General features: G+C 67.2%; 203 protein-coding genes, 19 pseudogenes and 1 riboswitch (2 of these 223 running past the window's edge). Of the genes and pseudogenes, 126 read left to right on the plus strand and 96 right to left on the minus strand.

Features of this window, described 5'->3' with window-relative positions:
* Window positions 1–931: the 5' portion of a 4-hydroxy-2-oxovalerate aldolase gene (dmpG, locus tag L6444_RS01115; protein WP_236979736.1), read on the minus strand. It extends 77 nt beyond the left edge of the window; the window shows 931 of its 1008 coding nt (coding positions 1–931); it begins with the start codon at window positions 929–931; its stop codon lies off the left edge, out of view.
* Complete coding sequence (locus L6444_RS01120; protein WP_236979738.1) at window positions 928–1881, minus strand: acetaldehyde dehydrogenase (acetylating); 954 nt, start codon at window positions 1879–1881, stop codon at window positions 928–930. Before L6444_RS01120 ends, dmpG begins: the two co-directional genes overlap by 4 nt.
* Window positions 1882–1984: 103 nt before the next feature.
* On the opposite strand from L6444_RS01120, the gene L6444_RS01125 reads away from it, so the two are divergent.
* From L6444_RS01125 to L6444_RS01135, 3 genes and pseudogenes are all read left to right on the plus strand, one after another.
* On the plus strand, window positions 1985–3568 hold the full coding sequence (locus tag L6444_RS01125) for a bifunctional 3-(3-hydroxy-phenyl)propionate/3-hydroxycinnamic acid hydroxylase (RefSeq protein WP_236979740.1): 1584 nt from the start codon (window positions 1985–1987) through the stop codon (window positions 3566–3568).
* Window positions 3565–4442: pseudogene (locus L6444_RS01130) on the plus strand (alpha/beta fold hydrolase). Before L6444_RS01125 ends, L6444_RS01130 begins: the two are co-directional and overlap by 4 nt.
* Complete coding sequence (locus tag L6444_RS01135) at window positions 4435–5427, plus strand: VOC family protein (protein ID WP_236979747.1); 993 nt, start codon at window positions 4435–4437, stop codon at window positions 5425–5427. Before L6444_RS01130 ends, L6444_RS01135 begins: the two are co-directional and overlap by 8 nt.
* A 40-nt stretch (window positions 5428–5467) precedes the next feature.
* On the opposite strand, the gene L6444_RS01140 is transcribed toward L6444_RS01135, so the two are convergent.
* Window positions 5468–7708 (minus strand): NADP-dependent isocitrate dehydrogenase, encoded by a 2241-nt coding sequence (locus L6444_RS01140; protein ID WP_236979749.1) that lies wholly within the window; start codon window positions 7706–7708, stop codon window positions 5468–5470.
* Window positions 7709–8030: 322 nt separating this feature from the next.
* Between L6444_RS01140 and L6444_RS01145 the strand changes: the two genes are divergently transcribed.
* The gene (locus tag L6444_RS01145) at window positions 8031–8975 is read left to right on the plus strand and encodes an alpha/beta fold hydrolase (protein ID WP_236979751.1); all 945 of its coding nucleotides are present in this window, start codon (window positions 8031–8033) and stop codon (window positions 8973–8975) included.
* Here the strand turns inward: L6444_RS01145 and L6444_RS01150 are convergent.
* From L6444_RS01150 to L6444_RS01175, 6 genes are all read right to left on the minus strand, one after another.
* Window positions 8954–10567 (minus strand): FAD-binding protein, encoded by a 1614-nt coding sequence (locus L6444_RS01150; RefSeq protein WP_236979753.1) that lies wholly within the window; start codon window positions 10565–10567, stop codon window positions 8954–8956. The genes L6444_RS01145 and L6444_RS01150 overlap by 22 nt on opposite strands.
* A 34-nt stretch (window positions 10568–10601) precedes the next feature.
* Window positions 10602–11351, minus strand: a complete 750-nt coding sequence (locus L6444_RS01155) for a PP2C family protein-serine/threonine phosphatase (RefSeq protein WP_236979755.1) — start codon at window positions 11349–11351, stop codon at window positions 10602–10604.
* Window positions 11352–11523: 172 nt separating this feature from the next.
* Window positions 11524–12846 carry an aromatic ring-hydroxylating oxygenase subunit alpha gene (locus L6444_RS01160; RefSeq protein WP_236979758.1) on the minus strand — a complete coding sequence of 441 codons (1323 nt, stop codon included), beginning with the start codon at window positions 12844–12846 and terminating at the stop codon, window positions 11524–11526.
* Window positions 12847–12850: 4 nt separating this feature from the next.
* The gene (locus L6444_RS01165; RefSeq protein ID WP_236979760.1) at window positions 12851–14611 is read right to left on the minus strand and encodes an N-acyl-D-amino-acid deacylase family protein; all 1761 of its coding nucleotides are present in this window, start codon (window positions 14609–14611) and stop codon (window positions 12851–12853) included.
* Between the two features lie 157 nt (window positions 14612–14768).
* Window positions 14769–15023, minus strand: a complete 255-nt coding sequence (locus L6444_RS01170; RefSeq protein ID WP_289624904.1) for an ATP-binding protein — start codon at window positions 15021–15023, stop codon at window positions 14769–14771.
* A gap of 47 nt (window positions 15024–15070) precedes the next feature.
* On the minus strand, window positions 15071–15448 hold the full coding sequence (locus L6444_RS01175) for an STAS domain-containing protein (RefSeq protein ID WP_236979762.1): 378 nt from the start codon (window positions 15446–15448) through the stop codon (window positions 15071–15073).
* A 293-nt stretch (window positions 15449–15741) separates the two neighbouring features.
* Here L6444_RS01175 and L6444_RS01180 point away from each other — a divergent pair, with 293 nt between their 5' ends.
* The 3 genes from L6444_RS01180 (at window position 15742) to L6444_RS01190 (ending at window position 18685) form a co-directional block, all read left to right on the plus strand.
* Complete coding sequence (locus tag L6444_RS01180; protein WP_236979763.1) at window positions 15742–16791, plus strand: ABC transporter permease; 1050 nt, start codon at window positions 15742–15744, stop codon at window positions 16789–16791.
* Window positions 16792–16794: 3 nt separating this feature from the next.
* On the plus strand, window positions 16795–17787 hold the full coding sequence (locus L6444_RS01185; protein ID WP_236979773.1) for an ABC transporter ATP-binding protein: 993 nt from the start codon (window positions 16795–16797) through the stop codon (window positions 17785–17787).
* 106 nt (window positions 17788–17893) lie between these two features.
* Window positions 17894–18685 carry a hypothetical protein gene (locus L6444_RS01190; protein ID WP_236979775.1) on the plus strand — a complete coding sequence of 264 codons (792 nt, stop codon included), beginning with the start codon at window positions 17894–17896 and terminating at the stop codon, window positions 18683–18685.
* Here L6444_RS01190 and L6444_RS01195 read toward each other — a convergent pair.
* On the minus strand, window positions 18626–19567 hold the full coding sequence (locus L6444_RS01195) for a CE1 family esterase (protein ID WP_236979777.1): 942 nt from the start codon (window positions 19565–19567) through the stop codon (window positions 18626–18628). The genes L6444_RS01190 and L6444_RS01195 overlap by 60 nt on opposite strands.
* Before the next feature lie 76 nt (window positions 19568–19643).
* Here L6444_RS01195 and L6444_RS01200 point away from each other — a divergent pair.
* Window positions 19644–20078: pseudogene (locus L6444_RS01200) on the plus strand (MarR family winged helix-turn-helix transcriptional regulator); the annotation flags it as partial.
* Window positions 20079–20114: 36 nt separating this feature from the next.
* Here the strand turns inward: L6444_RS01200 and L6444_RS01205 are convergent.
* The 4 genes and pseudogenes from L6444_RS01205 to L6444_RS01220 all read right to left on the minus strand — a co-directional run bounded on the left by L6444_RS01205 (window position 20115) and on the right by L6444_RS01220 (window position 24129).
* Window positions 20115–21408, minus strand: a pseudogene (locus L6444_RS01205) (acyltransferase family protein).
* A gap of 98 nt (window positions 21409–21506) precedes the next feature.
* Window positions 21507–21878 (minus strand): hypothetical protein, encoded by a 372-nt coding sequence (locus L6444_RS01210; RefSeq protein WP_236979779.1) that lies wholly within the window; start codon window positions 21876–21878, stop codon window positions 21507–21509.
* Between the two features lie 56 nt (window positions 21879–21934).
* Window positions 21935–23107, minus strand: a complete 1173-nt coding sequence (locus L6444_RS01215) for a sulfotransferase family protein (RefSeq protein WP_236979781.1) — start codon at window positions 23105–23107, stop codon at window positions 21935–21937.
* On the minus strand, window positions 23104–24129 hold the full coding sequence (locus L6444_RS01220) for a DUF1214 domain-containing protein (protein WP_236984552.1): 1026 nt from the start codon (window positions 24127–24129) through the stop codon (window positions 23104–23106). Before L6444_RS01220 ends, L6444_RS01215 begins: the two co-directional genes overlap by 4 nt.
* Window positions 24130–24390: 261 nt before the next feature.
* Between L6444_RS01220 and L6444_RS30370 the strand changes: the two genes are divergently transcribed.
* Together L6444_RS30370 and L6444_RS01230 are read left to right on the plus strand one after the other, a co-directional pair.
* On the plus strand, window positions 24391–24516 hold the full coding sequence (locus tag L6444_RS30370; protein WP_459551897.1) for a hypothetical protein: 126 nt from the start codon (window positions 24391–24393) through the stop codon (window positions 24514–24516).
* On the plus strand, window positions 24513–25655 hold the full coding sequence (locus L6444_RS01230) for an SLC13 family permease (protein ID WP_459551898.1): 1143 nt from the start codon (window positions 24513–24515) through the stop codon (window positions 25653–25655). Before L6444_RS30370 ends, L6444_RS01230 begins: the two co-directional genes overlap by 4 nt.
* Here the strand turns inward: L6444_RS01230 and L6444_RS01235 are convergent.
* Entirely contained in the window at window positions 25652–26236 is a 585-nt protein-coding gene (locus L6444_RS01235; protein WP_236979783.1) for a TetR/AcrR family transcriptional regulator, read from the minus strand. The genes L6444_RS01230 and L6444_RS01235 overlap by 4 nt on opposite strands.
* A 189-nt stretch (window positions 26237–26425) precedes the next feature.
* Between L6444_RS01235 and L6444_RS01240 the strand changes: the two genes are divergently transcribed.
* From L6444_RS01240 to L6444_RS01250, 3 genes are read left to right on the plus strand one after another with little or no spacing between them, the layout of a single operon-like run.
* Window positions 26426–28657, plus strand: a complete 2232-nt coding sequence (locus tag L6444_RS01240; protein WP_236979785.1) for an acyl-CoA dehydrogenase — start codon at window positions 26426–26428, stop codon at window positions 28655–28657.
* Between the two features lie 10 nt (window positions 28658–28667).
* Complete coding sequence (locus L6444_RS01245; protein ID WP_236979787.1) at window positions 28668–29876, plus strand: thiolase family protein; 1209 nt, start codon at window positions 28668–28670, stop codon at window positions 29874–29876.
* Window positions 29877–29878: 2 nt separating this feature from the next.
* The gene (locus L6444_RS01250; RefSeq protein ID WP_236979795.1) at window positions 29879–30286 is read left to right on the plus strand and encodes a Zn-ribbon domain-containing OB-fold protein; all 408 of its coding nucleotides are present in this window, start codon (window positions 29879–29881) and stop codon (window positions 30284–30286) included.
* A gap of 33 nt (window positions 30287–30319) precedes the next feature.
* On the opposite strand, the gene L6444_RS01255 is transcribed toward L6444_RS01250, so the two are convergent.
* Entirely contained in the window at window positions 30320–31774 is a 1455-nt protein-coding gene (locus L6444_RS01255) for an aldehyde dehydrogenase family protein (RefSeq protein ID WP_236979797.1), read from the minus strand.
* A 117-nt stretch (window positions 31775–31891) separates the two neighbouring features.
* On the minus strand, window positions 31892–32869 hold the full coding sequence (locus L6444_RS01260) for a LacI family DNA-binding transcriptional regulator (protein ID WP_236979799.1): 978 nt from the start codon (window positions 32867–32869) through the stop codon (window positions 31892–31894).
* Between the two features lie 267 nt (window positions 32870–33136).
* On the opposite strand from L6444_RS01260, the gene L6444_RS01265 reads away from it, so the two are divergent.
* The 6 genes and pseudogenes from L6444_RS01265 to L6444_RS01290 form a co-directional block, all read left to right on the plus strand.
* Window positions 33137–34489, plus strand: coding sequence for an amidohydrolase family protein (locus L6444_RS01265; RefSeq protein WP_236979800.1), 1353 nt, complete (start codon window positions 33137–33139; stop codon window positions 34487–34489).
* A gap of 44 nt (window positions 34490–34533) precedes the next feature.
* A complete protein-coding gene (locus L6444_RS01270; protein WP_370653137.1) occupies window positions 34534–36831 on the plus strand; it encodes a CaiB/BaiF CoA-transferase family protein in 2298 nt (765 codons plus the stop codon).
* Between the two features lies 1 nt (window position 36832).
* Window positions 36833–37162, plus strand: coding sequence for a hypothetical protein (locus L6444_RS01275; RefSeq protein WP_236979804.1), 330 nt, complete (start codon window positions 36833–36835; stop codon window positions 37160–37162).
* A gap of 15 nt (window positions 37163–37177) precedes the next feature.
* On the plus strand, window positions 37178–38350 hold the full coding sequence (locus L6444_RS01280; RefSeq protein ID WP_236979806.1) for a thiolase family protein: 1173 nt from the start codon (window positions 37178–37180) through the stop codon (window positions 38348–38350).
* Window positions 38347–38778, plus strand: a complete 432-nt coding sequence (locus tag L6444_RS01285; protein ID WP_236979814.1) for a Zn-ribbon domain-containing OB-fold protein — start codon at window positions 38347–38349, stop codon at window positions 38776–38778. Before L6444_RS01280 ends, L6444_RS01285 begins: the two co-directional genes overlap by 4 nt.
* Window positions 38775–39428 (plus strand): annotated as a pseudogene (locus L6444_RS01290) (hypothetical protein); the annotation flags it as partial. The gene L6444_RS01285 and the pseudogene L6444_RS01290, both read left to right, overlap by 4 nt.
* Here the strand turns inward: L6444_RS01290 and L6444_RS01295 are convergent.
* Window positions 39426–39560, minus strand: a pseudogene (locus L6444_RS01295) (short-chain dehydrogenase); the annotation flags it as partial. The pseudogenes L6444_RS01290 and L6444_RS01295 sit on opposite strands and share 3 nt — an antisense overlap.
* Before the next feature lie 129 nt (window positions 39561–39689).
* Between L6444_RS01295 and L6444_RS01300 the strand changes: the two are divergent.
* Entirely contained in the window at window positions 39690–41537 is a 1848-nt protein-coding gene (locus tag L6444_RS01300) for a hypothetical protein (protein ID WP_236979816.1), read from the plus strand.
* A 79-nt stretch (window positions 41538–41616) separates the two neighbouring features.
* Here L6444_RS01300 and L6444_RS01305 read toward each other — a convergent pair whose 3' ends face one another.
* Both L6444_RS01305 and L6444_RS01310 read right to left on the minus strand, forming a co-directional pair.
* Window positions 41617–42156 carry a DUF3558 domain-containing protein gene (locus tag L6444_RS01305; protein WP_236979818.1) on the minus strand — a complete coding sequence of 180 codons (540 nt, stop codon included), beginning with the start codon at window positions 42154–42156 and terminating at the stop codon, window positions 41617–41619.
* A gap of 48 nt (window positions 42157–42204) precedes the next feature.
* Window positions 42205–43017, minus strand: coding sequence for a polysaccharide deacetylase family protein (locus L6444_RS01310; RefSeq protein WP_236984553.1), 813 nt, complete (start codon window positions 43015–43017; stop codon window positions 42205–42207).
* Window positions 43018–43240: 223 nt separating this feature from the next.
* Between L6444_RS01310 and L6444_RS01315 the strand changes: the two genes are divergently transcribed.
* A complete protein-coding gene (locus tag L6444_RS01315; RefSeq protein ID WP_236984555.1) occupies window positions 43241–43720 on the plus strand; it encodes an SRPBCC family protein in 480 nt (159 codons plus the stop codon).
* A 79-nt stretch (window positions 43721–43799) separates the two neighbouring features.
* Here L6444_RS01315 and L6444_RS01320 read toward each other — a convergent pair whose 3' ends face one another.
* Entirely contained in the window at window positions 43800–44504 is a 705-nt protein-coding gene (locus tag L6444_RS01320) for a cutinase family protein (RefSeq protein ID WP_236979819.1), read from the minus strand.
* A gap of 369 nt (window positions 44505–44873) precedes the next feature.
* On the opposite strand from L6444_RS01320, the pseudogene L6444_RS01325 reads away from it, so the two are divergent.
* The 4 genes and pseudogenes from L6444_RS01325 to L6444_RS01340 all read left to right on the plus strand — a co-directional run.
* Window positions 44874–45218 (plus strand): annotated as a pseudogene (locus L6444_RS01325) (hypothetical protein); the annotation flags it as partial.
* Window positions 45219–45278: 60 nt separating this feature from the next.
* A pseudogene (locus L6444_RS01330) lies at window positions 45279–46057 on the plus strand (PE family protein); the annotation flags it as partial.
* Between the two features lie 1175 nt (window positions 46058–47232).
* Window positions 47233–48314 (plus strand): annotated as a pseudogene (locus L6444_RS01335) (sulfate ABC transporter substrate-binding protein).
* A 10-nt stretch (window positions 48315–48324) separates the two neighbouring features.
* Window positions 48325–50073 carry a SulP family inorganic anion transporter gene (locus L6444_RS01340; RefSeq protein ID WP_236979821.1) on the plus strand — a complete coding sequence of 583 codons (1749 nt, stop codon included), beginning with the start codon at window positions 48325–48327 and terminating at the stop codon, window positions 50071–50073.
* Here L6444_RS01340 and L6444_RS01345 read toward each other — a convergent pair.
* Window positions 50070–50891, minus strand: a complete 822-nt coding sequence (locus L6444_RS01345) for an SDR family oxidoreductase (RefSeq protein ID WP_236979823.1) — start codon at window positions 50889–50891, stop codon at window positions 50070–50072. The two genes, L6444_RS01340 and L6444_RS01345, sit on opposite strands and share 4 nt — an antisense overlap.
* Window positions 50892–50945: 54 nt before the next feature.
* On the opposite strand from L6444_RS01345, the gene L6444_RS01350 reads away from it, so the two are divergent.
* A complete protein-coding gene (locus L6444_RS01350) occupies window positions 50946–51539 on the plus strand; it encodes a class I SAM-dependent methyltransferase (protein ID WP_236979831.1) in 594 nt (197 codons plus the stop codon).
* Here the strand turns inward: L6444_RS01350 and L6444_RS01355 are convergent.
* From L6444_RS01355 to L6444_RS01365, 3 genes and pseudogenes are all read right to left on the minus strand, one after another.
* Window positions 51447–52358 (minus strand): annotated as a pseudogene (locus L6444_RS01355) (SDR family NAD(P)-dependent oxidoreductase). The gene L6444_RS01350 and the pseudogene L6444_RS01355 sit on opposite strands and share 93 nt — an antisense overlap.
* A 7-nt stretch (window positions 52359–52365) precedes the next feature.
* Complete coding sequence (locus L6444_RS01360; RefSeq protein ID WP_236984557.1) at window positions 52366–52773, minus strand: nuclear transport factor 2 family protein; 408 nt, start codon at window positions 52771–52773, stop codon at window positions 52366–52368.
* Window positions 52770–53823, minus strand: a pseudogene (locus tag L6444_RS01365) (zinc-binding dehydrogenase). Before L6444_RS01365 ends, L6444_RS01360 begins: the two are co-directional and overlap by 4 nt.
* 122 nt (window positions 53824–53945) lie before the next feature.
* Here L6444_RS01365 and L6444_RS01370 point away from each other — a divergent pair.
* Window positions 53946–54776 (plus strand): helix-turn-helix domain-containing protein, encoded by an 831-nt coding sequence (locus L6444_RS01370; RefSeq protein ID WP_236984559.1) that lies wholly within the window; start codon window positions 53946–53948, stop codon window positions 54774–54776.
* Here the strand turns inward: L6444_RS01370 and L6444_RS01375 are convergent.
* From L6444_RS01375 to L6444_RS01385, 3 genes are all read right to left on the minus strand, one after another.
* Window positions 54766–55176, minus strand: coding sequence for a DUF302 domain-containing protein (locus tag L6444_RS01375; protein WP_236979833.1), 411 nt, complete (start codon window positions 55174–55176; stop codon window positions 54766–54768). The genes L6444_RS01370 and L6444_RS01375 overlap by 11 nt on opposite strands.
* A gap of 17 nt (window positions 55177–55193) precedes the next feature.
* Window positions 55194–55463: a metal-sensitive transcriptional regulator gene (locus L6444_RS01380; protein ID WP_236979835.1), complete on the minus strand. Its 270-nt coding sequence runs from the start codon at window positions 55461–55463 to the stop codon at window positions 55194–55196.
* A 74-nt stretch (window positions 55464–55537) separates the two neighbouring features.
* A complete protein-coding gene (locus tag L6444_RS01385; protein WP_236979837.1) occupies window positions 55538–56152 on the minus strand; it encodes a mycothiol-dependent nitroreductase Rv2466c family protein in 615 nt (204 codons plus the stop codon).
* Between the two features lie 98 nt (window positions 56153–56250).
* Between L6444_RS01385 and L6444_RS01390 the strand changes: the two genes are divergently transcribed.
* The 4 genes from L6444_RS01390 (at window position 56251) to L6444_RS01405 (ending at window position 60650) form a co-directional block, all read left to right on the plus strand.
* Window positions 56251–56682: an MmpS family transport accessory protein gene (locus tag L6444_RS01390; RefSeq protein ID WP_370653060.1), complete on the plus strand. Its 432-nt coding sequence runs from the start codon at window positions 56251–56253 to the stop codon at window positions 56680–56682.
* Window positions 56679–59615 carry an MMPL/RND family transporter gene (locus tag L6444_RS01395; protein ID WP_236979841.1) on the plus strand — a complete coding sequence of 979 codons (2937 nt, stop codon included), beginning with the start codon at window positions 56679–56681 and terminating at the stop codon, window positions 59613–59615. Before L6444_RS01390 ends, L6444_RS01395 begins: the two co-directional genes overlap by 4 nt.
* Window positions 59573–60346 carry a DUF2127 domain-containing protein gene (locus L6444_RS01400; RefSeq protein ID WP_236979843.1) on the plus strand — a complete coding sequence of 258 codons (774 nt, stop codon included), beginning with the start codon at window positions 59573–59575 and terminating at the stop codon, window positions 60344–60346. The genes L6444_RS01395 and L6444_RS01400 overlap by 43 nt, the downstream gene beginning before the upstream one ends.
* A gap of 139 nt (window positions 60347–60485) precedes the next feature.
* Window positions 60486–60650, plus strand: a complete 165-nt coding sequence (locus L6444_RS01405) for a hypothetical protein (RefSeq protein ID WP_236979845.1) — start codon at window positions 60486–60488, stop codon at window positions 60648–60650.
* Between the two features lie 117 nt (window positions 60651–60767).
* Here the strand turns inward: L6444_RS01405 and L6444_RS01410 are convergent, their stop codons facing one another.
* A complete protein-coding gene (locus L6444_RS01410) occupies window positions 60768–61376 on the minus strand; it encodes a DUF5134 domain-containing protein (protein ID WP_309297908.1) in 609 nt (202 codons plus the stop codon).
* A 127-nt stretch (window positions 61377–61503) separates the two neighbouring features.
* Between L6444_RS01410 and L6444_RS01415 the strand changes: the two genes are divergently transcribed.
* A complete protein-coding gene (locus L6444_RS01415; RefSeq protein ID WP_309297851.1) occupies window positions 61504–63411 on the plus strand; it encodes a cytochrome c oxidase assembly protein in 1908 nt (635 codons plus the stop codon).
* Between the two features lie 12 nt (window positions 63412–63423).
* Here the strand turns inward: L6444_RS01415 and L6444_RS01420 are convergent, their stop codons facing one another.
* From L6444_RS01420 to L6444_RS01430, 3 genes are all read right to left on the minus strand, one after another.
* Window positions 63424–63642, minus strand: coding sequence for a heavy-metal-associated domain-containing protein (locus L6444_RS01420; protein WP_236979847.1), 219 nt, complete (start codon window positions 63640–63642; stop codon window positions 63424–63426).
* Window positions 63643–63651: 9 nt separating this feature from the next.
* Window positions 63652–65886, minus strand: a complete 2235-nt coding sequence (locus L6444_RS01425; protein WP_236979848.1) for a heavy metal translocating P-type ATPase — start codon at window positions 65884–65886, stop codon at window positions 63652–63654.
* An 88-nt stretch (window positions 65887–65974) separates the two neighbouring features.
* Window positions 65975–66574, minus strand: coding sequence for a TetR/AcrR family transcriptional regulator (locus L6444_RS01430; RefSeq protein WP_236984563.1), 600 nt, complete (start codon window positions 66572–66574; stop codon window positions 65975–65977).
* 247 nt (window positions 66575–66821) lie between these two features.
* On the opposite strand from L6444_RS01430, the gene L6444_RS01435 reads away from it, so the two are divergent.
* From L6444_RS01435 to L6444_RS01445, 3 genes are all read left to right on the plus strand, one after another.
* Entirely contained in the window at window positions 66822–67691 is an 870-nt protein-coding gene (locus tag L6444_RS01435; RefSeq protein ID WP_236984565.1) for an oxygenase MpaB family protein, read from the plus strand.
* 63 nt (window positions 67692–67754) lie between these two features.
* Window positions 67755–68861, plus strand: coding sequence for an acyl-CoA synthetase family protein (locus L6444_RS01440; RefSeq protein WP_236979850.1), 1107 nt, complete (start codon window positions 67755–67757; stop codon window positions 68859–68861).
* Window positions 68851–70221: an aldehyde dehydrogenase family protein gene (locus L6444_RS01445; protein ID WP_236979852.1), complete on the plus strand. Its 1371-nt coding sequence runs from the start codon at window positions 68851–68853 to the stop codon at window positions 70219–70221. Before L6444_RS01440 ends, L6444_RS01445 begins: the two co-directional genes overlap by 11 nt.
* Window positions 70222–70233: 12 nt before the next feature.
* On the opposite strand, the gene rpsR is transcribed toward L6444_RS01445, so the two are convergent.
* From rpsR to rpmB, 4 genes are read right to left on the minus strand one after another with little or no spacing between them, the layout of a single operon-like run.
* On the minus strand, window positions 70234–70488 hold the full coding sequence (gene rpsR, locus L6444_RS01450) for a 30S ribosomal protein S18 (RefSeq protein WP_236979854.1): 255 nt from the start codon (window positions 70486–70488) through the stop codon (window positions 70234–70236).
* A complete protein-coding gene (gene rpsN / locus L6444_RS01455) occupies window positions 70489–70794 on the minus strand; it encodes a 30S ribosomal protein S14 (RefSeq protein ID WP_236979862.1) in 306 nt (101 codons plus the stop codon).
* Window positions 70795–70959, minus strand: a complete 165-nt coding sequence (rpmG, locus tag L6444_RS01460; protein WP_236979864.1) for a 50S ribosomal protein L33 — start codon at window positions 70957–70959, stop codon at window positions 70795–70797. It abuts the gene before it with no gap.
* Entirely contained in the window at window positions 70959–71195 is a 237-nt protein-coding gene (rpmB, locus tag L6444_RS01465; RefSeq protein ID WP_236979867.1) for a 50S ribosomal protein L28, read from the minus strand. Before rpmB ends, rpmG begins: the two co-directional genes overlap by 1 nt.
* Window positions 71196–71272: 77 nt before the next feature.
* Between rpmB and mrf the strand changes: the two genes are divergently transcribed.
* The 3 genes and pseudogenes from mrf to L6444_RS01480 all read left to right on the plus strand — a co-directional run bounded on the left by mrf (window position 71273) and on the right by L6444_RS01480 (window position 75108).
* Complete coding sequence (gene mrf, locus L6444_RS01470; protein WP_236979875.1) at window positions 71273–72469, plus strand: ribosome hibernation factor-recruiting GTPase MRF; 1197 nt, start codon at window positions 71273–71275, stop codon at window positions 72467–72469.
* A 185-nt stretch (window positions 72470–72654) separates the two neighbouring features.
* A pseudogene (locus L6444_RS01475) lies at window positions 72655–73546 on the plus strand (SDR family NAD(P)-dependent oxidoreductase).
* Window positions 73543–75108: an AMP-binding protein gene (locus L6444_RS01480; protein WP_236979877.1), complete on the plus strand. Its 1566-nt coding sequence runs from the start codon at window positions 73543–73545 to the stop codon at window positions 75106–75108. The pseudogene L6444_RS01475 and the gene L6444_RS01480 overlap by 4 nt, the downstream one beginning before the upstream one ends.
* A 1-nt stretch (window position 75109) precedes the next feature.
* Here L6444_RS01480 and L6444_RS01485 read toward each other — a convergent pair whose 3' ends face one another.
* On the minus strand, window positions 75110–79963 hold the full coding sequence (locus tag L6444_RS01485) for a cation-translocating P-type ATPase (protein WP_370653062.1): 4854 nt from the start codon (window positions 79961–79963) through the stop codon (window positions 75110–75112).
* A 368-nt stretch (window positions 79964–80331) separates the two neighbouring features.
* Between L6444_RS01485 and L6444_RS01490 the strand changes: the two are divergent.
* Window positions 80332–80735, plus strand: a pseudogene (locus tag L6444_RS01490) (DUF899 family protein); the annotation flags it as partial.
* 35 nt (window positions 80736–80770) lie between these two features.
* Here L6444_RS01490 and L6444_RS01495 read toward each other — a convergent pair.
* Window positions 80771–80968, minus strand: a complete 198-nt coding sequence (locus tag L6444_RS01495) for a hypothetical protein (RefSeq protein ID WP_236979879.1) — start codon at window positions 80966–80968, stop codon at window positions 80771–80773.
* Between the two features lie 198 nt (window positions 80969–81166).
* On the opposite strand from L6444_RS01495, the gene L6444_RS01500 reads away from it, so the two are divergent.
* Window positions 81167–82039 (plus strand): rhomboid family intramembrane serine protease, encoded by an 873-nt coding sequence (locus L6444_RS01500; RefSeq protein WP_236979881.1) that lies wholly within the window; start codon window positions 81167–81169, stop codon window positions 82037–82039.
* Window positions 82036–82503 (plus strand): SRPBCC family protein, encoded by a 468-nt coding sequence (locus L6444_RS01505; protein WP_236979883.1) that lies wholly within the window; start codon window positions 82036–82038, stop codon window positions 82501–82503. The genes L6444_RS01500 and L6444_RS01505 overlap by 4 nt, the downstream gene beginning before the upstream one ends.
* Before the next feature lies 1 nt (window position 82504).
* Here the strand turns inward: L6444_RS01505 and L6444_RS01510 are convergent, their stop codons facing one another.
* From L6444_RS01510 to L6444_RS01525, 4 genes are read right to left on the minus strand one after another with little or no spacing between them, the layout of a single operon-like run.
* Complete coding sequence (locus tag L6444_RS01510; RefSeq protein WP_236979885.1) at window positions 82505–83269, minus strand: SDR family NAD(P)-dependent oxidoreductase; 765 nt, start codon at window positions 83267–83269, stop codon at window positions 82505–82507.
* A 1-nt stretch (window position 83270) separates the two neighbouring features.
* Window positions 83271–84869, minus strand: coding sequence for an AMP-binding protein (locus L6444_RS01515; RefSeq protein ID WP_236979886.1), 1599 nt, complete (start codon window positions 84867–84869; stop codon window positions 83271–83273).
* Window positions 84862–85614 (minus strand): GntR family transcriptional regulator, encoded by a 753-nt coding sequence (locus L6444_RS01520; RefSeq protein WP_236979888.1) that lies wholly within the window; start codon window positions 85612–85614, stop codon window positions 84862–84864. Before L6444_RS01520 ends, L6444_RS01515 begins: the two co-directional genes overlap by 8 nt.
* 12 nt (window positions 85615–85626) lie before the next feature.
* Complete coding sequence (locus L6444_RS01525) at window positions 85627–87231, minus strand: SMP-30/gluconolactonase/LRE family protein (protein ID WP_370653063.1); 1605 nt, start codon at window positions 87229–87231, stop codon at window positions 85627–85629.
* Window positions 87232–87368: 137 nt separating this feature from the next.
* On the opposite strand from L6444_RS01525, the gene L6444_RS01530 reads away from it, so the two are divergent.
* The 7 genes from L6444_RS01530 (at window position 87369) to L6444_RS01560 (ending at window position 97060) form a co-directional block, all read left to right on the plus strand.
* Complete coding sequence (locus tag L6444_RS01530; protein ID WP_236979890.1) at window positions 87369–88295, plus strand: SDR family NAD(P)-dependent oxidoreductase; 927 nt, start codon at window positions 87369–87371, stop codon at window positions 88293–88295.
* A 19-nt stretch (window positions 88296–88314) separates the two neighbouring features.
* A complete protein-coding gene (locus L6444_RS01535) occupies window positions 88315–89676 on the plus strand; it encodes an aromatic ring-hydroxylating oxygenase subunit alpha (RefSeq protein ID WP_236979892.1) in 1362 nt (453 codons plus the stop codon).
* On the plus strand, window positions 89673–90851 hold the full coding sequence (locus L6444_RS01540; protein WP_236979894.1) for an LLM class flavin-dependent oxidoreductase: 1179 nt from the start codon (window positions 89673–89675) through the stop codon (window positions 90849–90851). The genes L6444_RS01535 and L6444_RS01540 overlap by 4 nt, the downstream gene beginning before the upstream one ends.
* Entirely contained in the window at window positions 90848–92689 is a 1842-nt protein-coding gene (locus tag L6444_RS01545) for a flavin-containing monooxygenase (protein WP_236979896.1), read from the plus strand. Before L6444_RS01540 ends, L6444_RS01545 begins: the two co-directional genes overlap by 4 nt.
* Window positions 92689–93624: an SDR family NAD(P)-dependent oxidoreductase gene (locus L6444_RS01550; RefSeq protein ID WP_236979904.1), complete on the plus strand. Its 936-nt coding sequence runs from the start codon at window positions 92689–92691 to the stop codon at window positions 93622–93624. The genes L6444_RS01545 and L6444_RS01550 overlap by 1 nt, the downstream gene beginning before the upstream one ends.
* Entirely contained in the window at window positions 93617–94786 is a 1170-nt protein-coding gene (locus tag L6444_RS01555; RefSeq protein ID WP_255731134.1) for a CaiB/BaiF CoA transferase family protein, read from the plus strand. Before L6444_RS01550 ends, L6444_RS01555 begins: the two co-directional genes overlap by 8 nt.
* Window positions 94787–95056: 270 nt before the next feature.
* Window positions 95057–97060 (plus strand): acyltransferase family protein, encoded by a 2004-nt coding sequence (locus L6444_RS01560; protein ID WP_236979906.1) that lies wholly within the window; start codon window positions 95057–95059, stop codon window positions 97058–97060.
* On the opposite strand, the gene L6444_RS01565 is transcribed toward L6444_RS01560, so the two are convergent.
* Window positions 97061–97720 carry an O-methyltransferase gene (locus L6444_RS01565; protein WP_236979908.1) on the minus strand — a complete coding sequence of 220 codons (660 nt, stop codon included), beginning with the start codon at window positions 97718–97720 and terminating at the stop codon, window positions 97061–97063.
* A 61-nt stretch (window positions 97721–97781) separates the two neighbouring features.
* Window positions 97782–97955, plus strand: a riboswitch (M-box (ykoK) riboswitch).
* Window positions 97956–98189: 234 nt separating this feature from the next.
* Here L6444_RS01565 and L6444_RS01570 point away from each other — a divergent pair.
* Window positions 98190–98369: a hypothetical protein gene (locus L6444_RS01570; protein WP_236979909.1), complete on the plus strand. Its 180-nt coding sequence runs from the start codon at window positions 98190–98192 to the stop codon at window positions 98367–98369.
* Between the two features lie 44 nt (window positions 98370–98413).
* On the opposite strand, the gene L6444_RS01575 is transcribed toward L6444_RS01570, so the two are convergent.
* The 3 genes and pseudogenes from L6444_RS01575 to oxc form a co-directional block, all read right to left on the minus strand.
* Window positions 98414–99349: an NADP-dependent oxidoreductase gene (locus tag L6444_RS01575; protein WP_236979911.1), complete on the minus strand. Its 936-nt coding sequence runs from the start codon at window positions 99347–99349 to the stop codon at window positions 98414–98416.
* Window positions 99350–99458: 109 nt separating this feature from the next.
* Window positions 99459–100216, minus strand: a pseudogene (locus tag L6444_RS01585) (L,D-transpeptidase).
* Window positions 100217–100456: 240 nt separating this feature from the next.
* Complete coding sequence (gene oxc, locus L6444_RS01590) at window positions 100457–102169, minus strand: oxalyl-CoA decarboxylase (protein WP_236979913.1); 1713 nt, start codon at window positions 102167–102169, stop codon at window positions 100457–100459.
* 114 nt (window positions 102170–102283) lie between these two features.
* Between oxc and L6444_RS01595 the strand changes: the two genes are divergently transcribed.
* Window positions 102284–103825 carry a FadD7 family fatty acid--CoA ligase gene (locus L6444_RS01595; protein ID WP_236979915.1) on the plus strand — a complete coding sequence of 514 codons (1542 nt, stop codon included), beginning with the start codon at window positions 102284–102286 and terminating at the stop codon, window positions 103823–103825.
* Here L6444_RS01595 and L6444_RS01600 read toward each other — a convergent pair.
* The 3 genes from L6444_RS01600 to L6444_RS01610 all read right to left on the minus strand — a co-directional run bounded on the left by L6444_RS01600 (window position 103787) and on the right by L6444_RS01610 (window position 106997).
* Window positions 103787–104293, minus strand: coding sequence for a DUF2231 domain-containing protein (locus L6444_RS01600; RefSeq protein ID WP_236979917.1), 507 nt, complete (start codon window positions 104291–104293; stop codon window positions 103787–103789). The genes L6444_RS01595 and L6444_RS01600 overlap by 39 nt on opposite strands.
* Before the next feature lie 11 nt (window positions 104294–104304).
* Window positions 104305–106461, minus strand: coding sequence for an elongation factor G-like protein EF-G2 (locus tag L6444_RS01605; RefSeq protein WP_236979919.1), 2157 nt, complete (start codon window positions 106459–106461; stop codon window positions 104305–104307).
* A 128-nt stretch (window positions 106462–106589) separates the two neighbouring features.
* Window positions 106590–106997 carry a TIGR03668 family PPOX class F420-dependent oxidoreductase gene (locus L6444_RS01610; RefSeq protein WP_236979921.1) on the minus strand — a complete coding sequence of 136 codons (408 nt, stop codon included), beginning with the start codon at window positions 106995–106997 and terminating at the stop codon, window positions 106590–106592.
* Window positions 106998–107261: 264 nt separating this feature from the next.
* Here L6444_RS01610 and L6444_RS01615 point away from each other — a divergent pair, with 264 nt between their 5' ends.
* From L6444_RS01615 to L6444_RS01630, 4 genes and pseudogenes are all read left to right on the plus strand, one after another.
* Complete coding sequence (locus L6444_RS01615) at window positions 107262–108308, plus strand: S1C family serine protease (protein ID WP_236979923.1); 1047 nt, start codon at window positions 107262–107264, stop codon at window positions 108306–108308.
* Between the two features lie 122 nt (window positions 108309–108430).
* The gene (gene treS, locus L6444_RS01620) at window positions 108431–110224 is read left to right on the plus strand and encodes a maltose alpha-D-glucosyltransferase (RefSeq protein ID WP_236979925.1); all 1794 of its coding nucleotides are present in this window, start codon (window positions 108431–108433) and stop codon (window positions 110222–110224) included.
* A gap of 59 nt (window positions 110225–110283) precedes the next feature.
* Window positions 110284–111687: a maltokinase N-terminal cap-like domain-containing protein gene (locus tag L6444_RS01625; protein ID WP_236984574.1), complete on the plus strand. Its 1404-nt coding sequence runs from the start codon at window positions 110284–110286 to the stop codon at window positions 111685–111687.
* A 46-nt stretch (window positions 111688–111733) separates the two neighbouring features.
* A pseudogene (locus L6444_RS01630) lies at window positions 111734–112415 on the plus strand (YoaK family protein).
* A 71-nt stretch (window positions 112416–112486) separates the two neighbouring features.
* Here L6444_RS01630 and ag85C read toward each other — a convergent pair.
* The 5 genes from ag85C to L6444_RS01655 all read right to left on the minus strand — a co-directional run bounded on the left by ag85C (window position 112487) and on the right by L6444_RS01655 (window position 116366).
* Window positions 112487–113551, minus strand: coding sequence for an esterase family protein (gene ag85C, locus L6444_RS01635; protein ID WP_236979927.1), 1065 nt, complete (start codon window positions 113549–113551; stop codon window positions 112487–112489).
* 225 nt (window positions 113552–113776) lie between these two features.
* Window positions 113777–114601 (minus strand): ABC transporter permease, encoded by an 825-nt coding sequence (locus L6444_RS01640; RefSeq protein WP_236979929.1) that lies wholly within the window; start codon window positions 114599–114601, stop codon window positions 113777–113779.
* Window positions 114591–115391: an ATP-binding cassette domain-containing protein gene (locus L6444_RS01645; protein ID WP_236979930.1), complete on the minus strand. Its 801-nt coding sequence runs from the start codon at window positions 115389–115391 to the stop codon at window positions 114591–114593. Before L6444_RS01645 ends, L6444_RS01640 begins: the two co-directional genes overlap by 11 nt.
* Window positions 115388–115840: a MarR family winged helix-turn-helix transcriptional regulator gene (locus L6444_RS01650; RefSeq protein ID WP_236979932.1), complete on the minus strand. Its 453-nt coding sequence runs from the start codon at window positions 115838–115840 to the stop codon at window positions 115388–115390. The genes L6444_RS01645 and L6444_RS01650 overlap by 4 nt, the downstream gene beginning before the upstream one ends.
* A gap of 28 nt (window positions 115841–115868) precedes the next feature.
* Entirely contained in the window at window positions 115869–116366 is a 498-nt protein-coding gene (locus L6444_RS01655) for a metallophosphoesterase family protein (protein ID WP_236979934.1), read from the minus strand.
* Between the two features lie 35 nt (window positions 116367–116401).
* Between L6444_RS01655 and L6444_RS01660 the strand changes: the two genes are divergently transcribed.
* Entirely contained in the window at window positions 116402–116857 is a 456-nt protein-coding gene (locus L6444_RS01660; RefSeq protein WP_236979936.1) for a MaoC family dehydratase, read from the plus strand.
* Window positions 116858–116868: 11 nt separating this feature from the next.
* Here the strand turns inward: L6444_RS01660 and L6444_RS01665 are convergent, their stop codons facing one another.
* Window positions 116869–118164 carry an acyl-CoA dehydrogenase family protein gene (locus L6444_RS01665; protein WP_236979938.1) on the minus strand — a complete coding sequence of 432 codons (1296 nt, stop codon included), beginning with the start codon at window positions 118162–118164 and terminating at the stop codon, window positions 116869–116871.
* 124 nt (window positions 118165–118288) lie between these two features.
* On the opposite strand from L6444_RS01665, the gene L6444_RS01670 reads away from it, so the two are divergent.
* Window positions 118289–118894: a GNAT family N-acetyltransferase gene (locus L6444_RS01670; protein ID WP_236979940.1), complete on the plus strand. Its 606-nt coding sequence runs from the start codon at window positions 118289–118291 to the stop codon at window positions 118892–118894.
* Window positions 118895–118933: 39 nt separating this feature from the next.
* Entirely contained in the window at window positions 118934–119248 is a 315-nt protein-coding gene (locus tag L6444_RS01675) for a hypothetical protein (RefSeq protein WP_236979942.1), read from the plus strand.
* Between the two features lies 1 nt (window position 119249).
* Here the strand turns inward: L6444_RS01675 and L6444_RS01680 are convergent, their stop codons facing one another.
* Entirely contained in the window at window positions 119250–119924 is a 675-nt protein-coding gene (locus L6444_RS01680; protein WP_236979944.1) for a TetR family transcriptional regulator, read from the minus strand.
* Window positions 119925–119994: 70 nt separating this feature from the next.
* On the opposite strand from L6444_RS01680, the gene L6444_RS01685 reads away from it, so the two are divergent.
* The 4 genes from L6444_RS01685 to L6444_RS01700 all read left to right on the plus strand — a co-directional run bounded on the left by L6444_RS01685 (window position 119995) and on the right by L6444_RS01700 (window position 123859).
* Window positions 119995–121083: a ferredoxin reductase gene (locus L6444_RS01685; RefSeq protein ID WP_236979946.1), complete on the plus strand. Its 1089-nt coding sequence runs from the start codon at window positions 119995–119997 to the stop codon at window positions 121081–121083.
* Between the two features lie 28 nt (window positions 121084–121111).
* Window positions 121112–122224: a fatty acid desaturase family protein gene (locus tag L6444_RS01690; RefSeq protein ID WP_236979948.1), complete on the plus strand. Its 1113-nt coding sequence runs from the start codon at window positions 121112–121114 to the stop codon at window positions 122222–122224.
* Between the two features lie 76 nt (window positions 122225–122300).
* The gene (locus tag L6444_RS01695; protein ID WP_236979950.1) at window positions 122301–122825 is read left to right on the plus strand and encodes an SRPBCC family protein; all 525 of its coding nucleotides are present in this window, start codon (window positions 122301–122303) and stop codon (window positions 122823–122825) included.
* A complete protein-coding gene (locus L6444_RS01700) occupies window positions 122825–123859 on the plus strand; it encodes an LLM class flavin-dependent oxidoreductase (RefSeq protein ID WP_236979952.1) in 1035 nt (344 codons plus the stop codon). The genes L6444_RS01695 and L6444_RS01700 overlap by 1 nt, the downstream gene beginning before the upstream one ends.
* On the opposite strand, the gene L6444_RS01705 is transcribed toward L6444_RS01700, so the two are convergent.
* Window positions 123856–124485 carry a TetR/AcrR family transcriptional regulator gene (locus L6444_RS01705; RefSeq protein ID WP_236979954.1) on the minus strand — a complete coding sequence of 210 codons (630 nt, stop codon included), beginning with the start codon at window positions 124483–124485 and terminating at the stop codon, window positions 123856–123858. The two genes, L6444_RS01700 and L6444_RS01705, sit on opposite strands and share 4 nt — an antisense overlap.
* Window positions 124486–124566: 81 nt before the next feature.
* On the opposite strand from L6444_RS01705, the gene L6444_RS01710 reads away from it, so the two are divergent.
* Window positions 124567–126237: a CocE/NonD family hydrolase gene (locus tag L6444_RS01710; RefSeq protein WP_236979961.1), complete on the plus strand. Its 1671-nt coding sequence runs from the start codon at window positions 124567–124569 to the stop codon at window positions 126235–126237.
* Here the strand turns inward: L6444_RS01710 and L6444_RS01715 are convergent.
* Both L6444_RS01715 and L6444_RS01720 read right to left on the minus strand, forming a co-directional pair.
* Window positions 126234–127346 (minus strand): DUF1214 domain-containing protein, encoded by a 1113-nt coding sequence (locus L6444_RS01715; RefSeq protein WP_236979963.1) that lies wholly within the window; start codon window positions 127344–127346, stop codon window positions 126234–126236. The genes L6444_RS01710 and L6444_RS01715 overlap by 4 nt on opposite strands.
* Entirely contained in the window at window positions 127343–127918 is a 576-nt protein-coding gene (locus L6444_RS01720) for a TetR/AcrR family transcriptional regulator (protein WP_236979965.1), read from the minus strand. The genes L6444_RS01715 and L6444_RS01720 overlap by 4 nt, the downstream gene beginning before the upstream one ends.
* Window positions 127919–128009: 91 nt before the next feature.
* Between L6444_RS01720 and L6444_RS01725 the strand changes: the two genes are divergently transcribed.
* Both L6444_RS01725 and L6444_RS01730 read left to right on the plus strand, forming a co-directional pair.
* Window positions 128010–129173: a sulfotransferase family protein gene (locus tag L6444_RS01725; RefSeq protein ID WP_236984576.1), complete on the plus strand. Its 1164-nt coding sequence runs from the start codon at window positions 128010–128012 to the stop codon at window positions 129171–129173.
* Between the two features lie 18 nt (window positions 129174–129191).
* Window positions 129192–130076, plus strand: a complete 885-nt coding sequence (locus L6444_RS01730) for an alpha/beta fold hydrolase (protein WP_236984578.1) — start codon at window positions 129192–129194, stop codon at window positions 130074–130076.
* On the opposite strand, the gene L6444_RS01735 is transcribed toward L6444_RS01730, so the two are convergent.
* Genes L6444_RS01735 through L6444_RS01745 form a run of 3 tightly spaced genes read right to left on the minus strand, consistent with a single transcriptional unit; the run spans window position 130073 to window position 131977 of the window.
* Window positions 130073–131116 (minus strand): zinc-binding dehydrogenase, encoded by a 1044-nt coding sequence (locus L6444_RS01735; protein WP_236979967.1) that lies wholly within the window; start codon window positions 131114–131116, stop codon window positions 130073–130075. The genes L6444_RS01730 and L6444_RS01735 overlap by 4 nt on opposite strands.
* A gap of 2 nt (window positions 131117–131118) precedes the next feature.
* Window positions 131119–131331 carry a TOBE domain-containing protein gene (locus tag L6444_RS01740; RefSeq protein ID WP_236979969.1) on the minus strand — a complete coding sequence of 71 codons (213 nt, stop codon included), beginning with the start codon at window positions 131329–131331 and terminating at the stop codon, window positions 131119–131121.
* Window positions 131332–131389: 58 nt separating this feature from the next.
* Complete coding sequence (locus L6444_RS01745; protein ID WP_236984579.1) at window positions 131390–131977, minus strand: TetR/AcrR family transcriptional regulator; 588 nt, start codon at window positions 131975–131977, stop codon at window positions 131390–131392.
* A 180-nt stretch (window positions 131978–132157) separates the two neighbouring features.
* Here L6444_RS01745 and L6444_RS01750 point away from each other — a divergent pair.
* Window positions 132158–133457, plus strand: a pseudogene (locus tag L6444_RS01750) (cytochrome P450).
* Window positions 133458–133637: 180 nt separating this feature from the next.
* Here L6444_RS01750 and msrA read toward each other — a convergent pair.
* Window positions 133638–134153 carry a peptide-methionine (S)-S-oxide reductase MsrA gene (msrA, locus tag L6444_RS01755; RefSeq protein ID WP_236979971.1) on the minus strand — a complete coding sequence of 172 codons (516 nt, stop codon included), beginning with the start codon at window positions 134151–134153 and terminating at the stop codon, window positions 133638–133640.
* Between the two features lie 87 nt (window positions 134154–134240).
* The gene (locus L6444_RS01760) at window positions 134241–135275 is read right to left on the minus strand and encodes an LLM class flavin-dependent oxidoreductase (RefSeq protein ID WP_236979973.1); all 1035 of its coding nucleotides are present in this window, start codon (window positions 135273–135275) and stop codon (window positions 134241–134243) included.
* 220 nt (window positions 135276–135495) lie between these two features.
* On the opposite strand from L6444_RS01760, the gene L6444_RS01765 reads away from it, so the two are divergent.
* From L6444_RS01765 to L6444_RS01780, 4 genes are read left to right on the plus strand one after another with little or no spacing between them, the layout of a single operon-like run.
* Entirely contained in the window at window positions 135496–136002 is a 507-nt protein-coding gene (locus tag L6444_RS01765) for a nuclear transport factor 2 family protein (protein ID WP_236979975.1), read from the plus strand.
* Entirely contained in the window at window positions 135999–137036 is a 1038-nt protein-coding gene (locus tag L6444_RS01770; RefSeq protein ID WP_236979977.1) for an NAD-dependent epimerase/dehydratase family protein, read from the plus strand. Before L6444_RS01765 ends, L6444_RS01770 begins: the two co-directional genes overlap by 4 nt.
* A gap of 10 nt (window positions 137037–137046) precedes the next feature.
* A complete protein-coding gene (locus L6444_RS01775) occupies window positions 137047–137862 on the plus strand; it encodes a class I SAM-dependent methyltransferase (RefSeq protein WP_236979979.1) in 816 nt (271 codons plus the stop codon).
* A gap of 15 nt (window positions 137863–137877) precedes the next feature.
* Entirely contained in the window at window positions 137878–138252 is a 375-nt protein-coding gene (locus L6444_RS01780; RefSeq protein WP_236979981.1) for a DUF427 domain-containing protein, read from the plus strand.
* On the opposite strand, the gene L6444_RS01785 is transcribed toward L6444_RS01780, so the two are convergent.
* Window positions 138249–138632 carry a nuclear transport factor 2 family protein gene (locus L6444_RS01785; protein WP_236984581.1) on the minus strand — a complete coding sequence of 128 codons (384 nt, stop codon included), beginning with the start codon at window positions 138630–138632 and terminating at the stop codon, window positions 138249–138251. The genes L6444_RS01780 and L6444_RS01785 overlap by 4 nt on opposite strands.
* A 73-nt stretch (window positions 138633–138705) precedes the next feature.
* On the opposite strand from L6444_RS01785, the gene L6444_RS01790 reads away from it, so the two are divergent.
* Together L6444_RS01790 and dps are read left to right on the plus strand one after the other, a co-directional pair.
* Window positions 138706–139614 (plus strand): DNA-3-methyladenine glycosylase family protein, encoded by a 909-nt coding sequence (locus L6444_RS01790; RefSeq protein ID WP_370653065.1) that lies wholly within the window; start codon window positions 138706–138708, stop codon window positions 139612–139614.
* Between the two features lie 67 nt (window positions 139615–139681).
* Window positions 139682–140232, plus strand: a pseudogene (gene dps / locus L6444_RS01795) (DNA starvation/stationary phase protection protein Dps).
* A gap of 12 nt (window positions 140233–140244) precedes the next feature.
* Here the strand turns inward: dps and L6444_RS01800 are convergent.
* Together L6444_RS01800 and L6444_RS01805 are read right to left on the minus strand one after the other, a co-directional pair.
* Window positions 140245–140676 (minus strand): PE family protein, encoded by a 432-nt coding sequence (locus tag L6444_RS01800; protein WP_236979985.1) that lies wholly within the window; start codon window positions 140674–140676, stop codon window positions 140245–140247.
* A 104-nt stretch (window positions 140677–140780) separates the two neighbouring features.
* Window positions 140781–142202 carry a chloride channel protein gene (locus L6444_RS01805; protein ID WP_236979994.1) on the minus strand — a complete coding sequence of 474 codons (1422 nt, stop codon included), beginning with the start codon at window positions 142200–142202 and terminating at the stop codon, window positions 140781–140783.
* 114 nt (window positions 142203–142316) lie between these two features.
* On the opposite strand from L6444_RS01805, the gene L6444_RS01810 reads away from it, so the two are divergent.
* From L6444_RS01810 to L6444_RS01840, 7 genes are all read left to right on the plus strand, one after another.
* Window positions 142317–143288, plus strand: coding sequence for a pirin family protein (locus L6444_RS01810; RefSeq protein WP_236979996.1), 972 nt, complete (start codon window positions 142317–142319; stop codon window positions 143286–143288).
* A gap of 2 nt (window positions 143289–143290) precedes the next feature.
* Entirely contained in the window at window positions 143291–143950 is a 660-nt protein-coding gene (locus tag L6444_RS01815; protein ID WP_236979998.1) for a TetR/AcrR family transcriptional regulator, read from the plus strand.
* A 54-nt stretch (window positions 143951–144004) separates the two neighbouring features.
* Window positions 144005–144934 carry a class I SAM-dependent methyltransferase gene (locus L6444_RS01820; protein WP_236979999.1) on the plus strand — a complete coding sequence of 310 codons (930 nt, stop codon included), beginning with the start codon at window positions 144005–144007 and terminating at the stop codon, window positions 144932–144934.
* On the plus strand, window positions 144931–145872 hold the full coding sequence (locus L6444_RS01825; protein ID WP_236980001.1) for a class I SAM-dependent methyltransferase: 942 nt from the start codon (window positions 144931–144933) through the stop codon (window positions 145870–145872). Before L6444_RS01820 ends, L6444_RS01825 begins: the two co-directional genes overlap by 4 nt.
* 118 nt (window positions 145873–145990) lie before the next feature.
* Window positions 145991–147424, plus strand: a complete 1434-nt coding sequence (locus L6444_RS01830) for an aldehyde dehydrogenase family protein (RefSeq protein ID WP_236980003.1) — start codon at window positions 145991–145993, stop codon at window positions 147422–147424.
* A gap of 39 nt (window positions 147425–147463) precedes the next feature.
* Window positions 147464–148324, plus strand: coding sequence for an SDR family oxidoreductase (locus L6444_RS01835; protein ID WP_236980005.1), 861 nt, complete (start codon window positions 147464–147466; stop codon window positions 148322–148324).
* A gap of 8 nt (window positions 148325–148332) precedes the next feature.
* Window positions 148333–149301: an NADPH:quinone oxidoreductase family protein gene (locus L6444_RS01840; protein ID WP_236980007.1), complete on the plus strand. Its 969-nt coding sequence runs from the start codon at window positions 148333–148335 to the stop codon at window positions 149299–149301.
* Here the strand turns inward: L6444_RS01840 and L6444_RS01845 are convergent.
* The 7 genes from L6444_RS01845 to L6444_RS01880 form a co-directional block, all read right to left on the minus strand.
* A complete protein-coding gene (locus L6444_RS01845) occupies window positions 149298–150641 on the minus strand; it encodes a PE-PPE domain-containing protein (protein WP_236980009.1) in 1344 nt (447 codons plus the stop codon). The genes L6444_RS01840 and L6444_RS01845 overlap by 4 nt on opposite strands.
* 74 nt (window positions 150642–150715) lie before the next feature.
* Window positions 150716–151015, minus strand: coding sequence for a PE family protein (locus L6444_RS01850; protein WP_236980011.1), 300 nt, complete (start codon window positions 151013–151015; stop codon window positions 150716–150718).
* Entirely contained in the window at window positions 151015–152832 is a 1818-nt protein-coding gene (locus L6444_RS01855; RefSeq protein ID WP_289624895.1) for a PE-PPE domain-containing protein, read from the minus strand. The genes L6444_RS01850 and L6444_RS01855 overlap by 1 nt, the downstream gene beginning before the upstream one ends.
* A 190-nt stretch (window positions 152833–153022) precedes the next feature.
* Entirely contained in the window at window positions 153023–154693 is a 1671-nt protein-coding gene (locus tag L6444_RS01865; protein ID WP_236980013.1) for a PE family protein, read from the minus strand.
* A 151-nt stretch (window positions 154694–154844) separates the two neighbouring features.
* Window positions 154845–156476 (minus strand): PE family protein, encoded by a 1632-nt coding sequence (locus L6444_RS01870; RefSeq protein WP_236980015.1) that lies wholly within the window; start codon window positions 156474–156476, stop codon window positions 154845–154847.
* A gap of 107 nt (window positions 156477–156583) precedes the next feature.
* Window positions 156584–157417: a tyrosine-protein phosphatase gene (locus L6444_RS01875; protein WP_236980017.1), complete on the minus strand. Its 834-nt coding sequence runs from the start codon at window positions 157415–157417 to the stop codon at window positions 156584–156586.
* The gene (locus L6444_RS01880; protein ID WP_236984585.1) at window positions 157410–158630 is read right to left on the minus strand and encodes an acyl-CoA dehydrogenase family protein; all 1221 of its coding nucleotides are present in this window, start codon (window positions 158628–158630) and stop codon (window positions 157410–157412) included. The genes L6444_RS01875 and L6444_RS01880 overlap by 8 nt, the downstream gene beginning before the upstream one ends.
* 176 nt (window positions 158631–158806) lie before the next feature.
* On the opposite strand from L6444_RS01880, the gene L6444_RS01885 reads away from it, so the two are divergent.
* Genes L6444_RS01885 through L6444_RS01895 form a run of 3 tightly spaced genes read left to right on the plus strand, consistent with a single transcriptional unit; the run spans window position 158807 to window position 161670 of the window.
* Window positions 158807–159919 carry a Re/Si-specific NAD(P)(+) transhydrogenase subunit alpha gene (locus L6444_RS01885; RefSeq protein WP_236980018.1) on the plus strand — a complete coding sequence of 371 codons (1113 nt, stop codon included), beginning with the start codon at window positions 158807–158809 and terminating at the stop codon, window positions 159917–159919.
* Window positions 159920–160249 carry an NAD(P) transhydrogenase subunit alpha part 2 gene (locus L6444_RS01890; RefSeq protein ID WP_236980020.1) on the plus strand — a complete coding sequence of 110 codons (330 nt, stop codon included), beginning with the start codon at window positions 159920–159922 and terminating at the stop codon, window positions 160247–160249.
* Window positions 160246–161670 carry an NAD(P)(+) transhydrogenase (Re/Si-specific) subunit beta gene (locus L6444_RS01895; RefSeq protein WP_236980022.1) on the plus strand — a complete coding sequence of 475 codons (1425 nt, stop codon included), beginning with the start codon at window positions 160246–160248 and terminating at the stop codon, window positions 161668–161670. The genes L6444_RS01890 and L6444_RS01895 overlap by 4 nt, the downstream gene beginning before the upstream one ends.
* Before the next feature lie 18 nt (window positions 161671–161688).
* On the opposite strand, the gene L6444_RS01900 is transcribed toward L6444_RS01895, so the two are convergent.
* Entirely contained in the window at window positions 161689–161814 is a 126-nt protein-coding gene (locus tag L6444_RS01900; RefSeq protein WP_236980024.1) for a hypothetical protein, read from the minus strand.
* A gap of 139 nt (window positions 161815–161953) precedes the next feature.
* Here L6444_RS01900 and L6444_RS01905 point away from each other — a divergent pair, with 139 nt between their 5' ends.
* The gene (locus tag L6444_RS01905) at window positions 161954–162574 is read left to right on the plus strand and encodes a TetR/AcrR family transcriptional regulator (RefSeq protein WP_236980026.1); all 621 of its coding nucleotides are present in this window, start codon (window positions 161954–161956) and stop codon (window positions 162572–162574) included.
* A gap of 12 nt (window positions 162575–162586) precedes the next feature.
* On the opposite strand, the gene L6444_RS01910 is transcribed toward L6444_RS01905, so the two are convergent.
* Window positions 162587–164014, minus strand: a complete 1428-nt coding sequence (locus L6444_RS01910) for a PE family protein (RefSeq protein ID WP_236980028.1) — start codon at window positions 164012–164014, stop codon at window positions 162587–162589.
* A gap of 211 nt (window positions 164015–164225) precedes the next feature.
* On the opposite strand from L6444_RS01910, the pseudogene L6444_RS01915 reads away from it, so the two are divergent.
* The 3 genes and pseudogenes from L6444_RS01915 to L6444_RS01925 all read left to right on the plus strand — a co-directional run bounded on the left by L6444_RS01915 (window position 164226) and on the right by L6444_RS01925 (window position 167468).
* Window positions 164226–165339 (plus strand): annotated as a pseudogene (locus tag L6444_RS01915) (NAD(P)H-dependent amine dehydrogenase family protein).
* Window positions 165340–165366: 27 nt separating this feature from the next.
* Window positions 165367–166116: a glucose 1-dehydrogenase gene (locus tag L6444_RS01920; protein ID WP_236980030.1), complete on the plus strand. Its 750-nt coding sequence runs from the start codon at window positions 165367–165369 to the stop codon at window positions 166114–166116.
* A complete protein-coding gene (locus L6444_RS01925) occupies window positions 166116–167468 on the plus strand; it encodes an FAD-binding oxidoreductase (RefSeq protein ID WP_236980032.1) in 1353 nt (450 codons plus the stop codon). The genes L6444_RS01920 and L6444_RS01925 overlap by 1 nt, the downstream gene beginning before the upstream one ends.
* 17 nt (window positions 167469–167485) lie before the next feature.
* Here L6444_RS01925 and L6444_RS01930 read toward each other — a convergent pair whose 3' ends face one another.
* The 3 genes from L6444_RS01930 to L6444_RS01940 are packed head-to-tail and all read right to left on the minus strand — an operon-like array spanning window position 167486 to window position 169713.
* A complete protein-coding gene (locus L6444_RS01930) occupies window positions 167486–168034 on the minus strand; it encodes a TetR/AcrR family transcriptional regulator (protein ID WP_236980034.1) in 549 nt (182 codons plus the stop codon).
* Entirely contained in the window at window positions 168031–168876 is an 846-nt protein-coding gene (locus L6444_RS01935) for a thioesterase family protein (protein WP_236980036.1), read from the minus strand. The genes L6444_RS01930 and L6444_RS01935 overlap by 4 nt, the downstream gene beginning before the upstream one ends.
* Window positions 168877–168894: 18 nt before the next feature.
* A complete protein-coding gene (locus tag L6444_RS01940) occupies window positions 168895–169713 on the minus strand; it encodes an SMP-30/gluconolactonase/LRE family protein (RefSeq protein WP_236984587.1) in 819 nt (272 codons plus the stop codon).
* A gap of 148 nt (window positions 169714–169861) precedes the next feature.
* Between L6444_RS01940 and L6444_RS01945 the strand changes: the two genes are divergently transcribed.
* From L6444_RS01945 to L6444_RS01955, 3 genes are read left to right on the plus strand one after another with little or no spacing between them, the layout of a single operon-like run.
* Window positions 169862–170743: an acyl-CoA thioesterase gene (locus L6444_RS01945; protein ID WP_370653138.1), complete on the plus strand. Its 882-nt coding sequence runs from the start codon at window positions 169862–169864 to the stop codon at window positions 170741–170743.
* Window positions 170744–170749: 6 nt separating this feature from the next.
* Window positions 170750–171664 (plus strand): LLM class F420-dependent oxidoreductase, encoded by a 915-nt coding sequence (locus tag L6444_RS01950; RefSeq protein WP_236980040.1) that lies wholly within the window; start codon window positions 170750–170752, stop codon window positions 171662–171664.
* A 1-nt stretch (window position 171665) separates the two neighbouring features.
* Window positions 171666–172832, plus strand: coding sequence for an acyl-CoA dehydrogenase family protein (locus L6444_RS01955; RefSeq protein WP_236980042.1), 1167 nt, complete (start codon window positions 171666–171668; stop codon window positions 172830–172832).
* Window positions 172833–172948: 116 nt separating this feature from the next.
* Here the strand turns inward: L6444_RS01955 and L6444_RS01960 are convergent, their stop codons facing one another.
* Both L6444_RS01960 and L6444_RS01965 read right to left on the minus strand, forming a co-directional pair.
* On the minus strand, window positions 172949–173620 hold the full coding sequence (locus L6444_RS01960; RefSeq protein ID WP_236980044.1) for a DUF427 domain-containing protein: 672 nt from the start codon (window positions 173618–173620) through the stop codon (window positions 172949–172951).
* A gap of 82 nt (window positions 173621–173702) precedes the next feature.
* The gene (locus L6444_RS01965; RefSeq protein WP_236980046.1) at window positions 173703–174518 is read right to left on the minus strand and encodes a pentapeptide repeat-containing protein; all 816 of its coding nucleotides are present in this window, start codon (window positions 174516–174518) and stop codon (window positions 173703–173705) included.
* A gap of 97 nt (window positions 174519–174615) precedes the next feature.
* Here L6444_RS01965 and L6444_RS01970 point away from each other — a divergent pair, with 97 nt between their 5' ends.
* The 10 genes from L6444_RS01970 to L6444_RS02015 all read left to right on the plus strand — a co-directional run bounded on the left by L6444_RS01970 (window position 174616) and on the right by L6444_RS02015 (window position 183437).
* Entirely contained in the window at window positions 174616–175785 is a 1170-nt protein-coding gene (locus L6444_RS01970) for a CaiB/BaiF CoA transferase family protein (RefSeq protein WP_236980048.1), read from the plus strand.
* Window positions 175786–175900: 115 nt separating this feature from the next.
* Complete coding sequence (locus tag L6444_RS01975) at window positions 175901–176449, plus strand: hypothetical protein (RefSeq protein ID WP_236980050.1); 549 nt, start codon at window positions 175901–175903, stop codon at window positions 176447–176449.
* An 11-nt stretch (window positions 176450–176460) separates the two neighbouring features.
* A complete protein-coding gene (locus L6444_RS01980; RefSeq protein ID WP_236984590.1) occupies window positions 176461–177168 on the plus strand; it encodes an NIPSNAP family protein in 708 nt (235 codons plus the stop codon).
* On the plus strand, window positions 177165–178376 hold the full coding sequence (locus L6444_RS01985; RefSeq protein ID WP_236980051.1) for a cytochrome P450: 1212 nt from the start codon (window positions 177165–177167) through the stop codon (window positions 178374–178376). The genes L6444_RS01980 and L6444_RS01985 overlap by 4 nt, the downstream gene beginning before the upstream one ends.
* Window position 178377: 1 nt before the next feature.
* Window positions 178378–179346, plus strand: coding sequence for a zinc-binding dehydrogenase (locus L6444_RS01990; RefSeq protein ID WP_236980053.1), 969 nt, complete (start codon window positions 178378–178380; stop codon window positions 179344–179346).
* Complete coding sequence (locus L6444_RS01995; RefSeq protein ID WP_236980055.1) at window positions 179343–180083, plus strand: HpcH/HpaI aldolase family protein; 741 nt, start codon at window positions 179343–179345, stop codon at window positions 180081–180083. Before L6444_RS01990 ends, L6444_RS01995 begins: the two co-directional genes overlap by 4 nt.
* A complete protein-coding gene (locus tag L6444_RS02000) occupies window positions 180080–180478 on the plus strand; it encodes a nuclear transport factor 2 family protein (RefSeq protein ID WP_236980057.1) in 399 nt (132 codons plus the stop codon). Before L6444_RS01995 ends, L6444_RS02000 begins: the two co-directional genes overlap by 4 nt.
* On the plus strand, window positions 180475–181197 hold the full coding sequence (locus L6444_RS02005; RefSeq protein ID WP_236980058.1) for an SDR family NAD(P)-dependent oxidoreductase: 723 nt from the start codon (window positions 180475–180477) through the stop codon (window positions 181195–181197). Before L6444_RS02000 ends, L6444_RS02005 begins: the two co-directional genes overlap by 4 nt.
* Before the next feature lie 329 nt (window positions 181198–181526).
* On the plus strand, window positions 181527–182498 hold the full coding sequence (locus L6444_RS02010) for an enolase C-terminal domain-like protein (RefSeq protein WP_255731233.1): 972 nt from the start codon (window positions 181527–181529) through the stop codon (window positions 182496–182498).
* A gap of 9 nt (window positions 182499–182507) precedes the next feature.
* Window positions 182508–183437, plus strand: coding sequence for an alpha/beta hydrolase (locus tag L6444_RS02015; RefSeq protein WP_236980060.1), 930 nt, complete (start codon window positions 182508–182510; stop codon window positions 183435–183437).
* Here L6444_RS02015 and L6444_RS02020 read toward each other — a convergent pair.
* Both L6444_RS02020 and L6444_RS02025 read right to left on the minus strand, forming a co-directional pair.
* Window positions 183428–184798, minus strand: a complete 1371-nt coding sequence (locus L6444_RS02020) for a sensor histidine kinase (protein ID WP_236980062.1) — start codon at window positions 184796–184798, stop codon at window positions 183428–183430. The two genes, L6444_RS02015 and L6444_RS02020, sit on opposite strands and share 10 nt — an antisense overlap.
* Before the next feature lie 15 nt (window positions 184799–184813).
* A complete protein-coding gene (locus L6444_RS02025; RefSeq protein WP_236980064.1) occupies window positions 184814–185920 on the minus strand; it encodes an alcohol dehydrogenase catalytic domain-containing protein in 1107 nt (368 codons plus the stop codon).
* Between the two features lie 14 nt (window positions 185921–185934).
* On the opposite strand from L6444_RS02025, the gene L6444_RS02030 reads away from it, so the two are divergent.
* Together L6444_RS02030 and L6444_RS02035 are read left to right on the plus strand one after the other, a co-directional pair.
* Entirely contained in the window at window positions 185935–186402 is a 468-nt protein-coding gene (locus tag L6444_RS02030) for an acyl-CoA thioesterase (RefSeq protein WP_236980066.1), read from the plus strand.
* A gap of 23 nt (window positions 186403–186425) precedes the next feature.
* Complete coding sequence (locus L6444_RS02035) at window positions 186426–186866, plus strand: SRPBCC family protein (RefSeq protein WP_236980068.1); 441 nt, start codon at window positions 186426–186428, stop codon at window positions 186864–186866.
* 9 nt (window positions 186867–186875) lie between these two features.
* Here L6444_RS02035 and L6444_RS02040 read toward each other — a convergent pair whose 3' ends face one another.
* Entirely contained in the window at window positions 186876–187580 is a 705-nt protein-coding gene (locus L6444_RS02040; protein ID WP_236980069.1) for a GntR family transcriptional regulator, read from the minus strand.
* A 169-nt stretch (window positions 187581–187749) separates the two neighbouring features.
* Between L6444_RS02040 and fadD5 the strand changes: the two genes are divergently transcribed.
* The 14 genes from fadD5 to L6444_RS02110 all read left to right on the plus strand — a co-directional run bounded on the left by fadD5 (window position 187750) and on the right by L6444_RS02110 (window position 203371).
* Entirely contained in the window at window positions 187750–189405 is a 1656-nt protein-coding gene (gene fadD5 / locus L6444_RS02045; protein WP_236980071.1) for a fatty-acid--CoA ligase FadD5, read from the plus strand.
* A gap of 280 nt (window positions 189406–189685) precedes the next feature.
* Window positions 189686–190423: an MlaE family ABC transporter permease gene (locus L6444_RS02050; protein WP_236984594.1), complete on the plus strand. Its 738-nt coding sequence runs from the start codon at window positions 189686–189688 to the stop codon at window positions 190421–190423.
* A 1-nt stretch (window position 190424) separates the two neighbouring features.
* Entirely contained in the window at window positions 190425–191294 is an 870-nt protein-coding gene (locus tag L6444_RS02055) for an MlaE family ABC transporter permease (protein ID WP_236980073.1), read from the plus strand.
* Between the two features lie 4 nt (window positions 191295–191298).
* Entirely contained in the window at window positions 191299–192636 is a 1338-nt protein-coding gene (locus L6444_RS02060; RefSeq protein ID WP_236980075.1) for an MCE family protein, read from the plus strand.
* Window positions 192633–193673, plus strand: coding sequence for a virulence factor Mce family protein (locus L6444_RS02065; RefSeq protein WP_236980076.1), 1041 nt, complete (start codon window positions 192633–192635; stop codon window positions 193671–193673). Before L6444_RS02060 ends, L6444_RS02065 begins: the two co-directional genes overlap by 4 nt.
* Window positions 193670–195232, plus strand: coding sequence for an MCE family protein (locus L6444_RS02070; protein ID WP_236980078.1), 1563 nt, complete (start codon window positions 193670–193672; stop codon window positions 195230–195232). Before L6444_RS02065 ends, L6444_RS02070 begins: the two co-directional genes overlap by 4 nt.
* On the plus strand, window positions 195229–196830 hold the full coding sequence (locus L6444_RS02075; protein WP_236980080.1) for a virulence factor Mce family protein: 1602 nt from the start codon (window positions 195229–195231) through the stop codon (window positions 196828–196830). The genes L6444_RS02070 and L6444_RS02075 overlap by 4 nt, the downstream gene beginning before the upstream one ends.
* A gap of 47 nt (window positions 196831–196877) precedes the next feature.
* The gene (locus L6444_RS02080) at window positions 196878–197999 is read left to right on the plus strand and encodes a virulence factor Mce family protein (RefSeq protein ID WP_236984596.1); all 1122 of its coding nucleotides are present in this window, start codon (window positions 196878–196880) and stop codon (window positions 197997–197999) included.
* Window positions 197993–199552: an MCE family protein gene (locus L6444_RS02085; protein WP_236980082.1), complete on the plus strand. Its 1560-nt coding sequence runs from the start codon at window positions 197993–197995 to the stop codon at window positions 199550–199552. Before L6444_RS02080 ends, L6444_RS02085 begins: the two co-directional genes overlap by 7 nt.
* Complete coding sequence (locus L6444_RS02090) at window positions 199522–200373, plus strand: Mce protein (protein ID WP_236980084.1); 852 nt, start codon at window positions 199522–199524, stop codon at window positions 200371–200373. The genes L6444_RS02085 and L6444_RS02090 overlap by 31 nt, the downstream gene beginning before the upstream one ends.
* Entirely contained in the window at window positions 200370–201356 is a 987-nt protein-coding gene (locus L6444_RS02095) for an RDD family protein (protein ID WP_236980085.1), read from the plus strand. Before L6444_RS02090 ends, L6444_RS02095 begins: the two co-directional genes overlap by 4 nt.
* Window positions 201353–201904, plus strand: coding sequence for a mammalian cell entry protein (locus tag L6444_RS02100; protein ID WP_236980087.1), 552 nt, complete (start codon window positions 201353–201355; stop codon window positions 201902–201904). Before L6444_RS02095 ends, L6444_RS02100 begins: the two co-directional genes overlap by 4 nt.
* Window positions 201871–202788: a mammalian cell entry protein gene (locus tag L6444_RS02105; RefSeq protein ID WP_236980089.1), complete on the plus strand. Its 918-nt coding sequence runs from the start codon at window positions 201871–201873 to the stop codon at window positions 202786–202788. Before L6444_RS02100 ends, L6444_RS02105 begins: the two co-directional genes overlap by 34 nt.
* Window positions 202700–203371 (plus strand): YoaK family protein, encoded by a 672-nt coding sequence (locus L6444_RS02110; RefSeq protein WP_236980091.1) that lies wholly within the window; start codon window positions 202700–202702, stop codon window positions 203369–203371. The genes L6444_RS02105 and L6444_RS02110 overlap by 89 nt, the downstream gene beginning before the upstream one ends.
* Window positions 203372–203513: 142 nt before the next feature.
* Here L6444_RS02110 and L6444_RS02115 read toward each other — a convergent pair whose 3' ends face one another.
* From L6444_RS02115 to L6444_RS02130, 4 genes and pseudogenes are all read right to left on the minus strand, one after another.
* A complete protein-coding gene (locus L6444_RS02115; RefSeq protein WP_236984598.1) occupies window positions 203514–204635 on the minus strand; it encodes a phosphodiester glycosidase family protein in 1122 nt (373 codons plus the stop codon).
* A gap of 66 nt (window positions 204636–204701) precedes the next feature.
* Window positions 204702–206182: pseudogene (locus L6444_RS02120) on the minus strand (DUF3533 domain-containing protein).
* Between the two features lie 35 nt (window positions 206183–206217).
* On the minus strand, window positions 206218–206937 hold the full coding sequence (locus tag L6444_RS02125) for a pirin family protein (protein WP_236980093.1): 720 nt from the start codon (window positions 206935–206937) through the stop codon (window positions 206218–206220).
* A gap of 5 nt (window positions 206938–206942) precedes the next feature.
* Window positions 206943–207764 (minus strand): MarR family transcriptional regulator, encoded by an 822-nt coding sequence (locus L6444_RS02130; RefSeq protein WP_236980095.1) that lies wholly within the window; start codon window positions 207762–207764, stop codon window positions 206943–206945.
* 104 nt (window positions 207765–207868) lie between these two features.
* Between L6444_RS02130 and L6444_RS02135 the strand changes: the two genes are divergently transcribed.
* Window positions 207869–209005 carry an NAD(P)H-dependent amine dehydrogenase family protein gene (locus L6444_RS02135; protein ID WP_236980097.1) on the plus strand — a complete coding sequence of 379 codons (1137 nt, stop codon included), beginning with the start codon at window positions 207869–207871 and terminating at the stop codon, window positions 209003–209005.
* Here L6444_RS02135 and L6444_RS02140 read toward each other — a convergent pair.
* On the minus strand, window positions 209002–210423 hold the full coding sequence (locus L6444_RS02140) for an alpha/beta hydrolase domain-containing protein (RefSeq protein WP_236980099.1): 1422 nt from the start codon (window positions 210421–210423) through the stop codon (window positions 209002–209004). The genes L6444_RS02135 and L6444_RS02140 overlap by 4 nt on opposite strands.
* Window positions 210420–211542: pseudogene (locus L6444_RS02145) on the minus strand (sigma-70 family RNA polymerase sigma factor). Before L6444_RS02145 ends, L6444_RS02140 begins: the two are co-directional and overlap by 4 nt.
* Here L6444_RS02145 and L6444_RS02150 point away from each other — a divergent pair.
* From L6444_RS02150 to L6444_RS02165, 4 genes are read left to right on the plus strand one after another with little or no spacing between them, the layout of a single operon-like run.
* Complete coding sequence (locus L6444_RS02150) at window positions 211490–212329, plus strand: alpha/beta hydrolase (protein ID WP_236980101.1); 840 nt, start codon at window positions 211490–211492, stop codon at window positions 212327–212329. The pseudogene L6444_RS02145 and the gene L6444_RS02150 sit on opposite strands and share 53 nt — an antisense overlap.
* Before the next feature lie 34 nt (window positions 212330–212363).
* Entirely contained in the window at window positions 212364–213113 is a 750-nt protein-coding gene (locus L6444_RS02155; RefSeq protein ID WP_236980103.1) for a DUF2786 domain-containing protein, read from the plus strand.
* Window positions 213110–213628 carry a TIGR04338 family metallohydrolase gene (locus L6444_RS02160; RefSeq protein ID WP_370653066.1) on the plus strand — a complete coding sequence of 173 codons (519 nt, stop codon included), beginning with the start codon at window positions 213110–213112 and terminating at the stop codon, window positions 213626–213628. The genes L6444_RS02155 and L6444_RS02160 overlap by 4 nt, the downstream gene beginning before the upstream one ends.
* Window positions 213625–215733, plus strand: coding sequence for a glycoside hydrolase family 3 protein (locus tag L6444_RS02165; protein WP_236980105.1), 2109 nt, complete (start codon window positions 213625–213627; stop codon window positions 215731–215733). Before L6444_RS02160 ends, L6444_RS02165 begins: the two co-directional genes overlap by 4 nt.
* A gap of 35 nt (window positions 215734–215768) precedes the next feature.
* Here L6444_RS02165 and mymT read toward each other — a convergent pair whose 3' ends face one another.
* Entirely contained in the window at window positions 215769–215915 is a 147-nt protein-coding gene (mymT, locus tag L6444_RS02170; RefSeq protein ID WP_236980107.1) for a copper-binding metallothionein MymT, read from the minus strand.
* Window positions 215916–216117: 202 nt separating this feature from the next.
* On the opposite strand from mymT, the gene L6444_RS02175 reads away from it, so the two are divergent.
* Window positions 216118–216774, plus strand: coding sequence for an O-methyltransferase (locus tag L6444_RS02175; RefSeq protein WP_236980109.1), 657 nt, complete (start codon window positions 216118–216120; stop codon window positions 216772–216774).
* A gap of 6 nt (window positions 216775–216780) precedes the next feature.
* Here the strand turns inward: L6444_RS02175 and ilvD are convergent, their stop codons facing one another.
* On the minus strand, window positions 216781–218487 hold the full coding sequence (gene ilvD, locus L6444_RS02180; protein WP_236980111.1) for a dihydroxy-acid dehydratase: 1707 nt from the start codon (window positions 218485–218487) through the stop codon (window positions 216781–216783).
* A gap of 85 nt (window positions 218488–218572) precedes the next feature.
* Between ilvD and ricR the strand changes: the two genes are divergently transcribed.
* The 3 genes from ricR to L6444_RS02195 all read left to right on the plus strand — a co-directional run bounded on the left by ricR (window position 218573) and on the right by L6444_RS02195 (window position 221399).
* Complete coding sequence (gene ricR / locus L6444_RS02185) at window positions 218573–218863, plus strand: copper-sensing transcriptional repressor RicR (protein ID WP_236980112.1); 291 nt, start codon at window positions 218573–218575, stop codon at window positions 218861–218863.
* 131 nt (window positions 218864–218994) lie between these two features.
* Complete coding sequence (locus L6444_RS02190; protein WP_236980114.1) at window positions 218995–220248, plus strand: MFS transporter; 1254 nt, start codon at window positions 218995–218997, stop codon at window positions 220246–220248.
* A gap of 119 nt (window positions 220249–220367) precedes the next feature.
* Window positions 220368–221399: a L,D-transpeptidase gene (locus tag L6444_RS02195; RefSeq protein WP_236980116.1), complete on the plus strand. Its 1032-nt coding sequence runs from the start codon at window positions 220368–220370 to the stop codon at window positions 221397–221399.
* A 316-nt stretch (window positions 221400–221715) separates the two neighbouring features.
* Here the strand turns inward: L6444_RS02195 and L6444_RS02200 are convergent, their stop codons facing one another.
* Window positions 221716–223701 (minus strand): M13 family metallopeptidase, encoded by a 1986-nt coding sequence (locus tag L6444_RS02200; RefSeq protein WP_236980118.1) that lies wholly within the window; start codon window positions 223699–223701, stop codon window positions 221716–221718.
* A 42-nt stretch (window positions 223702–223743) separates the two neighbouring features.
* On the opposite strand from L6444_RS02200, the gene L6444_RS02205 reads away from it, so the two are divergent.
* A complete protein-coding gene (locus L6444_RS02205) occupies window positions 223744–224445 on the plus strand; it encodes a hypothetical protein (protein ID WP_236980120.1) in 702 nt (233 codons plus the stop codon).
* A complete protein-coding gene (locus L6444_RS02210; RefSeq protein ID WP_236980122.1) occupies window positions 224442–225131 on the plus strand; it encodes a hypothetical protein in 690 nt (229 codons plus the stop codon). The genes L6444_RS02205 and L6444_RS02210 overlap by 4 nt, the downstream gene beginning before the upstream one ends.
* 3 nt (window positions 225132–225134) lie before the next feature.
* On the opposite strand, the gene L6444_RS02215 is transcribed toward L6444_RS02210, so the two are convergent.
* Window positions 225135–225656, minus strand: a complete 522-nt coding sequence (locus tag L6444_RS02215; RefSeq protein ID WP_236980124.1) for an XRE family transcriptional regulator — start codon at window positions 225654–225656, stop codon at window positions 225135–225137.
* Window positions 225653–228586 (minus strand): MMPL family transporter, encoded by a 2934-nt coding sequence (locus L6444_RS02220; RefSeq protein ID WP_236980125.1) that lies wholly within the window; start codon window positions 228584–228586, stop codon window positions 225653–225655. Before L6444_RS02220 ends, L6444_RS02215 begins: the two co-directional genes overlap by 4 nt.
* 283 nt (window positions 228587–228869) lie before the next feature.
* Between L6444_RS02220 and L6444_RS02225 the strand changes: the two genes are divergently transcribed.
* On the plus strand, window positions 228870–229334 hold the full coding sequence (locus L6444_RS02225; RefSeq protein ID WP_236980127.1) for a hemophore: 465 nt from the start codon (window positions 228870–228872) through the stop codon (window positions 229332–229334).
* Here L6444_RS02225 and L6444_RS02230 read toward each other — a convergent pair.
* Window positions 229331–229596, minus strand: partial view of a lysylphosphatidylglycerol synthase transmembrane domain-containing protein gene (locus L6444_RS02230; RefSeq protein ID WP_236980129.1) — the 3' portion only. Its footprint extends 910 nt past the window's final position; only the last 266 of its 1176 coding nucleotides appear in the window; its start codon lies beyond the right edge, outside the window — the gene reads right to left on this strand; it ends in the stop codon at window positions 229331–229333. The two genes, L6444_RS02225 and L6444_RS02230, sit on opposite strands and share 4 nt — an antisense overlap.

Here is a 229596-nt window from a genome sequence, read left to right on the forward strand (position 1 = left end):
CTTCGAGCAGAGTACGGGCATCGATGTCGTAACGCGCAGCGGCGATTTCGGCGTGCCGAAGGAAGCTGGAGTACACCCCTGCGTACCCGAGGGTGAGTGTCTCGCGGTCGACGCGCACCGGCCGCTCCTGCAACGGGCGGACCAGGTCGTCGGCAGCGTCCTGCAAGGCATGCAGATCACAGTGGTGGTCCCAGCCCATCTTGTCCGCGGCGGCGACGAACACTTCCAGTGGTGCATTGCCGGCGCCGGCCCCCATCCCGGTCAACGAGGCGTCGACGCGGGTGGCGCCGTGCTCAACTGCGACCATCGAATTGGCCACCCCCAGCGATAGATTGTGGTGCGCATGGATGCCGATTTCGGTTGTGGTGGCGATTTTTTGGCGCAGCGCGTCGACGCGCTCGGCGATGCCGCGCATGGTCATGGCCCCGCCGGAGTCGACGACGTAGACGCAGCCGGCACCGTAGCTCTCCATCAGCTTGGCTTGTTCGGCCAGTGCGCTCGGGGTGGTCTGGTGGCTCATCATCAGGAAGCCCGCGGTATCCATACCCAGTTCGCGGGCGGCGCCGATGTGTGGCGCCGAAATGTCGGCCTCGGTGCAGTGCGTGGCGATCCGCACCACGCTGGCACCCGCGCGGTGGGCGTCCCGAAGATCGCGCACGCTACCGATGCCGGGCAGCAGCAGGGTCGCGACCCTCGCGCGCCGCACCACCGACGCCACTGCCTGGATCCATTCCAGGTCGGTGTGCGCGCCGAAGCCGTAGACGCAGCTCGATCCCGCCAGTCCGTCGCCGTGGGCGACCTCGATGGAGTCGACACCGCTCGCGTCGAGGGCAGCGGCGATGGCCACCGCCTGATCGAGGCTGTATTGATGCCGGACGGCGTGCATGCCGTCGCGCAGCGTCACGTCGCTGAGGTAGAGCTGTCCAATCATATTGTGGCTCCGACTGTTCGAGTGTCGTAGCTGGCGAGGCGCTCGGCGGTGGCTTTGGCTGCCGAGGTCATGATGTCCAGGTTGCCGGCGTAGCCGGGCAGATAGTCGCCCGCTCCGGTGACTTGCAGTAGAACCGTCACCCGGGTTCCGACGAACTTGCCGGTCTCGGGAATGCATAGCGGGTGATCGGCGGTGAACGTCTCGAACTGCACGCCCTGGGCCAGCCGGTATCCGGGTACGTAGGCGTTGACGCGTGCCACCGTTTCTACGATCGACGCTTCGATGGCCGCGTTGTCGGTGTCGCCGTCGACCAGGCAGTACACCGTGTTGCGCATCGGGACCGGCGGCTCGGCCGGGTTGAGGATCATGACGGACTTGCCGCGTTGCGCGCCGCCGATGGATTGCAAAGCCGCCGAGGTGGTTTCGATGAATTCGTCCAGGCTGGCCCGGGTGCCGGGTCCGGCGGATCTCGAGGAGATGGACGATACGACCTCGGCATAGGACACGATGCCGTGTCGCGCGATCCCGGCGACGATCGGCACTGTCGCCTGACCACCGCAGGTGACCATGTTCAGGTTGAGTACGTCCAGGTGGTCGTCGAGGTTGACCACCGGCACGCAGTAGGGACCGACGGCTGCCGGGGTGAGGTCGAGCACGCGTACACCGGTCGGTTGCAGCGCGGCCCAGTTGACGCGGTGGCCAGCCGCGGAGGTGGCGTCAAAGACCAATCGGACATCGCCGAACTGAGGCATGGCCAGCAGGCCGTCGATGCCGTCGGAAGTGACCGGCACACCGAGACTTCGGGCGTGGGCCAGCCCGTCGGAATAGGGGTCGATGCCAGCCAGGGCGGCAACCCTCAGGGGCCCGGCGCCTTGCTGGATCTTGAGCAGCAGGTCGGTTCCGATGTTGCCCGATCCGATGATCGCAACCGGCCAGGTGAGGTCATTCATGGCTGCTCCGCATTCGCCTATTGACTCCGTAATGATCGTTACATTACCGTAGGGATCACTACGGAACAAGTGTCCTCGATGACACCGGCGGAGGGGGTCAGCAGTGCGCGATGACGGATCACCGATCACCACGGGAACGGATTGCGACGTGGCGATCGTCGGGTATGGGCCGGTCGGCGCCACCGCCGCCAACCTGCTGGGTCAGCTCGGACTCAAAGTCGTTGTGATCGAACGTGATCCAGACATCTACAACCGGGCCCGCGCCATCTCGACCGACGAAGAAGTGATGCGCGTCTGGCAATCGGTGGGACTCGCCGACCGCTTGCAACAGGACATGCTCGGCAACCGGCCGTTGGCCTTCGTCGATGCGACGGGCGCGCCGTTCTACGAAACCACCATCACCGGTCGCGGATGTGGGCATCCGCCCCAGCAGTTCATCTACCAGCCGGCCGTCGACGAGGTGCTGCGTACGGGCGTGGCACGGTTCGCCGGTGTGCAGGTGCTGCTCGAGCACGAGTGTCTGCGGGTGGCGAACAAGGACGATCACGTCGAGTTGATGCTCGCCGACCTGCGCCGGGATGCCTTCAAGCGGATCCGCGCCACGTATGTGATCGCCGCCGACGGTGGTTCCTCACCCACCCGCGGGCAGCTCGGCGTCGGATACTCCGGAAAGACTTACAGCGAGCGGTGGGTGGTTATCGACACCGAAGTCATCAAGAAGTGGGATGCCCACGACCGCTTGCGGTTTCACTGCAATCCGGCCCGGCCGACCGTGGACTGCCCCACCCCGCTGGGCCACCACCGATGGGAGTACCCCGCCCGAGGCGGTGCAGACGACAAGCAGCTCACCAGCGACGAGGCCGTCTGGCGGGTGCTCAACGAGCAGGGCATCACCGAAGAGCACGTCAAGATCCTGCGCGCGGTGATCTACCGGCACCATGTTCGGGTCGCCGACCGCTGGCGGGTGGGACGGATTTTCCTCGCCGGAGACGCCGCGCATGCGATGCCGCCGTGGATCGGCCAAGGCATGGCCGCGGGAGTGCGGGACGTGGCGAATTTGTGCTGGAAACTCGCGGCGGTACTCCGGGGCCAGGCGTCCGATTCCCTGCTCGATTCCTATGAGACAGAACGCAAACCGCACGTTACCGAGGTGACCCGCCGCGCGGTGCTGATTGGCCGGATCATCACCGAGCGCAACCCGGTGCTGGCCACGATCCGCAACCACCTACTGCGCATCCTCACCAAGTCGGCGGCGATCAGCCGGCAGGGCCAGAAGCTCTACTGGATCCCCGAAGCACACTATGCGGACGGGTTCTTCGCCGGCGCCGGGCACCGGGCGGAGGGCCGCCAGATCATCCAGCCGTGGGTCATCGACGACGCCGGCATGAAGTGTCGCCTCGACGACGTGTTGCAGCGCCGCTGGACGCTGCTGCACGTCGGGGCAGTGCCGACGGGCGCGCAGGCCTGGTTGCAACGCGGTGTGACCGCGATCCCGGTCCGCGACACCACCCTGACGGCCTGGTTTCATCGGCACCGGGCCAGCGCGGCAATCCTGCGTCCGGACGGATTCGTCTACACCGCAGCAGGTTCCGGCACGGCGTTGGCGTCGCCGCCCCCGCGCCTGAACTGTGCCCCACCAGCCGCCGTCGCTACGGCGGCGCCGATCCGCAGGGAGGTTCCCGCGTGAGCACCAACCAGCTCTCCGAACAGACCGTCACCGTCAGCGGCAAGCCGATCTTCTTCGCCGAATCCGGTAGCGGCCCAGTCGTCGTCGCGCTACACGGTGGCGGCCCCGGTGCCTCCGGCGTCTCGAACTATTCCCGCAATATCGACGCGCTCGCCCAGCGGTTCCGGGTGATCGTGCCCGACATGCCCGGCTACGGCCGATCCACCAAGACGCTGGACCAAGGCGATCCGTTCGGCTACCTCGCCGACATGATCCGGGGCCTGCTCGATGAACTCCGACTCCCCACAGCGCATCTGATCGGCAACTCCTACGGGGGGCGCGGCCGCGCTGCGGCTCACGCTGGACACCCCGGAGCGGGTCGACAAGCTGGTGCTGATGGGTCCCGGCGGTATCGGAACCACCCCGGGGTCTGCCCACCGCGGGATTGAACAGCCTGATGTCGTACTACGGCGGCGAGGGCCCCAGCCGCGAGAAGCTCGCCACCTTCATCCGCACCTACCTTGTCTACCAGGGTGATTCGGTGCCCGAGGAGTTGATCGACCTGCGGTATCAGGCGTCGATCGACCCGGAGGTGGTGGCCAACCCGCCGCTGCGCCGCCCGTCCGGGCCGTTCGCGCTACGCACGCTGTGGCGGATGGATCTGACCCGCGACTCCCGGTTGAAGAACTTGCAGACACCCACGCTGGTGCTGTGGGGCCGCGACGACAAGGTCAACAAACCCGCGGGAGGTCCAATGCTGCTCAACGCCATGCCAAATGCCGAACTGGTGATGACCTCGCACACCGGTCACTGGATGCAATGGGAACGCGCGGAGCTGTTCAACGAGCTGGTTTCCGATTTCCTGCAACCGGATTCGAGGCTCGCCCATGCCTAGCGTATTCGGCTGGGTACGTCTGGGCTACCTCGTAGTGGAAACCGAGAAGTTCGCCGACTGGCGACGGTTCGGCCGTGACGCCATCGGCATGCACCTTGACGAAGTATCTTCCGAAGCAATACTTTTCCGGCTCGACGAGCACCAATGCCGCTTCCTGCTGCAACGCGGACCAGCCGAGGACGTCGTCGTCCTCGGCTGGGAACTCGACGACCACGCCACCTTCGACGAGATCCGCTCGCGCGTGAGTGGGCACGGGGTGCCCGTCACCGACGGCAGCGCGGACGAGGCGGCAGTGCGGGGGGCCGAGCGGCTGGCCCGGTTTCCCGGGCCCAACGGACTGACCCAGGAGATCTTCACCCGCGCCACCGCAGGGCGGACCCCGCCGCAACTGCGTGCGCAATTCGTCACCGGCGCTTCAGGATTGGGCCACGTCGCGCTGACCAGCAAGAAGCCGCACCTGGTCCGAGGCTACTACGACACGGTGTTCGACGCCCGACTCACCGACTTCATCGACGAGACCATCAGCGGGTTGAAGTTCAAGATCCGGTTCCTTCGGGTCAACGAACGTCATCACTCGGTGGCCATCGCGGCGGTGAACCGGTTGCCGCTCAACCCGATCCGCACCCGAGTCCAGCACTGCAACATCCAGGTCGCCGAGCTCGACGACATGCTCGGCTCCTACCAGCGGGTCAAGGAACTCGGCTTCGGTATGGCGCTGGGCGTCGGCCAGCACACCAACGACAAAGAACTGTCCTTCTACGCGCTGACCCCGTCGGGATTCGAATGGGAGGTCGGCTGGAATCCGATCGTCGTCGACGAATCCAGTTGGGAGCCAACCACACATCAAGGCATCAGCATCTGGGGCCACACCCCGGAAGCGCAGACCATCGTGGACCGGCTCGCGCAGTTCAAGGTCGGGGCGCAGTCGTTGCTGCACCGGGAGGACACCGTGCCTGCACTGGCCGGGGCCGGGATACCCGACTGAGTGACGCTGCTACCCGCGAGCGCAAACCCCGCTGCTCGGGTTAGGACCCGAAATCAGCGGCCAGCGTCTTGTTGAGCGTCTCGCTGGGCCGCATCACCGCTGCGGTCTTTTCCGCGTCCGGGTAGTAGTAGCCGCCGATGTCGACCTCGTCGCCCTGGGCTGCGTTGAGTTCGGCGACGATCTTCTCCTCGTTCTCGGCCAGCGCTTCGGCGAGGGGTCCGAAGTGTTTCTTGAGTTCCGGGTCGTCGTCCTGCGCGGCCAGTTCCTGCGCCCAGTACATGGCCAGGTAGAACTGGCTGCCCCGGTTGTCCAGTTCGCCGGTCTTGCGCGACGGGCTCTTGTTCTCATCCAGCAGCTTGCCGATCGCCGCATCGAGCGTCTTGCCCAGGATCTTGGCCCGCTCGTTCTTGGTCTTGATGCCCACGTCCTCGAAACAGGCTCCCAGCGCCAGGAATTCGCCGAGCGAATCCCAGCGCAGGTGGTTCTCCTCGACCAGTTGGTGGACATGTTTGGGCGCCGAACCACCGGCACCCGTCTCGTACATGCCGCCGCCGGCCATCAGCGGAACGATCGACAGCATCTTCGCGCTGGTGCCCAGTTCCAGGATGGGGAACAGGTCCGTGAGGTAGTCACGAAGGATGTTGCCGGTGACCGCGATGGTGTCCTGACCGCGGACCACCCGTTCCATCGTGTACCGCATCGCCCACACCTGGGGCAGGATCTGGATCTCAAGACCCTCGGTGTCGTGGTCCTTGAGGTACTTCTTGACCTTCTTGCGCAACTCGGCCTCGTGCGGCCGCTCGGTGTCCAGCCAAAAGACCGCTGTCATACCGGAGTTGCGGGCGCGGGTGACGGCCAGCTTCACCCAGTCCTGGATCGCCGCGTCGGTGACGATGGGCATCCGCCAGATGTCACCCTCCTCGACGTCCTGGCTCAGCAGCACCTCACCGCTGTCGATGTCGACGATGTTCGCCACCCCGGCTTCCGGGATCTCGAACGTCTTGTCGTGGCTGCCGTACTCCTCGGCCTGCTGCGCCATCAAGCCCACGTTGGGCACGGTGCCCATGGTGGTCGGGTCGAACTGGCCGTGGGTTTTACAGAAGTTGATCATCTCCTGGTAGATCCGGGAGAAGGTGGATTCCGGGTTGACGGCCTTGGTGTCCTTGGTCCGTCCGTCCGCGCCGTACATCTTGCCGCCGAGCCGGATCATGGCGGGCATCGACGCGTCGACGATCACATCGCTGGGTGAGTGGAAGTTCGAGATGCCCTTTGCCGAATCGACCATGGCCAACTCCGGACGATGTTCGTGGCAGGCGTGCAGGTCCCGGATGATCTCGTCGTGCTGCGAGGCGGGCAGCGACTCGATCTTGTTGTAGAGGTCCACCAGGCCGTTGTTCACGTTAACGCCCAGTTCGTCGAACAGTGCCTGGTGCTTTGCGAAGGCGTCCTTGTAGAAGACCTTCACCGCGTGTCCGAACACGATGGGGTGGCTGACCTTCATCATGGTCGCCTTGACGTGCAGTGAGAACATCACGCCGGTCTTGTGCGCGTCCTCGATCTGCTCTTCGTAGAAGTCGCACAGCGCCTTCTTGCTCATGAACATGCTGTCGATGATGTCGCCGTCCCGCAGCGACACCTTCGGCTTGAGCACGATCGTCTGGCCGCTCTTGGTGACCAGTTCCATCCGGACGTCGCGATCCTTGTCCAGCGTCATCGACTTCTCGCCGTGATAGAAGTCGCCGTGCTTCATGGTGGCGACATGGGTGCGCGACGCCATCGACCACTCGCCCATGCTGTGCGGGTGCTTGCGCGCGTACTCTTTGACCGCCTTGGGCGCGCGTCGGTCCGAATTACCTTCCCGCAGAACCGGGTTGACCGCGCTGCCCAGGCAATTGGCGTAGCGCTGCCGGATTTCCTTTTCCTCGTCGGTCTTGGGGTTGCCGGGGAAGTCCGGAATCTTGTAACCCTTGCCCTGCAGCTCCTTGATCGCCGCGAGCAACTGCGGGACCGAGGCGCTGATGTTGGGCAGCTTGATGATGTTGGTGTCGGGTTCCTGGGTCAGCTTGCCCAGTTCGGCCAGGTTGTCCGGGACGCGCTGGTCTTCGTCTAGGTAGTCGGGGAACTGGGCCAGGATGCGGGCCGCGACGGAGATGTCGCTGGTCTTGATCTTGATGCCGGCCGGCTCGGCGAAGGCACGCACGATCGGCAGGAAGGCGTAGGTCGCCAGCAGCGGCGCCTCGTCGGTCAGCGTGTAGATGATGGTCGGCTGCTCGGCGCTCATGCGTGTTCTCCCGGCGTCAGTGTCGGTCAAAATGTGCGGGGCTCAGTTCATCGCCAGCCACACCAGCGACCCTAACGTACGGCGTCGATCGGGGTCCGAGTCAGACGCAGTATTCAAACGCTGTATGCCAAGCTGCCCGTGCGGTAGTTGACTCGACTACCAGCTGGTCGCGCTGACCAGGCCATTCGGCGCGCGGCGTGTGTCCAACCTCACTTCCGGCGACCAGCCGGATATGCGGCGGCCGAGCGAATGGCTCACCGCCGTCGGCGCTGGGCTGCCGGCGCTGTCCCGTCGCGCCGGGCGCACCAGAGAGAATGGGCCGATGCGGTCACCGAACCAACGGGTTGTCATCGGGCGTGTGCTGTTGATCGTGGCGCTGTTGGTGGCGGGGTGCGGCGCGAGGCCCACCACCCCAACGACCGCCCCGGCCGCGCCGGGCGACTTCATCGGCCCGGTCGAGATCGGCAACGGACGGCACCTCTTCCTGGAGTGCCGTGGGCAGGGCACGCCGACCGTCATCCTGGAATCTGGCTACCACAACTCCTCGGATCCGTGGAGTCAGTCCGACGCCGCCGCCCCGGCGACCGGGCCCGCCGTGCTGACCGCGCTGGCCCGCGAACATCGGGTCTGCGCCTATGACCGGCCCGGCACGTTACGCAACACCAGCCCGCTCGCCATCACCGACCGCAGTTCACCGGTACCGATGCCGCGCACCGCGAACGACGTGGTCAGCGACTTGCATACGCTGCTCGACGCGGCGCACGTGCCCGGCCCCTACATTCTGGTCGGCCACTCGCTGGGCGGCCTGTTCGTCCGGCTGTACGCGCAGACCCACCCGGAACAGGTGCGGGCGGTGGTCTTCGTCGACGCGTTCGGCGTAGAGATACCGAGCTTGATGGGGCCCGACTGGCCGGCCTATCGCCAGGACCTGGACCAACCACCGGCCGAACTCACCGATACCAAGTCGTTCGAGACCGTTGACATCGATGCCAGCCTCGCGCAGGTCGCAGCGGCGGCGCCGTTTCCGGCCGTCGCGACAGCCGTACTGACCCGGACCGAGCCGTTCCGGATCCCATCGGACGTCGCACCGGACAAGAGCGAGAAGCTCGAACGGGCCTGGCGTGATGCCGCCGCACGCCTGGTCGAGCTCCGGCCGCAGACCCCACATATCGTGGCGACCGGCAGCGACCACTTCATCCAGGTCCAACAACCCGACCTGGTGGCCGCCGCCGTGGGTCTGGTGATTCAGCGCTCGGCCAGTCGCTGAGCCGCCGCATGCGTGCCGGCGCGGCGGCCGGCGAACACGCAGTCGGCCAGCGACAGCCCGCTGACGTAGGAGTTCGAACAGATCCCGGTCGCGGTACGCCCCGCGCTGAACAGGCCGGGGATCGCCGCACCTGACTCGTCGAGCACCGCTCCGGTGCCTTCATCGACGCGGATTCCCCCCAAGGTCAGCATCGGGGTGGGGTTGAGCAGGTTGGGCCGGATCGAGATGTTCAGCAGGGTGTAGGGCGGTTTGCTGACGCGGCGCACGAAGTCTGCGGGTTTCCCGGCCGGGTCCGCGGCCCCGGTGTCGATGGCGTGGTTGTGCGCTTCGACGGTGGCCACCAGGCCGTCGGGGTCCACACCGGCGCGCTCGGCGACTTCCCGCAGTGACGCGCCCCTGGTCGAGTCGAGCAGCATCATCGCCGCGGACTGGGCCCGCTGAAACCACAAGGGCTGCTTGATCATTTGCCGCCGTGCTTCTTTCAGCAGGGCGGCGTCCACCAGGATCCAGCCCTTCCCGCCGTGGTGTCGCACCATGGCGTGGCCGACGGCCGCGCCGTAACGGCTTTCGTCGATGATGCGCCGCCCACGCTCGTCGACGATGACCGCGCTGATGAAAGCGCTTGGGGGCGTGATGAATCGCCACGCGGAGACGTTGTCCATCCGCTCGGTGACGGCACCGACGCTCTGTGCCAGGGCGATGCCGCTGCCGTCGTCGCCACTGGTGCCCAGCTGCAGGCCGCCGGTGTACTGTGGCGCGAACTGCTGGATCCACTCGGTATTGCCCATATATCCTCCGGCGCAAAGGATCACACCTCGGCGCGCCTCGATGCGCAGCGGCCGCGCGTAGCGGTGCTCCAGCTCCCGGAGTCGCCGCTCGGTCATGTTGCGCAGCGGTGGATAGTAGATACCGGGCTTGGTCGACACCGCCGCCAGTTGTGCATACAACTTCTGGATACGCGGGGGCGCGTCGCGCATCGTCGTGGCGGCCACCCCCACCACCCTGCCGGACGGATCGCGCAGCAGCTCGGTGACCTTGGTGTGCGGGTGGAACCGGACACCAAGGGCAAGTGCGGTTTTCGCCAGCGGTGCATACATCAGTTTGCCGGAGGTGCCGTTGCCCTTCACCCGGTGCCCGCGCTGGACGGGTGGGGTCTTGCTGCGAAAGGCCCCGGCGTTCTCGCTGCCCGAGTGATACAGGTAATAGTGGTTATTCGGATACGACGTCTTGTACGGGCACAGCGTGGAGTCGAACGGTACGCCTCGGTCGCTGAGCCAGCGGATCATGTCGGGGCTGCCGGTTACGAACGACTCCAGCGTCTGCGGGCTGACGGCGTCGCCGACTTCCAGGCGCAGGTAGTCGTGCATCTGCTCGTAGCTGTCGCTGACGCCGGCCTGCTGCTGCACCCAGGTGCCTGCCCCGGCATAGATGATGCCGCCCGAAATCGCAGTCGAGCCACCGCCGTTGGCGCGATCCAGTGCGACCACTTCGGCGCCGGCCTCCCTGGCCGCGATCGCCGCGCAGGTGCCCGCGGCGCCGAAGCCGACCACCACCACATCGGTGGACTCGGCAGATGGCGAATAGCCGGCCATAGCTGTGCCCCAATCGTGTTTGCGGGTAACGACTTTAGCGGCCCGCGGTCTCGCACACGTCGACCACCACCGCGGTGACGTTGTCGGGCCCGCCGGCCGCATTGGCGGCTTCGATCAGCGCCGCGCACGCTTCGGCAGGGTCGGGATGAGTGTCCAGTAGCTGCGCCAGGGAATCGTCGTCGAGAACACCGTGCAAGCCGTCGGTAGACAGCAGGATCCGGTCGCCGGGCGACAGCTCCACCGCGGTGGCGTCGGGTAGTGGCCGCGGATACATCGCCACGTGCCGGGTCACGATGGCACGGGCCGGGTGGCGTTCGGCCTCTTCGGCCGACACCTCACCCGCGTCGATGAGGTCCTGGATCACGCTGTGGTCGCGCGTCAACTGCTGTACCCGCTGGTCGCGGAACAGGTAGGCGCGGCTGTCACCGAGGTGGGCGACCAACGCGCGGGAGCCGGTCACGACCACGGCCACCACCGTGGTGTTGGATCCGGCGGCGCGCGGATCGGTGGCGGCGAAGGCGCGAAAGTCGTCGCAGTATTCGACGAGCGCGCGGCCCAGTGCCTCCGGTTCGGCTCCGTCGTCGGCTGGCTTGAGGTGGCGGGCGACGTACGTCGGCAGCAGCTCGACCACCAGGCGCGCGGCCAGCGCACCGTCGGTGCTGCAGGCGACCCCGTCGGCAACCATGAACAACCCCAGCTCGGGGTCGGCGCCCCAGTGATCCTGGTTGTTGGCGCGCAACCGGCCGACGTCACTGAGGCCGGCGAACCGGACCGTTTCACTCACGGGTACATACTGTCCGCGAACAGACACAAAAGCACCTCATTTCGGCAGGAAGTGGGACTAATCGCCGGCGCCGGACGCGTCGACTCTGCGGGCAGGGCACGGAAGTGCGAGTGCGGACCGCCGCCAGCGCAGTGTCAACCCAGCGGCCCCACGCCCGTGGACTGATGGGACGCTATCCGCCGGTCATCCGCTGCGACTCGGGCAGGTCGAGGTAGCGTTCCAGGTTGCGGTGCATGTTGATCACCCGGCGCTCCTCGTTCGACAGCACCAAGTGGGTCAAGCCGGGCTGGTGCAGACCACGCTGTAGGCCCGGCAGCACCTTGATGTCCTGGGTCAGCACGATGCCGGGTTCGGCTTCGTCGGCCGACATCCGCATGTCGGTCGGCTTGTTGTACCCGGCGCCAGGCGCCATCCGGGTCATCAGGAACATGGTCAACTCACCGTGATCGGGGTCCGGTCCGGGTCGTGAGGTCATGATCGTCAGGTGGTCGGCGTTGACCAGGAACGTCATGTTCGGGAAGACGTTGTACTGGTGCAGCCGGGTGACCCGGTCGGTGTCGGCCCAGTCCAGGTCGACCCCGCGGCCCGCCGCGAACTGCCGGGTGCGTTCGGCGATCAGGTCAGGCACCGTCTGACCCGGCCGACGGTCCGGGGGAAGCGGCGTGCCCTCGGCCGCGCCCATCAGCATGCCCTGGGTGTAAACGTAAGCGTCCCAGACCTCCTCGTCGCTCAACGTGCCTTCGAAGCGCGGACTCGGCACGCCGTAGGGTTGGTCGGATTTGCCGGTGTGCACCCAAATCTGTTGGGGCGCATGAATATCGTCGACACAGCGCAACAACTCGGGATGCAGCGTCTGAATGTGGTAGGTCTCGCTGTAGCCGTCGGCGATGGTCTTCCAGTTCGCTGCGACGTCCACGGTCAACGTCGCATAGCAGCGGAAGTCCTCGATGTGGCACCATGCGATGTCGTCGGGAATCGCGTCCAGGTAGTCGCGCAACGGCATCGCGTCGAGGTCGAGGTTGACGAAGACCATCCCGGCAAAGGTATCCACCTGCGTCGGCAGCAACGGGAATTCGGACAGGTGCAGCGAGCCGAAGCCCTTGCGGTTGGGCACCCGCTTGAGTGTGCCGGCCAGGTCCCAGGTCCAGCCGTGATAGCCGCACTTGAGTTCGCGCAGCCCCGAACCCGAGCCCGCGCACAGCGAGTTGCCGCGATGGCGGCAGGCGTTCTGGAAGGCGCGCAGCTCCCCGTCGTCGCCACGGACTATCAGGACTCCGATTGGGCCGCAACGGTATTCGAAGTAATCGCCGGCGTGCGCGACGTGGTCGACCATGCAGGCCACCTGCCACACCTTGGGCCACATCCGCTCGAACTCGAGGGCAGCGAATGCCGGGGAGTAGTACCGCTCGGCGGGCACCAGGGTCGGTGATGCGGGTGGGGTGCCGATCGCGTCCTTGTGGACGTGGGCGCGGGACGGGTTTCCGGCGAGCGTCATGGCGCTAGCGCGCTCCGCGCACCAACCGGCCCGGACGCGCTCCGGTGTCGACGTCCTTGCGCCTGGTGACGGTGCCGCTGACGATCGTCGCCTCGTAACCGCTGGCCCCCTGCAGGATCCGGCGTCCGCCGGCGGGCAGGTCCCAGGCCATCGCCGCGGGGTGCAGCCTCAGCGCGTTCATGTCGATCACGTTCAGGTCGGCCTTCTTGCCGACCTCGATGGTGCCGCGGTCGGTGAGGCCGAACAGGTGCGCGGTGTCGCGGGACTGCTTGCGGATCACGTACTCCAGCGACAGCTTCTCGCCCCGGCTCCGGTCGCGCGCCCAGTGCGTCAACAGGAAGGTGGGGTAGGAGGCGTCGCAGATCATGCCGCAGTGGGCGCCGCCATCGGACAGGCCGAGCACCCCGGCCGGGTGCAGCATCATCTCGCGGATTGCGTCGTGGTTTCCGTCGGCATAGTTGAACAGCGGCAGCATCAGCATCGCCGTCGCGTCGGACTCCAGCATCAGGTCATACAACGTCGACATCGGGTCCTCGCCGCGGGCGGCGGCGATCGCAGCGACGGTGCGATCGGGAGTGGGCTCGTAGTCCGGCGGGTTGCCCAGCGCGTAGAGCCGCCCCAACGAGTACTGCACCATCGCGAACATGCCGTCGAACAACACCGTCGAGTCGATGGGCAGGTCGTCCTCGGCCAGGATCGCGGCCTTCACCGCGGGTTCGGCCAGCCGCTGGGCCAGCTCCTCCCGGCTGCACTCGGCCTTCAGACGACGGTAGGTGGGCCGGTGCGTGAAGCCGTGGTGGCCCTGGAAGCCGATCATCATGCCGAACGGGCGCGCCGCGATCTGCGGGTACAGCCGGCTGCCCTCGGCATGCGCGGCCGCCGACACGTCCAGCTGCTCGCGCCACAGGTTCGGGTCGGCATCGACCTGGATCAACGCGAACGACACCGGCCGGTCGATTTCGCGGCTGAGCCGCCGCATCCACTCCAGCTCCTTCTTCGGCCCGACGATGTCCTCACCCGCCGCGCCCTGCGGCGCCAGCTCGAACACCGCCTGGCCGCCGGCCGCCATGGCGCGACCCAGCCCGAACAGCTCCTCCTCGGCGGCGAAGGTTCCGGGCACCGGCTCACCGTCCATCGCGGTGTGGGCGATGGTCCGCGACGTGGAGAAGCCGAGCGCCCCCGCTTCGACAGCTTCGCGGACCAGCCGGCTCATCGCCTCGATGTCGTCGGGCGTGGCGGGTTCGTTGCGAGCGCCCCGCTCGCCCATGGCGTAGGCCCGGATTGCGCCGTGGGCCACCTGGCTGCCCACGTCGATGGCGAACTGCTGCTTGCCGATCGTGTCGAGGTACTCGGGGTAGGTCTCCCAGCCCCAGGTGATGCCTTCGGTCAGGGCGGTGCCCGGGATGTCCTCGACACCCTCCATCAGCTTGATCAGCCAGTCCTCGGTGCCGGGCCGGACCGGGGCGAAGCCGACGCCGCAGTTGCCGGTGACCACCGTGGTGACCCCGTGACCGCTGGACGGCTCCAGCAGGCTGTCCCAGCTGACCTGACCGTCGTAGTGGGTATGGATGTCGACGAAACCGGGGGCCACCACCCGGCCGGTCGCGTCGATGGTCTCGGCCGCTGCACCGGCCAACTCCGCAGAGTCCGCGCCCCGGCGCAGGACTTCCACGATCTTGCCGTCCTTGATGCCGAGGTCGGCGCGGAAGCGTTGCGCGCCGGTGCCGTCGACCACGGTGCCACCGACGATTTTCAGGTCGAACATGAATGCCTCCAGGGCAGCAGAGCAGCGGATCAGGGCTGAATGGTTATTACGCTACGGGCGGTAGCGTATGTGTTGACGGTAAGCGCCCGGCTCCGCGTAGTCAATGACGCGCTCAGACCCGCAGGTCACGACACAGTCAGGTGATTCCAGGTCAGGCTTACCCGGGTGCCGTGCGGTGTGCCGTCGATGCGTCCATGGTCCCGTCGACGCCCACCTCGGAGTAGGCGAATTCGGCGGCGTTGGCCAGCGCTTCGCTGACCGCCAGCACCAGATCGCTGAACCGCTCGGCGCCGAGCGTGAAGTGCCGATCCAGCCAATTGCGGAATTCGGTCCGCAACCGGGCCGCGCTGGACGCGTCGGCGGCGACCTGTGCCCGTACGAATCGACACCGGTCATCGTCCGGTGTCGTCACAGCGACGCGCCGATCAACGCGTCCGGCCAGCCTCCATTCGCACCTGGTCAGGCACCCGTGATCCAGTTGAGTGCGCTGTCCAGCGTGCGGTGCAGGGGAAGCACGCTGTCGATTCCCATCAGCTTCAGCGGCCGGCTGGTTGCCGGGCCGTCGGCGACCACCGCCATTCGGGTGGGCGGCTCGAGTTCGGCCTGACCGTTCACCAGCACGCTCATCCCCGCGGACGCCAGGAACTCCACCTTGGTGAGGTCCACGATGAGCGCCGCCGGTTTGGTGCTCAGTGCGGCACGCATCGCCTCGGCCAACTGGGGCGCGCTGAGCATGTCCACTTCGCCCGAGACGGCCAGCACGACAGCACCGTCTGTCTCGCGTTGCTCGACACCGAAGGTCGTTCGGTTGATTGGATCGCCGGGTTGATCGACCATAGCTCTATCTCAAATCCGTCCTTGCGGGGACAACAATAAGTTTTCAGACAACCACGCCAAGTCCGGGGCTGTTGATTCAACCCGCCGAAAACCGCCTGGATCTTGCGCTGCCGGTGCAGCGCTGCGGCAGCCAACAGAAACCAATCCTAGGCCACGCGCGAAAAAACCCCGACGGGCGCCATTCCGGCAGGTAAACATTCTGCCATCAGTTCGCAGCCGCCGCCTTCCGGCCAGGGTGAACCCTTGGCGGTCCTTTCGCTGGTGCGGTTTGTGGGCGTTGGTAGCGTCTACGAATGCTCTTTGCTGCCCTGCGCGATATGCAATGGCGGAAGCGTCGCCTGGTTATCGCCATCGCCAGCACCGGACTGATCTTCGGCATGACGCTCGTATTGACCGGACTCGCGAATGGTTTCCGGGTCGAGGCGCGTCACACCGTCGACTCGCTGGGAGTCGACGCCTTCGTGGTCAGGGAAGGATCGGCCGGACCGTTTCTCGGTTCGACCCCCTTTCCCGACGTCGACCTGGCCCGGGTGCGGTCCGATCCCGGCGTTTCGGCCGCGGCCCCGTTGGGCTGCGTCGGAACGATCATGCGGGAGGGCTCGTCGACGCGGAACGTCACCGCCTTCGGAGCGCCCGAACACGGGCCCGGCATGCCGCAGGTTGCTCAGGGACGGGCGCCGTCGAAGCCGGATGAGGTTGCCGCGTCGAGCACCCTGGGCCGGCATCTAGGCGACACCCTGCAGGTCGGCGCCCACGTCTTGAAGATCGTCGGCATCGTGCCCAATTCGACGGCACTGGCCAAAATCGCGAACATCTTCCTGACCACCGAGGGGCTACAGCAGGTCGCTTACAACGGACTGCCGATGGTCACCTCGATCGGCATCAACGGCACCCCCCGCGCACTGCCGGAGGGGTACCGGACCTACGACCGTGACGGCGCCGTCAACGACCTGATCCGCCCGCTGAAGGTGGCGGTGAACTCGATCACGATCGTGGCGGTCCTGCTCTGGATCGTGGCGGTGCTCATCGTGGGATCGGTGGTGTACCTGTCCGCCCTCGAACGGGTGCGCGATTTCGCGGTGTTCAAGGCGATCGGCACCCCCACCCGGTCGATACTCGCCGGGTTGGCGCTGCAGGCGCTCATCGTGTCGCTGCTCGCGGCGGCAGTCGGCGTCGTGCTGTCGAAGCTGCTGGCGCCGCTGTTCCCGATGGTGGTGGCGGTCCCGGCGCTCGCTTACCTGTTGCTGCCGGTGGTCGCGATCGCGATCGGGCTGCTGGCCAGCCTGGCCGGACTGCGGCGGGTGGTCGCCATCGACCCTGCGCTCGCGTTCGGGGGAGCCTGACTCTTGGCCGACCTCAGCATTCAGAACCTGGTCGTCGAGTACTACCGCGGCGGCTACGCCCTGCGGCCGATCAACGGCTTGAATCTCGACGTGGCATCCGGGTCGCTGGTGATCCTGCTGGGGCCCAGCGGCTGCGGGAAGACGACGCTGTTGTCCTGCCTCGGCGGCATCCTGCGGCCCAAGGCCGGGGCCATCAAATTCGACGGCGTCGACATCACCACTCTCGAGGGCGCGGCGCTGGCGGAGTATCGGCGCGACAAAGTGGGCATCGTCTTCCAGGCGTTCAACCTGGTGCCCAGTCTCACCGCGCTGGAGAACGTGATGGTGCCGTTGCGGGCGGCCGGGATGTCGCGAGCCGCGTCGCGCAAGCGGGCCGTGGAACTGCTGGAACGCGTCAACCTCGGCGACCGGATGAAGCATCGACCGGGCAACCTCAGTGGCGGGCAGCAGCAACGCGTCGCGGTCGCGCGGGCGATCGCACTGGACCCGCCGCTGATCCTGGCCGATGAACCGACTGCGCACCTGGACTTCATCCAGGTCGAGGAAGTCCTGCGACTTATCCGTGAACTCGCCGACGGCGACCGCATTGTGGTGGTCGCTACCCACGACTCCCGGATACTGCCGATGGCCGACCGGGTCATCGAGCTGACTCCGGAGTTCGCCCATTCGAACCGGCCACCGGAGACGTTCGAGCTGAAGGCCGGGGTGGTGCTGTTCGAGCAGAGCACCATGGGTGAGCTGATCTACGTGGTGGCCGAGGGTGAGATCGAGTTGGTGCGCGAATTGGCCGACGGCGGTGAAGAATTCATCAAAGTCGCCGGACCCGGCGAGTACTTCGGTGAAATGGGTGTGCTGTTCCACTTGCCGCGGTCGGCGACCGCGCGTGCCCGTACCGACGCCAAGGTCGTCGGATACACGGTGACAGCGTTCCGGGAGCGTCTGGGTGCGGGCGGCCTGCGTGACCTGATCCAGCACCGCGAACTCGACAGCGACTGAACTCGCGCGGAAACTGCGACGACTCCGAGTTCGTCGCCGCGGACGCGGCTCTCGTACTCCCTTGTGGCTTAGACAATTTGGCTTCGAAGCGCCCGTCGAACAGCAGGTGGACATCGACTTGATGTACGCCAGCCAGCTGTTGTGGCTGCCGCCGGGCAGCATTCATGAAACCGGCCTCATCGTTTCGCCGATACCGGGGCGTCCGACCGGCGCCGCGATGGCGCGGGTCGAGAACGACGCGGTCTTTCTCACTGCCTTCGGCATGTGTGGCAACCATCCGCCGGCTGATCTCGATGGGGTGTACCGGTTCATCGAGGGGATGGTGCCGCCACACCTGCTGGCGGCGCTACGCTGCGGCAAGCCCGTCGGCCCGGTCGCACGCTACCGGTTTCCCTGCAGTCGCTGGCGGCGTTACGACAGGCTGCGCCAGCTGCCCGACGGCCTGCTGGTTGTCGGCGACGCGGTGTGCAGTTTCAACCCGATCTACGCACAGGGCATGACGGTCGCGGCATTGGAGGCATTGGCGCTGCGCGACTGCCTGTCCCAGGGTGAAAACGACCTGCCGCGCAGGTTCTTCCGGGCGGCTGTCAAGCCCATCGGCCAGGCCTGGCAGCTCGCCGTGGGCGGTGACCTCAACCTTCCCGAAGTCCAGGGCAGGCCGCCGGTGATGACGCGGTTGCTCAACGGTTACGTCGACCGCGTCCTGGGTGCGGCGGAAGTCGACGCCGAGGCCTTGCTGCAATTCGTTCGGGTGGCTTGGCTGGTCGACTCACCGGTTAAGCTGTTGCGGCCCAGTATGATTCGTCGATTAGTCAATACAGGCCGGCGGGCTGCGCGGTCAGCGGTGGTGTTGGGCGAAGAACTGCCAGATGGTGTCGGTGGCGTCCAAGGCCGTTGAGGGTTCGGGGAGGCCGAGCCGTTCCAGGCCGCGACCGCGGACACCGCCGGGCCACTGGTGGCCGGCGTCGGCCAACGAGATCAGTTCCACCGTACGGTCTTCGGGGCACTGCGCCGTTTCGGTGGTCACCTCTGCGCTGGTGGTAGAAGTGGGAGCGCCGCAGTTGTCGATGGCGCGCCAGGTGGCGGTCACCGAGGGCACCGGCGGTCCGTCGACGCGGGGAGTCCCGTCGGGCTTCGATGACTTACCCGGCCCGCCCTGGTACGGCACGCTCTGGTCGGCGGTGCCGTGGATCTGCAGCACCGAGGTGGGCCGCGCCTGAGAGCAGTCGGTCATCAAAGTGCCCGCCACGGGTGCGATGGCGGCGAATAAGTCTGTGTCGCAAGCCAATCGGAGATCCATCATGGCGCCATTCGACATGCCGGTGGCATAGATGCGGGTCGCGTCGATGGGCATCTGACGTTGGATCGCCCCGACCACCGCGGTGAGGAAACCCACGTCGTCGAGGTTGTCGCGGGACGGTCCGCCGCAACAGGATCCGGCATTCCATGCCCGGCCCTGACCGTCGGGATAGGCGACCACAAAGTGGCCTTTGTCGGCTTCGGCGTCCCAGTGGTACGCGCGCTCGGCCTGGGCGCCGTTGCCGAACCCGCCGTGCAGCATCAGTACCAACGGCGCCGGACCGGTCAGTCCCGGGGGCCGGTAGAGATTGAACGTTCTGGTGGCGCCGCCGACGTCGATGTTCTGCGAGGACTGCCCGACCGGGATCGTGCCGGACTCCGGTGCCCCGACCGCGTGGCCGCCGTCGAAACACCCGCCCAGTACGAGCACCAGGACGGCAAGAACGACGACATTGAAGACTTTCGTGCACCGCGACGCCATCCGCCCATGGTGGCACCGCGCCCAGAGTTTGACAAGTTACTTGTCAAAATATGGCTGAGTGGCACACTCTTCAGCCATGCGACGTCTTGTGGATGCTCCATGGCAACCGACAGTGCCCGCCCTGGTGCAGCGGCTTGCCGCGGCGGGCGGCCCACGGTTGAGGGCGGCATTTGCGGCCGCTGGACTGGACGGAATCCGACCGGCTCAAGCCGTCGCGCTCGTGCCGCTGGCCGCCGGCGGAATGCATGCCTCCGATCTGGCGGACCGGCTCGGGGTGAGCCGCCAGGCCGTGGCGCAGGCGGTCACCGCGCTTGAGCAGCATGACTACGTCACCCGACTGGCCAACCCGGACGACGCGCGCACCCGCGTCATCGAACTGCGCCCGCGCGGCCGGCAGGCGCTGCGCGTAATGCGTTCCAACGCAATCGAATTGGAGCGGCGCTGGGAGCAGATACTGGGACGGCGCCGACTCGACGAACTGCGCGAGACGATCGAAATGCTGCTGGCCGCGCCGGACTCCGAGGAGCGACGCGGCCGCGTCGCCAACCTAGACCTCAGCGGGTGCGCCCGCCCCGGCCAACGCCCGGGCGGCGACCAGTGCGGTCAGCATGACCGACACGCAGATCAGACCCTCGTCCTTGAGGCCCCACTTCACCGCGGCCAATACCGCCGCCCCGGCCACACACAGCAGCACGCCGACCCCGGTGCCGCGCCACGCCGACGTAATGGCCGGTGACCCGTCCCAGCCGGGCAGGGGGGTGGTTCTCCAAACCGCGTAGCGCGACGAACAGCACAGCCACCAGGCCGAACACGACGAAGAGCTGCGCGAAAGTCACGGCCAGGAAGTCCGGCTGGGTGGGGTAGCGAGGGTGTCCCAGGCTGTCGAACAACAGATGCACACCCAACAGGGCCGGCATGTGCCACAGGTACAGCGTCATCGCCCCGGAGTTGCCGATCGTGGTCAGCCACCACACCCGTGGCCGCTGTGCCCACCGGTTGATCGCGGGGGCCGCCGCGATCGCCAACGCGCTCAACACGATTGCATGCCCGGCCAGCAGCAGCGACGGGGGACTCATGTTGGCCAGCCGCTGACCTTCGATGCCGACCAGGCTCAGCTCGTAGGGCCCCCACGTCAGCAGCCCGATATCGGCGGCGAACAACGCTGCCGCGATACCCAGCGCGGCGCGACCGGTGATCAGCTGCCGGCGGTAGGCGACGCCGAACATGCCGGGAATCAGCCATGTCGCAAGGTTGAGATAGCCGAGCGGCGCCAGGCCCGACCAATGCAGCCGGACGACGTCGATGACCGCGACCATCGTGTACACCGTCGCGACCGCGGCGGCGAGCCGGACCGGTGTGGTGATCAAGGACAGCGCCGGTATCGCGGCCAGCACCAACACGTACACGCCGAGAAACCACAGCAACTGAATGCTGACGCCGGCGACGATCTTGTAAACCCACAGCGGCGCCACGTGATCCAGCGCGGTCAGTGCGACCGCCCAGAACGCGAGGTAGTAGAAGACCGGACGGAACAACCTGGTGCAGCGCTTCATCAGCCAGCCGCCCCAGTTCATGCCCGGCCGCCAGGACTGTACGCAGGCCGCGGTGCCGGCGAAGAAGAACAACGGCATGATCTGGAAGACCCAGGTCAGCGCCTGGAACACGGTGGAAGTACTGAGCAGGTTGTCCCAGACGAGCAGGCCGCCGCGGATCATGCTGGTCGCCATCACGGTGTGCCCGAGCACCACGCCGACCAGGGCGGTGATGCGGATGACGTCGATGGCGCGGTCGCGGTCGTTCGGGGTGCGTGCTTGCAGGTCGGTGGGGCTGGGAAAGCCCATCGGATTCGGCATTCGACCAGCATCGCCGCTGCCAAGGCCCGTCGGCGTGCGTAGTTCTACGCGTTGCGCCTGCGTATGGCTACCGCAGCCGGTCAGGCCTAGGTCTGATGAGCCAGCGTGAACAATACGTAGGCGCAACACACCAGGAAGTTCAGCGAGACCAGCACCAGGCCCGCGCAGAGCAGGGCGTGCCGGCACCTGCGCTGCAGCCGGTTCACCTTCGCGCTGTGCTTTTCGCGGTTGAACGCGGTGGCTATCAACGCGAAGTTGACGTCGGTCATCTCACGCTCGGCCGCCGGCGACCCGGTGACCAGTTGCTGCAGCCGTCTCGGCGGGATGTCCACGCCGACCAGCGCGAAGTTGCGGCACAGTCGACGCGCCTGCCGGCGGCCGAGATGATGACCTCGCAGTTGCAGCTGCTGCGAGAGTTTCCGTCGTTCGTCACCAAAAGGGTTTGACGGCGTCGTCACAAGCGGGAATTCTATGGCCTTCGTCACGTTTTGTGGGGCCTTAGCGCATTTTCGTGCTAACGCAATTGCTCGGTCGGCACCGCGTAACGCTCCTGGTAGGCGGCGACCCGCTCGCGCACCTCGGCGGCGTTCAGTCCGGTGTCCGACCAGGTGTAGCGTCCGCGCCCGCCGTCACCGGGATGGGCGGCCAGAAATTCCCGCATTCGGTGCTCGGCTGCTGGCTGCAGTTCCCGGCCCAACCGCTGGTAGATCCCGCCGATCGTGGTCCACGGATCCCTGACGAAGTCGGCGTAGTGGACGTCGATCACCTGCTCGGCAGGCACCCGGCCGCTGTCGCGCAGCGCCATCTCGCGGTCCAGGCCCACCACGATCTCCTCGTAGGACTGGGCCGCGCACTCGACGATGTCGGACTCGTCGCTGCCCATCCGGCGCAGGTGATGAGTCAATGCGGCGATCGACGAGATGACGTTGAGCGGGTCGCGGTGGGTCTGCACGATCAACGCGTCCGGATACTCGGCGAGCAGCGCGTCCAGCTGCCACAGATGAGCCGGCGACTTGAGTAGCCACTGCCCTGGTACGCCGGATTGCAAGTGTTGCAAGAAGATCCGGTGGAATCGGTAGGCACCGGCGTGGTCGGCCTCGTACAGCAGCCAGCGAAAGTAACCGGGCAGCCGGTACTGCACCGAATAGATCATGCTGACGAATTCGCTGGCGGTGATGCGGACACACTCCTGGCCCACCAGCGCGCCCATCGGATGAAACGCCAGGAAGCCGGGGATGATCTGCTCGGACAGTTCGAGGCTGGCCTGGGTGGCCGCGATGCGGGGGTCGTCGTGGTAGGTCTCGGGCTGCGGGACCGGACAGGGCGCGTCGACCTCCCAGGTCAGCGGTGGGCGCAGGTCGGGATCCTGGGCGAGCAGATCGTAGAGGATGGTGGTGCCGGTCCGCGGCTGCCCGACGATGAAGATCGGCGCCTCGACCGGGTGGTCGGCGATATCGGGATTCTTTGTGCGCCAATCGATTACATCGAGACGGTTCTTCAGCGCGCGGATCAGGTCGAGGTAGGCGATCTCGACGCCGATGGGCGACAGCCGGGCCTCGTTGACGAGTTCGTCGGCGAGCCGTTCGAGGCCGGACTGCCAGCCGTCGGCACCGAAGTCGTGGTGACCGGTCTCCTCGCAGGCGGTGGCGGTGAGCCGGTCCGGGCTGAAGCGCTCCCGCAGTGTCATCGGCGTCCGGCTCCGTCGAGCACCGACACGGTGACGTCGGGCGGGTTGGGATTGTCCAGCCAGCGCAGCACGACGAATCCGCGATGGCGGCCCCCGGTGTCCAACCAATGACCAAAACCCATGTCGCGCTGGGCGATTGCGATTCGGACGCGGCCGTCCGGGCCGGGCTGGACACCGAGGTTGGTCACCGAACTGTGCCGGTGCTGCGGCTCGAGGCACTCGTGCCACATGCTTTCCAGGGTGACGTTCCAGTACCTGGTGTCCGGCGGTTCGATGTCGAGCACCAGGGCCTGATCCGGCTCCAGGCGATAGGTCCCGATCATGTACAGGTTGTCCGGCGTGGTGTCGGCCGCGCCGAGGTCGGCCGCCTCGGCGGTCAGCAGGGTGTTCGGCTTGTCGAGCAGCTCCGGCTTGATGGTGCGGTGCAGCGTGGTCAGCTTCATCAGTGACCACGCCATCGCGGTGAACTGCTCTGCCAGCGCGTCGTCGGTCAGTGGTGTCAGCGGGTCCGGATCGACGGCCTCGATGCGCAGCGTGGCCCCTTCCTCGCCGTCGCGATCGCCGATGTACTCCCGCACGACGATCGACGACGCGTCCCCGGGGATCTGCAGCCACTGCGCGCCATCGGCGTCCGCGGGCCGCTCGGCGGACAGGACTACCGCGAATTCTCCTGCGGTCACCCGCAATTCGGTGTCGCTGAGATAACCCGACATGCGCCGTGGAGTCAGACCGGTGCCGGCCAGGATCTGCATACCGAGGTAGGCGCTGGTGCCGCGGGTGCCGGTGATCCGGTAGCGGCGGTCGCCCCGGATCATCGCCAGATAGTAGTTCCCGTCGGGGTTGGGGCCGCCGATCATCCGGTTCGGCGAGCACATGTCGAAGAACACCGGGCGACTCGGGTCGGCTTCGACAGCCATCTGGGAGCATAGCGAGGACACCCGCGCGATCACGCGCAGCCCTTCGAGCAGTTCGCGGTCGGTTTCGGCATCCTCGGTCACGATGCCGGTGACGGTGGCGACCATTTCCTGGAAGAACCGCCACGCTTGGGACGCCTGCGGCGCCTGGGCTTGAGTCACAGTCTCATACTTAGACCATGTCCCAGCCGATGGCCAGCGTCCCTACCGCGCTGGACGATTGGCTGGCTCATGGTAGTTCGCTGCCGGAGCGGGTGCGCCGGGGCCTGGCCGCCATCGCGATCCGCTAGCCGGGTGATCGGCCGGCTTACCTAGGGTGTGCTCAGGTGCCGCAATCGGCTGGTGCTGCGATAGGGAGCGGATCTTTCGTTGAGTGCCTTGGTGGCCGAATGCGTCTCGGTCGTGTTGCTGGCAATGGTGTTGCTGGCGGCGGTGATCCGCCCCCTTCGGCTGGCCGGAGGCCGTGGTTGCGGTGCCCGCGGCGGCGATTTGTGATCGGCGTCGGCGCGGTTTCGGCAGCGGACGCCCGTAGCGAGGTACTCGACCTGGCGCCGGTGGTCGGCTTTTTGGCGGCGGTGCTGGTGCTGTCGCAGGCCTGCGCCGACGAGGGACTGTTCGCCTGGTGCGGAGCCCGGATGGCCCGTGCCGCCGGAGGTGGGTCGCAGCGGTTACTGCTCGCGGTGTTCGCCGTGGCGTCGCTGGTGACGGTGGTGTTCAGCCTGGATGCGACCGTGGTGTTGCTGACGCCGGTGGTGGCGGCCACCGCGACGCAGCTGCGGGTGCGCGCCCGCCCGCATCTGTATGCGTGCGCCCATCTGTCCAACAGTGCCTCGTTGCTGCTGCCGGTTTCGAATCTGACCAATCTGCTGGCGTTGTCGGCCAGCGGCCTGAGCTTCACCCACTTCACGGCGCTGATGGCGCTGCCCTGGATCGCGGCGATCGGCGTCGAATACCTGGTGTTCCGGCGCTATTTCGCGACCGATCTGACCGCCGCGGCGCCTCAACCACCTGGTCCGGACGCGTCCGTGCAAGCCGCCCCGAAGTTCGCGATCGTCACCGTGCTCGCCACCCTGGCCGGCTTCGTGGTCACCTCGGCCGTCGGCGTCAATCCCGCCTGGGCGGCCGCCGCTGGCGCACTGATCCTGACTGCGTACGCGGCCGTGGGTGGTAGGACGAGCCTGCGTGTGGTGATTCATGCCGCGGACCCACCGTTCCTGATCTTCGTGCTCGCACTGGGCGTCGTGGTGCGCGCCGTGATCGACAACGGGCTGCACGACGAGCTGCGCGCAAGGCTGCCGCACCCGACCGGGCTGGCCGGGTTGTTGGCGATCGCGGCGGTGGCCGCGGTGGCGGCCAATGTGGTGAACAACTTGCCCGCGGTGCTGATGCTGGTCCCGCTGGTGGCGACCACAGGTGGTCCGGGGGCGGTGCTGGCCGTGCTGATCGGGGTGAACATCGGTCCCAACCTCACCTACACCGGCTCACTGGCCACCATGTTGTGGCGGCGGGTACTGCATCGGCATCAACAGCCCACCAATCTGGCCGTGTTCACCAAGCTGGGTCTGCTCACCACCCCGGCCGCACTGGTCGCGGCTGTCGCGGCGCTGTGGGTCTCGTTGCAGCTGATCGGTTAGCCGCCGCTAGTGTCTGCCGTCACGGCGCTCACGATGAGGCGGGTGGTCTGTTCGGCACGCCCGCGCGAATACCGTTGTGCATCAGAGAGAATCGGATACACGACGCCACCGATGATGGCGTCGGCCGCCGATTCGGCGGTGCCTTGCTCCACCCCTCCATCGACCAGGCGGTTGCGGACACTGTCGTGCAGTGGCTTGCTGAATCCCTCCCTGAGCCGGACGCCGGTGTCTTCGTGCTCCATTCCGGCGACGGTCAGGGTGCGCAGCATCGCCGCACCCCGGGTGGTGGTGAGGGTCGCGGCGAGCTTGCCCACCCACTCCACGAGGTCGGCGGCCAGGTCGTCGGTGTGTTTCATCGAGGCGAGGATCTTGTCGGCATCTTCGAGGACCACGTCGGCGACCAGTGCGGGCCGGCTGCGCCACCAGCGGTAGATGGTCTGCTTACCCACGCCCGCCCGCGCCGCCACCGCCTCGATGGTCAAGCCGTCGAAGCCGCGCTCCAGCAGCAACTCGCGTGTGGCAGTCACGATTGCCGTGCGCGACTTCTCGCTGCGGCGCCGGGACGCGAGATCGGTTGGCATGCAGTGGTCCTCGTTCGTGTCGTGCCGAGCTGACGCGGGTACCGGGCCCGGGGCCTAGCTTTACAGATCCGGGGGCGCGCCGTAATGTTCCACGAGACGAGACGGTTCGTCTTGTAGGACGAAAGGATAGCAGCCTGTGCGGCCGAAGCCGAGCCCCTTTACTCCGGGCGTGATCCCCGGGCCAGGCGCGTGACTCTCGGGCTGACCGCCGAGCAGCGTGACCTCAGTGCGGCCGTCCGGCAATTCGCGACGCGGCATGCCCCAATCGCCAAGACGCGGGACAATTTCGGGTCCCTCGCCGAAGGCGATCTCCCGGACTGGTGGGATGCGTTGGTCGCCAACGGTTTTCATGCTGTGCACCTGCCGGAGCACCTCGGCGGGCAAGGTGGTCGGCTGGTCGACTGCGCGTGCGTGCTCGAGGCCGCCGCCAAGGCGCTGCTGCCGGGACCCTTGCTGTCCACCGCCGCGGCGGGAGCGGTGGCGCTGCTGGCCGAGCGCACCCCGACCTGCGAATCGCTGCTGCGCGATCTCGCCGCCGGGACACCGGCCGCCGTCGTCCTGCCGGACGGTGCAGACTTCCGTGCCCGTCGGGACGAGGGACGCTGGGTGCTCACCGGCGCATCGGAGGTGACCGAGGGCATCCGCTCGGCGCGGGTGATCCTGGTGGCTGCCCGCACCCAGGACGGGGACATGGTATGGGTGCCGGTCGACCCGGACAAGCCCACAGCCACAATCGAATCCGTACCCGGCACTGATCTCGTCGCGGACGTCGGACGGCTACGGCTCGACCAGTACGTGGCGGCCGAGACGCTCACCGGAGTCCACCCGGACCGTGCCGAATGCGTCGTCACCGGACTGGTGGCCAGCGCCACGGCCGGCATCACGCAGTGGTGTGTCGAGGCGGTTACCGAACACCTGCGCGTCCGTGAGCAGTTCGGCAAGGTGATCGGCACTTTTCAGGCGTTGCAGCACAATGCGGCAATGTTGTTGATCAACAGCGAATTGGCCACGGCAGCGGCCTGGGATGCGGTGCGGGCGGGCGACGAATCGCTGGACCAGCATCGCATCGCCGCGGCCGGTGCGGCGGTGATCGCGATCTCGCCGGTGCCGGACCTCGTACTCGACGCGCTCACGTTGTTCGGCGCGATCGGTTTCACCTGGGAACACGATGTGCACCTGTACTGGCGCCGGGCCATCAGTCTGGCGGGCTCGATCGGCCCGGCGAACCGCTGGGCCAGGCGACTGGGCGGGCTCACGTCTACCCAGCCGCGCGACATGTCGGTCGATCTGGGCGACGCAGACTGCGAGTTCCGGTCCAAGGTTGCCGAAACACTCGACGCCGCACTGCAATTGCGCAACGACAAGCCCGGCCGGCAGGGTGACTACGAATACTTCGAGACCGGCCCGCAACGCACCCTGCTCGCCGAGGCGCGCCTGATCGCACCGCACTGGCCGCAGCCGTGGGGACTCGAAGCCGGCCCGCTGCGGCAGCTCATCATTGACGACGAGTTCGCCAAGCGGCCGGACCTGGTCCGGCCCTCGCTGGGTATCGCCGAGTGGATCCTGCCCTCGATAGTGGCCGCCGGGTCGAAAGAGTTGCAGGAGCGGCTGATACCGCCGACACAGCGCGGCGAACTCGCCTGGTGCCAGCTTTTCAGTGAGCCAGGGGCGGGGTCGGATCTGGCTGCGCTGTCCACCCGCGCCGTCAAGGTTGACGGCGGCTGGAAAGTCAACGGGCACAAGATATGGACGTCGATGGCACACCGGGCGGACTTCGGTGCGCTGCTGGCCCGCACCGACCCGGCGGCCGGCAAGCACCGCGGCATCGGCTATTTCATCCTCGACATGAATACGGCCGGCATCGAGATCCAGCCGATCAAGACCGCCACCGGAGAAGCACATTTCAACGAGGTGTTCCTCACCGAGGTCTTCATACCCGATGACATGTTGCTCGGCGACCCGGTCGGCGGTTGGAGCCTGGCAATCGCCACCATGGCCGAAGAACGCTCGGCGATAAGCGGTTACGTCAAGTTCGACCGTGCCGCCGCACTGCGCAACCTTGCCTGCCAGGACGGGCCCGACCGGGACGACGTGCTACGTGCGCTCGGTGAACTCGACGCCTATACCCACGCGATCAAAGCGCTCGGAGTGCGCGAGACCATCCGGTTGCTGGACGGGCAGGCTTCCGGGCCGGCATCCAGCATCGCCAAGGTCGCGATGAACGAACTGCTGCGCCGCACCTTCGCGGCAACGCTGCAGTTGACCGGTCGGCGGGCGATGGTGACCGACCCCGGGCTGGCCGCCGAACTCAACATCGTCGAGTCCTATCTGCACCTGCCCGCCGAGCTGATCGGCGGCGGAACTCGCGAGATTCAGCTGAACATCATCGCCCAGATGATCCTGGGCCTGCCCCGTAAGTGAGGACACCACAATGGGTTTACGCGGAGAAGCCGCCATCGTCGGATACGTCGAGTTGCCACCCGAGCGACTCAACAAGGCCTCGCCGGCACCATTCGTTCTCGAACAATGGGCCGAACTCGCCGCCGCCGCGCTCGACGACGCGGGCCTGCCGGGCGACGTCGTCAACGGCATCGTGGCATCGCACCTCGCCGAGTCGCAGATCTTCGTACCGTCCACCATCGCCGAATACCTTGGCATGCCGGCACGTTTCGCCGAACTGGTCGACCTCGGGGGTGCCAGCGCCGCCGCGATGGTGTGGCGCGCGGCCGCGGTGATCGAACTCGGGGTGTGCGACGCCGTGCTGTGTGCGCTGCCGGCCCGCTACATCACACCGTCGTCGAAGAAGAAGCCCAGGCCGATGGTGGACGCGATGTTCTTCGGCTCGTCGAGCAACCAATACGGTTCCCCGCAAGCAGAGTTCGAGATTCCCTACGGCAACCTGGGCCAGAACGGGCCGTACGGTCAGGTCGCGCAGCGATACGCCGCGGTCTACGGCTACGACGAACGTGTCATGGCCAAGCTCGTCGTCGACCAACGGGTCAATGCCAACCACACCGAGGGTGCGATCTGGAAAGACAAGCCGCTCACCGTCGAGGATGTCCTTGCCAGCCCGGTCATCGCGGATCCGCTGCATATGCTGGAGATCGTGATGCCGTGCGTCGGGGGAACCGCCGTCGTCGTCGCCAACGCCGATCTGGCCAGGCGGTGCAAGAACCGCCCGGTGTGGATCAAGGGTTTCGGCGAGAATGTGCCGTTCAAGACGCCCACCTACGCCGAGGATCTGCTCAATACGCCGATGGCCGCCGCTGCCGACACCGCGTTTGCCATGACCGGCCTGAGCCGCGACCAGATGGACATGGTCTCCATCTACGACTGCTACACAATCACCGTGATGCTGTCGCTGGAGGACGCCGGATTCTGCGCGAAGGGAAAGGGTTTGGAGTTCATAGCCACCCACGACCTGACGTTTCGCGGCGATTTCCCGCTCAATACCGCCGGCGGCCAGCTCGGCTTCGGCCAGGCCGGATTGGCCGGCGGCATGCATCACGTGTGTGACGCCACCCGCCAGATCATGGGCCGTGCCGGCGCGGCGCAGGTCGCCGACTGCAACCGCGCGTTCGTGTCGGGCAACGGCGGAATCCTGTCCGAGCAGACGGCGCTCGTCCTCCAAGGAGACTGACAATGAACTTCGACCGGCCGATGCCCGTCAAAACGCCCACCACAGCGCCCTTTTGGGATGCGCTGGCCCAGCATCGCATCGAGATCCAGTACTCGCCGTCGTCGCAGAAGTATGTGTTCTACCCGCGGGTGCGGGCGCCCCGGACACTGGCCGACGACCTGGAATGGCGGGAGATCTCCGGGATGGGGACGTTGTACTCCTACACAGTCGCCCGCCGTCCGGTCAGCCCGCATTTCGCCGGCGCGGTGCCGCAACTGCTCGCAATCGTCGAATGGGATGAGGGCCCAAGGTTTTCCACCGAGATGGTCAACGTCGAACCCGACCAACTGAGCGTGGGCATGCGGGTGCGGCCGGTGTTCTGCGACTACCCCGAGCACGACGTCACGATGCTGCGCTACGAGCCCGCCTGAGGCCCGGCCCCGCGTCTGCTCGCGCAGGGAAGGCTACATCTGCGCCCAGACGATTTTGGTCTGCAGGTAGGTTTCCAGGCCGGCCTTGCCGGACTCGTAGCCCCAGCCGGACTGCTTGTAGCCACCGAATGGCATCGAGTGGTCGAACTGCATCTGGCAGTTGAGCCCGACCGTTCCGGCCTTGAGCCGCTTGGCGATTCGGTGCGCACGGCCCAGGTCGCTGGTCCAGCAGGTGGCCGCCAGCCCGTAGGTGCTGTCGTTGGCCAGGGCAACGGCCTCGTCCTCGGTGTCGAACGGCAGCACCGCCACCACCGGGCCGAAGATCTCCTCCTGGAACAGCCGGCTCGTGGAGGCGACGTTGGTCAGCACGGTCGGGCGGATGAAGTAACCCTTGCGGTCCACCCGTTGCCCACCGGTGACGACCTCGACTCCGTCGGCCCGGCCCTGCTCGAGATAGCCCAAGACCCGGGTGAGCTGCTTCTGGCTGATCAGCGGGCCGATCAGACTGCCCTCGTCCTTGGGGCCGCCCTGCGGCAGGCTGTCGGCGACCTTCGCGAGTTGCTCGACGAACTGCTCGTAGACCCCGCGCTGGACGAAGATGCGCGAACCGCACACACAGGCCTGACCGGAGTGGATGAAGGTGCCGAACGCCGCCATCGGGACGGCCTTGCTCAGGTCGGCGTCGTCGAAGACCACCACCGGCGACTTTCCGCCCAGCTCGAGGGTGACCTTCTTCAAGTTGCTGTCACCGGCGGCGTGCACGATCGCGCGGCCGACCTCGGTGGACCCGGTGAACGCGACCTTCTCGACGTCGGGGTGCGCGGTGATCGCGGCGCCCGCGGTGTGTCCGTAGCCGAGCAACAGATTCGCCACCCCTTCGGGCACGCCGGCCTCGTGCAGGATGTTGTCCAGCACCAGCGCCGACAGCGGGGTCTCCTCGGCCGGCTTGACCACGCTGCTGCAGCCCGCGGCCAGCGACGGCGCAAGCTTGGCGCAGAAATTGAAGACCGGCCCGTTCCACGGGAAGATCAGCCCGACCACGCCGTAGGGCTCTTTGAGCGTGTAGGCGTGCTGGTGCGAGTCGATGCCGGTGAGGCCGCCGGTGTGCACGTCGGCGGCGATGCCCTCGATCTTGGTGCACCACCCGGCGTAGTACCGGAAGAACTCCGAGCCGACCGTCACCGTGCCCCGGGCCTGCAGCGGCGTCATGCCGGCATTGAGTGATTCCAGTTCGGCCAGCAGTTCGGCGTTCTGGTCGATCAGCTCGCCCACCCGCCACAGGATCTTGGCCCGCTCGCTGGGAGGTTTGTCGCGCCACACGCCGGACTCGAACGACTCCCTGGCCCGCGCAACGGCGGCGTCGACGGCCTGGGGGCCGCAGTCTTTGAACTCGGTGACCTGGTCTTCGGTGGCGGGGTCGACGACCGTGATGGTCTCACCGGTGCCGGGGCGCTTGCTGATCTCGTCCAATACCGACTGGAGCGTCATCGGTACTCCTCCTTGAGTAACTGACTCGTCAGACGGGAGGTTATGCGCTTAACCAAAGGATGTCCAGTGCCTCTGCAGCCACCCTGGCGCGTTGGTGAACCGCTTAACCGCGGGCAGCTAAGTCGAGGAACGGACCACGACCCGAGCGATGTCGGTGATATCCGGCGACGGTGGCGCCGGGTAGCCCAACCGCTCGTAGATGGCGGCGATCGCGGCATCGGCGACGGCGCGTGGATCGAACTGCACGCTGGTCAGCGGGGGAGTGCTGACCACGCCCATGGGACTGGCGTCCACGCCGATCACGGCCAGGTCCTGCGGGCACCGAAGCCGTGCCTGGTGGATGCCGTATAGCACCAGGCAGGCGATGTCGTCGCTCTGCGCGCACACCGCGGTCACGCCGTCGCGCACCCAAGCACCCACCACCTCGGCGGCGTTCTCGACGGTGATGGTGGCGACCCGAACCGGCGGCAGGCCGCGGGTCTGTGCCGCGCGGGAGACGCCCTCCAACCAGTAGTCGCCCAGCGGGCGCCACCTGGCGATCCCGCCGTAGGCAAAGGCGATCTGGCGGTGACCGCGCGACACCAGGTGGGCGATCCGCATCTCGCCCACGGCCAGGTGGGGATCGCCGAGCGCGGGCAGGCTGCCGATGTCGATGTGCGGAATTCCCGCCGCCTTGACCGCGGCCGCCGCGGCGTCGCTGAGCGGGAACAGGCTCGCCACCGCGACCGGGTCGAGGTTCTCGATGGCGTCGACCACGTGGTGGTCGTCCTCGGTCTCGAAGATCTGCACCTGCAGCAAACCCAGCCGGGCCAACTCGGTCGTCATCCGACTGCCCGCCTGCATCGGCATGTCGCCTACCGCGACGTACGGGACCACGTAGAGCACCACGCCGCTCTTGCCGCGGGCGAGATTGCGCGCGGCCAGGTTCGGCCGGTAACCGAGTAGCTTCGCGGCGCGGTTGACCGCCTCGCGGGTCTGCGGCGAGATCCGCCGGCCCTCGGCATTGTTGAGCACGTAGCTGACCGTGGCTGTCGAGACGTCCGCCAACCGGGCCACGTCAGCGGTGGTGGGTCGCACACTTGAAGGCCCGGCCATGCCTCATGGTGGCATGCGTGCGGCTTGCGTCCAAGGTCGGCGGCGCATGAGCCGGTCGATGTCCAGTCAGCCCAAGTGTGACTAATAGTCGGTATCGGTGGTCGAAGCTCGACAGGTGACGATGGCCCAGCGTGCCACAGCACTCCTATGGCGGCAGCGGCTTTTCGCAGAGCGAGACGGAAGCGGCGCCCTCCGGGTGGCGTTGACCTATGACTCATGTCAATGTCTACTAGTCCGAGGATCGACGACGATCGGGGAGAGCGCGCAATGAACAAGGACGAGCTGATCCTGATCAGCGTCGACGACCACATCGCCGAACCCGCTGACATGTTCGACGCGCACGTGCCGGAAAGGTACAAACACCTCGCGCCGCGGGTGGTGGTCGAACCCGACGGAGTCCAGCAGTGGTACTACGGCGAGATCCGCGGTCGCAACATGGGTCTCAACGCCGTCGCCGGAAAGCCCCGCGAGATGTACAACGTCGACGCGTCGCGGTACGACGAGATGCGGCCGGGCTGTTTCAACGTCGACGAGCGGGTGCGCGACATGAACGCCGGCGGGCAGTTGGCCGGTCTGAACTTCCCGAACTTCACCGGTTTCTCCGGGCAGGTGCTCAACCAGGGCCCCGACCGCGAGGTGAACCTGGTGATGATCAAGGCCTACAACGACTGGCACATCGACGAGTGGTGCGCGGCCTACCCGGGCCGGTTCATCCCGTGCGGCATCCTGCCGCTCTTCGATGTCGCCGAAGCAGCTAAGGAAGTAAAGCGTCTGGCGGACAAGGGATGTCACGCGGTGACGTTCTCGGAAAATCCAGAAGCGTTGCAAATGCCCAGCATTCACACGAAATACTGGTATCCGCTGTTCGAGGCGGTCTGCGACAACAAGACCGTACTGTGCACCCACGTCGGATCGGCGTCGCGTTCGCCGATGGTGTCGTTGGACGCCCCGGCCAGTGTGATGATGACGGCGTCGTCAATGATGAGCATGTTCACCTTCACCGAACTCATCTGGGCCGAATTCTGGCGCGATTTCCCGGAGTTGAAGTTCTCGCTCACCGAGGGTGATATCGGTTGGATGCCGTACTTCTTATGGCGCGCCGAACACGTCTACCAGCGCCACTCCGGTTGGACGCTGGCCGAATTCCCGCCGGGATACTCCGGACCGGTCGATGTGTTCAAGCGGCACTTCTACACCTGCTTCATCAGCGACAAGGTCGGTGTGCGCAACATGGACTGGTACAACGAGGACATGGTGTGCTGGGAGTCCGACTTCCCGCACTCCGACAGCAACTGGCCGTTCGCACCCGAGGACGTCATCGAGACGATGGGTCATCTCGACGACAGTGTGATCAACAAGATCACCCACCAAAACGCCATGGCCGCATATTCTTTCGACCCCTTCCGGCACGTTCCCAGGGAGCACGCGCGGGCCGGCTATCTGCGCAGCCAGGCAACCGATGTGGACGTGGTGACGCACGTCGGGCACCAGGCCAGCCAACGTGACCGCGACGCGTGGACCCGGATGACGACGTTCGCGTTACAGGCCCAAGGTGTCACCGCGCCGGTGACGGTGGAGGCCGGCGGCATCGCCGGCCGGGCCAGCACCCTGGGCAACTGAGCGTGCCCCTCGAGGCGCCCTTCGCCGGGTGGCGGGTGCTGGAGATGTCCAACGGCATCGCCGCGGCCTACGCCGCCAAGATGTTCACCGACGCGGGTGCCGACGTGGTGAAAGTCGAATCCGCGCAGGGGGATCGGCTGCGCGGATGGTCTGCTGCAGGTGGGCCGCCGGGCGCCTTGTTCGGCTATCTGGCGGCCGGAAAGCGCTCGGTTCTCGATCACGATGAAGCAGCGGTTGTGGCGCTGCTGGCCGGCGCCGACGTGGTGTTCACCGACCTGACCGATGGTTGGACGCTGGACGGGCTGGCCGCGCGAACCGGCCCGTCGGCGGTGGTCGTCGCGGTGACGCCGTTCGGGACGACGGGGCCCTACGTGGACGAACAAGTCGTCGCCAACGAGTTCATCCTGCAAGCCCTGTGCGGGTCGACGGCCGGGCGTGGGTGGCCCGGTGACGAGCCCGTGCAAGCGGGTGGCCGGCTGGGCGAGTGGCTGGCGGGTACCTTCGCCGCGGCGGTCGGCGCCGCGGCCACGCGACATGCCGTCCGCGGTGGGCGCGCAGAAGTGATCGACGTCTCGACCTACGAGGCCATGGCGATTGCGATGGGTGGTTTGCCCGCCATGTCCGCCAGCGTGCTGGGTGCGGATTCGCTGCTGGTGTCACGAAGTCTGGAGTTGCCGTCGATCGTCCCCACCGCCGACGGCATGGTCGGATTCTGCACCATCACCGCGCAGCAGTTCCAGGACTTCCTGGTGCTGATCGAGCGGGAAGACCTGATCGACGACGCCGAACTGGCGACGTTCGACGGCCGAATCGCGCGCCGCGGCGAGTTCCTCGACATGGTCACCAAGTGGACCAGCAGCCGCACCACCCAAGAGATCGTCGAACTGGCGGTGGCGTTCCGAATTCCGGTGGCGCCCATCGCAACCCCGGCCACGCTGCCCGACATCGATCATTTCGTGCAACGGGGCGTCTTCGTCGAGTCCGAACTCGGTGTGCTGCAGCCCCGGGTGCCGTATCGGGGTGAACACCTCACCACCCGTGCGCCCGGCAGCCCCCCCGATCTGGGCGCCGACACCGGTCGCATCGACTGGCCGCCGCGCCTTGTAGGGCCCGAATCTGTTGATCCCCGGCAACTTCCGCTATCAGACGTCCGCGTGACCGACCTGACTGCGTTCTGGGCCGGACCGGTCGCCACCCAGTTCCTCGGCAGCCTAGGCGCCGACGTCATCAAGGTGGAGGGAGTGCGGCGGCCCGACGGCATGCGATTCTCGGCCGGTCGCCCGCCCGACTGGGACCAATGGTGGGAATGGGGCCCGGTGTTCCTGTGCAGCAACAACAACAAACGTGGCATCAGCGTCGAACTGGGCACCGAGGGCGGGCGGTCCGTGGCGCTGGACCTGATATCGACGAGCGACCTCGTCCTGGAGAACTTCTCGCCGCGGGTGATGGGCAACTTCCGCCTGGAGTGGGACGCGGTGTGTGCCGCCAACCCGCGCGCGGTCATGGTGCGGATGCCGGCCTTCGGGTTGGACGGTCCGTGGCGCGACCGGGTCGGCTTCGCCCAAACCATGGAACAGGCGACCGGCATGGCGTGGATGACCGGGCACGCCGACGGCCCGCCGCTGATTCCGCGCGGGGTCTGCGACCCGATCGCGGGACTGCATGCCGCATTCGCCGCGGTGGCCGGCCTGGTGGTGCGCGACCGCGACGGCATCGGCGTCCACGTGGAGTCCACGATGGTGGAGTCCGCCCTGAACGTCGCCGCGGAGATGCTGGTGGAATACTCGCGCAACGGAATCGAGTTGCGCCGCCAGGGGAATCGTGGCCCCGGAGCCAGCCCACAGGGTGTGTATCGGTGCCAGGGTGAGGACGAGTGGGTCGCGCTGTCAGCCATCGACGATGCCGGCCGCACCGGTCTGGCCCGGCTGATCGGCAGGCCTGAGGCGCATCAGGGCGAAACCTGGTGGCGGGAGCGCGCCGACGAGGTCGATAAGTTGATCGAGGACTGGACGGCGCACCACACCGTTGCGCAGGCGGTGCGGGAGCTGCGCTGCGCCGGGGTTGCCGCGGCGCCGCTGGTCGCGGCGGCCGGGCTGCTCGCCGACCCGCAGCTGCTGGCCCGCGGATTCTGGGAACGGATGGACCATCCCGTCGTGGGCTCGTTTCTTTGCACCGGAATGCCTTTCGAGTTCCTCGGCAGGCCCCGGCGTTGGCTCCGCCGGGTATCGCCGCTCTACGGTCAGCACACGCACGAGGTGTTGTCCGGCCTGGGGTATGGGGCAGGGGATCTGACCCGGCTGTCCGAATCGGGGGTCACCGCCGCCCGGCCGGCGGGACTGTGACGTGGCCGTCACGCTCTGTGTGCCGCCGCGTGCCGGTGAGCTGTGCGCGCCGGTGCGATTCCTGCTGCGCCAGGACTCGGTGGTGATGGAATTGACTGCCCGGCATCGCATTACCAGCGTCGAGTGGGATGAGCGCGAGCGTGCGGTGGCAATGGTCGTGGAGATCACCGACCCGCAGACCGCGCGGCCGGTGGACGTGCGGATCGACGTCGTCGACGCCGGTGCGGGATCCGCCGGAGTCCGGTGCACGACGATCGGGCGGATAACGCGTGACGGAAGGGAATACGACGTCGTGGGAACCTATCTCGGCGTTGTCGCGGACGAAAACTGAAGGAGTGAGATCGGTTTGAGCGCGAACAAGCGCACCGCAGCCATCGTCGGGGTGTACAACACCGCGCAGGGCCGGCGACTGGACGGACATACCAGCCGGGGACTGGCCGTCGAGGCCATCCGGGGGGCACTCGAGGACGCCGGCCTGACCCTCGACGATGTGGACGGAATCAGCGCCAGCCCGCAGTCGACCGCGCTGATCTACGACCTGCGCCTCGGCCCGGCCTGGCAGGGCATGGGCTTCGGTGTCGGCATGATCACCGAGGCGGCCACCGCTATCGAACACGGCATGGCCGATGTCGTGGTGCTCGTCGCCGCGCAGGCCGGGGAATATCGCGACCACGAGGCCACCGCGCCCTGGACGCGGCCGGAGAACGAATTCGTCGCGCCTTGGGGGATGTTCACCACCGCCGAGTTCGCGCTCATCGCCCGCCGCCACATGCACGTCTACGGCACCACGCGGGAGCAACTGTCCACGGTCGCCGCCACCATCCGCAACAACGGCTCACGTAACCCGGAAGCTGTTTACTACCAACGAGGTCCGTTCACCACCGACGACATCACCGCCTCCCGGCTCATCGCCGACCCGTTCCATCTGCTCGATTGTGCGACCACCTCGGAGGGTGGTTGCGCGCTGGTGGTGGCGAACCTGGAGACCGTCGGCGACAAGGCTACGAAATCTCGTCAACCCATCTACATTCTGGGCAGCGGCGCGGACTTCCACGGCCCGTCCTATCAGCACCCGCCGGCCTGGGATCTGGGCGGGCGCCGGCGTGATCACGTGAATGGCGTGGTGGGTCGCCGTGCCGCCGACCGCGCGTTCGCCCACGCCGGCCTGCGCCGCGACGACGTGGACGTACTGGAACTGTATGACCCCTTCTCGTTCGAGATCATTCGTCAACTGGAGGCGTTCGGGTTCTGCGGTGAGGGCGAGGGTGGGCCGTTCGTCGCCGCCGGTCACATTGCCGTCGACGGCAGTCATCCGATCACCACCGACGGCGGAACCATGTCGTTCAGCCATGCCGGGGCCAATCCGCAGATGATGCAGCGCGCGATCCGGGCCGTGCAGCAGTTGCGGGGTGAGGCCGGTGACCTGCAGGTCCCGAACGCACGTATTGCGTTGTGCAGCAACGGGGGAGCCGGAGCACTGTTCACCACCGTCCTGCTACTGGGAGACGAGCCGAGATGAAGTCTGAGAGCATGTTGCGGCCACAGTCCGGGCCGGTGCCGCACGCCAATAGTGCGGTCAGCGGTCCGTTCTGGGCGGGTTGCCGGTCTCACGAGCTGCGCTACCAGCGGTGCGCAGCGTGCGGGCTGGCCAATTTCCCGCCGACCGAACACTGCCGCGAGTGCCTCTCGGCCGAGCTGCAGTGGACACAAAGTGGCGGATCAGGCGAGATCTACAGCTGGACGGTGGTGCACCGGCCCGTCACCGCGGAGTTCGAACCCCCTTACGCACCAGCCATTGTCACCCTGGACGAGGGCTACCAGATGCTGACCAACATCGTCGGAGTCGCACCGGAACAGCTGGCGATCGGGATGCCGGTGACGGTGCAGTTCCACGCCGTCGACGCCGACGTGACGCTGCCGTACTTCCGGCCGTCGGGGTCAACGTGAGCCCGGTCCGCACCGCCGGTGGCCTGCCGGTCACCGCGTACCTGGTGCTGGGCGTGCTGGCGGCCAACGACGAGCAGCTAACCGCCGGTGAGATCAAGATGCGCGCCGAGTTGTCGGTCGGGCACTTCTACTGGTCGCCGTCGGTCAGCCACGTGCGCCGCGAGCTCAGCAAACTGCTGGAAAGATCCATGGTCAGCGAGATCGACACCCGATCGGGCAAGCGGGCCATCACCGTGTACGAGACCACCGACGCCGGCCGGGATGCGTTGCGGCGCTGGGTACAACACTTCCCGGGACAGGACCAGGTCGTCGTCAAACACCCCGTCATCCTGCGAACCTGGCTGGCGCGCGGCGAGGACCCGGACCGGGTGATCGACATGCTGGACCGTCATCTCGAGGCCACCCGGGCCAGGCTGGACGAGGCGCTGTGGTCGCGGGAACGATCCCGCGAAGTCGGCATCGTGGACGATCCCGACCAGCGCTACTCCTTCGCCGTCCTCGACTACGCGATCCGCGGGTTGTACGCGGAAATCTCCAACATCCAGCAGCTGCGCGACGAAATAGCTTCCGGCACAACGCGCGATCCGGTCAAGCGGGTGCGCCGGCCCAAGGGGCAGCTGCGGCGCCGCGGCGGCGCCGGACGTCCGGGCGCCGAGCCTGACCAGACCGCCGTCAACGGCAAGCAGCGCTCCGGTGAAGAACCCCGAGCCGGCTCCGGATAACAACACCAGCACGGGGCCCAGATCACGGGACGGGTCGCCCAGCGCACCGCCGAGCGGGACGGCAGGGTGATTACTGAGGAAATTTTCCTTTGCTGACCGATATCGTAATTCGTGGATGGGGGCGAATCGGCTCTGGTAGCCGCGGGACGGGCTTGGGCTGCGGAGCAAGAGCGTAAGTTTCCGGATTGGGTGGACCGGTTCGGGTGCGCAGACCCCAGCCTCTGGAACTTCGGCAGCGCCTCACTGGATCAGTTGACGTACAACATCTTTCACTGTTACCCCAGCATGCGAGCACTGGATGATTCGGGCAACGCGCAGTTCGTCGAAGGAGCCACCTGGTACCTCGGCGAGATCGTCCGACGCAGCAACCCGCGCACACTGCGCTGGACCGAATCCATTTTCGAGTATTCCGGTGGCCGGTTCATCGTGCAGCCGACGGCCAAAACCCGTGCCGCCGAGTACGTCTCGCCGCAAGCCAGTCTGCGTAATGTCGCGATGTCAGGCGACCCGCTTACCCTGCCCCGCACTTATCGCCCCTACATCGACACTGCGAACCGACCATCGTGGCAGTTCAGCCCGTCCGACATCTACCAACGCGGAACCGGCGTGTGGACCTGGGACTCGGCGACCGAGCGGTGGTTGTCGACCCGCGACCTCTGGCGCAACGGTATAGCCGAACTACTGGCAGTCCTGGCGCCGCGGCTCCCCGGCATCGCACTGGACTACTCACCTGCCTCATTGGCAGCTGTCGAACAATTCGCCTGCACAGATGCCGTGGCGACCGACCCCGCGCTTCGTTCCGCGGTGATCGCTTACCTGGGAGAGAGCCTGCTGCGCACCGGTGACGGCAGGTGGATCTGGGACGACCACCCCGGCTCGATCACCTACGGCTACCCGCTGGTCAAACCCTACCTGGGCGCGGCCGTGTCCCCGGCGCATGTGCTGGAATACGCGCGGACCTGGCCAGATGGGCGAAACTTTGCGCGGTTACACGAAGCCTGGTCGGCCGCGGTCGAGGGCTACCGCGATCGCAATCTGCTACACCTGCTGACCAGGGAATCGACACCCGGTATCGATGGCCCGGATCCGGTTGCACCGGGCGAGGCGTGGGCCGGTCTGCAGCGCGCGCGCTTTCCCGAGTGGATCGAAAGATTCGGCGCCGGCTACGCCTGGGACTTCAGTGAGCAGTCGATGGACAGCCTGGCCGAACTGATCCTGCGGCATTGTCCTACCGGCAGCGCCATCCTCGACAGCGGCGCACCGACTGAGTTTCTGGAGGGAGCGGTCTGGTACCTGGGCGAAACGTTGCACCGGGCTCGGCCGTCACGTTGGGTGCTGACCGATTTTGAGGCGCCGCGACTCGCGCGGTTGAGCATCATGGGGTATGCCAGTGAGGTACATCCGCTGGGTGAGTTCTTGATTCAAACATTGGACGGCGTGGTACGGCCCACCCGGATCTGGTACGGTCCGTCGGCACCGGCCAGTCATCCTGAGAGCTTGCGCTACACCTACAACCTCTGGCGTACCGGCGAAATGCGCTGGCGCATCGACGAATCCGTGAAGAGACGTGAGCGCACGAAGCGCAAGCGGGCGCGTCGAGGTGTCGACGACGCTGATGTGCTCGCCGACTGGCTCGCCGAACGGCAAGCGGCTTTTCCGGGATGGGTGCAGCGGTACGGCGCCCAGCTGCGTTGGGACTTCAGCCCTGCGACGCTGGACGACCTCGAGGGAGTCATCTGGTCGCAGGCGGTGGCACCCGAGGAGTTGCTGCTGGACCCCGCCCGAGAAGACTTTCTGCTCGGTGCCGCCTGGTATCTCGGTGAAGTCGTTCGGCGGCAGAGGAATTCGGCGCGCTGGACTTACCAGCGAGACTTTGCGCCGGAGCCGAGCGTCGAATGGATGAACCCCGGCCCGGGAGTGGTCCTCGCCGGGGTGTACACCGACCTCGATCGACGCGGCGGCATTCTGCAGGGCTGGTATCGGTCCAGACTGGAGACCCTCGCCCGATACGCGGAGACAGACGACGTCGAATCGTAGATCGGCGGAGCTCTGTCGTCGAGCCGACAGCACTGCCCGTGAGATCCGAGCGCGGCGCCGCCGACCGGCTGCGCACGGATTACTTTGCCGCCGCGATACTTCGGCGGGCCAGTTCGGTGGCGATGTCACACGGGTTGGGAAACGGCTTCCTGTTGAACTGGATCGACCATTCGAAGAAGTCGTCCTGGAACTGAATGGCGACGTCGCACAGCCGGGCGCCGAGCCGGTCGGTGGCCACGGCTACAAAGCCGCTGTGCCCGTCGACGGTGATGTTGTCGACCGACGTGCGCGTCAAGTCCTCGTTTCTGCGTTCCCGGCCGATGGGGCTGCCGCGGAACCAGCTGAATGAAAACCACGGACCGCTGATGCTGCCGTTGACCAGCCACTGACAGCCCAGTGAGTTACGGGCGGTGACCACCAGCCCGCCGGTGCCGGTCAACTGGGCCACGGTCTGGTCGCTCACGCCCCCGCATTCGGGGAAGAACGGCCCGTGGACGGCCTGCGTGGTGGTGTGTGAACCTTCCGGCGGCGCCGCCGGGCTGTCGCCGTGTGATCCGCCAGCGCACGCGGTCAGCACGGCGGCCAGGACCGCCGCCGGGATCACGCACCAACGACTCATGTATAGAACTGTGCCATCCATCGCGCGACCGGCGGTACCGCGCCAGAGCTAGGGCGTCTTGAGGAAAACGTCGTTGAGAGTGACGGTTCGGAGATTGCGTGCCCGGATGATGTCGATCAGCTGCGGATAGACATGCGTCACCGGCAAGTGGTTGAGATGCCCGATCACGATGGCCTGCGGAGTGAAGTACTGATCGGCCATCTTCACGATGTATTCCTCGGTGATCAGCGTCGAGTCCGACAGCGATCCCGACCACAGCACGGGCACGGTGTAGCCGAGGTCGGCGGCCACCGCGTCAACGGCCGCGTTGTGCTTGGCATAGGGCGGTCGCCAATACGGTTTGGCGCCAACACCGTAGGTCTTCTTCAGGAAGTCGTCGTTGCGGGTGAGTTGCTTGGCGATGTCGGCCTTGCTCAGCGTGGTCAGGTCGGGATGCGACCAGGTGTGGTTGCCGAGTTCGATCTGTCCGGAATCGACCAGCGGGCGCAGCGCTGCCAGGTTGTCGGTCCAGGAGTCGTACGTCCCGTTGACGAAGAAGGTCAGCCGGATGCCGGTGTCCTTCGCGAACTGGGTGTACGCGGCCACGACTTCGGAGTTGGTGCCGTCGTCGACCGTCAGCGCCAGCAGATCACCGCTGCCGGGGAGCTGGCTCAGTACACCGCCGCCGGGCAGCCGGACCCGGGAACTCGGGGGTGGCGGCGGCAGCAGACCCGCAGCCGTCGGGGCGCGGGGTGGCGCGATCTCCGCGGCGGCGGGCGTCTGGGCGAACGTGCGCGGCTGGGGGTCGACCATGCATCGGGCAAGACCCACGCTGGCCACGGTGGAGACGGCGAGGGATCCCAGGAAGCGGCGCCTGCTCAGTTCAGACATTCGACGGCCACAATCGAGCATGCCTGCGACCCGGTGCGCCACGAAGCAGGCAGACCCGCATTCGGGTTGCCAGGGTTGACACGCGACGACACCACAGCAGCGAACCGTACCATGACCAGCGTCGATAACCCGCGTTGGGAGCGGGCGGGTCGCTTGGCGTCGTCGATTCGGCCACAGCCGGGTGGGTACTCACCTGACGAAACGAGAGGACATGATGACAATCACTGTGGTCGATGCTGGACCCCGCCGAGTCAGCCGGTCTGTCGAAGTGGGCGCGCCTGCGGCCGAACTGTTCGCGATGGCCGCGGATCCGCGCCGCCACAGCGAACTGGACGGATCCGGCACGGTGCGGGACAACGTCACCGCACCCGCGACGCTGGCCGAGGGCTCGAAGTTCTCCACCAAGATGAAGATGCTGGGCCTGCCCTACCGCATCACCAGCACAGTGACCGGCTTCGAGCCGGACAAGCTGGTCGAGTGGCGTCACCCGCTGGGTCACCGGTGGCGGTGGGAATTCCAGTCGCTCTCGCCGACCAGCACCCGGGTGACCGAGACCTTCGACTATTCGGACGCCGGCGCGCTCAAGAACAAGCTCAAGTATTACGAGCGGACGGGCTTCGCGAAGGCCAACGCCCGCGGCATCGAGGCGACGTTGTCCAAGTTGCGCGACCGCTACCCGGCGCCGTCGGATTGATCCCGCCCCGTCTTGGCTCCGCTCTGGGTCGTCCCGAAAGTCCGGGTTGTCCCGAGACGTTCGGTCGTCCCGTGCAGCGCTAGTTTCCGAAACCGACCGGGGCCGGCGGCGGGCCGCCGAGGTGCGCGGCTGCGAATGCAACGCCCTGGTCGATCATCGCGCCGTCATCCGCGTACGAGTTGTGCGCGGCGAAGTTCATGCCCTCCGAGCACACCGGGTCGTCGGTGGCGCACACCTTGAGCGTCTTGGCCTGGTACAGCGGACCGATGGCAACCGGCGGCTGGCCGAGGAACTCCATGGCCCGCACATTGGGCGTGCCGAACAGCACCACCGACGAGACATGGTCGGCGACAGCGGGGTCCAGCGGTTTGGGCACCGTGGTCGGGTCGACTCCGTCGGGAACCTTGGCAGAGGTGACGAAACCCATCACCGCCGCGCCCTGGGAGAAGCCGGACAACACCATCTTCGTTTTCGGGCAGGCCGTCGCCATGGAGTTGACGTGCGCACCGGCATCCCGGATCCCGTCGATGCCGGTCGCCCACTCGTCACTCGCGGGGTAGTTGACGTTGTACACGCCCATGGACTGAGTGCCGATCCGTGGGCGTAACGCGTCGACGAAGGCCTGGCCCGTTGCGCCAAGACCTTCCTCGCCGGTACCCCGCGCATACACCACCTCGACGTCGGGGCAAGGCTCTGCTGACGCGGACGGCATCGGGACTGACAACACTGCCGAACTCACGCCCGCGGCGACGGCGGCCGCGGAACCAATAAACCGAGCGATCATGGATACATATTTTGCCCACCTAACCGCATCCCAAACCACCCCCGGCGCAACGTCGTCGAGAAATTTTTGCCGTAATTTACGTAGCCGTATGGCGGTGATGTGACGAGGCCGACATTCACACCCGCGGCAAGACCTCGTCGATGAGTCGATGCGAGCTGGCCCAGCCCCCGTCGATCGGCAACCCGCCCACCAATGGGTTCATCACGACATCCGTTCGGCCACTCCCGATCTGGTCGATCAGTTGGCTGGGGTGAGGATCTCGATCTGGTTGAGCCGACGCAGTCCCTCGATCGAACCGGCGGGCTGCTCGTTGGGTCTGGGCGCGCCGGCGCGTTTCCACGAGCTGTACTCGGCGGCCTTCGTTCGAGCGGCAATTCGATCGTCGACATCCTCGAGGCGGTGCCCGGCTGACGGCCAGCGCGGTCACCCGGATCGCTCGCCGGGGTGGCTACCTCGACGTGCCCGCGGACGCCGAGCAACGCTACAACGACCGGCTCTCGGCGGATCTGGAACGCACCATCTGGACGCAGTGCACCAGTTACTTCCGCCCCCGAGCGGCCGCATCGTGACGCAGTCTCCCGACACGGAATACGGGCGGCGGGCCGGGCGCGCCTCCGGGCGCGGGATCGGACGCACCGCGCCGGCGCGGCCGCGGACCCCGGACCCGGCGTCAATGATCAGACGATTGGTTGTCGGTGGAAAACCCACCAATAGCGGCGGACCGAATGCATATGATCACCCGACCGATGACGGGGGCTTAGCCGGAAGGTCGTGATGTCGGTTCTGGTGGTGCGCCCGGACGCCTTGATATCGGCGGCGGAGGATCTGACTGCGGTCGGGACCGCGCTGAGCAATGCAAATGCGGCGGCAGCACTCCCCACCACCGGGCTGGTAGCCGCTGCAGCTGACGAGGTCTCGGCGGCGATAACCGCGCTGTTCGCCGGTCACGCCCGTGCATACCAGGCCCTGAGTGCGCAGCTGGAGACGTTTCATCGGCAGTTCACCCAGCAGCTGGTTACGGGCGCTGGCGAGTACGCCGCGGCGGAGGTCGCCGGCGCCAAGCCGCTGGACCAACTGCGGAACCTGGTCAATGCACCGGCGCGAACGCTGTTGGGCCGACCGTTGATCGGTGACGGCGCCGACGGGGTGGCCGGCACCGGGCAGCACGGCGAGCCGGGCGGGCTGCTGTTCGGTAACGGCGGAAGGGGTGGGTCGGGCGCGGTCGGCCGAGCCGGCGGCGACGGTGGCAGCGCTGGGCTGATCGGCCACGGCGGGGCCGGCGGCCAGGCCGGTGCCGCTGCGGACTCCGCCAGTCCCGCGCCGGCCGGTGGTCGGGGTGGCAGTGGCGGCCTGCTGTGGGGCAATGGCGGTGTTGGGGGCCGGGCGGGTCCGGAGCGATCGGCGGCGTCGGCGGTGCGGGCGGCAACGCTGTCTTGAGCGGTGATGGTGGTGCCGGCGGGACCGGCGGGCCGGGCCAGAGCCCGGGTGCCGGTGGAGCGGGTGGCTCGGGCGGGCAGTTGGCGGGCCACGACGGCGCGCGGGGAGCGACCGGCGCCAAGGTCAACGCGCCCACCAACCCGACGAATCCGACCAACCCGACGAATCCGACCACCCCGACGAATCCGACCAACCCGACGAATCCGACCAACCCGAGCAACCCGTCTAATCCGACGAATCCGACGAATCCGACGAATCCGAGCAACCCGACTGATCCGACCAACCCGACTGATCCGGCCAATCCGACTGATCCGACGAACCCAACCGACCCGTCAAACCTGAATGCCGTTGACGCGGCCAAAGCCGGCCACCTCGATTCCTCCAACGGGGGAGTCATCACCAACAGCGACCTCAAGGAGATCTCGGGAATCGACGCAGGAATCAGGAATCCGAACGTCTACTGGGTGCACAACGATTCCGGGGACACGAACCGCATCTTCGCGGTGGACGCCAAGACAGGTCAGACCTTGGGCACCTACACACTCCAAGGCGCCACCGCAAAGGACTGGGAGGACATCGAAGTCGCGACCGGCGCCGACGGAAAGTCCTATATCTATGTCGGCGATATCGGCGACAACGCGGGATCACGTAGCAACGTCACCATCTATCGTGTGCTCGAACCCGAGGTCACGGGCACGGCGAGCAATCCGACCAACGCGACCCTGACCGGAGTGGACCAGTTACGCCTGATCTATCCCGACGGCAGCAAAATCAACTCCGAGGCGCTGGCTGTCGACCCGCAGACCAACAAGCTGATGGTCATCGAGAAGACCGGCAGCAGTGTCTCCCGGGTTTACGCACCGGAAAGCCAGGTCTGGGTAGCCGCCACCAGCAGCAGCGCCCCCGTCACACCACTGAATCAGGTTGCGACACTGAATACTTCGGGTGCCAGCTCACCCCTGGTCACCAGCGCCGACTTCTCGCCGGACGGTTCACAATTGGCTGTCCGCACCTACGGCGATGTCCTGCTATGGAACCGCGCCGACGGCACCACCGCCTGGTCGCCGTTCAGCAGCACCGCGGTCAGGGGACCCGTTGTTGCTGAGACGCAAGGCGAGGCAATCGCATTCCACAACGACGGGCGGGGCTATGTCACCGTCAGCGAAGGGACCAACCAGACGCTGCACGAGTTCAGCATCAACTGATCGCGTTATCTTCAGACTGATTCTCAACGCTGTCGCGCGCTGCCCTGATCGCTAGCATCGGCAGGTTGCCGAAGGCGCAATGACCGATGAACCAGGGTAGGAGAGTTGCGGTGAGAGGACGCCTGCGTTCGCTGGGTCGTGTTCCGTGGCTCAACGTCCTTGGTGTCGTCGCCGTCGTCGTCGCGGCGAGCGCGATCGCATTCAAGAACTTGCCGGACGACCGGGCCGGGATCCTCAACGTCTCCTACGACCCGACGCGCGAGTTGTATGCGGCGCTCAACCAGGCGTTCGCTGCGCAATACGGGTCGGGAAACGGGTTGGAGATCAAGCAGTCTCACGGCGGATCGGGAAGGCAAGCGCGCAGCGTGATCGACGGTTCGCAAAAGGCCGACGTGGTGTCGCTGGCGTTGAGCAGCGATATCGACACACTGGCCAAGCGCGGCCTGGTGGCAGCAAACTGGCGGCAACGACTCCCCCAACAACTCGGTGCCCTACACGTCGACCATCGTCTTCCTGGTCCGGAAGGGAAATCCCAGAGGCGTTCACGACTGGCCGGACCTAATCAATCGTGACGTGGCCGTCGTTTCACCTAATCCGCGTACATCGGGCAATGGCCAGCTGAGTGTGCTGGCGGCATGGGGGTCGGTCACCACCCGCGGCGGCAGCCCCGAGCAGGCAGCCGGGTATCTGCGGACGTTGCTGCAACACGTCGCGGTTTCCGATGCCGGCGCACGGGGGGGCCGGCACCAGCTTCGCGGTGCAGCGGATCGGCGACGTGCAGCTGACGTGGGAGAACGAGGCGCTGCGGGAGGTCGCCGCCAACAAAGACGAACTCGAGATCGTTTATCCGCCGGTGAGCATCTTGGCCGAACCGGCCGTTGCGTGGGTCGATGCCAACGTCACCGATCCCAAAGTGGCCTCGTTCACCAAGGACTACCTGCGCTACCTGTTCAGCGACGCCGCACAAGAAGTGATAGCTCAGCAGGGTTACCGCCCGTTCAAGCCGGAAATCCTTGCGCGCCATGCCGACCGACTACCGGCGCTGGCGCTTTTTCCGGTCACGGCGCTGGCCAAGGACTGGGCGGACGCGCGTCAAAAGTTCTTCGGCGACAACGGAATCCTCGACACCATCACGGCGGCGCCGTTTCTCGCCGCGCCGGCGACCTGAGGAAGAGACGGTGCCCAACGTGCTACCGAACTACGGCTGGGTGAAGGGCCGTGCTGATCTGGTCGCGGGGCTGACCGTCGCGGCCATCTCGTTCCCGCAAGCCATCGCCTACGCGCTGATCGCTGGGGTGGACCCCAGATTCGGGGTGTACTCCGCGATCGTAGTGACGACGATCGCGTCGATCTTCGGATCGTCCTCCCACCTGATCAACGGGCCGACGAGTGCCATCTCACTGCTGGTGTTCACCGCGCTGGCTTTCATCGACTCGGAGAATTCCAAGCAACTGTTCGAGGCGTTGTTCCTACTCGGAGTGCTGGTCGGTGCGTTCCAGATCGTGATCGCGGTGCTCAATCTGGGCAACTTGACCCGTTATATCTCGGAGTCGGTCATCATCGGCTTCATGGCGGCTGCGGCATTTCTGCTCGCCGTCGGCCAGCTGGGGAACGCGTTGGGCGTCAAGGACAAAGGCAATGGGCACATGCAGGTGCTCAAGCGCGTGTACCTCACCCTGTTCCACGGCGACGCGGTCAACTACCGTGCCGCGATCATCAGTGTCAGTGCGGTGCTGCTGGCCGTTGTACTGCGAAAGCTGGTGCAGCGCTTCGGGCTCCCGCAGATCGACATGCTCGCCGTGTTGGTCATTACCGGGCTGGTCGCTTACCTGGCCGGCTGGTCTGTACCGGGCGCCGGAGGACGTACCGCGGTGGCGGTAGCGGCCAAGGTGCCGCGCAGCCTGCCCACCCCGCACATTCCCGACGTCAATACCGCTTGGCTGCCCGAATTATCGACAGGAGCATTGGCCATCGCTTTCGTCGGCATTATCGAGGCGCTGTCGATCGCCAAAGCCATTGCGCACCAGACTCAGCAGAAGATCGACTACAACCGCCAGATTATGGCCGAGGGTCTGGCCAACCTCGGCGGCGGCTTCTTCCAAAGCCTGCCCGGCTCGGGGTCGCTGTCCCGGTCGGCGATCAACTACCAGTCGGGCGCCAAGACTCGGTTTTCCGGAATCGTCTCGGCCGCAACGGTTGCGGTGGCATTGCTGTTGTTCGCACCGCTCCTGCGGTATGTTCCGCAGCCGGCGCTGGCTGGGCTGCTGCTGGTCACCGCTGTGCGACTGGTCGACTTCAAACGATTGGTCTACACGTTGAAGGCCTCACGCTATGACGCAGGCCTCGTCATCGTCACCGCGTTCACCGGTATCGCGATCGATCTGGACAAGGCCGTGCTGCTGGGCGTGATTCTGTCGATCCTGCTGTTCGTTCCGCGCGCGGCAAAGCTGAAAGCCTCCGAACTCATCGTCACTCCCGAACGTGTGGTGCGGGAACGCATTCCGGGCGATAAGCCCGACTCCAGCATGGTGATCTACGACCTGGAGGGCGAGCTGTTCTTCGGGGCCGCACCGGAATTGGACCGCCACCTCGGTGAACTCCGGAAACGGATCGAAGCGGACGATCAGGGCAAGGTCGTGATTCTGCGTCTCAAACGGGTAAGGCATCCCGACGTCGTATGCATCGAGCGCATCGAGCATTTCCTGCGTGAACTCACCGAGCACGGAACGACGGTGCTGCTGGCCGGGGTGCGTTCCGACACGCTCACCGTGCTGCACAACGTCGGCTTCGCGCGCTGGTTCCCGGCCGAACACGTCTTCCCCGAGGAGGACAAAGAATTCTCGGCGACGCTCAAAGCGGTGCGCTATGCCCACGCGAAGACGGCGGCCGAGCGCGCCGACCAACGCGGTCTCTACTACCTGGTCTAAGGGTTGCCGGCTTTCACCGCGGCGATGACGCCGCCGTCGACCAGCAGATCGGTGCCCGTGATGAACGTGGCCTCCGGCCCCAGCAGGAAGGCGGTCGCCGCGGCGATGTCGTCGGGAGTGCCGAGCCGACCGGTTGCTGACATGTCGATCATGGCGCGCATCCCGTCGCCGACCGGGGACGCCAGTTCCTCCTGCCCCATCGGGGTGGAGATGATCCCGGGGCTGATCGAGTTGATCCGGGCGCCGCGGCGGCCCCAGTGTGCTGCGGCGGCTCGAACCCGAATATGGTTGGCCTGCTTGGCAATCGGGTAGGCGAAGGCCGATTCGGTGATGCTGTTGATGAAGTCCAGCTCCAGTAGTTGCTCTGGCGGGTTGTGCGCCAACGCTTTTTCGCGCTCCGGGGGCTGCGGCGGGAACATGTGACCGGCCATGCTGGCGATCACCACGCCGGCACCCCCCGGTGCGACGACCTCGCCGAACTCCTGCAGCACCAGCGCGGTGCCGAGTAGGTCGACAGCCATGATCGCCTGGGCGGAGGCTTGGGCCGGAGAGAGTCCGGCGGTGTGTGCCACTTGGGTGAGCGGCCCGAGCGAGGCGGCGAACTCGGCGAGTGCATGCACCGACTCGGCGGAGGAGACGTCGACGGCTCGGCTCTGGACGGCGTAGCCGTCGGCGGCGAGCGCGTTGGCCACCGAGGTCAGGGTCTCTTCGTTGTTGTCGGCCAGCAGGACGGTCTTACCGCTGCCCAGCCGGCGCGCGATCGCCTGACCCATACCGCCCACGCCGATGACGGCCAGAACTTGCCGGTGTTCGCTCATTCCATCTCCTTGCGCCCGTCGAAATATAGGGGCCGCGAGGCTACTTTGGGCGAAGTGTCGACGCGACAACCTTGGAATATCAACATTCATTACAACGCACTCATCGATGCCGAGGTCCCACGCGGTGCCCAACGAGCGCTCGACGTCGGCTGTGGCGACGGGTTCCTGGCCGCTCGGCTGGCTCGGCGGGTACCGCAGGTCACCGCACTGGACGTGGACGGCGCCGTCCTGCAGCGTGCTCAGACCAGGTTCGGAGACGCGCCGGTCACCTGGTTGCAGGGTGACGTGATGACCGCCGAGCTGGCGACGTTCGACGCGGTGGTCTCCAACGCCGCGATGCATCACATCGACGACACCAAGGCAGCGATCGCCCGACTTTCCGGTCTGGTGGCGCCCGGCGGCACACTGGCCGTCGTCACCTTCGTCAGAGTGTCGCTACGCGAACTGTGGTGGCACCTGCCGTCCTGGATCGCCTGTGCCGTCGTCAACCGAGTCAGAGGAAAATGGGAGCACACCGCCCCCATCAAATGGCCGCCGCCGGACAACTTTTCGCAGTTACGCACCCATGTCCGCACGGTACTTCCGCACGCCCGGATCCGGCGACTGCTCTACGGCCGAGTATTGATCACCTGGCGGGCACCGGCCTAATCGCCAACCGCCCATTGCTGCCGCGCTGGCCTGGATCATGAGTTCGACGACCTGTTTGCGTGGCAGCGAACCCATCACCTGCGCGGCGGCGCGCATGGCTTCACCCACAATCCACGTCGGACCGTTGGCCAGATTTTCGAACGCCTCGGCGATCACGTCGTCGACCGCGGCGGCTCTCCGGGGGGAACATCTGCGGGCGATTCGATCTGCCCTCGGCTGTACTCGAGTTCGCGCAGTGCGGGTGTGTCGGTTTTGCCCAGGATCAGACCCAGCACGTCGACGCCCTTGTCGTGCAGCTCGGCCCACAGCGCCTCGGCGAACACCATATCGAACGCTTTGGACGCGCCGTAGGCAACCATGTTCGGTCCGCCGGCGAGACCGGCCCCCGACCCGAAGATGACGATGCCACCCCCGTCCGCGCTCGACCATGGGTCGTGCGAAGTGATGGCACAGCTGCATCGGCACCATGCAGTTGCGGTGCACCATCGTTTCGGCGGCCTCAACCGAATTAGCCAGGAAGGGACGGAAATTCGGGTCTGCCCCCGCGCAGTACACGAGTAGGCCGATCTCCAGCCCGCCGGTTGCCTCGGCGATCACTGATGCCGCGTGCGGTTGCGCGAGATCGACCGCCAACGTCCGGGTCTGCACCGAGGTCGCCGAATTGATCTGCGCGGCAACCTGATCCAATACCTGCTGACGTCGGGCCAGCAGTACCACGTTGACACCGCGTTCGGCCAGGCCGATGGCGAAGGCGGCGCCTACGCCGTCCGAGGCGCCGGCGACCAGGGCCCACGGGCCGTACTTCGCGGCGAAAGTCACCTCCGCGCTACCCGACCGCTACCACGCGCACCGCGGTGAACTGCCGACGGGTGATGCGCCATCCGTCGGCGGTCCGGACCAGTACATCGTCGTAGAACCCGACCGCGTTGACCCCACCCTGATTGTCGGCCGCCATGATGAGACCGTCGATGTAGGTGCGGGCCTCGGCATGATCGCCCTCGATGGTGATGGCGATATTGCTCAGTCGGTGCAGTGTGTACCCGGCCATCGCGTGCGCCGAGTCCATGAACTCGATCACCTCGGTTGCGGTACGCCAGGTGCCGATCTCGCCGTAGTCCACGTCGCATTGGTCGGTGAAGACCGTGCCGAGCAGTTGGTACTCGCGTCGGTCGATGGCGGTCGCGTAGCGCACCAGCAGGTCCGAAATATCTTGTCGATCCTCGCGTTCGGTCATGCGACGGCTCCGTTCGGGTGAACGATGATCCGCGGCGGACCCTCGGATCTGCGGGCCAGTTCCAGTGCGTCGGGGACCTCGTCGAGGGTGATGATCTTGCCGACGCTGGGCAGCGGGTCCAGCCGTCCCGACGCGATCGCATCGAGCGTGCCGTACCAGTCCTGGGGGGTGCGGGCCCCCGCCGAACTGGATGGTGACGCCTTGGCGGGTGGCGGTGGTGATGTCCAGCGCGTCACCCGTGTACCAGCCGCCCGCGCAATAGATCCGCGTCCCCATCTCGGCCTCTTCGACGATCCGCTGGATCAGACCGGGGGCACCGACACACTCGAAAACGACTGCGGGACCGGGCAATCCACGCTGCGCGCGCACCTCCCGGAACGCGTCGAACGCCGGCGTGGCGGCGGGGTCGACCACAATGTGCGCGCCGAACCCGGCCCGGGCCAGATCCCGGCGGTCCGCCTTGAAGTCGGTGACGACGATTGGTTCGATGCCCCGACTGGCCAGCGCGGCGACCGCGGAGAGCCCGATTGCGCCGGCCCCGATGACAATCGGAACCTCACCCGGCCGCAGCCGAGCCGACCGCACATAGAACTCGCCGACCGCGAACGCGTCGGTCAGGGCGACGGCGTCGCTGGACACATCGCCGGTCACCGGTTTGGCGGCGGCCTCCGAAACCACCAACAACTCGGCGAAGCTGCCCTGCGCCTCCGGATGCTGGCCGATGATGCGCAGGCCGCCGGCTCCACCCTCCACCAGGCGAACGGGCATCGCCGTCACGCGGGAGCCGACGGCGAAATCATCCGTACAGCCGGGGCCGAATCCGATTACCTCGCCGACAAATTCGTGACCGAGCACGATGTCGCGGTCTGGGTCGTACAGAGACCTGCCGGTCGGATCGTTGATCGCCAGTTCCGGGTGGTCCAGGTAATGCACGTCTGAGGCACAGATCGCGGTGCTCAGCGTCTTGAGCAGCAGTTCGCCGGGCCCGGGCGTGGGATCCGGCGTCGCGCGCACCTGCAACCGGCCGTTCCGCAGCACGACAGCGCGCATTGCCCCAGCTTCCAATATCTCGAATAATCGAGATATATTCTCGACATATCAAGGTCACTGTAGGAACGTCGACGGTGAGGAGTCAAGCCATTCGCGGATCGACTTCGGCGCCCACCGCGCGCGTGCTCGACGTGGTGGAGTTGCTGGCCCGCGCGGGTGACGCGCGACTGCGCTTCTCCGATGTGGTGCGCGAACTCGGTCTCACCCAGGCGACGGCGCACGCAATACTCAAGACGCTGTGCGACCGGGGCTGGGCGAGCCGTGACCCGGTGTCAAAGACCTTCACGTTGGGTCCGGCTCTGGCCGTGGTCGCGGCTCGCACCGACGCGGCGCGGCCCCTGGCGCATGCCGCACGCGCCGCCGTGCTGCGCGTATTGGCGGAGGTGGGGTATGCCGGTTCGGTGGTCGAGCGGTTCGGCGACTCACTGGTGATCACCGCCTTCGAGGGCGATGCCGCCACCGAACCGTCCGGCCTGCCCGGGGACCGGATTCCCTATGCCCCGCCGTTCGGGGTTGCCTTTGCCGCCTGGGACACGCCTGACGGGCAACGCGACTGGATCCGGCGCGGAGCAGGCAGCGACAGCGAACGCGCGCGCCGCCTGGACGGGGTGTTGGCGCGAACCCGCCAACGCGGATTCGACGTGGACTGCACCACACCCGCGCTGGCGCAGGCCGCCCAACTGGTCGGGGAGCTACAGGGCGACGAGATGCCCGCTTCGGTGCGGCAGCTCATGGATCAGCTGCTGGTCGAATTCACCGCCAGCGGAGCTCTTTTCGAAGACAGTGCCGACGACGCGGCACCCTCCGTGGCCACCATCGCGGCACCGGTGTTCGACCACGGCGGACGGGTGGGCCTGATCGTCGCCGTGCACCCGCTGTGCGACCTCAGCCGACGGCAGATCCAGACCGTGGGCAGGCGTCTGGCCGAAGAGGCGGCCCGAATCAGCTACTGAGGTCGCCGATCGCTGCCCGCAGCTTGGCGGCGGCCTGGTCGGCGACTTCCTGCAGGCCGGGTTGGTCGATGGCGCGGACCATCAGCTGCGGGTCCATGGCCTCGACGATCACCCCGCCGTCGGAACCCGCGGTGTCGGCCCGCACCACCACGTTGCACGGCAGCAGCTGGCCGATCTGGCGGTCGACGTCGAGAGCGCGATGCGCGAGCTGCGGGTTGCAGGCGCCGAGGATGGTGTAGTCCTCCATGTCCTCGCCCAGCTTCTGCTTCAGCGTGGCCTTGACGTCGATCCGGGTCAGTACGCCGAAGCCATGCTCGGCGAGGGCGTTGGTGGTCTTTTCGATCGCGTCGTCGAAGGGGACGTGCAGCGTGGTGGTCAAACCCGTTGTCTGCGTGGTCATTGCGAGTGCCTCCTTAGTCAGGCCAGGGCCAGGAAGAGTTTTTCCAGTTCGGCTTCGGTCAGCGGCGCCGAATCGCCGTGTTTTGTCCCGTTGATGCAGTCGCGCAGGCCGGACGCGACGATCTTGAAGCCGGCGCGGTCCAGTGCGCGGGATACCGCCGCGAGCTGTGTGACGACGTCCTTGCAGTTGCGGCCCTGTTCGATCATCGTGATCACGCCCGCCAGCTGCCCCTGCGCCCGGCGCAGGCGGTTGAGCACCGCGGCGATGTTGTCCTCGTCAGCACTCATGTTCCATCTCCATCTCGATGCTCTTCATCCACTTCAACCCAACGTACCCCAGGGGGTATTCCACTGCAACGGGCTCACGCGTGCGTGCGGGGGCGCTGCAACTGGCTGAACTCGGGGGTGGCGGCGAGTATGACGAAGGCGTCGAACAGCGCCCCGCCGGCTTCGGGGGTCGGCACGGCAGTGAGTACCGGGCCGAAGAAGGTATTGCCGTCGATGCTCAGCATCGGGCTCCCGCCCGCCTCGCCGAGGGCGTCCTGGCCGGCCCGATGTGATTGGCGGACGGCGTCGTCCAGTGAGACGTCGGACAACACGCCGACCGTGGTGTGCCCGGCCCCGGCGTCGCGCAGGACGTGTTCGGCAAGCCGGTCGTCCACTGCGGCCGATGCGTCGAAGTACCTTCGGCCGAACGAGAAGTAGGCTTTCGCGAGTCCCTGGCCGCCGAGTTCGGCGCGGATCGCCGCCATCAGCCGACCGACCCGTTGCGAATCGCGCATTCGCGCGCGCTGCTGGGGCGGCAACTCACGGCCTTCGTTCAAGATCGCCAAATTGAGCAGCCGCCAATCGATTCCGAAGCCGGCGCGCTCGGCGACGCCGTCCAGCCAGCGGGCGGTGTTCCAGGAGAAGGGGCACACCGGATCGAGCCACAGGGTCACGTCGTGTCCCATGGTGTCGCGCGTCAACAGCTCCATCTCTGCCTCCCGATGCTGCGGATCGTTATCATCACATTGGCAAATATACCATAGGGGGTATGGTATTACTGCACGGTGCGGACGAAAGGGATATTGCTGTGATCGCGATTCTGAAAAGAGTCTGGGTTCCCCTGGTCGTGGTGGTGGCAGTCGTCTTGGGCACGATGGCCGTACTCCGGCTGCGCGGCGTGTTCGGATCCGACGAGATCTTCGCCAGCACCGGTACCCGCGCCGAAACGATCGTGTCGTTCAACCCCAAGAGGGTGACCTACGAGGTTTACGGGCCGAGCGGAACGACCGGGCGGGTGAGCTACCTGAACAAGATCGCGCAGCCCGAGCAGACGCAATTCACCAGTCTGCCTTGGACATACACGATCACCACGACCATTCCCGCAGTGATCGCCAACGTGCTGGCTCAGGGTGACAGTGACCGCATCGGCTGCCGGATCACCGTCAACGGCGATGTCAAGGACGAACAATCCAGCGTGGGACACCACGCGCAGACGTTCTGTCTGGTGAAGGCAGCATGAGCACCGGCCCCGTCTCGCCGCCGCGTTTCATGCGGGCGGTCCGGGTGTTCGCGCTGCCGATCATCCTGCTCTGGCTCGGCGTCACGATCGCCCTGAATGTTCTGGTGCCGCCGATCGAACGGGTCGCGCGCGAGAACGCGATCTCGATGTCGCCCGCCGACGCGCCATCGGTGATCGCCGCCAAGGCGATCGGCAAGAAGTTCGGCGAATCGGACTCCGACAGCATCGTCATGATCGTCCTGGAAGGCGACACGCAACTCGGCGACCAGGCGCACCGGTATTACGACGGGCTGGTCAAAAGCCTTGGGGCTGAGACCAAGCACGTTCAGCACGTCCAGAACCTGTGGGGCGACCTGATCACCGCGGCCGGGTCGCAGAGCAGCGACGGCAAAGCCGCCTACGTTCAGATCCATATCGCCGGCAACCAAGGCAGTACCTTGGCCAATCAATCCGTCGACGCAGTGCGCAAAATCGTCGACGAATCGCATCCACCCCCAGGTGTCAAAGCCTACGTCACCGGGCCGGCCGCCCTCACCACGGACATGAACGAAGCGGCCGACAAGAGCATGTTCACCATGATGGGCGTGACGGGCCTGGTCATCGTGATCATGCTGGCCCTCGTCTACCGCTCGGTGAGTACCGTGCTGCTGGTCCTGGCCATGGTGGGCGTGGAAATGGGAACGGCCAGAAGCGTTGTCGCCCTGCTCGGAGACCATCATCTGCTCGGTTTCTCGACGTTCGTCGTCGCGATGCTGTCGTCGCTGGCGATCGCCGCCGGGACGGACTACGCGATCTTCCTCGTCGGGCGCTACCAGGAGGCGCGCCAAGCGGGTGAAGACCGGGAAGCCGCCTACTACACCATGTTTCGCGGTACGTATCACGTCATCCTGGGTTCCGGTCTGACGATCGCGGGCGCGACCCTGTGTCTGTATCTGGCGCGGTTGGCGTACTTCAAGGCACTGGGCATACCGTCGGCGCTGGGTCTGCTCGTCGTGATCGCGGGGGCGTTGACCTTCGCGCCCGCGGTGGTCGCCGTCGCAAGCCGGTTCGGCCTGCTCGACCCCAAGCGGGCCATCAAGGTCCGGGGGTGGCGGCGCATTGGAACAGCGGCGGTGCGCTGGCCGGGGCCGATCGCTGCCGCCGCCCTGCTCGTCGCGTTGATTGGTCTGCTCATCGTGCCGACCATGAAGACCAGTTACAACGATCGCTATTACATACCCGGCAATCTCCCGTCGAACGTCGGATACACAGCGGCGGAACGGCATTTCAGCGCGGCCAGGATGAATCCGGACATCCTGATGGTCGAGGGCGACCACGACATGCGCAATCCCGCCGACATGATCGTCCTGGACCGGATCGCCAAGAACATTTTCCGCACCCCGGGCATCGCCCGGATCCAAGGCATCACCAGGCCACTCGGCGGCCCCATCGAACACAGCTCGATCCCGTTCCAGGTCAGCATGCAGTCGATCCCCATCAGCCAGAACCTGCAATTCATGAACGATCGCATGGCCGACATGTTGAAGATGAGCGACGATCTCGGAACCGTGGTGACGTCGATGCAGCGGATGTACGGGCTGATGGATCAGCTGCGCGACACCACCCACCGGATGGACGGCGACCTGGGCGAGGTGAAAGTCACCCTGGACCAGATCCGGGACCACTTCGCGGATTTCGACGATGTGTGGCGGCCGGTGCGCAGCTACTTCTATTGGGAACAGCATTGTTTCGACATCTCGCTCTGCTGGTCGGTCCGCTCGGTGTTCGACGCGCTCGACGGCGTCGACAAATTCAGCCAGAACATGGATGCGGTGCTCAAGGACATGGGCGAGTTCGACACCGTGTTCCCGCAGCTGATCAACCAGCTCCCGCCCATCATCGCGACGGCGAAGTCCATGCAGGCGACCCTGCTCACCCTGCACAGCAGCTTCGCGGGCCTGGTCAAGCAGATGGCGCGGATGACCGAAACAGCAGCCGCGATGGGCGAGGCATTCGACTCCTCGCGCAACGACGACTTCTTCTACCTACCGCCCGAGGCGTTCGACAACCCCGACTTCCAGCGCGGGCTCCGGCTCTTCCTGTCGCCGGACGGCAAAGCCGCCCGCTTCATCGTCATCCACGACGCGGATCCAGCCACCCCCAAAGGGATCTCGGCCGTCGAACCGGAACTCAAGGCCGCCCACGAGGCCGTGAAAGGCACACCGCTGGCCGACGCCAAGTTCTACCTGACCGGAACGGCCGCCATCTACAACGACATTCAGACCGGCTCGAAGTACGACATCCTCATCGTCGGAATCGCAGCTGTCACACTGATATTCATCGTCATGGTGCTCATCACCCGAGCCTTGGTCGCGTCGCTGGTGATCGTCGGGACGGTGCTGTTGTCGCTGGGCGCGGCGTTCGGGTTGTCGGTGCTGGTCTGGCAGCACATCCTCGGACTCGAACTTAACTGGATCGCACCCGTTTTCGGTGTGATCATCCTGCTGGCGGTCGGATCGGACTACAACCTGCTGCTGGTATCGCGCTTCCAGGAGGAGATAGGCGCGGGATTGAAGACCGGCATCATCCGGTCCATGGGCAGCACCGGTGGCGTGGTGACCGCGGCGGGTCTGGTGTTCGCGTTCACCATGGCCTCCATGGTGGCCAGCGACCTGAGCTCCATCGGTCAGGCCGGCAGCACCATGGGTCTGGGACTGTTGTTCGACACGCTGATCGTGCGATCGCTCATGACGCCGTCCATTGCGGCCCTGCTGGGTCGCTGGTTCTGGTGGCCGCAGCGGGTTTTGCCGCGACGGCGGGCCGGCGTCCCCTTGCGCCGTTCGCGGCCGACGTTGAATGATCGGCGCAGCCCGTCTCGGTTGGGCCGTGACCAGGCACCGGAGGAGCGCACGTGGCCAAGACCAAGAACCGCACCCTCAACCGCTGGGAGCTGATCACCTGCGCGCTGACCGGACACGCCACCTATGCCCCGGATGACGAGGCACTGGCCGAGCGTCTGCACGCCAAGACCGAGCTCGGCGAAGTGTGGCGTTGCCTACGGTGCGGTGACTTCGCGCTCGGCGCGCCCCGCGGCCGCGGCAAGCCCGAAGACGCGCCATTGATCATGCGCGGCAAGGCATTACGTCAAGCCATCATCATCCGCGCGCTCAGCATCGAACGCCTGGGCCGCGCCGTGGTACTTGGGCTCGCGGCGTGGGCGGTCTGGACGTTCCGCGGCTCGCGGGGAGCCATCCAAGCAACCCTGGACCGCGACCTGCCGATCTTCCGCGCCGCCGGATTCAAGGTGGACCAGATGTCGGCCATCCACGAGCTGGAGAAGGCATTGGCCGCCAAGCCGTCCACCCTGACGTTGATCACCTGCTTACTGGCGGCCTACGCCGTCCTGCAGGTCGTCGAAGGCGTCGGCCTGTGGCTACTGAAACGCTGGGGTGAATATTTCGCGGTGGTGGCCACCTCGGTGTTCCTGCCCCTGGAGATTCATGACCTGGCCAAGGGGATCACCATGACCCGGATGGTGACCTTCGGCATCAACGTCGCCGCGGTGATCTACCTACTGGTCTCCAAGCGGCTGTTCGGTTTGCGGGGTGGCCGCCGGGCATACGACGAAGAGCGCCATGGCGACCAGCTGCTCGATCTCGAGCGTGCGGCCATGACGGCGGCATGACCGTGTGACGCAACCGGGTGCGCACCTGCACTGTGCGGTATCCCATAACACCGATTCGCGCGGTGTTTACCCGCACGCCGTGTCCAGGTAAAGCGAACCGGCTGAAATACAGCAACGTGATTTAACAAAGGATCGAGCCGTGACCACATTGCAGAACTGGATCAACCAGACTCCCAGCGGCTCCGACCTCGTCGCGCCGATCAAGGCGCGCGCCTGCCACGCCCTGCACACCGTGCTGCGCACCAAGCCGGATCGCCCGGCCGGCGGCGCACGCCTGATGGAGCGTGGCGCCGAGCGCTGCTGACCGGCCGGCGCCGGCTGAGCGCGGATCCTTCGCGGCAACCCAGCTGGGACGGCAAGGGCAACCCCGCCCAGACCGGGCAGCGGGTACATCCTGTCGGCGAACTCTTCGTCGCCACGCTCAGTGCGTGAACTCCATGACGGCGAACATGACTGACATTCCCGCCGCCATCGTCGTCTGAGCCGCGCTGACCAGCCGCTCGCGCCACCCCCCGCCGGCGGGATCCCGCCGCAGCATGACGAACCGGCAGCCCCAGGCGAAGGTGGCCAGCAGGAACACGGCGGCCCAGATCCAATTGCCGATATCCAGCCAGGGGGTGCCGGTTGGTTCCCCGGGCATGTCCATTCCCGGCATATCGGGCATATCCGGCGTGTCGTGGCGGGGGAGAACGGCCGGCCGGTCGCCCATCACGTCGTACATCCATACCATCGCCAGCATCTTGAGCACGTGATACGCGCCCGCCACTCGCGCGGCCGGCACGCGGGCAACGAGGACGGTGGTCGCGGCGAACCAGCCCGCTGCTCCCAGAAAGAAGACCTCGACCGCCGTCGCGGGCAGTCGCAGGCCCTGTGGCCAGGCCATCACCGCCATCGCGACGGCGGTCGTGACGTGCAGGCCGTGACCGATCACCGAGACCACCGAGCGTCGGTCGATCACCACCGCGAAACACACCGCGCTGAGCAGGAACAAGCCCGTCATCACCAGACGCAACGGCAGTTCCTGGATCATTTACCGAAGACTATGCGGCCCGGCCGATGGCTACGACTCGCGGTCGTAAGCTGCAAGGGTGCCAACCGACGAGACAAGCGCCGCAGCGCCACCGCCTGAGCAGGTGGAACGACGGGGCTGGCCGCGGCTGGTGGTGCCGGCCGCGGGTTTTGCGGTCGCGGCGATCGCTGTCGCGGCCTACGGGCTGCTCTCCGGCCCGCGTCGGTACGCCGACGCCGGCAATCCCTACCCCGGCGGTTTCGTCAGTGCCGCCGCGCCGGTGGGTTACTTCGTCGCGTCGCTGCTTGCAGCGTTGTGCCTCGGCGCGTTGATCCTGGTGGTGACGACCTCCCGCCCGGAACCGGACGGCTTACTGGACCCGCAGGCTTTCCGTATTCATATTCTGGCAGAACGTGTTTCGCTGTTGTGGACCTTCGCTGCGGCGCTGATGGCCGTGCTGCAGGCCGCACACGACACCGGGGTGGGCGCCGGCGCGCTGCTGGGCAGCGGTGCCCTGTTGGATGCGGTCACCGTGTCCGAGACGGCACGCGCCTGGGTTGTGGTGCTGATCTGCACCCTGCCTATCTCGGTGACACTGCGCTTCACCACCCGCTGGCTTCCGCACGTTGTGCTACTTGTCCCGACGGTGATCGCCGTCGTCGCGCCGGCGGTGACGGGCAATGCCGGGCAAGGACCCGATCATGATTACTCGACCAGCGCGGCCATCGTGCTCGCGGTCGCACTGGCCGCGCTGACGGGCCTGAAGTTGATCGTCGCGCTGACCGGGGCGCCGACCACCCGCCTGCTGGTGCTGCTGCAAACCGCTGCCGGCGCGCTGGCGGTGGGGTACGGGGCGCTGCTGCTCTTCCTGCTGATCCCCGGCTGGTCGTTCGATTCGGACTTCGCCCGACTCGGCCTGTTCGCCGGTGCCGCGGTGACCGGGGTGTGGCTGTCGGACTGTTGGCGGCTGGTCAAGCGGCGCGAGTCGGGGGCAGTGACCAACACGGTGGGCGGGCTGGCGATGACGGCCGCGGTGGCGGCGGTCGCCGCGATGGCCACGCAGGTCGCACCGCGTTTCCTGGCGCACCGGTACACCGGCTGGGATGTGTACCTGGGTTTCGAACTACCGCACCCACCCACCATCGTCGGCGTGCTGACGCTCTGGCGTTTCGACAGCTTCGTCGGGATGGCCGGCGTCGTGCTGGCCGTCGGCTACACGGTGGGGTTCATCCGGCTGCGCCGCCAGGGCAACCACTGGTCGGTGGGCCGGCTGGTTGCGTGGCTCGCCGGCTGCGCATCGTTGGTGATCACCAGCAGCTCAGGGGTGCGGGCTTACGGGTCGGCGATGTTCAGCATGCACATGGCCGAACACATGATCCTCAACATGTTCATCCCGGTCCTGCTGGTCCTCGGTGGACCGGTGACGCTGGCGCTGCGGGTGCTGCCCGCCGCCGGTGACGGCAACCCGCCGGGGCCGCGGGAATGGCTGACCTGGCTGCTGCATTCCCGGGTGACGAACTTTCTCTCCCACCCGATTGTGGCTTTCGTGCTCTTCGTCGGATCGCCCTACATCGTCTACTTCACGCCGTTGTTCGACACATTCGTCCGCTACCACTGGGGCCACGAGTTCATGACGATCCACTTCCTGATCGTCGGATACCTGTTCTACTGGGCGATCATCGGTATCGACCCGGGACCGCGGCGGTTGCCCTACCCGGGCCGGATCGGATTGTTGTTCGCGGTCATGCCTTTTCACGCGTTCTTCGGTGTCGCGCTGATGACTATGACCTCGCCGGTGGGCTCGACCTTCTACCGATCGGTGAATCTGCCATGGTTGTCCTCCATCCTGGAAGACCAGCACCTCGGTGGTGGGATCGCTTGGACCCTGACGGAATTGCCGGTGATCATCGTGATCGTGGCGCTGGTGACCCAATGGGCGCGGCAGGACCGCCGCGCGGCCGCCAGGTCGGACCGGCACGCCGACAGCGACTACGCCGACGATGATCTCGACGCATACAACGCAATGCTGCGGGAACTGTCGCGAATGCGGCGGTGACGGTGTCGCCCGTCAGCCCACTACCGTGAAATTCCCCTCGCCGTCCAGGGCCGCCTGGACCTGATCGCGGGTGAGTTCCACATTGGTCGAAATCCGAACGGTGGAACTGCCTTTGGTGTCCAGGTCGACGCTGACACTCATCACCGGCTTCAGTTCGCTGAGCGCGGTCGTGACGGTGGTCACGCACCCGTCGCAGTGCAGTCCGTCCACGGAAAAAGTCTGTTCGGCCATGATTGGAGCCTACCGGGTGCCAAAATTGCGCAGCCGCAGGCTGTTTGATACCACGAAGAACGACGAGAAGGCCATGGCCGCGCCGGCGATCAACGGATTGAGCAGGCCGGCAGCGGCGATCGGGATGGCCGCGACGTTGTAGCCGAACGCCCAGACCATGTTCATCCGGATGGTGCGCATGGTTGCGCGCGCCAGATCCAACGCCTGCGGGACGATGGTCAGGTCGTCGCGCACCAAGATGACGTCGGCCGCGCCGATCGCGACGTCGGTGCCGCGCCCGATCGCCAATCCCAAATCGGCGCAAGCCAAAGCGGGGCCGTCGTTGATGCCGTCACCCACCATGGCGACCACCCGGCCCGCATCGCGAAGACGCGCAATCTCGGCGACCTTGCCCTCGGGCAGCACCTCGGCGATCGCGGTGTCGATGCCGACACGGGTGGCCACCGCGTTAGCGGCGGCCTGGTTGTCGCCGGTGAGCAGGATGGTTCGCAGCCCGCGCTGGTGCAGCGCCGCGATCGCCTCGGCCGCGGTGTCCTTGACGGTGTCCGCGATGGCCACCGCGGCGCACACCACGCCATCGACTGATACGAAAACCACTGTCTCACCGCGTATCTCGCCCTCACGGCGGGCGGCGTCCAACGTCGCGTCGCAGGGCGCGGCCCGAGTGACCCAGGATGGCTTGCCGACCTCGACGCGGTGGTCGCCGACCACGCCCGAAGCCCCGCACCCGGGCACCGCGGTGAAGTCGCTGACCGATGCGGGATCTGACGCGGCGGCAACGATCGCGGCCGCCACGGCATGCTCGGAGGCGGCTTCGACCGCGGCGGCCAAGGCGAGCACCGACTCGGCGGAGTGGCCCGGAATGACCGTCACGCGACTCACGCTCAGCGCCCCGACCGTCAGGGTGCCGGTCTTGTCGAACACCACGGTGTCGATGCAGCGGATGGCCTCCAGTGCCCGGTACCCCTTGATGAAGATGCCCAGCTGCGCACCTCGCCCGGAAGCCACCATCATCGCGGTCGGCGTCGCCAAACCCAGGGCACACGGGCAGGCGATCACCAGCACGCCGAGCACCACCGAGAAGGCGCGCTCCGGCCCGGCGCCGGCAAATAACCAGGCCGTGCCGGCCAGTAGTGCGATGGCGAACACCACGGGTACGAACACCGCGGCGATGCGGTCGGCGAGCCGCTGAGCGCGGGCCTTCTGTCCCTGCGCCTCTTCGACAAGCCGGACCATCGCCGCGAACGCGGTGTCGGCGCCCACCGCGGTGGCCTTGATGATCAGGCGGCCGTCCAGTACGACGGTGCCACCCAGCACCGGCGCGTCCGGGTGCGCCTGCACCGGCTTGGCCTCGCCGGTCATCGCGCTGGTGTCGACCGCCGCCGACCCGTCGACCACGATGCCGTCCGCGGCGATCGTCTCACCGGGTCGGGTCACGAAGCGCTGCCGCTTCTTGAGCTCCTCGGCCGGGATCACCAGTTCGGCGCCATCGTCCAACAGCACCGTCACGCTCTTGGCGCCCAACTCGGCCAATGCCCGCAGCGCACCGCCGGCCTTGGACTTGGCGCGTGCCTCGAAGTACCGGCCCGCCAGCACGAACACCGTGACACCGGCGGCGACCTCGAGGTAGATCGCGTCGCTGTGCAGGATGGCCTGCCAGATTCCGTGCGTCTCCCGCGCCGGCCTGGGTACCAGGACAGTCGCCAGCGACCAAACGGTGGCTGCGGTGACACCGACCGAGATCAACGTCTCCATCGACGCGGTCCGGTGCCGCGCGTTGCGCAGCGCCACCGAATGGAAGGGCCAGGCCGCCCACGTCACGATCGGCGCGGCCAGCGCGATCAACGCATAGCCCCAGCCGGGGAACCGGGCGCTGGGCACCATCGCGAACATCGTGGACAGGTCGGCGAGCGGTACGAACAACACCGCCGCGACCAGTAGCCGTCGGAGCAGGCTGCGGGCCTGGTCGGCGTCGGGGTCGGCGGAAACGCCGGTGGACTCCCGGTGTGGAGCCGCCTGGTAGCCGGCCTTCTCCACCACCCCGCACAGGTCGTCGACGCCGACGTCGACCGCGTCGATGGTGGCCACCCGGGTGGCGTAATTGACCGACGCGCGCACCCCGGGAACCTTGTTGAGTTTGGTTTCGACCCGGCTGGCGCACGCCGCACACGTCATACCGGAGACGTCGAGGCGGACCCGCTGTACGGAGCGCAGGTCGGAATCCTCCACAACCGGAGTCGCCACAGTCCTCCTCGGCTCTCGTCGTCGATCAGCGCAAACACGCCAAACCAGCCTACAAGCGGCCGGCTACCCGCCCGTCGGGCGTGATCGGTTAGAGGCTGATGATCGGCACCAGGTATCGCGCCGCGTAGTCGCGGACCGCCTGCTGATCGGACGTGTCGAGCCGGTCGGTGGGGAACACGATGATGCCCACCGCTACGCGCAGCAAGATGTCGGCGACGTTGGCCAGGTCGTGGTCGGCCAGCTCGGCGCCGCAGCGGCGCAGGGTATGGGCGATTCCGTCGGCGAACCGGCCGATCGGGAAGGTGTCCGAGCGGGAGAACATGCCGAACAGTTCGGGTTCGCTCTCGGCGATTCGTGAGTACAGGGGTGAATCCGCGATGAGCTGCACACCGAGTGCGAAGGCCTCGACGACCGCTTGCTGCGGGTCAAGCCCGGTGGTGGCCTGGTCCAGGGTGGTGAAGAAGGTCTGACCCTCGCGGCGCACGACGGCCTCGAACAGGTCGTCCTTGGTGGGGAAGCGCCGGTAGATGGTGCTGCGGCTGACGCCGGCGCGAACGGCGACGTCTTCGATGTTGGCTCGTCGCACGCCGTAGGTCTCGAAGACAGACCGCGCGGTGTCCAGGATCACCTGCTCGAGATCGGCGGGCGCGGCGCCCGTTTCTCGAGCCGGCGTCGCTCTCCGGCGCATCGTGGACATGGTTGCCATTGTGGTCCGCTCTGTTTGTGCGACGTTCGTCACGGTCGAGCTCAGCCTGACAGATGGTAAGATGAAACAAAAGTACGAATTTGTTTCTATGATTCAAGGTACGGCTTCGACCCGCCACGAGGAGTTCGTGATGACCGCTGAGCTTGACCTACAGCACGGCGGGCGGCAGCATCAGCCGGCCTGTCGCGCCGACGATGATTTCGAGACCGGTATCCGCGAAGCCGTCCCCATGCTGGTCGACGAGATCGCTGACGCTGCCCCGGTGCTGGGCCCCGATTCGCTGATCTGGAAGTTCTACGGCGACCACCGCACCCAGATCTTCGGCTTCCAGCGGGTCGCGGGCACCGAGAACTGCATCGAACAACTCGGGCAGGGAGTGCTAGACCACTCGGTGATCTTCAGCGACACCCTCGGCCGGGCCAAGCGCACCGCGCCACCGCTGATGAAGACCGTCTACTCCGCTGACCCACACAAGTGGGGCCGCACCGTGCGGGATTTCCACAAGCCGATCAAGGGCACCATCAGCGACGGCTCGCGGTACCACGCACTGAACCCCGAACTGTTCTATTGGGCGCACGCCACTTTCGTGGACCAGGTTCTGTACACGGCGGACATGTTCATCCGCCGGCTCACCCACGCCGAGAAGGAGCAGATCTTCGCCGAGAGCAAGGTCTGGTACGCCCTCTACGGCGTCAGCGACCGGGGCCAGCCGCAGACCTACGACGAATTCGTCGCGTACTGGGACGGCATGCTGGACCGTTTCGTGCCGCACAAGACGGTGTTGTACGGCACCGGCTACCTGCGCAAGGGCATCCCGGGGCCGCGCCGCATCCCCGGCCCCATCTGGAAGGTCTTGTCCGCACCGCTGAACGCCTACGCGCGGCTGGTGATCGTTGGGACCTGCCCGCCGCAGATGCGTGAGGTATGCGAACTGCCGTGGGATGCCAAGAAGGAGAAGCGGTTTCAGCGCTTCGCCGCGGTGATGCGGGCATTGAACCCGCTGATCAACCGGTTGCCGTTGCGCCTTATCTACACGAGCTGGGCCGCCGAAGCCTGGGAACGCACCGGCACCGATCCGCGCAAGATCAACAACAACTGAACGCAGCCGGAACAGCTGAAAGCCCGGTGGCTCACCGATCGGTGATACGACAGGATCGGGCTCATGGCCGATCCCGTTGCTGGCAATGATTTTTCGTTGCTCGAGGTACCCAGGTCGACGCCAGTCGACGACCCCGATGCGTATCTGCGTGCCGCGATCGCCTGGCACTTCGGCGCCGAGACCGGAAGCGCCTTCTGGTTGCACGCGGCGAAAACCCTGGACTTCGACCCGCTGACCGACATCGCGACATTCGCCGATCTGGCGCTGTTCCCCAACCTCGTCAACGAGTTGCGCACCGCGCCGGTCGAGGACCTCATTCCCCGCGGATACGGGTCGCCGCCGCCGGTGCCGCAGATCTTCGAATCGGGCGGCACCACCGGGCCGCCCAAACGCACCGCGCAGCTGCCGGACTGGGTTGAGCAGGTGATCCAATGGCAGACCGAGGATTTCACCGTCGGCGGCTTCGTGGCGGGACGCGGCTTCCTGTGCATGATGCCCAGCGGCCCGCACGGGGTGGGGTTCTTTTCGCGGCTGGTTTCACAGCGACTGGGCTCGGTGTTCCACGCGATCGACATCGATCCGCGCTGGGTTAAGAAACTCACCGCCCGCAACGCCGCCGCCGAGGTGTCGGCTTACCTCGACCATCTGGTCGAGCAGGCCGTCTTCGTGCTGCGGACGCAGCGCGTGGCGAATCTGCACACCACACCACCGCTGCTGGAGGCGATGGCCCGTGACGACAGGGTGGTGGACCTGCTGAACGAGAAGGTTCGTTACCTACTGCTCAGTGGCGCGCACGTGGACCCCGACACCCTCGACGTGCTGCGCGACGTCTTACCCGGCACGGTCATCGCAATGGCGTTCGGCAGCACCATGATTCTGTCGCAGGCGACTACCCGGACTGACAGTGCGGGGCACTTCGTGTTCGACCCACGCTCCCCGTACGTCGCATTCCGTGTGGTGGATCCGGAATCGGGTGCGCAGGTGCCCTACGGGCAGCGGGGTCAGGTGGTGATGAGCCACATCAGCAAGGGCATGTTCATTCCGAACAACCTCGAGCGTGACTGCGCCGTCCGGGTGCCGGGACCCGTTGGGCAAGTGGGTGACTCGCTGTGCGCGGTACAGCCGGTGGCCACCTTCGACGGCGAGGAGGTCATCGAAGGTGTGTACTGACACGCTGCATATCGACGCGCTCGGGATCGACGGCGACTTCCGGACCCGCAACCGCGAGAAGTTGACCTGTGCCGATCCGGTCGTAGAACTGAGCCTGGTTCCACCGCTGTATGTGTCGCGTACCATCAGCGCGCAGCGCAAGACAGCGCCGCTGCCGGCGGGGCAACGCGAAGCGGCACTGGCCGCGGCGGCCGACATTTTCGCCGGCAGTCTGGTCGCGGGTCTGGACTTCGAGTCGTATGTCGGTGCGGCCAGCCGAATTTCGGGTCTACCGGTCGCCGTGGTCCGCGCTGGGGCCCGCGGTGTAGCCGAGGCGGTGGCCTCGGCGTTCGACGCGGTACACCAGGCTCAGCCGGTTGGCGCAGTGGCCGATTGGCATGACGAGCACGCCCGGTCCGGTGGTGCGGTGTGGGTGCGGCGCGGCGAGGTGCTCGCCGTGCACGCCGCCGGCAACGGGCCCGGCGTCCACGGGCTGTGGCCACAAGCGCTGGCGCTGGGCTATCGGGTGGCCATCCGCCCATCACGGCGTGAGCCGCTGACCGCGCATCGACTGGTCAATGCGTTGCGGCAAGCTGGGTTTCGCGCCTGCGATGCGGTGTTCTTGCCCTGCGAACATCGGGGTGCCGACGAGATGATCCGGTCGGCCGACATCGCCATGGTCTATGGCGGTCAGGACGTGGTGGACAGGTACGCCCGCGATCCGACGGTGCTCGTCAACGGACCGGGCCGCACCAAGATCCTGATCACCGCGGACCGTGACTGGGGCGACTACCTGGATGTGATCATCGATTCGATCGCCGGCCTCGGTGGAGTCGCGTGCGTCAACACCACCGCCGTTCTCTGCGAGGGTGACCCGGAACCGCTGGCGCGGGCAATCGCCGACCGGCTGGCCGCGATCCAACCGCTGCCGGCCTTCGACGAACGCGCGATGCTGCCCACCCAGCCCGTCGAGCAGGCGAGGCAGCTGGTCGAGTATCTGGCCGCCAAGGCGGCCGGCACCACCCCGTTACTCGGCGCCGATCAGGTGGTCGCTGCGGTGGGGGACGGTTGTGCGGCATTGCGGCCGGCCGTCCACTTGATGGCGCGGCCCGACGTCGACACGCTCAATGTCGAGCTGCCGTTCCCGTGCGTCTGGGTGGCGCCGTGGTCGCGGGATGATGGCGTCGATCCCCTGCGAAACTCATTGGTGCTCAACCTGATAACCGGAGATCAACAGTTGGTTGACACCCTGGTGGCCGAGCCTACGGTGAGCAATGTCTACCTCGGTCGACACCCGACCCACTATGGCGCACCGGATGTTCCGCATGACGGGTTCTTGGCGGATGGGCTGATGCGCAACAAGGGTTTTGTCCGCGACTGACGGGTCGAGCACTCAGGGCGTGGAAATGTATGGCAGTAACGCCATCTCGCGGGCATTCTTGATTGCGGTCGCGACCTGGCGTTGTTGCTGGGCGGTCAACCCGGTGACGCGCCTGGACCGGATCTTGCCGCGTTCGGAGACGAACAGCCGCAGTGTTTTCGTGTCCTTGTAGTCCACAACGGCGAGGCCGAGGCTCGTCAGCAGGTTCCGTCTCGGCGTCGACGGTTTGACGATGCTACGCGCTGTGCGTTTCGGTCGGTGCGCCATCTACCAACTCGCCTTGCGTACGCCGGGCAACTGTCCCTGATGAGCCAGTTCGCGCACCCGCACCCGAGACAAACCGAACTTGCGCAGGTGGCCCCGGGGTCGCCCGTCGATCGAGTCGCGATTTCGCAACCGCACCGGACTGGCGTCCCGCGGCTGCCGGGCGAGAGCCTGCTGGGCGAGTAACCGCTGCTCCGGGCTGCTGGCCGGTGACCGAATGACTTTCTTGAGCTCTGCTCGCCGTTCGGCGTACCTTGCGACGGTTTCGCGCCGCTGCATGTCCTTGACGATCTTGGATTTCTTCGCCATTCAGCGCTCCTCGCGAAACTCGACGTGCCGGCGCAGCACGGGGTCGTACTTCTTCAGCACCAGGCGATCGGGGTCGTTTCGCCGGTTCTTGCGGGTGATGTAGGTATAGCCGGTTCCCGCGGTCGAACGCAGTTTCACGATCGGACGAATCTCGTTGCGCGCCATCAGATACGCGTTCCCGCCCGGCGCAGCCGCGCGACGACGGCCTCGATGCCGTCGCGATCGATCACCTTGATGCCCTTCGTGCTGACCCGTAACTTCACCCGCCTGTCCTCCGACGGCAAGTAATAGGTTTTCGTCTGCAGATTGGGCGACCAGCGCCGCCGCGTCCTGCGATGTGAATGCGAGACCGCGTTACCGAAACCGACTGTGCGGCCGGTGACTTGACAGCGCGCGGACATGTAGAGCCTCCTGTTTAGACAACCTGCGAATGGCACTGTAGCCTTAATGAAAACGATTTTCAATAAGGGGTGCAGTGATGCGAACTGAGGTGGTGCTGGTGGCCGGCCAGGGTGCTACCGACGATGTGGCGGGCACGCTGTTGCGGCAGCCGGGTACCGCGGTGGTGGAGCACCGTTTCGACGGCCATGTGGTGCGCCGAACCGTCATCACGTTGAACCGCGGCGAACTCACCACGATCGAGGAGGCGCTGGAGTTGGCGCACGGCTGCCTTGCCTGCACTATCCGCAACGATCTGCTGGTGTTGCTGCGCAAGTTGCACCGTCGCTCCAATGTGGACCGCATCGTCGTGCACCTGGCGCCCTGGCTGGAACCCGAACCCGTGTGCTGGGCGATCAACCACGTTCCGGTGCGGGTCGGGCCGGGTTATCCGGACGGCCCGGCGGGCCGCGACGTTCGGATCGGCGGGGTTGTCACGTGCATCGACACGCAGCGGTGGCTGACCCAGTCCCTCGGCGACGAGGGGTTGCCGGACGGACGCACGGTGGCCCAAGCGACCGTCGGCCAGGCAGAGTTCGCCGACTTGTTGGTGCTGACCCAGCCCGAACCCAGCACGCTGGCCGTATTGCGCCGACTGGCCCCGCGCGCGCGGATCACCGTCGGCACCGATCGCGTCGAACTCGCGCTGGCGCACCTCGACGAACATTCACGCCGGGGCCGCAGCGATTCGCCGCATGCACCGCTGCTGGCCGGCCTGCCGCCCTTGAACTCCGAGGGGAGGGTCGCGATCGTCGAGTTCAACGCGCGCCGCCCCTTCCGACCGGAACGGCTGCATGACGCCGTCGACCGACTGCTCGACGGCGTCGTCCGGACCCGCGGGCGGTTGTGGCTGGCGAACCGTCCCGATCACGTCATGTGGCTGGAATCTGCCGGCGGCGGCCTGCGGGTCGCCTCAGCGGGCAAATGGCTGGCCGCCATGGACATCTCGGAGGTCACCGGAGTCGACCCCGAACGGCGCCTGTTCGCAGATCTGATGTGGGAGTTCCACCATGGCGACCGGCACACCGCGATCACCGTGCTGGTCTGCGGCGCAGAGCCCGCTGAGATCACCGCGGCGTTGCAGCACGCCCTGTTGACCGACGCCGAGATGGCCGATCAAGACCAATGGGACGGTTACGACGACCCCTTCGGCGACTGGCATCAAGACCCCTGCCATGAAACTCCGGACGCCGCCGGCGAATTCACCGCCCACCGAAACGGCGGGGAGCAGGCATGAAACCCGGCATCCACCCCGACTGGTCACGACGCCACCCGTCCAGTTTGACGTAGCCGGCGCGCCGTCAGGAGCGCGTTCCGAACGCAACTTGGCCGAGACGCTGGACGCGCCCGGTCGGTAGCTGCAATTGTGACCATGGGTCACGAATGGGCATGACGGGTGGAACGCTATCGAAGGACGCGCCGATGAACCTGGTTTTGCAGGCAGTTGACCGGGGTGTCGACAGATTGGCCAACCCGGCGCGGATTTCGGATCCCGACCGGCTGCGCGCAGTCGTCTCCGGCAAGACCGCCCTGGTCACCGGCGCCTCGTACGGCATCGGCGAAGCGACCGCGCGCAAGCTGGCGGCGGCCGGAGCGACCGTGCTGGTGGTGGCCCGCTCGGCTGAGCGCCTCGACGACGTGGCCGCCTCGATCACCGCCGGCGGAGGACAGGCCGTCGTCTATCCCACCGATCTGAGCGACGAGGACGCCGTCGCGCAGCTGGCCAAACAGATCAACGAGAACCACGGGCCGCTGGACGTCGTGGTGAGCAATGCCGGCAAGTCGCTGCGCCGCTCCCTGCACGAGCAGTACGACCGGCCGCACGACTTCCAGCGCACCATCGGGGTGAATTACCTGGGGCCGGTGTGGTTGCTGCTGGGCATCCTGCCGTTGATGCGCGAGGCGGGCCGCGGGCAGATCGTGAACGTGTCGAGTGTCGGCGTGCGCGTGGCTCCCGGGCCGCAGTGGGGGGCCTACCAGGCCTCCCAAGGGCGCATTCGATCGCTGGCTGCGTAGCGTCGCGCCGGAACTGCAACTTGACGGCATCGACGTGTCCACCATCTACTTCGCGCTGGTCCGCACCCGGATGATCGAACCCACTCCGCTGCTGAGCCGGTTTCCGGGGCTGACGCCGGACCAGGCCGCCGACGCGGTCGCCCAGGCGATCATCGAGCGGCCCCGCACCAACGAACCGCCTTGGGTCTGGCCGGCCGAACTGGCCTCGGTGCTGCTGGCCGGACCGGCCGAACGGGCCGCCCGGATCTGGTACCGCCGGTTCTTCTCCGCAGCCGAGAGCAAGCAGGACCGGTCATGACCGACAGCGTCGTGGCCACGGCGATCCGCGCGGTGATGTCTTCGGGACTGCTCGGTCCGCCCGGGCCCGCAGCGGCGCTGCGCGTGCTCCGCGAGGCAGCGCGGGGCGGCACCAACCTGTACACCTTGCTCGCAGTCGCAGCGGCCCGATGGCCGGACCGGACGGCGATCATCGACGACGACGGTGTGCTGAGTTACTCTGAGCTGCAAGAGATTACCGAATCGCTCGCCCGCACGCTGCTCGAAGCCGGGGTGAGGGCGGGCAAGCCCGTGGGAATCATGTGCCGCAACGGCCGCAACTTCGTCGCGGCGGTCTTCGCCACCGGCCTGATAGGCGCCGACATCGTATTGGTCAACACCGAGTTCCGCGCCGACGCCCTGGCGGGCGCGCTGGCCGGCCACCAGATCCAGACGATGTTCTGCGACAACGAGTTTCTCGACCAGATCCACCACGCCTCGGATGCGATCACTGCGATCGACCCGTTGCAGGCTAAACCATGCCCCGGGTCGCGCCCCCAGGTGGCGCGTTCGGGCCGCATCGTCCTGTTGACGTCGGGCACCACCGGGGTGCCTAAAGGGGTGCCACGAACGCCGAAGGTCAGCTCGGGTCTGGGCGTCGGCGTCACCATTCTCGAACGCACCGGTCTGCACGTCGGCACCCGAATGGCCATGGCGACACCGATGTTTCACGGTCTGGGATTCGGGATGCTGACGCTGACCGTCAGCCTGGGCGGCACCATCCTGACCCACCGGCGCTTCGACGCCGAAGCCACCCTCGCGCAGGCCTCGCTGCACCGCGCCGACTCGATGAGCGCGGTGCCGATCATGCTGGCGCGGATTCTCGATCTACCGCAACGGGTGCGGGCACGAAACCCGTTGTCCTGCTTGCGGGTGGTCGTTTCCAGCGGTGACCGCCTCGAGCCCGGCCTGGCGCGGCGGTTCATGGACGCCTACGGCGACGTGGTCTACAACCTGTACGGATCGACCGAGGTGGGTATCGGGTCCCTGGCGACGCCGGCGGAGTTGCGGCGGTTCCCCGAAACGGTGGGCCGGCCCGTCGCGGGTTGCCCGGTGCGCATCTTCAGCCGCGCCGGCAGACCCGTCGGGCCGCGTGTCACCGGACGCATATTCGTTGGCGGGGAACTGAATTCGGAAGGCTATTCCGGCGGCGGCACCGAACGCAAAGCCGTCATCGACGGAATGACCAGCACCGGCGACATGGGGTACCTCGACGAAATAGGCCGGCTGTACATCGTCGGACGCGAGGACGACATGGTCGTCTCGGGCGGGGAGAACGTCTATCCCCGCGCGCTGGAGAACGCGCTGGCCGGGCATCCCGACATCGCCGAGAACGCCGTCGTCGGCGTGCCCGACGAGCAGTTCGGCAAACGGTTGGTCGCCTTCGTCGTGCCGCGCTCGGGCAGCGACGTCGACGCTGCGGGGCTACGAGAGTTCTTGAAGGGCAAGGTTTCCCGTTTCGAGCAGCCCCGGGACATCAACATCGTGAGCAGTATCCCGCGCAATCCCGCCGGCAAGGTGATCCGCCGGGAACTGTCCGGCTAGGTCAGTCCGACTCCAATTCCTGCCGCTTCTCGGACTCCAACGCCGGTGTCATCGCGCCGACCGTCTTGGACAACCATTGCGGTGCCAGCACGGAGACCACCGCAGTTCCCGCGGTGGCGCCGATCACGCCCGTCCAGGCAACCGGGCCCAGCGGAGTGCAGCCGAAGAACTGGCTGAGCACCGGCGTCTGGATGATGCCGACCAAGACCCCCGCACTGCCCAACGCGGTCGCCACCACCAGCGGACTGTGTCGGCGAGTCAGCAGCGTCTGCGCCAGCTGCGTGGTCACCAGAGCAGTCAAACCCATTGTCGAGGTACGCCTTTCGGTACCAGGAGTCCAACGCCCGATAGCCCAGGCGGTTGTTGCGCCCGCCGCGGTGACCACGCCGCGGTTGACGATCTGACGCATCAGGGCGTCGCCGAGCGACGGCTTGGGCTGCGTCAGCAACTCACGCTGACGGCTGCGGCGAGCCTCCTCGACCTCCTCTTCGGTGAGGCTCTCGTCCTCTTCGGGGTCCTCGTACTGCGAGGTCACCGCGACCGCGAGGGCGGGGAACATGTCGGTGAGCAGGTTCACCAACAGCAGCTGACGGGTGCCCACCGGCGCCCGGCCCTGGCCGAACGCCGTCCCGATGATGGTGAACAGGACCTCGCCGACGTTGCCGCCGACCAGGATGGTGACGGCGTCGCGCACCCCCGCCCACATGCTGCGACCCTCGACCAGCGCGTCGAGCAGCACGCTCAGATCGTCGTCGGTCAACACGATGTCCGCGGCGCCGCGGGCGGCCGACGAGCCGCGGCCGCTGACCCCGATGCCCACGTCGGCCATCCGGATTGCGGCGGCGTCGTTGGCGCCGTCGCCGACCATCGCGGTGACGCGGCCGGAGCGCTGCAGGGCCGCGACGATCTGCACCTTCTGTTCCGGGCTGACGCGCGCGAACACCTGGACGTCGTCGGCCAGCTTGGCGTGCCCCTCGGCGTCGATGTTGGCGAGCTCCGCGCCGGTCACCACCCGCGCGTCGGCGGGCAGGCCGAGCTGGTTGGCGATCGCCCGGGCGGTGACCGGATGGTCGCCGGTGATCAGCACGACGTTGCGATCGGCGGCCACCAGCTCCTCGATCAGCGGGCGTGACGAATCCCGGGCGGTGTCAGCCAGGCCGACATAGCCGAGCAGTTCCAGGTCGTGGGCGGCGGCGTCGACGTCATCGGCATCGGTGGCCTCGTCGGACGTGTCGTGCATCCAGGTGCGTTGCGCGACGGCGAGCACCCGCAACCCCTGCTCGGCGAGGTTCTGCACCAGCGCGTCGGCGTGCTGCCGGTCGGCCTCGGGATCGTCGAACCGGCAGCGCGGCAACACCACCTCCGGCGCGCCCTTCAGCATCAACAGCGGCGCCTGGTCGGTGCCTGCCTGGGCGCCGATCGAGGCGGCGAAACCGCGGCTGGACTCGAACGGCACCTCGGCGAGGATGGTCCAGTCGGAATCACCGTGGCCGTTGAGCGAATTGGCCGCGTTGATGATCGCTTCGTCGGTGGCGTGGGCGTGTCCCTGCCCGTCCTGCGGCTGAGTGGATGCGCGCGCGGCGGCCTGCAGTAGCGCCAGGGACTGCGGATCGCCGGGCGTGGCGAACGGACCCTCGGGGTCGGCGTCCTTCGGCACGGCGCGCACCACACGCAGCCGGTTCTCGGTGAGAGTGCCGGTCTTGTCGAAACAGATGGTGTCGACCCGGCCCAGCGCCTCGATGGTGCGCGGCGATCGCACCAGCACGCCGCGGGCGGTCAGGCGTTGCGCGGCGGCCAGCTGAGACAGGGTCGCCACCAGCGGCAGCCCCTCCGGGACCGCGGCGACGGCGATCGCGACGCCGTCGGCAACCGCCTGGCGCAGCGAGGAGCGGCGCAACAGCGCCAACCCGGTTACGGTGGCGCCGCCGGCCAGGGTCAGCGGCAGCACCTTGCTGGTCAGCTCGCGTAGCCGCGCCTGCACGCCGGCGGACGTCTCGACGTTGGCGACCGCCGAGATGGCGCGCTGCGCGGCGGTGCCGACGCCGGTGGCCACCACGATCGCGCGCGCCCGCCCCGCGACGATGGTGCTGCCCTCGAACAACATGCTCGCGCGTTCGGGGTCGTTGACCGCGACGGAGTCCACCTGCTTGTCGACGGGCAGCGACTCGCCGGTGAGGAACGACTCGTCGACCTCGAGGTCTTCGGCGACCAGGATCCGGGCGTCGGCCGGCACCACCTCGGGTGCGGCCAGGTCGATGACGTCGCCGGGGCGCAGCTTCTTGGCCGACACGGTGGCGGTGCGGGTGGCGCTGCGGGCGGCTTCCAGCCGGCGCCGCGTGGTGGCCATCGCCGGCACCACTACCCGCCGCACCAGTTGGTCCTGCTCGGCGAACAATTCCGCGGCCGCGGCCTCGGCTCGCAGCCGCTGTACCCCGCCGGTCACCGCGTTGACCGCCATGACGCCGGCCACCAGCAACGCGTCCACATTGCTGCCGACGATCGCCGATGCCGCCGCACCGACCGCCAGGATCGGGGTCAGCGGATCTGCCAGCTCGTGACGGGTGGCCACCGCCAACCGTCCCAGCGCCTGGGCCGGGCCCCGCAGTGGGGCGACCACCGGCTCGTAGGACAGGTCGTCAAGGCGGCGCCGCCAGGTCGGGGTGCCGGGTTCGACCGCCAGCGGGCGCGCACCGCCGGCCAACCGGGAGTACACGATCTCGGGGTCCAGCGCGTGCCAGGCGGTCAACGGCTGCGGGGTCGGATCGGGCAGTCGCAGCACCCGGGCGGCCGACAGCGTGCCGGACAGCAGGGCCGTCGCCCCGGCCGCGTTGACCGGGTTGAGCCAGCGCCGGAAGGTCGCCGGGTTGGCCGATCGGTTGTCCTCGCCGGTGACCAGCAACAGTCCGGCCAGCGTGGTGCCGCCCTGGGCCAGGTGTACGGCGGACTCGGTGGCCGCGCGGGCTACCGGCAGCGCGGACAGGATGCGCACCGCCGCGGCCAGGTCGGTTCCGGTGATGATGTCGGCGGTCCACGGCGTCGCCGCCCGCGGATCGTCGAGTGCGACACCCACGTCGGCGATGGCCAGGGCGGCCAGCGTGTCGGTGGAGGCGAAGTCGCGGTGCAGCGCGGTGATCAGCAGTACCGGCCCGCGGTCCCCGCGCAGCTCGCGCACCACCTTCAGCAGCGGGGTGCCCGGCGGATGCGTGGACCCGACGCTGGCCGAGAGGTCCTCGGTGCCGGCCACATGGCGCAGCACTACCCGGGCGCCGGTGCGGTGCGCGGTCTGCAGCAGCGGGATCGCGTAGGGGTCGACCTCCCACCCGACGTCCACGTGTCCGACCCGCTGGCCGTCGCAAATCAGGTCGGCATGCTCCAAGCCCTGCGCCGGCGCGGCCGACGGACTCTGTGGCCGAAGCCATTTCAATCGTGCACCGGCAGCCGGCAGTTCGTCGGGATCGGGCTCGGGTGGTTCCTCCTCGTGCAGCAGGGCGTCGGCGACCTCGTAGACACGGTCGTCGTCCCAGCCGGGTTCCTCGCCCCACGCGCTCAGCACCGCACGGTGGTCACCGCGCAGCGCGGCGCCGTCGATGACGACCACCTGCACCCGGTCCAGCCGGCGCAGCGCGCCGGGGTCCAGCACCAGCAGTCCGGCGTTGGCCAGGCCCCGGCCGAGCGTGGTGGCGAACGCCTGCCTGCCGAGGTGCGCAGCCTTCGGGACACCGGCCAGGATCGCTTCCGCAGCCTCGGCAGCGCCGCCGCCGGCGAACAGCGCGCCCGCCGCGGCGACCACCGAACCACTTGCCGCCTGGTTCACGTAATTCTCCAGGGGCCCGGCCATCGAGCCCTTCTCGGTGTCGATCGCGGCGTCGATGGCCCCGTCGACGACTACGTGAGAGGCCTCACCCGCCGCCGTCGCCGCCCAGTTGTGCCGCGGCACCTGCTCGTCTCCGGCGGACGAGAGCACCGGGACCACCGGAGCCTGCGGCCGGTCGGGAGAAGCCAGCCCGGGTTCGCGTTCGCGCCAGCGCTGCCGGTGCGCGGCCGCCTCGGAAAGCTGCAGGGTGCGCTGCACGAGATCGATGAGTGGCGTGCCCACCGACTGGCTCAGCCCGTAGGCCAGGGCCGTGGAGCCGCTGAGTGCGAGGTCGGTGCCGACCCGGCCGAGCTTGGACTCGAGAACGGCCACCACCCGCGGTTGATAATTGATCAGCGCCGCCGCGGCCCGCGCGCTGCGCGGCGCCACCGGCAGCCGGGTGAACCATCCGGTCACCGCCGCGCCCACGGCCACCGCGTCCATCGCGGCCACGGTCAGCGGCACCAGGATCGCCAGCGGGTTCGCGGGGTCCGCGAACGGCGCGGCCTGCGGCGCCGACACCGTCTCTGAGCCGGCGAGGTCCGCGGCCACCGCTGCCGCGGTATCGCGTACCTCCTCGAGCACCGCCCCGGTGTCGGCACCCTCGGCGACCTCGATGACCAGCCGACCCAGCGCGCCCTCGACATGCGCCTTCGCCACCCCGTCGATCCGGCGCACCGGCTCCTCCATCACCGCGGCGTATTCGTGCCAACGGGGAAACGGCAGCAGGGGATCGAGATCCAGATGGATACGGCGGCCGCTTTGCCAACGCACGGGCGGGGTGACCGGTTCGAGCGCGGCGTCGGAGGGACGCAGTCCGATCGCCCGCCCGGTGGTTTGGGCGACCGACTGCACCACCGGCCCTACCAGTTCGGTGACGGGGCTGGCCAGCGTCTGCACCGCATCGACCGCGCCCGCTGCGCCGTTCATGCCGGCCTGCAATGCCTGAACCGCCCCACCGGTGAGGGAGCCGACGATGTCGGCCACACCCGGGATCTTCATCCATCACCCTTCGATTAGGTCTACCGCGCCATCCTTCCGGCGCCGCGCGAAGCTGTCCACACGGCCGGTCCACCGGTGTATTACCGGTCGGGTGGCAATCCGAACGTGGGGAACAGCGTCGGTTCCAGAAATACGGTCATCGTGGCCACCCCGGCAACGCCGCCCGTGGCGTGACAGGTGTGGACCTGGATGGAATGGGCTTTCAACATGTTATCTGCGTTGCGTCGGTACTCAGCGACAGCCGGTTGGCCGACGGTTCCGCCTGCGCCGTGAATCCTGCTGCAGTGGCATGTCTGAACACATACCTGCGGCGGGCGACCCAGCAGCGCACCGATGAATTTGGACGGCGAGCCGCATCGATATTGGTGACCAAGTCGTTCGCGTCGCGGGCGCCGCAGCCCGACATTGCGCGTCTCAAGCAGCGGATGGGCCGGACGATGCCCTGGTACACCATCACCGACGGGTTCGACGCCGACTTCGGTGTGCACGAATGCACGGCACCATTTCGTTCATTCACGACGGGCCACGTGTGTTCCGTATTTACTTCGTGAACAATCGGGGCGACGAGGTGTTGGGCAACACCTGGAGCATCCCGGACATGACCGCGCTCGGGCGCCAAGGAGGACTGGAAAGGCTCCCCGCAGCGTTACCAGCAGAGCAAACCGTACGAGTGGTGGGCCTGGCACGACTGGTATGCGAGCACGTCCCGTTGCGCTGGTTCGGTGACGCCGACCCGAACGGACCGAATGACCAACGCCCGCCGCGCAATTGAGGCTCGTGGTTGCCGGACCGGGCTATTCGAAATCCCTACAGGTGTGTGTGGTCTGCCCGGCCGACGTGGTAGCCGGCGGGGAAGGACTTCTCGATGACCTGGAGTTGGTGATCCACTCTGGATTCCAGCTCGAGGACCACGCAGCCGTCACCGACCGTCTTCGACTCGAGAACTATGTACCGCTGGCCCCCGTCGGTGATGGGATCGCCCGAATGCAAATTTTCGACGGGCACCAATTCGGGGGGTTCCGTGTGAGTCCACCTTTGTCACAGTAGGTGAACCGGGCTGGCGAGGGAATAGCCACGCGAGCGGGTCGCCGCGGGTAAGAGAGCGCGGGGTACAGCTACCGGAGCATCCGGCGAAACGTGCCCGGCGTCGGCCGTCCGCACCCATTCGCGCGGGCGCGGTGGATGGCGGCAAGAATGGGTGCGATGAGTGGCGCAATCCCACCGCAGCTGCCCGCCGATGCACCAACGTGTTACCGGCACCCGGACCGCCAGACGTACCTCCGGTGCACCCGCTGTGATCGTCCGATCTGCGGCGATTGCATGCGCAGCGCCGCGGTGGGTCACCAGTGCGTGGACTGCGTGCAGCAGGGCGCGGCCACCGTCCGGGATCCGCGAACCCGCTTCGGTGGCCGGGACCGGGCCGGCGCGCCGGTGGTCACCTATGTGCTGATCGCACTCAACGTGCTGGCGTTCATGGCCGAGTCCGCGTCGATAGAGGTACAGCGCCAACTGAGCCTCTGGCCGCCGGGCGTCGCGGTCTACGGGCAGCTGTACCGCCTGGTGACGTCGGCGTTCATGCATTACGGCCCGGCGCATCTGCTGCTCAATATGTGGGCGCTGTACGTCGTGGGGCCGCCGCTGGAGATGTGGCTGGGCCGGCTGCGGTTCAGCGCACTGTATGCGCTGAGCGGGCTGGGCGGCTCGGTGCTGGTCTATCTGATCTCGCCGCTGAACTCCGCGACCGCGGGGGCGTCGGGCGCATTGTTCGGCCTGTTCGCGGCAACGTTCGTGGTCGCCAAGCGGCTCACTCTGGACGTCCGCTGGGTGGTCGCCGTCATCGTCATCAACCTCGCCTTCACTTTCGTCGTACCGCTGATCAGCTCGCAGCAGATCAGCTGGCAGGGACACCTGGGCGGGTTGGTGACCGGCGGGTTGATCGCCGCCGCCTACGTGTACGCGCCGCGGCACCGACGAGACCTGATTCAGGCTTCAGTGACCGTCTTCGCCCTGGCGGTGTTCGCGGTCTTGATCTGGTGGCGCACCGGGGAACTGTTCACCCAACTCACGGGGGCATGACTGTGGGCTGGTGGACCGCCCACTTCGAGCGGACGCTGACCGAACAGGTGCCCGCCCCGCCCGACCAGGTCCGCGACTACTACGTCGATCTGGACAACATCCGGCTGGTACATCCGCTGATCGTGTCGGTGGAGTTGCTGGACCGCAGTGAAACGCCCGACGGCTACCGGGTCGGCTATCGGGTGGTGGACCGGATTCCGCTGGGGCCGATCACGACGAAGGTCACCTACCGGGCGCGGTTGCACGTTCCGGTCGAAGGCGACGTGCACACCGAGGCCGACCAGTCACCCGGGGTGCGCCTGCGCGGCACGGTGAGCTTCACGCCGATCGACGGCGGCACCCGCATCACCGAACGAATCCGGTTCGCCGCGCCGCGGCCGTTGGCCGCGTTCACCGTTCGCCAGGGGGTCAAGGCGCACGCCAGGATGCTCTACGGGATTCGGCGCCATTTCGAATTGCGTTGAGCTACTGAAGGTTCCACTCCGAGTTCAGCGCCCGATCGGACAGGTACTTCGTCGAACTCCAACCGCCGTCGACCACGATCGTCTGGCCGTTGATGAATTCGCCGCCGGGTGAGCACAGGAAAGCCACCGTGCCGGCGACGTCGTCCACCGTGCCCAACCGCTGATGCGGCGTCATCTCGACGTTGATTCGCCGGAACCGCTCGTCCTGCAGGCGATGCTCGGTCATGGCGGTCTGCACCACCCCGGGAGCTACTGCGTTGCAACGTATTCCCTGCGCACCGTATTGGCAGGCGATGTGGGTGGTCATCGCCGTCAGCCCGCCCTTGGCTGCCGAGTAGGCACCGCCGCGCATGCCGCCCACGACGGCGAACGTCGAGGTGATGTTGACGATGCCAGAACCCGGCCGCAAGTGCGGTAACACCTCACGCACCAGACGGAACGGCGCTCGCAGCATTAAACCCAGGAAATGATCCAGGGATTCGTCGTCGGTCTCGTGCAACGGCTTGGGACTGCCGATGCCTGCGGCGTTGATCAGGAAATCGATTCGGCCCCAACGTTTTAGCGCATCATCGACGATCTGGTGTGGGGCATCGTCGTCGACGAGGTCGACGGCCAGGGTGGCGACTCGGTCGTTCGACCGGGCCAGCTCGGCGAGCTTGTCTTCGTCGCGTCCGGTCGCCAGCACCGCCATGCCCGAATCGGCAAGCTTTGTCACGCAGCCGGATCCGATGCCGCCCGTCGCGCCGGTCACGATAGCTACCTGCATATCACCGCTCCGCTTCCATCAGCGCCGCTTTGATCTGATGCTTGAGTATCTTTCCGGCGTCGTTCTTCGGTAGGTCGTCCCAGATGACGACCTGCTCGGGCGCTTTGAAGCGCGCAACGCCCGCCGCCTCCAGAAAGGTACGCAGGTCGGTGACGTCGGGTCCGGCGCTGCTCGCGGCCACCACCACCGCGCACGCCCGTTCCCCGGTGCGCTCGTCCGGCAGTCCGACGACGGCTATCTCGGCGATCCCCGGATGGGTGACCAGGACGTCCTCGACTTCCTTGGGCGAGATGTTCTCGCCGTTGCGGATGATGATGTCCTTGGCGCGGCCGGTGACCACCAGGTACTCGTCGTCGACCCAGCGCCCCAGGTCGCCGGTGCGGAAGTAGCCGTCGGCGTCGAACGAGTTGTCGTCGTCCTCGGGATGCAGGTAGCCGACCAGCATCTGTGGCCCGCGCAGTCGGATCTCGCCGTCGACGAGCCGGATGTCGGCGATACCGGCCCGGCCGTCGGTGTCGGCCGCGCGGTCCCGATCATCGGGTGATCCGACCGTGGTCACCGGCACTTCGGTTGATCCGTACACCCGTGTCACGGTGGTCGACTCGAAATATGTTGCCGCCCGGCGTATCAGCTGAGGTGAAACGGATGCGCCGCCACAGATGAACACTTTCAGGTCGGGCAGGTTGGTGCCGGCCCGCTGCGCGGCGGCCAGCAGTTGCTCCAGGAAGGGGGTCGCGCCGGCCATATGCGTGCAGCGCTCGGTCCGTATGATCCGCACCGCTTCGTCGGCGTTCCAGCGGTCCATCAGCACCGCGGTGGTGCCGAGCAGCAGCGGCCCCTCGAACGCGTAGATGGAACCGCCGATATGTGCGATCGGCGAGGCCACCAGGAACACGTCGCCCGGCTCGACGAACCAGTGGTCGCGAATCTGGCACATCAACGCGTGAATCGAATTCTGGCTGTGCAGTACCCCTTTGGGCCGGCCGGTGGTTCCCGAGGTGTAGAGGATCATGCGGACGTCGTCGGGCTGCAGGCCGGGCAGCGGCACACTGCCAGACCGCGGCGAGGTCAACGACGCATACCCGAGTTGGCCGTCAAGGCAATCCCCGCGCACCACGACGACATCCGGTGGCGTCGTCAATTCGGCTACAACCCGATGCAGCATCGCGGCGTAGTCGTGGCGGCCGAAGGCCGACGGGATGAACAGCACGCGGCTGTCGGCGTCTTCGAGGATGAACCGCAGCTCGCGCTCGCGCAGCGAGGGCAGGATCGGGTTGGCCACCATCCCGGCCAGGGTGCTGGCCAGGTAGATCACCGCGGCTTCGTGCCAGTTGGGCAGCATGAACGACACCACGCTGCCGGCCGGGATGCGCTCCAGCAGCGCGTCCGCCAAAGCGGTGGCCTGTAGACGCAATTCGGCACAGGTCAGCCGATGATCGGCATCGACCAAGGCGACCCGGCGGGGCGTGTCCTGGGCGGCCGCGCGCAGCGCATCCGCCAAAGTTCCTCTGGCCCAATGTCCTTGGGTATACGCCTGCGACGCCCGCTCGTCGTCCCAGCGGAGCAGACGTCCGCCGACCAGCCTCCGGCCCTCAGCCACGTACCCGTCGCATCGTCATCGAATGCCGGAACCGCGATGCGGGATGGGTGTTGATGGTGACCTGGGCCACCTGGTCGTCGGAGGTGCGGTAGGTGCGCTGCACCTGCAGCGCAGGCGTGCCGGGCGCCACGTCGAGGCCGTCGGCCAGTTCCGCCGCCAGCAGCACCGCGACGATCTCCTGCTGCACCTCGACGATGCTGAGCCCGAACAAGTCCTCGATCAACGGGAAGATCGGCCCCTCGTGGCGTTGTAGCAGCCGGCCGACGGCCGCGAACGCGCGGTTGATGTAGTACTCGGTGCGGCACAGCGGCGGCTCACCGTCATCGGACTGTCGAAACCCGCGCACGGTCAGCCATTGCTCCCCTACGGCCAGCCCCGAGCGTGCCGCCGAGTCGTCGTCGATGGTGACCATCGCGACCGACTCGATCACGAACCGGGTCCCGGTGGCGAACTCCAGCAGGTCGTTGATCGACATGACATGCTGCACATAGGAATCCGACGACGGTCGCGGAACCACCAACGTTCCGGTCCGGGGCCGCGACGACACCAGGTTGTCGTCGCGCAGCCGCCGCAACGCCTCCCGAATCGTGTAGCGGCTCACCTCGAATCGCTCGCACAGCTCATGCTCGGTCGGCAGCTGCGACCCGACCGGATAGACGCCGTCGACGATTTCCTTACGCAGCGTGCGGGCCACCTGCAGATAGCGGTGGTCGACCACCTTGGCTTCCGACGGCGGGGGAGACAACGTTGCGGCCCTTCAGGATTCGCGGCGCAAGGCCAGCAGGCTGCCGTCGCCGTCGGCCGACACGTACAGCGTGCCGTCCGATCCGGCGGCGATTCCGGCGAACGGTCCTTGCGGCCCGGAGAACGGCGGCATGCCGCGCAATGGTTTGGGTGAGATGCCCGGTGGGGCACCGAGCGGCAGGTCCCCGGCGATGGTGGTCCGGACGCCGCTGTCCAGGTCGAAGGCAACGATTTCCTTTGCGCCGGTGTCGACTACGTAGAGCTCGCGGCCCAGCACCAATATCCCTTGCGGTCGCTGCAGCCCGTCGAACGCCACCGTGCCGTCGAGGCTGCGGACCCGGCCGGACTCCGAAACCAGGCACCTTCCGTCGCGGTCGACCGCGACGCCGACCGGATCAGCGAGGCCGGACGCCAACACCTCGACCTGCCCGCCGTGGACTCCCAACACGCGGCCGGCGCCGAGCTCCGCGACATAAGCCGCGCCGTCCGAAGCTACCGCGACCCCGTAGAGCTGGTCGAAACCCGTTGCCAAGATCTGACTTTCGTTGTCGGCGGGCCGGTATCGGGCAACCTCGCCGTTGGAGGTGGTGACGACGAACTCGCCGGGGCCGGTCGCGGTCAGGCCACGCAGGAACCCCGGGTAGCCAGGGCTGAACAGCATTCCGACCGTGCGCAGCGTGCCGTCGGGCTGCAGCGTGTAGAAGAAAGTGCCGTCGGCGACGTAGAGGTTGCCGTCGGGGCCGACGGTCAGGTCCAGCGGCCAGTTCAGTCCGCCTTTGAGGACCGTGCGGTGCTCGCCGCCGACCAGGACTTCGGTGATCTCGCCGGTGAAGTTCGAAACGAACAAGCGGTCGCCCACGAATGTGCAGTTGTCCAGGCCCGGATTGAGATCGGCCAGCACGGCGCGATCGCCGGTGCGGGGATTGATACGCAGCACCTGACCGCTGTGCGCCTGGGTGGAGACGATGTAACCCTCGGCGTCGAACTTCACCGAGTCCGGGACGCCGAGGTCGCCGACGACGCGCTCGGCCGCACCGCCTTCGGGATCGATGCGCCAGATTTCGTTGGCGCCCATCACCGGGAAATACAGCAACCCGTCCGGGCCGACCTCCATGGCGTTGGGCATCGGCACGTTCTCCAGCAGGATGCGTGGCGTGCCGGCGCCGCGGTCGAGTTCCATCAGTCGCCCGCCCGCGCGGCACTCGCCGATGAAAAGCCTGCCCTGGTGGACCGTGATGCCGTTCGCCGACGGCAGGTCGTCGCGAATGACCCGGGTGCGGCCGGCCGCGTCGCGAACGCTGACCCGCCCGTCCATCACCTCGGTGGCGTAGAGGTTGCCGTCCGGGTCAAACGCGACGTCGTCGGGCGCGATGATGTCGCCGCCTTTGGCGCTGACGGTGTCGATCAGGCCGGTCTCGACGTCGAGCGCGCTGATCTGGCTCCCGGTCACCTGGGCGATGTAGATCCGGCCGTCCGGACCGGTGCGGATGCCGTTGGCGCCGAACAGGCGGCTCGGCTCGGTGAGCCGAGTCAGGGTCCAGCCTTCGGCCACGGCCGGCGTGTACGCGACGGGGTAGCGGCCCGGCTGACCGATGGAGTGCGACGATCCGGCTATCACCGGTTGGACGATAGCAATTGCGCTGTGGTCCAGACAATAGTGACGCCGAGATCCTCGGCCGGCCTTGACGCGCAGGCCAGTAGCAGAGAATCATGCTCTCTAATGCGTGCACATCGTTATCATGTCCGGACAAATAGGTGAGTCGAGATCCGTTGGGACTCGCCGGCCGGGTCGTCGTGGTCGCCGGCGCGGCGGGCGGCGGTATCGGCACCACCGTCACCAGGATGGTCGCCGAGGCCGGTGCGACGGTGATCGGGGTGAGCCGCGGCCAGGACAATCTGGACCGGCACCTGCGCCCCTTGGTGGACCAGGGGTTGCCGGTAGTGCCGGTGGCCGCCGATGTGTCCACCGACGACGGCGTCGAGGTGGCGATCGGGGCAGCGCGACGTGCCGAGGGCGAACTGCACGGCCTGGTCAACGTCGCCGGCGGCGCGGACCCGTCGACCTGGATGCCGTCGACGCGGGTGAACCGCAGCGACTGGCGGGATCTGTTCGCCCGCAACCTGGAGACGATGTTCTTCATGAGTCAGGCGGTGGCCGCCGAGCTCAAAAGTCGGCGGCGCCCCGGCTCCATCGTGTCGATCTCGTCGATCAGCGGGATGAACACCGCACCGTTCCATATCGCCTACGGCACGGCCAAGGCCGCGATCGTGGCGGTGACTCGCACCATGGCGGCCGAACTGGCCTGCGACGAAGACGGCGGCGGCGCCATCCGGGTGAACGCGGTCGCGCCCGGGGTCACCGAGACGCCGGCGTCGCGCACCTACACCGACGACGACCCAGAACGGGACCGCCGGGCTATCGCGATGGGCCGGCGGGGCCGCCCCGAGGAAGTCGCCGGCGCGATCCTGTTCCTGCTGTCGGATCTGTCCAGCTATATCACCGGGCAGACGCTGCTGGTCGACGGTGGCCTGAACCTCAAATGGGGACACCTGGGTGCCGACAACACCTCGCTGTTCCTCAAGGACGAGTCGTTCCGGGCGGCGATCAAACGGTGGGACCAGCGCGGTGAAGCCGGGCGCAGCGGGTCGCCACCAGGGGACAGTAGCGGGTCGCAACTATGAGACGAGAAGGGAGACAGCGATGAATGACGATCTGAGCGCCCCCGTCACGATCGGGGTCGACGCCTACATCTCCGAGGAGTATGCCCGCGCCGAACGGGACAAGCTGTGGCGCAAGGTATGGCAGCAGGTGGGCCGGGTCGAAGACCTGCCCAGGGTGGGCAGCTACCTGACCTACGACATTCTCGACGACTCGATCCTGGTGGTCCGCACCGGGACTGACAGTTTCAAGGCGCACCACAACGTGTGCGTACACCGCGGCCGCCGACTGGTAGACACCCCGGCGGGCGCGAAAAATGCTTGCGGGCACAAGAAGTCGTTCGTCTGCGGATTCCACGGCTGGACCTACGACCAGGACGGCAACTGCACCCACATCCCGGAACGACAAGACTGGCAGGGCGCGCTGACCCCGGAGAACACCCACCTGGGCAGGGTCAACGTCGACACCTGGGGCGGCTGGATTTGGATCAACATGGATCCCGCCGCCGAACCGCTGCGCGACTACCTCGAACCCGCGGCCACCATGCTTGACCCGTTCAATCTGGCCGACATGCGCTGCAAATGGCGAAAGTGGCTGCATTTCCAATGCAATTGGAAGGTGGCGATGGAGGCGTTCAACGAGACCTACCACGTCGCCACCACACATCCGCAGTTCAACAAGTTCGGCAACTTCCGCGGCTGGGCCGCAGCGCAGGGCAAGCACAGCAACATCGGATACGACGCGCCGAAGGATCTGGCTGAGACCAAGTCCAAGATCCGGCTGGGCACCGGTGCCGACCCGCGGGTGTCGACGGCCGAAATGCAGCTCTACACATTGGAAGAGACCAACGCGACCACCACCAAGACACTGGTGGACGCGGCGCTGCGGCTGGTCGAGGAGCTGCCCGAGGACGCACCGGCCGACCAGGTGCTCAGCCATTGGCTCGGCTCGGCACGCCGCGACGACGAGGCCCGTGGCGTGATCTGGCCGACCATCGACCCCGAACACCTGGCCGCCAGCGGCACCGCGTGGCAGATCTTCCCGAACTTCCAGATCGGCCAGGGCCTGACCACCGCCCTGTGCTACAGCGCCCGCCCGCACGGCTACAACCCCGACGAGTGCATCTTCGAGGCATCGTGTTACGAGCTTTACCCCAAAGGGGAAGAGCCGCAGACAGAATGGGTGTATGCCCCGCCGGACGATCCGAACTGGCGCAGTGTCCTCCCGCAGGACTTCTCCAACATGGCCGCCGTGCAGCAGGGCATGAAATCGCTGGGCTTCCGGGGCCCCAAACCCAATCCCTACATGGAACGCAGTACCGCCAACCTGCACCGCAACCTCGCCAAGTACATGGGGACCGGCGCCCCGCAGCATCTAGCAACAGAGACGGAGATACAACGATGAAGGTCAATCTTGGCTTCGGAGCCCACAATTCGCACGACTGGGACCGGGTGCTGGCCGAAGACTTCAGCCAGCCGCCGGCCACCCCGGACTGGGAATGCGTGCAGAGCACGCTGGCGATCGCCGATCTGGCCGAACCGCTCGGGTTCGACGGCATCTGGATGCCCGAGCACTGCGGAACCCCGTATGGCATGACGCCCAACCCGATTCAGGCGCTGAGCTACTTTGCCGGACGCACCGAGCGGGTCAGCCTGGGCACCTTCGTCGTGGTCGCACCATGGTGGCATCCGGTGCGCTTGGCGCATCAGATCGCCTACCTCGACATCATCTCCAACGGCCGCTACGACACCATCGGCATCGGCCGCGGCGTGTCCAAGGGGGAGTTCGACGCCGTCGGCGTCCCGCGGGAGGAGAGCCGGCAGCGGTTCAACGAAACCCTGGACATCCTCGAACTCGCCTTCTCGGGCAAGCGATTCTCCTATGACGGTGAGATTTTCAAGGTGCCGGAGATGTCGCTACGGCCCGAGCCGCGCAGCGGCGATCTGTTCTCCCGCATCTACAGTTCGTCGTCGACCGCGGAGTCGCTGGAGATCCTGTCGCGGCGCGGCATGGTCCCGCTGTTCGTGGGCAACAAGCCGATCGAGGACGCCGGCCGGGAAGTGCAGAAGGTCAACACCTTCCGTCAGGAAGAAGGCCTGCCGCCGTGTCAGCCGAAGAACGTGATGTTCATGTACTGCACCCCCGACGCCGATGGCGCGGCGAAGTCCGAGGAGTGGATCTACACGGCCAACCGCGACGTCACCGTTCACTACGGCTTCGCCGACGCGTCGAACTTCAAGGGCGTCAAGGGTTACGAGGCCTATGCCGCTCGGGAGGCCACTGCGACCGCGGTGTTGGCCTCTTCGGTAACCCATGACGCGAAGGGCGCGCCCAAGACGCCCGGCTACCATGCCTCCAACCTGCTGATCGGTACACCCGACGAGATCTTCACCCGAATCAAAGCAGCGCAAGAGGCATGCTCGTTCTCGGAGATGACGATCGTGCCGCAGTTCGGCACCATGCCCTACGACGAGGCGATGGACAGCACCCGGCTGTTCGCCCAGGAGGTGCTGCCGGCCGTGCACCAGATGGCGGCACCGCTGCACCCCGCGGCGCTCCCGGAGAACGCGATCGCATGACCGGGGTACCGGACTGCCCCCCGACCGAGGGGGCCGACGACATCGACGTGGACGCACTGCGGGAGAAGTACCGCCAGGAGCGCGAAAAGCGGCTGCGCCCAGAGGGTTCCAAACAGTACATCGAATTGGTCGACGACTTCGCCGGTTTCTACGAAATCGATCCGCACTCGCCGGACCTGGTCCGCGACCCGATCTCGGCCGACATTGACGTCGCCGTGCTCGGCGGCGGCTTCGGCGGCCTGCTTTGCGGGGCGCATCTGAAGAAGGCCGGCGTGGAGGACGTCCGGATCATCGAGCTCGGCGGCGACTTCGGCGGCGTGTGGTACTGGAACCGCTACCCGGGGTTGCAGTGCGACAACGAATCCTACTGCTATATCCCGCAACTGGAGGAGCTCAACTACATCCCCAGCAAGAAGTTCGCCGACGGCAGTGAGATCTACGAGCACTGCCGCAGAATCGGCAAGCACTACGGCCTCTACGATTCCGCGCTGTTCTCCACCCAGGTACGGGCACTGCGCTGGGACGAGGAGATCAAGCGCTGGCGGGTCAGCACCAACCGCGACGACGACATCAGGGCGCGCTTCGTAGTGGTCGCCTCCGGCCCGTTCCACCGGCCCAAGCTGCCGGGAATCCCGGGCCTGAAAGACTTCCAGGGTCACAGTTTTCACTCGTCGCGCTGGGACTACGGCTACACCGGCGGCGACGCTACCGGCGGACTGACCGGGCTGAGCGACAAGCGCGTCGCGGTGGTGGGCACCGGCGCGACCGCCATCCAGATCGTGCCGTTTCTGGGCGAATACGCCAAGCACCTGTACGTGTTCCAGCGCACACCGTCGTCGGTGGGCGCCCGCAACAACACACCGACCGACCCCGAGTGGGTGAAGACGCTCAAGCCCGGCTGGCAGAAGGAACGGCAACGCAACTTCCACGCCTGGACTTTCGAGGGAATGGCGCTGGGACAGCCGGACCTGGTTTGCGACTTCTGGACCGAACTGGGCCGCAACACCGCCGCCCGGGTGCTGGCCCTGGAGGATCCCGCGTCGATGACCCCGGAGCAGTTCATGGCCATCCGGGAGGAAGAAGACTACAAGGTGATGGAGCGGCTGCGCCGGCGCGTGGCCGAGATCGTCGAGGACCCCGAGACCGCCGAAGCGCTCAAGCCCTACTACCGGTTCCTGTGCAAGCGGCCGTGCACCAACGACGACTACCTGCCCACGTTCAACCGGCCCAACGTGACGCTGGTGGACGTGTCGGGCACCAAGGGTGTCGAGCGGGCGACGCCAAAAGGATTGGTGGCCAACGGTATCGAATACGAGGTCGACTGCATCATCTACGCCAGCGGTTTCGAGATCACCACCGAGATCAGCCGCCGGTATTCGCTGGAGGCGATCGACGGCCGCGACGGCCTGTCCCTCTTCGACTACTGGCGGGACGGCTACAAGACGTTGCACGGCATGACCAGTCGCGGCTTCCCCAACCAGTTCTTCACCGGGTTCACCCAGGTCGGCATCTCGGCGAACATCGCCGCCAACTACGAACTGCAGGGCGAGCACATCGCTTACATCATCGCCGAGGCGCTCAAACGCGGTGCGACGGTCGTGGAACCCAGTCAGGAGGCGCAGGACCAGTGGTGCAAGACGATCAAGGAGACGGCGATCGACAACTCGGCGTTTGACCTGGAGTGCACCCCGGGTTACTACAACAACGAAGGCGGTGGCACCGAGGGCATCCGGTCACACCTGGGCGAGCCGTACGGGCCCGGCTTCTATGCTTTCGGTGACCTGCTCGCCGAATGGCGCGCCACCGGAACGCTGGATGGCCTGATCCTGGAGTCGTGATGACCGAACTCAGATACGACGGTCGCGTCGCCGTGATCACCGGCGCCGGCCGCGGGCTGGGACGTGCCTATGCCCTGATGCTTGCTGCCCGTGGGGCCAAGGTGGTGGTCAACGACACCGGCGGCGCGTTGACCGGAGACGGCCACAATCTCGAGCCCGCACAACAGGTTGTCGACGAAATCTCGGCGGCCGGCGGTGTGGCGGTGGCGTCAACCGAATCGGTGACGACCGCAGCCGGCGGCCAGGCCATCATCGGTGCCGCGCTGGACAACTTCGGGCGCGTCGACATCCTCATTCATAACGCCGGCACCGTGCGACGCGGTTCGTTGAAGGAGATGAGCTACCAGGACTTCGACGCAGTCCTCGACGTCCACCTGCGTGGCGCGTTTCACGTGGTGCGGCCCGCGTTCCCGCTGATGTGCGAGAAAGGGTACGGACGCATCGTGTTGACGTCGTCGATCGGCGGGCTGTACGGCAATCATGAGGTCGCCAATTATGCGGCCGCCAAAGCCGGACTGGTGGGGCTGTCCAACGTGGTGGCGCTCGAGGGCGCCGCCGACGGGGTGCTGTGCAACGTGATCGTACCGTCGGCGGTGACCAGAATGGCTGACGGCATTGACATTTCGGCGTATCCGCCGATGGGAACCGACCTGGTGGCGCCGGTGGTGGGGCTGCTGGCGCACGAGTCCTGCCCGGTCAGCGGGGAGATGCTGATCGCCATCGCCGGTCGGGTGGCACGCGCGGTGATCGCCGAAAGCCCAGGGGTGCAACGCTTGTCGTGGACAATCGAGGACGTTGCCGAACAGCTGTACGCCATCCGCAACCTGGCCGCGCCACTCGTTTTCCCGGTCGTCCCGGACGGGCACGCCGACCATATCCGCTACAGCTTCGAGTCGGCGGCGTGGGCGATGCGGGAAGCGGCGCACAGTGGCTGACTCCGGCTTCGGCCCGCTGGCGGGCGTGCGCGTCGTCGACCTCACCGCGATGGTGATGGGTCCCTACTGCACCCAGATCATGGCCGACATGGGCGCCGACGTCATCAAAATCGAGCCGCCGCAAGGCGATGACACCCGGTACGTCTCGGTCGGGCCGGCCCGCGGAATGAGTGGGGTGTTCGTCAACGTCAACCGCGGCAAGCGCGGCATCACCCTCGATCTGAAGTCCGACGCCGGCCAGACCGCCCTGCGTGCGCTCATCGAGCGCGCCGACGTGTTCATCCACTCCATGCGCGCCAAGGCGATCGCCCGGCTCGGACTCGCCTACGCCGACGTCGCCGCCATCAACCCGGGCATCGTGTACACGAATTGCTACGGCTACAGCCGTCGCGGCCCCAACCGGGATCTGCCCGCCTACGACGACACCATTCAGGCCGCCTGCGGCGTACCCGCCGTGCAGCAGCAGCTGACCGGTGAGGCTAATTTCGCCGGGACGATCCTGGCCGACAAAGTGGCCGGCCTCACCGCCCTGTATGCGACCACGATGGCGTTGTTCCACCGGGAGCGCACGGGTGAGGGGCAAGAAGTCGAGATCGGCATGTTCGAGGCGATGGCGTCGTTCATGCTGGTCGAACACGCCAACGGCGCCGTCTTCGATCCGCCGCTGAGCCCGGCGGTCTACCCGCGCGCGGTGGCGCCCAACCGCCGGCCCTACCGCACCAGCGACGGTTACATCGCGGCGCTGGTCTACAACGACAAGCATTGGGCCGCCTTCGTCGACGCGGTGCGACCGGCGTGGGCCAGTGACCGGTACGCGACCCTGGAAGGGCGTGCCGCGCAGATCGACACCGTGTACGCACTGCTGGGCGAGACGTTCGCACAGCGCACCACCCAGGAATGGCTGGATCTGCTGCGCGAGTTGGAGATACCCGCGTCGGCGCTGTCGAGTCCGGCCGAGCTGCTCGACGACCCGCAACTCGACGCCGTCGGATTCTTCGAGACGGTGGACACACCGAACGGCCCGGTACGGTTCCCCGGTGTGCCGACCTGGTTTTCGCGCACGCCCGGGCGGGTCGCGGGTCCGGCTCCGGAGCTGGGCGCCGACACCGCGGAGGTGCTCGAGCAACTCGGGCTGGCGCCGGTCGATCAGCTACGGGAGTGAACGCGCGCCCGGATGGGCGCGGCGACGATCGTGGTGACCGGCACGACGACGGGAAAGTCGTCGTCGAGCGATTTCTGGCCCAACTCGCGGCTCCCTCGCGTGTCTCCGGGAGATCCGGCGGCCCCGCCCCTAGGCTTGCTGGGATCACGAGGAGGGGCTCGACGTATCGGCATCAAACTCGGCGCCGGACGACAAGTTGGTCAGGGCGCGCGCACAGCGGGCGATGAGCCGGGCGGCAAACAATCCGCACCGGCGTCTCGCCGTCGCTGGGTGGCCCCGGTTCCCCGTACTCGTCGGCGCGCGGTCTGGGACAGCTCGGAGCGGCAGGGTATTCCCGCCCTGGACGGCCTGCGGGCCGTCGCGGTGGCGCTGGTGCTGGTCGGGCACGGCGGCATCCCCGGCGTCGCAGGTGGATTCATCGGCGTCGACATTTTTTTCGTGCTCAGCGGTTTCCTGATCACCTCGCTGCTGCTCGACGAACTCGGGCGCAGCGGACGAATCGACCTGACGGGCTTCTGGATTCGCCGCGCCCGCCGCCTATTGCCGGCCCTGCTGTTGATGGTGCTCGCCGTCGCCGCGGCCCGCGAAGTTCTGCCCTATCAGGCGCTCAACGGGTTGCGGGGGGACGCGATCGCCGCCTTCTGCTGGGTAGCCAACTGGCGGTTCGTTGCGCAGAAGACCGATTACTTCACCCAGGGTGCGCCCTCACCGCTGCAACACACCTGGTCGCTCGGGGTGGAAGAGCAGTACTACATCGTGTGGCCGCTGCTGCTGATCGCGGTGACGCTGCTGCTGGCCGCACGGGCGCGGCGATACTTCGGCAAGACCACGGTGGGCCACGTCCGGTTCAGCGCCTTTGTGATCGCGACCCTCGGCGCGCTGGCGTCGGCGGCGGCCGCCGCCGTCTTCACCTCCGACGCGACCCGCGATCGCATCTACTTCGGCACCGACACGCGAGCGCAGGCGCTGTTGGTCGGGGCGGCGGCTGCGGCGCTGATGGTTCGGGATTGGCCGGCGCTCAATCGCGGCTGGTGCCTGATCCGCAGCCGGTGGGGACGGCGGATCGCCCGAGGGTTACCGATCCTGGGGCTGGCCGCGCTGGCGGCGATCACCCACTACGCATCGGGCAGCGCCGGGGAGTTCCGGCACGGTCTGCTGATCGCGGTTGCCGTCGCGGCCGTCCTGGTGGTCGCGCCGGTGGCGATCGAGCAGCGCGGCGCGGTGGCCCGGCTGCTGGCGTGGCGCCCGCTGGTCTGGCTGGGCACCATCTCGTATGGCGTATATCTGTGGCACTGGCCGATCTTCATGGTGCTCAACGGCGAACGCACCGGCTGGTCGGGGCCGGGACTGTTCGCTGTCCGCTGTGCCGCCACGATCGCGGTGGCCGGTGTCTCGTTCTGGGCGATCGAACAACCCATTCGGCGCTGGCGGCCCGAGCGGGTGCCGCTGTTGCCGTTGGCGGCCGCGACGGTGGCCAGTGCGGCGGCGGCGACCATTCTGGTGATCCCGGTGGGGACCGGCCTGCGCGAGGTCGGCCTGCCGCCCGGGGTGTCCGCGGTCGCGGCGGTGTCGCCGTCGCCGCCGGAGACCCAGGTTCCCGCGCCGGGTCCGCGAGATCCGAATCAGCCGTTCACCGTTTCGGTGTTCGGAGATTCGATCGGCTGGACGATGATGCACTACCTGCCGGCCACCCCGGGCTTCCGGTTCCTCGACCACACCGTCATCGGATGCAGCCTGGTGCGCGGTACTCCGTACAGCTACATCGGCCAGACGCTGGAGCAGCGCGCGGAATGCGACACCTGGCCGAGTCGGTGGGCGGCGCAGATCAGCCGGGACCGTCCGGACGTCGCGCTGCTGGTCATCGGCCGCTGGGAGACCGTCGACCGGGTCAACGAGGGCAAGTGGACGCACATCGGCGACCCGACGTTCGACGGGTATCTCAACTTCGAGCTGAACCGGGCCCTGGACATCGTCGGCTCCACCGGTGTCCGGGTGCTGGTCGCCACCGTCCCGTACAGCCGGGGCGGTGAGAAGCCGGACGGTCGCCTCTATCCCGAGGACCAGCCGGATCGGGTCAACCAGTGGAATGCCATGCTGCGCAACGCGATTAGTCAGCGGCGCAATGTCGGGATCATCGACCTGAACAAGAAGCTGTGCCCGGACGGTGTCTACACCGCCAAGGTCGACGGCATCAAGGTGCGCAGCGACGGCGTCCATTTGACCCCGGAAGGGGTCAAATGGCTGCTGCCGTGGCTCGAGGAGTCGGTGCGCTGATCAGCTGCCGATCCAGCAGCTGAGCTCCATGCTGTCGCTGTCCCGGGCGTTGAAGTTGAAGCTCACGTAGCCGTTCGCCGGGTCGCGAACGTAATCGAGGTAGGGCGCCATGTCCGAGGCGCTGGCATTGTCGGCGACCACCAGCGCGCTTTCGGACAGTCGCGGTTGGAGCAGCTTGATCACCGGAAGGTACAGGTCTTTCCACCCGTCCAGCAGCACGAAATCGACCGGCCCGTCCGAAGTCTTGAGCGTGTCCAGCGCATCGCCTTCCAAAATCGTTATCACGTCGGCTAATCCGGTGTCGGCGAAGGTCCGTTTGGCGGCGGCGATCTTGGTGTCGCTGAGCTCGGTGGTGATCACCTGACCAGAGCCGTTGTCGCGCACCGCAGCCGCCAGATGGATCGCGGAAATGCCGAAGGACATGCCGAATTCGACGACCGTCGCGGGCCGGGTCGCGCGTACCAGCGAGTAGAGCAGCCGGCCGGCGTCGGCAGTCACCGGGATGTAGAACTCACTCATCGCCTCGGTGCGTTCGGCGGCCGTCATCGGCCGGTCGAACTGACCGCGTCGGTCCCGCAACAGCGACATCTGATCCCTGGCGGCGGCGTACATCTTGTCCAGCGTGGAGGCGACCCTAGGGTCTTGCAGAGTGTTGGCCATACCCGCGAGCGTAAGCCTCCGGTTTGACGTGCCCGGATGACGGTGCCACCATGGGTGGTTGCAAGCACCTCGGTAGGTGAGGCGTCTGCGCGGATACAGGCCACTGACCCCGAACGTCGAGAGACGCCCCGGGTCAGGACAGCTCTTCCCGGCTCAAGGGTTGAGCCCAAGTGGCTTCCGGTCGACCAACCGGATACGCCGTGCAGTGCCAAAGCTCCGACGAGAGGGGTGCGGCTCGGCGGCTTTCCGTTTGCCGGGCTGACTCCCCGCTCGTTCAGGTGGATGTGGTGACACCCGCGCGTGTCCTGGCTGCGAGGAGGTGAGGACGAGATGAGTCCCTGCGATAGTCCGATTCACAAATCCGTCTTGTCCCGACCCGGCTCCGGCTTTCCTGCTGCCTGAGTTGGTTGCCGCGCAACCGCTTTCCGCTGCTGCGGCTGGTCGGGTTCTGCACGCAAGGAGTAGACCGATGACCACGATGACCACTACCCAGATGTCCGTTGCGATCGCTCCGCGGGTTCTTCCGCTGCCTCGGCGGTCGGTGCGGCGGCGGCTGACCGACAGCCTGCACGCCGCGCTGAACATGACCGCGCAGCAGCGGGCCGACGCTTACGTGGCGCGGATGCCGATCTCGGTGATCGCAAAATAGGGGCTGCGGTGGCGGGTCGCCGATCCGGCGCCCGCCACCCACCGCTACGAACTCGTCGGCAGCAGCACGATTTTGCCGTGGGTGTGTCGCTGCTCGAGCACCTCGTAAGCATCCGCGACCCGGTCGAGCGGGAAGGTGGCCGCGATGTCGAAGTCGACGGCACCGCTGACCACCAGATTGGCGATCTCGGTGAGCACCGCGGGCGTCGACGCTTCGGCGCTGCCTTCGGTCTTTGCCCCGACTTCGGTGGCTTTCTGCATGGCGATGATGGTGTCGATCCGCTCGGGCGCGACGCCGAGATCCACTGCCAGCTGAACGTATTCGGGTCCGAACAGGTCGATGAACGCATCGATCCCATCGGGCGCAGCCGCCCGCAGTCGCCCGGCCAGCCCGTCGCCGTAGGCGACGGGCGTGACACCATGCGCCCGAAGCCAATCCGCGTTGCCGGGACCCGCGATGCCGAGCACCCGCGCGCCGTGCCGGACCAACAGTTGCACCACGATGCTGCCGACCCCGCCCGCGGCCGCCGAAACCGCCACCGTCTCACCGGGTTGCGCCGCCACGGCGCGGACCGCCGCGTAGGCCGCCGCACCGACGACGTACAGCGATCCCGCGACCGGCCAGCTCATTGCGGCCGGTTTGCGAATCAACTGCCCCACCGGCACGGCCGTATGGGTCGCGTGACTGGACCGTTGCCAGCTGAAGCCCAGAACCTCGTCACCGACCGAGAATTCAGTGACGCCGGTGCCGACGGCGGTGACCACTCCAGCCAGGTCGCTGCCCTCGCCGGACGGAAAGGCCGCCGGGAACATCTCGTGCAGCGCGCCGGAACGGATCGCGGCCTCGCCGGGATTGATTCCGGCGGCGCGGACTTCGACCACGACTTCGCCGGGAGCGGGGGAGGGCATCGGGATCTCGGCGATATACAACACCTCGCGGCCGCCGTAACGGTCGAACCGTACCGCCCTGGCTGTCGTCATGGTGGCCTCCCCCTTCGAGTCCCGGCCCGCGGATGTAACGCCACCGCGAAGATCAGCGCTCCCACCCACCGCCCGCTTACCTTCGCGGACAACAGAATTGAGCGGAGACTCAGGCCACCACGTCGATCGGGTCACCGATGCTGACCATGTTGAAGTACCACGCCGCATTGTCCGGGCTCAGGTTGATGCAGCCGTGGCTGACATTGGCGTAGCCCTGCGAATTCACCGACCAGGGTGCGGAGTGTGTACGTACACCCCGCTCCCGGTGACACGGACGGCGTACTGCGCCGTGATCAGATAGCCGTCGGAGGAGTTGAGCGGGATGCCGATGGTGCGGGAGTCCATCACGACGGTGCGCTCCTTGGACATCGCATTGAAGTTACCGATCGGAGTCGGGCGGCTGGGCTTGCCCATCGACGCCGGCATGGTGCGCAGCACCTCGCCGTTGCGGCTCACGGTGAAGGTGTGCGCCGAGATGCTGGCGACACCCAGCAACTCGTCGCCGGTCTCGTAGCCCTCCGTCAACTCCTGGACACCCACCGAGATGTGTGTGTGAGCCGGCCAGTACCGGTCCGGAATCCACTGCACGGCATTGCCGTCCAGCCACTGAAAGTGACCGGTCATGTTACTCGGGGAACTGACCCGGATGGCGCGCTCGGCGGCGCGGCGGTCGATCACCGGCGCGCTGAAGGTCACCTGCACCGGGGTCGCGACGCCGACCACGGCACCCTGGCCGGGAAACACCGAGGCCACCGCGGGAAGCGGATGCGGTACCGGCACGGCACCGCTGGCGGGGCTGCCGGACGTGGCCACGGCCATCGTCGCGCTGGCGGCCAGAACGAAAAGACAACGAACCGCTCGACGCATTGGTCTTCACCCCTCGGGACGGTGCTGGTGGCAGTGCATAAACCCAATTGCCCATCCTAGTGGTTATCCGTCCGGAAAAGGTCTTGAATAGCGTCCTAGCAAACTTTTCGCGCTGAGCGAAGACGCCCTCGGCAATGGCCGGGTGCCACGGCCGTCCGCTGGCAGAGCGACGCGCCCAGCCCGCCGCCTGGCAAAGGATCAGGTCAGCTCGCCCCCGACGACTTCGTCGACACCGCGGCGCTAGCGGGTGGCCGCGCTGACGGGGTTCAGGCTGCCCAGGTGCCCACTTTCCACCCCCGCCGCCGGGTCTAGGGCGCAGTCGATGAGGCCGGGTCCGTTGGACGCCAGCGCCTCGGTCAACGCCGCTTCCAGTTCGGCCGGCGTGGTCGCGTGATATCCCTTGCCGCCGAAGGCTTCCGCCAGCAGTTCGTGCCGCGCGCCCGCATTGAGCACGGTGGGGGCGGGGTCGGCGGGGTCGGTCTGCGACGCAGTGGTCTCGTCGCCGCGGTAGACGCCGCCGTTGTTGAGGATGACCACAGTGACGGGAAGACGGTAACGGCAGATGGTTTCGATCTCCATGCCGCTGAATCCGAACGCGCTGTCGCCTTCGATGGCCACGACGGGCCGGCCCGTTTCGACGGCGGCGGCGATCGAGTAGCCCAGGCCGATACCCATCACGCCCCACGTACCGGTGTCGAGCCGATGCCGGGGCAACTCGATGTCGACGACGTTGCGGGTCAGGTCCAGTGCGTTGGCTCCCTCGTTGACCACGTATACGTCCGGATTACGTTGCAGCACAGCGCGAATCGCGCCCAACGCATTGTAGAACCGCATCGGGTGCGGGTTTTCGGCCAGCCGTTCGCGCATCTTGGCGTCGTTGCGGGCCTTGCGTTCGGCGAGCTCGTCGGTCCAGGCGGACGAGACCGAGACGCGATGGTCGGCCAGGCCGGCCAACAGCGCCGACAGCACCGAACCGACATCGCCCGCCAGCGGGGCGGCTATCGGTTGGTTGCTGTCGAACTCCGAGGCGGCGATGTCGATCTGGATGAACTTGGTCTCCGCCGACCACTGAGGTGACTCCCCGTGTCCCAGCAGCCAATTCAGTCGAGCTCCCACCAGCAGGACGGTGTCGGCGCGGGCGATCGCCAGCGAGCGGGCGGCGGCGACCGATTGTGGATGCACATCGGGCAGCAGGCCCTTGGCCATCGACATCGGCAGAAACGGTATTCCGGTGGTTTCGACGAACTCCCGAATCACGTTGTCGGCCTGCGCGTATGCGGCGCCTTTGCCCAGCACGATGAGCGGCCGGCGGGCGGCGGCCAGTAGCTGCAGCGCGCGGTCGACCGCCTCGGGCGCGGGCAGCTGGCGGGGGTGGGGGTCGACGATGCGCCATATGGTCTTTGAGCCTTCGGCGGCGTCCATCGCCTGACCCAGCACCTCGCCCGGGATGTCGAGGTAGACCCCGCCGGGCCGGCCGGAGATCGCGGTGCGAACTGCCCGCGCGACGCCGCGGCCGATGTCCTCGACCCGGCCGATCCGGTAAGCCGCCTTGGCGAACGGCCGCGCGGCGCTGAGCTGGTCGATGTCCTGGTAGTCGCCGCGTTGCAGGTCGACCGCGGCGCGCCCGCTGGACCCGGAGAGCTGGATCATCGGAAAGCAGTTCGCGGTCGCGTTGGCCAGGGCGGGCAATCCGTTGAGGAAGCCGGGCCCGGAGGTGGTCAGGCACACTCCCGGTCGGCGGGTGAGGAAGCCCGCGGCCGCGGCGGCGTTGCCGGCCGACGCCTCGTGCCGGAAACCGATATAACGGATCCCCGCGGCCTGAGCGGTGCGCGCCAAATCGGTGATCGGGATGCCGACCAATCCGTAGATGGTGTCGACGTCGTTGGCTTGCAGCGCGTCCACCACGAGGTGAAAACCGTCGGTCTGGCCGGGAGTCGCAGAGTCGGTGGTCATGCCCATCACTGTGGTCTAACCGACCCGCCGGTGTCCAAGTGCGGATCACCGACCATATTGGACAGCGGGTGTCGGCCCCCGGCAGTGTTGCCCTACACGCAGAAGGAGGGCGCAGTGACATCGCCACACACATCCACGCTCGTCGACCTGATCGGAGCCCAGGCCGACCGCGCGCCCGAGGCGCCGGCGCTGGTGGTCACCGCCGACCGGATCGCGATCAGCTATCGCGACCTGATCAGCCTGGTCGGCGACCTGGCCGCGCAGTTGCGGCAGGCCGGTCTGGCGCCCGGCGACCGGGTGGGGTTGCGCTGCGGCAGCAACGCCGAGTTCGTCGTGGCGTTGTTGGGGGCGTTGCGGGCAGGGCTGATCGTGGTCCCGCTGGACCCCGCCCTGCCGGTGGGCGACCAACGTGCCCGCAGCGAGGCCGCGGGGGCGCGGGTGGTGCTGGTGGACACCCGCCCGGATGACGCGAGCGAGCCGGCGGTGCGGTGGTGGCCGGTCACCGTGACCGTCGCCCCGGACGCCGGGGCGCACCGGGTCCGCCTGGACGCGACCGGCGAACCGAACCCGACCGGCTCCGCGCCCGAGGGCCTGCTCCCCGACGACGCGATGATCATGTTCACCGGCGGTACCACCGGGCTGCCCAAGATGGTCCCCTGGACGCACGACAACCTCGTCACCTCGGTGCAGGCCATCGTCGCGGGGTATCAGCTCGGTCCGCGGGATGCGACGGTTGCGGTGATGCCGCTGTATCACGGCCACGGTTTGGTCGCCGCGTTGTTCTCGACGCTGGCGTCGGGCGGCACGGTGTTGTTGCCGGCGCGGGGAAAGTTCTCGGCGCACACGTTCTGGGACGACGTCGACGCGGTCGGTGCGACCTGGTACACCGCCGTACCGACCATCCATCAGATCCTGCTCGAGCGCGCGAGTGCCGAGAAGTCTGGAAGCAGCAGGGCCGCAATGCGTTTCATCCGCAGTTGCAGTGCGCCGCTCACCCCGGAGACGGCCCAGGCGCTGCACGACAGGTTCTCCGCGCAGGTGGTGTGTGCCTTCGGGATGACCGAGTCCACCCACCAGGTCGCCACGACCTTGCCCGATCGTCAGGAAAACCCCGCTGCGACGACCGGTCTCGTCGGCCGGTCGACCGGACCCGAGATTCGCATCGCCGGTGGCGACGGGCAACCGGTGCCGGCAGGCTCGGTCGGCGAGGTATGGCTGCGCGGGGCCACGGTGGTGCGCGGCTATCTCGGCGACCCCGAGATCACCGCGGCGAACTTCACCGACGGCTGGCTGCGCACCGGCGATCTGGGGACGCTGTCCGAAGCCGGCGAGCTGTGCATCCGGGGCCGAATCAAGGAACTCATCAACCGCGGCGGGGAAAAGATCTCGCCGGAGCGGGTCGAGGGCGTGCTGGCCACGCACCCGAACGTCATGGAAGTGGCCGTGTTCGGGGTGCCCCACCCGATGTACGGCGAAGCCGTCGCGGCGGTGTTCGTGCCCCGGGGCTCGGCGCCGAGCCCTGAGGAACTCGCCGAGTTCTGCCGGGACCGGTTGGCGCCGTTCGAGATTCCGGCCACCTTCCGGGCCGTCGACGAACTGCCGCACACCGCCAAGGGGTCACTGGATCGCCGCGCGGTGGCGCGGCAGTTCGGTTGACCCGGCGCCGGCCGTGACGCTGCCCCAGGCGGCCCCCGCGCCCGAGTCGCCGACCCGGTAGGTCTGCACCAGAGTGCCGACCGCGGCAAGCACCACCAACACCGTGATCGCAATGCGCACAGCAGGTTTCACAGCTCGGTCGCGGGCCAGGCGCAACTGCACCACGGCCAGTGCGGTCATGGTGACAGCTAGCGCGCCAACGAAGTAGACCAGAGTCTCGCCGAGTTCGGCGTGCCGGTCGACGGCCGGGGAGGCACCCACCTTGCCGGCCAGCCACTCACCGGAGTTGGTCGTCAGCGGCGTGACGACGAGGGTGATCACCGCCAGCACCAGGGTCAGCCAGATGAACCGCTGCCGCGCCGCCGACCAGACCGCGCACAGGATCGCCAGTATCGCCGCCAGCGGCCCCAGCACCACCACCAGGTGGTTGAGCAGGATGTGGGCCGGGAGTCCGTTGACGGTCGACATGCGTAGGCAGGTTACGCGCTGGCCTTCACCCTGGCCGCGGCCGATTCGGGCATCGGTTCGTAGCGGGCGAACGAGCGGGTGAACGACGCGGCCCCGTGCGCCAGCGAACGCAGGTCGATGGCATACCGGGTCAATTCCACCTGCGGCACTTCGGCATTGATCAGGGTGCGGTCGCCACCGGCGGTCTCGGTGCCCAGCACCCGGCCGCGGCGCCCGGAGAGATCGCCCATCACCGCGCCGACGAAGTCGTCGGGCACCAGCACCGAGATCACGTCGATCGGTTCGAGCAGGACGACCTTCGTCGCGGCCGCCGCCTCGCGCAGCGCCAGCGAACCGGCCATCTGGAACGCGAAGTCGGAGGAGTCGACGCTGTGCGCCTTGCCGTCGAGCAGGGTGACCCGGATGTCGACCATCGGGTAGCCCGCGTGGACACCCTTTTCCATCTGAGCGCGGACGCCTTTTTCCGCGCTGGGGATGAACTGGCGCGGCACCGCGCCCCCGACCACCTTGTCCACAAACTCGAACCCCGACCCTTCCGGCAGCGGTTCCACTTCGATGTCGCACACCGCGTACTGGCCGTGACCGCCGGACTGCTTGACATGACGACCGTGGCCTTTAGCCTTGCCGCCCAGCGTTTCTCGCAGCGGCACCCGCAGCTCGACGGTGTCCACGGCGACGCCGTACCGGTTGGCCAGTGCGTCGAGCACCACCCCGGCGTGCGCCTCCCCCATGCACCACAGCACCACCTGGTGGGTCTCGGGGTTCTGCTCGATGCGCAACGTCGGGTCTTCGGCGGCCAACCGGCCGAGTCCGACCGAGAGCTTGTCCTCGTCGGTCTTGGCGTGCGCCTCGATGGCGATGGGCAGCAACGGTTCCGGCATGGTCCAAGGCTTGAGCACCAACGGTTCGGACTTGTCCGACAGGGTGTCGCCGGTTTCGGCGCGGCTGAGCTTGCCGATGGCGCAGATGTCGCCGGCCACCACGCTGGCGGCCGGGCGCTGTTGCTTGCCCAGCGGGAAGGACAGCACGCCGATGCGTTCGTCCTCGTCGTGGTCGGGGTGGATGTTGCCATGTTCCTGCGACGTGCCGTTGCTGCCGAAGAACGACGAGAAATGGCCCGACACATGGACGGTCGCGTCCGGCTTGATCGTCCCGGAGAACACCCGCACCAGGCTGATCCGGCCGACGTAGGGATCAGAGGTCGTCTTGACCACTTCGGCGAGCAACGGCGCCTCGGTGTCGCAGGTCAACTCGTCGTGCGCGGCGCCCTGCGGGGTGAACACCTCCGGCAACGGGTGCTCGCGCGGCGACGGGAAGCCCCGGGTGGCGACCTCGAGCAGTTCCTGAGTTCCGACGCCGGTGCTGCTGCACACGGGGATCACCGGGAAGAACGACCCCCGCGCGATGGCCTTCTCCAAGTCTTCGATGAGCACCGACTCGTCGATCGCCTCGCCGCCCAGATAACGCTCCATCAACGACTCGTCCTCGGACTCCTCGATGATTCCCTCGATCAGGCTGCCGCGGGCTTCCTCGATCCGGTCGGCCTCGGCCGGGTCCGGCGACGACTCGGTCCGCTTGCCGTCGGCGTAGCTGTACTGCGTTTGCGACAACAACCCGATCAACCCGTTCGAGGTCGGCAGGTATAGGGGTAAAACCTTGTCGCCGAACGCATTCTGCGCCGCTTCGAGTGCCTCGGCGTAGTTGGCGCGGGCATGGTCGAGCTTGGTGATCACCACCGCACGCGGCATCCCGACCTGGCTGCACTCCTGCCACAGCGACTTGGTGGGTTCGTCGACCCCCTCGTTGGCGGCGATGACGAATAGGGCGCAGTCCGCGGCGCGCAACCCGGCCCGCAGCTCGCCGACGAAATCCGCGTAGCCGGGGGTGTCGACCAGGTTGACTTTGACGCCGTCGTGCAGCAGCGACGCCACCGCGACGCCGACCGAGCGTTGCTGGCGGATCTCCGCCTCGTCGAAGTCGCAAACGGTGCTGCCGTCGGTGACCGAGCCTGGCCGCGACAGCACCCCACCCGTTACCAGCAGCGCCTCGACCAGGGTGGTCTTGCCGCCCCCCGAGGGCCCGACCAGAACCACGTTGCGAATGCCGTCCGGGCCGGTGGCGGTGGGAGCCGCGCCCGCGCCCTGGCTAGCACTCACTCTGTCGGCCATGACGTTCCTCCAGTTCTTCCGTGGGCTGTCACCGGCTCGGCGGATGTGGCGTGTGATCCAGCCCACAGGACGCAGTGCCAACTTTTCCCCCAACCGACGCCCAACACAAGGCCCGGGCGCGGGCGGCCTCAGGCATGCCAGCCGGACCAGCGCTGCACGGCGATGGCGATCACCGGGCCGTTAAGCGAAACAGATTGGTACTGAGGATATTTGGCGCGCAGCAGACTGCGCCCGGTGTGTAGTGCGTCGCCGTCTCGCAGCACGACGGCGGTACCGTCGGCGCGGACCCACCACAACCGGGTCCAGTCGTCCTCGTAGTGGTCGACGAGCAAGCTGACCGACGGGTTGTGCTCGATGTTGGTCAGCCGGCGCAGCCGTTGAGTGGTCTTCGGCTTGCCGTCCACCGCGGTGTACAGGGTTTCGGGACCGACCGCGAAGGCCACCGGCACCAGGTGCGGCACGCCGTCGGGGCTGGCTGTAGCCAGCCGCGCGACCCAAGCCCGGGCGAACCAGACCTGCGGGTCGAATTGGTCCACGGTGCCCAGCCTAAAACCACGGCACAGCGGTGATATGGGTCACCATCGGCAACGTCCGATTAGGCCATTGCGGGGCCGGTCGGTTTAGCTTGCGCAATCGGGGAACTCAATTCCCGCCATTACGCGTTACAGCAATTGCCCGATTCGGGGCCTGACCACCGTATTAATGGGTATCTGGATTACGGTGGTGGAGGCAACGCCGCCGTCCGGACCCCATTGGGCTGGGACAATTCAGTTCGTCATCCGACGCAGGAGGTTCACGGGATGAGCAAATTGCGCCACCGTTCACTCGGGTGGTTGGTCGCCGTTCTGGCCCTGGTCGGAATGAGCCTGGCGATTCCGCCGGCTGCAGTGCAGGCCGCGCCGGTCAAGGAGCGTCCCTCGATGCCGCTCGACCCGTCGGCGATGGTTGCTCAGGTGGGCCCGCAAGTGGTCAACATCAACACCAAGTTGGGCTACAACAACGCGGTCGGCGCCGGAACGGGCATCGTCATCGATCCCAACGGCGTCGTGCTGACCAACAACCACGTGATCTCCGGTGCCACCGACATCAGCGCGTTCAGCGTCGGCGACGGCCGCACCTACGGCGTCGACGTGATCGGTTACGACCGCACCCAGGATGTGGCGTTGCTGCAGCTCCGCGGCGCCGGCGGCCTGCCCAGCGCGGCGATCGGCGGCGGCGTGGCCGTCGGCGAACCGGTGGTGGCGATGGGCAACACCGGTGGCCAGGGCGGTACACCGCGCGCGCTGGGCGGAAAGGTGATCGCCACCGGCCAAACCGTGCAGGCCTCGGACGCGTTGACCGGTGCCGCCGAGACGCTCAACGGCCTGATCCAGTTCGACGCGCCGATCCAGCCCGGTGACTCCGGCGGGCCCGTCGTCAACGGCTCCGGCCAGGTCGTCGGAATGAACACCGCGGCGACCGAGAACTTCCAGATGTCCGGCGGCGGCCAGGGCTTCGCCATCCCGATCGGCACGGCGATGAGCGTTGCCAACCAGATCCGCGGCGGCGGGGGATCGCCCACCGTGCACATCGGCCCAACGGCGTTCCTCGGCTTGGGTGTGGTCGACAACAACGGCAACGGCGCACGCGTCCAGCGGGTGGTCGGCAACGCCCCCGCGGCGTCGGTCGGCATCTCGGTCGGCGACGTGATCACCGCGCTGGACAGCACTCCGATCAACTCGGCGACCGCCATGTCCGACGCCCTCAACGGGCACCACCCCGGCGACACCGTCTCGATCAGCTTCACGTCGAAGTCGGGTGTCGCGCGCACCGAGAACGTGACGCTGGCCGAGGGACCACCGGCCTGACGTACGAGTTGCGGCAAGCCAATTCTTTTGGTACTAGCCGTGATTCGGTGTCAGATTCCGCACATGTCGGCATGCGCGATTCTTAACGAGCCGCGTCGGGTACCCGTGGCATCGTGGATTTGATGAACGAGAGAGTTGCCGTCCGGCAGGATCCCGCCCACGATCCCGCGAAGGGCAGTCACGTCGAAGGGGGTGTGGTTGAGCACCCCAACGTCGAGGACTTCGGCAACGCGGCCGCCCTGCCCGCCGACCCGACCTGGTTCAAGCACGCAGTCTTCTACGAGGTGCTGGTTCGGGCATTCTTCGACTCCAATGCCGACGGCTCCGGGGATTTGCGCGGACTGATCGACCGCCTGGACTACCTGCAGTGGCTCGGCGTCGACTGCCTTTGGCTGCCGCCGTTCTACGACTCACCGCTACGTGACGGCGGCTACGACATCCGCGACTTCTACAAGGTGCTGCCCGAGTTCGGCACCGTCGAGGATTTCGTGGCGCTGATCGACGAGGCCCACCAGCGAGGCATCCGGGTCATCACCGACCTGGTGATGAACCACACCTCGGACTCCCACCCGTGGTTCCAGGAGTCCCGGCGGGACCCGGACGGCCCCTACGGCGACTTCTACATGTGGAGCGACACCAGCGAGAAGTACACCGACGCGCGGATCATCTTCGTCGACACCGAGGAGTCGAACTGGACCTTCGACCCGGTGCGCCGCCAGTTCTACTGGCACCGGTTCTTCTCGCACCAGCCGGACCTGAACTACGACAGCCCGGCGGTGCAGGAGGCGATGATCGACGTCATCCGGTTCTGGCTCGGGCTGGGTATCGACGGGTTCCGGCTGGACGCGGTGCCCTACCTGTTTGCGCGGGAGGGAACCAACTGCGAGAACCTGCCCGAGACGCATGCCTTCCTCAAGCGGTGCCGCAAGGTGGTGGACGACGAGTTTCCCGGCCGGGTGCTGCTGGCCGAGGCCAATCAGTGGCCGGCCGACGTGGTCGAGTATTTCGGCGACCCCACCACCGGCGGCGACGAGTGCCACATGGCGTTCCACTTCCCGCTGATGCCGCGCATCTTCATGGCGGTCCGCCGGGAGTCCCGGTTCCCGATCTCGGAGATCCTGGCTCAGACACCCGATATTCCGGATATGGCGCAGTGGGGGATCTTCCTGCGCAACCACGACGAGCTGACGCTGGAGATGGTCAGCGACGAAGAACGCGACTACATGTACGCCGAGTACGCCAAGGACCCGCGGATGAAGGCCAACGTGGGCATCCGCCGCCGACTGGCGCCGCTGCTGGAGAACGACTTCAACCAGATGCGGCTGTTCAACGCGCTGCTGTTGTCGCTGCCCGGCTCGCCGGTGTTGTACTACGGCGACGAGATCGGCATGGGCGACGTCATCTGGCTCGGTGACCGCGACGGTGTCCGGACGCCGATGCAGTGGACACCGGACCGCAACGCCGGGTTCTCCACCGCCAACCCGGGCCGGCTCTACCTGCCGACCAGCCAGGACCCGGTCTACGGCTATCAGGCGGTCAACGTTGAAGCCCAGCGCGACACCTCGACGTCGCTGCTCAACTGGACCCGCACCATGCTTGCGGTGCGCCGGCGCCACGACGCGTTCGCCGTCGGGTCTTTCCACGAGCTGGGCGGGTCCAACCCCTCGGTGCTGGCCTTCGTGCGCGAGGTGGTCCGCGAGGACGACGAGAACGACGTGGTGCTGTGCGTCAACAACCTTTCTCGGTTTCCCCAGCCGATCGAGCTGAACCTGCAGCAATGGAACAACTACACACCCATCGAGCTGACCGGACACGTGGAATTCCCGCGGATCGGGCACCTGCCCTATCTGCTGACCCTGCCGGGGCACGGGTTCTACTGGTTCCAGTTGTCCGCATCCGAGGAGGAGCACCGATGACCCGCTCCGAACGCGCCGGCGACAATGCAGAGCGCAGCGATGAGGAGGAGCGGCGCCATATGACCGCCGGCGACGATGCAGAGCGCAGCGATGAGGAGGAGCGGCGCTATCTGGCCGCCGGGAAGTTGCCCTGGTCGGAGTGGCTCCCGCAGCAACGCTGGTACGCCGGGCGCAACCGGCAGCCCTCGGCCGCCGAGCCGGCGATCGTCGTGCCGCTGCGCGACGACCTGGAACTGGTGTTGCTCGATGTCGCCTACACCGACGGATCCTCCGAGGGCTACCAGATAATCGTCCGTTGGGACACCGCGCCGATCTCGGAGTTCAGCACCCTGGCCACCATCGGCGAGGTCGACCAACACACCGGTTTCGACGCGCTGTACGACGGCGCGGCGCCGCAGTTCCTGCTCTCGCTGATCGACGAATCCGCGGTACGCGCCGCCGACGGCGCCCAAATCAGGTTCATCAGGGAACCGGACGTCGAATTGCCACTGGAGGCCTATCCCCGGGTTTCCGACGCCGAGCAGAGCAACACCAGCGTGATCTTCGACCGCGCGCCCGCGGCCATTTTCAAGGTGTTCCGCCGGGTCAGCGCGGGGATCAACCCCGACATCGAGCTGAACCGGGTGCTTGGCCGCGCCGGCAACCCGCACGTGGCCCGGCTGCTGGGCAGCTACGAGATCGGGGCGCCGGGTGACTCGGCGGATGCGACCTCCCCGCTGGGCATGGTGACCGCGTTCGCCGGCAACGCCGCCGAGGGCTGGGCGATGGCCACCGCCAGCGTCCGCGATCTGTTCGCCGAGGGCGACCTGTACGCCCACGAGGTGGGTGGCGACTTCGCCGGGGAGTCCTACCGGCTCGGTGAAGCTGTGGCCTCGGTGCACGCCACCCTGGCCGAGCACCTGGGCACCTCGCAGGCCCCGTTCCCGCTGGAGCACATGCTGTCGCGACTGTCGGCGTCGGTGGCCGCGGTGCCGGAGCTGAAGGAATACGCGGCGACGGTCCGGGAGCGCCTCGGCAAACTCGCCGACGAGCAGATCACGGTGCAGCGCGTACACGGCGACCTGCACCTGGGGCAGGTGCTGCGCACCCCCGAGACCTGGATACTGATCGACTTCGAGGGCGAGCCGGGGCAACCGCTGAGCGAGCGCCGGGCGCCCGATTCGCCGATGCGCGATGTGGCCGGCGTGCTGCGGTCATTCGAGTACGCCGCGTACGGGCCGCTGGTCGATCAGGCCGCAGACAAGCAACTGGCCGCCCGGGCCCGGGAGTGGGTCGAGCGAAACCGCACCGCATTCTGCGACGGGTACGCCGCCGCCTCCGGTGTCGACCCGCGTGATTCGGCGCTGCTGCTGGGCGCCTACGAACTGGATAAGGCGGTGTACGAGACCGGCTACGAATCCCGGCACCGGCCCACCTGGCTGCCGATTCCGCTGCGCTCGATCGCCCGTCTGACGACCAGCTGACCCGCAGGATTGGCAGCCGCTCGGCAGGCTCTGGAAGCATGCTGCTGTGCAGAAGGAGATCTACGACAGCGAAGCCAGACTGTCCTGGGTGCTGGCCGCGCTGGCCGGGGTGATCGGCGCCACCGCGTTCACCCACTCCGCCGGGTTACTTCGTGACGTTCATGACCGGCAACGCCCAGCGCGCGGTGCTGGGCGTGTTCCGCGGCGACGTCTGGCTGTCGATAACCGCAGGCACGTTGCTGCTCTGCTTCCTGACCGGCGTGGTGGTCTCCTCGGTGTGTCGGCGACGGTACTGGGTGGCGCACCCGCACGGTCCGACCGTGTTGACCACGTTTTCGCTGGTATTCGCCACCGGCTTGGACATCGTGCTGGACGGCTGGGACGCAACCCTGCTCGATTTCGTGCCGATCATGTGCGTGGTGTTCGGGATCGGCGCGTTGAACACCTCGTTCGTCAAGGACGGCGAAGTGTCGGTGCCGCTGAGCTATGTGACCGGCACGCTGGTCAAGATGGGCCAGGGCATCGAACGGCACCTGGCCGGCGGAAAGATCGAGGACTGGCTGGGATATTTCCTGCTGCTCGCCAGCTTCATGCTGGGCGCGACCATCGGTGGCGCGGTCAGCCTGGTGGTCAGCGGCACCCAGATGCTGGGTGTCGCGGCCTTCGTCTGCGCGGTGACCACCTGTTACACCTACCTGCACGCCGACCGGCGCGGTCTGCTGGATTAGCTCGGGCGTCGGTTAAAAAACATCGGCAGCAGCGCTGGCCGTTGCGCTGCTGCCGATGTGGCTTGCGGGGGTTAGGTTGCCGGTTGGCCCGGCGCGCCGGGGGCAGCCGGAGCGCCGGGGGCAGCCGGCGCGGGCGGCGGGGGTGTGTTGACCGCATTGAGGACGGCCAGCATGTCGGGCTTCATCGCCATCAGCTGCTGGTTCCAGTAGTTCCAGGAGTGGGTGCCGTTGCTGGGGAACTGGAACACGCCGTTGCGCCCGCCGGTGGCGGCGTAGGTCTGCTGGAACTGCTGGTTGGTGCGCAGCGTGAGGCCCTCGAGGAACTTCGCCGGCATGTTGTCACCGCCGAGGTCGCTGGGGGTGCCGTTGCCGCAGTAGACCCAGATCCGGGTGTTGTTGGCGACCAGCCGCGGAATCTGCACCATGGGGTCGTTGCGCTTCCAGGCCGGGTCGGTGGACGGCCCCCACATGCTGTTGGCGTTGTACCCGCCCGAGTCGGTCATCGCCAGGCCGATCAGCGTCGGCCACCACCCTTCGGACGGGTTCAGGAAGCCCGACAGCGACGCGGCGTAGGGGAACATCTGCGGGTAGTAGGCCGCCAGGATCAGCGCCGAACCGCCCGACATGGAAAGGCCGACGGCCGCGTTGCCGGCCGGTGAGACGCCCTTGTTGGCCTGCAGCCAGGCCGGCATCTCCCGGGTCAGGAAGGTCTCCCACTTGTAGGTGTACCCCTGGCCGTTGCCCTGCGAGGGCTGGTACCAGTCGCTGTAGAAGCTGGACTGGCCGCCCACGGGCATGATCACCGACAGCCCGGAACCGTAGAACTCCTCGAACGCGGGGGTGTTGATGTCCCAGCCGCTGTAGTCGTCCTGGGCGCGCAGGCCGTCGAGCAGGTAGACGGCGTGCGCGCCGCCGCCCTGGAACTGGACCTTGATGTTGCGGCCCATCGACGGTGACGGGATCTGCAGGCTTTCGACCGGCAGGCCCGGCCGGGAGAACGCACTCGCGGGGCTTGTTGCGCCGACCGCGCCGACGAGACCGGCCAGCAAGGCAGCACCCACGGCCGCGATCGTCAGCCTGCGGGGCATGGTTTCGGCGGCGCCACGCAGCTTTCGCATCTCTTTCAAGAACGACATCGCTCCCTACCCATCCCGTAAATTTCGTCTGCCGCTCGGTGCGGTCGAATCTGTTCTGGGCGAGTGAAACACAGTTGGCAGACACAGTCCGGCTGTCGCGGCCGTACCGCCATGTCGCGGTTGGCTAACGATTAGGAATCGGGCAGGACTCCGTACGCGGGTGGTCGCGTTGCGATAACGATTTGCAGCCGAATGCATTTCGGCACAACGCCACCACGTGACTAGCTATGCGACCAGGCGCCGCAACACCTTTGACGCCGTGACGACGCCGATCACCGGCGCAACCAGCAGCACCGCGACGTCCACCAGGTGGAATGGGGTGCCGATCAACAGCGACCGCAGCACATCCACCTCGTAACTCAGTGGGTTGACCTTGCTCAGCGCGTGCAGCCAGCCCGGCATCACATCCACCGGGTAGAGCGCGTTGGACGCGAAGAACAGCGGCATCGTGATCGCCTGGCCGATGCCCATCAGCCGGTCACGGCTGCGCACCAGCCCGGCCAGCGTCATGGACAGGCAGGCGAAGAACGCGGCGCCGAGCATCACGGCGGCCATCGCCGCAAGGATGCGAATCGGGTTGACCGTCAACCCGATTCGCATCAGGTACGCCAGCGCCAGTACACCGACGACCTGGGCCACCGACCGCACTCCGGCGGCGAATGCCTTGCCGGTGATCAGCGCCGACGCGGGCGCCGGCGTCACCATCAGCTTGGCCAACACCCCGGCATCGCGATCCCAGATGATCTGGATGCCATAGAAGATGGAAATGAACAGCGCCGACTGCGCGATGATGCCCGGCGCGAGAAAAGCCAGATAGGAAACGTTTCCGGTGTCGATGACGCGCAGGTGGCTGAACGTGGTTCCGAAGATCAGCAGCCAGAGCGCGGGTTGCACCATCCGGGTCACGAGTTCGGTGCGGTCGTGACGCAGCTTCTGCAGCTCGACGATCGCGAAGGCGCCGACCCGGCTCGCGGTCGCCCGGACCCGGTCGAGTCCGCGCGGGGCGTGGACCAGGTTCATCGGCGGGGTGGCGGCGCGCTCAGCCGACATGGCGTGCTGTCCTTCTGCTGGACCGGATTTCGCGCATGTCCGCCGGCCCGGCGTCCAGTCCTGACGCGGCGTAGTGACGGAATACGTCTTCGAGGGTTGCGGTTGGCGACACGGTGGCCTTCAGCTCATCCGGCGTTCCCACCGCCTGCAGCGCACCGTGGTGCATCAGCGCGACCCGATCACACAGCGCGTCGGCTTCCTCCATGTAGTGGGTGGTCAACAGTACGGTCATGCCGAACATCTCCTGCATGCTCTTGACCTGCGTCCAGACCCCGTCGCGCGCAATCGGATCCAGGCCCACCGTCGGCTCGTCGAGCACCAGCAACGACGGGCGGTTCACCAGCGCTTGTGCCACTTCGAGTCGGCGGACCATGCCGCCGGAGAAGCTCGACGCGAGCTTGTCGGCCACGTCGAGCAGGTCCATGGCGGCCAGCGCCTGCTCCACCCGGTCGGTGCGCTCGGCGCGGGGAACGCCGTACAACCGGGCGAACCACTCCACGTTCTGCCGGCCGGTCAACGCGGTTTCGATCGAAAGTTGTTGCGGCACATAGCCGATATTGCTGCGGATGTCGATGGTCTGCCGCCGCGCATCCATCCCGAAAATGCTCAGTTCGCCGTCCTGGACCGGAGCCAGCGTGGTCAGCACCCGCACCACGGTCGTCTTGCCGGCACCGTTGGGGCCGAGCAGACCCATCGTCTCGCCGGGCTGTACGTCGAAGGTCACGTCGTCGACGGCGAGGTGTTGACCGTAGCGATAGGTCAGGTGCCGGCAGTCGATGGCCGCGGTCATGGCTTTCGTTCCTGCAGCATTTTGGTCATCGTTTCGAGGACCTCCAATCCCTGGGCCAATACCCCGATTTGGTGCTCGTCAAGCTCGTCGAGCAGGTCGGTGAGCACCGCACGCCGCAGGTGCGCCGTCGCGTCCATCACCTGCTGGGCCGACTCGGTGAGCCGTAACCTGCTGACCCGGCGGTCGGCAGGATCGGGGGTACGTTCCAACAGGCCCGCGCAGCACAGTTTGGTCACCAGGGTGGAGGCGGTGTTGGGCACCAGCCCGAGTTCGGCGGCGGCGACGCTGACCGAGACGCCCGGCCGGTGGGAGACCAGCCGCAGCAACTCGGCCTGCGACTCCGACAGCCGCCCGGGTGAGTACCAGGTGCCCACCGCGCGTCGCAGCTGGCGGCGGAACCTGCCCAGGGTCCGCGGAATGTCGGCGGCGAGATCGGTGTGCGTGCTCACTGCCCGCCATAATACCTCTGTAGCCGAGCTATTTATTGATCCTGTGTAGAACGACGTCGGTCAGCGCGCCGTTGTGTGCGGTGGCGGTCACATAGGTGCAGTGCGGCTGCCTGCGGCGATCCGTCGGCGAGCCCGGGTTCAGCAGCCGCAGGCCGGTCTGCGAAGTGGTGTCCCACGGGAGGTGGCTGTGGCCGAAGACCAGCACGTCGGTGTCGGGGTAGAGCCGCGACATGCGCGCGTCGCGACCGGCCGCGGCACCGGTCTCGTGTACCACGGTGAAACGCAGCCCGGCCAGCACCACATCGGCGCGCTCGGGTAGCCGCGCGCGCAACTCGGGGCCGTCGTTGTTGCCCCAGCAGGCCACGAGGCGGCGTGACCTGGCTTCGAGTTCGTCGAGCAGCCCGGGCACCACCCAATCGCCGGCATGGATGACGACGTCGGCGGCAGCGACCTGATCCCACACCTCGGCAGGCAGGTCGCGTGCCCGTTTGGGGACGTGCGTGTCAGCGATTAAGAGCAGCCGCATAAGTTCTATGGATACCCGTACGAGAGGATTGATCCATGCGCACCTTCGAGTCAGTCGCCGACTTCGCCGCCGCGGCGGGCGAGACGCTCGGGCAGAGCGACTGGGTGACGATCAGCCAGGAAGAGGTCAACCTGTTCGCCGACGCGACCGGCGACCACCAGTGGATCCACGTCGACCCGGAGCGAGCCGCCACGGGGCCGTTCGGGACGACCATCGCCCACGGTTTCATGACCTTGTCGCTGCTACCGCGACTGCACCACGAGATCTACACCGTCAACGGCGTCAAGCTGGCGATCAACTACGGCCTCAACAAGGTTCGCTTCCCGTCACCGGTTCCGGTGGGTTCCCGGGTACGCGCGACGAGCTCGCTGGTGAGCGTCGACGACCTCGGTAACGGCGCGGTGCAGGGCATCCTGTCGACCACCATCGAGATCGACGGGGCGGCCAAGCCGGCCTGTGTCGCCGAAAGCATCATTCGCTACGTCACCTAGGGTGGCGAGCCTCAGAACTCGGCGATCGCGTGTTCCAGTCGGGCGGCCAGTCGCGCCTCGGCTTCGGCCTTGCGGGTCGGTATGTGTTGGGACGGGAAAGGCGTTGTCACAGGCTGATATTCGCGCAGCGTGCGGCGGGCCACCGTCATCTTGTGCAGCTCGGTGGCGCCGTCGGCGATGCCCAGCGACTCGGCGGCCACCAGCATCTTGACGAACGGCATCTCGTCGGAGACGCCCAGGGCGCCGTGCAGGTGCAGCGCCCGCTGCGCGACGTCGTGCAGCACCTGCGGCATCGCGACCTTCACCGCCGCGATGTCGCGGCGCACCTTCTGATAGTCGTGGTGCTTGTCGATCAGCCAGGCGGTGCGCAGCACCAGCAGCCGGAACTGCTCGATCTGGATCCAGCTGTCGGCGATTTTCTCCTGGGTCATCTGGAAATCCGACAACCGGCCGTGCCGGGTCTGCCGTGACACCGCGCGCTCGCACATCATGTCGAATGCCCGGCGCGCCAACGCGATTGTGCGCATCGCGTGATGGATGCGGCCCCCGCCGAGGCGGGTCTGGGCGATCATGAACGCCTGTCCCTCGCCGCCGAGCACATGGTCGGCGGGCACCCGGACGTCGCGGTAGCGAACGTAGGCGTGGGTGGCTCGTTTCGACGACTCGGCGCCGACCCCGACATTGCGGATGATCTCGATACCGGGTGTCTCGGCCGGCACGATGAACAGCGACATCTTCTGGTAGGTACGGCCTTCGGGGTTGGTGACCGCCATGACGATGAAGAACGACGCGTGCTTGGCGTTGGTGGAAAACCACTTCTCGCCGTTGATGATCCAATCGTCACCGTCGCGCTTGGCCGAGGTGACGAACAGCCCCGGGTCCGATCCGCCCTGCGGCTCGGTCATCGAATAGCAGGACGTGATCTCGCCGTCCAGCAGCGGCTGCAGGTACCGGGCCTTCTGCTGTTCGGTGCCGAACAGCGCCAGGATCTCGGCGTTGCCCGAATCCGGTGCCTGGCAACCGAACACCGAGGGAGCCCACCGGGAACGGCCCAGGATCTCGTTGAGCAGCGCCAGCTTGACCTGACCGAAACCCTGCCCGCCGAGATCGGGCGTCAGGTGCGCGGCCCACAGGCCCTGCTCCTTCACCCGCTGCTGCAACGGGCGCAGGATCGCCACCATCTCGGCGTTCTGCTTGTCGTACGGGTCGAGTGCCACCAGGTCCAGCGGCTCGAGTTCGCTGACCATGAACTCTTCGACCCAGTCGAGCTTCGCCTGATATTCCGGATCGGTCTCGAAGTCCCACACCTGGTGCCGCCGTTTCCCCGGCGCAACGCCGCGCCGGCATCTCCGATGAAGCTGGTTCAAGCCAGTCCATCGTATGTGCCGGCGCTGCTGGCTCCTTGGCGGCCGCGCACCTACGGTGAGTGAGGTGACCCCGCAAGCGCGTCCGGCGCGCAAATCCGATGTCCGCGAGCTGGGCCAAACCCTGGGCCGGGCGTTCTACGACGATCCGGTGGCGATGTGGATTCTGCCCGACGACGACAAGCGGCGCCGGCACCTGGGTCGCGTGTTCGCCACCATGACCCGTCATCACCATCTGGCCGGTGGTGGCGTCGAAGTGGCCTGCGACGGGCCGGAGATCGGTGCGGCCGCCCTGTGGGATCCGCCGAACCGGTGGCGGGAGTCGGGCCGGGCGCAGCTGGCGCAGATCCCGACGTTCCTGCGGGTGTTCGGCGCTAAATCCGCTCGCGGTCGCGCTGTGCAGGAGCTGATGAAGCGCGCACATCCCGAAGAGCCGCACTGGTACCTCGCGGCGATCGGCAGCGACCCGTCGGTGCGCGGCCAGGGCTTCGGCCAGGTGCTGATGCGATCCCGCCTGCAGCGCTGCGACGCCGAGTACTGTCCGGCCTATCTGGAGTCCTCCAAGCCCGAGAATGTGCCGTATTACCAGCGTTTCGGGTTCCGGGTCACCGGAGAGCTCGAGGTTCCCGACGGCGGGCCCACATTGTGGGCGATGTGGCGTGATCCGCGTTGAGCGGGTTTAGCCGTCAGCGGCCTGGGCAACCAATCGCGCATGGCAACCGGCCCTGACGACACCCTGGACCCGAGTGAGTCCACCGATTCGGACGAGGTGCGCAACGACGACGGCGACATCGTCGTCGACCCGCCCGACGACTGGAGCGAGGCCGACAAGTTCGGCATGACGGCGCGCGAGGAGCGGGAAGGCGAATCGCTGGACCAGAAGCTCGCCGCGGAGGAGCCCGACGAGATTCGGCCCGCTCGCACCGATCCCGACCTGACCGACGAGCTGCCCGGTGGTGTGCACCGGGGCCAGATCGACGGCACCCCCGAGGACGGCAGCTCGCTGTTCACCGTCGTCGACGAATGAGCTAGGTTTCGCTCTTCCACCTCGCGACGCCGATCGCGATCATGCGCAGCTGCTTGACCGCGATCCGGTGGATCTCTTCGAGCGCCTCGGCGCTCTGCGCGTCCTCGATGGCCTCGGCGGTCACGATCATCGCGTTGACGAAAAGGCTTGCCAGCACGTTGAGATCCTCGGTGCTCCATTCGTTGAGCCGCGGGAAGCGGGCCAGGTCGGTGGCCAGTTCGGAGGTGATGAGCCGGATTTCGGTGCGGATGGCGTAGCGCAGCACCGAGAGTCCGGTAGAGCGCTCGCGCGAGATGAAGCGCCAGTGTTCGCGTTGTTCGGCGACGCTGCCGATCAGGATCTCCACCGACGATTCGATCACCCGGTTCGGGTCGAGTTTGCCGGCCCGCGCGCCCCGCAACGTGTCGCGCAGGCTGCGGAACGATTCGTCGATCAGGACCAGCCCGAGTGCCTCCATCGAGTCGAAGTGGCGGTAGAACGCGGCGGGCACGATCCCGGCTTCACGGGTGACCTCGCGCAGGCTCAGGCCGCTGAAGCTGCGCTCGTTGAGCAACTTCAGGGCCGCGGCGATGATGGCCCGCCGGGTGGCTTCCTTGCGTTCTTCGCGTGAGCCCCCGTCGCGGTTCTTCTCCCGGCTGGTGCGCCGCGAGTGTGAGCTAGGAGTACGACTGTTCACTATGTGAACCGTAACACAGAAGGCAAGAAAACCCTTGACCACCTGCACCGACCGATGTCACGGTGTACATATGTTCACTCAAACTTTCACTCGGACGGTCGCGAAGCGAGTCCTGAGTTCAAGCCTGGTCGACGTCCTCACCGGCCCGCACGGCGTCGACCGCTACACCGAGCTTGTCGAGCCGACGTGGACGTCGGGCGACGCCCGCGCCAAGGTGATCGACGTCCGGCGGACGACGCCGCGCAGCGTCACCCTGACGCTGGCCCCGAACGACGCGTTCACCGAACGCCACACCGTCAAAGCCGGGCAGTTCGTCAACGTGACCGTCGAGATCGACGGCCGCATGCACTCCCGGTGCTACTCGCCGGCCAACGTCGAGGGCAGCTCGCAACTCGAGCTGACCATCGGCGTCCACGATGGCGGGCTGGTCTCGACCTACCTGTATGAGCAGGCCCGTCGCGGCATGGTGGTCGGCCTGGACGGCGTCGGAGGCGACTTCGTGTTGCCCGACCAGCGGCCGCGGCGGATCCTGTTCGTCTCCGGCGGCAGCGGCATCACGCCCGTCATGGCGATGCTGCGCACGCTGGTCGCCGAAGGGCACCCCGGCGAGATCGCCTTCGTGCACTACGCCCGGACCGCCGCGGAAGCCTGCTATCGCGACGAGCTGGCGATGATGCCCGGTGTGCGGGTGCTGCACGGCTACACCCGATCCGGTGCCGGCGACCTCGAGGGCCGGTTCGGTGCCGAACACCTGGCCATCGCGATGGACGCACCCGACGCGGTGTTCGTCTGCGGGCCAACCGCTTTGGTCGACGCCGTCCGGGCACAGTGTGCCGCGGCGAACTGTGAAAAGGTGTTCACCGAAAGCTTCACGCCGCCGGTGATCGAAGTGCCGGCCAACCCGACGGGTGGTCGAGTCAGCTTCGGGGACAGCAAGGTGGACGTCGAAGACGACGGCCGGTCGATCCTCGAGCAGGCCGAGTCGGCCGGCTTGGCGCCCAAGAACGGATGCCGGATGGGTATCTGCCACACCTGCACCCGCCGCAAGACCTCCGGCACCGTGCGCAACCTGATCACCGGTGCCGTCTCGACCCAGCCCGACGAGAACGTCCAGATCTGCGTCACCGTGCCCGTCGGTGACGTCGAGATCGCCCTCTGACCACGCCGAATCAAAGGGAGCAAAAGCCATGACACAGAACAAGATCACCCTCACCAAGGAACAAGCCGACGAGTTCGGCCGCGAACTCGACGCCATCAAGGAACGGGTGATGGCCGACCTCGGCGAACAGGATGCGGAGTACATCCGCAAGGTCATCAAGGCGCAACGTGCCCTGGAGGTGGGCGGCCGCGCGCTGCTCTTCCTGCCGCCGGCGTGGCTGTTGGGCACCGGGATGCTGGGCATCGCGAAGATCATGGACAACATGGAGATCGGCCACAACATCATGCACGGCCAGTACGACTGGATGCGTGACCCGACGATCTCCGGCAACGACTTCGAGTGGGACACCGCCTGCCCGGCTGACCAGTGGCGGCACTCGCACAACTACATGCACCACACCCACACCAACATCGTCGGCATGGACCGCGACGTGGGCTACGGCATCCTGCGGATGAGCGAAGACCAGAAGTGGGAGCCGTACTTCCTGGGCAACCCGGTCTACGCGTTCCTGCTGATGGTGCTGTTCCAGTACGGCGTCGCGCTGCACGAGCTGGAAACCGAGCGGATTCGCTCCGGCGAGATCCGGCTGCGCGACAAGAAACAGACGCTCAAGGAGATCTGGGCCAAGACCCGCCGGCAGACCCTCAAGGACTACGTCGCGTTCCCGCTGCTGGCCGGCCCGTTCGCGCCGTTCGTGCTCAGCGGCAACCTGACCGCCAACCTGATGCGCAACGTGTGGTCGTACATGATCATCTTCTGCGGGCACTTTCCGGACGGCACCCAGGAGTTCACCGTCGAGGAGACCAAGGACGAGACCCGCGGCCAGTGGTACTTCCGCCAGGTGCTGGGCTCGGCGAACCTGACCGGCGGCAAGCTCTTCCACCTGCTGTCGGGCAACCTGTCGCACCAGATCGAGCACCACTTATTCCCCGACATGCCGGCCCGCCGCTACGCCGAGATTGCGCCCGAGGTGCAGGAGATCTGCGAGCGGTACGGAATCCCGTACAACAAGGGTCCGTTGCTGCGGCAGTTCGGCACGGTCGTGCGCAAGATCGTCCGGCTCAGTGTCCCGGACTCCTGGCTGCCGAACGCCAAGGCCAAGAAGTCCGGCAGCGTCGAACTGGAGCCGGTCGCTGCATGAAGACCCGCTGACCTACGACATTGACCTACGAAGCCCGGGGCTCGCGTTGTCGAAACCCCGGGCTTCGAGGTCTTTAATGGGTGGGGTGGAGTGGACCGGCGCGCGTTATGCGGACAACCCGACCGTGCAAGCCTCGACATGGATCGACGCCGATCCGCAGCGAGTGTGGGATCTGGTCTCCGACATCGAGCTGATGCCGACCCTGAGCAACGAACTGCAACGCGTCGAATGGCTCGACGGTGTGACCGGCCCGCGGGTCGGCGCCCGTTTCGTCGGCTACAACGAACACGACGCATTCGGCAAGTGGAGCAGCATCTCGCAGATCGTCTCGTGTGACCAACCACGCGAATTCAGTTGGGCGGTAGGCGAACCCGAATGCCCCGCCGCGACCTGGCGGTTCAGCCTGACACCGCAGGACGGCGGCACCACGCTGTCGTACTGGACGCAGCTGGGTCCGGGCCGCTCCGGATTGTCCACCGCGATCGACGCGATGCCCGACAAGGAACAGAAGATCGTGTTCGTGCGGCTGCGCGAGTTCGAAGCCGCCATCGACAAGACCCTGGCCGCGATCAAGAGGCTGGCCGAGCACGGGGTGCGCTGATGCGCACCGCCACGACGGTCGAGCTGTCGGTGGCGCCGGCCGAGACGGTGGAATTCGTGGTCGAGGCCGAAAAGCTGGGCCTGGACGTGTGCTGGGTCGCCGAGGCGTGGGGAGCCGACGCGGTTTCCGCACTGGGCTTCCTGGCGGCGCGCACCGAACGAATGCTGCTCGGCTCGGGCGTGCTGCAGGTCGGCACCCGCTCACCGGTGCTGGTCGCCCAGACCGCTATCACCTTGGCCAACCTGTCGTCGGGTCGGTTCCTGCTCGGCCTGGGCGCCTCGGGTCCGCAGGTGATCGAAGGGCTGCACGGCGTCTCGTTCGCGGGGCCGCTGGCGCGTGTCCGCGAAACCGTCGACATCATCCGCGAGGCGTTCGCGGGCGGCAAAATCTCCTACTCCGGCAAGGAGTTTCAGATACCCCGTCCGGGTGAGGCGAAGCCGATGCGGTTGTCGACCCGCACCGAGCACCCGATCCCGATCTATCTGGCCACCTTGTCACCGGCGATGCTGCGGCTGACCGGGCGGATCGCCGACGGCTGGCTGGGCACCAGTTTCGTGCCCGAAGGCGCCGGGCAGGCATATTTCGCCCACCTCGACGACGGCCTGGCCGCGGCCGGGCGGACCCGCGCGGATATCGACATCTGCCAGGGTGCCGAGGTCGCGTTCGCCCGCGATGAGGACGAACTACGGGGCATGGTCGCGGCACGCAAGACCGAGCTGGCCTTCAGCCTCGGCGGCATGGGGTCGGCGAGCACCAACTACTACAACCGGGCCTACAGCCGGCAGGGTTGGAGCGAGGTCGCCGAAGCGGTGCGGTCGCGTTGGCAGGCCGGCGACCGGTCGGGTGCGACCGCGCTGATCACCGACGAGATGGTATTGGCCACCACGCTGATCGGAACCGAAGCGATGGTGGTTGCGCGCCTTGCGGATTGGCGAGAGGCGGGCGTAAACACGGTGCGGCTGTACCCGGCGGGGGACACGCTCGACGCCAAGCTGGAGACCCTGGGCCGTGCGATCGAGCTGATCCGCGGCTAACGCAGGAGCGCGGCCCGCAGCGTCTGACGCATCCAGTTCTGAAACTGATCCAGTGTGTAACCGCGCCGCGCCACCAGCAGCTCATAACACTCCGGACTGACGATGGCCCATGCTGTGTCGACGGCCTCGCGGCGAGCGATGCCAGCGCGCAGCGCGCCGGCGGGGATGTTTCGCAGTGCTCTGTCGATCGTCGTTCGGCGCAGGGACTGCAACTCGTCCCAGTCGGCGGCAATCTCGGGATCCACCGCCGAGGCGTCCCGGTAGAGCTTCCACCCGATGGCTGCACGGTCGGCGATTTCGGCGACGAGCGCGGCGAGCTCGTCGACAACCTCCCGGGGTGGCTTGCCCGCGAAGCGTTCGACGACTGCACCGGGATCCTGTCCGCCGCCGGTGAGTCTGGACTCCAGGTAGGCACGCAGCAACGATCGCTTGTTGCCCCACGCCAGGTAGAGGGTTTGCACCGTGACACCGGCACGCTCGGCGATCCTGCTCACGGTGGCCGCCTGGTAGCCGCGCGCTTCGAACTCCTCCCCGGCGGCGATCAGCAACCTCCGGCGAGTCTCCTGGCGGGCCATGGCCCCGACCTGCTGTTGCCTGCTCACGGTGGCGGCGTCCTTTTCGACCATGGACACCAGCCTAGCTCATGGATTAGAGTGACCATCAAATGCATTAGAGTGGCACTTAAAAGCATGAAAGCAGAGGCAGAAATGGCAGTCAAAGATCGACCCTGGCGGCGGCCCGGCGAATTCGCCTACGCTCGCGGCAGGATCAAGGCCGCTCTCCGGCCCCCAGTGACCGTGACACCGGCGCCCGCGGACCTGGTCAAGGATCACGACGTCGCGGTTCCGATGGCCGACGGTGTTCGCCTTCGGGTCAACGTCTACCGTCCGGCCGGTGACGGGCCGTTCCCGGTCATCCTGTCCGCGCACCCCTACAACAAGGACGCGCTGCCCAAGAAGACCCGCAACGGCTGGTCGGTCAACGTGCAGTACCGGGTGATGAATCAGCCCGAGCCGCTGAGCTTGTCCAGCGAAACCAATTGGGAGGCGCCCGATCCGGTCTGGTGGACGCAGCACGGATACGCCGTGATCAATGCGGACACCCGGGGCGCGGGCAGCTCCGAGGGCGTGGGGTCGCTGTTCTCCGACCAGGAGGCCGACGACAACTACCAGCTGATCGAGTGGGCCGCATGTCAACCCTGGTGCACCGGCAGCGTGGGCATGCTGGGGGTGTCCTACCTTGCCATGTCGCAATACAAGGTGGCGGCGCTGAATCCGCCGAGCCTGAAGGCGATCTGCCCGTGGGAGGGGTTCGCCGACGCCTACCGGGACTTGATGACGCCCGGGGGTATCCCGGAGAATGGCTTCTCGCGAATCTGGCAGACCGTCACCAAGCGTCGGGCTCGGTTGAGCACCGATTTCGGTAAGCAGCGCCCACAGCACCCCCTGCGCGACGAGTGGTGGTCGTCCATCACACCCGACCTCCCGAAGATCACCGTCCCGATGCTGGTGTGCACCAGCTTTTCCGATAGCAACCTGCACAGCCGCGGATCGATGCGCGCCTTCCAAGAGGCTGGGTCCGCTGATCGCTTTGCCTACACGCACCGCGGGGCGAAATGGGCCGTCTTCTATGGCGAGGACGCGAAGCGAACCCAGCTCGCGTTCTTCGACCGCTACCTGCGCGGACTCGACGTGCCCGAGCCGCCGCGCGTGCGGCTGGAAGTACGCGAGAACCGGACGGACGTGGTCGCGGTGCGCAGCGAAAGCGAGTGGCCGCTCGCCCGCACGCAGTGGCAAGACTTGCACCTCGGCGACGGAGGTGCGCTATCCGAAATCGTTGCCCCCAAGGGCAATGCGACCTTCAGGGCTCGTCGCGGCGCAGTGGCCTTTACCCATGTGTTCTCCGAGGACACCGAGATAACCGGGCCGATGAGCCTGCAGCTGTGGGTATCGGCGCACGGCGCACCCGAGGCCGATGTCTTTGTCGGAGTGGAGAAATGGATCGGTTCGCGCTACGTTCCCTTCGAGGGCTCCTACGGCTATGGCCGCGACCGTGTCGCGTCGGGCCAGCTGCGGCTCTCGCTGCGCGAACCCGACGCGGCGGCGAGCCACCCGTATGAACCCGAGCACACGTTCCGCACCCGCATGCCGCTACAAGCCGACGACGTTGTGGCGGTGCAGATTCCGTTGTCAGCGTCGGCGACATTGTTCCGTGCCGGAGAGTCGCTGCGGTTGGTCATCGCCGGTCGCTACCCCCAACCGCGGAATCCATGGTTCGGGCACTTCCCGGCGCACTACCGGTCGAACCACCGTGGCAGGATCAGCATCCACTGGGGCGGCGAGCGTCAGTCGCTGCTCCGAATTCCGGTTGTCCGCTAAGACACGTCGGTCGGCGCGTCGATCGCCTTCACGAATTGCACCGCCGGCCGCTCCGGCACGCCATCGGCGAGGAACCATCGGAAGGCCAGGTTGCCCTGCGGGTAGCCCAGGGTCGTCAGCGAATTCGGGTGTGCAGTGCGCTCTTTGGCCAACACGACGGTCACCGAGCCGTCGGCGTTGGGTATCGCACTGTGGCAGTTGATCGAACAGCGAATGTCGGGTCCCTCCGACGCGCCGTAGGTGGCCATGAACTGGTTCCACACCACCAGATTCCAGAACCGGCACGCCGGCGGCCGGTGCGTGATCACCAGGGCCTCGTCGTCCTGGAGCACGAAACTGCCGTAGGCATAACACGCGTCGCGCGCCGACCAGCCGAAGTTGGCGTCGGGAACCTGGTAGGGATCGGCGAATTCATTTGCCGTGTAAGCCACTTCGTGCCCCAGCGCATGCTGGTCCTCAGCGCGGGTTCCCACCGCCAGCGGCACGATCGCGAACATGGTGCGCAGCCACGTGGTCACCGCCCGCAGCCGTTGCGCCGTCTCGGCGTCACCGTGCCGGATCGGGTCGGGATCGTCGAGCGCCGCGATGTTCCAGGTGACGGGGCGGCCGGTCGACGGGTCGGCCTGGTAGTCCCGCGTCATCAGTACCGCCGCGTCGGGTGTCGGCGGGAACTCGAAGCTGAAGTTGCCGTCGGCGTCGACGTCGAGGTCGGTGTCGCGGACGATCGAGACGACCCGGTCCGACCAGGCGCCGGGCGAGGGTTCGTTGTAGGCGGTCAGCGAGAAATACACGCTGTCACCCTTGTTGCCGCTGACCCGGTAGCGCCGTTGCGGATCGACCGGGCAGCAGTAGTAGTAGGCGTCGGTGTTGTCACCGCCCCAGCGGCGGTCGCGGCGGAACGGCGTGTTGACGGCGAAGAACTGCGGGCGGCCGGGTTCGGTGAACAAGTAGGTGTCCAGCGCGACGCCCAGCGTGGTGGCCAGCATGCGGTAGCCGTCGGCGATATGGCGGTCGTCGGTGACCGCCTTGTCGCCCTCGAGGAATCCGCGGTCCAGATCGCCGAGGGTGGCCAGCAGCTCTTTCCACGCCGTGGTGGATTCGTGTGTCATGTGCCGATTCCTTTCAGGAGCAATGTGGTGGTGCGATCGACCCAGGCGTCGTCGAGTTCGCTGATGCGGGTGAGTAGGGCGATCAACGTCAGACCGGCGATCGCCTCGGCCAGGTCGGTAGCCGACACGTCGGGGCGCACCTCGCCACGGGCGGCGGCGCTGTGCAGCCGCTCGGCCAGCCCGCCGGCGAAGAGGCCGGCGAATCGTTCCAGCAGCGCCGCATGCAATGTCGGGTCGGCGGCCATCTCGGCGATCAGGCCGGGCAGCGCCGCCGTGGCCGCCGGGGTGGTCAGTACGGCCGTGGTACGCCGCACCATCTCGCGCAGATCATCGGAAAGCGTTCCGGTGTGCGGGATTTCGGTGGCAACGCCGATCGGGAACACCGCCTCGTGCACCAGGTGCGCCTTACTGGGCCAGCGACGGTAAATCGCGGGCTTGCTGGTGCCGGCACGCTCGGCGATCGCCGAGACCAGCAGGCCGGGGTAACCGGTCTCGGCGAGCAGTTCGACCGTGGCGTTGAGCACCGCCGCGTCGATGCGCGGATCGCGGGGCCGACCCAGATCTAGAACCATTACGAAACCCACGGTAACATAAGTCGCCGTGACCCGCCTCGACGATCTGGAGCAGCCCCGGTTCAGCGCCGAGGCACAGCCGATCCTGGACATGATGGCCGGCATGGCCGCGAACTGTCCGCTGGATTCCGCCGCCCTGCACGCCCAAGCCAGCGCCGACACCGGCCTGTCCGACTTCGGCGCCGACGACTACCGCGAACGACTGGACGTCTACCTCGCCGCCCTGCGGGAGATCGACGGCCTGCACGACGCCGGGGTGGTCAACTTCTACGGCCAGCTGCTGCAGCTGCTCAAGAACCGGTTGCTGCTGACCGACCTGATGCGCCGGCACCCCGAGATCGACGACATCGAGCTGCACTCCCCGGTGGTCATCGCCGGCCTGCCGCGCACCGGCACCACCCACCTGCACAACCTGCTGGCGGCGGCGCCCACCTTTCGCACCATGCCGTACTGGGAGAGCAACGAGCCGTTTCCGTTGCCGTCCGAGGCCGGGGTCGAGCCCGATCCGCGGCGGGCCCGCATGGATGTCGCGGTCAGCGTGATCAACCTGGTGATGCCGCATTTCGCGCTGATGCACGAGATGACCACCGACCACGTGCACGAAGAGATCCAGCTGCTGGCCAACGACTTCTCCACCATGCTGTTCGAGACGCTGGGCCACGTGCCGCGCTGGCGGGACTACTACCAGAGCCACGACCAGACCCCGCATTACGAGTACCTGGCGCGCCAACTCAAGGCAATGCAGTTCCTGCGCGGCGGCCGGCGCTGGCTGCTCAAGTCTCCCCAACATCTCGAGCAGGTGCCGGTGCTCGATCGCGTATTCCCGGACAGCATCGTCGTTTTCACCCACCGCGACCCGGTGCCGGTGGCGCTGTCGATGATCGCCATGATCACCTACTCGGCGCGCATGCACCGCTCGCCGGTGCCGGTGCGGCAGATCGCGGACTACTGGATCGACCGCCTCGAGGCGATGCTGGGCGCGCTGGTCCGCGACCGCGACACGATCGGTCACGACCGGTCCATCGACATCCGGTTCGACACCTTCATGGCCGACGAACTCGGTGTCGCCAAACGGGTATACGCGCTGGCCGACGAGCCGTTCGACGACGACGTGCGCAGCGCCGTCGGTGCCTACCTGGCCGGCCACGAGCGGGGCCGGCTGGGCAGCGTCGAGACCTCCTGCGAGATGTTCGGGCTGGACGAAGAAGAACTGCGGGAGCGCTTTGCTCCCTACGTTGAGCGATTCCTGACCTGAGGACTAGGTTTGTCCAGCATGGTCACCATGCCCGAACTCGACGGCGTCGAACACCGCTACGTGGATCTCGGTGGCGGGGTCACCATCCATGTTGCCGACGCCGGTCCCGCCGACGGCCCGGCAGTGATGCTGGTGCACGGCTTTCCGCAGAACTGGTGGGAGTGGCACGCGCTGATCGGACCCCTGGCCGCCGACGGCTACCGTGTGCTCTGCCCCGACCTGCGCGGTGCCGGCTGGAGTTCGGCGCCGAACTCGCAGTACCTCAAGAGCGAGATGGCCGACGACCTGGCCGGCGTGCTGGACGCGTTGGGCATCGACAAGGTCAAGCTCGTCGCGCACGACTGGGGCGGACCTGTCGCGTTCATCATGATGCTGCGCCACCCGGAGAAGGTGACCGGGTTTTTCGGCTGCAACACGGCGGCGCCCTTCGTCAAACGCGATCTCGCGGCGCTGGGCAAGATCTGGCGGTTCTGGTATCAAATTCCAATGTCGTTGCCGCGGATTGGCCCGCGGCTGGTCAGCAGGCCCGGCTCGCTGTTTCTGCGCATCCTCGGGTCGTGGGTGGGCGGCGGCTATACGTTGCCCGACGACGAGGTGCAGATGTACAGCGAGTGCATGAACCAGCCCGGCCACGCCGAGGCCGGATCCCGTTGGTACCGCTCGTTTCAGACCAAGGAGTTGCTGCGCTGGTTGCGCGGCGAATACAGCGACGCCCGCGTCGACGTCCCGGTTCGCTGGCTGACCGGCACCGAGGATCCGGTGATGACCCCAGACGGCACCGACGGATATGAGGATCACATCAGCGATTTCGAGGTCGAGCTGGTTCCCGGTGTCGGTCATTGGATCGTCGATCAGCGGCCGGATCTGGTGCTGGACCGGGTCCGCGCGTTCCTGCTGCTCTAAGGGCGGACCAGGATCCGGATCGGGTTGCCGTCCTGACGCTCCAGCTTCTCGATGCCCTCATGAATGTCTTCGAGGGCTACCACTTCGCTGATGGAACGCGAAAGGTCAAGCCGCCCAAACGAAACCAGCTTGGCCAGGGTCTCGATGTCGACGTTCTGGTAGCCGAGGTGGCCCAGCACCTGTTTGCGGGTCAACCCGAACATGGCGGTCGGGCCGACGGTCGGTGACTCCGCACTCATGCCCACCCCGACCAGCCTGCCGCCGGCCGTCAGTGCGGCCAGCGCCTGCTCGAACGTGGCCTTGAGTCCGACGGCGTCGAACGCGACATCGAGCAACCGGCCGCCGGTGACCTCGGCGAGCTTGTCGGGCAGCGCGTCATCGCGGGTGTCGAACGCATAGTCCGCACCGATCTGCAGCGCCCGCTCCAATACCGCCGGGTTGATGTCCAGCGCGATCACCGGAACGGCCCCAACGAGTTTGGCGAGCTGGACGATATGCGTGCCCACACCGCCGACACCCCACACCCCGACCGATTCCCCGACGGCGACCTTGCCGGTGCGCACCACGGCACCGAACGGGGTGGAGACCGCGTCGGCCAGGATCGCGGCCTGTTCCAACGGAACGTTGTCCGGGACGCGGGTCAGACCCGCCGCCTGGGCCAGCGTGTATTCGGCCCACGCGCCGTCATAAGCGAAGGCCATCAACTGAATTCGCAAACAGTTCACCACGTCGCCGCGACGGCAGTTGGGGCAGCGCTGGCAGGGGCGGCCGGCGGCCACCACCACCCGGTCGCCCTCGGCCCAGCCCGTCACCCCGGGGCCGAGCTCGGCGATGGTGCCGGACGCTTCGTGCCCCTGGGTGACCACCGGCGCCTGGGCGGGAAAGGTTCCGTTGATCAGACTTAAATCCGAGTGGCAGATGCCGCAGAACGCAACCTTGACCAGGACTTCGCCGGGGCCGGGCCGTGGGATCGGAACATCTTCGAGCGCAACGGTTTTGGTGCCAGCATAGAACCGCTCGGCGCGCATGGTGGGCGCCATGGCTATTCGACGCCGATCGTCACTTCGGTGGACTTGACGAACACCGTCGCGGGCTGCCCGACCCGCAGGCCGAGTTCGACCGCGGCATCCTTGGTGATCGAAGAGGTGACGACCTGTTCGCCGCCGTCGAGGCGGACCTTGACGATCGCCATCACGGTGCCCAGGTCGACTTCGGTGATGGTTCCCTTGAGCTGGTTGCGGGTGGATAGGCGCATAGTCGGGCTCCTCCGATGATCGATGATCGGGACCGGTCGAGCCTAACTCCCGGCCTGCTCAGTGCCGGGGGCCCAATAGGGCTATCGAGGCGTCCACAGCCGGCTCGACGATTTCCCTGGGTGGCCTGCCGTCCTCGACGGCGAGGGCGACGAGTTCGCGCAGGCCGCCGACCAGGATTACCGCCAGCGGTTCGGTGAGCGGCGGCAAACCCGCGCGCTGGAAACCCGGGCTGCCGCTGAGACCGACGAGCAGATTGGTCAGCAATTCCAGGCTCTGGCGCTGCACCGGCCGGGCGACCTCGCCCAGGTAGGTGAACTCGCGGATCCAGCTCAACGTGATGGCGGGTCGGGACTCGATGTGACCGACGTAGCCTTCCACCGCCTGACGAATCTGGTGGTGCCAGTCGGCTTCGGGGTCGACTGCGGCCCGGATGTCTTGCGCCATCACCTGGATCTCGACTTGCAGCAGTTCCAGGAAGCACTGCTCCTTGCTCGGGAACTGGTCGTAGAAGGTGCGCTTGGAGGTGCGCGCGTGGCGCACGATGTCGGCCACGGTGGTGGCGCGATATCCGCGCTCCCCGATCGATGCCGCCAGGCCGTCGAGCAGTCGGAGCCTAAATGGGTCGGCGACGGTGCCGTCGGCCAGATCGGCACTGCCAGCCGCGACGGTCACCGGCGCCCCTTCTTGTCAGGTTTGGTACCACAGAGTACCGTACCTGCAATGCCCCGTGGTACGCCGTGGTACCACCGATGGATTCGGGCGGATTGGGAGCGCAGACACTAATGAGCACCGAAGCTGTGAGCGGCGTGGCAACCGCCCCCCGCCGTGGCGGACCTCCGGCTGCCCCCGGCGGTCCGGGGGCCAAAGCTGTTGCAGGGCATCGGTTTCACCTTTCCGCGCCGTTGGTTCATGGAGCGCATGACACAGCGGCACGGCCCGGTCTTCATGGTGCGGATTCCGGTCTTCGGGAACGTGGTGGTGGTCGCCGACCCGCAGCTGGCCAAGCAGCTGTTCACCACCAGCCCCGAGGAGCTGGGCAACATCCAGCCCAACTTTGAGCCGACTGTTCGGGTCGGGCTCGGTCTTCGCCCTCGACCGCGACGACCACCGTCGCCGCCGCCGCCTGCTGGCACCGCCCTTCCACGGCAAGGCGATGAAGAACTACGAGGCCGTCATCGAAGAGGAGACGTTGCGCGAGACGGCCAACTGGCCCGAAGGCCGGCCGTTCGAGACGCTGCCCTCGATGAACCGCATCACGCTCAACGCGATCCTGCGCGCGATTTTCGGCGCCGACGGAGCCGAACTCGACGAGCTGCGCCGCATCATCCCGCCCTGGGTCACCCTCGGTTCGAAGATGGCGCTGATGCCCCAGACCAAACGTAGCTACGGCCGTTTCAGCCCGTGGGGCCGGATGGCACGGTGGCGGCGACTGTACGACGATGTCATCGACAAGCTGATCGCTGACGAGCGCGCCGATCCGAACTTCGCCGACCGCACCGATGTGCTGGCATTGCTGCTGCGCAGCACGTACGACGACGGTACGGTCATGTCCCGCAAGGACATCGGGGACGAGCTGCTCACCCTGCTGGCCGCCGGTCACGAAACCACGGCGTCGACGTTGGCGTGGGCGTTCGAGCGGCTGACCCGGCACCCCGAGGTGTTGGCGGCGCTGGTCGCGGAGGCCGACGAGGGCGGCAGCGAGCTACGCCAGGCGACCATCTGGGAAGTCCAGCGGGTCGGCAACGTCATCGACTTCGCCGCCCGCAACGTCAACGTCCCGGTGTATCGGCTCGGCGAATGGACCATCCCGCAGGGGTATTCGGTTATGACGTGCATATCGCAGATCCACAAGAACCCGGCAGCGTTTCCCGACCCGGAGCGCTTCGACCCGCGCCGATTCATCGAGTCCAAGCCGTCGTCGTTCGCGTGGATACCGTTCGGCGGCGGCACCCGTCGCTGCGTGGGGGCTGCGTTCGCCAATATGGAGATGGACGTGGTGCTGCGAACCGTGCTGCGCGACTTCACCTTTGAAATCACAGACGCACCGGGTGAACGACCGTACAACCGTGGCGTCGCGTTCGTGCCGAAGAAGGGCGGCCGCGTCGTCGTGCACCGCCGCCGCTGAGTCCTTCGCGTGTGCGGCTACGGCATCGAGCGTGTATTCAGGGCTTTGCGCGTGAAGCTATGGCGTCGAAAGTGTATGTGGGGCGGGAAAATCGCTGAATTCTCGCCGCAGCTTCACTCGTAACGCCACAGCTGCACACCCAAGTCCGTCAGTTCACGCTGGATCTCGGGAAGACAGCGCCTACCGGCTGGCGTCGGCCCGTCGCGGCAGCTTCCACCCTGGCCGCACGAAGTGGCAGGTGTAGCCGTGCGGATAGCGCAGCAGGTAGTCCTGGTGCTCGGGCTCGGCCTCCCAGAAATCCCCGACCGGGCTGACCTCGGTCACCACCTTGCCCGGCCACAGCCCGGAGGCATCGACATCGGCGATGGTGTCCAGCGCGATCCGCTTCTGCTCCTCGTCGGTGTAGAAGATCGCTGATCGGTAGCTGGGGCCGCGGTCGTTGCCCTGCCGGTCCTTGGTGGTCGGGTCGTGGATCTGAAAGAAGAACTCCAGCAGTGTGCGGAAGTCGGTGACGCTCGGGTCGAAGATGATCTCGACGGCCTCGGCGTGCGTCCCGTGGTTGCGATACGTCGCGTTGGGAACGTCGCCACCGCTGTAGCCGACCCGCGTGGACACCACGCCGGGTTGCCTACGGATTAGATCTTGCATGCCCCAGAAGCAGCCGCCGGCGAGAACTGCTCGTTGTGTGCTAGTCATCTGTGGTCCTCTTCGCGCTCGGGAATCGTGGTCCACCTCATCGGCACAGCCAAGCCTAGCCGCGTTTGCGGTCTCGGGTTCGAGAGCTCACGCCCCCGCAGTCGCGGGAGCCAGAGCTGCCACCGTGTTGCGAAACGCGTCTTCGCTCGCGGCCGCCTCCAGCGGAGGTACGTAGGGCGTGTGCAGCACGATGTGGTCGAGCGCTCCTTCGAATTGCGCGATCTGCTCGCGACCTTCCTCGGGGGTTCCGCAGATCGCGAAGGTTTTGACCACGTTTTCTGGAATGTCGTCGAAAGCCGTTACTCCCTCGGTGAGCAGCTTGGTCAGTATCGCGTCGCGTTCCTCGGTGAGCCCCTCGAACTGAACCATCGGATCGGCGCCGGGAAAGCAGATGTAGTTCCCCACCTGAATGCGTGCTCGACGCATTGCCTCCGCACGATCCTCGGACACGCTGCAGATGACGAGCGCGGCGATCTCGACATCGCTGGGCGCGCGTCCGGCCGCCTCGGCGCCGGCCGCCACCTGCGGGCGATAGATCTCGTTGAAGTAGCGCGGAGTAGCCATGTAACCCAGTGCGCCGTCAGCGATCTCACCGGCCAGCCGCAGCATCCGGGGCCGCACGACCGACAGGAAGATCGGGATCTGCGGTCGAACCAGCTGCCGTACGCCCCAGGGGTTGAACGCCGGGCTGGCGGCTTTGTAGAACTTGCCTTCGTAGCTGAACGGCTCGCCGTCGCCGAGGTGCTTCCAGTGCGCCCGCATCACCTCGATGTACTCCCGGATGCGCGGCAGTGGGTGGGTGATGTCGGCGCCGTTGAACACATCGGTCCACATCGCGCCGCCGTTGGCCAGGCCGATGAGTGCGCGACCGTTGGTCAGTTCGTCGAGGTCGGCTGCGGCGTTGGCCATCGCGAACGGGCTGCGACTACAGGCGGTGGCGATGCCGGTCGCATGCCTGATCTGCGTCGTCGATCCCGCGCAGGTGGCGTGAATCATGAAGGGATTGCGGAAGAATTCGTAATCCCACAGCGAATCGAAGCCGGCGGCGTCGGCTATGGCAGCCAATTCGGTGAACTTGCCGTACGGCTGGTTCAGGATCGGCATCGAGATACCAACCTTCATGCTGCGCCTCCATTTCTCGTCATTGAGACGGTGCGTATCTAAAACCGAGCTGGCTCGAACATATCGCAAAGAATGCGACCGAACACGGGGGGCTGGGCTGGGCGCCGGGAGCCGGGGCCGCAGGCTGAGGACGCCGTGCCGGGGGAGGGCGACGCAGCAGCCCGCACCGGGTGCAGCGACGCCCTCGACAAACCTCAGTAGAACATGTTCTAGTTTTGGCGTGAGTAGTCCGGAATTCACCAAAGACGAACTGGCATCGGCCTTCGAGAAGTTCGAACACACCGTCGCCCGCGCGGCCGCGACACACGACTGGGACGCCTGGGTGCAGCACTACACCCCGGACGTCGAATACATCGAGCACGCGATGGGCACCATGCACGGGCGCGACGAGGTCCGCGCCTGGATCGAGCGCACGATGTCGACCTTCCCGGGCAGCTACATGGTGGAATTCCCGTCGCTGTGGTCGGTGATCGACGAGCCCACCGGCCGGGTGATCATGGAACTGGACAACCCGATGCGAGACCCCGGCGACGGCAGCGTGATCACCGCGACCAACATCTCGATCATCACCTATGCCGGTGACGGTCTGTGGCGCCGGCAGGAAGACATCTACAACCCGCTGCGCTTCCTACAGGCCGGGCTGAAATGGTGCAAAAAGGCCCAGGAGTGCGGCAACCTCGACGCCGAGGCCGCGGCCTGGATGAAGCGCAACGGCGGTGGCCGGTGAGCGGCAAGCCCAAGCTGGTCATCGGCGCCAACGGATTCCTGGGCTCCCACGTCACCCGCCTGCTGGTGCGAGACGGCCACCAGGTACGGGTGATGGTGCGCTCAGGCGCCAACACCCGATCCATCGACGACCTGGACGTGACCCGCTTTCACGGTGACGTCTTCGACACCGCGACCGTGCGCGCAGCCATGGACGGCGTTGACGACGTCTACTACTGCGTCGTTGACACCCGGGCGTGGCTGCAGGACCCGGCTCCGCTGTTCCGCACCAACGTCGAAGGGCTGCGCAACGTCCTGGATGTCGCCAAAGACGTCGCGAAAGACGGTGGGCTGCATCGATTTGTCTTCACCAGCACCTACGCGACGGTGGACCGCCGGCGCGGACACGTGGCCACCGAGGAAGACCGGATCCCGCCGCAGCGCCGGGTGAGTCCGTACGTGCGGTCCCGGGTGCAGGCCGAGGATCTGGTGCTGCGCTACGTCGCCGAACACGGCTTGCCCGCGGTGGCGATGTGCGTGTCGACGACCTACGGCGCCGGCGACTGGGGCCGCACCCCGCACGGCGCCTTCATCGCCGGCGCGGTCTTCGGCAAGCTGCCGTTCCTGATGCAGGGCATCCAGCTGGAGGTGGTGGGAGTCGACGACGCGGCGCGGGCAATGATCCTGGCTGCCGAGCGCGGTCGTAACGGTGAGAAGTACCTGATCTCCGAACGCATGATCCCGTTGACCGAGGTGGTCCGTATCGCGGCCGACGAGGCCGGGATGCCGCCGCCGAAATGGGCCATCCCGGTACCGGCGCTCTACGCCCTGGGCGGGCTGGGCAGCCTGCGCGCCAAGCTCACCGGCAAGGATGCCGAGCTCAGCCTGGAGTCGGTGCGGATGATGCGCGCCGAAGCTCCCGTCGACCACGGCAGGGCGGTACGGGAGCTGGGTTGGCAGCCCCGACCAGTGGAGGAGTCGATACGTGAGGCGGCCCGCTTCTGGGCGGCCATGCGCAAGACCAGCAAGGGTAGCCAGACCGCTCAAACGGAATAGGCTCGCGGCAATGGAACGTGTTCATGTCGACCTGGCCGGACCACCGCAGACCATGCTCGCGACGCTGTACGCCAAAGCTCTCGACGCCGACGCGCCGAAATCGATCCTGCACGACGACTTCGCGAAAGCCGCCGTCGCGCAAATCGATTACGACTGGCGGGCGACCACCATCACTCCACGGCGAGCCCCTTCGGTGGCCGTTCGCACCGCCCACTTCGACACCTGGACGCGCCAGTTTCTGGCCGCACACGAACACGCCACGGTGCTGCACGTCGGCTGCGGCCTGGACGCCCGGGTCTACCGGCTGGACCCCGGACCCGGCGTGCGGTGGTACGACGTGGACTACCCCGACGTCGTCGAACTTCGCAAACGCGTCTACCCCGCTCGCGACGGATACCGGATGCTGGCCGCGTCGGTGACCGAGCCGAGCTGGCTGGCCGAGGTGCCGGCCGACCGCCCCACTCTGTTCCTCGGTGAGGGCCTGACGATGTACCTGACCCAGGACGACGGGCTGGCGCTGCTGCGTCGTGTCGTGGACCGTTTTCCCTCCGGCGAACTGCAGTTCGACTCGTTCAACACGCTCGGGATCCGCACGCAGGTGACCAACGCCGTGGTCCGCCGCTCTGGGTCGACGCTGTACTGGGCGATCGACCGACCGTCGGACATATTGGACGCGGTTGCGGGAACTCGCCTGCTTGCGTGGGAATCAGTTTTCGACAGCGATACGTTCCACCAAGTGGCGCCGGTGGTTCGCTGGTTGGGCCGGGTGATGTCGTTGGTCCCGGCGATGCGGTACATGGCGCAGTATCACCGCTACGCATTCTGAGGAAGAAGGTCGACCATGAGCCACCCGGAAATCAAGGAGCCCAGTGCAGGACACCCGATCACCATCGAACCGACCGCGGCCCGGGTACAGGTCCGCGTCAACGGTGAACTGATCGCCGACACCACCGCGGCGCTGGGTCTGCAGGAGGCCACTTTGCCTCTGGTGCAATACATTCCGCTTGCCGACGTCGCGCAGGACCGGCTCCGCCGCTCCGACACCACCAGTTACTGCCCGTTCAAGGGTGAGGCCAGCTACTACAGCGTCACCACCGCCGCCGGCGACACCGTGCCGGATGCGATCTGGACCTACGAGCAGCCCTACCCGCGGGTCGCCGCGATCGCCGGGCACGTCGCCTTCTATCCGAACAAGGCCGACATCACGGTCGGCTAGGGAAACATCCGCGCGAACGACTGGGTGTCGCTGTATTCGCGCATCGAGGTGATCATGCCGTCCTGGGTGTCGAAAATGCAGACGAACGGGCTTTCGTATTTGTCCCCGGTGGGTCCGACGCCCTCGACCTGACCCTCGATCACCACCGTCTCGCCCTCGTTGACGCACCGCAGCAGGTCGATGTTGACCTCGAACACCTGCTTGCGCCGGTCGTTGGCGCGCCGCATGGCATCCTTGTCCAGCGTCGTGCGGCCGACGATGCTCCAGTAAGTGAAGTCGTCGCGCAGCAGCGCGAACCCCTCGTCGAGGTCTCCGCCCTCGCACAAGCTCTGCAGGAACATCCATGCCAGCTCGGCCTGCGGGTCGTCGAAAGGCGTCATCACCAGGCCATCCTGTAACGGGGCACAGTTGGCGGTCAATCGACGTGCCGTCGAACAAAGGAGACTCGAACCGGTGATCACACGCACCGTCACGTTTCCCGGCGCCGGGGGGTTCGGGCACACGTTGGCTCCGCTGCGCCGCGGCCGCGGCGACCCCTGCTTCCGGGTGCCCGGTGACGGCACGATCTGGCGCACCAGCCTGTTGCCGTCCGGGCCGGTCTCGGCGTGCATCGCCACGGTGTCCCGCGACACGGCACGATGTGCAGCGTGGGGCGACGGTGCGGCGGAATTCGTGGACGCGCTGCCCGCACTGCTGGGCGCTGACGACGACGCGTCCGGTTTCCGGCCGTACCACCCGACGATTGCCGCCGCCCACCGCAAGGTGCCCAACCTGCGGTTGGGTCGCACCGGCCAGGTGCTTGAAGCGCTCATCCCGGCCGTCATCGAGCAGCGGGTGCCGGGTGCCGATGCCTTCCGCTCCTGGCGGGTGTTGGTCACCAAATACGGCACACCGGCGCCCGGCCCGGCTCCGGACGGGATGCGGGTGCCGCCTTCGGCAGACGCGTGGCGGCACATCCCGTCCTGGGAGTTCCATCTCGCCAACGTCGACCCGGGCCGGGCGCAGACGGTGGTCGGCTGTGCGCGGCGGGCGTCGTCGCTGGAACGACTGGCCGCCATGCCGCCCGCCCAGGCTCGTGCGGCGCTGACGTCACTGCCGGGCATCGGGGCGTGGACGGCGGCCGAGACGGCGCAACGGGCTTTCGGGGATGCCGACGCCCTGTCCATCGGCGACTACCACATATGCAAGATGATCGGCTGGACATTGCTGGGTCACCCGGTTGACGACGCGAGAATGGTCGAGTTGCTCGAACCCATGCGTCCGCACCGGCACCGGGTGGTGCGGGTGCTCGAAGCCAGTGGCCTGGCCTACGAACCGCGCCGCGGTCCGCGGCTGCCGGTGCAGCACATTCACCGGCTGTGAGTGGTTAGCGCTCGGGTCATCGGGTACACGCGTCTGAGGACAGTAAGCGACTCTTTAGGGGAAACCGATGACGCAGTTCACCATTCCGGGGGCTCACCGACAAGCAGGGCGCACGCCTCGCCGAACTACTGCAGCGCCAGCTGAGCACCTATAACGACCTACACCTGACGCTCAAGCACATTCACTGGAATGTGGTGGGCCCCAACTTCATCGGCGTGCACGAGATGATCGACCCGCAGGTGGAGGCGGTGCGCACGTTCGCCGACGATGTGGCCGAACGCATCGCCGCGTTGGGCGCCTCCCCCCAAGGGCACGCCGAACGCCATCATCGAGGACCGGGACTGGGACGACTACTCGGTGGGCCGTGACACCGTCCAGGCCCACCTGGCCGCGCTGGACCTGGTCTACAACGGGGTGATCGAAGATGTTCGCAAGGCCATCGACGAGACCGACGAACTCGACCCGGTGACCCAGGACCTGTTGATCGGCCAGGCGGGTCAGCTGGAGAAGTTCCAGTGGTTCGTCCGGGCGCACTTGGAGAGTTCGGGCGGAAAACTCGACCACGAGGGCTCGACTACGGAAAAGGGTGCCGCGAAGTCGGCGCGCGGAAAAGGCTGATCCGGCGCGGGCCTATCCGGGGTGCCGCTGGTGCGGGAACCCGATCCGGAAAAGCACCGATTCGAACTGGTCTTCGACGTCTTCGACGACTTTTTCGATATACCCGACCGGTGACTTGACGAACTCTGCCGCGCTGGCTTGCACGGCGGCTATCGCCGCCTTCCCGCCGTTGTCGGCGCCTTTATAGGCCCATTCCGCGGCGGTGAGCGCGGCCGCGAATTGTTGCTGCAGCGCGGCCTGGAAGGAACTCAGGGCACCCTGCAACTGCTGGTTGTATTTTCCGAATACCGCCGCGACGGCCGTTGACACCTCGTCCGCGGCGGCCGCAGGGAGGGCGTTGAGATGGGAAGTGGCCTGATTGGCCGCAGTGATGCCGTTGCCGACTTGTTGGACCTGCCCGGCCGCGTCGAGCAGGGCCTGAGGTTCCACGGTGACGTGCGACATGAATATGCCTTCCGCACTTGGTGATTGGTGGAGGGGGATTGGTCGAAGGGTAATTGGTCGAAGTGAGGGGATGTTAGCCGAATTCGGACGCCGAATGCGGCATTTTACGAATCATTTGATTTACGCATGCGTTCGGCCGCGGCGACCTCGCGGTTCAACCGTTGCGCTTCGTAGATGGTGACGTTGGTGCGCGACATCAGCAGCGACGCGATGCCCACCGCGAGAATGGCTCCGGGAACCACGGAGAAAGACCCCGTCATCTCCGCAACCATGATCATGATCGCCAGTGGGGCGCGCGCGACGCTGCCGAAACACGCCATCATGCCGACCACCACGAAAATCCCCGGTTGATCGGGCACTCCGGGTAACGCCGCCAACTCGCCCAGTCGCCACGTGGCGCCCCCGACGAATGCGCCGATCACGATGCCGGGACCGAACAGGCCTCCCGATCCGCCGCTCCCGATGGACAGGCAGGTTGCCACGATCTTGGCGACCGGCAACGCGACGATGACCCACAGCGGGATGGCCAGCAGCGAAGAACGGTCGGCGGCCAGCTGCGCCCAGCCGTAGCCGCTGCTCAGGACCTGGGGGATCGCCAGGCCCAGCAGCCCGACCAGCAGCCCGCCCAGCGCGGGCTTGAGCACCGGGCCGCCCGGCAGGCGGCGCGCCAGCCTCGCCGAGACGTGGAAGGCGCGTGCGTAGAGATATCCGACGGCCGCCGCGATCACACCGATCACCACGAACCACAGCAGGGGCCAGGCCCGCTCGAAGCGGTACTCGGCATCGATGAAACCGAAGAGCGGATCGAAGCCCAGAAACGCACCGAGAATCGCGTACGCCGTTCCGGATGCGATGAACCCGGGCACCAGCGTGCTGTAGTCGAAGTCGTCCCGATAGACGATCGAGCCGGCCAGCACCGCTCCGCCCAGCGGCGCGGCAAAGATGGCGCCGATCCCCGCGCCGATACCGAGTGCCACGGCCACGCGTCCGTCGTCGTCGGACAGATGTAGCCGGCGAGTCAGCAGCGAGGCGAAACCGGCCGAAATTTGCGCGGTGGGACCCTCCCGGCCGCCGGATCCGCCCGAACCGATGGTCAGCGCGCTGGCGACCATCTTCACCAGCACCGCGCGGCCACGGATGGCCCGCGGGTTGGTGTGCACCGCCTCGATGGCTTCGTCGGTGCCGTGTCCGGTGGCTTCCGGGGCCAATCTGGCGACGATGAACGCCGACAGCAGCGCCCCGCCCGTCGTCACCAGCGGTATGGCCCAGGCCCGGACGAACCCGGCTGATCCGTGGCTGCCGCCCTCACCCACCGGGGTAGGGACGTGGTAGCCGGCCAGATCGCCGAGCAGGAACGCACCGGTGTACTTCAGGGCCTGGTAGAAGACGACCGCACCTAAGCCCGAGATAACACCGATTGTGGTGCCCAGCAGCAGCCATTTGGGCAGATAGTTCGCGTTGTGGATGGCGGCGCCGAACCGTCCGCCGGCGGATTCGGGCGGCGCCTCGCCAGGCTGGTCCGCCATGGTCGGCAGGCTATCAGCCGTTTCTGGGCGCCGGTGGCGCGTCGATCACGCCAGAGGAATATTCGGACCGCAGTCCGGTTATACCGGGCAAGCTGGAATAATCAGGAGGTAGAAATGCCCGCTATAACCGCAGACACGCTGAGCCTGCCCCGGGTGGTGCCGGCGGGACCGGCGGACACCGAGCGCCCGGTCCGGTCGGTGACGACCGGCCCCCGCGGCCACGAGGGATTGGGATTTCCGGTGGTCCGGGCCTTCGCCGGGGTGAGCGCCGCTGTGCTGGACCCCTTCGTGCATATGGATCAGATGGGCGAGGTGGACTACGAGCCGGGCGAACCGCGCGGCACCGACTGGCATCCGCACCGCGGCTTCGAGACGGTGACCTACATGATGGACGGGACCTTCGCCCATCAGGACTCGCATGGCGGTGGTGGGCTGATCGCCGACGGCGCAACCCAATGGATGACCGCCGGTTCGGGGGTACTGCACATCGAGACCCCGCCGGCCGAAATGGTGCGCAGCGGCGGCGTTTTCCACGGCATCCAGCTGTGGGTGAACCTGCCGAAGCGAGACAAGTTCGCGCCGCCTCGCTACCAGGCCATCGAGGGCACCGACACCAGGCTGCTGTCCTCCGGGGACGGCGGCGCGCTGGTCCGGATCATCGCCGGGGAGATCGACGGCAACCCCGGTCCGGGCGTCACCCACACCCCGATCACGATGGCCCACGCGACAGTGCAGAGCGGCGCTCGCCTGAACATCCCGTGGCGGCGCGACTTCAACGCCTTGGTGTACGTGCTGTCCGGGGAAGGGGCCGTTGGCCCGGTCGGTCATCCGATCAAGTCAGGGCAGTTGGCCGTCCTCGGCCCAGGCGACCGGATCACCGTGGCGGCGAAATCGGGCCGCGACACCCCCCTGGAGGTGCTGATCCTGGGTGGGCAGCCGATCCGCGAGCCGGTCTTTCACTACGGGCCGTTCGTGATGAACTCCAAGGCCGAAGTGATCGAGGCGCTCGAGGATTATCAAGCGGGCAAATTCGGCAGGATCCCGCCGAACGCGTTAATGCCGCACCGTGGCGGTGGCACACTCTAGGAATGCCGCAAACGGCTAGTCGCGGGCCTGGGCGGCCCCCCGCCGCGAAAGCTGACGAGACGCGCAAGCGCATTGTCGATGCTGCGCGTCAGGTGTTCAGCGAACGCGGCTACGAGGGGGCGACGTTCCAGGCCATCGCGACGCATGCCGATCTGACCCGGCCGGCGATCAACCACTACTTCGCCAGCAAGCGGGCGCTGTACACCGAAGTGGCCGACCGCACCAACGAACTGGTCGTCTGTGCCGGCATCGAGCGCGCGCGGGCCGAGTCGACCCTGATGGGCCGGCTCGGCGCGTTCATCATCGTCGCAATGGAAGTGGACTCCCAGCACCGTGGCACCGCTGCCTTCCTGGCCACCGCGGTGCTCGAGTCGCAGCGCCATCCCGAGTTGCGCCGAGTCGACAACGACGCGGTATGCACCACCCGGGACTTCCTGTGCTCGGCGGTCGGCGAGGCGGTTGCCAGCGGGGAACTCGCACCCGGCGTCGACGTCGGCGCGGTCAGTGAGGCGCTGCTGCTGGTGCTGTGCGGGGTGGGGTTCTATGCCGGCTTCGTGGGCAGCTACCAGGAGATCGAGAACATTCTCGCGACGTTGCGCCAGATGATCGCCGGCGGCTTGTGGAAGTCCAGTCCAGACGCGGCAGCGCCGGGCGCTCGGTGAGCTGCCGCACAAACCGTATAGGTTGCCTAACTTATTAGGTAGCATGGTCCGGACATGACTGATCTGGACTCCCGCGCGCTGCCCTCGTTACGAACCGCCGGCGACAGCTGGCACATCACCGAAAGCGTCGGCGCCACCGCACTGGCGGTGGCCGCGTCGCGCGCCGTGGAGTCGGCCGCAGCCAACCCCCTGGTCCGCGACGAATTCGCGCAACTGCTGGTGGCCTCCGCCGGCCCGGCCTGGGCACGGCTGGCCGACCCCGCCATCGCCTGGCTCGACGGCGACGAGCACGGACGACGGTTGCACCGGGTCGGCTGCGATTACCAGGCGGTGCGGACCCACTACTTCGACGAGTACTTCAAAGCCGCCGGCCAGGCCGGCATCCGGCAGGTGGTGATTCTGGCCGCCGGCCTGGATTCGCGGGCCTACCGGCTGGAGTGGCCGGCGGGCACGCGCCTGTACGAGATCGACCAGCCCCAGGTGCTGGAATACAAGGCCGAGATCCTGGGTTCGTCCGGCGCGGTTGCCAAGACGGATCGGCACGCGGTCGCGGTAGACCTGCGCGACGACTGGCCGGCCGCGCTGAGCGCCGCTGGTTTCGACCCGGCCCGGCCCACCGCGTGGCTGGCCGAAGGTCTGCTCGCCTACCTGCCCAGCGACGCCCAGGACCGGCTCTTCCAGATGTGTACCGCGCTGAGCGCGCCGGGTAGCCGGATCGCCGTCGAAGCGTTCACCATGGTCGTCGGCGGGAACCGGCAACGCTGGGACCGGATGCGCGACCGGCTCGGTCTGGACGTGAACATCGGCGCCCTCACCTATCACGAGCCGGACCGATCGGATCCGGCGCAATGGCTCACCGACCACGGCTGGCAGGTCGACGCCGTGGCCAACCACCAGGAAATGGCCCGGCTGGGCCGCCCGGTGCCCGAAGACCTGGCCGGCGAGGCCATCACCAGCACCCTGATGCGAGGAGTACGCGAATGAGCACACTGCGCAGCCACGACGACACCTGGGACATCAGGACCAGCGTCGGCACCACCGCCGTGATGGTGGCCGCCGCGCGGGCCGTCGAGACCGAACAGCCCGACGCGCTGATCCGCGACCCATACGCCAAGCTGCTGGTGACCAACGCCAACGCGGGAGTGCTGTGGGAGGCCATGCTCGATCCGGCCGTCGCGGCCAGGGTCGAATCGCTGGACCCCGAGGCCGCCGCCATGGTCCAGCACATGCGCGGTTATCAGGCCGTCCGGACCAATTTCTTCGACACTTTCTTCGCCGACGCCGTCGCCGCCGGAATCCGGCAGGTGGTCATCCTGGCATCCGGCCTGGACTCGCGCGCCTACCGGCTGGACTGGCCGGCCGGGACCACGGTCTTCGAGATCGACCAGCCCCAGGTGCTCGAGTACAAGTCGGCGACCCTGGCCGAAAACGGGGTGGCGCCCTCGGCCGACCGCCGGGCGGTGGCCATCGACCTGCGTCAGGACTGGCCGGCGGCGCTGCGCGAGGCCGGTTTCGATCCGGCGGTTCCGACGGCGTGGCTGGCCGAGGGCCTGCTCATGTACCTGCCCGGCGAGGCGCAGGACCGGTTGTTCACCCAGGTCGGCGAGTTGAGCGCGCCGGGCAGCCGGGTCGCCGCCGAAACCGCCGCCAACCACGCCGACGAGCGCCGCCAGCAGATGAGGGAACGGTTCCGCCGGGTCGCCGAAGAGATCGGCCTGGAGGAGACGATCGACGTGGGCGAACTGATGTACCGCGACGAGAACCGCGCACCGCTGGCCGACTGGCTCAACGAGCACGGTTGGCGGGCCCAGGCGCAGAGCTCGGTCGACGAGATGCAGCGCATGGGCCGCTGGGTGGTCGACGTGCCGATGGCGGGCGACCGGGACGCCTTCTCCGATTTCGTGACGGCCGAGCGGCTGTAGTTCGTCTTTCCCCTTGCCGTCCTATTGCCGGCAAAGCCAGGTGGTTAGGATCGCGTCTATCACCCCTTTGGCGATCGCGCACCACGGCTGCGGGCACCTGGGGGAAGGAAGGACAACGATGACCACCGAATCCCCGCCCGCACCCGCGCAACCGCAGGCTGCCACTGAGTCGAGCAGCGTCGCAGAAACCGTCGCCCGGCTGCGCAAGACCTTCGCTACCGGCCGCACCCGCAGCTACGAGTGGCGCAAACAGCAGTTGCTGGCCCTGGCCAGGCTGGTGGAGGAGAACGAGCCCGCCATCGCCGCCGCGCTGGAAGAGGACCTGGACCGCAACCACGTCGAGGCGTTCATCGCCGACATCGCCACCACCGCGGGTGAGGCCAAGTACGCGGCCAAGAAGCTGAAGAAGTGGATGCGGCGCAAGTATCTGCTGCTGGAAGCCCCGCAGCTGCCCGGGCGCGGCTGGGTGGAGTACGAGCCCTACGGCACCGTGCTGATCATCGGCGCCTGGAACTACCCGTTCTACCTGACCCTGGGTCCGGCGGTGGGCGCGCTGGCCGCTGGAAACGCCGTCATCCTCAAGCCGTCGGAGATCGCCCCGGCTTCCTCGCGCCTGATGGCCGAACTGGTGCCCAAGTACCTGGACCGCGACGCGGTTGCGGTGGTCGAGGGCGACGGCATGGTGAGCCAGGAGCTGATCGCACAGGGCCTGGACCGGGTGATGTTCACCGGCGGCACCGAGATCGGCCGCAAGGTGTACGAGGGCGCGGCGCCGCACCTGACGCCGGTGACGCTGGAACTCGGCGGGAAGAGCCCGGTGGTGGTGGCCGCCGACGGCGACATCGACGTCGCGGCCAAGCGGATCGCCTGGCTGAAGATCCTCAACGCCGGACAGACCTGCGTGGCGCCCGACTATGTGCTGGCCGACGCCTCGATCCGGGACGAGCTCGTCGACAAGATCGGCGCCGCCCTCACCAAATTCCGCTCCCAGGACAACCCGGCCGGGATGCGCATCGTCAACAAGCGGCAGTTCGACCGGCTCAACGGCTACATCGCCGACGCCGAAGCCGACGGCGGTGCCAAGGTCGCCGTCGGTGGCAAGAGTGACCCGGCCAGCCTGCGCATCCAGCCGACCGTGGTCGTCGATCCCGCCCCGGACGGACCGTTGATGCAGAACGAGATCTTCGGACCGTTGCTGCCGGTGCTCACCGTCAAGAACTTCGACGAGGCCGTCGAATTCATCAACGCCCGGCCCAAGCCGCTGTCGGCGTACCTGTTCACCAAGTCCAAGGAAATCCGGGAGCGCTTCATCAAAGAGGTCCCGGCCGGGGGCATGCTGATCAACCACATCGCCTTCCAGGTGTCGACGGTCAAGTTGCCGTTCGGCGGTGTCGGCGCGTCGGGCATGGGCGCCTACCACGGCAAGTGGGGATTCGACGAGTTCAGCCACCGCAAGGCGGTGCTGACCAAACCGACCCGCCCCGACTTCTCCAAGATGATCTACCCGCCCTACACCGATCGCGCCTTCAAGCTGGCCCGAAAACTGTTCTGACCCAACCGATATCGCTGAACGCTTACAGAAAGGAAACTGATGCCCGGATTGCAGGACCGCGTCATCGTGGTGACCGGAGCCGGCGGGGGATTGGGCCGTGAATACGCCCTGACCCTGGCTCGCGAGGGTGCCAGCGTCGTTGTCAACGACCTCGGCGGAGCCCGCGACGGCACCGGCGCCGGCTCGGCGATGGCCGACCATGTCGTCGCCGAGATCCGGGACGGCGGGGGACGGGCAGTCGCCAACTACGACAGCGTCGCCGAAGCCGACGGCGCGGCCAACATCATCAAGACGGCGCTCGACGAGTTCGGTGCGGTCCACGGTGTGGTGAGCAATGCCGGCATCCTGCGCGACGGCACCTTCCACAAGATGACGTCGGAGAACTGGGACGCGGTGCTGAAGGTGCACCTGTACGGCGGGTACAACGTGATCCGCGCGGCGTGGCCGCACTTCCGCGAGCAGAGCTACGGCCGGGTGGTGGTCGCCACCTCCACCAGTGGGCTGTTCGGCAACTTCGGCCAAACCAACTACGGCGCAGCCAAACTCGGGCTGGTCGGCCTGATCAACACACTGGCGCTGGAAGGCGCGAAGTACAACATCCACTCCAACGCGGTCGCCCCGATCGCCGCCACCCGCATGACCGAGGACATCATGCCCAAGGAGGTGCTGGAGAAGCTGACGCCGGAGTTCGTCGCGCCGGTGGTCGCCTACCTGTGCACCGAGGAGAACGCCGACAACGGGTCGGTGTTCGTCGTCGGTGGCGGCAAGGTGCAACGCGTTGCGCTGTTCGGCAACGAGGGCGCCAACTTCGACAAGCCGCCCACCGTGCAGGACGTGGCGGAGCACTGGAGTGAGATCACCGACCTGTCGGCGGCGACAAAAGCTGGCTTCAAGCTGTAACCAATTCAGTGAAAGCCTGTGTGGTTCAAGAGCTTCGCGGCCCGTCCGGCATTGTCTACACCGATGTCGACGACGTACCCGATGGCGGTGGCAACATCGTCATCGAGGTGCGTGCCGCCGGAGTCTGCTTTCCCGATCTGCTCCTGACCAAAGGTAAATACCAGCTCAAGTTGCAGCCGCCGTTCGTGCCCGGCATGGAGACCGCAGGGGTGGTGCGTTCGGCGCCCGTCGACTCGGGTTTCCGTGTGGGCGAACGGGTTTCGGCGTTCGGTGTGCTCGGCTGCTATGCCGAGCAGGTGGCGGTGCCGGTGTCCAACGTGATCCGCAGCCCGGACGAACTCGACGACGCCGAAGCGGTGTCGTTGTTGGTCAACTACAACACCATGTATTTCGCACTGTCCCGGCGCGCGGTGATGCGACCGGGCCAGACGGTGCTGGTGCTCGGCGCCTCCGGCGGGGTGGGCACCGCCGCCGTGCAGATCGCCAAGGCGATGGGAGCCAGCCAGGTGATCGGCGTGGTGCACCGCGAAGCCGCCATCGACTACGTCAAGGCACTCGGCGCCGACCAGGTGGTGCACCTGGCGCCGGGCTGGGTCGAGCAGGTGCTCGCGCACACCAACGGCCGGGGCGTCGACATCGTGGTCGACCCGATCGGCGGCCGGGCGTTCGACGACGCCATCCAGGTGCTGGCCATCGACGGCAAGCTGCTGGTGGTCGGGTTCGCCGCCGGCAGCATCCCCACCCTGACCGTCAACCGGCTGCTGCTGCGCAATATCGGCGTGTTGGGTGTCGCGTGGGGTGAGTACCTCAACAAGGTGCCCGGCTCGGCGGTGCTGTTCTCCTCCGGCCTGAACCAGCTTGTCTCGCTCGGGCTGAAACCGCCTCCGCCGCAACGCTATCCGCTGTCGGAGGCGCGCGCCGCCCTGCAGAGCCTGGACGCCGGCGGGGTGCTCGGCAAGGTCGTGCTGGAGCCCTAGAGCGCTTTCAGCTCGGTGACGATGTCGCTGGCCGCGTGCTCGAACACCCGCACCTCGAACCCGCCGAGCAGCACCGCCAACCCGACGTCGGCCGCAACCGGTTTGCCGAAGGCATTGATCAGCCCGTTGACGGGATCGCCGTTGAGGGCCTGCAGTATCCCGTTGCCGAACAGGTCGATGTTGTAGGCCGGAATGGCGGTCACCACCGCGTTGAGCATGTCGGTGGTGGGCAACGCGGTCGCGTAGGCCGAGGCGGCGACGGCCGAGGCGGTGTAGGCGACGCGCAGGTTGGCGTTTAGCAGTGACTGGACGAAGTTCTGCGGCGACGACAGCGAGTGCTGCGCGCCCGCCAGTACCTGATTGAGCCCGGCGGTGTCGACGGCGGGAATCAGCGCGGTGAAGTCCGAGGGCCTGATAGCTGCGACGTCGCGGGCGAAGTCGGCGATCCCCTGCTGGGCGCCGGCGGCCAGGGCGGACACGATCTGGCCGGCCGGAACCGGTGGGATAACGCCGAATCCGGTGGCGATGTTCGGCGGGTCGGGGGACCAGCCATTCGTGGTGCTGCCATAGCCCAGGTTCACGATCACCCGCATATCGGGCTGGAGCAGGTCCGCCAGCGGGTGGCCGATGACCGGGATGGCGCGCAGCGGAGAGAGGATCGGCAGGTTCTCGGTGGGAATCATGTAGTAGTGCGTCAGGGTGGGGCCGACGGTGTTGGTCAACTCGACGGCCGTGCCGTTCGGTGCCGGCGTCAGTTCCTGGCCCGACAGGAACGGGTAGTGGCCGTGCAGCTCGATGATGCCCAGGAATGCGTTGACATCCGAGACCACGTTGAGCGGGTATTGCGGGAAGTCGCCGAAACCGTCGTATTCGATGGTGAAGATGTTGGTTTTGAACGAGTTGTCCGGCGTCGCGATGCCGAACACGTCCAGCCCCAGGCTCGGCAGGGCCAGTCCCGGGAATCGGGCCAGCAGACCACCGTTGGGGTTGCTGGGGTTGCCGACCAGGGTGAAGTTCAGGGGTATCGAGCTCGGCGTGTTAGTGGGGTCGAGCGCCTTCATCTCCATCGACGCGATGACCGCGCTCTGCGAGTAGCCGAAGACGTTGACCGAGGTGGCATTGAGTTGGCCGAACGCGGCGGTGATCGCGTTGTCCAGGATGGTCAGGCCCCGCGCCGCGGACACGTCGAAGGTCAGGTCCTTGATCCCGGTGAGCGGATACAGCCCTTCGGGGGTGTTGACACCCAGGTTGACTCCGCCGGGGAAGAACGGGTCGATGAACAACGGCGGGATGCCCTGGATGTAGTCCTGGATCGGGATGGGGTATCCGCTGGCGCCCATGACCAACGTGATGGCAGCGGCCGGGGCCGCCGCGGCTCCGCCGAGCAGCGACTTGATCGGCGCGAGAATCGGATTCAGCGCGTTCGACGCGGCGTTGGCGACTTCGGTCTCCAGTAGGCCAGTCCACCGGCGGCCATTGCCCGGGTGAATTCGCTCTGGAATGCCGTCGCCTGGGCGATCACCGCCTGGCATTCCCGGCCGTTTGCGGCGAAGAGATTTGCGATCGCGGTTGACACCTCGTCGGCGGCCGCCGCCGCCAAACCCGTGGTCGGTGCGGACGCGGCCGAGCTCGCCGCACCGATCAGCGCCTGCAGGTCCTCCAGAGAGACTGCCGCCGTTGCGATTACATCGGTGTGCGCGGCGAGGTACGACATCAGAGGATGCCGGTGAGGTCGCCGATCACGGACTCGATCGTGTCGATCGTCACGATGGTCTGGAATCCACCGGCCAGCGTCAGCAGCGCGACGTTTGCGGCGATCGGATTGCCGATCGCGTTGACCACACCCATCGGGTCGCCGTGGACCGCCTGCTGGATGCCGTCCAGGAACAGGTTGAAGTCATACGAGGGCAGCGTGGTCACGATGGTGTTCGCGATGTCGGCGGTGGGCAACAGCAGGGCGTAACCGTCGGCGGTCGCACTGGTGATGGAGTTGACGATGTTGGTGTTCGCCGACCGGAGCGCATCGAAGAAGCTGTCGACCGGCGAGCCGGTGGCGCCCGGCAACGTGAACGGCAGCGACAGGCCACCGCCGGCACCGCTCGGCAGCAGGCCGGTCAGCGACGGCAGCGAGGTGGGAGCCATGGCCCGGAGGTCGCCGACGAATGCTCCCCAGCCCTGGTTGGCCAGGGCGATCTGGTCGCCGATGAAGTTCTGCGGGATCGGCGGGATCAACCCGAACGAGGTCCAGACGTCGGCGTAGGAGGTGGAATAGCCGTAGTGCGGATCACCGTAGCCCCAGTTCACCAGGTAGGTCAGGTTCGGTTCGATCAAGTCTCCCAATGCATTTCCGATCAGCGGGATGGACCGGATCGGCTGCACGAGCGGCAGATGGTCGTAGGTGATCATGTAGTAGTGGTCCAGCCCGTTGGCGGCCGTTGTCGGGGAGACCGGCAACTCGACCATCTTGTAGCCGGGTGCCAGTGCGCCGGTGGTGGCATTGATGATGTTGGGGTAGGTGCCGTGCACGGTCTGGATGCCCAGGAACGCGTTGAGGTCGGCCAGGAAATTGATCGGGTAGCGCGGGAAATCGGTGTATCCGTCGTACTGCAGTGAGAACACGTTGACCGGGTAGCCGGAGTTCGCCGGCGTGGGGCCGTAGAAATCCAGGCCCAAGGCCGGCATGGTCAGCCCCGGGAACCGGGACAGCAGACCGCCGTTGGGGGACATCGGGTTGCCCAGCAGGGTGAAGCTGAGATCACCGGCGTGCGGGCTGCCCGCGGCGATCAGGTTGCGCAACTCGAGCGAGGACAAAATGGCGCTCTGCGAGTAGCCGAGGACCGAGACCTTCTGCCCGGCGGTGATCAGGCCGGTCGGGCTGAACAGCGCGTTGTTCAGCGCCGTCACACCGGTCGCCACCGACTGACTGAGCGGCAGGTCTTTGATCTGGGTGAGCGGATACAAACCCTCTGGGGTGTTCAGCGGAATCGACAGCGCGTTGGCCACCTGGAACTGAATCCACGGCCGCACGCTGGCCATGTACGCCAGTGAGGGTATCGGTGTGCCGCTGCCGGTCATGATCAGTGCCGAGTTGTACACGGTGGCAACGGTCGTCCCGACGGGCATCGTGACGGGAGTCCCGCCGGACGCGACGCTTGCGGCCGGGGCGAACAGCGATTGAATCGGAGCGAGCATCGGCTGCAGCGGCGCCAGCAGCGCCTCGATCGGTGACGCGGCCGCCAGGGCCGCCGCGCCGGCCGCCTCGGCTTCGGCGTAGGCGCCACCAGCAGCTGCCAGCACGCGGTTGAACTCGTCGTGGAATGCCGCCGCCTGGCCGACGACGTCCTGGTATTCCAGACCGAACGCGCGGAACAGCGCTGCCGCGGCCTGGGAGACCTCGTCGGCGGCGGCGGCAGCCAGACCGGTTGTCTGGCCCGCGGCGGCGGCGTTCGCCGAGGCGAGCGCGGTTCGGATTCCGGCCAGGTTCTCGGCGGCGTCGGTGATCAGCTGCGGTTGCGTCGCTAAGTAGGACATCGACGAATTCCTCTCTCGGCCAAGGCCTTTGGGTGCTACACCGCCGTTGCCAAGGACCCGACGACCCAGCGCTGAAGGCCGTCGCGAGGCGCAGCATTGTGAGCGTAGATCGGGTCTGGCCGGTAGGTGAGCGGAATCGCCTGGATAGCGTGGCTAAATTCCTGAGAGTTTCCTGCGGCTCGCGCACGCGTCAGGCGAGCAGGCTTTCGACGGCGCTGACGTTGCTGCTGACCGCCGCCAATATGGTCAGCGCCTCGACACCGCCGGCGATCGTCGCCAGACCCACGTTGGCGGCCAGCGGATACCCGATCGCATTCACCACACTGCCCAGCGCGAGCTGCTGCGCAAAGAGCTGGGCGTCGTATATCGGCATCGCTGTCGCGAGGGAGAGAGCTATGTCGGCCGTGGGCAGCAGGACGGCGTAGTCGGTCGAGATGATCGTCGCGGCCGTGTTGACGATCCGTTCCGGCGACGGGAATCTCGCCGCCGTCGCCAGCAGGTCGCCCGGCGTCGGCGCTGCGAACGACGGCAGGGTGGGCGGATGTGCGGCCAGCGCCTGCAGGTCCACGCTGAAGTCGTGGATACCCTGTTGCGTCCCGGCGACCAGGGCGTTGGTCACCACCTGTGGGGGCACCTCCGGGAACAGGCCGAACGGGGTCGCAACGTCGGCGTAACTCGTCGAGTAGCCGTGGGCCGGGTCTCCGTAGCCCAGGTTGACCAGGGCCTTCAAGTCCGGCTGCAGCAGGTTGGCCAATGGGTTACCGATCACCGGCAGCGCCCGAAGCGGTTCCAGTAGCGGCAGGTTCTGGGTCGGGATTGCATAGTAGGTGGTGTTGCCGGTGTAGCCCGGCGAGGTCGGCAACTGAACCGCATTGTTGACCTGGGCCACGCTGAGGTCGAAATAGGTGGGGTGCACGTAGATGATGCCGGCAAGCGCGTTGAGGTCTGCCAGGAAATTGAGCGGGTACCGCGGGAAGTCGGCGAACCCGTCGTACTCGAGGGTGTAGTTGGCCACCTGGTAGGGCGTGTCCGAGGGTGTCGCGCCGTAGAAATCCAGCCCGAGTGCCGGCAGGGCGAGACCCGGGAACCGCGACAGCATGCCGCCGTTGGGGTTCATCTCGTTGCCGGTCAGCACGAAGTTGAGCATGGACGGGTCGGGCGGGTGGGCCCCGAACAGCGAAGTGCCCGCAGCGAGGTTCCGCATCTCCAGCGAGGCGATGACGGAGCTCTGGGAGATGCCGAACACCGTTACCGGCTGGTTCAGCATGGCGATCTGTTTGTAGAGCGCGCCGTCCAAGATGTTCAGGCCCTCTTGCACCGACGCGTTGAGCGTCATGCTCCGCACTCCGGTCAGCGGATACAGCTCTTCGGGAGTGACAAGGGGAAACGGGACGGTGGGGTGCAGGGCGTCGGGACGGATATAGAGATCGAGAGCGCCGTTGATCAACTTCGGAGTCGGTATCGGAACTCCGGTGCCGCCGATGATTATCGACAGCAGATTGGGCGGGAATGGCGGCAGGCTGACGGCGCCGGGCGCCGGTGCCGACGGCGCTCCCAACAGCCCCGGCAGGCTGTTTGCGATAGCCGTCTCGGCGTTCGCGTAGGCGTTCGCGGCTGCGCCGAGGGACTGCTGGAACTGGTATTGAAATGCCGACGCGTGCGTGAGCACGTCTTGGCACTGCCGGCCGTACGCGCCGAACAGATCGGCGATGGCCGCAGAGACTTCATCGCCCGCCGCTGCCAGCAGGCTCGACGTGGGCCCAGCCGCAGCCGCGCCGGCGGTGCTGAGGGCGGAAGCGATTCCCTCGAGGTCCGCGGCTGCGGTAGCCATGACGTGGGGCTCGTTAACCAGAAACGACATTCCCGCAAATCCTTCCAGGCCCCCGACGATGTTGGCGACAGCGTAGATGGAAGCTCCCGTTGCGTCGGACTATTGCGCTGAATCGTTGACCGCCAAGCGAATTCACTGCGACACGGCAAAGTGCGGCGCCGCGGTCGCTGCGGCGCGCTGCTCAGAAGTGCAGGCTCTGCAGGTCCGCAGCGATCTCCGCGGCCGCCTCGACGACGGCGATGAACTCGATCATGCCGCCCAGTGCCGCCAACCCGGTGGTGGCCGCGAGCGGCAGCTGGATCGCGTCGACAATGTTGCCCTGGGCGAGCTGACTCAAAAACAGGGTCGCGTCGTAGGCGGGCAGCGTGGTGGCGAACGCGGTGGCCAGGTCGGCCGTCGGCAACAGCACCGAGTAGCCGGTGGACACCACCGAGGCCAGCGTGTTGGCGATGTTCATCGGGGTCGCGGGCAGCGACGGCGGTGCCGCGGGCACGTACTGCTGGATCAACGGCGGGAAGGCGGGCGCGGCGATCACCGGCGGCGAGGTGAGCGCCGTCGGTGTCACGGCCAGGAAGTCGTTGATGCCCTGGTGGGTTCCGGCGACCAGGGCGTTGGCGATCACGCCCGGAGGAACGTCGGGGAACAGCCCGAACGGGGTGGGTACGTTGGCCGGGCTGGTGGAGTAGCCGTAGTTCGGGTCGCCGTAGCCGAGGTTGACGAGCACCTTCAGATCCGGTTGCACCAGTGCGGCCAGGGGTTGGCCGATGACGGGGATGGCGCGCACGGGGTCCAGCAGCGGCAGATCCGGGTGGCTGATCATGTACCACTGGTTGTTGGTGGCGCCCTGGGTCGGCAGCAGTGTCGCCGACGAGATCTGGGCCGGCGTCAGGTCGGCGTAGGTGGTGTGCACGGTGAGGATGCCGAACACCGCGTTGAGGTCGGACAGGATGTTCAGCGGGTAGCGCGGGAAGTCGGCGAACCCGTCGTACTCGAGGGTGTAGGTCGTCGTCTGATAGGGCCCGTCCGGGGTGGCACCGTAGAACGGCAGGCCGATCGTGGAGATGTTCAGCCCGGGGATGCGGGCCAGCACGCCACCGTTGGGGTTCATCTCGTTGCCGGTCAGGATGAAGTTGATCAGGCCGGGGTCCGGCATATTCGGGCCCAGCGAGATGTAGTGCTGCATCAGCAGCGACGAGATGATTGCACTCTGTGAGTAGCCGAAGACGGTGACGTGGTTGCCCAGCGCCAGTTGATTGGAGACGGCCGCGTTCAGCACTTCCAGCCCCTGCTGCACGGAGGTGGCCAGTGGCAGGGAGCGGACGCCGGTGATCGGGTAGAGCTGCTCGGGGGTGAACAACCCGGAGACGGGGATGGCCGGCGACAGGAACAGCTCGGTGATGGCGTTGAGGTATTTGGGTGTGGGCATCGGCATTCCGGTGCCGCCCATCACGATCGCCGTGCTGAGCCCCGACGGCGCGCCGACAGCAGGGGTGGTCAGACCGGCCGTCGCGCTCTGCACCAACTGGGCCGTGTTGAGGGCGTCGGCGTCGGCGTAGTACGCCGCGGTGGCACTCAGGCGCTGCACCAGTTGGCCGTAGAGCGCATCGATGCGCGCGCTGATCCCCTGGAATTGCCGGCCGTACTCGCCGAAGAAATCGGCGATCGCCGCCGACACCTCGTCGGCGGCGGCCGTCAGCACCGCGGTCGTGGGCCCCGCCGCGGCCGCGCCGGCCGCGCCGATGGTCGCACCGAGCCCAGCTAATTCGGTTGCCGCAGCTGCCAACTCGGGCGTTTGGGCGAATACGTACGACAAGCGCAATCCCTTCCAGCACCCCGGGTCGAGAATTCCGCCCGGCTGGTATCCGTTGAGGGTAAAGCGATTCCGCCGCGCTGTCCGGCCTTTCGGCCGACCGCGCCGGCTCAGCCCAGCAGGGCGCGCTGCAGCTGCCGCACGTCGGCCTCGGTGACCCCGGAGGCGCGCAGGTAGGCCTCCAGCGACCCGAAGGATTCGTCGATCGCCTGCCAGGACGCCGCCAGGTATTCGGCCCGCACCCCCAGCACCCCGTCGGACAGCCGGGCTTTGGTGAACGTCACGACCTCGGGGGTCAGCTCGACGTCGGGGCGCGCGGCGACCATCTCCATGATCTGATGGCGCAACACCGGCACGGCGGCATTGCTGCGCAGATAGTCGGCGACGATGACGTCACGATCAATGCCCAAGGCCCCCAACACCGTCGCGACCACGAAGCCGGTACGGTCCTTGCCGGCAAAGCAGTGGGTGAGCACCGGGCGTCCGCCGGCCAGCAGTGTGAAGACGCGCTGCACCGCGCGTTGCGCCCCGTTGCGGGTGGGGAATTGGCGGTATTCGTCGATCATGTACTGGACGGCTCTGGCCTCGATGTCTTCGTCGGAGTCCTCCGGCGAGCCTTCGGCAAGGATTTTCTTGAAGGCGGACTCGTGCGGTGCGTCCTGATCAGGCCCGTCGTCCTTCTGGTCGCCCAGGTCGGGTACCGGCAGCAGGTGGATGTCGACGCCGTCGGGCACGCGCCCCGGCCCGCGCCGGGCGACTTCGCGGGCCGCGCGCAGATCGGCGACATCGGTGATGCCCAGCTCGCGCAGTACCGCGCGGCCCTCGTCGTCCAGACCGCTGAGCTCACCGGAGCGGAACAGCCGGCCCGGCCGCACCGCCCCGGCGGTGTCTGCGACGTCGCGAAAGTTCCACCCGCCCGGCAGATCTCGTAATCCGTCAGCCATTGTTGGTGACCGCTGCGGCCAGCGCGGACTGCTCGCGGCCGAGTTCGCTGCGGGCGATGGTCCGCATGTGCACCTCGTCGGGACCGTCGAAGATCCGCATGGCGCGGTGCCAGCCGTACAACCGGGCCAGTGGGGTGTCGTCGCAGATACCCGCGGCGCCGTGCACCTGAATCGCGCGGTCGATGACATCGCAAGCCACCTGCGGGGCTACCGCCTTGATCTGCGACACCAGCAGGTGGGCGGCTTTGTTGCCGTGCTGGTCGATGGTCCACGCAGCCTTCTCGCACAGCAGCCTGGCTTGGTCGATTTCGTTGCGGGACTTGGCAATTGCGTGCTGCACCAGACCCTGGTCGGCCAGTGGGCGACCAAACGCGATGCGGCTGTTGGCCCGATGCGTCATCAACGCCAAAGCCCGCTCGGCGCCGCCGAGAGCCCGCATACAGTGGTGGATGCGGCCCGGCCCCAGCCGCGCCTGGGCGATCGCGAAACCGGAGCCCTCCTCGCCGAGCAGGTTGGTCGCCGGCACCCGGACGTTGTCGAAGTCGATCTCGCAGTGGCCGTGCTGGTCTTGGCGGCCGAACACCGGGGTCGACCGCAGCACGGTCACTCCCGGGGTGTCGATCGGCACCAGGACCATGGACTGCTGCTGGTGGCTGGCCGCCTCGGGATTGGTGCGCCCCATCACGATCAGAATCTTGCAGCGCGGGTCCGCGGCGCCCGAAGTCCACCACTTACGGCCGTTGATCACGTAGTCGGCACCGTCGCGCACGATCGAGGTCTCGATGTTGCGGGCATCGCTGCTGGCTACCGCGGGCTCGGTCATCGAGAAGGCGCTGCGGATCTCGCCGTTGAGCAACGGCTCCAGCCAGTCTTTGCGCTGCTGCTCGGTGGCGAACAGGTGCAGGGTCTCCATGTTGCCGGTGTCCGGCGCCGCGCAGTTCAACGCTTCCGGCGCGATCTCGAGGCTCCACCCGGTCAGCTCCGCCAGCGGCGCGTACTCCAGGTTGGTCAGACCCGACTCGGCGGGCAGGAACAGGTTCCACAAGCCCCGCTCCCTGGCCTTGACCTTGAGCTCCTCGACCACCGGCGGAACCGTGAAGTCGTCCGGCCCGGCCTCGTGCCGGTACCGGTCGTACTCGGCCTCGGCGGGAAAGACGTACTCCGTCATGAAGTCGGACAGTTTCTTGTGGTAGTCGCTGGCTTTAGCCGACATCGCGAAGTCCATGTCCGCCACGATATGACACGCGTTGACCGCCACTTTCGGGCACATCGGACATTTACGCTCTGGTGGTCGCGTTATTGGCGGGGCTGCAAAGTCCCGTAGGGTGTCTGAGCAATCAGATCGGGGTGTGTACCCGGCAAAAACATCAGAAAGTGGATGTACGCGCCATGACAGAAGCGCAGGCAGGACTCGTGAAGGTCGGGGTGGTGGCCGAATCCGGGGCCGACGAGCGGCGCGTTGCGTTGGTACCCAAAGCGGTAGCCGGACTGGTGAACAACGGCCTGGCCGTGGTGGTCGAATCCGGCGCCGGGGAGCGCGCGCTGCTGCCCGACCAGCTCTACATCGATGCCGGCGCCACCATCGGTGACGCCTGGGCGGCCGACATCGTGGTGAAGGTGGCGCCACCGACCGCCGAGGAAGTGGGCAAGCTGCACAGCGGGCAGACGCTGATCGGCTTCCTGGCGCCGCGTAACAAGGACAACTCGATCGGCGCGCTGACGCAGGCCGGTGTGCAGGCCTTCGCCCTGGAGGCGATTCCGCGTATCTCGCGGGCACAGGCGATGGACGCGTTGTCGTCGCAGGGCAACGTCTCCGGTTACAAGGCGGTGCTGCTGGCGGCCTCCGAGTCCACCCGGTTCTTCCCCATGCTGACCACCGCGGCGGGCACCGTGAAGCCGGCCACCGTGCTGGTGCTCGGCGTCGGCGTGGCCGGGCTGCAGGCGCTGGCGACGGCCAAGCGACTGGGTGCCCGCACCACTGGATACGACGTGCGGCCCGAGGTGGCCGACCAGGTGCGCTCGGTGGGCGCGCAGTGGCTGGACATCGGCATCGACGCCGCCGGCGAGGGTGGGTATGCCCGCGAGCTCACCGACGACGAGCGCGCCCAGCAGCAGCAGGCGCTGGAGAAGGCGATCAGCGGCTTCGACGTGGTGATCACCACCGCGCTGGTGCCCGGCCGCCCGGCGCCGCGGTTGGTGACCGCCGCCGCGGTCGAGGCGATGAAGCCGGGCAGCGTGGTGGTGGACCTGGCCGGCGAGACCGGCGGCAACTGCGAGCTCACCGAGCCCGGCCAGACCGTCGTCAAGCACGACGTCACCATCGCCTCGCCGCTGAACCTGCCGGCCACCATGCCCGAGCACGCCAGCGAGCTCTACAGCAAGAACATCACCGCCCTGCTGGATCTGCTGATCAAGGACGGCAAGCTGGCCCCCGACTTCGACGACGAAGTCATCGCGGATTCCTGTGTGACGCGGCCCAAGACGGCCGGAGGAGAGGCGTAGATGTACGACGAGCTGTTGGCCAACCTCGCGATCCTGGTGCTGTCCGGTTTCGTCGGGTTCGCGGTGATCTCCAAGGTGCCCAACACCTTGCACACCCCGCTGATGTCGGGCACCAACGCCATCCACGGCATCGTGGTGCTGGGCGCGCTGGTGGTGTTCGGCGAAGTGGAGCACCCCTCGCTGGCCGTGCAGATCATCCTGTTCGTGGCGGTGGTGTTCGGCACGCTGAACGTCATCGGCGGCTTCATCGTCACCGACCGGATGCTGGGCATGTTCAAGGGCAAGAAGAAGGCCCTGCCCGCGGCGAAATCTGAAGAGGCCGCCAAATGAACTATCTGGTGATCGGCCTCTATATCTTCGCGTTCTCGCTGTTCATCTACGGCTTGATGGGCCTGACGGGTCCGAAAACCGCGGTGCGCGGCAATCTGATCGCTGCGGTCGGGATGGCCATCGCCGTGGCCGCCACGCTGGTCAAGATCCGGCACACCGAGAGCTGGATCTGGATCATCGCCGGGCTGGTGGTGGGTGTGGTGCTGGGCGTGCCGCCGGCGCGGCTGACCAGGATGACCGCGATGCCGCAGCTGGTGGCCTTCTTCAACGGTGTCGGCGGCGGCACGGTCGCGCTCATCGCGCTGGCGGAGTTCATGGAGACCAAGGGCTTCTCGGCGTTCCAGCACGGCGAGTCGCCGACCGTGCACATCGTGGTGGCCTCGCTGTTCGCCGCGATCATCGGGTCGATCTCGTTCTGGGGCTCGATCATCGCGTTCGGCAAGCTGCAGGAGATCATCTCCGGGTCGCCGATCGGGTTCGGCAAACTGCAGCAGCCGGTCAACCTGCTGCTACTGGTCGCCGCGGTCGGGGCCGCGGTTGTCGTCGGCCTGCACGCACATCCGGGCACCGGCGGGGCGTCGCTGTGGTGGATGATCGGCCTGCTCGCCGCGGCCGGCGTGCTGGGCCTGATGGTGGTGCTGCCCATCGGCGGCGCCGACATGCCAGTGGTGATCTCGCTGCTGAATGCGATGACCGGGCTGTCGGCCGCGGCCGCGGGCCTGGCGCTGAACAACACCGCGATGATCGTGGCCGGCATGATCGTCGGCGCCTCCGGTTCCATCCTGACCAACCTGATGGCCAAGGCGATGAACCGGTCCATCCCGGCGATCGTCGCCGGCGGGTTCGGTGGCGGCGGCGTGGCCGTCGGCGGCGGTGACAGCGCAGACAAGACCGTCAAGGCCACCTCGGCCGCCGATGCCGCGATCCAGATGGCCTACGCCAACCAGGTGATCGTGGTGCCGGGTTACGGCCTGGCCGTCGCGCAGGCACAGCACGCCGTCAAGGACATGGCCGCGTTGCTGGAGGCCAAGGGTGTGCCGGTCAAGTACGCGATCCACCCGGTCGCCGGCCGGATGCCCGGGCACATGAACGTGCTGCTGGCCGAGGCCGAGGTCGACTACGACGCGATGAAGGACATGGACGACATCAACGACGAGTTCGCCCGCACCGACGTCGCGATCGTCATCGGCGCCAACGACGTCACCAACCCGGCGGCCCGCAACGACGCGTCCAGCCCGATCTACGGCATGCCGATCCTCAACGTCGACAAGGCCAAGTCGGTGATCGTGCTGAAGCGTTCGATGAATTCCGGGTTCGCCGGCATCGACAACCCGTTGTTCTACGGGGAGGGCACCACGATGCTGTTCGGGGACGCGAAGAAGTCGGTAACTGAGGTCGCCGAGGAACTGAAGGCGCTCTAGACAGGCCAGACAGGCGTTCTAGACGGGCGGGTAGGCCGGCGGCGGGTAGCCGTTGCCGTCCTCGACGCCGCGCAAACCCCAGGTCAGATAGCTGAAGAAGAACTCGATCTCGTCGCTTCCGTCGTAGTCAGGACTCGGGTCCATAAGGCCACCTCTCGTCTGGTGTTCGACTCGCGACTGAATACCCGGGCAAGTCTAGTCCCATCCACGTCGCGGCGACAGGTGGTGCCGCCCGTAAACTGTCCAACCAGTTGATTGGTAAATGCGACGATAGTGAGTAAAGATGCCGTCCGAAAATGGCCTTTCGCGGCGCGAGGAATTGCTGGCTGTTGCCACCAAATTGTTCGCCGCCCGCGGCTACCACGGCACCCGGATGGACGACGTCGCCGACGTGATCGGGCTGAACAAGGCCACCGTCTACCACTACTACGCCAGCAAGTCGCTGATCCTGTTCGACATCTACCGTCAGGCCGCCGAGGGAACGCTGGCCGCCGTACACGACGATCCGTCCTGGACCGCCCGGGAAGCGCTGTACCAGTACACCGTTCGCCTCTTGACGGGCATCGCCGGCAACCCCGAGCGGGCTGCGGTGTACTTCCAGGAGCAGCCCTACATCACCGAGTGGTTCACCACCGAACAGGTCGCCGAGGTGCGCGAGAAGGAAGCCCAGGTCTACGAGCACGTGCATGGGCTGATCGACCGCGGCATCACCAGCGGTGAGTTCTACGAGTGCGACTCGCACGTGCTGGCGCTCGGCTACATCGGCATGACGCTGGGCAGCTACCGCTGGCTGCGCCCGAGCGGGCGGCGCACGGCCAAGGAGATCGCCGCCGAGTTCAGCACGGCGCTGCTGCGGGGGCTGATCCGCGACGAGGCGATCCGCACCACGTCGCCGCTGGGCTGAGGGGGGCCCCGGTCAGTTGAAGATCGGCGGAATGATGTCCAACACGTCGCCCAGTGCGCCGCTGAGCAGCGACACCGCGGTCACCGGCGACTGGCTCAGGCTGGGGCCGAGGTAGAAGTTCAGTCCCGGGTTGGTGGACGGCACCCACGGATAGGCGTCGGGGAAGTGTTCGGGACCCCACCAGCCGGCTTCGACGCCGATCTCCACCGCGGCGCCGTAGGGTCCCTGCCACAGCGACTGGCCCAGGTAGTAGGCGACATTGACCGGGTTGGGGATGTTGATCAGCCCGGCCGGGGTGGGCAGGTTGGCATAGCCGTCGTTGTAGCCGAGGTCGACCATCACCCGCAGCGCCGGCTGCAGCACATCGGCAATGGGCGGGCCGGCGTAGGGGATGTCGCGGATCGGCTGCAGCAGCGGCAGGTTCTGGGTCGGGAACATGTAGTACTGGGTGTGGCCGGTGTACCCGGGTGAGGTCGGCAGTTGGATGGCGGTGCTGGCCGACAGCGTCGGGTACTGGTTGTGCACGTAGAAGTAGCCCATCACCGCGTTGACGTCGGCCAGGACGTTCAGCGGGTACTGCGGAGCGTGGGCGATGCCGTCGTACTGGGCGGTGAAGATCTGGGTGGGGTACGGGTTGTTGGCCGGGGTGGCGCCGTTGAACGTCGCGTCGAGGATGGGGATGTAGAACCCGGGGAAGCGGGACAGCAGACCGCCGTTCGGGTTGTTGCCGGCGGCGGCCATGAGGAAGGACAGCTGGCCCTGGTAGGGCGAACCGGCCGCCATCAGCGCAACGATTTCGTTGTTGATGATCGAGGCGCTCTGCGAATAGCCGAACGCGACGACGTTGTTTCCCAGACCGATCTGCTGGCTGATCGCGCTGTTCAACAGGCTCACGCTCTTGGCGACGGACTGGTTGTAGGTCATGGTGCCCAGGTCTGGGGTGACCGGCCAGAACTGCTCGGGGGTGAACAGTGCCTTGGGAATCCAGCCCGGCAAAAGCTTTTGGATCCACCACTTTTGGATGTCCGCGAGGTACTCGGCGGTGGGCAGCGGATTGTTGGTGCCGCCCATGATCAGCGCGATGTTCTGCCCGGCCGCGGGCAACGCCGCCCCCGAGGCACTCAAAATTCCGCCGGCCGCGTTCGCCAACACGGTGCGCGCGGCGAGCTCGGCCTCGGCGTAGGCGGTCCCGGCGGCCGCGAGTGCCCGGGCGAACTCGCTCTGGAAGGCGTTCGCCTGCCGGACTACCTGCTGGTACTCGGCGCCGAAGTCGTTGAACAGCGCGGTGATTGCCGTCGATACCTCGTCGCCGGCGGCTGCCAATACGCCCGAAGTCGGACCCGCGGCCGCGGTGCTGGCCGCATGGATCGCCGCGGCGATCTCGTCGACATCGGTGGCAGCTGTCGCAAGCGAGTCGGGTGCAATGAGTAGCTGTGACATGGCCCCCTCGCCCCTCCTTCCCCGCAACCACGGGTATCGGGTATCAGAGAGCGTAGAACGGCTGTGGGCCGAATTCAGGCGTTTGGCGAAGCTTTGTTACTCGGGGGTTGGCTGGTCGCCGCACCGGGATCGGTCAGTGCCGCCGCCGGGCCGAAAAAATTATGGACTAGTGTCTAGAAAACTGCAGTGCCGCGGGATGGAGGGACCACTCATGCCAATTCGTGTCGCCCATGTGGGCACCGGAAATGTCGGCGGTCTGGCCCTTGCCGAACTCATCGCCAACCCGGCGTTCGAACTCACCGGGGTGTGCGTGTCCACTCCGGAGAAGGTCGGCAAGGACGCCGCCGAACTGTGCGGGGTCGGTCTCGATGACACCGGCCACGCCGGTGTTCCGACCGGGGTCAAGGCAGTCGACGACCTCGACGTGTTGCTGGCCACCCGACCCGAGTGCATCGTCTACTGCGCGATGGGCGACACCCGGCTGCCCGACGCGATGGCCGATGTGATGCGCATCCTGGCCGCCGGGGTCAACGTCGTCGGATCCTCCCCCCGGTCTGTTGCAGTACCCGTGGGGCGTAATGCCCGACAAGTACATCGCGCGGGTGGAAGATGCTGCCCGACAAGGGAAGTCGAGTCTTTTCATCACCGGCGTCGACCCCGGTTTCGCCAACGACCTGATCCCGTTCGCACTGGCCGGCACCTGCCAGCGCATCGAGTCGGTGCGCTGCATGGAGATTCACGACTACGCCAGCTACGACGGCGCCGAGGTGATGCATTACATGGGCTTCGCCCGGCCGCTGGACGAGGTGCCGATGCTGTTGCAGCCGGGCGTGCTGAGCATCGCCTGGGGCACCGCGATCCGGCAGTTGGCCGCCGGCCTGGGCATCGAGGTCGACGAGATCACCGAGTCCTATCAACGGGAGCCGGCGCCCGAAGACTTCGACATCGCCGTCGGCCACGTCGCCAAGGGCACGCTGGCGGCGCTGCAATTCGAGATCCGCGGCATGGTCAAGGGACGCCCGGTCATCGTCATCGAGCACATCACCCGGCTGCGGCCCGACCTGCGGCCCGACTGGCAGCAACCGGCCGCCGGCGGCGGCTCGTACCGCGTCGAGATCACCGGGGAGCCGTCCTACGCGGTGGACATCGTGCCCAAGAGCCGCAAAGGCGACCACAACCACGCGGCGATCGCCGGCGCGGCCGGACGTATCGTCAACTCCATTCCCGCGGTACTAGCCGCGCCGCCCGGTATCCGGACCACGCTGGACCTGCCGCTGGTCACCGGCAAAGGCCTGTACAGCCCCAACGATCTAGTCGCCACGTAACGAGTTCTCGGAAAGGAGCCTGGCCGCATGGAACGACCCGGACGGGTAGAAGGCAAGGTCGCGATCATCAGCGGCGGCGCCCGGGGGATGGGCGCCGAACACGCGCGCCTGCTGGTCGCCGAGGGCGCCAAGGTGGTGATCGGCGACATCCGCGACGACGAGGGCAAGGCGCTGGCCGCCGAGATCGGCGACGCCGCACGCTACGTCCACCTCGACGTCACCCAACTCGATCAGTGGGAGGCCGCGGTCGCGACGGCGGTCGGGGACTTCGGCAAGCTCGACGTGCTGGTCAACAACGCCGGGATCGTCGCCGCCGGGCCGCTGCGCGAATTCCGGATGGACAAGTGGCAGCAGGTGCTCGACGTGAATCTGACCGGCACCTTCCTGGGCATGCGAGTGGCCGTGGACCCGATGACGGCCGCCGGTGGCGGGTCGATCATCAACGTGTCCTCGATCGAGGGGATCCGCGGTGCGCCGATGGTGCATCCCTACGTGGCGTCCAAGTGGGCGGTGCGCGGCATCACCAAGTCGGCGGCCCTGGAGCTGGCGCCGCTCAACATCCGGGTGAACTCGCTGCACCCCGGCTTCATCCGCACCCCCATGACCGCCCACCTACCCGAGGACATGGTCACCATCCCGCTCGGGCGGCCGGCCGAATCGCGGGAAGTGGCCACCTTCGTGGTGTTCCTGGCCAGCGACGAAGCGTCCTATGCGACGGGCAGCGAGTTCATCATGGACGGCGGCCTGGTGACCGACGTGCCGCACAAAGAGTTCTGATGCCGGCGAGCCTCACCGACCAGCTGGCCGAGTTGGTGGGCTCCAAGCACCTCGTCACCGACCCCGACGTCCTGGCCGGGCGCAGCGTCGACCACACCGGCCGGTACCGCGGTCGCGCCAGTGCGCTGGTGCGCCCGGGGTCGGCCGCCGAGGTCGCCGAGGTGCTGCGGACCTGTCGCGACGCCGGGGTTTTCGTGACCGTGCAGGGCGGCCGCACCTCGCTGGTGGCCGGGACGGTTCCCGCACACGACGACGTACTGTTGTCCACCGAACGGCTTTGCGCGGTAGGCGAAGTCGACGTGGTGGAGCGCCGGGTGCGGGTGGGCGCAGGCGCCACACTGGCGGCGGTGCAAGGCGCGGCCGCGGCGGCGGGCCTGGTGTTCGGGGTGGACCTGTCGGCCCGCGACACCGCGACCGTCGGCGGCATGGCATCCACCAACGCCGGGGGACTGCGCACGGTCCGCTACGGCAACATGGGCGAACAGGTGGTCGGGCTGGAGGTGGCGCTGCCCGACGGTTCGGTACTGCGCCGGCACAGCCGGGTGCGCAGCGACAACACCGGCTACGACATGGCGTCGCTGTTCGTCGGCGCCGAAGGCACGCTGGGGGTGATCACCGCGCTGGATCTGCGGCTGCACCCTGTTCCGGCGCACCGGGTGACCGCGGTGTGTGGGTTCGATTCGCTGGACCCGCTGGTGGCGGCCGGTCGGTTGTTCGCCGAGGTGGACGGAATCGCCGCGCTGGAACTGGTCGACGGCCGGGCAGCCGCCCTGAGTCACGAACACCTGGGTGTTCCGCCGCCGGTGGCCGGGGACTGGCTGCTGTTAGTGGAGTTGGCCGCCGACCACGACCAGACCGAGCGGCTGGCCGAGTTGCTCGACGGCGCGCGACTGTGCAGTGAGCCGGCCGTCGGCGTGGATCCGGCTGCGCAGCAACGGTTGTGGCGAGTGCGCGAGTCGCTGGCCGAGGTGTTGGGCGTGTACGGGCCGCCGCTGAAATTCGACGTCTCGCTGCCGTTGGAATCGGTGGGCGAATTCGCTTCTGGTGCCGTGGATTTGGTGGGTAAGCATGTTCCCGACGCGGTGCCGTTGCTGTTCGGCCATATCGGCGAGGGCAACCTGCACCTGAACGTGCTGCGCTGCCCGGTCGAGCGGGAGGCGGCGCTGTACTCCGAGATGATGGAGCTGATCGCCGGGTGCGGCGGCAACGTCAGCTCCGAGCATGGCGTCGGCACTCTCAAGCGGCCATATCTGAGCATGTCCCGGGAGCCCGCCGACATCGCCGCGATGCGCACGGTGAAAGCAGCCTTCGACCCGACGGGGTACCTGAACGCCGCGGTGCTGTTCGACTGAGATTTCTCGGCGCAGCTTCAGTCCGTCGTTTTGATCCCCACCGCATGGCGCAACTGCGCCAGGAACTGCTCGGCGTCGTCACTGCGAACGACGTAGTGCGAGATCGCGATTCGGATCACCGTCGCGGCCTTGACCGCCGCGTTGGGTCCGGGGATCAGCCGCTGCAGACCCGCCCGCATCTCCGGGATCACCCCGGACATCTGCGCGATGACGTGCTCGGGTTCGATGTCGACCATCCGCACGCCCGAATACGAATACTGGTAGTCGACGATGAAACGCATTGCGGCGTCCAGTCTTTCGACGCCCTTGAGCCCGGCGGTGGCCTTGGCCAAGCCCCTTTCGAACACTTCGCGCTCGTAGCGCGAGAACGCCGACATCAGCTCCTCTTTGGAGGCGAACCAGCGATACAGCGTGGGCCGCGACACCTGGGCCTGGGTCGCGACCTCCGACAGGCTGAGCTTGGTCTTGCCGCTGCGGGCCAGGACTTCGGCGGTGGCCGCCAGGATGCGTTGACGGGTTGAGCTGTCGGTGTCGAAGGCGTCGGTCACTTCGGGAGCTTGGCTCATGCGTCCACCTTCGGCTGCTTGGGAGGCCTCGGCGGCCTGGGTCGCACCAGTACCGACTGCTGGATGGCGCCGACCGCACTCTGTTCGTCGAACAGGGTTCCGACCGTGGTACCGATGCCGTCCGGCCCGTAGCTGGTCTCGGCGCGGATGCCGATCCACTCCCCTTCGGGGACCCGGAAGACGTGCACGGCCAGGTCGGTGTTGAGGAACGTCCACTTGCTGATGTCCAGCTTGCTGCCGATGCCGTTGGCGCAGTCGGCCACCGCGAACAACCGTTCCAGCGGGGTCATCGCTTCACCTGCCACCAGGGATGCGGTCGGCTTGATCCACGATTCACCGGGGCCCTGGGTCAGGCGTTCGGTCAGCCACAGCCACTGCAGGCTGTGCACGTAGTTGCGGTCCCAGTTGCGCGCCTTCATGTCCCGGTCGTGCGCCTCGGACCGCGGGCGGGGCATGGGCGCCGACGCATTCGCCGCGGCCGTGGTGTCGATCTGCTGCAGCCGCCAGCCGCTGGCCCGCGCCACCGGCCGGGGTTCGCCGTCGGGTCCGGGTGCCAGCATCTCGGCGGTCACGAGTTCGATCTGCTTGCCGCCACGTTCCAGTCGCGAGCGCACCCACAGGTCACCGTCGGCAGGGACCGGGCCGAGCAGGTCGACCACCACCCGGCTCAGCCGGGTGTCGTCGCGTTGCTCGCAGCGCTCCAGCGCGCGGGTCAACAGCGCCGATACCGGGGCACCGTGCTGGATCGACGACGACCAGGTGCCGCGGGCCAGGTCGGTGGCGCGGAACTTCTCGCCCCTCGGGTCGGCGCTGTCGAGCAGCTCGTAGTACGAGTCGGACAATGCATCCACCTTCACGTGTCAGGGCAAGCCGGCGCCGGGGACCTCGACCCGCACGGCGTCCAGCCTTGCCAGCCGGGTGCCCACCAGGCGTTGGGGATAAGCATCGGTGCTCGACAGCAAAAACAGGGTGCGGCGCTCCGGGCCGCCGAGTGCGCACGCGATCGCCACCCGATCACCCATGTCGATGCGGTCCGTCACTTCGCCGCCGGCGGTGATCCGCTCGAACTGGTGCGCCAGCGTCATCGCCGCCCATACCCCACCGTGGGCGTCGAGCGCGATGCCGTCGGGCGGGCCGTCGAGATTGTCGGCGAAGATCCTGCGGTCGCGCAGCTCGCCGTCGTCTCCGATGGTGAACGCCGTCAGCCGGCGGCCCATCGACTCGGCGACGATCAGGCTGCGGCGGTCTTCGGTGATCACCATGCCGTTGGGAAAATCGAGGTCCTCGGCGACGACGGTGGCGGTGTCGTCGGGGTCCAGCCGGATGATGGTGCCGCCTTCGAAAGCCTGTGATCCGATGTAGGCGCGGCCGGCGTCGTCGATCACCATGTCGCCGAGGCTGGCCGGGGTGAGTCCGGAGAGGTCGGCGACCGGAACGATGGTGTCGCCGTCGTAGTGCAGCACGGTGCGGTCTTCGGCGGAGACGATCAGCAGGCAGCCGTCGGGCCGGAAGCCCAGCCCCGACGGCGAATGGCCGGGCAGCGGCACGGTGGTCAGCGAGCCGCGCATGTCGCAGGTGTGCACGGCCTCGCCGAGCATGTCGGAGAACCAGAGCAGCCCCTCGAACCAGCGCGGCCCCTCGCCGAAGCAAAAGCCGTGGGCCAGCGGCGACGGCGCCAGAGTGCCGTTACAAATCACTGCCAGAGTGTCAGGCACCGCGGGTATTGCTGTCAACGCGCGTTATCTTGTGATGCCATCGGTTAGCTTTACAAACAATGCGCAAAGTGTCACGCTGAGCCGTGAGCTGCCGGAGCGAGGGGTGAGTGCGTTGACGACGGAATCCGAACAGGTGCAGTGGTCGGTCGAGAGCCTGCTGGAACTTTTCGAAGTACAGCCGGCGGGCCCCGACCGCTACACGGCCGAGACCGGGCTGGCCGGACAAGACGGCCGCCAGGTGGTGGAGGGCACCCAGGTGGTGGCGCAGGCGATCGTGGCGGTGGCGAACCGCTTCAGCGGCAAGTCGGTGCGCTCGGCGCACGCCGTGTTCGCCCGCGCCGTCATGGTGGGCCCGCCCATCGAGCTCGTCCTCGACGTGCTCAACGAGGGCCGCTCGACGGCCACCGCCATTGTCTCGGTGCTGCAGAACGGCAAGCGCTGCGTGGTGGTGACCTTGCTGACCGACGTGCCCACCGGCGACGTGATCCGTCACCACCTGACCCGGCCCGACGTGGTGTCACCCGCCGAGGCCAACCCGGCGCACATGCCGATGATCGGCCGGGAGCTGCGGCTGGTCGACGTGGTCGACGTGAACAGCCCCGACGAGGTCGGCCCACCCGAGCTGTACGCGTGGTTGCACTACGACCCCATCCCCGAACGCGACGACCTAGCCAAGGCCCTGATCGCGTATTTCACCGGTCACCTTGGCATTTCGACCACCATGCGGGCGCATCCGGGTATCGGCACCGCGCAGGCGCACCTGACCGTGTCGACCGCGCCGATGTCGATCTTCGTGTCGTTCCACGAACCGGTGCAGTGGGACGGGTGGCTGCTCTACAGCCACGAGAGCACCCAGGTGGGTGCGGGAATGTCCTATGTGCGCGGTGCGGTGCACACCGAGGACGGCGACCTGTTGTGCTCGTTCGCCCAGGAGGCACTGATCCGGCCGCTGCGCACCAGCGACACCTCGATCGAGGCAGCAGCGAGGTTCTGAAATCCTATGCGCTTCACCATCACCCACCCGATGCACAGCCATCCGTACAACCCGGAGCTGGCGGGCGGGGCGGGCATCGCGACGGTGGCGGCGGCGGCCGAGAAGGCTGGTTTCCACGGCTTCGGCTTCACCGATCATCCGGCCCCCTCGCAGCGGTGGCTGGATGCGGGCGGGCATGATTCACTGGATCCGTTTGTCGCGCTTGGCTTTGCGGCGGCTAAGACGTCCACGTTACGGCTGATCCCGAACATCGTGGTGCTGCCCTACCGAAACCCGTTCGTGGTGGCCAAGTCTGGCGCGACGCTGGATCTGCTGTCCGAGGGACGATTCACCCTCGCCGTCGGGGTCGGTTACCTGCGGCGGGAGTTCGCCGCGCTGGGCGTCGACTACGACGAGCGCGCGGCGTTGTTCGAGGAAGCGCTCGAAGTGATCCGGGCGATCTGGACATCCGACGACATCACTTATCAGGGAAAGCATTTCGATGCGCGCGGCATCACCGCGCACCCGCGGCCGGTGAGCCGGCCGCCGATCTGGGTGGGCGGCAACACCACCACGGCGCGGCAGCGGGTCGCTCAGTTCGGTGACGGCTGGTGCCCGTTTCCCGCGCCGGCCGGCTTGGCGCGCACCGCGGGCACCGCGCCGATGGATTCGCTGGAGATCCTTGCCGCGGGCATCGAGGACTTACGGCGGCGCTGCGAGAAGCTGGACCGTGACTGGTCGGCGCTGGACGTGACGTTCACCAACTCCGAGGGTGGTAGCCCCGCGACGGACGACTTTGCCGCGGACACATATCTGGACGGCCTGGAAAAGCTTGCCGCACTGGGCGTTACCTGGGTGTCGGTACACCTGCCCGGCGACAGCCTGGCGCACGTGCTGGAGACCATCGACCGGTTCGGCTCCTCGGTGATCGATGTGATCTGACATGGACTTCTCCCGCGTCGTGCTTTCCGACGACGACCAGGCCTTCTACGCGCAGATGCGCGAGTTCGTCACCGAGCACGTCACCGACGACGTGCGCCGCCGCAATCGCGAGTTCGGTGAGAACTTCGACGAGCAGGTTCACTTGGCGCTCGGTGCGGCCGGCTATCTCGCCGACGACTTCCGGCAGGAATCCGAAGGCGGTTTCAGCGCGGTGCGCCGGCGCATCTTCAATCTGGAGATCGCCCGCGCGCACACGCCGTGGTACCACTGGGGCACCACATCGGTTGTCGCGCATCTAGTTTCGGAATTCGCCGAGCCCGAGCTGGTGAAGCGGGTGCTACCGGGTGTGCTGTCCGGTCACATCCGGCTGTGCCTGGGCTACACCGAGCCCGATGGCGGCTCCGACGTCGCCACCTGCAAGACCCGCGCGACCCGTGACGGCGACGGCTGGATTATCAATGGCTCCAAGATGTTCACCTCGAACGCGCAGAACGCCGCATATGTCTTTCTGTTGACGAACACCGACCCGGACGGACCGAAACACAAGAACCTGACCATGTTCCTGGTGCCACTCGATACGCCGGGCATCGAAATCCAGGGCATCCGCACCCTGGACGGCGACCGCACCAACATCGTCTACTACAGCGACGTGCGGGTCGACGACCTCTACCGCATCGGCGAGGTCAACGGCGGCTGGACGGTGATGCGGGCGGCACTGGATTCCGAGCACGGACTCGTCGAAAAAGATGCCGAGGGCTTGCAGGATGTCGCGGCGATGGCCGGGCACGGCATGCTGATGGCCGAGGCCATCGACGGAGTTGCGGGTGTCGTGGCCGGGGACGACGAGTACGTACAGCATCGACTCGGCCGTTGCTTCGCCCGGGTGGAGGCGGCGCTGTCCACGCCGGGGATGTTCGGACGTGTCGCGATCGGCCAGACCATGCGCGAGGTGTCCGGGGAGTTGATGGAAATCCTGGGCCGGGCGGCGGTGCTGCCCACCGATGCTCCCGGCTCACCCGATGACGGGGCCCTGGAACACGTTGCGCGCCTGGCGTTGCCGATGGGTATCTACGGCGGGTCGCTGGAGGTGTTCCGCAACATGATCGCCCAGCATGAACTTCGGTTGGGGCGGCCCGCCTATGGTTCGGGGAGCTCCGCAGCTACGTAAGCTGCGCGAGCGGCCCCAAATGTACGCCAAAATCGCGGTTTTAGCGGCAATTTGGGGCCGCTCGGGCAGGCTGCGAAGGTGGGCCGACGGTGGGCCGGCCGTGGGCCGGCCCCGCCTCACGACTCGGGAAGCTCGGCCGCTACCTGAACTTTCGTCTCGTCGAAGCTCAGAAAGCCTTTGATGGGCCCGGTTTCGGGCAGCGGGTCTTCGTAGCTCCACGCGATGTCGGTGTGGTGCGACATGGGCGCCCAATACGTGGCGTAGCCCTTGTAGTTGCAGTAACTCGACGTCTCGGTCTTGTGCAACAGATCGGTACGAACATGCTGGGGTGCCACGTAAAGCCTTGGTGGCAGCGCGGTTTCGAACACAACGACCGTGTCGTCGGTGTCTACCAGCGTGATGCCGTCGTCCAGGGTTACCCGTAGCCGTCTGCTGGTCGGGCGGCAGTCGACCCGGTGATACGGATTCGGCGGGTAGTGGACCAGTTTGCGTCCCTCCTCGATCCACGCGTCGACGGCGTCCCACGGCACGTGCACGTACCCGGGGGCCTCGGGTTCCGGCTCGGTTGGAAGGTTCGTGACGAGTTCGGTGGGAAACACGTAGCTGAGCGGACGGCCGGCGCGGTGCACCATGAGCGCCTGCTCGGTGTCGATGACGGTGCGGCCGTCCTTGACGGCCTGGATGCGGCGCGGGTGTGGCTCGATGTAGACGACTTCACTGGGGATCGGGGGAGCGAAGCGTCCGGCAGGATCGACGCTGAGTGGACCGCGGCCGGCTACCAGGCTCACCGAGTCACCTTCGAGACGAACAAAGGCAGTTCACTTCCCTCCACGCGCACTGCTCCGCGCACCCGCGAGCTTATCGGCGTTGCTACGAATGCGTGAGATCAAACGCAGCGCTGATGGCATCGCGGAGACCACCCGGGTAACTGTCCAGAGCCAAAATCCCGATCGAATCATCGGGCAACAGGTCGGCTTCGTCTGCTTCGATTCGAAGAACCTCCTCCGCCGCCCGAGCATCCTGACCAGGCATTGATCTCAGCCGTGAGAGTGCTTGGCGGCACCTCGACGGAAAGAGTTCGACTTCCTCGATGATCGAATCCTGAAAATTGCAGCCTTCGAATACAGTGGACAGCGTCTGGGTACCTTTCCACTTCGTCGCCTTGAAATTGCAGTCGACGAAAGATCCCGGGTCGGTGGAAACATTTCTCAGATTTGCATCCTGAAAATCGCAACCGATGTATTGACTGCCCGGTTTTCGGGCTTCGACCCGAGCCCCGAGCTGTGCCCGCCTGAGGTCGGCGGACACGAACGAGCAGCCCGATAGTCGGGCTGAGTAGGTGCGCAGCGAAGGCGATCGTGCTTGATCGAATACGCAGTTCGTGAATTCAGACTCCAGCAGACGGAACTCGGGCAGAGTTGCGTAGCTCAGGTCGACACGACCCTGATAGTCAGGGTAAGGCGATTCGGCGCGACCCCGCGACAATGCGCCGATTACGGATGCGGTGGTCTCAATGCTCCAGCGCGTTCGTAGTTCTTTATCTTGGCGGGACATACTGAACTCCTCCCCACCCGACTCCACCGCTGTCGCCACGCGTGCAGACCCGGACACCTCGGCCAGTGCGTCGGCCAGCCAGTCAGCCACTCTGCGGGCAGCATCCACGTCCACCGCCGCGTCGAAATCCATCCCCTCAACCTCCCACGTTGAGCCGGTAACGGCCAACGGCATCTTCCAAATGTCCCTTCTATGCGTGCGTTCGGGGGTGCTGGTTAGTGTTCCAGCTATGGCGGGACCGATGGAGGGCTTCAACGTCGTCGAGCTCGGAGTCTGGGTCGCGGGCCCGGCGACGGGTGGCATCCTGGCCGATTGGGGCGCCGACGTCGTCAAGATCGAGCCGCCGACCGGGGATCCCGGCCGGCTGTTCGGGCGGATGCTGGGCTGCGATCTGGGCGTGAACCCGCCGTTCGAGATGGACAACCGGTCCAAGCGCAGCGTCGTGCTGGACCTCACCACCGACGAGGGTCGTCAACACGCGTTCGAATTGCTGGATGGCGCAGACGTTTTCGTCACCAACGTGCGGCCCCGGGCGCTGCGCCGCCTCGGTCTGGACTACGAAACGGTGGCCAAGAGCAACCCGCGACTGGTCTACGGGCTGATCACCGGATACGGCGAAACCGGGCCCGACGCCGATCGCGCCGCCTACGACGTGGCGGCCTTCTGGTCGCGCGGTGGCATCGCGCATCTGCTGACCCGGCCGGGCGACACCCCGCCGTTTCAGCGCGGCGGCATGGGCGACCACTCCGCCGGCATGACACTGGCCGCCGCGGTATGCGCCGCACTGCTTTCCCGCGCACGCACCGGCGCGGGTCAGCTCGTCACCACCTCGCTGTACCGGCAGGGCGCCTACACGATCAGCTTCGACCTCAACACGTACCTACTTACCGGCCAGCCGATCGCGATCGGCCAACGCGAAACCATGGGCAACCCGGTGATGAACAACTACGCCGCCGGCGACGGACGCCGGTTCTGGATCGTCGGGCTGGAGGTGGACCGGCACTGGCCCGCGCTGTGCCGCGTGGTCGGCCGGCCCGACTGGCTCACCGATCCCCGGTACGCCAACGCCCGCTCCCGCGCGGCCAACGCGGTGCAACTCATTGCCGCGCTCGACGAGATCTTCGCGACCAAGACGCTGGACGAATGGGCCGAACTCTTCGCCGAAGAACCGGACTTCTTCTGGTCGCCGATCAACGGCCTCGAGGACATCGTTGCGGACGAGCAGTTTCACGCCGCGGGCGGAATCGTGGACGTTCCCGAGGAGGACTCCGTGGTGCCAATGGTGGCCACCCCCGCGGATTTCCACGGAACTCCCTGGTCGGCACGCTCCCGAGCTCCCGAACTCGGCCAGCACACCGACGAGGTGCTCACCGAACTGGCCTCCCGCCGGACCACCTGAACGGGCGCTAAAGCTTTACAAAATTATGCAAAAGTGTCACGCTGTGCAGTGAGCCGGGGGTCCCGCTTCGCGGGCCTGGTGACAGCCCACGACAAGCGCGACAGGCATAGGTTTGATGGTCACTCAAACGTTCGGCGTCGGCGATCGCCCTAGCAACGGGGCCCCGCGACGCAACCGCGATGATGGACAGGCGCTGCGGCATCGGCTCGAGGTCGTCGCCGCCGACACCGGCGACGTCGTGCAGACTACCGGCGGCTGGTTGTTCGACCGCGTGATGGCGGGATGGCAGGTCAACGTCCTGCTGCCGCGGGGTTGCGCCGCCCGCCCCCTGCAGATTCTCGGCGTGCGGGTATCGGAGCTGGAGTCAGAACTCGACGAGACGGACCTGCGCAGCCACGGCCTGGCCGTCAGCTCCGAGGCGTTCAACGCCGACGACCGCGTCCGCAACAAGGTGCGCAAGGCCCTGGACAAGCGATTCGCCGACGTCGCGCTGTGGGGCGAGCACTGGCCACTGGGGATGACGCGCGGCATGCGCAGAATCGAGTACACCCTTAGCGCGGCGGCCCGGGCGTTCAAGGGTCAGGCGCTGCATGCCGCCGGATTACCCTACGGCGCAGTCGATTCCGTCGAGTCGTTGTTCACCGATTCGGCCTGGCTCGGCTGAGCCGGATGGCGATGAAGAAGTACTACCGCCATACGCTGCTGTACCTGCACGAGACCATCGACCTGGGCTCGGGCCGCAGCGATCGCTTCACCGAGGTGTTCGTCGACACCTATCAGCCGATGATGGAATCGCTTGGCGCCCGGCTGTTCTCGATCTGGGAGACCACCCCGTTCAACGGTCACTGGCCGCAGGTGACGATCATCTGGGAGATCGACGGCTTCTCCGACTACGCGCGGATCGGCGCCGCGCAGTCCCGCGGCGGCAGCCACGAAGCGGCCGCCGGAAAATGGTCGGCGTTCCTGGCCGACATCGGCGCCAACGGGGAGGGCCGAATCATGTACGCCGGGCCGAGCAACAAACCGCTGGCGCAGCTGCGGGAAGCAAATTTCAGTGCCGCGCTGGTGATTCAAGAGATCATGCAAACCAAGCCCGGCCGCCAGGACGACTACATCCGGGAACTGGAGCGGCTTTATGTCCCGTGGTCGGAGAGCACCGGCAAGCACTGGCTGGGTTCGTTCACCACCACTTTCCGATTCAACGAGGTCATCCACTACTGGGCGCTGGAGGGGGGGGGGTGGGAGTGCTTCGCCAACCACTACCCGTCCTGGAAGGACAGCCCGCCGGCCGAGATCGTCACCTGGATGAGCGTGGCGCCCGCATTACGTGACGGCTGGGAAGACTCCATCCTGCAGGCGCTACCGCCGTCGCCATTGCAATGACCGAGTTCCACTACGACCCGTTCGACCCGCAGGTGATGGCCGATCCGCCGGCCTACTACCGCATCCTGCGCGACGAGTACCCGGTGTATTACATGCCGCGCTGGGATACCTACGCGCTGTCCCGATTCGAGGACATCTGGCGGGTGCTGGAAGTCAACGACGGCACCTTCGTGGCCTCCGAGGGGACGCTGCCGCCGGCATCGGTGCTGGCCAAGCACAACGACGGGCCGGTCGCCGATCCGCCGTTGCACCCGTTGCCTTTTCACGCGGTGTTCGACGCGGATCTGTACGGAGAGATCCGGCGCGCGCACTCCCAGCCGTTCCGGCCGCGGTCGGTCACCTCGCTGGAATCCCGGATCCGGGCGCTGGCCAACGAACGTCTCGATTTACTGCTGCCGCGCGGCGAGTTCGACCTCACCCAGGAGTACGGTGGCATCGTCGCAGCGTCGATGGTGTGTGAATTGCTCGGCATCCCATCCGATCTCGCCCCGCAGGTGCTGGCTGCGGTGAACGTCGGCAGCCTGGCCCAGCCCGGCGAAGGCGTCGACACGGCCGAATCGAGGCCCAACTACCTGCAATTCCTGATACCCGTGGTCGAGCGGCACCGAAACGGCGGTGAGCGAGCGCTGCCGATCGTCGACGGACTGCTCGGCTACCACCTGCCGGACGGCAGCGCGCTCAGCGACACCGAGGTCGCCACCCAGATGTTGTGTGTGTTCATCGGCGGCACCGAAACCGTCCCCAAGATCGTGGCGACCGGGCTGTGGGAGCTCAGCCGCCGTCCCGACCAGCTGGCCGCGGTGCGAGCCGATCTCGACGCAAACGTGCAGATCGCCCGGGAGGAGATTCTGCGCTACTGCGCTCCCGCACAATGGTTCGCCCGCACCGCGCGCAAGCCGTTCAGCCTGCACGGCCAAACCATCCAACCCGGACAGCGGGTCATCACGCTGCTGGCCTCGGCCAACCGCGACGAACGGGAATACCCCGACCCCGACGAGTTCATCTGGGACCGGCCGATCAAGCGGTCGCTGGTGTTCGGTCGCGGCCAGCACTTCTGTCTCGGCTTCCACCTGGCGCGGCTGGAAGTTGCGGTTTTGCTGCAGGAATGGCTGCAACGGGTGCCCGACTTCCAGATTCGCGACGACGACGCGGTGCGGTTGCCGTCGAGTTTCCAATGGGGCTGGAACAACATTCCCGTGGAGGTATGACGTGTGGTCCTACCGGATCATCGCCCCCTATGTGTTCGAGAAGACCGAGATCCCCGAGAAGACCGCCGACGATCTGGCGGATCGTCAAGTGCTGCTGCGGTTTCTGGCCGCCGGGGTCTGCGGCAGCGACCTGCCGGGCTTCCGCGGTGCCCAGGGACGACTCCCCGGCGACGACGGTCGCAGCGCAGCCGAGAAGGACGGCTTCCCGATCCACGAGGTCGCCGGCGAGGTGCTCGCCAGCCGGCACCCCGAACACCGGCCCGGCGACCTGGTGGTGGGCTGGGCGTCCGGCTTCGACGGCATGATGGAGCGGGTCATCAGCGACGGGGACGGCCTGGCACCCTACGACCCGTCGCTGACCCCGGCGCAGGCGGTCGGCCTGCAACCACTGGCCTGCGTGTTGTACGCGTGCGAGCAGTTGCCGGAGCTGGCCGGGCGGCACGTCGCGATCATCGGGCAGGGATCGATCGGGTTACTGTTCTCTTACATCGCCAAAGTCGCCGGGGCCAGCAGGGTGACCGGCGTCGATCCGGTTGACCGCGAAAAGCTCTGGCACACATACGGAGTCGACGACGGGGTGCGCGCCACCAGCGACCGGTGGGTGAGCCGGCTCGCGCCGGAAGATCGCGCCGACATCGTCATCGAAGCGGTCGGCCACCAGGTGGCCACCCTGGGGCACGCCGTCGAAGCCGCGGCATTCGGCGGCACCGTGTTCTACTTCGGTGTGGCCGACGACGAGTCCTACCCGATCAATATGCGCAGCATGCTGCGCAAGAACCTGACCCTGAAATCCGGTGTGACCCTTGATCGGCGTCGCATGCTGGACCAGGCCGGCAAGTTCGCGGCCGAACATCCGGCGTTGCTCGAGGCCTACCTCACCCACACCTTCGGGGTCGACGACGTGCAGGCCGCGTTCGAGTTGGCCTGCCGGCCCGACCCGCAGCGGGTCAAGATCGCCATCAGCGCATGAGTGTCTTCCAGAGCCGGCCGCAGCGCCCGATCTGGGGTGGCTGGATCACCGGCCCCACCCTGATCGGCCCGGAGGAGTTCGCCGGGGCCGGGTACGACTACGTCGGATTCGACACGCAGCACGGCTATCTCGACGACGCCGATGTCGCAAAGATCCTGCGGCGCCTCGAGAACGTGCCGATCGCCACCGCGGTGCGGCTGCCCAACGCCGACCCGGCGCCGATCGGGCGGGTGCTCGACGCCGGGGCCGACGCCGTCATCATCGCGATGATCGAGTCTCCCGAACAAGCCGCCGCCGCGGTGGCGGCAACCAGATATCCCCCGAACGGGGTACGCAGCTTCGGTCCGCTGCGGGCCGGTCTGGGACATGACCCCGCTGTGCTGGAATCGCGGGCCGGCGTGTTCGCCATGATCGAGACAGCCGCCGCCGCAGCAGATGTCGAGGCCATCTGCGCCGTTCCCGGGCTGACCGGGATCTACGTCGGCCCCGCCGACCTGGCCATCTCGATGGGTGTGGGACCGGTGGGTGCCCTGCGCGATCCGCAGGTGCTCGACGCGATCAAGCGAATCCACCGGGCGACCGCCGCGGCAGGTCTGGTCACCGGCATCCACGGCAGCGCCGGCAAGGCCGGTAATGCGTTGGCCAAGCTGGGTTTTCAGATGATCACCCTGGCGTCGGAGTCGCAGGCGCTGCGCCGCGGAGCCGCCGAACACCTGCGTGAGGCGAGTGCCGAATGACCGACGCCGTCAGCGCGATCCGCGAACTGCTCGCGGAATACGCGTTGGCCCTGGACGCCCACGACACGGCCAAAGCGCTCACGCTGTTCACCGAGGATGCCGAATTCACGGTCTACGGGCGCACATTCGCAGGCCGCAGCGGCATCAGCACGATGTTCCAAGAGGCGCCGCGTGGTTTGCATCTGCTCGGCGCCACCCGCATCGAGGTCGGCGCCGACACCGCGACAGCGAAATCCCAGGTGCTGTTCGTCAACGCCAGCACTCAGCAGCAACGACTCGCGCACTACGAAGACGCGCTGGTGCACCGCGACGGCCGCTGGTTGATTCGCCGACGCCGGTGCCGGTTCGTCACCAGCAGAGGGCTTTCCGACAGTCCGGAGGTGGTCTCGCTGTGAAAGTCGCATTGGTCACGGGCGCCGCCGGCGGACAAGGCTGGGCGATCGTGCAGAAGCTGCGCGGCAGCGGGTATTCGGTGGCCGCCGGTGATCTGCGGTACGACGAACTCGTCGCCGCCACCAGCGAATCGGGCGACGAATCGGTACTGCCCATCGAGCTCGACGTCACCGACCCGGCGCAATGGGAGGCCGCCGTCGCCGTCACCGTCGAACGGTTCGGCGCGCTGAGCACCCTGGTCAACAATGCGGGCCTGCTGCACCGCGCCCCGCTGGCCGAGGAATCGATCGACGACTTCGAAAGTTCTTGGCGGGTCAATTGTTTGGGCGCATTCCTGGGTATGCGTGCCGCACTTCCGCACCTGCGGACGGCCCAGAGCGCGGCGATCGTCAACATCTGTAGCACCGGAGCGATCCGGCCCTTCCCGCAGCACTGTGCGTATGGTTCGGCGAAGTGGGCGCTGCGCGGCCTGACCCAAACCGCCGCCGCAGAACTCGGCCCGGACCGCATCCGCGTCAACGCGGTCTTCCCCGGACCCATCGCCACCCCCATGCTCGACGAAGACATCCAGCAGCGGCTGGCGTCGGTTGCGATGTTCGGCCGCCTCGGCCGGCCCGGCGAGATCGCCGACGCGGTGTCCTTTCTGGTCTCCGACGAGGCTTCCTTCATCACCGGCTCGGAACTGGTGGTCGACGGCGGCCAATGTCTGCAGATCCGCTGAGCGCCGCCGCCAGCAGCTGACTTTCGCCCCTATCAGCGGCACCGGACCGGCTGACATCGTGACAATCGGCTGGATATCAGGTCGCACACGTTGTGGGGGGAGATTCGTCGTGAAGATCACCGAGATCCAGGTCGTTCCGTTCGAGACAACCGTCGACCGGATCTCGTTCGGCCAACTTATATCCGATTATCCGGTGGTGCAGACCCTGACCAGGGTGCTCACCGACGAAGGCGTCGAGGGCTGCTACTTCGGTGGTCATTTTCACGGCGACCAGGACGGCCTGCTACCCGGTGACCAGGCCCTGATCAGGGAATTTCCTCGGGCCGTTTCTGACCGGCCGGGACCCGCTGGACCGCGCCGAGATATGGCGGCAGCTCTGGGCGGCGAAGCTGCCCGAGAACGTGTGCAGCGTGATCGATCTGGCGTTGTGGGATCTGGCCGGCCGGGCGAGCGGGCTGCCCGTCCACAAGCTGCTCGGCGGTGCGCGCGACAAGGTCAAGGCATACGCCAGCAGCTTCAACAACCTGGGCAGGCCCGAGGACTACGCCGCCCACGCCGCCGAATGCCAGCGTCAGGGGTACCGCGCCTACAAGATCCATCCCTACCACTACTGGAACCCCGCCACCGGTCAGCCGGCGCTGCCGCGACCGTCGTACGTGGACTGGGACATCGAGGCGTGCCGCGCGGTGCGGTCGGCGGTCGGGGACGCGATGGTGCTGATGTTCGACCCGTGGGGTACCTACCACAACTACGCGGATGCGCTGCGGGTCGGGCGCGAGCTGCAACGGCTTGGTTTCTACTGGTACGAACACCCGATGCCGGAAACCCGGGTGGAGTCCTACGTCCGGCTGGCCGGTGAACTCGACATCCCGATCTGTTCGCCCGAGATCGCGGCGGGCGGCATCGAGACGCGAGCGGACTGGATTCTGCGCGGCGCCTCCGACATCAGCCGCATCGACGTGCTGCGCGGCGGGATCACCGGAGTGATGAAGCTGGCCGGGATGTGCGAGGCCGTCGGCATGCGCTGCGAACTGCACATGAGCGGCTTCGGGAATCTCCAAGTGCTCGGCGCGACGAGCGAGGACGTATGCGAATACTACGAACGGGGGCTGCTGGGTCCCGGAGCTCGCTACGAGGCCCCGCCTTACCTCGAGGCCGCTTGCGACCCGCTGGATTCGGCGGGCTTCGTCGCCGTCCCTGCTACACCGGGCCTCGGTTACCAGATCAGATGGGACTACATCGAGGCACATCGCCTACCTGATACACAGGTGGAGGCGGTTGCACCCCTGCATCCGAGATAGGACACCCCGATGACAGAGATCCTCGAGCTGCAAGCGGTCGAACGGCTGCATCCCGCCCTACGCACTGTCGCGGTGACCCGGACAATCTTCACCGCCGAGGCCATTCCGCTGATCCGCGAGTCGATGAATCAGCGCCGCGCCGTCCTCGAACACGACACGGCCGGCGTGGCCGTGGCAGACGCCGTCGCCCATCACGTGCCGGTGCGCATCTACCGCGGCGGCGACCGAACCCGACCGGCGCCGGCGGTGGTGTACTGCCACGCCGGCGGCTTCGCGCTGGGCAACCTCGACACCGACCACCGGCAGTGCATCGAAATCGCCCGTCGGGCAAGGTGTTCGGTGGTGTCGGTGGACTACCGGCTGGCGCCGGAGAATCCCTTCCCGGCCGCCCTGGAGGACGCGGTCACGGTGCTGAACTGGGTGGCCGGCAGCGCGGCGCAACTGGGGGTGGACCCGGCGCGGCTGGCCGTGGCCGGCAGCAGCGCGGGAGCCACCCTGGCCGCCTGCCTGGCCCATGGTGCCGCCGACGGACTGTTGCCCTCGCTGGTGTTCCAGCTGCTGCACCAGCCGGTGCTCGATGATCGGCTCACCGCGTCGCGAACCGAATTCCGCGCCACTCCGGCGTTCGACGGGGAAGCCGCGACGCTGATGTGGCAGCACTACCTGGCCGGGGAGGCGCCCACCGAGCAGGCGGTTCCGGCCAGGCGCGCCGAATTGTCCGGCCTGCCACCGGCATTGGTCACCTGTGCGGAGGTCGACCCATTCCGCGACGAGGCGGTGGACTACGCGCTGCGGCTGCTGCGCGCCGGAGTCGGCACCGGGTTGCACGTGTTTCCCGGCGCCTGCCACGGATTCGACTCGCTGCTGCCGGACTGGGCGCCCAGTCAACGACTGTTCGCGCTGCAGGGTGAGGCCCTGTCGAAGGCCTTCTACCTCTGATCGCCGGGGGGCTGGGGACCGGGCAGGTCCAGCAGCAACCGGGCGCCACCGAGCGGGCTTTCGTGCAGAGACGCCGTGCCGCCGTGCAGTTCGGCCTGCTGCGCCACCAGGGCGAGGCCCAGCCCGGACCCCGAATGTGACGCTGTCGACCCCCGGGAGAACCGGTCGAACACCGTCCGGCGTTCGTGCTCCGGTATCCCGGTGCCGTCGTCGTCGATGGCGATCTGCACCCCGGCGCGGGAACTGACCGCCGAGAGCTGTACCCGGCTGGCGTGACCGTGCTTGACCGCGTTGGCAATCGCGTTGTCCACCGCCAGCCGCAGCCCGGTGGGCAGGCCCAGCATCAGCAGCGTCGGCGAGGGCAGCAGCGACACCGTCAGGTCGGGGTAGATGCGCTCGGCGTCGTGGGCGGCGCGATCCAGCAACTCGGTGATGTCGACCGGCACGAAGTCGTCGGTGGTGATGGTCTGGCCCTGGGCCAGGCGTTCCAGCGCCGACAGCGTGGCCTCGATGCGGCTCTGGGTGCGCAGCACGTCGGCCATCACCTCCTCGCGCTGCTTGGCGGGCAGCTCGAGGGTCGCCAGCACCTCGAGGTTGGTGCGCATCGCGGTCAACGGCGTACGCAGCTCGTGGGAAGCGACCGAGGCGAAGTCGCGCGCGGAGTCCAGCGCGTCCTTGGTGCGCTGCTGTTCGTCGCCGATCCGGGCCAGCATGCCCTCGACGGCTTCGGCGATCTCCACCGCCTCCCACACGCCGCGGACCTGCACCTCGTCCGGCTTGGACTGGGCGTTGATCGCGCGAGCCTGCTGGGCCAGCAGCCGGAAGGGGTTGATCATGATCAGCCACATGACGCTGCCCACCAGGAAGGTGCCGACGATGACGCTGCCGCAGATCAGCAGCACCCGCAGGTGCAGTTGGTCGATCCGATCCTCGGCCTGGGCCAGCGGTGCCCCCAGCGCGACCCGGGCCTGGCCCGCGGTGAAGGTGCGCACCCGATAGGGCACACCGTTGATCGTGGTGGTGGTGTAGCCGACCGGCAGGTCCGGCAGCACGATGCCGCTCGGCACCGACGCGACGTGACCGTCCAGCCGTACCGTGCGGGCCACGCCGTCGACGGGGGCGGGTTGTTCGGCGGCCGGCGGGTCCTGCAGCAGGATGCTGACGTCGCCCAGGCTGCTCACCGAGTCCAGCCGCCGGTCCAGTTGGCTGTACTGGTCGTTGGTGACGCCCACCCACACCCAGGTGCCCAGGATGATGACCAGGGCGATCACCGACATTGCGGCCACGATCACGATGGTGCGCAACGAGACCACCGGTAGCGGCAGCCGCAGCAGCCGGTAGACCCGGTCGTTGATTGTCATCTGCTGGTCTCCCGATCAGAACCTGATGAGTTGACGAACCGCGGTGCCGTCGGCCAGGTGGTCCATCGCGTCGTTGATGTCGTCGAGCCGGATGGTCGAGGACACCAGCGCTTCCACCGGCAGCCGGCCGGACTGCCACAGCGCGACGAACCGGGGGATGTCGCGGCTGGGTACCGCCGACCCGAGATAGCTGCCGATCAGGGACCGCCCTTCGGCGACAAAACCCAACGGCGACAAGCTGATTCGGGCGTCGGGCCGGGGCAGCCCGACGGTGACGGTGCGGCCGCCCGGCGCGGTCAAACCGACGGCCGCCTCCAGCGCGGCGGGATGGCCGACCGCTTCGACCACGACGTCGGCCCGGATCCCGGCCTCGGTGGCCCGCTGCGGCGTGTACACCTCGTGTGCACCCAAACCTGTTGCCGCAGTGAGCTTTTCCTGCAGTGTATCGACGCCGATGACGCGAACGTCGGGATAGGTCAACGCGGTCAGCACCGCCGCCATGCCGACACCGCCCAGCCCGACGACGGCGACCGACTGGCCCGGCCGCGGGTCACCGACGTTGAGCACCGCGCCACCGCCGGTCAGCACCGCACACCCGAGCAGGGCGGCCACCTCGGGGGGCACGTCGGGCGGGACCGGCACCGCGCTGGCCGCATTGACCACCGCGTGCGTGGCGAAACCCGACACACCGAGGTGGTGATGCACCGGATGGCCGGCGCGGGCCAGGCGGATCCCGCCACCGAGCAGGGTCCCGGCGTTGTTGGCGGCGCTACCCGGCCGGCATGGCGTCAGCCCCTGCGTCGCGCAGGCCGGGCAGTGACCGCAGCGCGGCAGGAACACCAGCACCACCCGCTGCCCGACGGACATTCCGGTGACCCCGGCGCCGAGCCGTTCGACGATGCCGGCCGCCTCGTGGCCGAGCAGCATCGGCACCGGCCGCACCCGGTTGCCGTCGACCACCGAAAGATCGGAGTGGCACACTCCGGCGGCCTCGATGCGGACCAGCACCTCGTGCTCGGCCGGTTCGGCCAGCTCCACGTCGGCCACGCTGATGGGCCGGGAGTCCGCGTAGGGCCGCGGCGCACCGATCCGCTCGAGCACCGCGCCCCGGATGTGGAACATGCTGGAATACAACCATGGCCCAGGTTCCGCAGGTTCCGCCGTCACCCGACGACCTCACCAGTGCCGACTTTCCGGTGCAATGGCCGGTGCTGACCCGCTGGGCCGACAACGACATGTTCGGCCACCTCAACAACGCCGTCTACTACCAACTGTTCGACACCGCGATCAACGCCTGGATCGCCACCAGGGCGGGCGTCGACCCGCTGACCATCCCCGAGTTGGGCATCGTCGCGGAGTCGGGCTGCCGCTACTTCGCCGAACTCGGGTTCCCGGACCGCCTGATGGTGGGCCTGGCGGTGACGCGGCTGGGCCGCAGCAGCGTCACCTACCGGCTGGGGGTGTTCAAGGCGGACGCCGCCGCGCAGCCGATTGCGGCGCTGGGGCACTGGGTGCATGTGTACGTCGACCGGGCCAGTCGCCGGCCCGTTCCGATCCCGGACCGGATCCGGTCGCTGCTGACAACGGCGTGTGTCGAGGCCTGAGCGGGCACCAGTATGCTTCGCCAATGCCAGTTTTGAGCAAAACGGTCGAGGTCAGCGCCGATGCCGGGTCGATCATGGGCATCGTGTCCGACATCGAGCGCTACCCGGAGTGGAACGAAGGCGTCAAGGGCGCCTGGGTGCTGGCCCGCTACGACGACGGCCGGGCCAGCCAGGTGCGGCTGGACACCAACGTGAACGGATTCGAAGGCGTCTATATCCACGCCGTGTACTACCCGGGCGAGAACCAGATTCAGACCGTGATGCAGCAGGGCGATCTGTTCACCAAGCAGGAGCAGCTGTTCAGTGTGGTGGCCGCGGGCCCCACCAGCCTGCTGACCGTCGACATCGACGTCGAGCCCAGCATGCCGGTGCCTCCGCCGATGGTGAAGATGCTGATGAACAATGTGCTGGACCAGCTGGCCGCCAACGTCAAGCAGCGTGCCGAGCAGCTGGGCGCCAATTAGCGACGCGGGTCAGGTGTTGAAGATCCCGGTGCGCTCCAGCGCCTCGGTCAGCCGTTGGGCGGCGTCGGTGAACTGCCATACGGTGTGCTCCACCGCGGCCGCAGTGTCGCGGCGGCGCAGCGCGGCGATCAGTTCGCGGTGGCTGTCCACCGCCGCGGTGCCCCATCGCGGGTCCGCAGCGTACATCTGCGCCGGCATGTAGCGCGCGGCGTTCAGCAGGAACCAGGCCAGCTTGATGCGCCCGCTGGCCTGGTTGAACAACCGGTGGAAACCGAACTCCAGCGTCGCGATGGCTTGGGCGTCGCCGGCCTCGACCGCCGAGGCCAGCAGGTCGTTGGTGCGTTCGAGCTCGCCGATCTCGATCTCGGTGATGCGGTCGGTGGCGGTGACGGCCAGTTCGCGGGCGATGGTGGCCTGCAGCCAGAAGATGTCCTTGATGTCTTGCCGGGTCAACGGCAGCACCACGTGGCCGCGATGCGGCTCGAGCTGCACCATCCCCTCGCCCCGCAGCTTCAGCAGGGCTTCGCGGACCGGCGTGATGCTGACCCCGAGCTCGGCGGCGGTCTCGTCGAGCCGGATGAACGTTCCCGGGCGCAGCGTCCCGGACATGATGGCTGCGCGCAGATGGCTGGCGACCTCGTCGGACAACTGGGCCCGGCGCAACGGACGTCCGCGTCGCGGCTTCGACGATGCAGCCGACAGGGGTGCGTTCACGTGGCCTGCCAGGACCTTTCAGCAGCTGATGTGGCTGTTGGTCGGGTAGTTCCCAGGTCTTGTTAAGGGTCTCCGGGACCGTTAATGTGACCCAGACAACACATGTTTTATCAAATATCACTCTGGCGCAAGCGGTGCGCATGTGACGGATGGCAGGGGAGGGGACTAGGTGACCGCGCAGCTGGCCGGGCTCTCGGCCCAAACCCACGCGCACGAGCAGCCTTATCTGGCTCGGCGGCAGAACTGGGTCAACCAGCTGGAGCGGCACGCGATGATGCAGCCGCAGGCCACCGCGCTGAGGTTCTTGGGCAACACCCTGACGTGGGCCGATCTACGGCACCGTGTTGCCACGCTGGCCGGCGCCCTGAGCCGGCGCGGGGTCGGGTTCGGCGACCGGGTGATGATCCTGATGCTCAACCGCCCCGAGTTCGTCGAGTCGGTGCTGGCAGCCAACATGCTCGGCGCGATCGCCGTGCCATTGAACTTTCGGCTCACTCCCAGCGAGATCGCGTTCCTGGTCGAGGACAGCGAAGCACGGGTGATCGTCACCGAGGCGGTGCTGGCGCCAGTGGCTACCGGGGTGCGCCGGATCGCTGGGCTGCTGGAGACGGTGATCGTCGCGGGGACGGCCAACGGCGCCTCCGAGGACAACGTGCTCCCCTATGAAGACCTTATGAATGAGCCGGGCGAGCCGGCCGGGCTGATCGACATCCCCAACGAGTCGCCCGCCCTGATCATGTACACCTCGGGCACCACCGGCCGGCCCAAGGGCGCGGTGCTCACCCACGCCAACCTGACCGGTCAGACCATGACCATGCTCTACACCAGCGGAGTGGACCTCAACAACGACGTCGGCTTCGTCGGAGTACCGCTGTTCCACATCGCCGGCGTCGGCAACCTGCTGACCGGGCTGCTGCTCGGTGTCCCGACGGTGATCTATCCGCTGGGCGCGTTCGATCCCGCGCAGTTGCTCGACGTGCTCGAGGCGGAGCAGGTCACCGGCATCTTCCTGGTTCCCGCCCAGTGGCAGGCGGTCTGCGCCGAGCAGCAGGCCCGGCCGCGCAACCTGCGGCTGCGGGTGATGTCCTGGGGTGCCGCCCCGGCGCCAGATGTGTTGCTGCGCCAGATGTCTGAGATGTTCCCGGGCACCCAGATCCTCGCCGCGTTCGGCCAGACCGAGATGTCGCCGGTCACCTGCATGCTGCTGGGCGACGACGCCATCCGCAAGCGCGGCTCGGTGGGCAAGGTGATCCCGACCGTCGCCGCCCGCGTCGTCGACGACGACATGAACGACGTGCCGATCGGCGAGGTGGGCGAAATCGTCTATCGCGCACCGACATTGATGAGTGGCTACTGGAACAACCCGGAGGCCACCGCGGAGGCGTTCGCCGGCGGCTGGTTCCATTCCGGTGATCTGGTCCGGATGGACTCCGACGGCTACGTCTGGGTGGTCGACCGCAAGAAGGACATGATCATCTCCGGCGGCGAGAACATCTACTGCGCCGAGGTGGAGAACGTCCTGGCCGGTCACCCCCGCATAGTCGAGGTCGCCGTGATCGGTCGCGCCGACGAGCGATGGGGTGAGGTGCCGGTCGCGGTCGTCGCTGTAACGGAAGGCCACCTGCACATCGAAGAGCTAATCGAGTACCTGACCGAGAGGCTCGCGCGGTACAAGCATCCCAAGGCCCTCGAGATCGTCGACGCACTGCCGCGCAACCCCGCCGGGAAGGTGCTCAAAACTGAACTACGAGTTCGCTACGGAGTGCAGGCCGAGACCGAAAGCCCTTCTCCGCCAAATAAATTTGCGACGCGAGAGGGAAGCTGACGGACTGGAAATGTTTGCTAGGTGTTGACGTGACGTCAATTGTTGAGTTGCTATACACAGGTGGCCGACCATCGGGTACATTCCTGTGGTCTCCGTTACTACCTGCCGGTAGGGAGTCGTCGGTCACACACCAAGGGTCGGGGCAAGGAGGAGGCGTGCGACACCATCCGCCGCAGCGCCACAGGCCGAACGGCCCCGCCCACGGGAGGCCCGCGTGACGACCACCTCCCGCCCGCACCTGATCGGTTACGTGCGCGACCAACTCGAAACACCGCTGACAATGGTCGGCGGCTTCTTCCGTATGTGCGTGCTCACCGGCCGGGCGTTGTTCCGCCGGCCATTCCAGTGGCGTGAGCTGATCCTGCAGTGCTGGTTCATCATGCGGGTCGCGTTGCTGCCGACGATCATGGTCTCGATTCCGCTGACCGTGCTGCTGATCTTCACCCTCAACGTGTTGCTGGCCCAGTTCGGCGCCGCCGACCTGTCCGGTGCGGGCGCGGCGATCGGCGCGGTCACCCAGCTGGGTCCGCTGACCACGGTGCTGGTTGTCGCCGGAGCCGGCTCCACCGCCATCTGCGCCGACCTGGGGGCGCGCACCATCCGCGAAGAGATCGACGCGATGGAGGTGCTCGGCATCGACCCGATCCACCGCCTGGTGGTTCCCCGGGTGATCGCGGCGACCGTGGTGGCCACACTGCTCAACGCGCTGGTGATCACCGTCGGTCTGGTCGGCGGCTACCTGTTCGGCGTATATCTGCAGAACGTCTCCGGCGGCGCCTACCTGGCGACGCTGACCACCATCACCGGACTCCCCGAAGTGATCATCGCCATGATCAAGGCGGCGACCTTCGGGCTGATCGCCGGACTGGTCGGTTGCTACCGCGGGCTCACCGTGCGCGGCGGCTCGAAAGGCCTGGGGACCGCGGTGAACGAGACCGTGGTGCTGTGCGTGGTCGCGCTGTACGCGGTCAACGTCATCCTGACCACGATCGGCGTTCGATTCGGGACGGGACACTGACATGTCGACTTCAGCGGTAGTCCGGGCCCGGTTCCCGCGGGCGGTCGCCAACGTCAACCGTTACGCGGGCAGTGTCGGGCGGGGACTGGACGAGACCGGGCACCTCGCCTGGTTCTTTCTGGCCAGCCTGGGCCAGATTCCGCACGCGCTGCACTTCTACCGCAAGGAGACGCTGCGGCTGATCGCCCAGATCGGCATGGGGACCGGCGCGATGGCCGTGGTCGGCGGCACCGCCGCGATCGTCGGGTTCGTGACGCTGTCCGGTAGCTCGCTGGTGGCCATCCAGGGCTTCGCGTCGCTGGGCAACATCGGTGTCGAGGCGTTCACCGGGTTCTTCTCCGCGTTGATCAATGTGCGCATCGCCGGGCCGGTGGTCACCGGCATCGCGCTGGCGGCCACGGTCGGCGCCGGTGCAACCGCCGAGCTGGGCGCGATGCGCATCAGCGAGGAGATCGACGCCCTGGAAGTGATGGGCATCAAGTCGATCTCGTATCTGACGTCGACCCGCATCGTCGCCGGCCTGGTGGTGATCATTCCGCTGTACGCGCTGGCCATGATCATGTCGTTCCTGTCGCCGCAGGTCGTGACGACGCTGCTGTACGGGCAGTCCACCGGCACCTACGAGCACTATTTCCGAACGTTCTTGCGCCCCGATGACGTGTTCTGGTCGTTCCTGGAAGCGATCATCATCGCGGCGATCGTGATGGTGACCCACTGTTACTACGGATTCAACGCGGGCGGTGGTCCCGTCGGCGTCGGTGAGGCAGTCGGCCGATCGATGCGTTTCTCGCTGGTATCGGTCCAGGTAGTGGTCCTGTCCGCGGCGTTGGCGCTGTACGGCGTCAACCCCAACTTCGCACTGACGGTGTAGCGCCATGACTGCTCCGGACAAGGTCATCAAGACCAACAAGATCTCCAGCCCGCCCTACAAGATCGTCGGGATCGGCTCCCTGGTGGTGCTGCTGGTCGCGCTGTCGGTGGTGTACGTGCAGTTCCGGGGCGGCTTCACCAGCAAAGACAAGCTGACCATGTACTCCGACCGCGCCGGGTTGGTGATGGACCCCGGCTCGAAGGTCACCTACAACGGGGTGCAGATCGGCCGGGTCGGCAGCATCGAGGAAGTCACCCGCAACGGCAGGCCGGCCGCGAAATTCACCCTGGAGGTCTATCCGCAGTACCTCGGTCCGCACGGCGTGGTGCCGGAGAACGTCGACGTCCAGATCAAGGCCACCACCGTGTTCGGCGGCAAGTACGTGTCGTTGACGACACCGAAGGACGACCAGGGCAACAACATCGCCCACGGGCACCTGTCGGCCAAGAGCACCATCAACGCCTCGGCGGTGACGACCGAGATCAACACGGTCTTCCAGACGCTGACCGCGATCTCGGAGAAGGTCGACCCGGTCAAGCTCAACCTGACGCTGAGCGCGGCCGCGCAGTCACTGACCGGACTCGGTGACCGGTTCGGGCAGTCGATCGTCAACGGCAACGCGATCCTCGACGACGTCAACCCGCGGATGCCGCAGGCCCGCCGCGACATCCAGCAGCTGGCGGCCCTCGGCGACGTGTACGCGGACTCCGCGCCCGACCTGCTGGACTTCCTGAACAACTCGGTGCCCACCGCCCGTACCATCAACGCCCAGCAGCGCGACCTGGATCAGGCCCTGCTGGCGGCCGCCGGATTCGGCAACAACGGTGCCGACGTGTTCGAACGCGGCGGCCCGTACCTGGCCCGCGGCGCCAAGGACCTGGTGCCTTCGGCTCAGCTGCTGGACACCTACAGCCCGGAGCTGTTCTGCACGCTGCGCAACTACCACGACGCCGAGCCCGTCGTGCGCTCTTTCCTCGGCGGCAACGGCTACTCGCTGAACGCCCACTCCGAGATCCTGTCCGCGCTGGGCATGCTGCTCAACCCGGTCTCGCTGGCGCCCCTGCTGCTCTCCGCGGTCGGCGGCCTGGCGGCGGGCCTAGTCGGTGGGGCGCCCAACCCCTACACCTACCCGGAGAACCTGCCGCGGGTGAACTCGCACGGGGGACCGGGCGGGGCCCCAGGTTGCTGGCAGCAGATCACCCGCAACCTCTGGCCGGCTCCTGAGCTGGTGATGGACACCGGCAACAGCCTGGCGCCGTACAACCACTTGGACACCGGTTCGCCCTACGTGCTCGAGTACGTCTGGGGCCGTCAAGTAGGGGACAACACGATCAACCCATGAAAATCACCGGTACTTTAGTCAAGCTCAGCATCTTCGCGTTCGTGCTGCTGATGTTCAGCGTCATGATCATCATCGTGTTCGGCCAGATCCGCTTCGACCGGACCAACAGCTACTCCGCGGAGTTCAGCAACATCAGCGGCCTGCGGTCCGGCCAGTTCGTCCGGGCCTCCGGGGTGGAGATCGGCAAGGTCAAGGACGTCGAACTGCTCGACGGCGGCAAGCGGGTCCGGGTGAAATTCGACGTCGACCGCTCGATCCCGCTTTACCAGTCCACCACCGCGCAGATCCGATACCTCGACCTGATCGGCAACCGCTACCTCGAGCTGCGCCGCGGCGAGGGCGACGGCGCCGACAAGGTGATGCCGGCCGGCGGGCTCATCCCGCTGTCGCGCACCTCGCCCGCGCTGGACCTCGATGCGCTGATCGGTGGTTTCAAGCCGGTGTTCCGGGCATTGAACCCGGAGAAGGTCAACACCATCGCGTCGTCGCTGATCACGGTGTTCCAGGGCCAGGGCGGCACCATCAACGACATCCTCACCCAGACGGCACAGCTCACCTCGCAGCTCGCCGAGCGTGACCAGGCCATCGGTGAGGTGATCAAGAACCTCAACACCGTTCTGGACACCACCGTCCGGCACCGCAAAGACTTCGACCAGACCGTCAACAACCTCGAGGTGCTGATCACCGGCCTGAAGGACCACGGCGACTCGCTGGCCGGCGGGACGGCGCACATCAGCAACGCCGCCGGCACGGTGGCCGATCTGCTGGCCGAGGACCGCGCGCTGCTGAAGAAGACGGTCAACTACCTCGACGCCGTGCAGCAACCGCTGATCGACCAGAAGCAGCAGTTGAACGACTACCTGCACGCCCTGCCGCCCGCGCTGAACCACATCGGACGTGCCATCGGGTCCTACGGCGACTTCGTGAACTTCTACTCCTGCGACATCAGCCTCCGGATCAATGGTCTGCAGGCCGGTGGCCCGGTCCGCACGGTCCGGCTCTTCCACCAGCCGACGGGGAGGTGCTCGCCGCAATGAGGACTCTCGAACCGCCCAACCGGCTCAAGATCGGTTTGATGGGCATCCTGGTGACGCTGCTGGTCATCGGGGTGGGCCAGAGCTTCACCAGTGTGCCGATGCTGATGGCCAAGCCCAGCTACTACGGCCAGTTCACCGACACCGGCGGCATCAACAAAGGCGACAAGGTGCGCATCGCCGGCATGGACGTCGGCAAGGTCGAGGCCCTGTCCATCGACGGCGACCACATCCTGATGAAGTTCTCGATCGGCACCAACAGCATCGGCACCGAGAGCCGGCTCAACATCCGCACCGACACCCTGCTGGGTAAGAAAGTCCTGGAGATCGAGGCGCGCGGCAATCAGCCGCTGCGGCCCGGCGCCACGCTGCCCCTGGGGCAGAGCACCACGCCGTACCAGATCTACGACGCGTTCCTCGATGTCACCAAGGCCGCCACCGGTTGGGACATCGACACGGTCAAGAAGTCGCTGCATGTGCTGTCGGAGACCATCGACCAGACCTACCCGCAGCTCAGTCCCGCCCTGGAAGGGGTGTCGAACTTCTCCGACACCCTGGGTAAGCGCGACGAGGAGATCAAGCACCTGCTGGCCCAGGCCAACCAGGTGGCCAGCGTGCTCGGTGACCGCAGTGAGCAGGTGGACCGCGCGCTGGTCAACGCCAAGACGCTGCTGGCCGCCTTCAACGAGCGCGGCGCCGCCATCGACGCGCTGCTGAGCAACGTGGCATCGTTCTCCCAACAGGTGCAGGGCCTGATCAACGACAACCCCAACCTCAACCACGTGCTCGAGCAGCTGCGGACCGTCAGCGACCTGCTGGTCGAGCGCAAGCAGGACGTGGCGCAAGGGCTGCAGATGGTCGGCGGCTTCCTGCCGTCGCTGAACGAGGCGATCGGGTCGGGGCCGTTCTTCAAGGTGGTCATCCACAACCTGGTTCCGGGCCAGCTCATCCAGCCGTTCATCGACGCGGCGTTCAAGAAGCGTGGCCTGGATCCCGAAGAGTTCTGGCGCAACGCGGGTCTGCCGGCCTACCGCTTCCCGGACCCCAACGGCACCCGGTTCCCCAACGGCGCGCCGCCGCCGCCTCCACTGGTGCTCGAAGGCACCCCGGAACACCCCGGACCGGCGGTACCACCGGGATCGCCGTGCTCCTACACGCCGGGGCCGGGCGGGATCCCGACTCCGCAGAACCCGCTGCCCTGCATGGGGTTGAGCATCGGACCGTTCGGTGGCCCGGGCTTCCCGGCTCCGCTGGACGTGCAGGCCTCGCCGCCCAACCCGAACGGGGTGCCGCCGGCGCCGGGCCTGCCGATCGCCGGACGACCGGGCCAGGCTCCGCCGGATGCTCCCGGTACACCGGTGCCGATGCCGCCGAACTCGCCGCCGGGATCGCGTACCGAACCGATCGGACCGGCCGGGCCGGTTGCACCGCCATCGACCTTTGCGCCGGGACTGCCTCCCGGTCCGCCGGCCCCGCCGGGGCCCGGCAACCAGTTACCGGCACCGTTCATCACCCCGGGCGGCAACGGTGGTAGCGGCGCCGCGGGAGGTAGCGAGAATTGAGCACCATCTTCGACATCCGCAACATCCGCCTTCCGGTGATGTCCCGGGCGACGATCATCGTCGGGGTGCTGGTGGGCGTGCTGGCGATCGTGGCCGGGCTGGTCGGCTGGAACCTGTACCAGAAGCTGACCAACAACTATGTGGTGGCGTATTTCAGCGCCGCCAACGCGCTCTACCCCGGCGACAAGGTCCAGATCATGGGCCTGAAGGTGGGCCGCATCGACAGCATCGAGCCGGCCGGCGACAAGATGAAGGTGACCTTCCACTACGAGAACCAGTACAAGGTTCCGGCCAACGCCTCGGCGATCATCCTGAACCCCACCCTGGTGGCTTCCCGCGCGATCCAGCTGGAGCCGGCTTACAAGGGCGGTCCGGTGCTGGCCAACAATGCGGTGATTCCACTGGATCGCACCCAGGTGCCGGTGGAATGGGACGAGCTGCGTAACAGCATCACCAACATCATCTCCAAACTAGGCCCCACCGAGGCGCAGCCAACCGGACCGTTCGGCGAGGTCATCAACTCGTTCGCCAACGGGCTGGCCGGCAAGGGCAGGCAGCTGAACTCCACGCTGGACAACCTGTCGAAGGCGTTGACCGCGCTGAACGAAGGCCGCGGCGACTTTTTCGCCGTGGTCAAGAGCCTGGCGCTGTTCGTCAACGCACTGCACCAGGACGACCAGCAGTTCGTGGCGCTGAACCAGAACCTGGCCCAGTTCACCGGGCGGCTGGCCAGCTCGGACCACGCGCTGGCCAACGCGATCGAGCAGCTCGACGGCCTGCTCACCACGATCCGGCCGTTCCTGGACAAGAACCGCGAGGTGCTGACCCACGACGTCAACAACCTGGCCGACGTGACCAACACGCTGCTACAGCCCGACACGCTCAACGGGCTGGAGACGGCGCTGCACATCCTGCCCACCGCCGCGGCCAACGTGAACCAGATCTATCACCCTGCGCACGGTTCGGTGGTTTCCGTCCCCGAGATCACCAGCTTCGCCAACCCGATGCAGTTCATCTGCAGCTCGGTGCAAGCCGGCAGCCGGTTGGGGTATCAGGAGTCCGCGGAACTGTGCGCCGAGTACATGGCGCCCGTGCTGGACGCGATCAAGTTCAACTACTTCCCGTTCGGCTTCAACGGGTTCAGCACCGCCGAGGTACTGCCCAAGATGGTGGCCTACTCCGAGCCCCGGCTGCAGCCGCCGAACGGATATAAGGACACCACCGTGCCGGGCATCTGGGTGCCGGACACCCCGACGTCGCACCGCAACACCCAGCAGGGCTGGATCGTGGCCCCGGGTATGCAGGGCACCCAGGTCGGCCCGATCACGGCCGGCCTGCTGACCCCCGAATCGCTGTCCGAGCTGATGGGTGGACCCGACATCCCGCCGGTCCAATCGACGTTGCAGACGCCGCCGGGACCGCCCAACGCCTACGACGAGAACCCGATCCTGCCACCGATCGGTTTGAACGCGCCGCAGGTGCCGATCCCACCGCCGCCGCCGGGACCTGAGGTGCGACCAGGGCCGGTCGCGCCGACGCCGGGACCCGCGGCACCGGTGGGCGCGCCGTTGCCGGCTGAGGCAGGGGGCGGACAGTGAGGTCGACGAGCGTGGTGAGCCGGCTGCGTCGTGGCGGCTGGCGTGGCATGGTGCTGTTGTGCGCCGCGCTGGTGCTGAGCTCCTGTGGCTGGAAAGGGATCTCCCAAGTGCCGATCCCCGGCGCACCGGGCAGCGGCGAAGGCGCCTACACCGTCTATGCGCAGGTGCCGGACACGCTGGCGATCAACGGCAACAGCAAGGTGATGGTCGCCGACGTCGAAGTGGGTTCGATCCGCAAGATCGAGTTGAAGAACTGGATCGCCACCCTGACGCTCGGCCTGAAGAAGGACGTCAAGCTCCCCAAGAACGCGCTGCTCAAGATCGGCCAGACCAGCTTGCTCGGTTCGCAGCACGTGGAGTTGCTGGCTCCGGAGCACCCGTCGAGCGATCTGCTGCGCAACGGCGACACGATCAAGCTGCAGAACTCGTCCGTCTATCCGAACATCGAGCAGACCCTGGCCGTGGTGTCGCTGATCTTGCGCGGCGGCGGCATCCCCAACCTGGAAGTGCTGCAGAACGAGATCTACGCCATCTTCCACGGCCGGGGCGACCAGATCAGGGGCTTCCTGGGCAAACTCGACACGTTCACCCGGCAGCTCAACGAGCAGCGCAACGACATCACCCATGCCATCGACTCCACCAACCGCCTGCTCAGTTACGTGGGCAACCGCAGCGACGTGCTGGACCGCGTGCTGACCGACTTCCCGCCGCTGCTCAAGCACTTCGCCGACACCAAGAACCTGCTGATCAACGCGGTCGACTCGGTCGGGCGGCTGAGCCAGGTCACCGACCAGTACCTGTCCGAGGCCAAGGGCCCCCTGCACACCAACCTGCAGCTGCTGCAGTGCCCGCTGCGGGAACTGGGCCGTGGGTCGCCGTACCTGATCGGCGCGCTGAAGCTGATCCTGACGCAGCCGTTCGACGTCGACTCGGTTCCGGCGGTGTTCCGCGGTGACTACTTCAACATCAACGCGACCCTGGACGTGACCCTGAGCTCGGTCGACAACGCGGTGCTGACCGGTACCGGCTTCTCCGGCGCCCTGCGTGCCATCGAGCAGTCGTTCGGGCGTGACCCGGAGTCGATGATCCCCGATGTCCGCTACACGTCGAACCCGCTTGACGCGCCGGGCGGGCCGCTGGTGGAAAGGGCGGAGCGAGGCCAATGCTGACCCCTTTCATCAAGCGCCAGCTGATGATGTTCCTGGCCCTGACGGTGGTAGCGCTTTCCGTGCTGGGCATCTACTACCTGCAGATCCCGACCCTGGTCGGGATCGGGCGCTACGAGCTGACCGCCAACCTGCCAGCATCGGGCGGCCTTTACCCGACGGCGAACGTGACCTATCGCGGCATCACGATCGGCAAGGTCACCGAGGTCGAACCGACGGAGTGGGGCGCGCGGGCCAAGCTGAGCATCGACAGCCGCTACAAGATCCCGGTCGACGCCACCGCCAACGTGCACTCGGTGTCGGCGGTCGGTGAGCAGTACCTCGACCTGGTCTCGACGGGCAACCCCGGCAAGTTCTTCTCGTCGGGTCAGACCATCACCAAGGGCACTGTGCCCAGCGAGATCGGGCCGGCACTGGACACCGCCAACCGCGGACTCGCGGTGTTGCCCAGGGAGAAGATTCCGCAGTTGCTCGACGAGACGGCGCAAGCGGTCGGCGGACTGGGTCCGGCGCTGCAGCGGCTGGTGGACGCCACCCAGGCGATCGTCGGCGACTTCCACACGCAGATCAACGACGTCAACGACATCATCCAGAACTCCGGGCCGGTGCTGGACAGTCAGGTCACCTCGGGTAGCGCCATCGCGCGCTGGTCGCACAACCTGAACGTGCTGGCTGCGCAGTCCGCGCAGGAGGACCAGCACCTGCGCAGCGTGCTGACCCAGGCCGCGCCCACGGCCGACCAGGTCAACCAGGTGTTCACCGACGTGCACGACTCGTTGCCGCAGACGCTGGCGAACCTCGAGGTGGTCATCGACCTGCTCAAGCGCTACCACAATGGCCTCGAGCAGGTGCTGGTGTTCCTGCCGCAGGGCGCCTCGATCGCGCAGACGGTGGCCGCCCCCTTCCCGAACCAGGCGGCCCTGGACCTGGCGCTGGCAATCAACCAGCCGCCGCCGTGCCTGACCGGCTTCATTCCGGCCGAGCAGTGGCGCTCATTCGCCGACATCAGCAATCAGCCGCTGCCGGTGGGGACGTACTGCAAGATCCCGATGGACACGCCGGCCAACAGCGTGCGCGGGTCGCGCAACATCCCGTGTGTGGACGTGCCCGGTAAGCGGGCCGCCACGCCGCGCGAGTGCCGCAGCACCAAGCCCTACGAGCCGGCCGGCACCAACCCCTGGTACGGCGACCCCAACCAGCTGCTGTCCTGCCCGGCACCCGGGGCGCGCTGCGACCAGCCGGTCAAGCCGGGTCTGGTGGTTCCGGCGCCCTCCGTCAACAACGGGCTCAACCCGCTGCCCGCCGACAGGTTGCCGCCGGGTGGATTGACCCCCCCACCGAAAAGCGACCCGCTGACGCGGCCCGGTACTGGTTCAGTACAGTGCAACGGACAGCAGCCCAATCCCTGTGTCTACAACCCGGGCGGGCCTCCCTCGGCGGTCTACAGTCCGCAAAGCGGTGAACTGGTGGGGCCCGACGGGGTCAGGTACTCCGTCGAGAACTCGACCAAACTAGGAGACGACGGATGGCAGGAGATGCTGGCGGGAGCCAGCTGAACCCCATCGACGCGGACGATTCGCTGGGCACCCAGGCACAGACCGAGGATACGCAGGAATCCGAGGTCCGAGCCGCGCCGACTGACGCCCAGGCGACGACTGAGGAATCGAAAGATTCCGAAGGCGGAGCCGACCAGACCGGCTCCGAGACGACTGAGGAATCGAAAGATTCCGAAGGCGGAGCCGACCAGACCGGCTCCGAGACGACTGAGGAATCGGAAGATTCCGAAGGCGGAGCCGACCAGACCGGCTCCGAGGCGGCTGAGGAATCGGGAGATTCCGAAGGCGCAGCCGAGGCTGCGGCCGTCGCCGAGCGGGGGCCGTCGCGGGTGGGCAAGGCGTGGCTGATCGGTATCGCTGCCGTCCTGCTCATAGTCACCGGCGGTGTCGCGTTCGGCGGTTACTACGCGCTGCACATGCACCGCGAGATGCAGGATCTGGAGCGCAACAACGCCGTCGCGCTGAAGGCAGCCATCGACTGCGTGGCCGCCACGCAGGCACCCGACATCAACACCATGGCGGCCAGCCAGCAGAAGATCATCGACTGCGGCACCGACCAGTACCGCACCCAGGCCCTGCTCTACAGCAGCATGCTGGTGCAGGCGTACCAGGCCGCCAACGTGCACCTGCAGGTATCGCAGCTGCGCGCCGCCGTCGAGGGCAACAACAGCGACGGATCCGTGAAAGTGCTTGTCGCGCTGCGGGTTACGGTGTCCAATGATCAGACGCAGAATCAGGAGTCCGGGTATCGGCTGCGCGCGACGATGACGCCGACCGAGGGCACCTACAAGATCTCCAAGCTCGAACAGGTGAAGCAGTGACGGTGGTGGTCGAAGCCAGCGAGACCACGGACATGACCCCACAGATCGCCCAGGATTTGCCCGAGAAGGCCTTGGCGCCATGGCGTTTGCGTGCCGCCGCATTGGTTGTCGACGTGCTGCCCGGGGTTGCTGCGGTGACAGCTCTGGCGCTGGCCTCTTTCACGCTCCCGGTATGGAGCGCGTGGTGGTGGGTATGCATGTCGGTGCTGGGCGTGGTGGTGCTGGCGGTGTTGGTCAACCGGTTGCTGCTGCCGTCGATTACCGGGTGGAGCCTGGGCCGCGCCCTGTTCGGCGTCGCCGTGGTACGGCGCGACGGCGGGGAACTCAGCCCGTGGCGGCTGTTGCTGCGCGAGTTGGCGCACCTGCTGGACACCGCAGCGGTGTTGGTGGGTTGGCTTTGGCCGCTTTGGGATTCGGGACGCCGTACGTTCGCCGACATGGTGACCGGCACCGAGGTGCTGCGCGTGGTGCCGCACGAGCAGCCCGAGAAGGTGCGGCAATGGACGGCCGTTGCCCTGCTGGTCGCGGCTTCCATCTGCCTGGACGCGGCGGGCGTGGCCTACCAGATGAGCTACTCGCCGGCGCAGGCCGTCGACCGCACCCGCGCCGAGATATCGAGTCAGGGACCGACGATCGTCGCGCAGATGCTGACCTACGACCCCGCCACACTGCACGACGACTTCGCCCGCGCACTGGCGTTGACCACCGACAAGTACCGTCCGCAGTTGGCCGAAGAGCAACAGAAGGTCCAGAAGCGCAACCCTGTCGTCAACGAATACTGGGTCACCGCCAATTCGATTCTGTCGGCCACGACCGACCGGGCAACGATGCTGCTGTTCATGCAGGGCCGCCGCGGCACCGGGCCCGACGTGCGGTACATCACCGCCACCGTCCGGGTGAAATTCGTCAAAGACCACCAAAACCATTGGCGTGTCGACGAACTGACCCCGGTGACCTCCAAGCTGCAGCCAGGTGCCAAGTGAGTCCGCGCCGCAAGTACGCGCCCGGCGAGCCGGCGCTGCTGACGCCGCAACAGGTGCCCCGTCGGCGCTGGGAACTGCCTGTCGTCGCCGCCTTCACGGGTCTGCTGATGGTCGCGGCGATCGTGGTGTCCACCCTGCTGCTCGTCGACCATCAAGACCGCGACCACACCGCGGAGCGGGAGACGGCAGCGGTCAATTACGTGAAATGGTTCATGACCGGCTTCACATCCCTGGATCCGTTTCACGCCAACGATTACATCGACCGGGTACTGGGCCAGGCGACCGGAGATTTCCACAAGGAGTATGAGGCCAAGGCCAACGAAATCCTGCTGCAGGTCGCTCGTTCGGAGCGCTCCACCGGGACCGTTCTAGAGGCCGGTGTGGAACGGTGGAACGACGACGGCAGCGTCACCGTCCTGGTGGCCACCTCCGTCACCTCCAAATCGCCTGACGGCAAGCAGGTCTTCGAGAACGTCGACCGCTGGTCGGCAACGGCGACGCAGGAAGGAAATCAGTGGAAGATCAGCAACCTGTGGCAGGTGATCTGACCGACCAGACCGGGGACGAGGCGACCCCGGGCGATGTCGACGGCGGGACGGCAGCGGTATCCGACACCGAAGTTGTTGCGGAGGAGCCGGATTCGGACCCGGACTCCGGTGACGCCGAGCAACCGGTCGCGGCGCCGGCCACCGACACTGCGAAGAAGAGCAAGCGGCGCGGCCGCTCCGGCAGGGCTGCCAAGACCGGCGTCAAGAAGGCCAGCCTGAAGAAAGACAAACCCAAGAAGCCCAAGACGCCCAAGAAGAAGTTCGGCCGGCGGGCAGCCGCGGTGGTCGTCGGTCTGGTCGCAACCCTGTTCGTGGGCTCGGCCGCGTTCGCCGGGGCCATGGTGCAGCCGTACCTGTCCGCGACGGCCACCGTCGAGATCAAGGAGAACGTGGCCCGCGCCGCCAAGGACGCGGTCACCGCGTTGTTCAGCTACACACCCGAGGACGTCGACAAGCTGTCCGACCGTGCCGGCCGTTACCTCGGCGGCGATTTCGGCGCCCGATACCGGGCTTTCGTCGAGCCCATCGTGGCGCCCACCAAGCAGACCAAGATCACCACCTCCACGGTGGTGTCGGGCATCGCCGTCGAATCGCTGCAGTTGCCGAACGCGGTGGTGATCGTCTACGCCAACACCACCACCACGACGCCGTTGAAGAAGAACATCCCGACAATGCAGTACAAGTCGCTGCGGCTGCAGATGAAGCGCGAGCACGACAAATGGTTGGTGACGAGCATGAACACCGTCACCTCGCTGGACGTGACGCCCCAGCTGCAGCGGCGACAGGGCTCCGGCGATGGTGGCTGCGTCCCCGGTATCCGAGCGGCTGACCGTCACGGCACTGCTGTTGCTGACGTTCGTCACCGGATTGGCCGACGCCGTTAGCGTGTTGGTGCTGGGCCATGTGTTCGTGGCGAACATGACCGGCAACGTGATCTTCCTGGGCTTCTGGTTCGCCCCGAATTCGAATGTGGACCTGACCGCGGCACTGATCGCGTTCGTCACCTTCGTCGCCGGCACCATCGTGGGGGGCCGGCTGATGCGTCATTTCGGCGACCGGACCCGACCCTGGCTCACGGCGGCGCTGGGCGCCGAGTCGGTGCTGCTCGCGGCGCTGTCCGTGCTGGCCGGTACCGGCGTGTTCGGCTATCACGACAACACCAAGCTGTACCTGATCGGTGGGCTGGCGATCGCCTTCGGTCTGCAGCATTCCACCGCTCGTCAGTTCGGCATCCAGGAGCTCACCACGACGGTGCTGACGTCGACGATCGTGGGCCTCGGTGGACACAGCCGGCTGGCCGGCGGGATCGGTAGCCGCGAAAAGCTGCGCTACAGCGTGGTGTTCACGATGTGCGGTGGTGCTGTGGTGGGGGCGACGATCACGCGGTTCGCGGTGGCGCCGGTGCTCGGGCTGGCCGCGGTGATCGTGGGCGTCAGCCTGTTGATCTTCCGGTTCGGGCGGGCGTGATCGGTGCCTGATTCTTGGCACACGCGAATCAGCAGAGGTGGCGGTCAAGGGCGGGCGCCGGTGCGCTAGCCCCTTCCGCGAGCGTCCTCATATGCGCGCTAAATCGGGCCTGCGACCGTACATTTGGGGCCGCTCGCCACGATCAGTTGAACGCCAGCCAACTGGGCAGGGCGCGCTCGTGGGAGTCGCACAGCACCTGCCGGGTGTCGCAGGAGCCCTTGGGTGATCCCGCGCCGGCCCACATGCCGCCGGTGTCGCGGCGCAGCACGATCGCCGAGGAGCCGCCCCCGTCGAGCAGAATCGCAGTGTCACTGCCCAGGCCGCGGAACAGGTCCTGGATGTTGTCGGGGGTGTAGCTACCACCCTCGAAGATGTACATCTCGTCCTTCTGCTTGTTGTAGGCCAGCGCCGTGCGGGCCGCGCTGGGGCCGCCGTCGTGCAGCTGGCCGAGGTTGCCCGGTGACAACAGACCGATGCCGGCCACCGCGACGAACTTGGCGTTCTTGTTGAGCAGGTCCGCGATCACCGGGGTGGCGAGGTCGTAGTCTTCTCTTCCCTTGGGGCGCAACACGTATGGCGCGCCACCGACCGGCAGGATCATTGTGGTCAGCGACGTCCAGGATTCGTTGCCGCCGGACAATCCCTGCTTGCCGGGGTAGGCGACGGTGCCGGTGACGGCCTGGTTGGCCCGGCCCTGCCCGTGGGTGTTGTCCACGAAGGCGCCCAGCGGTGAGCTGCACCCGGTTTCGCGCCAGGAGCCGCCCTTCTGACCGCGGACATCGAAGAAGTTGGCATTGATCGCGATCGTCGGCTGACCCATCCGGGCCCATGCCTGCAGCGGCGCGTACACCTCGCTGGCCTGCCACAGTCCCTCGCCGGTGCGGGCGCCCGCATTGTTCTCGCAGCGGGCCTGGTCGCCCTGGTGGGTGTCCACCAGCAGATGTGGCTGCAGCCGGCTGGAGGCCTGCTTGATGATCATCAGGTGGCCGCCGTTGTTCAGCTCGTACGCGCCGCCGGCTCCGTCGACGGCGGGCATCGGGTGACCACCGCCGAAGTTGTAGACCAGGTAGGTGCCTTTGGTGTTGGCGATGGCCTGCTCGAGGAGTTCGCGGGCGTCGGCGGCGCGGGCGACGGGCTGCCCGGTGGTGCTGGCCAGCGCGACGCAGAGCGCCACGGCGGCGCAACTCGCCGTCAGTCTGCGCACGACGGCAACTGGCGTCAGCACGGAAAGCCCTTTCGGCCCGGGGGGAAGCGACCAACCCAGAATCAGTCACATCCGTCACACTGTCAACTTAAGTCACAGCTGCGTGACGGTTCGGCCGCGCCGGAATTACGTTTGCTCGCTTGGGCTTTCGGGAGCGGTGACGGTCCCGGCCTCGACCTCGGTCTGGGTTTCGGCCTCGGTTTGGGTTTCGGCCTCGGCTTGGGGTGCGGGCTCGGCTTGGGGTGCGGGTTCGGTGTCTTTGGCCTTGTCGCGCGACTTCTCCCGGGCCTGATGGGCAGCCTGGTGTTCGGCCGCGATCGCATGTGCGATCGCACCCGGAATCCGGTGGAATCCCTTGCGGTCGTACAGGTGGGTGACGATGCCGCCGAACAACAGCCCGATCACCAAGCCGATCGCCGTCATCGACAGCGCCTGGGACAGGCCGGCATCGCCGTGGCCGTCGAGGTAGAGCAGCGCGCGCACGCCCAGGAACACCTGGTGCATCGGCTCGAACTCGGCCAGCCAGCGGAACAGCGGCGGGACCGCCTCGAGCGGCACCGTCGCACCCGCCGACGGGAGGCCGAGGATCACGAAGATCAGCATGCTGACCAGAAGTCCCATCGACCCGAACACCGCGATCAGCGAGCTCGACGTGACACCCACCGCGGTGATGGCGAACACGCCGTAGAGCCACAGCTGCCCTCCCAGCGTGACGGGCATGCCGAGTTTGTCCGCGATGAGCAGGTAGATGCCCGACGTCAGCAACGCCAGCACCACCATCATCCCCCCACTTGATCAGCAGCGTGCGGAACCGCGAGATGCGCACCTGCTCGGCGAACCGGTACACCGGGCCGAATTCTGCTGGTACGTAACCAAGCATCGAGTCGACCAGGGTGCTGACCACGACGCTGCCGGTGAAGCCGGCCAGCAACAGCAGCAGGGCATAGTAGAAGGCCGACAACCCATTTCCGGTGCCATTGGGTAGCGGATTGTAGATGTCGGATTTGATCTCGATCGGACTGTTCAAGGCGAGCACCGCCGCGCCGGCCATCGGCGCGCCACCGGCTTTGAGCGATCACATCGGCCGAAAGCCGTTCGCCCATCCTGCTATTCGCGGTCGCAGCGGCGCGGGTCAGGGTTTGTCCGGCGATGCTCGCACCCAACGTGCCCGCCCGCGGGTTGGTCAGCACGGTGATCGTCGGCCGCTCCGCGCGGTTGGCCGTCAACGCGCTCTCGCCGAGGTCGCGCACCTTGAGCGAGAATCCGGGCGGAATCACCATCTCCCCGTACACCTGGGCCCGGTCCAGCTGTTGTTTGGCCTCGGCCTGCGGCAGTACACGAACGTCGAACTTGTCTTTGTCCAGGGCGGAGACCAGGCCGTCGGCGATCATCTTGCCGTAGGGGCCGGCGTCCTGGTTGACCACCGCGATCGGGAAATGCCGCAGGTTGGTGGTCGGGTTGAGGATACCGCCCAGGTAGAGCGCGGACAGTGCGGCCAGGAACGCCGCCGTGATGACGATGGGTGCCAACCAGAACCGCACCGTCCGAAGTGACTTCGTATTCCGGTCGGGTTTGGGGGCGGCGTGGCGGGGCTGAGTGGAAGACATGAGGCTCCTGTCTGTCGAGCTCACTCTAATGTCGGTCAGCCACCCAGCTTCGCGTGCATCTCCCACACCAGTACTTCGGCGGCCTGGCGGGCGGTCAGGCGCCGCGCGCCGGATTCGGTGAGCCGGGCCGCGTCTCCTTCGCTCAGCTCGCCACCGTCTTCGAGGCTCACGCGCCCGCGTGCGACGAATACGTGCAGGTAGGGAGCATCGGGCAGAGTGACGGTGTCGCCTTCGCTCAGCCGCGCCACGTGCAGCGCCGCCGCGCGGTTGTGCAATCGGAGGGCTGCGTCGTGGCCGGGAATGCCGGAGGCGACAGTGACCAAGCCGACGTTGCCCAGCTGATTGTCGATTTCGTCCTGCTGGTAGCTCGGTGTGACCGGCGCCTCGTCGGGAACGACCCACATCTGCACGAAATGCACTGGCTGCGTGACGGACTCATTCGTCTCCGAGTGCAGGATTCCGCTGCCGGCCGACATGCGTTGCGCCAGACCGGGATAGATGACGCCCCGGGTGCCGGTCGAATCCTGATGTGTCAGTTCGCCTTCCAGTACCCAGGTCAGGATCTCCATGTCGCGGTGCTGATGTGTGCCGAACCCCGTGCCGGGGGCGACGATGTCGTCGTTGTTCACCAGCAGCAGGCCGAAGTGGGTGTTGTCCGGATCGTAGTGGTCGCCGAACGAGAAGGAATGCCGCGATTGCAGCCAATCCGTCGTGGTGACGGCCCGGTCGGCCGCTCGCCGGATATCCACGGGCATGGTCTCTACAGTAGTGCGGCGAGCAGGCCCTGGGCGTGCCGCAATGCATCCTCGAGTTCGGGCAGCGACAATTCGGGCGCGCCGCCCAGGTGGATCTCGATCTGGTACTCGGGCTGGCCGTCGCGCCCGAAAATCGGAAGCACGACGAATTCCGTTGTAGGAAGCTCTGTTTCGAGGGAATCGGTCACCGACCGCAGGGTCACCATGGTCATCAGCGTGGTGAGCTGACGGGTGACCGCGGCGGTGGGCTCCAGGGAGGCCAGCACGGTGGCCAGCCGATCGTGCAGCGGCTGGTGGGTGTCGTCGAATCGCCACGCGCCGTAGCCGCGGGCCCGGATGTCGGCGAGCACCCGGCGGTGCTGGGCCACGTCGGTGCCAGCCGGGCGCGGGGTGATTCGGCGTAGCCAGGCGTTCACGAACTCCTCGTCGCGCCAGGCCACCGCGACCAGCCCGAACGGCGGGTCGATGGGGAACCGCTGCCCCACCGCGTGCTCGCCGTCCGTGCCGTGACCGTAGGCGTCGACCGTGGTCAGATGCCGGGCGCCGATCTTGGACATGGAGCAGCCCGCACCGAGGGTGTCGTGCAGGTAGCGCAGCGCCTCGCGGCCGCGGTCCAGCAGCGGGAAGGTGCGTCGCAGGCCGTGCACCAGGCCGAACAGGCCGCTGCCCAGAACGTAGCGGCGGTCGTCGCGGCGGGCCACCCAGGTGCGCCGTTCCAGCTCGGTCAGGATCAGCGCGCAGGTGGAGGTGCTGATGCCGCAGAGCTTGGCCAGCTCGGCCGACGACCGCCCGTCCGGGGCGTCGGCCAGCGCGGTGAGCACTGTCATGACGCGGCTCGTCGGCGGCGACTTGGCGGTTGACGCCCTCACGGATCACTCCCTACCATCCGACCAAAATATAGATATAGCTGTCCTAATATTAGGAGATAATGATGCTGAAGGTGGGGGTGTGGGGCCCGGGGTCGATGGGTGTGATCGCACTGCGCGGAGTCATCGACCATCCGCAACTGCAACTGGTCGACCTGGTGGTGCACAGCGACGCCAAGGCCGGCCGCGACGCGGGCGAGCTCTGCGGGATCGGGCCGGTCGGGGTGGTGGCCACCCAGGACCCCGCTGGGCTGCTGGCCGGCGACGCCGACGTGGTGGTGTATGCGGCGGCGGCCAACCTGCGGCCGCTGGAAGCTGTGCAGGACATGGTGTCGATTCTGCGGGCGGGCAAGAACGTGGTGTCGTGTTCGGTGGTGCCGTTGGTATATCCGGACGCGCCGGATCTCGACGCGCTCACCGAACCGTTGCGGCAGGCGGCGCTGGACGGTGGGGTGTCGTTTCTCACCACAGGGATCGACTCGGGATTCGCCAATGATGTGCTGCCGCTGGTCCTTTCGGGAGTATCGCGGGTCATCGAATCGGTTCGGGTGACCGAGATGTTCAATTACGCAACCTATCCGGACCGCGAGGCGGTGTATGAGATCCTCGGATTCGGCAAGCCGCCAGAGGTCACGCCGTTCGCCGCTACCCCGGGGATCTTCACCTTCGGCTGGGGACCGGTGCTTCACCAGCTGGCGGCCGGGCTCGACGTCAAGATCGACCGCGTGGAGGAGAACGTCGAACGGGTGCCCGCGCCCGAGTCCTTCGACACGCCTACCGGCCACATCGCCGGCGGCACCATCGCGGCGATGCGCTCGACGCTGACCGGATTCGTTGGACAGAAGCCCACTTTCGTACTCGACCACGTGACGCGGATGCGCGACGACATCGCACCGGACTGGCCGCAGCCCCACATCAGCATCGAGCCGAAGGACCTCGGCTACGGCGCGGCATCCGGGCGCGGTCTGTACCGCGTCGAGATCGAGGGTTCACCGAGTATGCGGTGCGAGTTCGAGATGGCCGACGACCACGACCACGATCTGGGCGCTCGGATGGCCGGTGCGTCACGGATGGTGAATGCGATTCCCGCGGTGTGCGCGGCGCGGCCCGGTCTGCTGTCGGCGCTGGACCTGCCGTTGGTCACCGGCGCGGGTCTGGTGCGTTCGGTGTCCGGGCCGTCGCCGGACAGCAGGCTGTTCTAGCCGCGCGGGTAGGTCGCGGCGGCGAGCTGCAGGATCTCGTCGCGGTCGGCGGTGAGGATGAAGCCGGCATCGATCGCGGAGTCGAGTGCGGCGGTGAAACTGCCGAGGTACTCGTCGACGCCGCCGGGGTAGAGCCGGCTCAGGGTGGCCTCGTCGAAGTATTCGCCGGAGCCGAAGATGGCGGCCATGATGTTCTCGCCTGTCTCGCCTGTCTCGCCCGTCTCGGCTGCGCCGGTGGTCCGGGCGACCGGGACATCGACCCAGGGGGTCCGCACCCCGCCCACGGCGATGCCGTTGACATCCAAAACCGGTTCCGGACTGGCGGTTTCGCGCAATTCCAGCGGGGGGCCGGTGGGCGGTGCCGTGCCATCACGGACCCAGCTGTGCAGTGCGGCGAGGGCGGCCTGCACCACGTAGTGGTGCTGCGGTCCGAAGTTGATGTGGTGGTCGAGTTGCTGGCCCATCAGGTTGCTGGTAGGCGCGTAGGCGGCGGCCAGGTCCTCGATCGGAGCGAAACCGGAGTCGATCGGTGCGACCTGGATGGTGTAGTTGTCGGCGTGTGCGGCGCCGGCGATCTCCCAGACCCGCAGCAGATCGTGGTCGGGTTGCCGGGCAGCGTGGTAGCCCAGCAGCTGGGCTCCGAACAGGTCGGTCTCGGTGATGATCGTGAGCAGCGGGACCCGCAGGTCCGGGCTGAACTTGACGGCTTGCGCGGTGCCGGATTCCAGCACCTCGAAGATGGAGCCGCCGTCCAGCGGGGCGGCCGGCCCGAACCGGGAATGCACCAGGAAACCGTCGAAGACCTGCGCCAGCGGGTCGACGGCGTTGATGTAGCTGGTGAGGAACATAGCCGACTGGGATTCACCCAGGGCCACAACATGTTCGGCGCTCAGCCCGCCCAGGATGCCGCCGTCTCGGACAAGCTGGCCGGCCTGGGAGAAGATGTCGTAGGCAAACGCGTCGCCGGGATGACTCAGCTCGCCATACCGATTCGGATTCTGACTCTTCAAGGACATGTCGATGCCGAGCAGGCTCATGCCACCGTCGACACCGACCTTCTGCACCGAAACCATGACGTAGGCGTAGCCGGCGCGCAGCACCTCCCGGTGCGCCATCATCCATACCGCCGGGGCGTCGATGCCGCCGCTGACATTGAGCCATTCGACCAGTGCGGTGCCGTTGAACCTCGTCTGGTCGGTGGGGGTCAGCACCACCACCCGGGTAGTGTATTCGCCTGTCGCCGATGGGTTTACATGCCAACGCCCGTCGGGTCCCAGGTCGCCCTGGGGGCGGTAGGACGAGGCCGTTGCCGACATGAAGAACTCGTTCGCGACATAGCCGACGTCGCCGATGTCGAAGGCGCCCAACAGAAGCAGTGGTTTTCCCGGCACCGGTACCGCGGTGGGTGAAGTCGTCACAACGACTCCGGTAGTCCGAATTTGGCGAACAGCGAACCGTCGAGAAACGCCACCACGTGCGATACCCCGGCGGGCCGGACGTCGAGCACGTGCAGCTGGAACGGCACGTGCCGGTCGCCCATCCGCATGTACATGGCAGCGGCCGGTTGGCCGTTGGCGACCAGCGGGATCATCCGCATGTCGCCGGGCAGCTCGGCGGGGCACTGCTGGTGGATCAGGGTGATGATGTCCCGCGCCCCGCGATACCAGCCGGTGTAGGGCGGCATCTCCCAGATCGCCTCGGCGGTGAACAGCTCCACCAGCCGGTCGATGTCGTAGGCCTCGAACGCGGCGATGTAGCGGGCCAGCATGTCCTGCGCCTCGGCCGAGTCGGGTGCGGACAACCGGTCGTCGCTGCTGGGCCCGACCGTTTCCAGCTGGGAGCGGGCGCGTTGCAGCAGGCTGTTCACCGCGGCGGTGGTGGTGCCGATCGCCTCGGCGACCTCGGCCGCCTTCCACTGCAGCACGTCGCGCAGCAGCAACACCGCGCGCTGCCGCGGCGAGAGGTGCTGTAACGCGGCGACGAACGCCAACCGCACCGACTCCCGGGAGCCGACGATGTCCGAGGGGTCGGATGGGTCGTCCGATTTGCCGGGCAGGGGCTCCAGCCAGGGCACCTCGGCGCGCTCGACCAGCTCGGCCGTCGGGTCCGCGCTGTCGGTGCCCAGTCCCGTCGGCAGCGGCCGGCGTTGCCGACCTTCCAGCGCGGTCAGACAGGTGTTGGTGGCGATCCGGTGCAGCCAGGTGCGCACCGAGGACTTGCCCTCGAACCGGTCGTAGGACTTCCAGGCCCGCAGCAGCGTCTCCTGCACCAGGTCCTCGGCGTCGTGCAGCGAACCGGTCATCCGGTAGCAGTGCGCGAGCAGTTCGCGCCGGTACGGCTCGGCGTGGGTGGCGAAGTCGCCGCCCGGCTTGCCGAGCCGCTCGTTCCGCATGTTTTCAGTGACGACACTCACTCGTCTGAGGTTACGCAGAGCCGCCGACACACGCCGAGTGGCGTTACCGGCGAGCCCGTAAGCTGCACTCGATGACTACCACCCGCACGGAGAGAACATTCGACGGTCTCGGTGGCGCGCGCATCGTCTACGACGTGTGGACACCGGACGTCGCGCCGCGTGCGGTGGTGGTGCTGGCGCACGGCCTCGGCGAGCACGCCCGCCGCTACGACCATGTGGCCCAGCGGTTCGGTGAGGCCGGGCTGGTCACCTACGCGCTGGATCACCGGGGCCACGGCCGCTCGGGCGGCAAGCGGGTGGTGGTGCGCGACATCACCGAATTCACCGCCGACTTCGACACCCTGGTCGGCATCGCCACCCGCGAGCATCCCGGCCTGAAACGCATTGTCCTCGGGCACAGCATGGGCGGCGGGATCGTGTTCGCCTACGGCGTGGAACGGCCGGACAACTACGATTTGATGGTGCTGTCGGGGCCCGCGGTGGCGGCCCAGGACGTGGTGAACCCGGTGGTCGCGTTCGTGGCCAAGGCGCTGGGCGCCCTGGTGCCCGGGCTGCCGGTGCAGGAACTCGACGTCAGCGGCATCTCCCGCGACCCCGCGGTGGTGGCGGCCTACCAGAGCGACCCGCTGGTGTACCACGGCCGGGTGCCGTTCGGGATCGGCCGGGCGTTGCTGCAGGTTGGCGAGACGATGCCGCAGCGGGCGCCGGCGATGACGGCTCCGCTGCTGGTGGTGCATGGCACCGACGACCGGCTGATCCCGATCGCCGGCAGCCGCCGCCTGGCCGAGTGCGTGGGTTCGGCCGACGTCGAGCTCAAGGAGTATCCCGGGCTTTATCACGAGGTATTCAACGAACCCGAGCAGGACCAGGTGCTGCGCGACGTGATCTCATGGATCAACCTGCGCATATGACCGGATTGTCGGACCCCGTGACTAGCTTGGCGTCATGACCGACGACAAGATGCTGTCCCGTATCGCGGCCCTGCTGCGCCAGGCGGAGGGTACCGACAACACCCACGAAGCCGACGCGTTCCTCAGTGCCGCACAGCGGTTGGCGACGGCCGCGTCCATCGACCTGGCGGTGGCGCGTTCGCATTCCTCCAACCGATCCGCCGCGCAGGCTCCCACCCAGCGCATCATCACCATCGGCAACGCGGGCACCCGCGGATTACGCACCTACGTACAGCTTTTCGTGCTCATCGCCGCGGCGAACGACGTGCGCTGCGACATCGCGTCGAACTCGACGTTCCTGTACGCCTACGGGTTCGGCGAGGACATCGACGCCACGCATGCCCTCTACGCCAGCCTGGTGGTGCAGATGGTCCGGGCCTCCGACGCCTACCTGGCCACCGGCGCGCACCGGCCCACGCCGACCATCACCGCCCGGCTCAACTTCCAGCTGGCCTTCGGCGCACGGGTTGGGCAGCGGCTCGCGGAGGCCCGCGAGCAGGCTCGCCAGGAAGTCAGTAAGGACCGGGCCCGTGCGCCGGGAACCGCAATTGCCTTGCGGGACAAGGAACTCGAGTTGCGCGACTTCTACCGCAGCACGTCCAAGGCCCGCGGTAGCTGGCAGGCCAACCGGGCCAGTGCCGGATATTCGTCGGCGGCCCGGCGAGCGGGCGACCGGGCCGGTCGGCGGGCGCGGCTGGGCAACAGTCCCGAGTTACCCGGGGCGCGGACCGCGCTGGGCAGTTGAGTTCGCCGGCGCGTGCGGGTGTGCCGCGGGATGCCCAGCGCGCCAAAGTATATGCGGCCGAAGGGTTTGTCCGGACGATCTTCGATCGGGCCGCCGAGCACGGCTCACCCAGTCTGGAGTTCTTCGGCACGCAGTTGACGCTGCCCCCCGAGGGGCGATTCGCGTCGGTGGAGTCGGTGCAACGCTACGTCGACGGCGTGCTGGCGTTCCCCGCGGTGCGCGAACGGTGGCCCGCCGTGTCGCCGCTGCGGGTCCGGGCACGCCGTGCGGCTACCGCCGCGCACTACGAAAACCGGGACGGCACCGGCGTAATCGCCGTACCGGACCGGGCTACCGCCGACTGGGCGATGCGGGAGTTGGTGGTGCTGCACGAGATTGCGCACCACCTGTGCCAGGAGCCGCCGCCGCACGGTCCGGCGTTCGTGGCGACGATGTGCGAGTTGGCAGAGTCGGTGATGGGGCCCGAAGCCGGTCACGTGCTGCGGGTGGTTTACGCCAAAGAGGGGGTGCGGTGAGCGAATCGGCAGATCCCGACCTGCGGGCCGGCGAGGTCGAAGCGCAGCTGACCGACGACGAACGCTTCGCGATGCTGGTCGGGGTGATGGGGGCCGGCGACATGTGGCCGCTGCACGACGAGCGCATCCCCCCCGGCGTCCCGATGAGCGCCGGCTACGTGCCCGGGGTCGAGCGGCTCGGGGTGCCGGCGCTGCGGATGAGCGACGCCGGATTGGGCGTGACCAACCCCGGCTTCCGCCCGGGCGACACCGCTACGGCGCTGCCGGCCGGACTGGCCCTGGCGTCCAGTTTCAACCCGGCGCTGGCCCGCGCTGCGGGGTCGGTGATCGGCGCCGAGGCGCGCAGCCGCGGATTCAACGTCCAGCTGGCCGGTTCGATGAACCTGGCCCGGGACCCGCGCTGCGGCCGTAACTTCGAATACCTTTCCGAGGACCCGCTTTTGAGTGGTGTGCTGGCCGCCGAGCAGGTCCTCGGTATCCAGCAGCACGGCGTCATCTCGACGGTCAAGCACTTCTCGCTGAACTGCAACGAGACCAACCGGCACTGGCTGGACGCGGTGATCGACCCCGACGCACACCGCGAATCGGATCTGCTGGCTTTCCAGATTGCGATCGAGCGGGGCCGGCCCGGCGCGGTGATGGCCGCCTACAACAAAGTCAACGGTGCCTACTGCGCGGCCAGCAGTGTGCTGCTCGACGAGGTGCTGAAAACCGCCTGGGGGTATCGCGGCTGGGTGATGTCGGACTGGGGTGGCACGCCGAGTTGGGAGTGCGCGCTGGCCGGCCTCGACCAGGAGTGCGGCGCCCAGATCGACGCCTTGCTCTGGCAGGCCGAGACATTCGGCGCCCCGCTGCGCGCCGCGTACGCCGACGGCCGGCTGAGCAGAGACCGGCTGGCGGACATGGTGCGGCGGATCCTGCGCTCGATGTTCGCCGTCGGGATCGACCGGTGGGTCGACGTACCTGAGCCAAATACCAACATGCACAGCGACATTGCCGCCGATATCGCCAGGCAGGGCATCGTGTTGCTGCAGAACCAGGGTGTGCTGCCGCTGCGAGCGGACGCCCGGATCGCCGTCATCGGCGGGTATGCGCATCGTGGTGTGCCGGCCGGGTACGGGTCCAGCACCGTGCTGCCGCCGGGTGGCTATGCCGAGGTGATCCCGATCGGTGGGGCGGGGCTGGAGGCCGGGATGCGGAACCTGTACCTGACGCCGTCGAGCCCGCTCGACGCATTGCGCAAAGTGCTGCCACAGGCGCAGATCGAATTCGACCCCGGCATCAGCCCGGCCGAGGCGGTACCGGTGGCGCGCCGGGCCGACATCGCGATCGTGTTCGCGGTGCGCGCCGAAGGGGAGGGCTTCGACGGCGCCGACCTGTCGCTGCCGTGGGGGCAGGACGCGCTGATCGCCGCGGTGGCCGGCGCCAACCCGAACACGGTAGTGGTGCTACAGACGGGCAACCCGGTCGCGATGCCCTGGCGGGAAGCGGTAAGCGCCGTCGTCCAAGCGTGGTATCCGGGGCAGCAGGGCGGTCAGGCCATCGCGGAAGTACTTGCCGGGCAAGTGAATCCGTCGGGTCGGCTGCCGATCACCTTTCCGGCCGACCTGGACCAGACGCCGCGGCCGCGTTTGCCCGATGCCCCGCCCGGTGCGCCGACGACGATCGACTATTCCGAGGGCGCCGACGTCGGCTACCGCTGGTTCGCGCGTACCGGGCAGGCTCCGCTGTTCGCGTTCGGCCATGGCCTGTCCTACACAAGTTTCGAGTATCGCGAGCTGGACGTCGCCGGCGGCGACACGGTGACCGCCGCGGTCACCGTGGTCAACACCGGGCGGTGCGCCGGAGCCGACGTGCCGCAGCTGTACCTGACCGGCACGCCGGAGGAAAAGTGTCTGCGGCTGCTGGGATTCGCCAGAGTGGAACTCGAACCCGGTCAATCGCGCCGGGTGAGCATCGAATCCGATCCGCGATTGCTGGCCCGCTACCGCCAGGGAAGTTGGCGGATCGCGCCGGGCCGGCACGCGGTGGCCGTCGGCGCGTCGGCGGTGGACCTGAAACTCTCCGCCGAGGTCGAGTTGACCGGGCGTGCGTTCGGGCACTGAGGGGCACGGCCGAACGCACGCCCGGCAAGTTGGGATTACTTGACGGGGACCAGCGCTTCGCCGCAGGTGCAGCGGTACGGCTCGGTGGCACCGGAGCAGTGGCAGGGGACCTCGACCCGGACGCGACAGCCGCAGCCCTCGTGGCCGCAGGTCAGCTCGGTTCCAGCTTCGTGAGTTGTCATTGCATTTCACCTCATCTTCGGGACACAAATCGGAGTGGTAACCTCCGCCTCCGCAGCATATACCCCATAGGGGTACCCGGTAAAGCAATCGAGGCGGATGAGCGGGGATCCGGCCGATCCGGCCCCAAGATGTCAGGCGGAATTTCGCCGTCGTCTTGCGTCGCTAAATTGTCAAGATCGGCGATTTGGTTAGCGTTGACTTATGCCTGAAGAAGCGACCCCACAAGCCGTCGACGCGTTCCTGGACACCACGCTGATCGGTCTGGACCCCGTGCTGGCCGCGGCGGTCGAGGCCAGTGACGCCGCCGGACTGCCGCACATCGCGGTGTCGGCGCAGCAGGGCAAATTTCTGTGTCTGCTGGCCTCGGCCATGGGAGCGCACCGCATTCTCGAACTCGGCACGCTGGGCGGGTACAGCACCATCTGGCTGGCGCGCGGCGCCGGGCCCGAGGGGCGCGTGGTGACGCTGGAATACGACTCACACCGCGCCGAGGTCGCCCGCGCCAACATCGAGCGGGCCGGGCTGGGTGACCGGGTACGGGTGGTGGCGGGCGCCGCGCTGGACACCTTGCCGACGATCACCGACGGCCCGTTCGATCTGGTGTTCATCGACGCTGACAAAGAAAACAACGCCACCTACCTGGAGTGGGCGATCAAGCTCGGGCGCCCCGGCACGGTGATCGTGGTGGACAACGTCATTCGGGGCGGGCACGTGCTGACCGAATCCGACGACGCCCGCGTCGCCGCGACCCGCGGGACGCTGCAGGCGATGGGCGAGCATCCACGGTTGGACGCCGCGGCGCTGCAGACCGTCGGCAGCAAGGGCTGGGACGGGTTCGCGGTGGCGTTGGTGCGCTGAGGAAGCTCAGCCGCAGACAGCGCCACCCGCCGCCGAGCCGACCAGCTTGACGTACTTGGCGAGCACACCGGTTTTGTAACGCGGCGGCGGCGGAGTGAAACCTGTTTGGCGTGCGGCGAATTCGTCGGGATCGGCCAGCACGTCCAGCGTCTGGTTGGCCACGTCGAGCCGGATCCGGTCGCCGTCGCGAAGGAATGCGACCGGCCCCGCGTCGACGGCCTCGGGGGCGATGTGCCCGACGCACAAACCGGTCGTCCCGCCGGAGAACCGCCCGTCGGTCAGCAACAGCACGTCCTTGCCCAGCCCGGCGCCCTTGATCGCGCCGGTGATGGCGAGCATCTCGCGCATCCCTGGCCCGCCCTTGGGGCCTTCGTAACGGATCACCACCGCGTCACCCTTGGTGATGGTGCCGTCCTCGAGCGCGTCCAGCGCGGCCCGCTCGCCGTCGAAAACCCTTGCGGTGCCTTCGAACACATCGGAGTCGAAGCCGGCCGACTTGACCACCGCGCCCTCCGGTGCCAGCGATCCGTGCAGGATGGTGATGCCGCCGGTGGGGTGGATCGGATTGCTCAGCGCGCGCAGCACCTTGCCGTCCGGGTCGGGTGGGGCGATGTCGGCCAGATTCTCCGCGACCGTCCTGCCGGTCACCGTCAGGCAGTCGCCGTGCAGCAGGCCCGCGTCCAGCAGCGCCTTCATCATGACCGGCACCCCGCCGATGTGATCGACATGCGACATCACGTGCCGGCCGAACGGTTTGACGTCGGCCAGGTGCGGCACCTTCGACCCGATCCGGCTGAAGTCCGCCAGCGACAGCTCGACTTCGGCCTCATGCGCAATGGCCAGTAGGTGCAGCACCGCGTTGGTGGAGCCGCCGAACGCCATCACCACCGCGATCGCGTTCTCGAACGCCTCCTTGGTCATGACGTCGCGGGCGGTGATGCCGCGGCGCAGCAGTTCGACGACGGCCTGCCCGCTACGCCGGGCGAACCCGTCCCGACGTCGGTCGGTCGCCGGCGGCGCCGCGCTGCCCGGCAGCGACATACCCAGCGCCTCGGCCGCGCTGGCCATCGTGTTGGCGGTGTACATGCCGCCGCAGGCGCCCTCACCGGGGCAGATGGCGCGTTCGATGGCGTCGACGTCGGCGCGGCTCATCAAACCGCGCGCGCAGGCGCCGACCGCCTCGAAAGCGTCGATGATGGTGACCTCGCGCTCGCTGCCGTCGGACAGTTTGGCCACCCCCGGCAGGATCGAGCCCGCGTAGAGGAACACCGACGCCAGATCCAGCCGGGCGGCCGCCATCAGCATGCCGGGCAGCGACTTGTCGCAGCCGGCCAGCAGCACTGAACCGTCCAGGCGCTCGGCCTGCATCACCGTCTCGACGCTGTCGGCGATCACCTCGCGCGAGACCAGCGAGAAGTGCATGCCCTCGTGACCCATCGAGATGCCGTCGGAGACCGAGATCGTGCCGAACTCCAGCGGGTAGCCGCCGGCCTGGAACACACCCTCCTTGACCGCCTGGGCCAGCCGGTCCAGCGACAGGTTGCACGGCGTGATCTCGTTCCACGACGACGCCACCCCGATCTGCGGCTTGGCGAAGTCTTCGTCGACCATGCCTACGGCGCGCAGCATGCCACGAGCGGCGGCCTTCTCCAGACCGTCGGTGACGTCGCGACTGCGGGGTTTGATGTCGGCTTGATCAGCGGTTGAGGGCATTGTGCAAGTATGCGGTGCACCGTGATCGGTGCCAAAATCGTTTTCGTGCCGTAAGTGATACCCCGACGGGGTATAAAATGGCCGGATGACAGCGCCACATGGATACGCGCAGGAGAAGGACAACTACGCCAAGCGACTGCGGCGTATCGAAGGCCAGGTGCGTGGCATCGCGCGGATGATCGACGAGGACAAGTACTGCATCGACGTCCTCACCCAGATCAGCGCCGTCAACAGCGCCCTGCGGTCGGTGGCGTTGAACCTGCTCGACGAGCACCTGACCCACTGCGTCACCCGTGCCGTGGCCGAAGGCGGACCGGACGCCGACGGCAAGCTCGCCGAAGCCTCCGCGGCCATTGCGAGACTCGTTCGTTCCTGATCTGTGCGGGCGTGTTGAACCGCAATGTCGGCTGATGCCGCTACCTGGTTGCGTACCGTGAGGGCAGCGAATTCGTGCCCTCGAGCTACCGCAGCACCAGGCCGATTGCGTGCCCCACACTTATGACTGCCATGACTGCCGAACCCGGAACCGCCGCCGCACGAACGTGGACGCCACGGATCGCGGTGCAGCTGACGGTGCTGGCGGCGGCCGCTTTCATCTACGTCACCGCCGAGTTGCTCCCGGTCGGCGCGCTGTCGGCGATGGCCAAGAACCTGCACGTCACCGTGGTGTGGGTGGGGACGTTGCTGTCGTGGTACGCGTTCGTCGCCGCCCTGACCACGGTTCCGCTGGTGCGCTGGACCGCGCACTGGCCGCGGCGGCGGGCATTGCTGCTGAGCCTGGTCTGCCTGACCGTCTCGCAACTCGTCTCGGCGCTGGCGCCCAATTTCGCGGTGCTGGCCGCCGGCCGGGTGCTGTGCGCGATCACCCACGGCCTGCTGTGGTCGGTGATCGCCCCGATCGCCACCCGCCTGGTGCCGGCCAGCCACGCCGGACGCGCCACCATGTCGATCTACATCGGGACGAGCCTGGCCCTGGTGATCGGCAGCCCGCTCACCGCAGCCCTGAGCCTGATGTGGGGGTGGCGGCTGGCCGCCGTCTGCATCACCGTCGCGGCCGCCGTCGTCACCGTGGCGGTCCGGCTGGTGCTGCCCGAGATGATGCTGACCGACGACCAGCTGGAATACGTGGGCCCGCGGTCGACGCACCACCGCAATCGGGGGCTGATCATCGTCAGCCTGATCACCATGGTCGGCGTCACCGGGCATTTCGTGTCCTACACCTACATCGTGGAGGTCATCAAGCAGGTGGTCGGCGTGCGCGGACCCAACGTGGCGTGGGTGCTGGCCGCGTACGGCATCGCCGGGGTGCTGGCGGTGGGGATGGTGGCACGGCCGCTGGACCGCCGCCCCAAGGGCGCCATCATCTTCTGCATGGCGGGGCTGACGACGGCCTGTGCCCTGCTCAGCGTGCTGGCGTACGGGTGGCGCGGCTCGGCGCTGACGGTGCTGATGCTCGGGGTGGCGGCGATCGTGTTGTGGGGTGCGACGGCCACCGCGGTGTCGCCGATGCTGCAGGCCGCGGCCATGCGCGCCGGCGCCGACGACCCCGACGGCGCCTCCGGCCTGTACGTGACGGCCTTCCAGGTGGGCATCATGGCCGGTTCGCTGGCGGGCGGCCTGCTGTACGAGCGCAGCGTGGCGATGATGCTCACCGCGTCGGCGGGGTTGATGGGAATCGCGTTGCTGGCGATGACCGTGATTCGGCGGGTGATCGAACCCCCTGCCGAAGACTCCGCGGAGGCAACTTCACAGGACGGCTAACGCCGCAGCTCAGCACCCTGAACCGGGACTCGGGACCGTCACGCCGGGCTCTTCGAATGGCTATTCGGCAATTTCGTTGTGCCACACTGGGCGGAGTCTGAAACCGGAGGGAAAGAAATATGTCGCGCTGGATGAGGGGCTTTTCGAGGAGAAGTCTCTTGGCCATATTGGTGGCCGCTCTCAACGCATGCGGGGTCGCCCTGCTGGTGTTCGGTGCCGGCCCGGCCGTCGCCGACCCGGATGACGCACCCGGCGACCCCGGCCCTGTCGTCGCTCCCGCCGATCCTCCCGCGCCCGAACCGTTCGCGCTGCCGCCGCTGCCCGACCCGTTCGCTCCGCCCCCCGGCGTGCCCGGTGTCCCGGGCCTTCCGGGGGCGCCGGTTGCGGCTCCGGTGGCCGACGGGCCCGCGCCGCCCGGACAGGACAACACCCCGTTCGTGGGTGAGCCGCCCTTCCGGCCGCCGACCTTCAACCCGGTGAACGGTGCGATGGTGGGCGTGGGTAAGCCGATCATCATCAACTTCCAGGTGCCAATCGCCGACCAGGCGATGGCCGAGCGCGCCATCCACATTTCGTCGATCCCGCCGGTGCCGGGCAAGTTCTACTGGCTGACCCCGTCGCAGGTGCGCTGGCGCCCGCTGGCGTTCTGGCCGCCCAACACCGCGGTGAACATCGACGCGGCCGGCACCAAGTCGAGCTTCCGCACCGGAGACTCGCTGATCGCCACCGCCGACGACGCCACCCACCAGATGACGATCACCCGCAACGGGACCGTCGTGCAGACGTTCCCGATGTCGATGGGCATGGCCTCGGGCGGCCACCAGACCGCCAACGGCACCTACTACGTGCTCGAGAAGATGCCGACGGTGGTGATGGATTCCTCGACCTATGGGGTTCCGGTGAACTCGGCCAACGGCTACAAGGTGACCGTGTCGGACGCCGTCCGCTTCGACAACAGCGGCAATTTCGTGCACAGTGCGCCGTGGTCGGTGGGCGATCAGGGCAAGCGCGACGTCAGCCACGGCTGCATCAACCTGAGCCCTTCCAACGCCAAGTGGTTCTTCGACAACTTCGGCAGCGGTGACCCCATCATCGTGAAGAACTCCGTCGGTGTGCCCAAGAACGACGGGTCCAACGACTGGGAGCTGTAGCCGGCTCGGCCTGTTCGGGTTCATTGCGCGCGATTCGTCGTCGTCGAGGGCAGCCTCCCGCACGCTCGCCGGCCGAGGCGGCCGGGCTGGGGTCGGCTTCATGCCGTGCGGTGTGAAGCCTTGTGCTTGGGGTGTGAAGCGTGGGCTTTGGTTGTGAATCAACGGCTTTCAATGTGAGCGTAGGGCGGTATTCCGGACGGATTCCCGCCCTGGCTTCACGCCGAGCGCCCAGGTTTCACGCCCGACGCCCAGGTTTCACGCCCGAAACGAGGGTCGGAGCGGGCCGCCGCCGAAGGTGCGGCGGCAGCAAGGACTCCTAGTTCCAGATGCGGACCCGCCGTTGCGGTTCCAGGAACAGCGCGTCATCCTCGGACACCCCGAACGCCTCGTAGAACGCGTCGACGTTGCGGATCACCCCGTTGCAGCGAAACTCCGGCGGCGAGTGCGGATCCACCGCCAGCCGCCGAATCGCTTCGGCCTCACGGGATTTGGTCCGCCACACCTGCGCCCAGCCGAAGAACACCCGCTGCACGCCGGTCAGGCCGTCGATCACCGGTGCGGGCTCGCCGTTCAGCGACAACTGGTAAGCCAGCAGCGCGATCGACAGCCCACCCAGGTCGCCGATGTTCTCGCCGACGGTGAACGCGCCGTTCACATGATGGCCGCCGTCGAGCTCGCGCGGCGTATACCCCTCGTACTGCTCGATCAGCGCCTTGGTCCGCGCACCGAACTCCGTGCGGTCGTCGTCGGTCCACCAGTCCACCAGGTTGCCGTCGCCGTCGTACTTGGCGCCCTGGTCGTCGAAGCCGTGCCCGATCTCATGCCCGATCACCGCACCGATCCCCCCGTAGTTGGCGGCGTCGTCGGCGTCGGCGTCGAAGAACGGCGGCTGCAGAATCGCTGCGGGGAAAACGATTTCGTTCATGCCCGGGTTGTAGTAGGCGTTGACGGTCTGCGGCGTCATGAACCACTCGTCGCGGTCCACCGGCCCACCGAGCTTGGCCAACTCGCGGTCGTGGTTGACGGCGTAACCGCGCTGGAAGTTGCCGTACAGGTCGTCGCGATCGATGACCAGCGCGGAGTAGTCGCGCCAGGACACCGGGTAGCCCACCTTCGCGGTGAACTTGGCCAGCTTGGTCAGCGCGCGCTCCCGGGTCTGCGGGGTCATCCAGTCCAGGTCGCTGATGCTGATCCGGTACGCCTCCTGCAGGTTCTCCACCAGCTTGTCGATGCGCGCCTTGGCGTCCGGCGGGAAATGCTTTGCAACGTAGAGCTTTCCGACGGCGTCGCCCATCAGCGTCTCGACCAGCGCGACGGCCCGCTTCCAGCGGTCCCGGATCTGCTCGGTGCCGGTCAGCCGCCGACCGTAGAAGTCGAAGTCCGCGTCGACCATCTCTTTGGTCAGCCACGGCGACCGCGCCCGAATCAACCGCCAGCGCGCCCAGGCCTTCCAAACCTCGAAGTCCTCACTGTCCCAAAGCGCGGCGAAGGCGGTGAAGTAATCAGGTTGGCGCACAACCACTTCGGCGACAGCTTCCGGCGTCGTTCCCAGTCCGGCCACCCAGCCGGCCCAGTCGAAACCAGCGCCTTCGGTCTGCAGATCGGCGAACGTGCGCAGATTGTAGGTGAGCTCGGCGTCACGCCGCTTCACCACATCCCAGTGCGCCGCGGCCAGTTTGGTTTCCAGGGCCACGATGCGGGCCGCCGTGTCGGCGTGGTCGTCCGGGCTGCCGCCGAACACCAGGGCGAACATTCGCGCGATGTGTCCCGGATAGGCCGCCAGCACAGCGGCATGCTGCTCGTCGCGGAAGTACGACTCGTCGGGCAGCCCGATCCCGGACTGGCTGACGTGCACCAGGTAGCGGCTCGAATCCTTGGAGTCGGTGTCGACGTAGAGCCCGACGCCGCCGCCCACCCCGGTGCGCTGCAGCGCACCGATGATCGCCGCCAGTGCGGTGCGGTTGGCCGCGCCGTCGATGACGGCCAGTTCGTCGTGCAACGGTTGCAGGCCGCGGTGCTCGACGGTGTCCTCGTCCAGGAAGCTGGCGTAGAGGTCGCCGATGCGCTGCTCGTCGGTGCCGGCTGCCGCGTTGGCCGCGCTGGCCTGAGTGATCAGATCGCGCACCTGCTCCTCGGCCCGGTCGAACAGGGTGCGGAAGGCGCCGTCGGTGGCGCGGTCGGCCGGGATGTCGTACTCGGCCAGCCAGCGGCCGTTCACATGACCGAAAAGGTCGTCCTGGGGGCGGGCGGATGGGTCGACGTAGCTCAGGTCGATGCCCGAGCGGATGGCCTCTACTGTCACCCCGCCATCCTTCCACCTTGTTTCGGGTGCAACGATCGGGCCATGCCTGACCAGGATAAAACCGCGGAGCCGTCGGAGGGCGAACCCGATGAAGCCGTCGAACCCGCCGACGTCGAGGAGGTGGCCGCCAAGGACGACACCGACGTCGAAGACGAGGACGGCGCCGTAGAGGAGGACGTCGACGAGGATGGCGCGATGTTCTCCGGCTACGGCATCGCCTCGACGGTGCTGGGCCTGGTGTCGGTGGCAGCCGTGGTCCTCGCTGTGCTCATCTGGACCACGCATCGCGACGACTCCGGCGAACGCGCCTACCTGACCCGGGTCATGCAAGCAGCCACCGACTGGTCCACCGTGCTGATCAACATGAACACCAGCAACCTCGACGCCAGCCTGCAGCGGCTGCACGAGGGAACGGTCGGCGACCTCAACACCGACTTCGAGGCGGCCATCGGCGACTACCGGAAGCTGGCGCAGAAACTGCAAGCCAAAAGCGCCGGTCAGGTGGCAGCAGTGGCCATCGACACCGTGCACCGCGACCTGGACACCGTGCCCGGCTCACCCCGGCCGGTGGTGACGACCAAGCTGCCCGCATTCGCCAGCCGCACCGACTCGGTGCTCGTCGTCGCGACCTCGGTCGCCGAGAACGCCGGCGGCAAACCGCAAGTGGTGCAGTGGAACCTACGACTGGACGTCTCGCAGATCGACGGCAAGCTGATGATCTCCAAGCTGGAGTCGCTGCGATGAGAAATGCGTGGCGACTCGCGGTCTTCGACATCCTGGCGCCGCTGGCGGCCATCGCCGCGCTGGGCGGCATCGGAGTGGTGCTCGAATGGCCCAAGTGGTGGGTGGCGGTCGGCACGGCGCTGGCCCTGCTGATCGTGCAGGGCGTGCTGGTCAACTTCTGGCTGCTGCGCCGCGACTCGGTCAGCGTGGGAACCGACGACGACGCCCCGGGCCTGCGGCTGGCCGTCGTCTTCCTGGCCACCGCGGCGCTGTGCGCCGCGGTGATCACCGGCTACACCCACTGGACCAGCAAAGACGACGACTTCAAACGGAACTCGGCGGCGGTGGTGCAGGTAGCCACCACGGTGGCCGAAGCCATCTCGTCGCTCTCGCCCGCCGACCCGAACTCCACCATCGACAAGGCCGCGTCGATGATGGTGCCGGAGCAGGCGACCAAGTTCAAAGACGGATTCGGCAAGACCACCGCCGAACTGGTGCAACGCAAGGTGACGGCGCAGGCCGCCACGATGGCCGCCGGCGTCGAGGCGCTGGGGCCGACGGCGGCCAGGGTCGCAGTGGTCATGCGGGTCACCCAGAACGAGCCCGGCAAACCGCCCAGCGCGCAGCCGGTGGCGCTGCTGGTCGCGTTGACCAAGCACGGCAACGACTGGCTGGTCCAGGACGTGGTGCCGCTCAGCGCCCGCTGAGGGCTAGGCGCCGGGCGGACGCTCGTTCTTCACCCGGACGAACCGGTCGGACAGCCGGCGCATCCGGATCATCAACGACGCCGACGGGCTGACACTGCCGTCCAGATAGGCGGCGAGATCGTCGGCGGACACGCCGATCCGCGACGCGAACTCCGGCTGGGCCAAGCCACAGCGGTCCATCAGCAGATTCACGTGGCGGGCCACCTCGGCGCGTTCGTTGGCCTCCAGGTGAGCGCGGGCCCGATCAAGAACCTCCCACAGCGCTTTGGCGATGCCGACCGGGCGGGAACCCCCGAGGATCTCCTCGACCTGACGTGCAGTGCGGCCGTACGGGTCGCGCTTGAGTGCGGCGGCGATGCGCTTCCAGGTACCGATGTCGCCGCTTTGCAGCGCCGAGCGGATGGCCGCGGTGGACCAGAACTCGACCGGCTGCGGGTCGGCACCGGGAACCGCGTCGGGTTGCCGTGCACGTCCCCGGCCGTGCGGAGCGGGCGCGGCTTTTCGCTGGTCGGCAGCCAACGTCACCTCGCCTCCTCCAACATCGCCACAGCCACTGACAGGCAGCGCTGTCTCACTTCCTCCCAGTCTGCCTGCCCATCCGGCTCCGGCTCCACCTCGTCGAGGTCTGACGGGTCCGGATCCGCCAGCCGGCGGACCAGCTCAGTGGCGATCCCGTGCCGCTGCGAACCGGCAGGCTGACAACAGTAATAGTTATCCATCCCGGCCAGCACCGCCGCAACGGCCTCGGGTTCCATCACCTTCACCATGTCTGCGAAATCGGCGTAGTCGCGCCTGCTGTTACGGCTCATGATCAGGTAGCCCTTGAGACGCAGCGCTTCGGCGCCGGTCGGGATCTGCAGGCGGTCGCCGGTGGGTAGCTGAACGTTGGTCGTCTCCACCGGACTGCGCCGCCGGTAGCTCGGACCGCCCCTCGCGCCTTTGCGGTCCAACGCGTCGATGGCCACCGACAACCGGCCGCGCCACAACGTCACCGGGTGCACCGGCCGATCGGTCCACGCCATCGCCTTGGCGATCCCGCTGCGGTAGGCCAGACCGACCCTGCCGACCGGACCCGAGGCCACCGCCAAGGTCTCGGTCTGCACTTCCGCCGATTCCTGATCGGCGCCGGTGCGTTCACAGCCGCTGAAGGCGAACGGGTCGGCAACGCAAATAGTCTCGGGCGCAAGGTGTTTGAACCTTGCCGCCGACTTGATCACCATGCGCAGATCGGCGCTGGGCGCGATCGCCGCGGTGATGTCCTCGGGGATGACGACGACACCGCCGAGGTCGACGTCGGGCAGTGGCCGGTCGAAGTCGACCGACGGCAGGATCCGGCCCAGCCAGCCCGGCAGCCACCAGTTCCACTTGGCGAACATCGCCATCAGCGCCGGCACCAGGACCAATCGCACCACGGTGGCGTCGACGGCGATCGCCACGGCACACGCCACGCCGATCTCGGCGACCAGCGGCATGCCCGCGAACGCGAACCCGCAGAACACCGCGATCATGATGAGCGCGGCGCTGGTGATGGTACGTGCGCTGGTGCTGACACCGTAGGCGACGGCATCCCGGGTATGACCGGTCTGCAGGAACCGCTCCCGGATCCGGGTCAGCAGGAAGATCTCGTAGTCCATGGACAACCCGAACGTCATCGCCAGCACCAGCGGCGGCACCGTGCTGTCGATCGAGGGCAGATGCGGAAAACCCAGCGCCTGAGCCCAGCCCCACTGGAAGATCATCACCAGGGAGCCGTAGGCGGCCGCCACCGACAGCAGCGTCATCAGCACGCCCTTGAGCGCCAGCAGCACCGAGTGCACCGAGATCAGCAGCATCAGGAAAGCGATCAGCGCGACGAAGCCCAGCACCAGCGGCTGCGTCTCGGAGACGCGGCTGTCGAAGTCCTTGATCAGGGCCGTCGAGCCGCCCACCGAGACCTCGACGTCGGCGTTGACGCCGGGCAACTCGTGGCGCATCCAGTCGACGGTGTGCCGGGCCCGCATGTCCTCGGGGTCGACCGACAACACCGCCGACAGCAGCGCGCTGTTCTTGTCCTCGGCGAAGACCGGCGGTGGCACCGAGGCGACGTCGGGGGCCTGCGTCATCTTCTGCCGGACCGCGTTGACCACCGCGGTGTGCTCCGGCGCCGTCGCGTCCCCGTCGGGGAATGCGACCAGGACCTGGATCGGCCCCAGCGCGCCCGGCCCCAGCGCTTGGGCGGCCGCCGCCACGCCGGCCCGGATCTCGTGGGAGGAATCGAACTGGCGCAACAGGCTGTTGCCCAGCACCATCTGCGTCGCCGGCGCCGCCATCACCAGCAGCACGGCCGCGGCCGCCAACGCCGAGATCCACGGTCGGCGCATCACCCAGCCGACCCAGCGGGTCCAGAACCGGGACACCGTGCTCTCCGGCCGTCGCGACCAGTGCAGCAGCACCGACCGCTTGGCCGCGGCCCGGGCGAAGGTGGCCAGCAGCGCCGGCGTCAGGGTGGCCGACGTCAACATCGCGATCGCGACCGCCAGGATCGCGCCGGTGGCCATCGACCTCAGCGCCGGGGTGTTGATCACGTAAATGCCGGTGAGCGAGGCGATGACGGTCATCCCGGACAACACCACCGCCAGCCCGGAGGTGGCCATCGCCGCGTCCACCGCCTCCGGCGCCCGCCGGCCGGTACGCAGTTCCTCCCGGAACCGCATCAGGATGAACAGCGAATAGTCGACGGCCAGCGCGATGCCGAACATGGACACCGTCGACGTCACGAACACCGACATGGTCATGGACATGGACAGCAGATAGACCAGTCCCATGGTGACCACGACCGTGCAGATGCCCAGCGCCAACGGTATCGCCGCGGCCGCCAGCGAGCCGAAGACCGCCAGCAACACGATCAGGATGATCGGCAGGTTCCATTCCTCGGCTTTGGCGATGTCGTGCTTGGTGTTGGCCGCCGCGGCAGCGGACAGGGCGCCCTGGCCGATGACGTAGAGCCGGACCCGACCGTTGGCGGTCTGGCCCGACCGGTCGTCCTGCACGCCGATCCGCTGCCGCAGCTTCTTGGCGACGTCGCTGGTGCCGGGGTTGCGGGCGTCGAGATGCAAGGTGACGACGTAGGGCCGGTCGGGTTGCGGCGGACGCTGGGTGGGGTTGGGCACCTCGGTGACGCCCGGCAACTCGCCGGCGATGCGCTTCAGCTCGGCGACCGCGTCGTCGATGTCCTGGTAGGTGGCGTCGGCGCGGGGCGCGGCCACCAGCGCCAACGGGGAGGCGCCCTGGTCGGGGAATTGCGCGGCCAGCTGGTCGTGCACGGCCAGCGACTGGGATCCGGCAACCTCGAACCCGCCGCCGGTCAGATTGCCCGACTGCGTCATCGCCAGGTACACCGCCGGAACCAACGCGAGCAGCCAGCCTGTGAAAACAAACCAGCGAAACCTGCGCAGGTTGCGGCTCAGCCGCATCATGAACTGCTGGATTTCTCGACTCCCCGTATTTCTTGCGCAGCGCCTGCCCGCGAGCCTACTCCTGGCGTCTAAGCCTGCTTATCGGTTCCTGAGCTGCGAGGACAGCCGATCGACGGGATCGTTGTGAAGTCGTGATCGCGGCTGTGACCTGGGCTGGAACGTGGGCTTCGAAATGGCGAGGCGGTGGACCGGATGGCAGGATGTCGATTGGCCGCGCGGGCGTCAGCGGGCTTGGGCCGGCGGCATCGTGCGAATCCTGTGCGAATCCTGGAGGAGTTATCCGATGAAGCCAATCAGTGCGATCGTCGCCGCGGCGGCCGTGACGGGCGGTTTACTCGGTGCGCCCGCGGCGTCGGCCGCGCCCGATCCCTGCGCGGCCAGCGAAGTGGCCCGCACCGTGGGCACGGTCGCCAAGCAGACCGGCGACTACCTGGACTCGCACCCGGACACCAACCAGGCGTTGACGGCGGCCATGCGGGAGCCCTCCGGGCCTCAGTCGGCCGCGACGCTGAAGGCTTACTTCGAGGCCAACCCGAAGGTTGCGCTGGACCTGCAGGGGCTGGCCAACCCGCTGAACAAACTGGGCACCCAGTGCAAGCTGCCGATCACGCTGCCGCAGGCGCTCAGCCTGATCCAGGCGGCCCAAGGCGGTGGGCTGCCGGGCGGTGGGACTCCGGCGGCGGGGACGCCGGCCAGCCCGCTCGGCGGGGGCGGGCCGCTGCCCGGCCCCAAACCCAACAACGGCTAGACAGCGCCCTCCGGGGGCGGTAGCGGCCCCTGCAACGCCGTCTCCGCCGGATCGTCGAACCTGTCGAAAGTCGGCACCCGGATGCCCGGATCGGTTGGCGGATCGTCTGATTCGATCTTCTCGGTACGGAACATGAAGAAGAACACCACCCAGCCGACCGCAGCGATGAACAACCAGCTGATCAGCCGATAGACCAGCATGGCCGAGATGGCGTTGGGCAACGCCATGCCCGACGACACCAGGCCGGGCACCAGCACCGCCT

This window comes from Mycobacterium kiyosense, assembly GCA_021654635.1.
In the GTDB taxonomy this organism is placed as follows: domain Bacteria; phylum Actinomycetota; class Actinomycetes; order Mycobacteriales; family Mycobacteriaceae; genus Mycobacterium; species Mycobacterium kiyosense.

What these genes read in the sequence shown, in the direction of transcription:
- L6444_RS01120 (WP_236979738.1), bottom strand. Translation starts at nt 1,881, where the DNA reads ATGAATGACCTCACCTGGCCGGTTGCGATCATCGGATCGGGCAACATC.
- L6444_RS01135 (WP_236979747.1), top strand. Translation starts at nt 4,435, where the DNA reads ATGCCTAGCGTATTCGGCTGGGTACGTCTGGGCTACCTCGTAGTGGAA.
- L6444_RS01140 (WP_236979749.1), bottom strand. Translation starts at nt 7,708, where the DNA reads ATGAGCGCCGAGCAGCCGACCATCATCTACACGCTGACCGACGAGGCG.
- L6444_RS01145 (WP_236979751.1), top strand. Translation starts at nt 8,031, where the DNA reads ATGCGGTCACCGAACCAACGGGTTGTCATCGGGCGTGTGCTGTTGATC.
- L6444_RS01150 (WP_236979753.1), bottom strand. Translation starts at nt 10,567, where the DNA reads ATGGCCGGCTATTCGCCATCTGCCGAGTCCACCGATGTGGTGGTGGTC.
- L6444_RS01160 (WP_236979758.1), bottom strand. Translation starts at nt 12,846, where the DNA reads ATGACGCTCGCCGGAAACCCGTCCCGCGCCCACGTCCACAAGGACGCG.
- L6444_RS01165 (WP_236979760.1), bottom strand. Translation starts at nt 14,611, where the DNA reads ATGTTCGACCTGAAAATCGTCGGTGGCACCGTGGTCGACGGCACCGGC.
- L6444_RS01175 (WP_236979762.1), bottom strand. Translation starts at nt 15,448, where the DNA reads ATGGTCGATCAACCCGGCGATCCAATCAACCGAACGACCTTCGGTGTC.
- L6444_RS01180 (WP_236979763.1), top strand. Translation starts at nt 15,742, where the DNA reads ATGCTCTTTGCTGCCCTGCGCGATATGCAATGGCGGAAGCGTCGCCTG.
- L6444_RS01195 (WP_236979777.1), bottom strand. Translation starts at nt 19,567, where the DNA reads ATGGCGTCGCGGTGCACGAAAGTCTTCAATGTCGTCGTTCTTGCCGTC.
- L6444_RS01215 (WP_236979781.1), bottom strand. Translation starts at nt 23,107, where the DNA reads ATGACACTGCGGGAGCGCTTCAGCCCGGACCGGCTCACCGCCACCGCC.
- L6444_RS01220 (WP_236984552.1), bottom strand. Translation starts at nt 24,129, where the DNA reads ATGGTCGCCACCGTCACCGGCATCGTGACCGAGGATGCCGAAACCGAC.
- L6444_RS01235 (WP_236979783.1), bottom strand. Translation starts at nt 26,236, where the DNA reads ATGCCAACCGATCTCGCGTCCCGGCGCCGCAGCGAGAAGTCGCGCACG.
- L6444_RS01245 (WP_236979787.1), top strand. Translation starts at nt 28,668, where the DNA reads ATGGGTTTACGCGGAGAAGCCGCCATCGTCGGATACGTCGAGTTGCCA.
- L6444_RS01250 (WP_236979795.1), top strand. Translation starts at nt 29,879, where the DNA reads ATGAACTTCGACCGGCCGATGCCCGTCAAAACGCCCACCACAGCGCCC.
- L6444_RS01255 (WP_236979797.1), bottom strand. Translation starts at nt 31,774, where the DNA reads ATGACGCTCCAGTCGGTATTGGACGAGATCAGCAAGCGCCCCGGCACC.
- L6444_RS01260 (WP_236979799.1), bottom strand. Translation starts at nt 32,869, where the DNA reads ATGGCCGGGCCTTCAAGTGTGCGACCCACCACCGCTGACGTGGCCCGG.
- L6444_RS01265 (WP_236979800.1), top strand. Translation starts at nt 33,137, where the DNA reads ATGAACAAGGACGAGCTGATCCTGATCAGCGTCGACGACCACATCGCC.
- L6444_RS01270 (WP_370653137.1), top strand. Translation starts at nt 34,534, where the DNA reads ATGTCCAACGGCATCGCCGCGGCCTACGCCGCCAAGATGTTCACCGAC.
- L6444_RS01285 (WP_236979814.1), top strand. Translation starts at nt 38,347, where the DNA reads ATGAAGTCTGAGAGCATGTTGCGGCCACAGTCCGGGCCGGTGCCGCAC.
- L6444_RS01305 (WP_236979818.1), bottom strand. Translation starts at nt 42,156, where the DNA reads ATGAGTCGTTGGTGCGTGATCCCGGCGGCGGTCCTGGCCGCCGTGCTG.
- L6444_RS01315 (WP_236984555.1), top strand. Translation starts at nt 43,241, where the DNA reads ATGACAATCACTGTGGTCGATGCTGGACCCCGCCGAGTCAGCCGGTCT.
- L6444_RS01320 (WP_236979819.1), bottom strand. Translation starts at nt 44,504, where the DNA reads ATGATCGCTCGGTTTATTGGTTCCGCGGCCGCCGTCGCCGCGGGCGTG.
- L6444_RS01345 (WP_236979823.1), bottom strand. Translation starts at nt 50,891, where the DNA reads ATGAGCGAACACCGGCAAGTTCTGGCCGTCATCGGCGTGGGCGGTATG.
- L6444_RS01360 (WP_236984557.1), bottom strand. Translation starts at nt 52,773, where the DNA reads ATGACCGAACGCGAGGATCGACAAGATATTTCGGACCTGCTGGTGCGC.
- L6444_RS01375 (WP_236979833.1), bottom strand. Translation starts at nt 55,176, where the DNA reads ATGACCACGCAGACAACGGGTTTGACCACCACGCTGCACGTCCCCTTC.
- L6444_RS01380 (WP_236979835.1), bottom strand. Translation starts at nt 55,463, where the DNA reads ATGAGTGCTGACGAGGACAACATCGCCGCGGTGCTCAACCGCCTGCGC.
- L6444_RS01385 (WP_236979837.1), bottom strand. Translation starts at nt 56,152, where the DNA reads ATGGAGCTGTTGACGCGCGACACCATGGGACACGACGTGACCCTGTGG.
- L6444_RS01395 (WP_236979841.1), top strand. Translation starts at nt 56,679, where the DNA reads ATGAGCACCGGCCCCGTCTCGCCGCCGCGTTTCATGCGGGCGGTCCGG.
- L6444_RS01410 (WP_309297908.1), bottom strand. Translation starts at nt 61,376, where the DNA reads ATGATCCAGGAACTGCCGTTGCGTCTGGTGATGACGGGCTTGTTCCTG.
- L6444_RS01420 (WP_236979847.1), bottom strand. Translation starts at nt 63,642, where the DNA reads ATGGCCGAACAGACTTTTTCCGTGGACGGACTGCACTGCGACGGGTGC.
- L6444_RS01430 (WP_236984563.1), bottom strand. Translation starts at nt 66,574, where the DNA reads ATGCGCCGGAGAGCGACGCCGGCTCGAGAAACGGGCGCCGCGCCCGCC.
- L6444_RS01435 (WP_236984565.1), top strand. Translation starts at nt 66,822, where the DNA reads ATGCTGGTCGACGAGATCGCTGACGCTGCCCCGGTGCTGGGCCCCGAT.
- L6444_RS01440 (WP_236979850.1), top strand. Translation starts at nt 67,755, where the DNA reads ATGGCCGATCCCGTTGCTGGCAATGATTTTTCGTTGCTCGAGGTACCC.
- rpsR (WP_236979854.1), bottom strand. Translation starts at nt 70,488, where the DNA reads ATGGCGCACCGACCGAAACGCACAGCGCGTAGCATCGTCAAACCGTCG.
- rpsN (WP_236979862.1), bottom strand. Translation starts at nt 70,794, where the DNA reads ATGGCGAAGAAATCCAAGATCGTCAAGGACATGCAGCGGCGCGAAACC.
- rpmG (WP_236979864.1), bottom strand. Translation starts at nt 70,959, where the DNA reads ATGGCGCGCAACGAGATTCGTCCGATCGTGAAACTGCGTTCGACCGCG.
- rpmB (WP_236979867.1), bottom strand. Translation starts at nt 71,195, where the DNA reads ATGTCCGCGCGCTGTCAAGTCACCGGCCGCACAGTCGGTTTCGGTAAC.
- mrf (WP_236979875.1), top strand. Translation starts at nt 71,273, where the DNA reads ATGCGAACTGAGGTGGTGCTGGTGGCCGGCCAGGGTGCTACCGACGAT.
- L6444_RS01480 (WP_236979877.1), top strand. Translation starts at nt 73,543, where the DNA reads ATGACCGACAGCGTCGTGGCCACGGCGATCCGCGCGGTGATGTCTTCG.
- L6444_RS01485 (WP_370653062.1), bottom strand. Translation starts at nt 79,963, where the DNA reads ATGAAGATCCCGGGTGTGGCCGACATCGTCGGCTCCCTCACCGGTGGG.
- L6444_RS01500 (WP_236979881.1), top strand. Translation starts at nt 81,167, where the DNA reads ATGAGTGGCGCAATCCCACCGCAGCTGCCCGCCGATGCACCAACGTGT.
- L6444_RS01505 (WP_236979883.1), top strand. Translation starts at nt 82,036, where the DNA reads ATGACTGTGGGCTGGTGGACCGCCCACTTCGAGCGGACGCTGACCGAA.
- L6444_RS01510 (WP_236979885.1), bottom strand. Translation starts at nt 83,269, where the DNA reads ATGCAGGTAGCTATCGTGACCGGCGCGACGGGCGGCATCGGATCCGGC.
- L6444_RS01535 (WP_236979892.1), top strand. Translation starts at nt 88,315, where the DNA reads ATGAATGACGATCTGAGCGCCCCCGTCACGATCGGGGTCGACGCCTAC.
- L6444_RS01540 (WP_236979894.1), top strand. Translation starts at nt 89,673, where the DNA reads ATGAAGGTCAATCTTGGCTTCGGAGCCCACAATTCGCACGACTGGGAC.
- L6444_RS01545 (WP_236979896.1), top strand. Translation starts at nt 90,848, where the DNA reads ATGACCGGGGTACCGGACTGCCCCCCGACCGAGGGGGCCGACGACATC.
- L6444_RS01550 (WP_236979904.1), top strand. Translation starts at nt 92,689, where the DNA reads ATGACCGAACTCAGATACGACGGTCGCGTCGCCGTGATCACCGGCGCC.
- L6444_RS01565 (WP_236979908.1), bottom strand. Translation starts at nt 97,720, where the DNA reads ATGGCCAACACTCTGCAAGACCCTAGGGTCGCCTCCACGCTGGACAAG.
- L6444_RS01570 (WP_236979909.1), top strand. Translation starts at nt 98,190, where the DNA reads ATGACCACGATGACCACTACCCAGATGTCCGTTGCGATCGCTCCGCGG.
- L6444_RS01575 (WP_236979911.1), bottom strand. Translation starts at nt 99,349, where the DNA reads ATGACGACAGCCAGGGCGGTACGGTTCGACCGTTACGGCGGCCGCGAG.
- oxc (WP_236979913.1), bottom strand. Translation starts at nt 102,169, where the DNA reads ATGACCACCGACTCTGCGACTCCCGGCCAGACCGACGGTTTTCACCTC.
- L6444_RS01600 (WP_236979917.1), bottom strand. Translation starts at nt 104,293, where the DNA reads ATGTCGACCGTCAACGGACTCCCGGCCCACATCCTGCTCAACCACCTG.
- L6444_RS01605 (WP_236979919.1), bottom strand. Translation starts at nt 106,461, where the DNA reads ATGGCCGACAGAGTGAGTGCTAGCCAGGGCGCGGGCGCGGCTCCCACC.
- L6444_RS01615 (WP_236979923.1), top strand. Translation starts at nt 107,262, where the DNA reads ATGAGCAAATTGCGCCACCGTTCACTCGGGTGGTTGGTCGCCGTTCTG.
- treS (WP_236979925.1), top strand. Translation starts at nt 108,431, where the DNA reads ATGAACGAGAGAGTTGCCGTCCGGCAGGATCCCGCCCACGATCCCGCG.
- L6444_RS01625 (WP_236984574.1), top strand. Translation starts at nt 110,284, where the DNA reads ATGACCGCCGGCGACGATGCAGAGCGCAGCGATGAGGAGGAGCGGCGC.
- ag85C (WP_236979927.1), bottom strand. Translation starts at nt 113,551, where the DNA reads ATGTCGTTCTTGAAAGAGATGCGAAAGCTGCGTGGCGCCGCCGAAACC.
- L6444_RS01640 (WP_236979929.1), bottom strand. Translation starts at nt 114,601, where the DNA reads ATGTCGGCTGAGCGCGCCGCCACCCCGCCGATGAACCTGGTCCACGCC.
- L6444_RS01645 (WP_236979930.1), bottom strand. Translation starts at nt 115,391, where the DNA reads ATGACCGCGGCCATCGACTGCCGGCACCTGACCTATCGCTACGGTCAA.
- L6444_RS01655 (WP_236979934.1), bottom strand. Translation starts at nt 116,366, where the DNA reads ATGCGGCTGCTCTTAATCGCTGACACGCACGTCCCCAAACGGGCACGC.
- L6444_RS01660 (WP_236979936.1), top strand. Translation starts at nt 116,402, where the DNA reads ATGCGCACCTTCGAGTCAGTCGCCGACTTCGCCGCCGCGGCGGGCGAG.
- L6444_RS01675 (WP_236979942.1), top strand. Translation starts at nt 118,934, where the DNA reads ATGGCAACCGGCCCTGACGACACCCTGGACCCGAGTGAGTCCACCGAT.
- L6444_RS01685 (WP_236979946.1), top strand. Translation starts at nt 119,995, where the DNA reads ATGTTCACTCAAACTTTCACTCGGACGGTCGCGAAGCGAGTCCTGAGT.
- L6444_RS01690 (WP_236979948.1), top strand. Translation starts at nt 121,112, where the DNA reads ATGACACAGAACAAGATCACCCTCACCAAGGAACAAGCCGACGAGTTC.
- L6444_RS01695 (WP_236979950.1), top strand. Translation starts at nt 122,301, where the DNA reads ATGGGTGGGGTGGAGTGGACCGGCGCGCGTTATGCGGACAACCCGACC.
- L6444_RS01700 (WP_236979952.1), top strand. Translation starts at nt 122,825, where the DNA reads ATGCGCACCGCCACGACGGTCGAGCTGTCGGTGGCGCCGGCCGAGACG.
- L6444_RS01705 (WP_236979954.1), bottom strand. Translation starts at nt 124,485, where the DNA reads ATGGTCGAAAAGGACGCCGCCACCGTGAGCAGGCAACAGCAGGTCGGG.
- L6444_RS01710 (WP_236979961.1), top strand. Translation starts at nt 124,567, where the DNA reads ATGGCAGTCAAAGATCGACCCTGGCGGCGGCCCGGCGAATTCGCCTAC.
- L6444_RS01715 (WP_236979963.1), bottom strand. Translation starts at nt 127,346, where the DNA reads ATGACACACGAATCCACCACGGCGTGGAAAGAGCTGCTGGCCACCCTC.
- L6444_RS01720 (WP_236979965.1), bottom strand. Translation starts at nt 127,918, where the DNA reads ATGGTTCTAGATCTGGGTCGGCCCCGCGATCCGCGCATCGACGCGGCG.
- L6444_RS01725 (WP_236984576.1), top strand. Translation starts at nt 128,010, where the DNA reads ATGATGGCCGGCATGGCCGCGAACTGTCCGCTGGATTCCGCCGCCCTG.
- L6444_RS01730 (WP_236984578.1), top strand. Translation starts at nt 129,192, where the DNA reads ATGGTCACCATGCCCGAACTCGACGGCGTCGAACACCGCTACGTGGAT.
- L6444_RS01735 (WP_236979967.1), bottom strand. Translation starts at nt 131,116, where the DNA reads ATGGCGCCCACCATGCGCGCCGAGCGGTTCTATGCTGGCACCAAAACC.
- L6444_RS01740 (WP_236979969.1), bottom strand. Translation starts at nt 131,331, where the DNA reads ATGCGCCTATCCACCCGCAACCAGCTCAAGGGAACCATCACCGAAGTC.
- msrA (WP_236979971.1), bottom strand. Translation starts at nt 134,153, where the DNA reads ATGACTAGCACACAACGAGCAGTTCTCGCCGGCGGCTGCTTCTGGGGC.
- L6444_RS01760 (WP_236979973.1), bottom strand. Translation starts at nt 135,275, where the DNA reads ATGAAGGTTGGTATCTCGATGCCGATCCTGAACCAGCCGTACGGCAAG.
- L6444_RS01775 (WP_236979979.1), top strand. Translation starts at nt 137,047, where the DNA reads ATGGAACGTGTTCATGTCGACCTGGCCGGACCACCGCAGACCATGCTC.
- L6444_RS01780 (WP_236979981.1), top strand. Translation starts at nt 137,878, where the DNA reads ATGAGCCACCCGGAAATCAAGGAGCCCAGTGCAGGACACCCGATCACC.
- L6444_RS01785 (WP_236984581.1), bottom strand. Translation starts at nt 138,632, where the DNA reads ATGACGCCTTTCGACGACCCGCAGGCCGAGCTGGCATGGATGTTCCTG.
- L6444_RS01800 (WP_236979985.1), bottom strand. Translation starts at nt 140,676, where the DNA reads ATGTCGCACGTCACCGTGGAACCTCAGGCCCTGCTCGACGCGGCCGGG.
- L6444_RS01805 (WP_236979994.1), bottom strand. Translation starts at nt 142,202, where the DNA reads ATGGCGGACCAGCCTGGCGAGGCGCCGCCCGAATCCGCCGGCGGACGG.
- L6444_RS01810 (WP_236979996.1), top strand. Translation starts at nt 142,317, where the DNA reads ATGCCCGCTATAACCGCAGACACGCTGAGCCTGCCCCGGGTGGTGCCG.
- L6444_RS01815 (WP_236979998.1), top strand. Translation starts at nt 143,291, where the DNA reads ATGCCGCAAACGGCTAGTCGCGGGCCTGGGCGGCCCCCCGCCGCGAAA.
- L6444_RS01820 (WP_236979999.1), top strand. Translation starts at nt 144,005, where the DNA reads ATGACTGATCTGGACTCCCGCGCGCTGCCCTCGTTACGAACCGCCGGC.
- L6444_RS01825 (WP_236980001.1), top strand. Translation starts at nt 144,931, where the DNA reads ATGAGCACACTGCGCAGCCACGACGACACCTGGGACATCAGGACCAGC.
- L6444_RS01830 (WP_236980003.1), top strand. Translation starts at nt 145,991, where the DNA reads ATGACCACCGAATCCCCGCCCGCACCCGCGCAACCGCAGGCTGCCACT.
- L6444_RS01835 (WP_236980005.1), top strand. Translation starts at nt 147,464, where the DNA reads ATGCCCGGATTGCAGGACCGCGTCATCGTGGTGACCGGAGCCGGCGGG.
- L6444_RS01845 (WP_236980009.1), bottom strand. Translation starts at nt 150,641, where the DNA reads ATGGGCGCCAGCGGATACCCCATCCCGATCCAGGACTACATCCAGGGC.
- L6444_RS01850 (WP_236980011.1), bottom strand. Translation starts at nt 151,015, where the DNA reads ATGTCGTACCTCGCCGCGCACACCGATGTAATCGCAACGGCGGCAGTC.
- L6444_RS01855 (WP_289624895.1), bottom strand. Translation starts at nt 152,832, where the DNA reads ATGTCCTACTTAGCGACGCAACCGCAGCTGATCACCGACGCCGCCGAG.
- L6444_RS01865 (WP_236980013.1), bottom strand. Translation starts at nt 154,693, where the DNA reads ATGTCGTTTCTGGTTAACGAGCCCCACGTCATGGCTACCGCAGCCGCG.
- L6444_RS01875 (WP_236980017.1), bottom strand. Translation starts at nt 157,417, where the DNA reads ATGGCTGACGGATTACGAGATCTGCCGGGCGGGTGGAACTTTCGCGAC.
- L6444_RS01880 (WP_236984585.1), bottom strand. Translation starts at nt 158,630, where the DNA reads ATGTCGGCTAAAGCCAGCGACTACCACAAGAAACTGTCCGACTTCATG.
- L6444_RS01885 (WP_236980018.1), top strand. Translation starts at nt 158,807, where the DNA reads ATGACAGAAGCGCAGGCAGGACTCGTGAAGGTCGGGGTGGTGGCCGAA.
- L6444_RS01890 (WP_236980020.1), top strand. Translation starts at nt 159,920, where the DNA reads ATGTACGACGAGCTGTTGGCCAACCTCGCGATCCTGGTGCTGTCCGGT.
- L6444_RS01895 (WP_236980022.1), top strand. Translation starts at nt 160,246, where the DNA reads ATGAACTATCTGGTGATCGGCCTCTATATCTTCGCGTTCTCGCTGTTC.
- L6444_RS01900 (WP_236980024.1), bottom strand. Translation starts at nt 161,814, where the DNA reads ATGGACCCGAGTCCTGACTACGACGGAAGCGACGAGATCGAGTTCTTC.
- L6444_RS01905 (WP_236980026.1), top strand. Translation starts at nt 161,954, where the DNA reads ATGCCGTCCGAAAATGGCCTTTCGCGGCGCGAGGAATTGCTGGCTGTT.
- L6444_RS01910 (WP_236980028.1), bottom strand. Translation starts at nt 164,014, where the DNA reads ATGTCACAGCTACTCATTGCACCCGACTCGCTTGCGACAGCTGCCACC.
- L6444_RS01920 (WP_236980030.1), top strand. Translation starts at nt 165,367, where the DNA reads ATGGAACGACCCGGACGGGTAGAAGGCAAGGTCGCGATCATCAGCGGC.
- L6444_RS01925 (WP_236980032.1), top strand. Translation starts at nt 166,116, where the DNA reads ATGCCGGCGAGCCTCACCGACCAGCTGGCCGAGTTGGTGGGCTCCAAG.
- L6444_RS01930 (WP_236980034.1), bottom strand. Translation starts at nt 168,034, where the DNA reads ATGAGCCAAGCTCCCGAAGTGACCGACGCCTTCGACACCGACAGCTCA.
- L6444_RS01950 (WP_236980040.1), top strand. Translation starts at nt 170,750, where the DNA reads ATGCGCTTCACCATCACCCACCCGATGCACAGCCATCCGTACAACCCG.
- L6444_RS01955 (WP_236980042.1), top strand. Translation starts at nt 171,666, where the DNA reads ATGGACTTCTCCCGCGTCGTGCTTTCCGACGACGACCAGGCCTTCTAC.
- L6444_RS01965 (WP_236980046.1), bottom strand. Translation starts at nt 174,518, where the DNA reads ATGGATTTCGACGCGGCGGTGGACGTGGATGCTGCCCGCAGAGTGGCT.
- L6444_RS01970 (WP_236980048.1), top strand. Translation starts at nt 174,616, where the DNA reads ATGGCGGGACCGATGGAGGGCTTCAACGTCGTCGAGCTCGGAGTCTGG.
- L6444_RS01975 (WP_236980050.1), top strand. Translation starts at nt 175,901, where the DNA reads ATGGTCACTCAAACGTTCGGCGTCGGCGATCGCCCTAGCAACGGGGCC.
- L6444_RS01980 (WP_236984590.1), top strand. Translation starts at nt 176,461, where the DNA reads ATGAAGAAGTACTACCGCCATACGCTGCTGTACCTGCACGAGACCATC.
- L6444_RS01985 (WP_236980051.1), top strand. Translation starts at nt 177,165, where the DNA reads ATGACCGAGTTCCACTACGACCCGTTCGACCCGCAGGTGATGGCCGAT.
- L6444_RS01995 (WP_236980055.1), top strand. Translation starts at nt 179,343, where the DNA reads ATGAGTGTCTTCCAGAGCCGGCCGCAGCGCCCGATCTGGGGTGGCTGG.
- L6444_RS02000 (WP_236980057.1), top strand. Translation starts at nt 180,080, where the DNA reads ATGACCGACGCCGTCAGCGCGATCCGCGAACTGCTCGCGGAATACGCG.
- L6444_RS02015 (WP_236980060.1), top strand. Translation starts at nt 182,508, where the DNA reads ATGACAGAGATCCTCGAGCTGCAAGCGGTCGAACGGCTGCATCCCGCC.
- L6444_RS02020 (WP_236980062.1), bottom strand. Translation starts at nt 184,798, where the DNA reads ATGACAATCAACGACCGGGTCTACCGGCTGCTGCGGCTGCCGCTACCG.
- L6444_RS02025 (WP_236980064.1), bottom strand. Translation starts at nt 185,920, where the DNA reads ATGTTCCACATCCGGGGCGCGGTGCTCGAGCGGATCGGTGCGCCGCGG.
- L6444_RS02030 (WP_236980066.1), top strand. Translation starts at nt 185,935, where the DNA reads ATGGCCCAGGTTCCGCAGGTTCCGCCGTCACCCGACGACCTCACCAGT.
- L6444_RS02035 (WP_236980068.1), top strand. Translation starts at nt 186,426, where the DNA reads ATGCCAGTTTTGAGCAAAACGGTCGAGGTCAGCGCCGATGCCGGGTCG.
- L6444_RS02050 (WP_236984594.1), top strand. Translation starts at nt 189,686, where the DNA reads ATGGTCGGCGGCTTCTTCCGTATGTGCGTGCTCACCGGCCGGGCGTTG.
- L6444_RS02055 (WP_236980073.1), top strand. Translation starts at nt 190,425, where the DNA reads ATGTCGACTTCAGCGGTAGTCCGGGCCCGGTTCCCGCGGGCGGTCGCC.
- L6444_RS02060 (WP_236980075.1), top strand. Translation starts at nt 191,299, where the DNA reads ATGACTGCTCCGGACAAGGTCATCAAGACCAACAAGATCTCCAGCCCG.
- L6444_RS02065 (WP_236980076.1), top strand. Translation starts at nt 192,633, where the DNA reads ATGAAAATCACCGGTACTTTAGTCAAGCTCAGCATCTTCGCGTTCGTG.
- L6444_RS02070 (WP_236980078.1), top strand. Translation starts at nt 193,670, where the DNA reads ATGAGGACTCTCGAACCGCCCAACCGGCTCAAGATCGGTTTGATGGGC.
- L6444_RS02080 (WP_236984596.1), top strand. Translation starts at nt 196,878, where the DNA reads ATGGTGCTGTTGTGCGCCGCGCTGGTGCTGAGCTCCTGTGGCTGGAAA.
- L6444_RS02085 (WP_236980082.1), top strand. Translation starts at nt 197,993, where the DNA reads ATGCTGACCCCTTTCATCAAGCGCCAGCTGATGATGTTCCTGGCCCTG.
- L6444_RS02090 (WP_236980084.1), top strand. Translation starts at nt 199,522, where the DNA reads ATGGCAGGAGATGCTGGCGGGAGCCAGCTGAACCCCATCGACGCGGAC.
- L6444_RS02110 (WP_236980091.1), top strand. Translation starts at nt 202,700, where the DNA reads ATGGTGGCTGCGTCCCCGGTATCCGAGCGGCTGACCGTCACGGCACTG.
- L6444_RS02125 (WP_236980093.1), bottom strand. Translation starts at nt 206,937, where the DNA reads ATGCCCGTGGATATCCGGCGAGCGGCCGACCGGGCCGTCACCACGACG.
- L6444_RS02130 (WP_236980095.1), bottom strand. Translation starts at nt 207,764, where the DNA reads ATGACAGTGCTCACCGCGCTGGCCGACGCCCCGGACGGGCGGTCGTCG.
- L6444_RS02135 (WP_236980097.1), top strand. Translation starts at nt 207,869, where the DNA reads ATGCTGAAGGTGGGGGTGTGGGGCCCGGGGTCGATGGGTGTGATCGCA.
- L6444_RS02150 (WP_236980101.1), top strand. Translation starts at nt 211,490, where the DNA reads ATGACTACCACCCGCACGGAGAGAACATTCGACGGTCTCGGTGGCGCG.
- L6444_RS02155 (WP_236980103.1), top strand. Translation starts at nt 212,364, where the DNA reads ATGACCGACGACAAGATGCTGTCCCGTATCGCGGCCCTGCTGCGCCAG.
- mymT (WP_236980107.1), bottom strand. Translation starts at nt 215,915, where the DNA reads ATGACAACTCACGAAGCTGGAACCGAGCTGACCTGCGGCCACGAGGGC.
- L6444_RS02175 (WP_236980109.1), top strand. Translation starts at nt 216,118, where the DNA reads ATGCCTGAAGAAGCGACCCCACAAGCCGTCGACGCGTTCCTGGACACC.
- ilvD (WP_236980111.1), bottom strand. Translation starts at nt 218,487, where the DNA reads ATGCCCTCAACCGCTGATCAAGCCGACATCAAACCCCGCAGTCGCGAC.
- ricR (WP_236980112.1), top strand. Translation starts at nt 218,573, where the DNA reads ATGACAGCGCCACATGGATACGCGCAGGAGAAGGACAACTACGCCAAG.
- L6444_RS02190 (WP_236980114.1), top strand. Translation starts at nt 218,995, where the DNA reads ATGACTGCCGAACCCGGAACCGCCGCCGCACGAACGTGGACGCCACGG.
- L6444_RS02195 (WP_236980116.1), top strand. Translation starts at nt 220,368, where the DNA reads ATGTCGCGCTGGATGAGGGGCTTTTCGAGGAGAAGTCTCTTGGCCATA.
- L6444_RS02205 (WP_236980120.1), top strand. Translation starts at nt 223,744, where the DNA reads ATGCCTGACCAGGATAAAACCGCGGAGCCGTCGGAGGGCGAACCCGAT.
- L6444_RS02210 (WP_236980122.1), top strand. Translation starts at nt 224,442, where the DNA reads ATGAGAAATGCGTGGCGACTCGCGGTCTTCGACATCCTGGCGCCGCTG.
- L6444_RS02220 (WP_236980125.1), bottom strand. Translation starts at nt 228,586, where the DNA reads ATGATGCGGCTGAGCCGCAACCTGCGCAGGTTTCGCTGGTTTGTTTTC.
- L6444_RS02225 (WP_236980127.1), top strand. Translation starts at nt 228,870, where the DNA reads ATGAAGCCAATCAGTGCGATCGTCGCCGCGGCGGCCGTGACGGGCGGT.